Source organism: Tenacibaculum piscium, from assembly GCF_021390715.1.
In the GTDB taxonomy this organism is placed as follows: domain Bacteria; phylum Bacteroidota; class Bacteroidia; order Flavobacteriales; family Flavobacteriaceae; genus Polaribacter; species Polaribacter piscius.
The window spans coordinates 3929-166060 of sequence record NZ_JAJGWT010000006.1 but is presented as its reverse complement, the minus strand read 5'-3'; the positions used below and the strand labels follow the sequence as shown (position 1 = coordinate 166060).

General features: G+C 30.6%; 151 protein-coding genes, 3 tRNA genes and 1 rRNA gene. 79 read left to right on the top strand and 76 right to left on the bottom strand.

What is annotated here, in order from left to right; all coding sequences use genetic code 11:
* A 16S ribosomal RNA gene (locus L0U77_RS07995) occupies window positions 1-368 on the bottom strand; the annotation flags it as partial.
* Between the two features lie 951 nt (window positions 369-1319).
* Here L0U77_RS07995 and L0U77_RS07990 point away from each other — a divergent pair.
* The 10 genes from L0U77_RS07990 to L0U77_RS07945 all read left to right on the top strand — a co-directional run bounded on the left by L0U77_RS07990 (window position 1320) and on the right by L0U77_RS07945 (window position 9841).
* Window positions 1320-2162, top strand: a complete 843-nt coding sequence (locus L0U77_RS07990) for a prephenate dehydratase (RefSeq protein WP_101907782.1) — start codon at window positions 1320-1322, stop codon at window positions 2160-2162.
* Window positions 2159-3304 (top strand): pyridoxal phosphate-dependent aminotransferase, encoded by a 1146-nt coding sequence (locus tag L0U77_RS07985; protein WP_233861027.1) that lies wholly within the window; start codon window positions 2159-2161, stop codon window positions 3302-3304. Before L0U77_RS07990 ends, L0U77_RS07985 begins: the two co-directional genes overlap by 4 nt.
* A gap of 65 nt (window positions 3305-3369) precedes the next feature.
* A complete protein-coding gene (locus L0U77_RS07980) occupies window positions 3370-4218 on the top strand; it encodes a prephenate dehydrogenase (protein ID WP_233897829.1) in 849 nt (282 codons plus the stop codon).
* A 20-nt stretch (window positions 4219-4238) separates the two neighbouring features.
* Entirely contained in the window at window positions 4239-5321 is a 1083-nt protein-coding gene (locus tag L0U77_RS07975) for a bifunctional 3-deoxy-7-phosphoheptulonate synthase/chorismate mutase type II (protein ID WP_101917624.1), read from the top strand.
* 259 nt (window positions 5322-5580) lie between these two features.
* Window positions 5581-6546: a ribosome small subunit-dependent GTPase A gene (rsgA, locus tag L0U77_RS07970; RefSeq protein ID WP_233897830.1), complete on the top strand. Its 966-nt coding sequence runs from the start codon at window positions 5581-5583 to the stop codon at window positions 6544-6546.
* Window positions 6547-6999: a D-aminoacyl-tRNA deacylase gene (gene dtd / locus L0U77_RS07965; RefSeq protein WP_233897831.1), complete on the top strand. Its 453-nt coding sequence runs from the start codon at window positions 6547-6549 to the stop codon at window positions 6997-6999.
* Window positions 7000-7058: 59 nt separating this feature from the next.
* Window positions 7059-7751, top strand: a complete 693-nt coding sequence (locus L0U77_RS07960) for a tRNA-uridine aminocarboxypropyltransferase (protein ID WP_233897832.1) — start codon at window positions 7059-7061, stop codon at window positions 7749-7751.
* 11 nt (window positions 7752-7762) lie between these two features.
* On the top strand, window positions 7763-8401 hold the full coding sequence (locus L0U77_RS07955; protein WP_233900994.1) for a TatD family hydrolase: 639 nt from the start codon (window positions 7763-7765) through the stop codon (window positions 8399-8401).
* Entirely contained in the window at window positions 8398-9114 is a 717-nt protein-coding gene (locus L0U77_RS07950; protein WP_101917632.1) for a tRNA threonylcarbamoyladenosine dehydratase, read from the top strand. Before L0U77_RS07955 ends, L0U77_RS07950 begins: the two co-directional genes overlap by 4 nt.
* Before the next feature lie 82 nt (window positions 9115-9196).
* Window positions 9197-9841: a YceI family protein gene (locus tag L0U77_RS07945; protein WP_193700123.1), complete on the top strand. Its 645-nt coding sequence runs from the start codon at window positions 9197-9199 to the stop codon at window positions 9839-9841.
* A gap of 90 nt (window positions 9842-9931) precedes the next feature.
* Here L0U77_RS07945 and L0U77_RS07940 read toward each other — a convergent pair whose 3' ends face one another.
* From L0U77_RS07940 to surE, 4 genes are read right to left on the bottom strand one after another with little or no spacing between them, the layout of a single operon-like run.
* Window positions 9932-10522: a C40 family peptidase gene (locus L0U77_RS07940; protein ID WP_233884419.1), complete on the bottom strand. Its 591-nt coding sequence runs from the start codon at window positions 10520-10522 to the stop codon at window positions 9932-9934.
* A gap of 24 nt (window positions 10523-10546) precedes the next feature.
* Complete coding sequence (lpxB, locus tag L0U77_RS07935) at window positions 10547-11692, bottom strand: lipid-A-disaccharide synthase (protein WP_233884423.1); 1146 nt, start codon at window positions 11690-11692, stop codon at window positions 10547-10549.
* A gap of 10 nt (window positions 11693-11702) precedes the next feature.
* A complete protein-coding gene (locus L0U77_RS07930) occupies window positions 11703-11990 on the bottom strand; it encodes a hypothetical protein (protein ID WP_233900237.1) in 288 nt (95 codons plus the stop codon).
* Window positions 11978-12748, bottom strand: a complete 771-nt coding sequence (gene surE / locus L0U77_RS07925) for a 5'/3'-nucleotidase SurE (protein WP_233900993.1) — start codon at window positions 12746-12748, stop codon at window positions 11978-11980. Before surE ends, L0U77_RS07930 begins: the two co-directional genes overlap by 13 nt.
* 241 nt (window positions 12749-12989) lie before the next feature.
* On the opposite strand from surE, the gene L0U77_RS07920 reads away from it, so the two are divergent.
* On the top strand, window positions 12990-15206 hold the full coding sequence (locus L0U77_RS07920) for a carboxy terminal-processing peptidase (RefSeq protein ID WP_233897837.1): 2217 nt from the start codon (window positions 12990-12992) through the stop codon (window positions 15204-15206).
* Window positions 15207-15327: 121 nt separating this feature from the next.
* Here the strand turns inward: L0U77_RS07920 and L0U77_RS07915 are convergent, their stop codons facing one another.
* Window positions 15328-16119, bottom strand: coding sequence for a DUF2797 domain-containing protein (locus tag L0U77_RS07915; protein ID WP_233900235.1), 792 nt, complete (start codon window positions 16117-16119; stop codon window positions 15328-15330).
* A 75-nt stretch (window positions 16120-16194) separates the two neighbouring features.
* Between L0U77_RS07915 and L0U77_RS07910 the strand changes: the two genes are divergently transcribed.
* Window positions 16195-17703 carry a GH3 auxin-responsive promoter family protein gene (locus L0U77_RS07910; protein WP_101917644.1) on the top strand — a complete coding sequence of 503 codons (1509 nt, stop codon included), beginning with the start codon at window positions 16195-16197 and terminating at the stop codon, window positions 17701-17703.
* A 36-nt stretch (window positions 17704-17739) separates the two neighbouring features.
* On the opposite strand, the gene L0U77_RS07905 is transcribed toward L0U77_RS07910, so the two are convergent.
* Together L0U77_RS07905 and L0U77_RS07900 are read right to left on the bottom strand one after the other, a co-directional pair.
* Window positions 17740-19254, bottom strand: coding sequence for a M56 family metallopeptidase (locus L0U77_RS07905; protein WP_233900992.1), 1515 nt, complete (start codon window positions 19252-19254; stop codon window positions 17740-17742).
* Complete coding sequence (locus L0U77_RS07900) at window positions 19248-19619, bottom strand: BlaI/MecI/CopY family transcriptional regulator (protein ID WP_233884430.1); 372 nt, start codon at window positions 19617-19619, stop codon at window positions 19248-19250. The genes L0U77_RS07905 and L0U77_RS07900 overlap by 7 nt, the downstream gene beginning before the upstream one ends.
* Before the next feature lie 542 nt (window positions 19620-20161).
* Here L0U77_RS07900 and lysS point away from each other — a divergent pair.
* Window positions 20162-21859: a lysine--tRNA ligase gene (gene lysS / locus L0U77_RS07895; protein ID WP_233897840.1), complete on the top strand. Its 1698-nt coding sequence runs from the start codon at window positions 20162-20164 to the stop codon at window positions 21857-21859.
* A gap of 152 nt (window positions 21860-22011) precedes the next feature.
* Here the strand turns inward: lysS and L0U77_RS07890 are convergent, their stop codons facing one another.
* The 11 genes from L0U77_RS07890 to L0U77_RS07840 all read right to left on the bottom strand — a co-directional run bounded on the left by L0U77_RS07890 (window position 22012) and on the right by L0U77_RS07840 (window position 38511).
* Window positions 22012-22971, bottom strand: a complete 960-nt coding sequence (locus L0U77_RS07890) for a hypothetical protein (RefSeq protein ID WP_233900991.1) — start codon at window positions 22969-22971, stop codon at window positions 22012-22014.
* Between the two features lie 9 nt (window positions 22972-22980).
* Window positions 22981-23847, bottom strand: coding sequence for a hypothetical protein (locus L0U77_RS07885; protein WP_193700120.1), 867 nt, complete (start codon window positions 23845-23847; stop codon window positions 22981-22983).
* 19 nt (window positions 23848-23866) lie between these two features.
* Window positions 23867-25375, bottom strand: coding sequence for a SusD/RagB family nutrient-binding outer membrane lipoprotein (locus L0U77_RS07880; protein WP_233898581.1), 1509 nt, complete (start codon window positions 25373-25375; stop codon window positions 23867-23869).
* Window positions 25376-25384: 9 nt separating this feature from the next.
* On the bottom strand, window positions 25385-28501 hold the full coding sequence (locus tag L0U77_RS07875) for a SusC/RagA family TonB-linked outer membrane protein (protein ID WP_233900990.1): 3117 nt from the start codon (window positions 28499-28501) through the stop codon (window positions 25385-25387).
* A 731-nt stretch (window positions 28502-29232) separates the two neighbouring features.
* Window positions 29233-30306 (bottom strand): pseudouridine synthase, encoded by a 1074-nt coding sequence (locus L0U77_RS07870; RefSeq protein WP_233900989.1) that lies wholly within the window; start codon window positions 30304-30306, stop codon window positions 29233-29235.
* A 40-nt stretch (window positions 30307-30346) separates the two neighbouring features.
* Window positions 30347-31264 (bottom strand): geranylgeranylglycerol-phosphate geranylgeranyltransferase, encoded by a 918-nt coding sequence (locus L0U77_RS07865; protein ID WP_101917654.1) that lies wholly within the window; start codon window positions 31262-31264, stop codon window positions 30347-30349.
* A gap of 33 nt (window positions 31265-31297) precedes the next feature.
* Window positions 31298-32224 (bottom strand): mevalonate kinase family protein, encoded by a 927-nt coding sequence (locus tag L0U77_RS07860; RefSeq protein ID WP_193700119.1) that lies wholly within the window; start codon window positions 32222-32224, stop codon window positions 31298-31300.
* A gap of 51 nt (window positions 32225-32275) precedes the next feature.
* A complete protein-coding gene (locus tag L0U77_RS07855) occupies window positions 32276-32599 on the bottom strand; it encodes a toxin-antitoxin system YwqK family antitoxin (protein WP_233900988.1) in 324 nt (107 codons plus the stop codon).
* Window positions 32600-32610: 11 nt separating this feature from the next.
* A complete protein-coding gene (locus L0U77_RS07850; RefSeq protein WP_233900987.1) occupies window positions 32611-33705 on the bottom strand; it encodes a diphosphomevalonate decarboxylase in 1095 nt (364 codons plus the stop codon).
* Between the two features lie 125 nt (window positions 33706-33830).
* The gene (locus tag L0U77_RS07845; protein ID WP_233900986.1) at window positions 33831-35300 is read right to left on the bottom strand and encodes a SusD/RagB family nutrient-binding outer membrane lipoprotein; all 1470 of its coding nucleotides are present in this window, start codon (window positions 35298-35300) and stop codon (window positions 33831-33833) included.
* A gap of 1 nt (window position 35301) precedes the next feature.
* Window positions 35302-38511 carry a SusC/RagA family TonB-linked outer membrane protein gene (locus L0U77_RS07840; RefSeq protein ID WP_233900985.1) on the bottom strand — a complete coding sequence of 1070 codons (3210 nt, stop codon included), beginning with the start codon at window positions 38509-38511 and terminating at the stop codon, window positions 35302-35304.
* 374 nt (window positions 38512-38885) lie between these two features.
* Between L0U77_RS07840 and L0U77_RS07835 the strand changes: the two genes are divergently transcribed.
* The 4 genes from L0U77_RS07835 (at window position 38886) to L0U77_RS07820 (ending at window position 40742) form a co-directional block, all read left to right on the top strand.
* Window positions 38886-39119 (top strand): hypothetical protein, encoded by a 234-nt coding sequence (locus tag L0U77_RS07835; RefSeq protein WP_101917865.1) that lies wholly within the window; start codon window positions 38886-38888, stop codon window positions 39117-39119.
* Window positions 39120-39141: 22 nt separating this feature from the next.
* Complete coding sequence (locus tag L0U77_RS07830) at window positions 39142-39429, top strand: hypothetical protein (protein WP_193700116.1); 288 nt, start codon at window positions 39142-39144, stop codon at window positions 39427-39429.
* Window positions 39430-39525: 96 nt separating this feature from the next.
* Entirely contained in the window at window positions 39526-40164 is a 639-nt protein-coding gene (locus tag L0U77_RS07825) for a hypothetical protein (protein WP_233900984.1), read from the top strand.
* Window positions 40165-40295: 131 nt separating this feature from the next.
* Window positions 40296-40742, top strand: a complete 447-nt coding sequence (locus L0U77_RS07820; RefSeq protein WP_101917668.1) for a KTSC domain-containing protein — start codon at window positions 40296-40298, stop codon at window positions 40740-40742.
* A gap of 88 nt (window positions 40743-40830) precedes the next feature.
* On the opposite strand, the gene L0U77_RS07815 is transcribed toward L0U77_RS07820, so the two are convergent.
* From L0U77_RS07815 to L0U77_RS07805, 3 genes are read right to left on the bottom strand one after another with little or no spacing between them, the layout of a single operon-like run.
* Window positions 40831-42039 (bottom strand): BaiN/RdsA family NAD(P)/FAD-dependent oxidoreductase, encoded by a 1209-nt coding sequence (locus tag L0U77_RS07815; RefSeq protein WP_233900983.1) that lies wholly within the window; start codon window positions 42037-42039, stop codon window positions 40831-40833.
* A 48-nt stretch (window positions 42040-42087) separates the two neighbouring features.
* Entirely contained in the window at window positions 42088-43017 is a 930-nt protein-coding gene (locus L0U77_RS07810; protein ID WP_233900982.1) for a GYDIA family GHMP kinase, read from the bottom strand.
* Between the two features lie 4 nt (window positions 43018-43021).
* Complete coding sequence (locus L0U77_RS07805) at window positions 43022-44293, bottom strand: hydroxymethylglutaryl-CoA reductase, degradative (protein ID WP_233900981.1); 1272 nt, start codon at window positions 44291-44293, stop codon at window positions 43022-43024.
* A gap of 142 nt (window positions 44294-44435) precedes the next feature.
* Here L0U77_RS07805 and L0U77_RS07800 point away from each other — a divergent pair, with 142 nt between their 5' ends.
* From L0U77_RS07800 to L0U77_RS07785, 4 genes are all read left to right on the top strand, one after another.
* Window positions 44436-46580, top strand: a complete 2145-nt coding sequence (locus L0U77_RS07800; protein ID WP_233897854.1) for a S9 family peptidase — start codon at window positions 44436-44438, stop codon at window positions 46578-46580.
* Window positions 46581-46587: 7 nt separating this feature from the next.
* Window positions 46588-47943: a peptide MFS transporter gene (locus tag L0U77_RS07795; protein ID WP_233884459.1), complete on the top strand. Its 1356-nt coding sequence runs from the start codon at window positions 46588-46590 to the stop codon at window positions 47941-47943.
* A 55-nt stretch (window positions 47944-47998) separates the two neighbouring features.
* A complete protein-coding gene (locus tag L0U77_RS07790; RefSeq protein ID WP_233900980.1) occupies window positions 47999-49756 on the top strand; it encodes a peptide MFS transporter in 1758 nt (585 codons plus the stop codon).
* Window positions 49757-49884: 128 nt separating this feature from the next.
* On the top strand, window positions 49885-50412 hold the full coding sequence (locus L0U77_RS07785) for a thioredoxin family protein (protein WP_101917679.1): 528 nt from the start codon (window positions 49885-49887) through the stop codon (window positions 50410-50412).
* A 5-nt stretch (window positions 50413-50417) separates the two neighbouring features.
* Here the strand turns inward: L0U77_RS07785 and L0U77_RS07780 are convergent, their stop codons facing one another.
* The 4 genes from L0U77_RS07780 to L0U77_RS07765 form a co-directional block, all read right to left on the bottom strand.
* Window positions 50418-52505, bottom strand: coding sequence for a ComEC/Rec2 family competence protein (locus L0U77_RS07780; protein ID WP_233900979.1), 2088 nt, complete (start codon window positions 52503-52505; stop codon window positions 50418-50420).
* A 212-nt stretch (window positions 52506-52717) separates the two neighbouring features.
* Complete coding sequence (locus tag L0U77_RS07775; protein WP_233900221.1) at window positions 52718-53089, bottom strand: heavy-metal-associated domain-containing protein; 372 nt, start codon at window positions 53087-53089, stop codon at window positions 52718-52720.
* 38 nt (window positions 53090-53127) lie between these two features.
* On the bottom strand, window positions 53128-55386 hold the full coding sequence (locus tag L0U77_RS07770) for a TonB-dependent receptor (RefSeq protein WP_233900978.1): 2259 nt from the start codon (window positions 55384-55386) through the stop codon (window positions 53128-53130).
* 103 nt (window positions 55387-55489) lie between these two features.
* The gene (locus L0U77_RS07765) at window positions 55490-55903 is read right to left on the bottom strand and encodes an HYC_CC_PP family protein (protein ID WP_233898567.1); all 414 of its coding nucleotides are present in this window, start codon (window positions 55901-55903) and stop codon (window positions 55490-55492) included.
* A gap of 106 nt (window positions 55904-56009) precedes the next feature.
* Between L0U77_RS07765 and L0U77_RS07760 the strand changes: the two genes are divergently transcribed.
* From L0U77_RS07760 to rodA, 7 genes are all read left to right on the top strand, one after another.
* Window positions 56010-56474 (top strand): GAF domain-containing protein, encoded by a 465-nt coding sequence (locus L0U77_RS07760; RefSeq protein WP_233900977.1) that lies wholly within the window; start codon window positions 56010-56012, stop codon window positions 56472-56474.
* 69 nt (window positions 56475-56543) lie between these two features.
* A complete protein-coding gene (gene purH, locus L0U77_RS07755; protein WP_233897858.1) occupies window positions 56544-58070 on the top strand; it encodes a bifunctional phosphoribosylaminoimidazolecarboxamide formyltransferase/IMP cyclohydrolase in 1527 nt (508 codons plus the stop codon).
* A 94-nt stretch (window positions 58071-58164) separates the two neighbouring features.
* Window positions 58165-59193 carry a rod shape-determining protein gene (locus L0U77_RS07750; RefSeq protein WP_101917686.1) on the top strand — a complete coding sequence of 343 codons (1029 nt, stop codon included), beginning with the start codon at window positions 58165-58167 and terminating at the stop codon, window positions 59191-59193.
* 17 nt (window positions 59194-59210) lie between these two features.
* Window positions 59211-60065: a rod shape-determining protein MreC gene (mreC, locus tag L0U77_RS07745; protein WP_233900976.1), complete on the top strand. Its 855-nt coding sequence runs from the start codon at window positions 59211-59213 to the stop codon at window positions 60063-60065.
* A gap of 10 nt (window positions 60066-60075) precedes the next feature.
* Window positions 60076-60582: a rod shape-determining protein MreD gene (gene mreD, locus L0U77_RS07740; protein ID WP_233900975.1), complete on the top strand. Its 507-nt coding sequence runs from the start codon at window positions 60076-60078 to the stop codon at window positions 60580-60582.
* A gap of 86 nt (window positions 60583-60668) precedes the next feature.
* A complete protein-coding gene (mrdA, locus tag L0U77_RS07735) occupies window positions 60669-62552 on the top strand; it encodes a penicillin-binding protein 2 (RefSeq protein WP_233897859.1) in 1884 nt (627 codons plus the stop codon).
* Window positions 62533-63810: a rod shape-determining protein RodA gene (gene rodA / locus L0U77_RS07730; protein ID WP_101917693.1), complete on the top strand. Its 1278-nt coding sequence runs from the start codon at window positions 62533-62535 to the stop codon at window positions 63808-63810. The genes mrdA and rodA overlap by 20 nt, the downstream gene beginning before the upstream one ends.
* A 112-nt stretch (window positions 63811-63922) precedes the next feature.
* Here rodA and L0U77_RS07725 read toward each other — a convergent pair.
* A tRNA-Met gene (locus L0U77_RS07725) sits at window positions 63923-63995 on the bottom strand.
* A gap of 309 nt (window positions 63996-64304) precedes the next feature.
* Here L0U77_RS07725 and L0U77_RS07720 point away from each other — a divergent pair.
* Window positions 64305-64469 carry a Lacal_2735 family protein gene (locus L0U77_RS07720; RefSeq protein WP_145993225.1) on the top strand — a complete coding sequence of 55 codons (165 nt, stop codon included), beginning with the start codon at window positions 64305-64307 and terminating at the stop codon, window positions 64467-64469.
* A 14-nt stretch (window positions 64470-64483) separates the two neighbouring features.
* Window positions 64484-64888, top strand: coding sequence for a DUF2452 domain-containing protein (locus L0U77_RS07715; RefSeq protein ID WP_233884471.1), 405 nt, complete (start codon window positions 64484-64486; stop codon window positions 64886-64888).
* A 45-nt stretch (window positions 64889-64933) separates the two neighbouring features.
* On the opposite strand, the gene L0U77_RS07710 is transcribed toward L0U77_RS07715, so the two are convergent.
* Window positions 64934-65006: transfer RNA gene (locus tag L0U77_RS07710), tRNA-Met, on the bottom strand.
* A gap of 137 nt (window positions 65007-65143) precedes the next feature.
* Here L0U77_RS07710 and era point away from each other — a divergent pair.
* The gene (gene era / locus L0U77_RS07705) at window positions 65144-66025 is read left to right on the top strand and encodes a GTPase Era (protein WP_101917696.1); all 882 of its coding nucleotides are present in this window, start codon (window positions 65144-65146) and stop codon (window positions 66023-66025) included.
* Between the two features lie 123 nt (window positions 66026-66148).
* Here the strand turns inward: era and L0U77_RS07700 are convergent, their stop codons facing one another.
* Entirely contained in the window at window positions 66149-66655 is a 507-nt protein-coding gene (locus tag L0U77_RS07700; RefSeq protein ID WP_101917698.1) for a GTP-binding protein, read from the bottom strand.
* Window positions 66656-66772: 117 nt separating this feature from the next.
* Between L0U77_RS07700 and der the strand changes: the two genes are divergently transcribed.
* Together der and L0U77_RS07690 are read left to right on the top strand one after the other, a co-directional pair.
* The gene (gene der, locus L0U77_RS07695) at window positions 66773-68077 is read left to right on the top strand and encodes a ribosome biogenesis GTPase Der (protein ID WP_233897860.1); all 1305 of its coding nucleotides are present in this window, start codon (window positions 66773-66775) and stop codon (window positions 68075-68077) included.
* A gap of 130 nt (window positions 68078-68207) precedes the next feature.
* A complete protein-coding gene (locus tag L0U77_RS07690) occupies window positions 68208-70601 on the top strand; it encodes a GAF domain-containing protein (protein ID WP_233900974.1) in 2394 nt (797 codons plus the stop codon).
* Between the two features lie 27 nt (window positions 70602-70628).
* Here L0U77_RS07690 and L0U77_RS07685 read toward each other — a convergent pair whose 3' ends face one another.
* Window positions 70629-71789 carry a Pycsar system effector family protein gene (locus tag L0U77_RS07685; RefSeq protein WP_233884478.1) on the bottom strand — a complete coding sequence of 387 codons (1161 nt, stop codon included), beginning with the start codon at window positions 71787-71789 and terminating at the stop codon, window positions 70629-70631.
* 89 nt (window positions 71790-71878) lie between these two features.
* Here L0U77_RS07685 and msrB point away from each other — a divergent pair, with 89 nt between their 5' ends.
* The 5 genes from msrB (at window position 71879) to L0U77_RS07660 (ending at window position 78689) form a co-directional block, all read left to right on the top strand.
* Window positions 71879-72325, top strand: a complete 447-nt coding sequence (msrB, locus tag L0U77_RS07680) for a peptide-methionine (R)-S-oxide reductase MsrB (protein WP_233900995.1) — start codon at window positions 71879-71881, stop codon at window positions 72323-72325.
* Between the two features lie 13 nt (window positions 72326-72338).
* On the top strand, window positions 72339-72878 hold the full coding sequence (gene msrA, locus L0U77_RS07675) for a peptide-methionine (S)-S-oxide reductase MsrA (RefSeq protein ID WP_233897863.1): 540 nt from the start codon (window positions 72339-72341) through the stop codon (window positions 72876-72878).
* Window positions 72879-72916: 38 nt separating this feature from the next.
* Window positions 72917-74482, top strand: a complete 1566-nt coding sequence (locus tag L0U77_RS07670) for a protein adenylyltransferase SelO (RefSeq protein WP_233900973.1) — start codon at window positions 72917-72919, stop codon at window positions 74480-74482.
* 108 nt (window positions 74483-74590) lie between these two features.
* Window positions 74591-78268, top strand: coding sequence for a metallophosphoesterase (locus tag L0U77_RS07665; protein WP_338126517.1), 3678 nt, complete (start codon window positions 74591-74593; stop codon window positions 78266-78268).
* Between the two features lie 25 nt (window positions 78269-78293).
* The gene (locus L0U77_RS07660; RefSeq protein WP_101917709.1) at window positions 78294-78689 is read left to right on the top strand and encodes a DUF423 domain-containing protein; all 396 of its coding nucleotides are present in this window, start codon (window positions 78294-78296) and stop codon (window positions 78687-78689) included.
* Here the strand turns inward: L0U77_RS07660 and L0U77_RS07655 are convergent.
* The 11 genes from L0U77_RS07655 to L0U77_RS07605 form a co-directional block, all read right to left on the bottom strand.
* Complete coding sequence (locus L0U77_RS07655) at window positions 78682-79530, bottom strand: NHL repeat-containing protein (RefSeq protein WP_233861056.1); 849 nt, start codon at window positions 79528-79530, stop codon at window positions 78682-78684. The genes L0U77_RS07660 and L0U77_RS07655 overlap by 8 nt on opposite strands.
* Window positions 79531-79800: 270 nt before the next feature.
* The gene (locus tag L0U77_RS07650) at window positions 79801-81504 is read right to left on the bottom strand and encodes an alkaline phosphatase D family protein (protein WP_233900971.1); all 1704 of its coding nucleotides are present in this window, start codon (window positions 81502-81504) and stop codon (window positions 79801-79803) included.
* A gap of 115 nt (window positions 81505-81619) precedes the next feature.
* Complete coding sequence (locus L0U77_RS07645) at window positions 81620-82465, bottom strand: TPM domain-containing protein (RefSeq protein WP_394801450.1); 846 nt, start codon at window positions 82463-82465, stop codon at window positions 81620-81622.
* Window positions 82434-82871 (bottom strand): TPM domain-containing protein, encoded by a 438-nt coding sequence (locus L0U77_RS07640; RefSeq protein WP_101917712.1) that lies wholly within the window; start codon window positions 82869-82871, stop codon window positions 82434-82436. Before L0U77_RS07640 ends, L0U77_RS07645 begins: the two co-directional genes overlap by 32 nt.
* Before the next feature lie 20 nt (window positions 82872-82891).
* Window positions 82892-83494, bottom strand: coding sequence for a LemA family protein (locus tag L0U77_RS07635; RefSeq protein WP_101917713.1), 603 nt, complete (start codon window positions 83492-83494; stop codon window positions 82892-82894).
* A gap of 43 nt (window positions 83495-83537) precedes the next feature.
* Window positions 83538-83867 (bottom strand): MerR family transcriptional regulator, encoded by a 330-nt coding sequence (locus L0U77_RS07630; protein ID WP_101917714.1) that lies wholly within the window; start codon window positions 83865-83867, stop codon window positions 83538-83540.
* Between the two features lie 37 nt (window positions 83868-83904).
* Window positions 83905-84873, bottom strand: coding sequence for a M23 family metallopeptidase (locus L0U77_RS07625; RefSeq protein ID WP_101917715.1), 969 nt, complete (start codon window positions 84871-84873; stop codon window positions 83905-83907).
* A 241-nt stretch (window positions 84874-85114) separates the two neighbouring features.
* Window positions 85115-85945 carry a DUF4249 domain-containing protein gene (locus tag L0U77_RS07620; protein ID WP_233897867.1) on the bottom strand — a complete coding sequence of 277 codons (831 nt, stop codon included), beginning with the start codon at window positions 85943-85945 and terminating at the stop codon, window positions 85115-85117.
* Window positions 85946-85949: 4 nt separating this feature from the next.
* The gene (locus tag L0U77_RS07615) at window positions 85950-88685 is read right to left on the bottom strand and encodes a TonB-dependent receptor (RefSeq protein WP_233897868.1); all 2736 of its coding nucleotides are present in this window, start codon (window positions 88683-88685) and stop codon (window positions 85950-85952) included.
* Between the two features lie 153 nt (window positions 88686-88838).
* Window positions 88839-89813: a FecR family protein gene (locus L0U77_RS07610; RefSeq protein ID WP_233897869.1), complete on the bottom strand. Its 975-nt coding sequence runs from the start codon at window positions 89811-89813 to the stop codon at window positions 88839-88841.
* Between the two features lie 54 nt (window positions 89814-89867).
* Entirely contained in the window at window positions 89868-90368 is a 501-nt protein-coding gene (locus L0U77_RS07605) for a sigma-70 family RNA polymerase sigma factor (protein ID WP_233897870.1), read from the bottom strand.
* 243 nt (window positions 90369-90611) lie between these two features.
* Here L0U77_RS07605 and alaS point away from each other — a divergent pair, with 243 nt between their 5' ends.
* Window positions 90612-93239, top strand: coding sequence for an alanine--tRNA ligase (gene alaS / locus L0U77_RS07600; RefSeq protein WP_233900970.1), 2628 nt, complete (start codon window positions 90612-90614; stop codon window positions 93237-93239).
* 69 nt (window positions 93240-93308) lie between these two features.
* Here alaS and L0U77_RS07595 read toward each other — a convergent pair whose 3' ends face one another.
* The 16 genes from L0U77_RS07595 to L0U77_RS07520 form a co-directional block, all read right to left on the bottom strand.
* Window positions 93309-94595, bottom strand: coding sequence for a cryptochrome/photolyase family protein (locus L0U77_RS07595; protein WP_233897872.1), 1287 nt, complete (start codon window positions 94593-94595; stop codon window positions 93309-93311).
* Complete coding sequence (locus L0U77_RS07590) at window positions 94585-95070, bottom strand: SRPBCC family protein (protein WP_233897873.1); 486 nt, start codon at window positions 95068-95070, stop codon at window positions 94585-94587. Before L0U77_RS07590 ends, L0U77_RS07595 begins: the two co-directional genes overlap by 11 nt.
* Complete coding sequence (locus L0U77_RS07585) at window positions 95071-95586, bottom strand: glutathione peroxidase (RefSeq protein ID WP_394801654.1); 516 nt, start codon at window positions 95584-95586, stop codon at window positions 95071-95073.
* 51 nt (window positions 95587-95637) lie between these two features.
* Window positions 95638-96162 (bottom strand): CIA30 family protein, encoded by a 525-nt coding sequence (locus L0U77_RS07580; RefSeq protein WP_233897875.1) that lies wholly within the window; start codon window positions 96160-96162, stop codon window positions 95638-95640.
* Window positions 96163-96172: 10 nt separating this feature from the next.
* On the bottom strand, window positions 96173-96850 hold the full coding sequence (locus L0U77_RS07575; RefSeq protein ID WP_233897876.1) for an SDR family NAD(P)-dependent oxidoreductase: 678 nt from the start codon (window positions 96848-96850) through the stop codon (window positions 96173-96175).
* A gap of 33 nt (window positions 96851-96883) precedes the next feature.
* Window positions 96884-97150 (bottom strand): TIGR03643 family protein, encoded by a 267-nt coding sequence (locus tag L0U77_RS07570; protein ID WP_101914291.1) that lies wholly within the window; start codon window positions 97148-97150, stop codon window positions 96884-96886.
* Window positions 97147-98577 (bottom strand): SDR family oxidoreductase, encoded by a 1431-nt coding sequence (locus tag L0U77_RS07565; protein WP_233900969.1) that lies wholly within the window; start codon window positions 98575-98577, stop codon window positions 97147-97149. The genes L0U77_RS07570 and L0U77_RS07565 overlap by 4 nt, the downstream gene beginning before the upstream one ends.
* 31 nt (window positions 98578-98608) lie before the next feature.
* Entirely contained in the window at window positions 98609-99163 is a 555-nt protein-coding gene (locus tag L0U77_RS07560; RefSeq protein ID WP_233900968.1) for a flavin reductase family protein, read from the bottom strand.
* A gap of 57 nt (window positions 99164-99220) precedes the next feature.
* The gene (locus L0U77_RS07555) at window positions 99221-100531 is read right to left on the bottom strand and encodes an ABC1 kinase family protein (protein WP_233900967.1); all 1311 of its coding nucleotides are present in this window, start codon (window positions 100529-100531) and stop codon (window positions 99221-99223) included.
* Window positions 100532-100537: 6 nt separating this feature from the next.
* Entirely contained in the window at window positions 100538-101191 is a 654-nt protein-coding gene (locus L0U77_RS07550) for a TetR family transcriptional regulator C-terminal domain-containing protein (RefSeq protein WP_233900966.1), read from the bottom strand.
* A 26-nt stretch (window positions 101192-101217) separates the two neighbouring features.
* Window positions 101218-101691, bottom strand: a complete 474-nt coding sequence (locus L0U77_RS07545; RefSeq protein WP_233897882.1) for a TspO/MBR family protein — start codon at window positions 101689-101691, stop codon at window positions 101218-101220.
* Window positions 101678-102391, bottom strand: a complete 714-nt coding sequence (locus L0U77_RS07540) for a lycopene cyclase domain-containing protein (RefSeq protein WP_233897883.1) — start codon at window positions 102389-102391, stop codon at window positions 101678-101680. The genes L0U77_RS07545 and L0U77_RS07540 overlap by 14 nt, the downstream gene beginning before the upstream one ends.
* A gap of 37 nt (window positions 102392-102428) precedes the next feature.
* The gene (locus L0U77_RS07535; protein ID WP_233884524.1) at window positions 102429-102875 is read right to left on the bottom strand and encodes a sterol desaturase family protein; all 447 of its coding nucleotides are present in this window, start codon (window positions 102873-102875) and stop codon (window positions 102429-102431) included.
* Window positions 102876-102877: 2 nt separating this feature from the next.
* Window positions 102878-103720, bottom strand: coding sequence for a phytoene/squalene synthase family protein (locus tag L0U77_RS07530; protein WP_233884526.1), 843 nt, complete (start codon window positions 103718-103720; stop codon window positions 102878-102880).
* A 2-nt stretch (window positions 103721-103722) separates the two neighbouring features.
* Window positions 103723-105186, bottom strand: a complete 1464-nt coding sequence (locus L0U77_RS07525) for a phytoene desaturase family protein (protein ID WP_233900965.1) — start codon at window positions 105184-105186, stop codon at window positions 103723-103725.
* Between the two features lie 222 nt (window positions 105187-105408).
* Window positions 105409-106302 (bottom strand): MerR family transcriptional regulator, encoded by an 894-nt coding sequence (locus tag L0U77_RS07520; protein WP_233897884.1) that lies wholly within the window; start codon window positions 106300-106302, stop codon window positions 105409-105411.
* 155 nt (window positions 106303-106457) lie between these two features.
* On the opposite strand from L0U77_RS07520, the gene L0U77_RS07515 reads away from it, so the two are divergent.
* The gene (locus L0U77_RS07515; RefSeq protein WP_233897885.1) at window positions 106458-107408 is read left to right on the top strand and encodes a GSCFA domain-containing protein; all 951 of its coding nucleotides are present in this window, start codon (window positions 106458-106460) and stop codon (window positions 107406-107408) included.
* 31 nt (window positions 107409-107439) lie between these two features.
* Here L0U77_RS07515 and L0U77_RS07510 read toward each other — a convergent pair whose 3' ends face one another.
* Both L0U77_RS07510 and L0U77_RS07505 read right to left on the bottom strand, forming a co-directional pair.
* A complete protein-coding gene (locus tag L0U77_RS07510) occupies window positions 107440-107751 on the bottom strand; it encodes a rhodanese-like domain-containing protein (RefSeq protein ID WP_233861071.1) in 312 nt (103 codons plus the stop codon).
* 14 nt (window positions 107752-107765) lie between these two features.
* Entirely contained in the window at window positions 107766-109508 is a 1743-nt protein-coding gene (locus L0U77_RS07505) for an aromatic amino acid hydroxylase (RefSeq protein WP_101917736.1), read from the bottom strand.
* Window positions 109509-109639: 131 nt separating this feature from the next.
* Here L0U77_RS07505 and L0U77_RS07500 point away from each other — a divergent pair, with 131 nt between their 5' ends.
* The 5 genes from L0U77_RS07500 (at window position 109640) to L0U77_RS07480 (ending at window position 114362) form a co-directional block, all read left to right on the top strand.
* Window positions 109640-110413 (top strand): M48 family metalloprotease, encoded by a 774-nt coding sequence (locus tag L0U77_RS07500; protein WP_101917737.1) that lies wholly within the window; start codon window positions 109640-109642, stop codon window positions 110411-110413.
* Window positions 110414-110659: 246 nt separating this feature from the next.
* Entirely contained in the window at window positions 110660-112177 is a 1518-nt protein-coding gene (gene gpmI / locus L0U77_RS07495; RefSeq protein ID WP_233900964.1) for a 2,3-bisphosphoglycerate-independent phosphoglycerate mutase, read from the top strand.
* Between the two features lie 10 nt (window positions 112178-112187).
* Window positions 112188-112718, top strand: a complete 531-nt coding sequence (locus tag L0U77_RS07490; protein WP_233884543.1) for a thioredoxin domain-containing protein — start codon at window positions 112188-112190, stop codon at window positions 112716-112718.
* Window positions 112719-112747: 29 nt separating this feature from the next.
* Window positions 112748-113566: a type I methionyl aminopeptidase gene (gene map, locus L0U77_RS07485; protein WP_101917741.1), complete on the top strand. Its 819-nt coding sequence runs from the start codon at window positions 112748-112750 to the stop codon at window positions 113564-113566.
* Between the two features lies 1 nt (window position 113567).
* On the top strand, window positions 113568-114362 hold the full coding sequence (locus tag L0U77_RS07480) for a class I SAM-dependent methyltransferase (RefSeq protein WP_233897887.1): 795 nt from the start codon (window positions 113568-113570) through the stop codon (window positions 114360-114362).
* A gap of 192 nt (window positions 114363-114554) precedes the next feature.
* On the opposite strand, the gene L0U77_RS07475 is transcribed toward L0U77_RS07480, so the two are convergent.
* Window positions 114555-115619 (bottom strand): FAD:protein FMN transferase, encoded by a 1065-nt coding sequence (locus tag L0U77_RS07475; RefSeq protein WP_233897888.1) that lies wholly within the window; start codon window positions 115617-115619, stop codon window positions 114555-114557.
* Between the two features lie 148 nt (window positions 115620-115767).
* Between L0U77_RS07475 and L0U77_RS07470 the strand changes: the two genes are divergently transcribed.
* The 11 genes from L0U77_RS07470 to L0U77_RS07420 all read left to right on the top strand — a co-directional run bounded on the left by L0U77_RS07470 (window position 115768) and on the right by L0U77_RS07420 (window position 127361).
* Complete coding sequence (locus L0U77_RS07470; RefSeq protein WP_233884545.1) at window positions 115768-116616, top strand: OmpA/MotB family protein; 849 nt, start codon at window positions 115768-115770, stop codon at window positions 116614-116616.
* A 204-nt stretch (window positions 116617-116820) separates the two neighbouring features.
* Complete coding sequence (gene rplM / locus L0U77_RS07465) at window positions 116821-117276, top strand: 50S ribosomal protein L13 (RefSeq protein ID WP_101917744.1); 456 nt, start codon at window positions 116821-116823, stop codon at window positions 117274-117276.
* Window positions 117276-117662, top strand: coding sequence for a 30S ribosomal protein S9 (gene rpsI / locus L0U77_RS07460; RefSeq protein ID WP_058884242.1), 387 nt, complete (start codon window positions 117276-117278; stop codon window positions 117660-117662). The genes rplM and rpsI overlap by 1 nt, the downstream gene beginning before the upstream one ends.
* Window positions 117663-117842: 180 nt before the next feature.
* Window positions 117843-118643, top strand: a complete 801-nt coding sequence (gene rpsB / locus L0U77_RS07455) for a 30S ribosomal protein S2 (protein WP_233900963.1) — start codon at window positions 117843-117845, stop codon at window positions 118641-118643.
* Window positions 118644-118734: 91 nt separating this feature from the next.
* Window positions 118735-119703 carry a translation elongation factor Ts gene (gene tsf / locus L0U77_RS07450; protein ID WP_233884559.1) on the top strand — a complete coding sequence of 323 codons (969 nt, stop codon included), beginning with the start codon at window positions 118735-118737 and terminating at the stop codon, window positions 119701-119703.
* A gap of 112 nt (window positions 119704-119815) precedes the next feature.
* Window positions 119816-120523, top strand: coding sequence for a UMP kinase (gene pyrH / locus L0U77_RS07445; RefSeq protein WP_101917748.1), 708 nt, complete (start codon window positions 119816-119818; stop codon window positions 120521-120523).
* Window positions 120524-120576: 53 nt separating this feature from the next.
* Window positions 120577-121131, top strand: coding sequence for a ribosome recycling factor (gene frr, locus L0U77_RS07440; protein ID WP_101917749.1), 555 nt, complete (start codon window positions 120577-120579; stop codon window positions 121129-121131).
* Between the two features lie 191 nt (window positions 121132-121322).
* The gene (locus L0U77_RS07435; protein WP_233861076.1) at window positions 121323-123686 is read left to right on the top strand and encodes an efflux RND transporter permease subunit; all 2364 of its coding nucleotides are present in this window, start codon (window positions 121323-121325) and stop codon (window positions 123684-123686) included.
* Between the two features lie 97 nt (window positions 123687-123783).
* A complete protein-coding gene (gene asnS / locus L0U77_RS07430; protein WP_193700082.1) occupies window positions 123784-125217 on the top strand; it encodes an asparagine--tRNA ligase in 1434 nt (477 codons plus the stop codon).
* 84 nt (window positions 125218-125301) lie between these two features.
* Window positions 125302-126762 carry an RNA polymerase factor sigma-54 gene (gene rpoN, locus L0U77_RS07425; RefSeq protein WP_101917752.1) on the top strand — a complete coding sequence of 487 codons (1461 nt, stop codon included), beginning with the start codon at window positions 125302-125304 and terminating at the stop codon, window positions 126760-126762.
* Window positions 126762-127361, top strand: coding sequence for a hypothetical protein (locus tag L0U77_RS07420; protein WP_101917753.1), 600 nt, complete (start codon window positions 126762-126764; stop codon window positions 127359-127361). Before rpoN ends, L0U77_RS07420 begins: the two co-directional genes overlap by 1 nt.
* On the opposite strand, the gene L0U77_RS07415 is transcribed toward L0U77_RS07420, so the two are convergent.
* The 6 genes from L0U77_RS07415 to L0U77_RS07390 all read right to left on the bottom strand — a co-directional run bounded on the left by L0U77_RS07415 (window position 127356) and on the right by L0U77_RS07390 (window position 131717).
* Window positions 127356-128036 carry a porin family protein gene (locus L0U77_RS07415; RefSeq protein WP_233897890.1) on the bottom strand — a complete coding sequence of 227 codons (681 nt, stop codon included), beginning with the start codon at window positions 128034-128036 and terminating at the stop codon, window positions 127356-127358. The genes L0U77_RS07420 and L0U77_RS07415 overlap by 6 nt on opposite strands.
* A 117-nt stretch (window positions 128037-128153) precedes the next feature.
* On the bottom strand, window positions 128154-128624 hold the full coding sequence (locus tag L0U77_RS07410) for an ExbD/TolR family protein (RefSeq protein WP_233900962.1): 471 nt from the start codon (window positions 128622-128624) through the stop codon (window positions 128154-128156).
* A gap of 18 nt (window positions 128625-128642) precedes the next feature.
* Window positions 128643-129269 (bottom strand): ExbD/TolR family protein, encoded by a 627-nt coding sequence (locus L0U77_RS07405; RefSeq protein ID WP_233897891.1) that lies wholly within the window; start codon window positions 129267-129269, stop codon window positions 128643-128645.
* Between the two features lie 6 nt (window positions 129270-129275).
* Window positions 129276-129713, bottom strand: a complete 438-nt coding sequence (locus L0U77_RS07400; protein ID WP_101917757.1) for a hypothetical protein — start codon at window positions 129711-129713, stop codon at window positions 129276-129278.
* Between the two features lie 8 nt (window positions 129714-129721).
* Window positions 129722-130435, bottom strand: coding sequence for a MotA/TolQ/ExbB proton channel family protein (locus L0U77_RS07395; protein ID WP_101917758.1), 714 nt, complete (start codon window positions 130433-130435; stop codon window positions 129722-129724).
* Window positions 130436-130670: 235 nt separating this feature from the next.
* Window positions 130671-131717: an asparaginase gene (locus L0U77_RS07390; RefSeq protein ID WP_233884567.1), complete on the bottom strand. Its 1047-nt coding sequence runs from the start codon at window positions 131715-131717 to the stop codon at window positions 130671-130673.
* A gap of 116 nt (window positions 131718-131833) precedes the next feature.
* On the opposite strand from L0U77_RS07390, the gene L0U77_RS07385 reads away from it, so the two are divergent.
* A complete protein-coding gene (locus L0U77_RS07385; RefSeq protein ID WP_193700081.1) occupies window positions 131834-132532 on the top strand; it encodes a zinc metallopeptidase in 699 nt (232 codons plus the stop codon).
* Window positions 132533-132624: 92 nt separating this feature from the next.
* Here L0U77_RS07385 and lepA read toward each other — a convergent pair whose 3' ends face one another.
* Complete coding sequence (gene lepA / locus L0U77_RS07380; RefSeq protein ID WP_233884574.1) at window positions 132625-134421, bottom strand: translation elongation factor 4; 1797 nt, start codon at window positions 134419-134421, stop codon at window positions 132625-132627.
* A gap of 158 nt (window positions 134422-134579) precedes the next feature.
* Here lepA and L0U77_RS07375 point away from each other — a divergent pair, with 158 nt between their 5' ends.
* The 3 genes from L0U77_RS07375 to L0U77_RS07365 all read left to right on the top strand — a co-directional run bounded on the left by L0U77_RS07375 (window position 134580) and on the right by L0U77_RS07365 (window position 136803).
* Window positions 134580-135230 (top strand): hypothetical protein, encoded by a 651-nt coding sequence (locus tag L0U77_RS07375; RefSeq protein WP_233897892.1) that lies wholly within the window; start codon window positions 134580-134582, stop codon window positions 135228-135230.
* An 11-nt stretch (window positions 135231-135241) separates the two neighbouring features.
* A complete protein-coding gene (dusB, locus tag L0U77_RS07370) occupies window positions 135242-136243 on the top strand; it encodes a tRNA dihydrouridine synthase DusB (RefSeq protein ID WP_233900961.1) in 1002 nt (333 codons plus the stop codon).
* A 164-nt stretch (window positions 136244-136407) separates the two neighbouring features.
* Window positions 136408-136803 (top strand): hypothetical protein, encoded by a 396-nt coding sequence (locus L0U77_RS07365; RefSeq protein ID WP_233897894.1) that lies wholly within the window; start codon window positions 136408-136410, stop codon window positions 136801-136803.
* A gap of 90 nt (window positions 136804-136893) precedes the next feature.
* On the opposite strand, the gene L0U77_RS07360 is transcribed toward L0U77_RS07365, so the two are convergent.
* Complete coding sequence (locus tag L0U77_RS07360; protein ID WP_233897895.1) at window positions 136894-138096, bottom strand: ABC transporter permease; 1203 nt, start codon at window positions 138094-138096, stop codon at window positions 136894-136896.
* A gap of 49 nt (window positions 138097-138145) precedes the next feature.
* Window positions 138146-138541 (bottom strand): 30S ribosome-binding factor RbfA, encoded by a 396-nt coding sequence (gene rbfA / locus L0U77_RS07355; protein ID WP_101917766.1) that lies wholly within the window; start codon window positions 138539-138541, stop codon window positions 138146-138148.
* 179 nt (window positions 138542-138720) lie between these two features.
* Here rbfA and L0U77_RS07350 point away from each other — a divergent pair, with 179 nt between their 5' ends.
* Genes L0U77_RS07350 through truB form a run of 4 tightly spaced genes read left to right on the top strand, consistent with a single transcriptional unit; the run spans window position 138721 to window position 141387 of the window.
* Window positions 138721-139599, top strand: a complete 879-nt coding sequence (locus L0U77_RS07350) for a cell division protein FtsX (RefSeq protein WP_101917767.1) — start codon at window positions 138721-138723, stop codon at window positions 139597-139599.
* Between the two features lie 7 nt (window positions 139600-139606).
* Entirely contained in the window at window positions 139607-139873 is a 267-nt protein-coding gene (locus tag L0U77_RS07345; protein WP_233884594.1) for a DUF3098 domain-containing protein, read from the top strand.
* Between the two features lie 2 nt (window positions 139874-139875).
* Window positions 139876-140670 (top strand): undecaprenyl-diphosphate phosphatase, encoded by a 795-nt coding sequence (locus L0U77_RS07340; RefSeq protein WP_233897896.1) that lies wholly within the window; start codon window positions 139876-139878, stop codon window positions 140668-140670.
* A gap of 24 nt (window positions 140671-140694) precedes the next feature.
* A complete protein-coding gene (gene truB, locus L0U77_RS07335; RefSeq protein WP_101917770.1) occupies window positions 140695-141387 on the top strand; it encodes a tRNA pseudouridine(55) synthase TruB in 693 nt (230 codons plus the stop codon).
* Between the two features lie 75 nt (window positions 141388-141462).
* Here truB and L0U77_RS07330 read toward each other — a convergent pair whose 3' ends face one another.
* Complete coding sequence (locus tag L0U77_RS07330; RefSeq protein ID WP_233884599.1) at window positions 141463-141957, bottom strand: ABC transporter ATPase; 495 nt, start codon at window positions 141955-141957, stop codon at window positions 141463-141465.
* Between the two features lie 38 nt (window positions 141958-141995).
* On the bottom strand, window positions 141996-142586 hold the full coding sequence (locus L0U77_RS07325; RefSeq protein ID WP_233897897.1) for a thioredoxin family protein: 591 nt from the start codon (window positions 142584-142586) through the stop codon (window positions 141996-141998).
* A 117-nt stretch (window positions 142587-142703) separates the two neighbouring features.
* Between L0U77_RS07325 and L0U77_RS07320 the strand changes: the two genes are divergently transcribed.
* Complete coding sequence (locus L0U77_RS07320; RefSeq protein WP_233897898.1) at window positions 142704-143225, top strand: hypothetical protein; 522 nt, start codon at window positions 142704-142706, stop codon at window positions 143223-143225.
* A 7-nt stretch (window positions 143226-143232) separates the two neighbouring features.
* Here L0U77_RS07320 and L0U77_RS07315 read toward each other — a convergent pair whose 3' ends face one another.
* The 5 genes from L0U77_RS07315 to L0U77_RS07295 all read right to left on the bottom strand — a co-directional run bounded on the left by L0U77_RS07315 (window position 143233) and on the right by L0U77_RS07295 (window position 150592).
* The gene (locus tag L0U77_RS07315; protein ID WP_233897899.1) at window positions 143233-143697 is read right to left on the bottom strand and encodes a regulatory protein RecX; all 465 of its coding nucleotides are present in this window, start codon (window positions 143695-143697) and stop codon (window positions 143233-143235) included.
* 187 nt (window positions 143698-143884) lie between these two features.
* A complete protein-coding gene (locus tag L0U77_RS07310) occupies window positions 143885-147364 on the bottom strand; it encodes an efflux RND transporter permease subunit (protein ID WP_233900185.1) in 3480 nt (1159 codons plus the stop codon).
* A gap of 21 nt (window positions 147365-147385) precedes the next feature.
* Entirely contained in the window at window positions 147386-148576 is a 1191-nt protein-coding gene (locus tag L0U77_RS07305; RefSeq protein WP_101917776.1) for an efflux RND transporter periplasmic adaptor subunit, read from the bottom strand.
* A 34-nt stretch (window positions 148577-148610) separates the two neighbouring features.
* Window positions 148611-149951: a TolC family protein gene (locus L0U77_RS07300; RefSeq protein ID WP_233897901.1), complete on the bottom strand. Its 1341-nt coding sequence runs from the start codon at window positions 149949-149951 to the stop codon at window positions 148611-148613.
* Between the two features lie 26 nt (window positions 149952-149977).
* On the bottom strand, window positions 149978-150592 hold the full coding sequence (locus tag L0U77_RS07295; RefSeq protein WP_233884606.1) for a TetR/AcrR family transcriptional regulator: 615 nt from the start codon (window positions 150590-150592) through the stop codon (window positions 149978-149980).
* A gap of 135 nt (window positions 150593-150727) precedes the next feature.
* On the opposite strand from L0U77_RS07295, the gene L0U77_RS07290 reads away from it, so the two are divergent.
* From L0U77_RS07290 to L0U77_RS07225, 14 genes are all read left to right on the top strand, one after another.
* Window positions 150728-151711, top strand: coding sequence for a polyprenyl synthetase family protein (locus tag L0U77_RS07290; protein WP_233897902.1), 984 nt, complete (start codon window positions 150728-150730; stop codon window positions 151709-151711).
* 52 nt (window positions 151712-151763) lie between these two features.
* Window positions 151764-151837: transfer RNA gene (locus L0U77_RS07285), tRNA-Ile, on the top strand.
* Between the two features lie 185 nt (window positions 151838-152022).
* Window positions 152023-153219, top strand: a complete 1197-nt coding sequence (locus L0U77_RS07280) for a site-specific integrase (RefSeq protein WP_101907584.1) — start codon at window positions 152023-152025, stop codon at window positions 153217-153219.
* Between the two features lie 362 nt (window positions 153220-153581).
* A complete protein-coding gene (locus tag L0U77_RS07275; RefSeq protein ID WP_233900960.1) occupies window positions 153582-155600 on the top strand; it encodes a phage tail tape measure protein in 2019 nt (672 codons plus the stop codon).
* Window positions 155601-155930: 330 nt separating this feature from the next.
* Window positions 155931-156740 (top strand): hypothetical protein, encoded by an 810-nt coding sequence (locus L0U77_RS07270; protein WP_233900959.1) that lies wholly within the window; start codon window positions 155931-155933, stop codon window positions 156738-156740.
* 127 nt (window positions 156741-156867) lie between these two features.
* Window positions 156868-157092: a hypothetical protein gene (locus tag L0U77_RS07265; RefSeq protein WP_101914943.1), complete on the top strand. Its 225-nt coding sequence runs from the start codon at window positions 156868-156870 to the stop codon at window positions 157090-157092.
* Window positions 157093-157217: 125 nt separating this feature from the next.
* The gene (locus L0U77_RS07260; protein WP_233900958.1) at window positions 157218-157682 is read left to right on the top strand and encodes a hypothetical protein; all 465 of its coding nucleotides are present in this window, start codon (window positions 157218-157220) and stop codon (window positions 157680-157682) included.
* A gap of 14 nt (window positions 157683-157696) precedes the next feature.
* A complete protein-coding gene (locus tag L0U77_RS07255) occupies window positions 157697-158044 on the top strand; it encodes a late promoter transcription accessory protein (RefSeq protein ID WP_233900957.1) in 348 nt (115 codons plus the stop codon).
* A 161-nt stretch (window positions 158045-158205) separates the two neighbouring features.
* Window positions 158206-158496: a helix-turn-helix domain-containing protein gene (locus L0U77_RS07250; RefSeq protein WP_233900956.1), complete on the top strand. Its 291-nt coding sequence runs from the start codon at window positions 158206-158208 to the stop codon at window positions 158494-158496.
* A 24-nt stretch (window positions 158497-158520) separates the two neighbouring features.
* The gene (locus L0U77_RS07245; protein ID WP_233900955.1) at window positions 158521-158781 is read left to right on the top strand and encodes a hypothetical protein; all 261 of its coding nucleotides are present in this window, start codon (window positions 158521-158523) and stop codon (window positions 158779-158781) included.
* Between the two features lie 189 nt (window positions 158782-158970).
* Window positions 158971-159936 carry a hypothetical protein gene (locus tag L0U77_RS07240; RefSeq protein WP_233900954.1) on the top strand — a complete coding sequence of 322 codons (966 nt, stop codon included), beginning with the start codon at window positions 158971-158973 and terminating at the stop codon, window positions 159934-159936.
* A 307-nt stretch (window positions 159937-160243) separates the two neighbouring features.
* Window positions 160244-160519, top strand: coding sequence for a hypothetical protein (locus L0U77_RS07235; RefSeq protein ID WP_101914949.1), 276 nt, complete (start codon window positions 160244-160246; stop codon window positions 160517-160519).
* Window positions 160509-160754: a hypothetical protein gene (locus L0U77_RS07230; RefSeq protein ID WP_233900953.1), complete on the top strand. Its 246-nt coding sequence runs from the start codon at window positions 160509-160511 to the stop codon at window positions 160752-160754. The genes L0U77_RS07235 and L0U77_RS07230 overlap by 11 nt, the downstream gene beginning before the upstream one ends.
* A 1088-nt stretch (window positions 160755-161842) precedes the next feature.
* Window positions 161843-162132, top strand: a 290-nt coding sequence (locus L0U77_RS07225) for a hypothetical protein (protein WP_233900952.1), incomplete at its 3' end; no start/stop codon positions are given.

Genomic DNA, 162132 nt, shown 5'->3' with positions numbered 1-162132 from the left:
ACCAATATTCCTCACTGCTGCCTCCCGTAGGAGTCTGGTCCGTGTCTCAGTACCAGTGTGGGGGATAATCCTCTCAGACCCCCTACCTATCGTTGCCATGGTAAGCCGTTACCTTACCATCTAGCTAATAGGACGCATAGTCATCTTGTACCCATAAATGTTTAATAGTGGTTCGATGCCGAATCACTATATTATGGAGTGTTAATCTTCATTTCTAAAGGCTATCCTCCTGTACAAGGCAGATTCTATACGCGTTACGCACCCGTTCGCCGGTCGTCAGCATAGCAAGCTACCTGTTACCCCTCGACTTGCATGTGTTAAGCCTGCCGCTAGCGTTCATCCTGAGCCAGGATCAAACTCTTCATTGTATATTTTAAATAATATGAATGAATAAGTTTCAAAAGAATTTAACTTAATTAAAAGTTATGGTTATTCTACTCTTATTTACGCTGTCAATTTCAATATTTTCAATGAACGTAACTTATTTAGTTACAGATAAGATTTTACTCTTATCATTTTTTGTAGAAATGCTAGAATTGAACTAACTGATTTTTAGCTTAAAAATCATTCCAAAATTTCTTGATCGTTTTGCTTTAATGCATTTCTTAAAGCGGTTGCAAATATACATTCTTTAATTTGTTTTAAACAAGATAAACTTAACTTATTTTTTACATTTTATTAATGTAATACTTAACGACATTTTAATGAACCTTGTTAACTTTTAAACTTGTGTTTTTCCGTTAGCGGTTGCAAATCTACGCCCTTTTATTGGACTGACAAGGGATTTTATTTGTTTATTTTTAAAGTATTTTACTAATCGCTGATTTTCAAAGCATTAAACCTTAATTATTATTTATCATAAACAAAATTTGAACGACATCAATTTCCCCATTTTTAACTCTTATTACTATCGGCACAAGCAAGATGCTCGCGATAGCGTATAAAAAACGAAACTAAATAGCTAAAAACAAACATAGTAAATAGACTTAGCCCCGATTGAAGCATCTGTTTGAGCTCTTTTTTTGATTTTTCTTCAAAAAAAAGCGAGTGCAGAAAGCGGGAAATAGCTCCAAAAAAATCAAACAAAAACTACAATAATGAACCCTATTTAATAAATATAACCGAACTAATTTGTTTTTATCAGATTAATCTTTAGATTTGTCAGACACAACAAAAACAAAAATGACATTACAAAATAATAACAAAGGATTCTATTTCTATTTTTATTTCTTTAATAAGAACTGAGACTTTGTATCGTAATGTTAAATAACATATATAATTATAAAGTCTCGATATCGAGGCTTTTTTTTTGACTAAAAATGAAAGAAATTATAGCAATTCAAGGAGCAGAAGGCTCTAACCATCATAAAGTAGCTCGTGACTTTTACGGAAAAACACAAATAATAGAATGTATGTCCTTTGATACTTTAGTAGATAATCTGCTAAATGAAAAAGCAACTATCGGAATTATGGCACTCGAAAATACCATCGCTGGTTCGATTATTCCGAATTATGCACTCATCGATAACCATAATTTACAAATAATAGGTGAACAATATTTAAATATTCATCACCATTTAATGGCATTGCCCAATCAGAAAATTGAAGATATCAAAGAAGTTTGCTCACATCCAATGGCACTCCTGCAATGTAAAGAATTTTTTAAAAAATATCCGAAAATAAAACTAATCGAAGATGTCGATACCGCTGAAGTCGCTAAAAGAATCGCTCAAAATAACCTAAAAGGAGTCGCTGCAATTGCTCCAAAAATCGCCGCAGAAATATTTAACCTAAACATTATCGAAGACAGCATTCAAACAATCAAAGAAAATGCAACCCGATTCGTAATACTAGAAACCAAAAAAAGAAATCACCAAAATAATAGCGATAATACTATCAAAAATAGCAATAAAGCATCACTTAAATTTCAACTAGACCACAAAAGAGGCAGTTTAGCAACCATATTAAACGTATTAAGCGATTGTAAAATGAATTTAACAAAAATTCAATCGCTACCAGTAATAGAAGCTCCATGGAAATATTCCTTCTTCGTTGATGTTACTTTTGATGAATATCAACACTATGAAAAAGCAATCGCAATTATAGAAATAATGGCGGAAAATTTGAAAATATTAGGAGCATACAAAAACGGAAGAAAATGATTCAACCAGCAAAAAGATTAAATACCGTACAAGAATACTACTTCTCTAAAAAATTAAGAGAAGTTAGAGAATTAGCATCCCAAGGGAAACCAATTATCAATATGGGAATCGGAAGCCCCGATTTATTGCCGCCGCCAATCGTAATAAACGCAATTCAGGAAAGTTTTGAACACGCCGTTGCACATAAATATCAAAGCTATCAAGGATTACCAGAATTACGAAACGCTATTGCTACGTTTTATCAACAAAAATTTAACGTTTCAGTAAATCCTGAAAATGAAATATTACCGCTAATGGGCAGTAAAGAAGGAATTATGCATATTTCTATGGCATTTTTGAATCAAGGCGATGCCGTATTAATTCCAAATCCTGGATATCCAACCTATACTTCCGTTACCAAATTGGTCGGAGCAAATCCCATTTTTTATAACTTAAATGATGTCTCTAATTGGCAACCCGATTTTGAAGAATTAGAAAAGTTAGATTTAGAAAACGTGAAAATTATGTGGGTGAATTATCCACACATGCCAACAGGAACAAATGCAACACTCGATACTTTTGAAAAATTAATCGCCTTTGGAAAAAAACATCAAATTTTAATCGTAAATGATAATCCGTATAGTTTTATTTTAAATGATAATCCTATCAGTATTTTACAAGTTGATGGCGCAAAAGACATCGCTTTAGAATTAAATTCATTAAGCAAAACCTTTAATATGGCGGGCTGGAGAGTTGGAATGGTTTTAGGAAATCCGAATTTTATCAACCAAATATTAAAAGTAAAAAGTAATATGGATTCTGGAATGTTTTACGGAATTCAAAAAGGCGCAATTGAAGCATTACATTTGTCCGATCAATGGTTTAAAACTCAAAATAAAACATACCAAGAACGTAGAGAATTAATTTTTCAACTTGCCGATATCCTAAAATGTACCTACAATAAAAATTCCACAGGATTATTTGTTTGGGCGAAAATTCCTGAAGGAAAAACATCCGAAGAAATTGCCGATGAAATTTTATATACAAAAGATATATTTATTACCCCTGGAACGGTTTTTGGTTCGCAAGGAGAAGGATATATTCGCTTCTCATTATGTATCTCAAAAAAAGTAATTCAAGAAGCAATTAGTCGATTTGCCTAAAAAAAAGGCATCGTAAAATAACATTTCAAGCAAAAAAAGCAACGAAATGATCTAAAATAAAAAATATGAATGTATTTGTAATTGGCGTTGGTTTAATTGGCGGAAGTATGGTCTTGGATATTCAACGAGAATATCCAGAAGCAACTATATACGGCATTGATGCCAACGATAATCACTTAGAAGAAGCCCTGAAAATTGGCGTTATTCAAAAAAAAGCAACCTTCGAAGAACTAGATAAAGCCGATATCGTTATTATTTCAATTCCTGTTGATGTAACTATCGAATTATTACCGAAAATATTAACAATCGTATCAGATACTTGTCTCGTTTTTGATGTAGGTTCAACAAAATCATTAATTTGCAACGAAATTAAAACGCATCCGAAAAGAAGAAATTTTTTAGCAACGCACCCAATTGCAGGAACAGAATTTTCTGGACCAACCGCAGCGCATCAAAATTTATTTCAACAAAAAACAAATATTATTTGTGAAGTCGAAAAAACAGCGTTTAAATTACAAGAAAAAGCATTAGAGATTTTTGCGAAAATAGGCATGAGAATACGTTATATGGACGCAGAATCACACGATAAACATATTGCATATGTATCACATTTATCGCACATTAGCTCTTTTATGCTCGGTAAAACCGTTATCGAAAAAGAAAGAAATGAACGTGATATTTTTGATATGGCTGGTTCAGGTTTTGCATCAACAGTACGTTTAGCAAAAAGTTCGCCCGCAATGTGGACACCAATTTTCAAGCAAAATAAAAATAATGTTATAGAAACTTTAGAAGAATATATAACTAATTTGCAAGAATTTAAAGAACTAATGAAAAAAGATGATTTTACAGAAATTTATAACAAAATGGAAAGTACAAATCATATAAAACAAATATTAAACGGCATAAAATAATAGCCACAATAATAATTAAAATGAAGAATACAAAAGAATTAAGAACATGGTTGGATGATATGAATTTAGCACATCCACTAGTAATAGCAGGGCCTTGTAGTGCAGAAACCGAAGAACAGGTTTTAAAAATTGCACACGAATTAAAAGATTCTGATGTAAACTATTTTAGAGCAGGAATTTGGAAACCAAGAACAAGACCTGGGAATTTTGAAGGCGTAGGCGCGTTAGGTTTAAAGTGGTTGCAAAAAGTAAAAGCAGAAACAGGTATGAAAACCTGTACCGAAGTGGCAAACGCAGCACACGTAAAATTGGCTTTAGAACACGATATTGATTTATTATGGATTGGCGCACGTTCAACGGTATCGCCATTTATTATGCAAGAAATTGCCGATGCCTTACAAGGAACGGATAAAATTGTATTGGTTAAAAATCCTGTAAACCCAGATTTAGCCTTATGGTTAGGTGGAATCGAACGCTTATATACCGCTGGAATTAAAAATTTAGGAGCTATTCATAGAGGGTTTTCTACCTACGAAAAATCGAAATATAGAAATATTCCTGAATGGCAAATTGCTATCGAATTTCAAAATAGATTTCCTGATTTACCATTAATTTGTGATCCTTCGCATATTACAGGAAATAGAGAAATGATTTTTGATGTGTGTCAAACTGCGTTAGATTTGAATTTTGATGGCTTAATGATTGAAACGCATTTCGATCCTGAAAATGCTTGGAGCGACGCCGCTCAACAAGTTACGCCTGATAAATTAAAACAAATCATGGAAGATTTGAAAATTAGAAAAGCAACCGAAACCGATTCTAGTTACAGAGAATCTTTAGAAAATTTAAGAGCTCAAATTAACGTGATTGATGGACAATTAATCGATATGATGAGCAAAAGAATGAAAGTTGCCGATAAAATCGGAGCTTTGAAAAAAGATATGAATGTTGCCGTGCTACAATCAAGACGCTGGAACGAAATTCTTGGAAACATGATTCTTGAAGGAGAAAGCAAAGGTTTAAGCGAAGAGTTTGTACTCAAAATGTTTAAAGCTGTTCATCAAGAATCTATCAATCATCAAGAAAAAATTATCAAAGGATAAATTAATTCTTTCTGATTTTTTAATAAGTACTCAAAATATCAAAACCTAAAAAAATACAATATTGGGGCAGACACACAGGTCTGCCCCTATCTATTTTAGCTTCGCCCTATCGTAAATCGCCAAAATTATATGTGATTCAATTTAAATATCCCAATAAAATATTCTTCAAAAAAAAGAACCCGCAAAAAACAGAAAATAGCGACAAATAAATCAAACTTAAAAAATTAATTTTAAGAATTAATTTCTGCATCTTTGTAGCATGACAGGAATCGTATATAAATCTACAGGAAGTTGGTATTGGGTAAAGTCTGAGGACGTTTTATACAAATGCCGTATCAAAGGAAAATTTCGACTAAAAGACATCAAAAGTACCAACCCAATCGCCGTGGGAGATATCGTTGATTTTGACCTAGAAACCAAAAATAATGAAGAAACAGGAGTAATTACCAATATTCATGAACGTAATAACTTTATCGTTCGTAAATCGGTAAATTTATCGAAACAAACACATATTATTGCCGCAAATATTGACCAAGTTTTTTTGCTAATTACCATTAATAATCCGCCCACTTTTACCACTTTTATTGATCGATTTTTAGTATCCGCAAGAGCATACAGAATTGATACAATTTTAGTTTTCAACAAAATAGATTCCTATAAAATAGAAGAACGTGGCGAAATTTTATACCTTAAAGATATTTACGAAAATATCGGATATACCTGTATTGAAGTATCAGCAAAAGAAAATAATAATGTCGATGCCATTAAAAAAATAATGCTCGGAAAAACATCTATGTTTGTAGGGCATTCAGGCGTTGGAAAAACAACCCTGGTAAACACCATTGACCCTAGTTTAAACCTAAAAACTAAAGAAATTTCCGACCAACATAATCAAGGAAAACATACCACCACTTTTGCCGAAATGTTCGATTTAAACCTCGAAAACCCAAATGATGCACGAATTATTGACACGCCTGGAATTAAAGGATTTGGTGTCGTTGATATTGATAAAGAAGAATTAGGCGATTATTTTCCAGAGTTTTTTGCCCTAAAACAAGATTGTAAATTCAATAATTGTATTCATGTAAATGAACCGAAATGCGCCGTGAAAGATGCCCTAGAAGCCGATACAATTTCTTGGGAACGCTATAAAAGTTATTTGCAAATTTTAGAAGGCGAAGAAGAACATTATAGAACCGATATTTGGGAAAAAGATCAAGAATAAATGAAAGCTGTAATTCAAAGAGTAAGCAAAGCAAGTGTAACAATTGAAAATCAAAAAGTTGCCGATATTCAAAATGGTTTACTAATTCTTATTGGAATAACCAATGAAGATACACAAGAAGATATCAATTGGTTATCTAAAAAAATAACGAATCTTCGAATTTTTAATGATGAAAATGATGTGATGAATAAGTCATTAATTGATATCAAAGGAGATGCAATTATTGTAAGTCAGTTTACGTTACAAGCATCCACCAAAAAAGGGAATAGACCAAGTTATATGAATGCGGCAAAACCTGAAATTGCCATTCCTTTATATGAAGCATTTATTGAAAAAGTAGAAGGAAATTTAGAAAAAAAAGTGCAAACAGGAGAATTTGGTGCCGACATGAAAATCGAACTTTTAAACGATGGACCTGTTACAATTATTATTGATAGTAAAAATAAAGTGTAAAACTGCTGTTTTATAGTTAGTAGCAATTCAACAAAAAGATATTCACTTTAAAAGTATAAATGAAAAATCCAAGAAGCAAATGTTACAAATGCATGATGCCTTCATCTTCATGTATTTGTAAACACATTAATCATATCCAAACCAAGACTCGTTTTATTATTCTTATGCACCCGAAAGAGTACAAAAAAGAAAAAAACGGAACGGGACGTATGACCAATCTTCAGCTTGAAAATTCAGAAATTATCGTTGGGGTAGATTTTACAAATAATAAACGTGTAAATGAAATACTGAATAATGAAAAAAACTCTTCTTTTTTACTTTATCCAGGAGAAGATAGCTTCAACTTATCAGTAAAGAAAAGTTCAGAAATAATTTCCTTTATGGGGGATAATCCACACATTTTTATTCTCGATGGAACATGGCCTTGCGCTCGTAAAATGCTTAAATTGAGTAAAAACTTACAAAAACTAAAAAGAGTAAGTTTTGATAATAAAATAAAATCGAAATTTACTATTAAGCAACAACCTGCGCCGCTTTGCCTTAGTACTATTGAATCTGTTTACACCGTTTTAAATTTACTTAATCAAAGTAATTTAGAACAATGTGACACCAAGAGTTTTTTGCTTCCTTTTGAAAAAATGATTGCCCATCAAATTGAATGTATGCTAGATACAAATAATAAAGAGCTTGTTCCTAAGAATGTTTATAAGAAAAATATGGAAAGAAGTATTATTTTTGAACAAGAAAATTAGTGGTCTTTTTTGTGAAATTTATAAATATTCATACGCATCAAAATTTCAAAAAGGATTTCAATATTTTAAATTGTTATCCTAATTCAACAGATTTTAATACGCCGTTTTCTATCGGGATTCATCCGTGGTTTATTCTTGAAGAAAAAATTGAAGATGAACTTATCTTTATCAAAAAAAAACTACTTCATAAAAATTGTTATGCCGTTGGAGAATGTGGTTTAGATAAATTATCAAAAATAAATTATCTACTTCAAATTAAGGTTTTTAAAGAACATATTCAATTATCCGAAGCCTTTAAAAAACCACTGATTATTCATTGTGTAAAATCTTTTCAAGAAATTATTCAAATTAAAAAAGAACTGAAACCTTCACAAAAATGGCTGATTCACGGTTTTCATAAAAATAATCAAATTGCTTTAGAACTTATAAAAAATGATTGTTTTTTATCCTTCGGAAAAGCCCTTTTATATTCCGATAAACTACAAAAAGTGTTTGAAAATATTCCGATCGATAAAATATTTTTAGAAACCGATGACGCAGAAATTGATATTATCGAAATTTATCAAAAAGCAAGTAGCATCAAAAATAGTAACATCAAAAAAATACAAGAAAAAATACATCAAAATTTTAATACGATATTTATACAATGAGTTGGTTAGAAAGAACGGAATTATTAGTTAAAAAAGAAGGCATTGAAAAACTCCAAAAAGCACATATTTTAATTGTTGGTTTAGGAGGCGTTGGCTCATTTGCTGCCGAATTTATCGCAAGAGCAGGCGTTGGAAAAATGACCATTGTTGATGGGGATGATTTTGATAAAACAAACATAAACAGACAATTACCCGCCTTAAATAGTACGATTGGAAAATCGAAAGTTAGCGTAGTTGCCCAAAGAATTAAAGATATAAATCCCAATATCGAACTTACAGAAATTCAAGAATTTTTATCGCCAGAAAGAGCTTTTGAAATTGTAAACCCAAAATATGATTATGTTTTAGATTGTATTGATAGTATCACACCGAAAATTAATTTAATCGTTGCCGCTAAAAGAAAAAAAGTCAAATTGATAAGCGCCATGGGAGCTGGCGGAAAATTAGATGCCAGTAAAATAGTCGTTAAAGATATCAGCAAAACTAAAAACTGTAAAATGGCACGAGCACTTAAAAAAAGATTAAAAGAACGAAAAGTCGATAAAGGTGTTATGGCTGTCTATTCCGAAGAAATCCAAATTCCGGAAAGTTTACAATTAACCGATGGAAATAATTTTAAAAAATCTTTTTATGGAACAATCAGTTATATGCCCGCCGCTTTTGGCTTACAAGCTAGTTCTTATGTTATTAACAAAATCTTAACAAAAAAATAATTCCCACGGAAACTATTTTTAAAGTATATTTGCCGTAATTATTTAAGTTTATTAATAATCAATCCTAAAAAAATCAATCAACATGAAAAAATCAATTTTAGCAATTGCTCTTATCGCAATTACAGCGGTTTCTTGTAAATCAGAAAAAAATAAAGTTACGGCTAACGAAGAAGTTAAAGACATCAAAAAAGTAGAAAATGTACTTAATTCGTACAAAGCAAATATTGCTGAATCTACCGTAACTTGGAAAGGAAATAAGCCTACAGGTTCACATAATGGCGTTGTTAATATTACTAACGGTGTGTTTGATATTGAAAATGAAGTGCTTAAATCAGGTGAGTTTACCATTGATATGACTTCAATTTCTTGTAGCGATTTAGAAGTTGCTGATGGTAAAGAAAAATTAGAAAAACATTTAAAAGATGCAGACTTTTTTGATGTTGAAAAATTCCCTACCGCTAAATTTGAAATCGCAAGTTCTGAAACTAAAGATGGAAAATTACAGGTAACTGGTAATTTAACACTTAGAGGAACTACAAAAAGTATCACAATTCCTGCAACCGTTACTCAAAATGAAGACGTAGTAACTTTTAAAAGTGAGGTTTTTAATATTGATAGAACAGATTTTGGTGTTACTTATAAATCTAAAAAAATTGATGCAGCTTTAAAAGATAAATTCATTAATGATTTAATGGAAATTTCTTTTGATATTAAAGCTAAAAAATAATTTTAGTAGCTGATTTAAAATATTTTATAAAAAAACCTGAACAGTATTGTTCAGGTTTTTTGCTTTAATTCTTAAATTATTTTAAGAAAATTACAAAACTCTTTTAGCTTTTACAAATGATTTCCGCCAATAACTATCACGTAATGAGCTGATAATAACACCACTAGAAGTACTTGCATGTATAAAACGAACATCGCCCCGTTTTACCGAAGTAACCAAACCTACATGGTTTATGCCTGCTCTTCTTCTTGATGTTTTAAAAAATACTAAATCACCTCGTTTTACTTTTCCAAGTGAAATATCATAGCCTTTTCGAGACATTTCTCGTGATGTTCTTGGCATTGAAATCTTCCGAAAACTAAAAGATGTATGAATTAAACCCGAACAATCCATTCCTCTTTTGGTCGTTCCGCCAAATTTGTACGGAGCTCCTTTATAACTTACAGCTGTCCAAACAATTTTATCGGCAATAGAAGGCGTATTTTTTGAATTGTTTGTTGATTTTTTAGATACTTTTTTAGGTGATTTACCTCCAGATTTTGTATTGATTTTTTTATGTATATAAATGACGCTATTAGCACTATTTTTAATTTTTCGATACTTCGATATATTCTTAGAAGTTCCACAAGAAATGAATAAGAAAGAAAGAAATAAAAAGAATCCTAGTTTTTGAAGCATCATAAATACTATTTTTAATTGTTTTTTTTAATTTTTAGCTTCTTTTAATCCTTCTACAATTAATTTTGCAGTTATTGCTGATGCGCCTTTTCCACCTAATTTTTGTTCTAAATCGGTGTATGCTGAAAGTAATTTTTGTCGTGTATCGGGCATTAAAATTCGTTGTAATTCATTGGATAAATTTTCTTTTGTAAACTCATTTTGAATCAATTCTTTCACAACTTCCCGATTCATTATTAAATTGACAAGCGAAATATATTCCAAGGTAATAATTCGTTTTGCAATTTGATACGAAATCGTACTTCCCTTATAGCAAACTACTTGAGGTACTTTAAACAAAGCTGTTTCTAGGGTTGCGGTACCCGAAGCAACCAAAGCAACGTGTGAAACACTTAATAAATCGTACGTTTTATTGTTGATAAATTTGATTTTTTTACCTTCGGGAAAACGAGCTTCAAAAGTATCGATAAATGTTTTATAAAACTCAAAAGGTTGGCTTGGAGCTCCCGCAATTACAAACTGATATTCTGAAAAATCAGGCACTAACGACAGCATTACCGACAGCATTTTTGTAATTTCTTGCTTTCTACTTCCAGGTAATATAGCGATAATTTTTTTATCTCCTAACTGATATTTTGTTCTAAAATCCTGTTCATTTAATGATTTTCTATCAGCAATTGCGTCAATTAGCGGATGTCCAACAAAATTTACCTCATAATTATATTTTTGATAAAATTCTTTTTCAAACGGAAGAATGACAAACATTTGGTCAATATCTCGTTTTATATCTTGTACTCTACTGGCTCTACTTGCCCAAACTTGAGGTGAAATATAATAATTTGTTCTAAAACCTTGTTGTTTTGCCCATTTGGCAATCCGAAGATTAAACCCTGAATTATCTATAAAAATTAAGACATCAGGCTTAAAATTTGCAATATCTTTTTTACAGAAAGAAAGCATTCCTAGAATTTTTTTCAAATTTAAGAATACCTCAATAAATCCCATAAAAGCACGTTCTTTGTAATGTTTTACAAGCGTTCCGCCTACTTCTTGCATTAAATCACCGCCCCAAAAACGAATTTCGGCTGTTGGATCTTCTTTTAATAACGATTTCATCAAATTAGCTCCGTGTAAATCTCCAGAAGCTTCCCCTACAAGAATGTAATATTTCATAAATGATATCTTATAAAAATTTCAAAATAAATGTTAGTAACGCTATGATTACGGTAATTATTAGAACGCCTCTAGCTCTATATTCTTGATTTTTCTTTAAAAAAATCCAAAAAACGACTAAATTAGGAATACTCGCCAATGCTAATACCGATCCTAAAACGCCACCTTCTCGTATTTTCATGAATGTTTCGCTAAGTGTGCCTACAGATATAAATTCTAAATAAAGATAAAATCCAGCAATGGTGGCTAGTATGGCTACAAAAATTCCAATTATTATTTCTTTTGTTATATATCCCATGAATTTATTTTTTGAATTGCATGATGTGCTGTCATATCGAATTGTACAGGCACCATAGATATATAGCCATTTTCTAATGCCCAAATATCGGTATCTTCGCCTTTATCTTTGTTGATAAATTCTCCTGACAACCAATAATATTCTTTACCGTTTGGACTTTTTCGTTTGTCAAAATTTTCTTTCCAAAAACCATTTGCTTGACGACAAACACGAACTCCTTTAATTTCTTCTTCTTTTAACTTCGGAATATTTACGTTTAAAACAACGCCATCAGGCAATCCGTTTGTTAAAACATTGATTACTATTCTTTTGATCGATTCTTTAGCAGCACCAAAATCGGCATGCCAATCAAAATCTAATAAAGAAAAACCAATAGCAGGAATTCCTTCAATACCAGCTTCTACAGCGGCGCTCATTGTTCCCGAATAAATAACACTTATCGATGAATTTGCTCCGTGATTTATTCCTGAAACACATAAATCTGGCGTACGATTTAAAATTTCATTTTTCGCCATTTTAACACAATCGGCAGGCGTACCAGAACAACTATATTCTATTTGGGGTCCTTGATCTATTTCAATAGCATTACAATGTAATACATTATTTACTGTAATCGCGTGTCCCATACCACTTTGTGGATTATCTGGGGCAACCACAATTACATCGCCTATTTCATTCATTATTTGAATTAACATTCGAATACCTGGCGCGGTAATTCCATCATCATTCGTTACCAAAATTAAAGGTCTTTTTTGCATAGGGTGTTTGTTTTACAACAAATGTAACATAAAAAAAGCACTCTTATTTTAACATTTATTAAAGATAGAATCCTATGTTTTATGCGTAAAATTGTAACTCAAAAACCATAAAACCTCAGAATATCGCTATAAAATAAACAACAAGAACAACATCAAATCGAAATAAAAATTAAAAGTAAAAAAATGGCATTATTTTAGTAGTTTAGCATTGCTGATATTCCCATTAAAATACAGAAGATATATGAAGAAGAAGTTTATCATTCCATTTATAGCAAGTATAGTATTATTTTCAAGCTCTATTTACTCAAGTAGTTTTGATGAAAAAATACGCAAAAAATCAAGCCAAAACAAAGCACAAGACTCTAGCAAATATGTCAACAGACATCTAAGCAAAGATCCTGAAAAAGACAGAGTTATTGTCTATGTTTTAAAAAATATTTTAAGCCGATATCATTATGTTAAAAAAGAATTAAATGATGATTTTTCAGAACATGTTTACACCAGCTTTATTGATGGTTTAGACCCTAATAAAAGATATTTTACCCAAGAAGATTTAAAAGAATTTTCTCAATTTAAATATCAAATAGACGACCAATTACGAAACACTAATATTGACTTTTATAAATTAGTCTATCATCGATTTTTAGAAAAATTAACAGCCGCTAAAAACAATTATCGCACATTGTTAGCACAGCCTTTTAATTATAAAAAAAATGAAGTAATTAATGTTGATTATGAAAACTTACCCTTTGCAAAAGATGAACTCGAATTAGTTGATTACTGGAGAAAACAATTAAAACTTTCTATTTTAAGTAGAATTGAAGAAGCAGAAACAGCTCAAAATTCATCAGAAAAAAAGGATAAATCAGAAAAACTTGAAAAATCAACTAAAAATAAAACTAAAAAGAGTTTTAAAGAATTAGAAATTGAAGCCCGAAAAGAAGTTTTAACCAACATGAATGAACTATATGAACGCATTGATGAACTTGAAAATTCTGATTGGTATTCTACTTTTTTAAATAGTGTCGTAAGTGGTTTTGATCCACATACAACCTATATGTCACCCCGAATAAAATCTCGTTTTGACCAAGAAATGTCAGGGAAATTAGAAGGAATTGGCGCTCGTTTACAAAAAAAAGGAATGTATACGCATGTTGTAGAACTCATCTCTGGAGGTCCTGCTTGGAAACAAGGAGAACTTGAACCTGACGATATTATTTTAAAAGTTGCACAATCCGATGAAAAACCACTAGATATTGTAGGAATGCGTTTGGACGATGCTATTAAATTTATCAAAGGAAAAAAAGGAACAGAAGTGCGTTTAACCGTAAAGAAAAAAATTGACGGAACTATTAAAACAATTCCAATTATTCGAGATGTTGTTGAACTAGAGGAAACTTTTGTAAAATCGAGCATTGTTGAAAAAAATGGCGAAAAATATGGCGTTATCAATCTTCCTCGATTTTATATTGATTTTAATGATTTAAGCCGTAGAGATGCCGCTAAAGACATGGAAAAAGAAATCGACCGTTTGAAAAATGAAAACGTAAAAGGATTAATTGTCGATTTGAGAAACAATGGTGGTGGATCGTTAAAAACAGCTATCGAAATTGGTGGATTATTTATCAAAGAAGGACCAATTGTACAAGTGAAATATCGTGGAGAAGCACCACTTGTTAAAAATGATACCGATACCAAAACACAATGGAACGGTCCTTTAGTCGTGATGGTTAATGAGTTTTCAGCTTCGGCTTCTGAAATTTTTGCCGCCGCTATGCAAGATTATAAACGAGGAATTATTATCGGTGGAAAACAAACCTACGGAAAAGGAACGGTACAGAATGTAATGCCAATCAATCGTTTTTATGAAAAATATCCAAGCGATTTAGGAGCGTTAAAAATGACTATTCAAAAATTTTATCGCATAAATGGTGGCTCAACTCAAATTGAAGGCGTGTATTCCGATATCGCATTGCCATCAAAATATAGTTATATGGAATTTGGTGAACGTGATTTAGACGGTGCTTTGCCTTGGGATAAAGTACAACAAGCAAACTATCATCCTACAAATTCTTATCGTAATTTTAGCGATGCCGTGTACAATAGTCAGCAACGTGTATTGCATAATCAGAAATTTAACGAAATTAATAATTATGCTAAATGGTTGAAGAAAAATCAAGAAGAAAATGTGTATTCCTTAAAATATAGCACTTTTAAAAAAGAAAGCGAAACCAAAATTAAGGAAAGTAAAAAGTTTAAAGATATCTTTAAATTCGATTCTGATTTAGCATTTAAATCGCCTAAATATGAACTAAAGCTGTTTTCAAAAGATACCATCTTAAAAGAAAAACGCGTTGTTTGGCATAAAAATCTGAAAAAAGATATTTACTTAAACGAAGCACTAAACGTATTAAGTGAACTTAAAATGACAGAAAATTATACAATTATCAAACAATAATGTTAAAGTTCAACAAAAAATAAAAGCAAAAAAAACACAAAAAATAAGACAAAAACAAGGGATTTTAAATCCCTTGTTCATCTTATAAAAGCATCGTTAAAATATTAAAATTCTTAAATTTTTAAATTTTTATAGTTACAATCAACCCTTCATTGGAACGCACATTAAAAACCGTTTCATCATCAAAAATTAAATATTGTCCTTTTACGCCTACTAAAACACCCGTATATGTTTCTGATTTTACAATATTTAAACTTTTAGGTTTCAACGGATATTTATCAACAGGAAAATTAATTTGCGTTTCTTCATTATTTTCGATAATATATTGCTTGGCTTGTTCAGGAATAAAAGCGCTTAATTTCTCTTTCCAAGCGACCAAACTTTCATCAACAACATCATTTTTTAGCATTTTTCGCCAATTGGTTTTATCAGCAACATACGCTTTTAAAGCAACTTCCGTAATTCCTGCTAAATACCTGTTTGGTACTTCCACAATTTCGATGGCTTCATGTGCTCCTTGATCTATCCAACGAGTTGGCACTTGTCCTTTTCTGGTAACACCAACTTTTACGCTACTCGAATTTGCTAAGTATACAATATGAGGTTTTAATTGTACACTTTTTTCATAGGCTAAATCTCTATCTTCGATGCCTAAATGTGCCGTGCTTAATTCAGGACGCATAATCCAATCGCCTGCATTTGGCATTTCGAAAAAACACTTCTTACAAAAACCCTGACGGTATATTTCTTGTGAAGAAGAACAATTTAAACACGAATACCCTACAAAACTTAATGTTATTTGCCTGTTTAACAACTGATTCATATTAATAAAATCCGAACCCATATCTAAATAATATTGAACGGTCTCTAAATTTTCGGTGGACATTTTTTTTAAAATTCCTTGGTACTCCATGTCTTAAATTTTATTACTTTTAGCTTCACAAACTTACTGTAAAAAACTGTAAAAAAAATCATTAAGTCGTAACCTATGTCGTTTCCATTTATAAATTCTATTATTTCTTGGTTTTTAAAAAAGCGTAAACACCAAGTCGAATTATTTTTAAAATATCCTATTGATGTTCAGGATGAATTGCTTCAAAAATTAATACAGACTGCTAAAAGTACTGAATTTGGAAAAGCACATCATTTTTCATCTATTAAAAAATATGCCGATTTTACTAAAAATATTCCTATTCAACAATATGAAAGTATTGAACCGCTTATCGAACGTTGCCGAAAAGGCGAACAGAACTTGTTTTGGCCAACACCTATCCGTTGGTTTGCAAAAAGTAGTGGAACAACCAATGCAAAAAGTAAATTTATTCCTGTAAGCGATCAAGCAATTGAAGATTGTCATTTGAAAGCAGGAAAAGATATGCTCTGCTTATATGTTTCGAACAATGAAAATACCAACATGTTTGCTGGTAAAGCTTTAAAACTTGGCGGTAGCACAGCAATTTATGAAAATAACAATTCTTATTTTGGTGATTTATCGGCGATTTTAACAGAAAATTTGCCTTTTTGGGCAGATTTTAGCTCTGCTCCTAGCCAAGAAGTATCATTAATGAATGAATGGGAAGCCAAAATTGAAGCCATTATTGATGAAACTATTGATGAAAATATTACCAGTTTATTTGGCGTTCCTAGTTGGATGTTGGTACTTTTAAATCGGGTTTTAGAAAAAACTGGTAAAGATAATATCTTAGAGGTTTGGCCTAATTTAGAAGTTTATTTTCATGGAGGCGTAAATTTTAATCCGTATCGAGAACAATACAAAAAATTAATTCCGAAGAAAAATTTTAAATATTACGAAAGCTATAATGCATCCGAAGGTTTTTTTGCCATTCAAGATATTAATAATTCCGATGAACTACTCTTAATGTTGGATTATGGTATTTTTTATGAATTTATTCCGATGAGCCAATATGATGGCGAAAATTCTATTGCAATTCCATTATCCGAAGTAGAAATAGGAATTAATTATGCCGTTGTTATTACCACTAATGGCGGTTTATGGCGCTATTTAATTGGCGATACCGTCCGTTTTACCAATACAAATCCGTATCGCATAAAAATTACAGGACGCACCAAACATCATATTAATGTTTTTGGAGAAGAATTAATCATCGAAAATGCCGAAGATGCCTTAAAAATAGCCTGTAAAAAAACAAAAGCAACGATTAAGGATTATACCGTTGGTCCTATTTTTATGGCAGATAAAAAAAGTGGCGGACATCAATGGATTATCGAATTTAATGAAAAACCAGAAGATATAACACTTTTTACCAAATTATTAGACAGTTCATTACAAGAAATTAATTCGGATTATGAAGCCAAACGATATCATAATATGACTTTAGCAATGCCGAAAATACATATTGCTCGTGAAAATTTATTCTATGATTGGTTTACCAAAAAAGGAAAATTAGGAGGACAACATAAAGTTCCTCGTTTATCGAATTCTCGTAATTTTATTGAAGAATTACTCGAATTATAAAAGCCGAAGTATATACCTCGGCTTTTAAGTATTTTTTTACTCAACATTAAAAAGAATTGGTAAAGCATAACCTATTTCGACCACTTTTCCTGCTACTTCTCCTGGTATCATTTTGGGTAATTTTTGTACTATCGCTATAACTGCTTCCTGTAATTTTTGGTGTGGGGCACGTGCTTTAATATCAATAATATTACCTTTTTCATCAATTTTAAACTGAACATAAACTCTCTTTTCACCTGCTGATAAACCTAAAGTATTGGCTAGTTTTGCGTTAATATTTTTGTGTATAAACTTAGAAATACTGTTATTAAAACATTTTTTATCATTTTTTTCACAACCTGAAAATGTTGGTATTTTATCTAAATCTGAAAAAGTAATATTATTATTATCTACTAATTTTTTTAATCTTTTATATTTAGATTCATAAAAAATCATTTTTCTATTATTACTAGTTTCAAAAATTGTCATTTTAATTGGTAGAGAACGATTTTCTAAGCTATTTAATAAAATTTGATATTCCTCTTTTTCTTCGGATGTTAATTCTGATACTAAAACTTCTTTGGCATTAGGTTTATTATCACCTAGATAAATGTCAAGATATTTACTTTGATAACCACTAGAAGGAATAGCCGTTATTTTACCATCTATCATTTTATAAACGCTTACCTGATCTTTGATAATTTGCTGATTTTCATTATCTTTTTCAACATTACAGGAAGTGTATAAAACCATGCTTACTAACATCGGAATTAATATCAAATACTTCATTTTTTTTACTTCTTTTGATTTTTCTTTTGTCATCATAATAACTCGTTTTTTAATTAATGAATGTTTATAAAATTGATTGATAAAGGAAATATTATCTACTTGAAACACATCTGATAATAAATTATTTATATAATTTTCTTTTAAAATATTTTTACTAACCTCTTGATCTGAAAGATATTCGTGTACTAAGGTTATTCGGTTTTGATACACGTAAATCATCGGATTAAACCACATCACTATTCTAAGAATTTCAAAGAATAATAAATCAAATGTGTGTTTTTGTGTACTATGTACCAACTCGTGTTGAATTATTTTTTCTTGTTTTTCTTCAGAAATTCCAGCACCTAAAAATATATAGTTAAAAAATGAGAATGCTTTTGAGTTTTCGGGAAGTAAAACTAATTTGTAGGTTCGTTTGTTTTCGCTTCCATATTTAAAAATTAAATATATTATTCGTTGTAGCTTTATAATGAAAATTACAAAAAACAGTAAACATCCAATAGAAAAAAACACTTCTACATAATTTATAGATTGATAAATTGCTGATTTTTCGAACACACTTTGAGGTGATAAAACTACTTCTGGTAATAAAACACGATACTCTTGTCTTACTGATTTTTGTAGGGTTGGTATTTTAAAAAATGGCAACAAAAATGAAATAACTGAAGTACTTAACAAATACCACCTGTTTTTAGTAAAAAATGTTTCTTTACTTAAAAACAAATCATAAACAGCTACAAATAATACTTGAAATAAAATTACCTGAATACTATAGTTTAACATGATTTTTTATTTTTATCAACCTCTTTTAAAATGCTTTCCAATTCTTGGATATCCATTTTATTTTCTTTCATAAAAAAAGACACCATACTTTTAAAAGAACCTTCAAAATAACCATTCATTAGTTTATGCAAACTATCATTACTATAAGCCGTTTTTTCTACCAACGGATAATATACATAACCTCTACCCTTTTGCTGATGCCCTACAAATTTTTTGGTTTCTAAAATTCTGATAATCGTTGACACCGTATTATAAGCAGGTTTTGGATTTGGTAATTCAGTAATTATTTCTTTTACCGAGGCCGTTTTTAAATGCCATAATACCTGCATTATTTGCTCTTCTGCTTTTGTTAATTGTTTGCTCATTTTTTTAGATAATCTATTTGTTTACTACAAATATAACTAAATAATTAGTTGTAACTAATTATTTAGTTTAAAATAAAAATAGCAAACTACTTTCAATCAGTTTTTTACACTGTTTAAATAACGTATTTTATATGAAATTAATTCGTATTAAAATTGAAAAACTGAATGCCTAGCCCCGATTGAAGCATTTGTTTGAGCTCCTTTTTTTGATTTTTCTTCAAAAAAAGAGCGAGTGCGGAAAGCGGGAAATAGCTCCAAAAATTGAAATTTAGCACAAAAAAAAAGCGACCCATCTCAGGGAAGCTTTCCATTGGTTAACAAAACCATGACACTATTTAAAGTGCCTAACAACACAACTAAATCGCTGATATTTATAAAAAAATCAGCCTGCAAATATACTTCTTTTTTTATGCTTCACAAAAACAATCATCAATTTATAATTTTTTTATGATATTTTACAAAAAAGCCCATTTTGTTAATCGTTGTTTAATGCTGTAATTGATTGTATATTTGTAGCTTCATTAAAAATTATATAAAAATCAATGCAATTATCAGAACAAGAAGTTGTACGTAGAGAAAAATTAGGAAAATTACGTGAATTAGGTATCAATCCTTATCCTGCTGATTTATTCCCTTTAAATTCAAATTCGAACGTTATCAAAAAAGAATTTGAAGAAGGAAAAAAGGTGATAATTGCTGGTCGATTAATGAGTCGTCGTATTCAAGGAAAAGCTTCTTTTGCCGAATTACAAGATAGCGAAGGACGTATTCAAGTCTATTTTAATCGTGATGAAATATGTACGGGAGAAGATAAAACCTTATACAACGAAGTATATAAAAAATTATTAGATATCGGTGATTTTATCGGTATTGAAGGAACGTTATTTACCACACAAGTTGGTGAAAAAACCGTAATGGTAAAAGATTTTAAACTTTTAAGTAAATCCTTAAAACCATTACCATTGCCAAAAGTCGATGCACAAGGAAATACTTTTGACGGTTTTACAGATCCTGAAATGCGTTACCGTCAGCGTTATGCTGATTTAGTAGTAAATCCACACGTAAAAGAAGTATTCGTAAAACGTACAAAGTTATTTACCGCAATGCGTAACTTCTTTAATGATGCTGGTTACTTTGAAGTAGAAACACCCATTTTACAGCCTATTGCTGGTGGTGCTTCTGCAAGACCTTTTATGACGCATCACAATGCTTTAGACGTACCTTTATATATGCGTATCGCCAATGAATTATATCTAAAAAGATTAATTGTTGGTGGTTTTGATGGTGTTTATGAGTTCTCTAAAAACTTCAGAAATGAAGGAATGGATAGAACACATAATCCTGAATTTACAGCCATGGAAATTTATGTAGCCTACAAAGACTACAACTGGATGATGGACTTTACCGAAAAGTTATTAGAACATTGTGCCATTGCCGTAAATGGAACAAGTGAAACAACTTTTGGAGAACATAAAATTGATTTTAAAGCGCCATACGCAAGAGTTACCATGGCAGATTCTATCAAACATTTTACTGGTTTTGATATTAATGGAAAATCAGAAAGTGAACTTTTTGAGGCTGCCAAAGAAATGGGTATCGAAGTAGATGCAACCATGGGGAAAGGAAAATTAATTGATGAAATGTTTGGTGAAAAATGTGAAGGAAACTACATTCAGCCTACTTTTATTACTGATTATCCAAAGGAAATGTCGCCTTTATGTAAAGAACATAGAGATAATCCTGAACTAACAGAACGTTTTGAATTAATGGTTTGTGGTAAAGAAATTGCCAACGCATATTCTGAATTAAATGACCCAATCGACCAACGTGAACGTTTTGAAGCGCAGTTAAAATTAGCCGAACGTGGCGATGACGAAGCAACTGAATTTATCGACCACGATTTTTTACGTGCTTTAGAATACGGAATGCCTCCAACTTCTGGTTTAGGAATCGGGATGGACAGGTTAATTATGTATTTAACTAATAATCCATCTATTCAAGAAGTGTTATTTTTCCCGCAAATGAGACCCGAGAAAAAAGCACCTACTCTTGAATTAACCGAAGATGAAAAAACTGTTTTAGCAATCATCGAAAAAGCTGAAAAAATTGAATTAAATAACTTAAAAATACAAGCTTCTTTATCAAACAAAAAATGGGATAAAACAATTAAAGGATTAACTAAAAATAAATTAGCAAAAGTTGAAAAAACTGAAGAAGGTTTATTTGTTGAATTAGTATAATTTTTTCTTACATATCATAAAAAAAGCAACCCTTTCAGGTTGCTTTTTTTATGATATAAATCTCTATTAAACTAAAAAAGGAGCTGTTATAAAACAGCTCCTTTTAATTGTAAAATACTTTTAATTTATTTTAAAATATACTTTTGAAATAATTATTTAGCACTACTAAATAAAACCTTACCATCAGTATCTTTTATTGTAAAGGTAGCATCATTATTTACAGTTACAATTCCAGGAAGTATAATTTGATCCCAAGCATTATTTGCTGTATTGAATGTTAAATCTATTGATTTAGATTTATTTGCTGTAGCAATATGAAATGGAATTGTTAAATCAACAACAGGGTCAGTATCTGCTTTAGGGAAATCTCCATAATCACTTAAATAACCTTCAATTGTATACGTACCACTTTTAATCGTGTTGATATTAAGCTTCATCTCACTTGTACAGTCTCCTTTTACAGGATCAGTATAGTTACCTTGAGCATCTACTAAATAGAACTCAAATTTAACGCCTGCTTCACATAAATCAGTTCCATTAGGTCCTGAAGTATTGAAATCTAAAGTTAAATCTAAAGAAGGAGTATCTTTAATAATAACCGGAATAAAAATAGGATTTCCATTTTTATTCGTTTTTACATAATTGTAAGTATGATCTTCAATACGCACAACAAACTTTTGATCCGTTGTTGTATTTGTTTCTACTGATGTTTCAATACTAAGCTCTACTTGTGTTGTATAAGCAGGAATCTTTAATTCAAAACCTCTACCAAACTCAAGTGAACTTGATGCTTCAAGAGCGGTTGATTCTCCTTCGCTATCAATACTGTTAAACGTAAAACCGTTTAAAACTTGATTGTTTTCTTCATCATTTTCAGCGCCTACAACAGAAACTAATAATATTGAAGGTTCACCAATTGCTTTATCAAGTGTAAATTTAACACTACCTGATTTCCCTTCTTTTATCTGTAAAGAAGAAACAGAAGCAGTAGCAACAGGTCTTTTATCCTCGGTAGTTAACATTCCTGTTTCTGTGAATTCTGGTTCACATGATGCCATCGCTAACCCAAGAAATACAAGCGAAGCTGTTTTATATAAAATATGTTTCATCATTATTTTAATTTAGTTTTTAGTATATGTACTTTTTACCTTACGGAATTTTCCATCAGAAACAATAACTCTGTATTCGATAGTAATATTTCCATCCGCATCAACTTTACCTGCTGGTGTTGATTCATCACCATCTAAAGACTCTACTTGGTTAGAATAAACAGCTCCCAAACTTTGTTTTTTGATAAATACATCTCCACAGATAACTTCAAATACAAAACCATCATACTTTGCAGTAGGAGTTAAACTACCGACACCCCATCTAAAAGTTGTCGCTGTTCTGTATAAGTTAGGAGTTCCATCATGTAAAATAATCGGTTCAGCTGGGTAATCTCTCAATGTTGGAGTTCCGTCATATTCAGCACCTACCATTTTATTATCATAAGTAAAATCTTCAACATTTGCTTTACATCCAACGAAAGTTATTGAAACTTGTCCATTTTTAGCAGCTACCACTGTTTGAGGGTCGCTAGAGCTAATTTGTAATACAACGTTTGAAGGTTTCGATAAATCTAAAGAACCTGTATTTACTGTTAAAGGTAATTCAACAAATTCAGCACCTGCTTTAAGCGTTACTTTTTTTGTTGCTAAAGAGAATTCTGTTCCCTCTTTTGCTGATGATTTATCAGCAATAACAGCAATTGTTAAATCTACATCTTTCTTTAAGAATTGACCATCTCCTCCGCCTAAATAAGCCACAGGAATTTTTGATACAACAGCCCCTTTATCTTCAAAATGAGAAATCGTTTTGCTTGATTCTTGAAATCCAACAATAGATGGTCCATTTTTATCTACAGTAGTAAAATCTTGATCTTCTTGACATGCAGAAAAAGCAAGTATCGCTACTATAAAAAATATTGTTATTTTAAATGTTTTCATTTTTTTCTAATTTTTTAAATTATTTTGTAGTATCCCAGAATATCGTTTCAGTAAAAATATTGCTTTGAGATATTCCTTGAGCAGTTGCGTTAGCGGTGTTACCAGAATACTCTGAATCAGGATAAGGAAAACGATTTGGTTTTTTACTATTCGTTGCTCTTAAAGGCATCGGAGTAACAGGATACCCTGTACGGTTATACTCAATAAAAGATTCAATAGCATTGATACTATTTAAAGCAATCCATTTTTGAGTCATAATTGCTTCTACTTTATTTGCAGAACCATTCCAACCAATTTTATTAGCACTACTAGATGAAGTCATATACGCATTTGCATCTTCAGCACTAACACCATGATAAGCTAAAGATTCTCTAATACCACTTTCAAATAATGCCTTTGCATCACCAGGAATTAACCCTTTTAAAACAGCTTCTGATTGTAAGAATAATGATTGTGCAGAACTAATTAAAATACCATCACCTTCAGCACCTCCTTTAAAAGGGATCTCTCCAATACTAGATACTTTTTTAGGAGATTCTTCTTTTAAAGCTCCTTGCTTAATACCTTCGTATTTATCATCACCAATACTTTTATAAAGTGTTTTTAATCGAGGATCGGCAACACCTGTTAAATCTCCTTTTAAGAATTTAATAGCATGTTCAGCAGCAGCAGATTGTGCATACCAACCATTTGTTTTCCCTTCAGAATCATGAAAACGATTGAAAAACGGACTATTTTTATCTTCATTTGTTTTATCAAATGCTGGATTTATCGTTACCGTTTCACCTACACTGATTAAACCACCATTTTGAGTTAAAGAAGCCTTTTCTTTATTGATATACGCTTTCGTTTCAGCATCTGTTAAATCAGACTGTCTTACTAAAAGACGTAATTTAACCGTATTTGCTAATTTAAGCCACTTGGTCATATCTCCCTGATAAACAACATCTTCAGCTTTAACTTCCGATACCATAGTAGCATCAGCATTGTTAATTAATGCTACAGCTTGGTTTATGTTAGCCACTAATCCACGATAAATCTCTTTTTGATCATCATAAGCAGGTGCTAAATTTTCACCACCTTTAAAAGCTTCAGAATAAGGAACATTCCCCCATAAATCAACAATTGTTTGCATGTAAAAAGATTTATTAATCAACGCAATCGCCTTATAATAATCATCAGTACCAGGCGTACTTGTTTGAATAATATTATCTAATTCAGCAATCCCTAAATACATACGATTCCATAAAAAAGAAACATCTTCTGTTTTAATATCTAATTTAGTCCAAGGGTCATAAGCACCCGTAAAATTAAGAATATTTCCAGACCAACTATTCATTAAAACGTTTCCGTAAATGTTACCATCTACAACTTTTCCTGAATAAGAATCAAGTAAAGCAGCAGGTAATTGAATTCCTTTTGTTACTTCAGTAGGATTGTTTAAATCCTTATTTACATCCAAGTAATCAGAACATGCGCCAAATGCTACAACGGCAGTTCCTAATAATATATTTCTAAATAATTTCATAATTTAATTTTATAATGATAAGTTAACACTAAGACCATAATACCTTGTTGGAGGTAATAAGTCATACCTTGAAGCTCCACCTGCATTGTTAAAACTATCACCAGCTTTAGAAGTATCACCACCAGCAGAATTATATTCTGGATCCGTAAATCCTCTGTTATCATTTGATAATAAAACAAAAGGGTTTCTAGCACTTAATCCTATCTGTAAACTATTAACACCTGTATTCTTTAAGAAGTCTTTTGGCATATCATACGTTAATGAAATTTCACGTACTTTTAAAGCAGTTGCATCTAGAACAAAGTTTTCAGCACTATCACCGAAGTTTCCTGTATAATAATTTGTAATAGAATTTGAAGTTGTTCCTCCAGTAATTACGTTTGTATTAGGAACATATCCTCCTTTACCATCTGATATTACAGAGTTAGGAAGTATAAATCCTTTACGTCCTGATTGAACTGTTTCAACAGCTAAACCATTTCTTACTAATTCTTTCTTTACACTACTATAAATACTATGACCTGTTCTATAATCAAGTGTTGTAGATAACGTAAATCCTTTGTAGTTTAATGCAGACGTTAATCCTAAAACATAATCAGGAGTAACTTTTCCTAATACTACCTTTGCATCTGTTTGTAATGGGTTTCCAGTACTTGCATCTACAATAACTCTTCCTTTATCATCTCTTTGATACGCAATACCTTTGATTAAAGGAAATTCTTCTCCTTTTTTAGCTACAATATCAACATCAGTATCATTAGAAATTACAACCTCATCTAAAGAATCTGAAATTTTATCAACTACAGTTTTATTTGTTGCATAACTAACTCTAAGATCCCAACGTAAATCATCCGTTTTAATAGGAACGAATCCTAAATCTACTTCAAAACCTTGAGAAGATGTTTCTCCAATATTGATTCCTGCTTCTTCTACACCACTTGCTCTAGAAGAGGCTACTTTCACAACTTGATCGGTATTTTTAGAGGTAAATGCACTAAAATCTAAAGTTACACGACTTCTGTATAAATCTACATTTAATCCAAATTCATGAGACGCTATAAATTCTGGTGTTAAGTTAGGATCTGTAATAGTTCTATCAGGACGAAATGAAGTTAAATCTCCATAAGGAAAAGCAGCTGGCTTTTCATAAATAGCATTAATTGCGTTAATCCCTGCAGCATCATTACCAACTTTTACGAAAGAGTATGATAATTTCATTTTATTTAACACATTCGTTTTTAAACTAGGAAATGCTTTTGTTGGTACAAAAGATACCCCTGCTGATGGATAAAAGAATGAATTGTTATCTTTCGATAATTTAGAAGTCCAGTCATTTCTAGCAGTCATGTTTAAGAATAAATAATCTCTAAAACCGAAATCAAAATTTCCAAAAAGACCAATTGCTCTTCTCTTATATTTCGCATCAGTAACTGTTGGAGCAGAAGCACCAGAAGCAATATTTGATAATGATTCAATTGCTAAATTATTTACCCCTGAATATAAATATTTACGGTTAAATTCTCTAATATCTCCCCCTACGTTTGCTTTAAAGGTAATATCTTCTGTTAAATCATAATCAAAATTAAATTTATAGTTACTATAAATTTCTCTTGTCGTTCTGTTACGAGTTGTATAACGTGAAGAAGCTGTTCTATCTCCTACTCGTACTACTGGCTCTGTAAAAGCATTTCTTTTGTATTCTGTATTTGTTTGACGGAAAATAGCATTTCCTAAAACAGTAAAATTAATGTTGTCATTAATTTCATATCCTAAGTTTATTGTTGTGTTTACAATATCACTTTTAGTAGTAGATCTTACATTATCTAATACCCAGTAAGGACTTAAATAATATGAGTTCCAGTGACGTGTATTTCTTTCGTTTCCTGTAAAATCTTTAAATTGATCAAGATTTACGTTTGTTGGTGTTTGTAATAAAGCTCCATACACAGAGTTATCTCCACGAGTAGTTTCAGAACTTGCTACTTTTTCACTATCAACAATGTAAGAAATAGCACCATCTACGGTAACTTTTCCTACTTTTTTACCAGCTTTGAAATTAAAAGAACTACGCTTATATTTTTCATTAGGAATAATAGAAGTTACATCTAATAAACCTGCAGAAAAGTTCACATATCCTTGCTCTAAACTACCTGTTGAAAGACCGATGTTATGTTGCTTTTGGAAACCTTTTTTAAAGAAACTTTTGATATTATCAGCATCACCAACGTATGGCGCATACATTTGCTCAAATCCAGGAGCTGCTACACCAACTGGTTGTATTGAACCATCAAAAGCAGGACCCCATCCACCATTTTCAGCTAAGTTAATTCCAGTACCCCAACCTTGACCGTAAGTAGTTTGTCTTTCTGGTAAATACGCTAATTCTTGAACTTGTACTGAAGTACCAATTGTTACTCTAAATTTACCGTCATTATTTCCTTTTTTAGTAGTAACGATTAACACCCCGTTACTTCCGTCAGAACCGTATAAAGCAGCACCATTTGCACCTTTTATAACGTTTACACTTTCGATAGATTTAGGATCTAAAGCATTTAATACAACACTAGAAGAAATAGCACCATCAATTACGATTAAAGCACTGTTGTTTCCTGTTAAAGATCTGTTACCACGTAATCTTAAATCAAAAGTTGGTTTTGCACCTTGACTTGTCGTGTTAATTTGTAAACCAGAAACTTTACCAACTAAACCTTGAGTAACCGTAGGTACTTCCGCTTTAGTGATTTCAGATGCTTTTACAACTTGATTTGCAGTTGTAATTTCATCAGATTTTCTTTTAATACCTAAGGCAGTAACCACAATTTCGTCTAAAACATTGTCATTTTGCATAACAAGATTAATACTATTTGAAGCTCCCACTGTTTTTTGAGCGGTTTTCATTCCTACAAAACTGAATATAAGTACTTCACCTTGTTTAGTAGCAATGGTATATTTTCCATCAAAATCAGTTTCCGTACCTTTCGCTGTACCTTTTCGCAATACTGTTACTCCAGGCAATGGTCCTGACTCATCTGATACAGTACCTGAAATTGTTCTGTCTTGGGCAAAGGAAATTTGCACAACCAACGCTAACAATAGCGTTAAAATTCCATTAAACTTTGTTTTCATTATATAATTATTTGAATTAATTATGCCAAAATTGCTATTTTTTTATGTCATAAACAACTTTAATCATAAAATAATCTTAAAAAAAGATAAATTATTTTAAATTCAGTTTCTTTTTATTGCGAATAAAACAACATTAATTTTGTTAATTCTTTCAAAAAAAACAACAAATAAAACACTAAAAATATCTTAAAAAAAAGGCTTATTTTTTTCTATCAACAAAGAAAAAAAGGCTATAAAAAATGTATATATACTTTTATTAGGACTCTTTTAAAAACACTCAAAAACCTAATTAATAGTAAGTTAAATAAAAATATATAATTACAGATCTATCCTTAAAAAAAATTATCATCTTATTATTTAAGAGTATAATATTAGTTTTATTTGATAAAAAAGACTTTTTTTTTATCATTGATTATTCTTTCATAATACTGATATTTTAGAAGAATAATAAATTAAAAAAATTACGAATTAAAATAAAAATAAGTAGCAGTATATAATTGGTTATTGAATCATAAATTAAAGAAAATTTACTTAAAATTAAGAATAAATCAACATTTATGATACTATTTTAATATAAAATAAACTCTATTTACACTTCTTTTATAAAAAAATATACTTTTTTTCAGCCTATTTTTAAGGTATTTTAAATTATTAATCACTTCAATTTCAGGTAAAAAAAAATCTCATATAGCTATTATATGAGATTTTAGATTATGTTTTAAAAAGAATATTTATAACATTTTTAAGGTATTTACTTCCTGCTCGGTTAATTCACGCCATCTACCACGAGGTAAATTACGTTTAGTCATTCCTGCAAAAATAACACGATCTAATTTTGTAACTGCGTATCCGAAGTTTTCAAATATTTTACGTACAATTCTGTTTCTTCCAGAGTGAATTTCAATTCCTACTTCGGTTTTTCGTTCACCTTCTACATAAGAAACAGCATCAATAAAAACTTTTTTTCCTTCAATAACAACATCACCACGTAATTTATCTAAATCTGATATAGATAATTTCTTATCTAAAGAAGCTTGATATAATTTACGTACATTATGTTTTGGATGTGTTAATTTTTTAGCTAACTCACCATCGTTTGTAAACAATAATAAACCAGTCGTGTTTCTATCTAGTCTTCCAACAGGATAAATACGTTCTTTGGTAGCATTATCTACAAGTTCCATCACTGTTTTACGACCACGTTCATCTTCCATGGTAGTAATATAGTTTTTAGGCTTGTTTAATAAGATATAACGTTTCTTTTCGATTGAAATTAAAGTACCATCAAAACGAACTTCATCGGTAGGTTGTACCTTGTAGCCCATTTGTGTCATTAAATTTCCGTTTACAAAAACACTTCCGTGTTCAATATACGTATCGGCTTCTCTACGAGAACAAATTCCTGAATTAGAAATGTACTTGTTTAAGCGAATCCCTGCAGTATCATCTTTGCTTACTTGCTCAACAGCTGGTTTTCTAGCATCACTTCTAAACTGTTTTTTATTATCCGAAGCACTAGTTGCAAATCTTGGTTTTTCTGATGATTTTCTAACAGGTCTATCCGAAGAAGTTCTATCGGTAGATGATGATTTTCTTTCTGAATAACTACTACTTCTATCAGATGAGCTTCTGTTTCTGTCAGATCTATCAGAAGAAGATCTGTTTCTTTCTGAAGAACCACTATTTCTATCAGAAGAACTTCTATCCGATCTAGAAGATGTTCTATTTCTGTCAGATGATTTTTTTTCACGAGGATTGCTGTTCTTGTCAGCCTGTCGTCCTCTCGACGAGTTTTTTGAATTCATAATTTATTTTTAAATAAGGGTGCAAATATAGGGTAATTATTTAATCTAGAACAGTAACTACTTTATCTAAAATTAAAGACTTATCAATAAAAAGCAAGCTAAATACACCGATTAACAACAGCACTTTTAAGATATTGTGCAACAAACGATATTGATTTGTTTTGGTTGCTCTCCAAGTATAAAAACCGATAAAAACTAAGGTAATCGCAGCTAAATAGAAATAATATTTCATGTATTCAATAGCAGGATACTTAAATAAAACACCAATTGGAATCAGTGTTAAGACCATTAATAAGATGATTAATTTTTTGGTATTTTTTTCGCCATATTTTACAGGAAACGTGTTATAATTATTGATAATTGCTCCTTTAATATTTTCTAAATTTTTAATTAATTCACGAATAAGAATGATTAAAAATAAAAAAATTGCATGTACAAAAATTACTTTTGAAAAATTTTTATAATGTACAAAAAGCACAAAAAAAGGAAGTATTGTTAAAATAGTAACGCTAATTAATCCTATAAAAGGATGTTTTTTAAGCTTATGAGAATATAACCAAATTCCGAAAATATATACTGAAAAAAAGAAAGCCGCTCGCCAAGAAACCAATAATCCGAAGGCAAAACCTGTGAAATTTAAAAAAAAATAGAGCGATAATTTGGTTTCTTGTTTTACATAGGAATCCAAGGTTGTTTTAATAGGACGGTTTATTTTATCGGCATCTTTATCATAAAAATTATTGATAATATAACCTGCAGCAACCACGCAAATAGTAGCGATTACTAAGTATAATAAATGCCAGTCAAAAAGTACTGATTTTATAGATTTATGATTCGAGAAAATAAAAATAGCAGCCAAATACTGAGCTGCTATTAGTACTAAAATATTGTATCCTCTAACAACTGATAAAAGACTGAATAGTTTTTTTACGATTATTTTTGCTGATACACGGCTCATAAATTCATAAATAATCTTGTTTAAATTCTAATTTTAGAATCGATATACTAATTCTAATTTATAGTCTTTTAAACTTGTTTTTGCTTTTTCATAATCTTCGGTAAATCCTAAAATATAACCACCGCCACCAGAACCGCAAAGTTTTAAGTAATATTCGTTGGTTTCAATTCCTTTTTTCCAAATTTTATGAAAAGCGGTAGGAATCATCGGTTTAAAATTGGTTAAAACAACTTTTGATAATTTTTTAACGTTTCCAAACAACGATTTTACATTTCCTTGTAAAAAATCATCAATACAAGCATCGGTATGTAATGAAAATTCTTCGCTTAACATTTTTCGAAATCCTTCATTTTTCATCTTGTTCATAAAGATATTTACCATCGGTTCGGTTTCGCCTGCTTGCTCGGAATCTAATAGAAAAACAGCACCTTTTCCTTGTTTTTGAGAAGGAATACCGGCAGCTTCAATATGTTCTTTCGAATTGATTAAAATCGGTAAACTTAAATACGAGTTTAACGGGTCTAAACCAGAACTTTTTCCATGGAAAAAAGATTCCATCAAAGAAAAAACTTGTTTTAGTACTAATAATTTATCACGGGTTAAGTTTTCTAATACGGTAATTTTATCAGCGGCATATTTATCGTAAATAGCGGCAACTAACGCACCTGAACTTCCAACGCCATAGCCTTGCGGAATTGACGAATCGAAATACATTCCTTTATCAATATCATTTTTAAAAGATGTTGTATCAAAAGAAACGATATCAGAATTTAGCGTACTTAAATATTCTTGAAATCTCGCTAAATTAGCGTTTGATTTTTCAGCTTCTCCTGTTAAAGTATTGGCTGATTTTAATACGCCTTTATAAGAATTAAAAGGAATTGCTAATCCTTTTGAGTCTTTAATAATTCCATATTCTCCGAAGAGTAATATTTTTGCGTAAAATAAAGGTCCTTTCATTGCTATTTTTATTACGATACAAAAGTACGTGTAAAAGTGCTCGTTTACAAACTAGTACACATTTTTGTAAAAAGTTTTCCAAACACCTACTTTTTCATTATTTCGGTATTTTCCTTTGGTTTTTATTTTTCCATTTTTATAAAAGGTTTTCCAAACGCCTTCTTTTTTCTGATTGTTATAGTTCCCTTGCTCAAAGAGTTCGCCAGTTTTGTAGAATGTTTTTAGTGTTCCTTCAAATTCTTGAATACGATAATATTCATGATTTTTTTTAGATGTTTCTTGTTTATTTTTATCAAGCCAAGTTATTTTTTGAGCCGTTGCAGATACACTTAAAAATCCTATAAATAGTAGTAGTATTACTGTTGAGGTTTTCATATTTTGATACATTACGCTATTATTTGTTTTGCCCCTAGCCCAACAACATCTGTAATATACTGATTTTTTTGACAATACTCTGCTAAATTATTTTTGATAAAAAGCTCCACGTCTTTCTTTTCGTTTTCAGGATACAATACATGAACATTTGCCCCAGCATCTAAAGTAAAACAGATATTACTATTATTTTCAGTTCTATATTCCCATATTTTATTGATGACTTCTAGCGTATTTGGTTTCATCAAAATAAAATACGGATTGCTAGTAAGCATCATTGCGTGCAAGGTTAATGCTTCGCTTTCTACCAAATTGATAAATTCTTTGATATTTCCATTTTGAAGAATATCAGTTAATTTCGATAGGTTTTCATTTGCTTGGATAAAACGTTGTTCGGCATACGGATGCTCGTGCATTAAATTGTGTCCGACTGTGGATGAAACTTGTTTTTCGCCTTTATCGACTAATAAAATAGTATCACAATAATTATCAAAAATCGGATGTATTTTATACGGAAATTTAACGGCAAATAAATCAGAACTTCCTTCAATTTGAGGATGTTTTCCCCAAACGACTAATTTTCCTTCGATGCTTCTACTGGCACTTCCAGAACCTAAACGAGCTAAAAAAGAGGCTTTTTTATGGATAAAATCCGAAGTTAAACTAGGATTTAAATCTTTTTCTAAGCTCAATAAACACATGGCAATTGCTGACATTCCACTTGCTGATGATGCAATTCCACTACTATGAGGAAATGAATTTTCAGAAGAAATAATCATTTTATAGTCTAAGATGTACGGACAGTATTCTTGTATTCTTTCGAAGAATTTTGCAATTTTAGGTTTAAAATCCTCTTTCTTTTTTCCTTCAAAAAATAATTCAAAAATTGCTTTATTACTTTTTGATGTTTCTGCTATTTTTTCAAATTGAATGCTTGTTATTGTATGGCAATTATTCAGTGTAAAGCTTATAGAAGCATTTTTAGGAATTTGTGGATTACTTTTTCCCCAGTATTTTACTAAAGCAATGTTACTCGGTGTTTGCCAAGTATAAGTGGCTTTTTTTAATGATTTGTCTATTGATTTCGGAATGAATAAAGCTGTGTTCAATTTTTGAATGTTTTAAACAAAGATATGTTTTGTAATAAATAATAAAAAATAAAAAAAGGCTGTCTTTTCAGACAGCCTTTTTCAGTAATAAATAAAATACTATTAATTCAAATAATTATATTTTATTAGTATTTATCCCAAAATACTTTGGTAGTCATTTTATCTCCTCCAATTTTAGAAGCCGCATCTGCATAATTTACAGCATTACGTACTCTTGCTGAAGATGGGTAAATAACTCTAACTGGTACTTTTCCTTCTGCTTCATCAACTGCTTTTCCTGGAGCAATTAACACAGGGTGATCTAAACGTCTGTATTCTATCCAAGACTCTAAACCTCTGTTATAGTAAGCAATCCATAATTGGTATGCTATTTTTTCTTTAGCAGTACCTGTAGCTGTTGCAAAAGCAACATCAGTTCTAGCTAAATAAGTAGTAACATCTGCTTCAGCAACACCCCAGTAATTCATACTAGCTTTAATACCTTGCTCATAATAATGAGCCGCAGTATTTCCTACTGAAAAACCTCTATTAGCAGCATCTGCTAATAGAAAAGAAGTTTCAGCATAATCAAAAATTACACCTTCCGTATCTTTTTTCTTTAAAGCTGTACCTTGGGTAGAATATTGATTATAAGTTACAGCTCCTTCTCCATAAATAGCTCCTTTATACTCTCCTTCAATTTTACTTGTTGGGTCAAAAAAGAAATCTCTTCTTGGATCTTCTTTAGCATTTAAATCATCTACTAAAAAAGACGTAGGTACTAATTGGCTTTCTAAAACTAAACTAGCATAAAGAGAATTTTGTTCAATCTCTTTATCTAAGTATCTCATAACCGTATTATCAGCATTTGATGAAATAACTCCAGAAGCATACGCTTGTTCCACTAATTCTTTTGCTTTAGCTTCATCAACATCGGCTAAGTGAAGTCCCATTTTTAATTTAAGACTGTTACCATACATTTTCCATTTAGCAACATCACCACTATGAATTAAATCAGCACCTCCAAAACTATCAAGATTTGTATTTAAAGAATTAATAGCATTTGTAATTCTTTTTGCTAAATCTAAATAAATAGTTTTTGCATCATCATACTTAGGAGTAGGGAATTTTTGTAAATCAAGTGCCTCTGTGTAAGGTACATTTCCAAAAATATCTACCAATGTCATGTACACATTTACAATTTGAATCTCAATAATGGCTAATTTATTCTTTTTAATACTAGCCTCATCTGCTGAAAAAGTATCTTGTGCTTCAATAAACTTTTTAGCTTCATATAGCTTTGCTAATGTTGCCGTATATAAAGAACTATAATAGCTACTTCCTAAATCTCTTTTAGCTTGATTATATTGATCTTCATCTTGATAGGTTGTAGCACCCCACTGTTGCACATATTTTCTGAAGTTGTTATTATTTACCTCAGCATTGTGTAAAAAATAATTATAATTTACTTGAGCTGAAGTCATTAAAGCTTCAGGGATAGGCGTTGTATAAGCCTTGGTATCGGTATTTAACGATTCTAAGTTATCACAAGAACTCGTTACTAATAATGAAGAGATAGCTAAGGCTAAAACCCCTTGTTTATATATTTTTCTCATCTTAAAAGTTAAATTTTACATTAAAATTATATTCTTTCGTACTTGGCATCGCTCCTGTTTGGAATCCTTGTAAGTTTCCTGATGAAGCAGTTGCTTCTGGGTCTGCATACGGTAATTCTTTACTGATAATCCATAAGTTACTAGCACTTGCCGATAATGTAACATCTTTAATAAATGAATTTTCTAAGAATTTAGAAGGTACACTATAGCTTAAAGAAACTTCACGTAACTTTACGTAAGAAGCATCGTAAACAAACGCCTCATCTGGCTTATTAGCTCCGTACGAGTATCCTACAGGAACTCTTTTTGTGTTTTTAGTACCATCCGCTAAAACACCTGGATTAATAACACCTCCACTTTTGCTCTTTTCAGCATCTGTTCCTTCATTTATAGCAGCATCACGTTTAGGATTCCCTAAATCGTTGTTTCCTGCACTATTAGCATAAATACCTGTTTGAGCTCCGAATTTCTGGTCTAAAGAGAAAACATCTCCTCCTTGTCTGATATCAATTAAGAAACCAAAATTAAAGTTTTTATAGCTAAATGAGTTATTAATACCTGCTGTCCAATCAGGATTAGCATCTCCAATAATTACATCCTCTACTTGCTCATAGTAACCTTTATCTTTTACAATACGCTGTCCTTTCTCATTGTATTTGAAACCTGTACTAACCATTGTTCCTAAAGGTTTCCCTATTTGAGCTACCGATTTAACTCCTTGGAAACGACCAGTTTCAAATTGTTTTAAATCACCAATAAGACTACGTACTTTATTTTTATTTTTAGACCAGTTAATGTTTGCTGTCCATGTAAAATCATCTGTTTTTACAGGTACTAAACTAAGTCCTACTTCAAGACCTTTGTTTTCAACTTCACCAGCATTTACATAATATCTGTAGTAACCCGTAGTTGGTGCTGCAGCAATATCCATAATTTGGTCAGAGGTTACTGTTCTATACGCAGAAACATCTAAACCAACTCTGTTTTGTAAAAATTTAAGCTCTACACCTGCTTCATAAGCACTTGTGCTTTCACTTTTTAAATCTGGGTTCTTTTTAGTTCCTTCGATAGTAAAACGAGGTTTTCCGTTGTAGTTTGTTTGCTTAGTATAGGTAGATTGAATTACAGCAAAATTAGCATCGTTACCAGTTTCAGCATAGTTCAAACGTAATTTACCAAAAGAAAACCAGTCAGCTTTAAGGTGCTTACTAAAGATATAAGTTCCTGAAATAGAAGGATAGGTATATACATTATTTTCTGAAGGTAACGTAGATGATTCATCAACTCTAAAAGTTCCTTCTAAGTAAAAAGTATTGTTAAATCCGAAAGAAGCATTTGCATACGCACTGTTAGTACCAATGGTTGCTAAATTTTCCGATGCTGGATTAGGTGTTTCAATTGAGTTTTTAAGAGAATATACATTAGGAACTAACAAACCTCCGTTGGTAACTGAATAAATATTTCTATCTTTAGAACGTCTTGCATTTGCTCCAACTAAACCTGTAAAGCTAATATTTTCTGTAATATCAGTATTAAAGTTAAGGATTAAATCCATGTTAAACTCTCTAAAAGTTTTATCGTATCTAGAGTATTGTCCTTTTAAGTTATCAGCTCTTTTAGAACCAATAGCAATACGTTCTTCTTGAACTTGACTATACGTGTCGATACCTGCTCTTGCAGAAGCACCTAACCAAGAGTTAAATTTAGTATTTATACTAAAGTTTCCAAAGAAACGGTCTCTGTTATAATTGTTATAGTTTTCATAACGTTGAAAATAAGGATTATCATGAAAAGCAGTTACTCTATCTGCTCCAATAGGTCCCCATACGTTCCAAGTCATGTTACGTTTTGTTTTGAAATAAGCATCTTTCATTGTTGAAAAATCTACATCACTTGTGTACCATTGTCTAACAGCACTTGCAAGGTTATTTCCACCAGCACCATAACCAGTTTCATTCAATCCTAAAGCATCTGTTTTAATGTAGTTTGCACTAGCGCTAACTGTTGTTTCTTCAGATAAGTTATGAGAAGCAGAAAGACTAAAGTTATCTTTTTTATAATTACTATTTGGAATAATCCCTTCGTTTTGGTCATACTTCGTATATCCTAAACGGAAAGAACTTTTATCGGTACTTCCTTGTAAAGAAACCGAATTTGTAAAAGTAGTACTTTTTTGGTAAAATGAATTTGCATCATTCTTTGAAGCAACATAAGGTCTTGCTTTTCCATAGGTAGCTAATTCAGGGTAAAAAGATTCCCATCCATATACTAATAAACTTGCGTCATATTTTGGTCCCCAAGCAGCATCATCTGTAGGTAAAACAGGATGACTTCCTGAACCGAAATCTTGATTTGCTTTAAATCCTCCCCAACCAGAACCGTATTCTTTTTGGTATTCTGGTAATGTTTCTTTATCAACTGAACCTACTGTAACACCGCTATTTACGGTAACACCAAATCCTTTTGCTTCTCTACCTTTTTTAGTTGTTACGATAATAACTCCATTTGCAGCTCTTGAACCGTATAATGCAGTTGCAGCAGCTCCTTTTAATACAGACATAGAAGCAATATCATCAGGATTAATATCCGATGCAGCATTACCATAATCATAACCACCAGTAGAACCACCAGTTTTTTGTTCTGTACTATTTGTGTTATCATTATTCATTGGCACACCATCAACTACCCATAACGCTTGGTTATTTCCTGTCATAGAAGTAGTACCACGAATTACAACATTCGTTGAACCACCAATGTTACCTGATTTTCTAATAGCAACACCCGATACTTTACCAGAAATCGCATTTGCTACGTTAGAAGTTGCTACTTTAGATAAATCATCTCCTTTAACTTCTTGCGTTGCATACCCTAAAGATTTCTTTTCTCTTTTAATACCTAAGGCAGTAACAACAACTTCGTTTAATAAGTTTTGATCGTCAGCTAATGTAACATTAATTTTACTTGAAGCTCCTACTGTTTTTTGAACGGTAGCTTTTCCTACAAAACTAAAAACAAGAATGTCATTTTGTTTTGCTTTAATTGCATAATTACCATCAAAATCGGTTTCTACACCGGTTGTGGTTCCTTTAATAATAATACTAACACCTGGAAGCCCTCCAGATTCATCTGAGACTACCCCAGATATCATTTTTTCTTGAGCAAATGTAACTTGCGTGATAAGAAAAAGCAGCCATAATAATGTTACTCTCATGTTTTAAAATTTAAATTATTTACTCAAATAACTTAAATAATATTCATATTCCCTAATTAATGGTAATAAGGTATCTTATTATGGTAAAAAATTATATTTCAATGTTTTTTTTAGTTAAAATATAATTTATCAAGTCATTTATTATTGATTACTTATTACTGTCTTACTTTCAATGTTAAAAAACACTAAACTAAATGTTTATTTAATGTTTCTAAAGAATTTAAAGCTTGTAAAATTCATTATTAAATAGTAATTATTTATCAGCTGATTAACAATATATCCTATAAAAAAGTGTTTTTAAAATAACGCTAGTAGTAAGGCGATTTAGTATGTTTAAATTTGGTATTTTTGTGGATATAAAACCGTATAAATTTATGGGTAAAAAAATAAAATTAATATGGGATTTTAAAGGTCCTGACGGATTAGCTACTGCCAAGCATCATTGCATTCATTTAAAGGAATTTGCTTTAATTGATAATTTAGCGTATGATGAAGTAAATTTTCAGGAGTTACACCCGATGCATGCTATTGCTTTTATCAATATTGATGAAAGCGTTATGAAAATTTTTAGAGATGCCTTAAAGCCTCACCGAGGCGAACTTGTTTAATTAAATTTAAAAAAATAGAATTATGTTTTTAATAAATGCCTTAGCAAAACCAAAGAAATCGTCTGAACATTATGATGAAGTTGCAGGAGCTTATGTAAGTTTGTATATCGATTATAAAGATATCGAAGGAGCTTTAAAACTTGCCAAACATTATATAAAAGACGAAGGTTGGAAAGTTACTGAAATAGAAGAAGAATATTTTACATTAAACTCTGCAGATGATGTTGATGAAGATCAAAAAGAGCACTATGAAGAAGCCCTAGAATACGGGTATACAATGGTGTTTAATTGTTACGAAGAGGAAGAATAATCATTTCTGATTAATTTCGGTTGGTTTTATAAGTTGATGTTTTAATCTATAAAAACCAACCGAAATTTACTATTTTTCACTAAAATTATTTATGCTATGAACCTTCGGTATTTTTTCACTTTCATTATTCCTTTTATTTTTTGTTTTAGTGGTTCTTTGAATGGTTTTTCGCAACATAAATTTGCGACTTACACAGCGCATCAATCGATAACGGAAGCTATTACGCTTAGTGATAAAATGATTCTCGGTAGAACATTGTTCTTTGAAAAACAAGCACAAGAAAAACCGCTAATGTTTCAACATACTAGCGTTAAAATAGGACAATTAAATAGACTTTCTAATAATGTATCGAAATATATTGAGGAACTTCAAAATCAAGTAAATACCGAACAGATTTTATATGAAATGTTAGCGGAAAATCATTATAAAAACCTACTTTTTGCAAATGATAAAACACTAAGTTTTAAGGGGAATCAGCTTAAAATAAAAATTGATAGTTTGTATAATTATGCTGTTAAAATTAATGGGCATCAATTATCGCAATTAGAAAATTTTTATAAGGGTCATTTTAAAACAGATACTATTTTTTATGATTTCGATGAACATGAATTAAATTATTTTGAATATCTTTTTTTTGATACTTCAAACTACGGAATCATGATGGCAATGAATTGTTTACTTTTAGATGTCAAAACATTTCAATTATTATATTTTGGTACGGTTATGAGTTATTAATTAAGAATTGTTTTTGAAGTATTTAGCTAAAATATTCGTTGGATAAAATAAAATATTTTTAAATTTAAACAGCTTTGTATCTCATATTCAGATAATTTGAGTAATTTCGCGGGCTAAATTATTTCATACAGATGAAACGTATAAAAGAATATAAGAAGCTTTTTAATGTAGAAGGCGCTATAGTTTTAAAAGAATTAAAAACCACGTACCGAGGATTGGTAAAAGAGTGGCATCCAGATAAATTTCAAGACGAGGATAAGAAATTAGAAGCGGAAGAAGTAAGTACTCAAATTATTGATGGATATCATTTTTTAGTAAGTATTGCTCCTGAAACTAAAGAAGCACATGCTGATGCGTATAAAGTAACGATTACAGAATCGAGAGTTGCTGATTATCAACATAAAAGTATGTTGTTAGAGGTTACTTTTACTGATGGTAATACGTATGAATACTTTGGTGTTAGTAGAAAATTATTTATCAAATTTGTAAATGCAAAATCGATAAACAACTTCGGAAAAAGAAATATTTTCAATTCTTTCATCTACAGAAAGTCGAAAAAAGCAATGGCAAACGCTTAAAAATTTGCTTTAACACTTTGTTGTTAATTTATATAAAAAAAGCCTTTTTCAAATTCGAAAAAGGCTTTTTTATTGTTTATATTTTTAATTATTCCGCAATACTTTTTGCACAAATAAAGGCACCAGTCCACGCATTTTGAAAATTAAATCCGCCAGTAACGGCATCAATATTTAAAACTTCACCAACCATAAATAAGTTTTTATGTAGTTTACTTTCAAAACGTTTAAAGTTAATTTCTTTCAAATCAACACCTCCAGCAGTTACAAATTCATCTTTAAAAGTGGTTCGTCCGTTGGCATTAAACAATCCTTTTGTTAATTGCGTAGCTAAATTATGTAATTGTTTATTGCTTAAATCTCCCCAGTTTTGGGTTGTTTTAATTTCAGCAGCAGCAACAAAACGTTCCCACAAACGACGAGGAATATCAGCAAATGGCGATTTTAAATTCACTTGTTTTCTAGCTTCCGAACTTTTTAGAGCTGTTAATTCGTTTAAAGTGTCATCAAAATCTTGTCCTAGCCAATTTACTAAAACATTATATTGATAATTTTTATCAGCTAAAATTCGTGCTCCAAAAGCTGATAGTTTTAAAATTGCAGGACCACTCAATCCCCAATGTGTAATTAATAAAGGTCCTGAATTTTCTAAATTTGTTCCTACTAATTTTACATCTGCATTTGGAACAGATATTCCGCCTAAATCTATAATTCTTTTATCTTTGATATTGAAAGTAAATAATGAAGGCACAGGTTCAATAACAGTATGCTCTAAAGTTTTGCATAAATCCCAAACTTTCTTAGAACTACCAGCAGCAATTACTAAATAATCTGCTTCAAATTGTTGTTCTTTTGTGTTGATAATCCATTGTTCATTTTTTTGTTCAACAGAATTTACACCGTGATTTTTTAAGACTTTAATTCCTAATTTATCAATAGAATTTTGAAAACAATCAATAATTGCTTGCGAAGTATTTTCTTCAGGAAAAACTCTGTTATCATCTTCAATTTTCAACGGAACGCCTCTGTCATCAAACCATTCAAAAGTATCGCCTGTCATAAATTGATGAAAAGGACCTAAAAGTTCTTTTTCTCCTCTAGGATAAAATTTCACTAATTCTTTCGGTTCAAAACAAGCGTGTGTAACATTACAGCGTCCTCCACCAGAAATTTTTACTTTTTGTAAAACTTCTTTTCCTTTTTCAAGAATGGTAATATCTAAATCAGGATTTTGTTCTTTTGCATTAATTGCTGTAAAATGTCCTGCAGCACCACCACCTATAATAATTACTTTTTTCATTATTTATTTTTATCCGTTTGAATAATTTTGATATTTTTCTGAAAACGATTATAAAACCATTTTTTGATAAGGTACAATTGTGTTGTATCCTTTTTCTTCAAAATAATTTATGGTATTTTCATTTCCTGTAGCTAAAACAAAATCGCCACCCCAAGCACCTAAACTTTTTATTTCTCCAAAATAATCTGGAAAAAGTCGTTTTTTTGCAGGTGTTTGTTTAATAATTGAACTGATTATTTGTTCGTGTTCAACGATTATTTTATTGATGTTTTTAGTAGAGTCTGCCTTTAAAAATGCTTCTGTTAAATCGTTTATTTCAGGAATTAATTTTTTAGCACTTTCTCTGTGTTCTTTATATTGTGCAATTCCTTCTCGGCTATTTTGTTTTTGATTTAAATAGATAAAAAATAATTCATCAGAAAAATTAGGATTGAATTCTACTTTTGATACAATCGGTTTTTTTGCTTCTAGTTGATATAAAATCGGTGTATTATTACTTGCACAAGCAATATCGTAACCACTTCCTGAAAAAGCATTTTGCAATAAAATAAACGGATTTACTTTTGCCCAAGTTGCAATATTATTTATTAAAGTTGATGAACTTCCTAATCCCCAGTTTTGAGGAAAAGTTAAGTTTGTTTTTATAACATAACCATTTTCATCGTTTAGAAAATCAGGATTTAATTTTTTAGCTTCCTGTAAAATATCCGATAAAGTTTCTGCGATAAACTCCGCATTTCCTTCTTTATCAGAATTAAAAGTGGCAGAATTTAGACGTAATTTTGGTAAATCAAAAGTAGCTTCAAACCAACATTCGCCAGTATTGGTAAAACTTCCCCAAATAAGTTGTTCTTCTTTTATGGGCTCAACTGTTAAATCTTGCCCAAATTTCGTTGGAACAGCCAATGATATTGCGCCGTCTAAAACAAGGTATTCGCCTGTTAATAATAATTTTCCGTTACTATAAAATGTATCCAAAATTTTAGTTTCTTAATTCGTTAATTTTAGTAACTACGGCGCTATGAGAAACAGTTTTGTTATCGAAATAAGTGGTAACAATTTCTTTTTCTTCGGATGTTGCTTCTAGCTGATTTAAAATATTTTGCAAGTGCATTTTCATGTGTCCGTGCTGAATTCCTTTGGTTGTTAAAGCACGTAAAGCAGCAAAATTTTGAGCTAAACCAGCGGTTGCAACAATTTCCATTAATTGTTTTGCTGACGGTTTTTGCATCATATCTAACGATAATTTTGCCATCGGATGTAAAGCCGTTAAACCACCAACAGTTCCAAGAGCAAGCGGAATTTCAATCCAAAATTTAAAGATTCCGTCTTTTGTTTCGCAATGTGTTAAACTACGATATTGTCCATCTTTTGAAGCGTAAGCATGTGCGCCCGCTTCAATAGCTCTAAAATCGTTTCCTGTAGCTAAAACCACCGCATCGATACCGTTCATAATTCCTTTATTATGCGTAACGGCTCTGTAAGGTTCTATTTCAGCAATTTTAACAGCTTGTTCAAATTTTTGAGCAAATTTCTGAGGATTTTCTCCGCCTAAATATTCAATTTTACAAGAAACTTCAGCACGTACCAAACACTCAGGAACATAGTTTGATAAAATGCTCATTACAATTTCAATATCTTCTTTTTGAAAAGTTTTAGCAATAGCTTCTAAACAAGAATTGATAAAATTTGCTCCCATGCTATCTTTTGTTTCAAAAGTGACATGAAGTTGATAATAATTGGCAAGTTTATCGGTTTTATCAATTAATTGAATATCTAAAATACCACCGCCACGTTTTTCCATATTTTTAGTGATGGAACCTGTTGCTGTATATAAATTTTCTTTTTGATTATCAAAATAGATGTTTAAATCTTCTTTATTGCCTTCATACATAAAATGTACTTGTCCAATTTTGGTTGTAGAGACAACTTCAGTTTTAAAACCACCACGAGTACTCCAGTATTTTGCTACTAACGAAGCAGCAGCAACAACAGAGCTTTCTTCAACTACCATCGGAATTACATAATCACGTCCGTTTATGATAAAGTTGGGCGCAATTCCGTAGGGCATATAAAAATTAGAAATGGTATTTTCTATAAAATCATCATGTAATTGTTGCAGTTTTTCATCAGCATTCCAATATTGTTTTAAGGTTTGAGTAATTTTAGGTTGCTTAGAAAAATACGTTTTCGCTAACCATTCTATTTTTTCTTCTTTGGAAAGTTTAGAAAATCCAGCAATAATTTTAGACATTTTTTAATAATTTTAGATCGTTCAAAGATAAATGAATCCTGTTAAAATAGGGGGCTTATTTAGTATTTATGATATTTTTGACACGTTTTTTGCTGATTTTTCCGTAAACTTGGCAAACTTTTCAGATAAACAACAATTCAACATGAAGAAAATATTAATAATTTTCATAGGAATATCTACTTTTTTGCAAGCACAAAAAAAAGAGGTATCCTTAGAAGATATATGGAGAAAAGGCACATTTAGAGCCGATTACATGAATTCATTAAATTCAATGAATGGTGATTTTTATTCCTTATTAAATACGGAAAATGGAACATCAACAGTTGATAAATACAGTTATAAAACCTTAGAAAAAGTTGAAAGCATCGTAAATGGCGCTACTTTAAACGGTTTAAAAACATTTCAATCATACAGCTTTAATAGCGATGAAACAAAACTAATTTTAGGAACTAATTTCAAACCGATTTTTCGTCATTCATTTTTAGGAACATTTTATCTATATGATGTTTCATCAAAAATGCTGACATTAATAGGAGAAGATATTCAACGTCCTACTTTTTCGCCAGATAGCAATAAAGTTGCCTACGCAAAAGATAATAATTTGTTTATTAGAGATTTTTCAAATAACACCCTTGTTCAGGTAACAAAAGATGGTGAGAAAAATAAAATTATCAACGGTATCACCGACTGGGTTTACGAAGAAGAATTTGCCTTTGTAAGAGCTTTTGAATGGAGTGCTGATGGAACAAATTTAGCATATTTACGTTTCGATGAAAGTGCTGTAAAAACATTCTCTATGGATGTATATGGAAACGAAATATATCCAACGCAAGAGGTTTTTAAATACCCGAAAGCAGGCGAAGAAAATGCAAAAGTTACCGTGCATATTTACAATTTAAACACCAACGGAACCGCTAAAGTACTGTTTGGTAATTATGAATATATTCCAAGAATCAACTGGACAAAAGATGCAAATACTCTAGCTGTTCGTACTTTAAATCGTCATCAAAATGATTTGAAAATGTATTTTATCAATGCCGAAACATACGATACTTCCTTAATTTTAAACGAAACAGACAACGCATTTGTTGCCGTAAATGATGATTTAACTTTTTTAGAAGATAACAGTTTTATTTGGTCAAGCGAAAAAGATGGCTACAATCATATGTATCATTATGATAAAAAAGGAAAATTAATCAATCAAATTACCAAAGGAAATTGGGAAGTAACCAATTATTACGGTTTTGATGCCGATAAAAAAACAATTTACTATCAATCCGTAGAAAATGGCTCGATAAATAGAGGTGTTTACAGTATTTCTTTATCGGGTGATTATAAAAAATTAATCAGTAATCCATCAGGAACAAACAATGCTTCTTTTAGTAAAAATAGGCATTATTTTATCAATACTTTTTCTGATGCAACTACACCAACCGTATATTCATTACGAGATAACACAGGAAAAGTGTTAAAAACCATCAAAGATAACGCTGATTTAAAACAAGTAGTTTCGCAGTATAATTTAAGTAAAAAAGAGTTTTCTACCATTAATATAAACGGAAACGACTTAAATATGTACACCATTAAACCTGCTAATTTTGATGCAAGCAAGAAATATCCTGTTTTGATGTATCAATATTCAGGACCAGGTTCTCAAAGTGTAAAAAATAGCTGGAATGATTCGAACGATTATTGGCATCAAATGCTAGCACAAAGCGGTTATATTATTGTTTGTGTTGATGGTCGAGGAACTGGTTTTAAAGGAAGAGATTTCAAAAAAGTTACCTACTTAAACTTAGTAAAATACGAAACAGAAGATCAAATTTCAGTAGCGAAAAAATTAGCTGATTTACCGTATGTTGATGCCAATAGAATTGGAATCTGGGGTTGGTCATTCGGAGGACACATGAGTACGAATTGTATCTTAAAAGGAAATGATATTTTTACAACCGCAATTGCAGTAGCACCTGTAACTACTTGGCGTTTTTATGATAGCGTTTACACTGAACGTTATATGCGTACACCTTCTGAGAACCCAACAGGTTATGATGAAAATTCGCCCTTAAATTATCCTGAATTATTAAAAGGAAAATATTTATTAATCCACGGAACAGGTGATGATAATGTACACGTTCAAAACGCGTATAGAATGGCAGAAGCACTAATTCAAGCCAACAAACAATTTGAATGGGGAATGTATCCTGATAAAAACCACGGAATTTACGGTGGTAATACTCGTTTGCACTTATATACTAAAATGACAAACTTTATTAAAAATAATTTATAGGAAACATATGACAAATTCAGCATCTAGTACGCAAAAAGAATTATTCGGACACCCAATAGGGCTATATGTGCTGTTTTTCACAGAAATGTGGGAACGTTTTTCATACTATGGTATGAGGGCAATTTTGGTATTATATTTAGTTGCACAAACCACTGATAAAAACGCAGGATTAGGTTGGACCAACGGAGAAGCGTTGTCATTATATGGTTGGTACACGATGCTCGTATATGTAGCGTCAATTCCTGGAGGTTGGATTGCTGATAAATTTTTAGGACAAAAAAAATCAGTATTATATGGTGGTATTTTACTGGTTCTCGGACATAGTGTTTTGGCAATTGAGCAAATGTGGGCTTTCTACACAGGATTAGGATTAATTATCGCGGGTGTTGGTTTATTAAAACCCAATATTTCTACCATGGTAGGAAGTTTATATGAACAAGGAGATATCAGAAGAGATAAAGGTTTTACTATTTTTTATATCGGAATTAATGTCGGTGCATTTATATCGGCTTTAGTCGTTGGATATGTTGGAGAAACTTACGGATGGCATTATGGTTTTGGAATTGCAGGTATCGGAATGGCGTTAGGTTTGGTACAGTATATTATAGGTCAAAAACATTTAAATCATGTAGGTAATTTTTTAGGAAGTTCTGAAAACAAAGCAGAACAAGCACTAATGGACAAACCTTTAACTAAAATAGAAAAAGATAGAATTATTGTTTTATTTATTTCCTTTTTATTAGTAATTATCTTCTGGGGAGCTTTTGAACAAGCTGGTGGATTGATGAATATTTATGCCAAAGAAAAAACAAATAGAATGTTAATGGGCTTTGAAGTTCCTGCTTCTTGGTTTCAATCCTTAAATGCGTTATTTATCATCACTTTAGGAACTTTAATTGCTGGTTTTTGGGCGAAAAGAAAACTAAAAGGGAAAACAGCAACATCATTATTTAAAATGATTATTGGACTTATTATTATGGGTGCAGGTTTCTTTTTTATGACAGGTGCTGTTGCTCAATTTAACGAAGAAGGTTCTTCTGCTATGTACTGGTTAGTATTGGCGTACATGCTTCATACTACAGGAGAATTGTGTATTTCTCCAGTAGCATTATCGTTTATCACGAAATTATCACCTACAAAATACGCTTCTATTATGATGGGTGTTTATTTTGCCATGACAGGTTTAGGAAATAAATTAGCAGGATTATTAGGAGAATCTGCAGAAAGCTTAGGTGAAAGTACTATTTTTACTGGAATCGCTGTTTTTTGTATGATTTTCGGTGCTTTAGTATTAGTCTTCCGAAATAAATTAGAAGCCTTAACACACGGTGCTGAAGATAACGAAAGAGCCTTAGAACATTAAATTAATTAACCACGACCAATAAAGAATCGCTTAAATAAAAATTATATAACAAAAGATGAATACAGATATTGAAAATTTATTTGAAGACAAAGTTTTAGGACACCCTGCGGGATTGTTTGTGTTGTTTTTCACGGAAATGTGGGAACGTTTTTCATTTTACGGAATGCGTGTGTTATTGGTAAATTTTTTAACCATGGCTATTGTTGGTGCCGATAATCCAGGATGGGGTTGGTCTGCTGAAAATGCAGGAGCTTTATTTGGTACGTATGCCATGTTATTATATATCACCCCAATTATTGGTGGTGTTGTTGCTGATAAATTAACAGGATATCGAGGAGCTGTTGTTATCGGATCTTTAATTATGACTTTAGGACATGCCGCAATGGCATTTGATACCGAGATTTCATTATACGCAGGATTAGGATTGTTAGTAATTGGAACAGGTTTTTTTAAACCGAATATTACGGCTATCATTTCTGAAATGTATAAGAAAAGCCCCGATAAAAAAGATGGTGCATACACCATTTTTTATATGGGTGTAAATGCAGGAGCATTTTTCGGAATGTTATTATGTGGATATTTAGCTGAAAAAGTAGGTTGGCATTATGGTTTCGGATTAGCAGGAATTTTCATGTTTTTAGGAACTATCCAATTTTGGATGTCAGGAAATTTATTCGGACAAATTGGTGCAAAACCAGTTGCTATTTCTGAAACAGAAGCTCTTGAAATTAATAAAAATCGTTCTGAAGAAGAGCAATTAAATCCTTTTACAAAAATTGATAAAATTTTAATCGCAATTTCAGGAACCTTAGGTTTAGGATATGCCTTAAATGACCCAATTTCAAAAATTGCAGGTTTTGATATGTTTTCAGCTTTAAAAATGGGAAGCCTAGAAGGACAATACATTGCTGTATTAGCAGGATTAGGTGCATTTTTAGTATTAGTAATCAGCAGAATTAGTCGTTACACTAGAGTAATCAGAGACCGAATGATTGCGTTTATTATCTTTGCTTTTTTCACGGTTTTCTTTTGGATGAGTTTTGAACAAGGAGCTTCTTCATTAGTATTATTTGCTAGAGATAATGTCGATAGAGTTTTAACTGGTAATAGTGCATTAATATTCAATACAATAAATGCTTTAATTACTGTAATTCCATTAGCAATAATTACCTATGTATTATTTATCCTTTGGAAAAAGACTTTTAAAAAAATACCAGGTTCAAACATTGTTCTAGTAATCTGTTTTAGCCTTATGTGGGCAATTGCTCTTTGGATGTTAGGTCGTGAATTTTCATCGGATATTTCTGAAATTACCGTATCATGGTTTTCGGTATTAAATTCATTTTTCATCATTGCTTTTGCTTCTTTATTTTCGAAATGGTGGGAAAGTAAATACAATCCATCAGTAACGGGAAAATATGCTTTAGGTTTAGTTATTATGGCATCAGGTTTTGGTTTATTAGCGTATGGTTCTTACGGAATGCAAGAGGGCGTTAAAGTAAGTATGGTTTGGTTGATTTTAGCGTATTTATTACACACTTTAGGAGAACTTTGTTTATCGCCTGTCGGATTGGCATACGTATCAAAATTAGTGCCTGCTCGTATGATTGCTTTTATGTTTGGTATGTGGTATTTGGCCATTGCGATAGGAAATAAAGTAGCAGCGGTTATTGGAGGTGAAATTGAAAATATTGCAGAAGAATATAGTTTATCTACATTTTTCTTAATTTTCACAATTGTTCCAATTATTGCGGCGCTTATTATTTTAGCCTTAAGTCCTGTAATTAAAAAATTAATGCACGGAGTTAAATAATTAATTTACAACAAATTAAGTCAAAATAATTCAAAAACCTATCAATATTAATACAGTATTAATATTGATAGGTTTTTTTTGTAAATTTGGAACACTTATTGAGATACTTTTTTTGAAATTTATCAACCATGAAAAAAACAATTTTAACGACATTATTCGTAATAATCGCATTTATTTCGATAAATGTACAGGCACAAGAAAAAATTAATTGGCTAACTTTTGAACAAGCAATTGCTAAAAATGACAAAAATCCGAAACCTATTTTAGTCGATTTATACACCGATTGGTGTGGTTGGTGCAAAAAAATGGATAAAACAACTTATGAAAATAATAGTATTATAAAATATCTTAATGAGCATTATTACGCTGTAAAAATGGACGGCGAAGGAAAGGATGATATTTTCTTCAACGGTAAAACTTATAAATATATCGAGCAAGGACGCGTTAAGTATCATGAATTAGCCGCCCAAATTATGAAAGGACAAATGAGTTATCCTTCTACTGCTTTTTTTGATGTAGAGAAAAGATTAATTCAAACTGTTCCCGGATATTTAAGCGAGCAACGTTTTGAAAAAATCATAAATTTCTTCACGAAAGACCATTACAAAACCACAGAATGGACAACTTTTGAGAAAGAATTTAAAAGTGCGATGTAAAATTATTATTTTTTGATATAAAACGCTCCGTTTTTTCGAGTACTATGAAACGGAGTTTTTTGTTGACTACAAGTAGCTTCCCACCTATTCACATAGCTTTTATAATTACTTCCGTCAGCAATTATTTGCTTCGGATTTAGTTTTTTTAACAATCGAGTTAAATTAATTTTAGGCGAATTTTGTAAAATTACAATCGGTTTTTTTAACGAAATATCATAAATTCCTAAACTATCAACAAGTAAAATTGTATCCGAATAAAAAGAAAAAATAGCAGGTATTTTTGAGGAAAAATTACTAGTTACGCCTTCATTTATTTGATACGCTTTTATATTTTTTTCTTCAGATATTTCTAAATCTTGAGTATTTATACTCTTTTTAGTTTTTATATTTTTTTGATTCTTATTGTGATTTGTATTGTGAAAAACTTGCAACTTATCGCCATTTCGAATGCCTAATAAAGTACTTTTTCCTTTATGAAAAACAATAAATTCACGTGTTTCTTGTTGCTTTTTTTCATCAAAAATAAAAACAATTTGTAAGGAAATCATCGCAATAAGTACTAAAATAAGCGATTTCATTTTTTTACTGATAATCAGTTGATACGTGAAAACAATAAGGCAATACCAAACCAACATTTGTATAAATGACATCGGGATTTCTTGCCATAAAAATTGTTTTTGCTGGGCAACCCAAGTAACAATTTCATTCATTAATGAAATTATGAATCCATAAAAATCAACAAAAAAAGCTGGTAATATATGTAACAATGCGAATGTAATTGTTAAAATCCCGCCCATCAAAATTGCTCCTAAAAAAGGAATAATTAGTAAATTTGACACAAAAAACAATCCAGGAAATTGATGAAAATAATACAAAATAAGTGGCAAAATTCCTACTTGTGCTGTTATGGAAACGCTTAATAAACTCCAAAATTTACTCAAAAACCACCCTTTCGGATTCCATAAATTAAATAACAACGGTTGTACCCAAATAATTCCAAAAACCGCCAAATAACTCAACTGAAAACCGACATCAAATAAAAATAATGGTTGTATCAACAATAAAAAAAGCATCGAACTTATTAATGAAAATTCAACAACTTTTTTCCTTTTAAAAGAATCGCCAATCGCTACAAAGGTAAACATCGTAACTGCCCGAACCACCGATGCCGATAATCCTGCAATAAAAGCGAACATCCAAAGTAATATAACGAGTAATATTGTTTTAAAAAGTAGCCCGTTTTTAAGGTGTTCGATCGGACTTAAAAAATAATTTAGCATCATTAAAATTATTCCAATATGCAATCCTGAAATCGCTAAAATATGAATCGCTCCCGCATCAGTATAACTTTCGATAAGACTTTTAGAAATATTTTTTCGCTGTCCTAGTAAAAGCGCATTTATTACAGACAATTCATTTTTAGTAAAGTCGTATTTTTTTAAAGATGTTTGAATTTTACGTCTAAAATCGGCAGATAAACCATAAATAGAAACCCTTGCTGTTGGAACTTTTTTATAATTATTTTGATTCAAAAAAACTTGCTGATATACGTGTTTTTTCGCCAAATAATCGGCATAATCAAATTGATGAGGATTTAAAGCAATGTTTATATTTTGAAATTCTGACGCAATAAAAAGACGTTCATCAACCTGTAAAGGCGTTGAAATACTGTCTTTATTGATATTTACTAAAATACTTCCTGTTGTTTTTTTCGTATCAATTTGAATGACCTTTGCAATATATTTATCGGCATAATTTCCCGATTTTAAAACTTTGTGAATTTGCAATATTGCACCCGAATTTTCACTATTTTCACGAAGATGTTCTTGATAATAATTTTTTAAATTTCTTGGATTATCTAAAAAAGTAGTCGAAATTCCAAGAAGTATGAAAAATAAAAAAGTAGTAATTGTATAATAAATTTTACTTGCTATTTTATTTTTAAAAAGCAATAAAACGCCCGTTATTAAAAGCATCAAAATTGCTAAATATATAAAATTATAGTGCCAAATATGCGTGTAATATTGTGTTAAAACTCCAATAATCACACAGATTAAAAAATGAAATGGCAGATAGTTTTTAAGTTTTTTCATAACGTTTGAAAGTTACTTAAAAACAATAATAATTTAGTAATAACTCACAATTAACTACTGACAATTAGCCTTTTATTATCATAAAATTAATAGTTAATTAATCTGTTTTTGATGTTATTATAAATTATATCATAAAAAAAACTCAAGTTTAAAACTTGAGTTTTAGTGTTTTTATTCTAAAAATTTAAAAATAATTCAGTAAAAAAGTAGTACTATTTTTCAACTGTTTTATGTTCCTCTTTTACTTCTTCATCCCTGTACTTACAACAATTATGCAGGCTTTCATAAGCTTCGGAAGTTGCTTTAATTTCTTTAGAATCGTGTCCTGAATTGGCAATATTTTGTTGAATAATTTGTTCGTTTGTTTTTCGTTTATCGACAATTAATTTTAGTTCGTGGGTGTTCACATTCCAATTTGCATATTTCACGCCTTTGCAATTTAAAGCTGCTTTTTCAATTCGATTTTTACACATTTTACAAACGCCGTCAATTTGAATAGAAACTTTAGCATTTTTCTGTTTTTTTTGTGCTGATAAAGAGATACTCATTAATAAAACGGTAATTATTATGGCTATTTTTTTCATGTTTATTTTGGTTTAATTTGGGTTTAATTTTATTATGATTATTTTATTTTAAATCGCAATCCTGCATAAAAATTTCGTCCAAACATCGGTGCGTATATTATGGTACTATCAAAATTTTCTCCAAACGGATTTTCACTTCCAAGAATAGGATTTTTCTGTGTATAATCGGTGATATTCTCTACTCCTGCATAAATTTCAAACTTTTTTGAAAACACTTTGGTAACTTGCGTATTTAATAAATTGTAGCTTTCCGAATATTTTGGCAGTTGATACGCACTCGGATTTGACACTGTATTAGGCAAGCGTTGTTCACCAATCGAGTTATAGGTTAGGTCGAATTTCCACTGTGCATGGTTTTCTTTTTGAAGCGTTTCGTAGGAGATATTGGCAAAAAATCGATGTTTTGCTTGCAATGGTTTCGCTAAATTTCCTGATTTAAAATCGGTGTTTACGTCATAATATTTATACGAAAAACGCGTATTTAAATGCGGTACTATATTTTGATTTATTTCTAACTGAAAACTATTTGCAACGCTTTTTCCATCTAAATTATAAAAGGCTATTTCCTGCGGATTTTCCCAATCAACAACCACTTGATTTTGAAAATCTGTTCGATAAAAATCGAATGTTACATCACCTTTTTTATCAAATAATGTATAGCCTTGTAAAAATGACACGCCATAATTCCATGCAATTTCAGGGTTTAAACCATAGGTATCATTTCCTTTTTTATCAATAATTAATTGCCTTGAAGAACCAAAAAATTGTTGATTTTCTGTAAAAATATTCGCACTTCTTTTTCCTCTTCCTATCGATGCTTTAAAAACACCTTTTTCCCAAGCCGTATATCGAACGTGCAAACGTGGCGTTAAAAAAGTTCCTAATATCGTATGCGTATCCGCTCTTAAACCCGCAGTAATACTTAAATTATCAGCATTATCATACCCATATTCAAAGAAAGCTCCCAAGGATTTTTCATTTCTATTGAAATTTTGAGGCGTGGAAATTTTCACAAACTCATCGTAAGCATCAAAAGTAAAATTGATTCCTGTTTTAAATTTATTACGAGTATCGCTAATAATTGAATTAAAAATAATACTAGAAAATAAACTTTGATGTTCAATATTATAATCCCTTAATCCAAAATAAGAATCTTGATTATGTTTATTATACGCCACTTGAAATCCGATACTTTGAAACGGTAAATCAGGGAAAACATAGCCTACTTTTGCCGAAGTATCAAAGCGTTTTGTTTTAATTTCACTTCCCCAAAAAGTGCTTGAACCTTTATGTATATCAGGATTAAAAGCCACCTGCCCTACTTGTTTTTCATCATCTAAATATCTAAAATTGATAAAACTAATCCAACCTTTTTGGGCATCTGTATATTGCCAACGATTCATGATATTCACTTGTTTTGCCAGTGGATTATCTAAAAAACCATCGTTATTTTTATCAAATTTTTCATTTCTAGAATTTCCGTGGATATAAATTCCTGTTTGCCATTTATCTGTTATTTTTTGGTTGAAATGTGTATTGAGTTCCAGCCTTCCTCCTGCGGATGCGTAGGTATTTAGAAAAAATTTAGCATCGGTTAATGGTTTTACTAATTCGGTATTTATTTGTCCTGAAATACTTTCGAAACCATTAACAACACTCCCCGCTCCTTTAGTTATTTGAATACTTTCGACCCAAGTTCCTGGCGTAAAAGACAATCCAAAAGCCTGTGATGCACCTCGAATAGAAGGAATATTTTCTTGAGTAATTAACAAATATGGACTAGTTAATCCAAGCATTTGAATTTGTTTTGTTCCTGTTAAAGCATCCGAATAATTAACGTCAATTGATGGATTTGTTTCAAAACTTTCTGCCAAATTACAGCAAGCCGCTTTTAATAATTCTTCACTATTAATCGTTACTAAATTTTGAGAATGAAAATATGATTTTTCAATTCCCTTTTTTTTAGAATTAATTGTTACTTCTTCTAACGTGCTATTTTCCGTTAAAAAATGATGTATCGGTTTTAAATTATTAGTAGCATTAATCGTAATTGTATCGGTTTTGAATCCGACAAAACTCACGACTAATTTTTTATATGATTTTTTATACGGAATCGTAAACCAACCTTTTTCGTTAGTGGTAACACCTACACTTGTGTCTAACCAGTGAACGCTTGCGCCGTAAACGCCTAAATTATTTTTTGGATTATGTTCGTTCATAATCATGCCTTTAAATTCATTTTGAGAAAAGACAACAGTAGAAATCAGTATAAAAATACCGAATATATTTATTTTCATGATTTTATAGTATTAAATTCAACAATAATTTGTTACATATTTACTTTTCACCTCATAAAAATGACGTGAAAATTGACGTAAATACTTAATAAAAATTGCTAAATCATATAATAAAAACTTGATGAAGTATTTGAAAGTTTACCTTAAAATCTGGTGGGAAATATTGCTTATAAACAGCCTTTTCTTGCTCAATTTCTTGAAAAAATAATGTATAAAAAGTGTTAAACGCAATAAATAATTTTACGGAATCAAAGCTTATTTTTTGTAAAGAAACTTTTTGAATATTGTCTTGTCCTTCTATTTGAGAAAGTTCATCTTTACAACATTTCTTTTTTTTAAGAACCGTTTCACAAGTATCTTTTACTACTGATGTTCCACAAGTATCTGCTTTGCCGACATAAGAAACAGCTACTAAAAAATCACCACAATAATGTTTTGCCACCGTAAAAGAAAAGGTAGAAAACATCACTAGCAAAGCTAATAATAGGGTCGTTATTTTTGTAAATAGTTGTTTCATTGGAAACAAAGATACGAAAAGATACGAAAAGATACGAAAAATCAGTATTTAAAAGAATTGTTAAAACTATTTTTGTAGCTTACCTTTTACTTAAAAAAATATCAAAATGAGCTTACAGAATTTACAAGAATTAAAAAGTAATATAAATAACATTGCAGAAAACAATCATTCTAAAGAAGAAAAATTACAACAAATCTGTGATTATTTAGCATCCGAAATTTCATATTATGATTGGGTCGGTTTTTATTTTAAAAATGGCGATAAAGACGAATTAAAATTAGCACAATTTAATGGCGAACCTACCGACCATACAATTATTCCTTTCGGAAAAGGAATTTGTGGACAAGTTGCCGTTAGTAATGAAAATTTTGTGGTGCAAGATGTGAAAGAACAAGACAATTATATTTCTTGTGGCTGGAAAGTGAAATCAGAAATTGTAATTCCTATTTTTGTTGATAATCAGAACATCGGTCAAATTGATATCGATTCACATACCGCAAATGTTTTTACAGCAGATGACGAAAATCTATTAGAATACGCCTGTAAAAAAGTAGCGTTATTTATTTCATAACAAATCAAAATAATTATTGTATAAGCTTCACGCTTTTAGTAGCTTTGCGCGCTTAACAACACTGCAACAATGAACAACACAAAAACAATCAAATCTGCCCTAATTTCGGTATTTCATAAAGATGGATTAGCTCCAATTGTACAAAAATTAAACGACCTAGGCGTTACTATTTATTCAACTGGTGGAACAGAAAAATTCATCAAAGAATTAGGTATAAACGTAGTACCTGTGGAAGAAGTTACTTCATATCCTTCTATTTTAGGCGGACGTGTGAAAACATTACATCCAAAAGTATTTGGAGGAATTTTAAATCGTCAAGACCATGAAGGAGATGTTGCCGAAATGAAAGAATACAACATTCCGCAATTAGATTTAGTGATTGTTGATTTATATCCTTTTGAAAAAACAGTAGCTTCTGGAGCTCCTGAACAAGATATTATTGAAAAAGTTGATATCGGTGGAATTTCATTAATTCGTGCAGCAGCTAAAAATTTTAAAGACACAATTATTGTTTCTTCAATGGAACAATATGGTGATTTCTTAAATTTAATTACTGAAACTAACGGAAACACAACAATTTCTGATAGAAAGAAATTAGCAGCAAAAGCATTTAATGTTTCTTCTCATTATGATACAGCAATTTTCAACTATTTTAATGAAGATGAAGTTGTTTACAAAGCAAGTGAAACGACTTCTAAAACATTAAGATATGGTGAAAACCCACATCAAAAAGGCTATTTCTTTGGAGATTTAGACGCAATGTTCGATAAATTACACGGAAAAGAATTAAGTTATAATAATTTATTAGATGTTGATGCTTCGATTAATTTAATGAACGAATTTAAAGGAGAAGCACCAACTTTTGCAATTTTAAAGCATAATAACGCTTGTGGTTTTGCACAAAGAGACACTATTTCTCAGGCATATACCGATGCTTTAGCAGGCGATCCAACCTCAGCTTTTGGAGGTGTTTTAATTTCAAATACTAACATAGATAAAGCAACTGCCGAAGAAATTCATAAATTATTTTGTGAAGTAGTTATCGCTCCTTCTTTTGATGATGATGCTTTAGTTATCTTGAAAGGAAAGAAAAATAGGGTTATTTTAGTTCAAAAAGAAATCGCTTTACCTACACAAACCGTTAGAACAGCTTTAAATGGTGTTTTAATTCAAGATAAAGACATGATTACGGATAAATTAGAAGATTTATCATATCCTACAAATACAAAACCATCAACAGCACAATTAGATGATTTATTATTTGCTTCTAAATTGTGTAAAAATACCAAATCGAATACGATTATCTTAGTAAAAAACAAGCAATTATTAGCGGGTGGAACGGGTCAAACAAGTAGAGTTGACGCTTTAACACAAGCAATCGCGAAAGCAAAAAGTTTCAATTTTGATTTAAACGGAGCCGTGATGGCAAGTGATGCTTTTTTCCCATTTCCTGATTGTGTAGAAATTGCAAAAAACGCAGGAATACAAAGTGTAATTCAGCCAGGAGGTTCTATTAAAGACCAATTAAGTATCGATTACTGTAACAACAACAATGTTTCTATGGTGTTTACAGGAACAAGACATTTTAAACATTAATTTATATTCAATGTAAATTACCCACAGATTTTGATTAGATTTGTGAGATTACATTCAAAATAAGTAAAACACAAGTAAAAACAACGGACTTTATATGGGATTCTTCGATTTTATGACGGAAGATATTGCAGTCGATTTAGGTACTGCAAACACACTTATAATCCACAATGGAAAAGTTGTCATTGACAACCCGTCTATTGTTGCACGTAACCGATTGACAGGTAAAATTATTGCCACTGGTCATGAAGCTAGCAGAATGCAAGGGAAGACTCATGAAAATATAAAAACAATTCGTCCGTTAAAAGATGGCGTAATTGCAGATTTTCAGGCATCTGAAGAAATGATTAAAGAATTTGTTAAACAAATTCCTGCCATCAAAAAGAAATTTTTTCCACCATCATTGCGAATGGTTATTTGTATTCCCTCAGGAATTACGGAAGTTGAAAAACGTGCCGTTATTGATTCTGGACGTCATATGAATGCCAAGGAAATTTATTTAATTTTCGAGCCAATGGCAGCAGCAATCGGAGTTGGTATTGATATTATGGAACCAAAAGGAAACATGATTATTGATATCGGTGGAGGAACTACTGAAATTGCAGTAATCGCACTTGCAGGCATTGTTTGCGACCAATCTGTAAAAGTTGCTGGAGATTTATTTACCAGTGATATTATGTATTATATGCGTACGCAACACAATTTACATGTAGGGGAAACTACGGCTGAAAGAATCAAAATACAAATAGGTTCTGCAACCGAAGATTTAGAAAGTCCGCCTGAAGATATGATGGTGCAAGGACGTGATTTATTAAGCGGAAAGCCGAAACAAGTACAGGTTTCTTACAGAGAAATTGCCAAAGCATTGGATAAATCAATCTTACGTATCGAAGATGCTGTAATGGAAACATTGTCTAAAACACCACCTGAATTAGCTGCCGATATTTATAATAGCGGTATTTATTTAGCTGGTGGAGGTTCTATGCTTCGAGGATTAGACAAGCGTTTATCTCGTAAAACAGATTTACCAGTATACGTCGCCGAAGACCCATTACGTGCCGTAGTACGTGGAACAGGAATTGCCTTAAAAAACCTTGAAAAATACAAATCTGTATTAATCAAATAAATTTTGAATGATTATTTATGCAACAGCTTCTTTATTTCCTTCAGAGGTATAAGAATTTCTTATTTTTTCTATTTCTAGAAATTATTGCTGTTGCATTAATGATTAACAATCATTCTTTTCACAGGAGTAAATTTATTAGTTCTACCAATTATATTACAGGTGGTTTTTATCAACAATCCGCCAATATTTTTGAATATCTACATTTAAAAAGTAATAATAAAATACTTTCTGAAGAAAATACCCGTTTAAAAAATAAAATAGCCTCCCTATACAGTACTCTAAATATCGCTGATACAGCAATGATATCTCTTAATGCTGATATGAAGACCAATATTGATTCTTTAAAAAATAAGCAACAATTTACTTATATCAATGGTAAAATTATTAACAATTCTTACAATAAAGCTAATAATTTTATAACGATTAATAAAGGAACAAATGATGGAATTACGACTGAAATGGCGGTTATCAATAGTAAAGGAATTATTGGAATTACAGATAATACAAGCGGTAAATATGCGCGAGTTCAATCTATTTTAAATGCCAAAAGTAGTATTAACGCAAGCTTTAAAAACAATAATTATTACGGTACCTTAAAATGGAATGGACAAAATTATAATACCGTTCAATTAACAGATATTCCTCGGCAAGCAATTTTTAAAGTTGGAGATACGATTATTACTGGTGGAAAATCGACCATTTTTCCAAAAGGAGTTCCCGTGGGAACTGTTCGTGAAATTCCTGATAAATTAGCCGTTTCTTACACAATTGATATTACCTTATTTAATGATATGGCTAATTTAGAACATATCTATATCGTTACAAATCTTGATAAAAAAGAAATCAAAAACCTAGAAAATATTCACAAATAAATACTAATAAATGAATAAAACCATCTACCTCTTATTTTTATTTGTTTTTTTATTGCTGCTACAGGTTCTTGTGCTAAATAATGTGTTATTTTTAGGATACATTAATCCGTATGTATACATTATTTTTGTTTTCTTATACCCTTTAAATACCAATAGAATTCCGTTTTTAAGCATCTCTTTTTTATTAGGTTTATGTGTTGATGCTTTTTCAAATTCTGGCGGAATACATGCTTTTTCAATATTATTTATCGCCTATATAAGACTTTGGTTTATTAAAGCAATTTTCAAAAAAAATGAAGGCGATTATTTATTATTCGACTTAAAATTGGAATCCTTTGGAAAAGTTTTTAATTATACCGTAATTTTAACAGGTATTCATCACTTTATTTTGTTTAGTTTGATTAATTTTAGCTTTTACAATATCTCTAAAGTACTTTTAAACACACTTTATTCAAGTATCTTTACGTTGATTTTGTATTTTTTAGGAAGTTTTATCTTTAGAAAAAAACTGAAATAAAACTTTAAAAATTAATTATCAAACAAAAAACAGCCTTTTTTATTAAATTTAAGTGACTAAATAGATAAAACAAGGTCAAATACTACATGAAACGAAGCTTTTTATTACTCTTTTTAATTACCCTTGTTGGATTAATTTATATTGGTCGATTATTTCAATTACAAATTATTCGTGGAGCAAATCCTAATCCAATACAGAGTTCTGCCATTAAAATTGAATATGATTATCCTGAACGTGGATATGTATACGACAGAAACAATAAACTACTAGTTGCCAATCAATTATCGTACGATGTGATGATAATTCCTAAAAATGTAACGCCGCTCGATACCTTAGAATTTTGTAAGCTGTTAAAAATCGATAAAAAAAGTTTTAAAAAACGCTATAAAAAAGCTGAAAATTTTGCACGCTGGTTGCCATCTGTATTTTTGAAACAATTGGCGAAAGAAGATTTTGCGTATCTGCAAGAAAAACTACCAAAATACAAAGGTTTTTATATTCAAAAGCGGATTATTAGAGAATATCCTATTAAAATTGGGGCTAATATTCTAGGATTTATTGCTGAGGTAAATGAACAAAAAGCAAAAACAAATAATTATTACGAACAAGGAGAGTTAATAGGAAAACTTGGCGTTGAAAAACAATATGAAACCGTACTTCGAGGTGTTAAAGGTCGGAAATTTTTCAAAAGAAATAATCTAAATAAAATTACAGGTTCTTATAAAGATGGAAAATATGATACCCTTGCCGTTACAGGAAAAGATCTAACATTAACTATTGATAGTGAACTTCAAGCATACGGAGAATTATTAATGACAGGAAAAAGAGGTGGTATTGTAGCTATCGAACCGAAAACTGGTGAAATATTGGCACTTGTAACCGCTCCTTCTTACGATCCAAATTTATTAGTAGGAAGAAAACGCTCGCCAAATTCTGTCAAATTATTTAACGATACCGTTAATATGCCCACTTTTGATAGAGGATTACAAGCCATGTATCCGCCTGGTTCCCCCTTTAAAATACTCAACGGTTTAATCGGGTTACAGGAAGAAGTTATTGATGAAAATTTTGGTGTGTATTGCCACCACGGATACCGATATGGTTCAGGTAAAAGCCAATTTATGGGATGTCATTGTGGTATCACAGGAAGACCGATTCACTTAAAAACAGCCATTGCAAAATCGTGTAACAGTTATTTTGCAACCATCTATAAGAAAATTATTGATAAATCGGGCGATCCAAAAGAAGGAATGGACACTTGGAACAAACATGTGGAAAGTTTTGGCTTAGGAAATTTTTTAGGATATGATTTACCCGTTGGAAGAAAAGGTATGGTTCCTAATGCTGAATTTTATAATAAATGGTATAAAAACAGATGGCGATCTACCTATACAATTTCAAATGCGATTGGACAAGGAGAAATATTAACCACGCCAATGCAATTAGCCAATATGACCGCCGCTATTGCGAATAAAGGCTATTTTCATACACCTCATATCGTTAAAAAAATTAATAATAAAGCAATTATAGATACCACATATACTATCAAAAGAAATACGACTATAGACCCAAAACATTTTCCAATTGCCATTGAAGCAATGCACGAAGTGTTCACCAAAGGAACTGCTAGAAGATATCAAGTAAAAGATATTGAAATTTGTGGAAAAACAGGAACTTCTGAGAATAAAACCAAAATGGTGGATGGTAAAAAAGTACAAGCAAAAGACCATTCAATATTTATTGCTTTTGCCCCAAAAGATGATCCAAAAATAGCCATCGCAATTTTTGTTGAAAATGGTGGATATGGTTCTACAATAGCAGGTCCAGTAACTAGTTTATTAATTGAAAAATACTTAAGAGGTTCAATTACCAATAAACATCTCGAACAACGCATGATTAACATGAGTCTTCAAAAAGAATACGATAAATTAATTAAAAAGAACGATACCCTTGCGACAGGAACGAAATAATATTTTTGAAGGCATCGACTGGTTACTTGTGCTACTATACGTAGTGCTTGTAGGCTTCGGATGGATGAATATTTATGCCTCATCATCAACAGAAGATAGTAGAGCTATTTTTGATTTTTCAACAAAATACGGCAAACAATTTATTTTTATAGGACTCAGTATTCCATTAATAATTCTGATTCTATTTTTTAATTCAAAATTTTATGAACGATTTGCCAGCGTATTATACGTGCTTTCTTTAGTGTTATTGGTAGGGGTTTTTATCTTCGGAAAAAAAATTAACGGCGCAACTTCTTGGTATAATTTTGGAGGCATCGGCTTACAACCTTCCGAGTTTTCAAAAGCATTTACAGCCCTAGCGCTTGCCAAATTAATTAGTGATAGAAAGTATAATTTTAAGTTACTTAAAAATCAATTAAAAGCTTTTGTACTTATCTTTTTACCTGCTTTTTTTATTGCGTTACAACCTGATATGGGATCTGTTTTAATTTATTTTTCATTCTTTTTTGTTTTAAATAGAGAAGGATTAACCTTAAATTATATTGTTTTTGGAACTGTTTCAATTATTTTATTTATTCTGACAATCTATTTTGGTGCAAATTGGATTCTTTTTAGTTGTTTATTTCTGATAACTTTAGGAGTTTTTTACGGACTTTATAAAGATAAACGCTTTTTTCGATTCAATACATTAAAAGTTATATCGTTATATTTATTTACGACTTTATTTATTTACGGTATCGGTTATACGTATGAAAACGTGTTAGAACCGCATCAAAAAGATAGATTTGACATTCTTTTAGGGAAAACAACCGACCTTAAAAATAAAGGATATAACACGTATCAATCTGAATTAACGATTAGTTCTGGAGGTTTTCTAGGCAAAGGTTTTTTACAAGGCGATAGAACACAAGGGAAATTTGTTCCAGAGCAAGAAACTGATTATATTTATAGTACCGTTGGCGAAGAATGGGGTTTTTTAGGCAGTACTTTTGTTATTATTTTGTTTATGTTTTTACTATATCGAATTATTTATTTAGCTGAAAATCAAACTAATAAATTTGGAAGAATATATGGTTATGGCATTGCTTCTATTATCTTTTTTCATATTGTTGTAAATATTGGAATGGTTATCGGTTTATTACCAACTATTGGAATTCCACTACCATTTTTTAGCTACGGAGGCTCGTCTTTATGGGGATTTACGGTACTTTTATTTATTTTTATTCGCTTAGATGCGCATAAAAAATATGATTTTTAAAGTCTTTTGAAGTTTTTCTGATAATTTAGAATCTTAAAAAATAAAAAGACACTTTTAATGATTAAAAACAAAAAACTCCTTACAATTTGTAAGGAGTTTTAGATAAAAATAGTAGCGGGAACTGGACTCGAACCAGTGACCTTCGGGTTATGAGCCCGACGAGCTACCTACTGCTCTATCCCGCGATTTGAATGGCAAAGATACACTTTTTTATCAAAAAAACATCAAAATATCATTATTATTATATTTTAAATTATTAAGGTTAAAATTAATCTTAATAATTTGTTATCTTTTTGTATAAAATTGACTGAAATTCATGTATGTAGAAAGAGAACTTCTAAAGAATTAACATCAAAAATAAAAATCTATTTAAAATTTAACCCAACATTTTGTTTAACTTAAAGCTGAAATAGTTAAACATTTACTATCTTTATCCGAAAAATTGTCTAGGCTTATCTATCGATAACTTATGACAACGATAAATACTACAAAAAATGTTCGGAATATTTAAAAGCAAAACACCCAAAGAAAAACTTCAAATTCAGTATGAAAAATTACTCAAAGAAGCGCACAGCTTATCAACAACAAATAGAAAAATGAGCGACCAAAAAAGTTTTGAAGCAAACGAAATTCTTAAAAAAATTGAAGAACTGAGCTAAACCATTTCAATAAAATGACAGAAGATAAAAAACCAGATAACGTAGTTTTTAATACAACTACTCAAAAATATGACGCTTCACTAAAACCTTACGCAACCTCTGTAGGTGCACCCGTTATTACAACAACCGATACAATTGCTTGGAAAAATAGAAGTATCAATAAAATAAATCATAAAGTAGCTACTAAATATTTAGAACTAAAAGCCGAATATGATAAAATGATGCAAGATTTTGAATATAATAAAATCATTTTTGAAGCAAAATTTACTTTTGAGCCAATTATTGGACAAATATACCATCTTTATAAAAGAGAAAATGGAGAGTCTTTTCTTTCGATAATAGCTCCTGAAGAATGTGACTTTAACTCATTAGGAAGCTTTTATTTAAATGTTGATCAAATTTGGGAAAAAATAATCTAAAATAAAAAACTCCTTACAATTTGTAAGGAGTTTTAGGTAAAATAGTAGCGGGAACTGGACTCGAACCAGTGACCTTCGGGTTATGAGCCCGACGAGCTACCTACTGCTCTATCCCGCGATTTCGAGTGCAAAGATACGTTCTTTTATACTAGCTAACCTAATAAAATTAACTTTTAAATAAAAAATTTCTTAACTACTACAATAACAGTACTATAAAAAAATTAATTTTTAATTTAAACAGCTTATCTTTGCCCTATGACACATAAAGCAGGATTTGTAAACATCATCGGAAACCCAAATGTTGGGAAATCAACCTTAATGAACGCATTAGTTGGTGAAAAATTATCAATAATTACCGCTAAAGCACAAACCACCAGACACCGTATTTTAGGAATCGTAAATGATGAAAATCATCAAGTTATTTTTTCCGATACTCCTGGAATTATAAAACCCGCTTATGAACTACAAAATTCAATGATGGATTTTGTAAAATCAGCTTTTGATGATGCCGATGTACTGATTTATATGGTCGAAGTTGGTGAGAAAGAACTCAAAAATGAAGCTTTTTTTAAGCGAATTATTCATAGTGAAATTCCTGTGATTTTATTATTAAATAAAATTGACAAATCATCACAAGATGAAGTAGAAGAAAAAATTGAGTACTGGAAAAATAAAGTGCCAAATGCTTTTGTATATGTAATTTCAGCTTTAGAGAAATTTAATGTGGATTCCGTTTTTACTAAAATTATAGAATTACTTCCTCAAGCGCCCGCTTTTTATCCGAAAGATCAATTAACCGACAAACCTGAACGCTTTTTTGTCAATGAAAAAATTCGTGAAAAAATATTAACACACTATAAAAAAGAAATTCCATATGCTATTGAAGTGGAAACTGAAGAGTTTTTCGAAGAAGAAAATATTATAAAAATCCGTGCCGTAATTATGGTAGAACGCGATACCCAAAAAGGAATTATTATCGGACATAAAGGAATGGCGATAAAACGTGTAGGAACAGAAGCGCGTAAAGATTTAGAAATCTTTTTTGATAAAAAAGTGTTTTTAGAATTATACGTAAAAGTCAATAAAAATTGGCGTTCCAACGACCGACAATTAAAACGTTTCGGTTACAAAGATTAAAAATATATTTAAATTTTAATCAAAAAAAAATTTATAATATCAAAAGAATACGCCAAGGAGTTAAAAAATCCTTGGCATCATTTTTTGACACCATATTTTTTCAGATGAAATTTAAACAAGCGCTTAATTTATTTTAATTAATAAATCTTGTGTAAACTCTTTTAATTCATCCATTTGCTTTTTCCCGATAGACTTCCCCATTGCGCCTACAAGATATAGCAATACCCAAACAATTGGCAAAACAACCAACATCACAATAGGAAATATCGACCCGTTTTTTAACGACCAATTACTATACGCCATCACGCTAGAAATTAAAAAAGCCGATGCAACCACAAAATGTATGAACATAAAAAAAGTCCAAATTTGTGGTTTTGGACCAAATAATCCTTTTATTTTTGACCTTGTTTTTGTCAATTCCGCTACTTCTAATGATAATTGTGGCGACCAAAGATGCGCATCTTTTATCGGAACATCTATAATTATATGAGCATCTATAATTGCCATTTTATAACGTTTATCATCTAATAAATGCGCTTTTATATTATTTAATAAATCCTGTGAATTCATCTCAAAATCAAACTGAAATCTTGGTTTTAAAAAAATTTGATTGTATAATTTATCATTCATAATATATAAGAGCGTTTAAAAGTAATTGTGCCACAATGTACTAAAAATACGATACTCTTTAAAATTCCATCAAAACTTAATTCCCTAAGTTGTATCTTTGCACAAATTTTAGTATAAATGAGTAGTATTGTAGCCATTGTTGGAAGACCAAATGTAGGTAAATCCACGTTATTTAACCGTTTAGTGCAACGCCGTGAAGCTATTGTTGATTCTGTAAGTGGAGTTACAAGAGATAGACACTACGGGAAATCAGAATGGAACGGAAAGGAATTTTCGGTAATTGATACTGGTGGATATGTTGTCGGTTCTGATGATATTTTTGAAGAAGAAATACGCAAACAAGTACAATTAGCCATTGAAGAAGCTGACATCATTATTTTTGTTGTTGATGTGGAACAAGGAATTACACCGATGGATGCTGAAGTTGCCAAAATTTTACGCCAAGTTAAAAAGCCTATTATTATGGCTGTTAACAAGGTAGATAATGCAATGCGTGATGCAGATGCCGTTGAATTCTATAACCTTGGTTTAGGAGGATATCACACTATTTCTTCAATAAATGGTAGTGGAACAGGTGAATTATTAGATGCCGTTGCTGAAGAAATTCCTGTTGAAGAAGAAGAAGAAGAAAATGAACTTCCTCGTTTTGCTATTGTAGGACGTCCAAATGCTGGAAAATCGTCGTTTATCAACGCTTTAATCGGTGAAGATAGAAATATTGTAACCAATATTGCAGGTACAACACGTGATTCTATTGATACAAAATACAATCGTTTTGGTTTTGAATTTAACTTAGTAGATACTGCTGGGATTCGTAAAAAATCAAAAGTAAAAGAAGATTTAGAATTTTATTCTGTAATGCGTGCCGTTCGTGCAATCGAACATTGTGATGTTGCCGTTTTAGTAGTCGATGCAACTCGTGATTTTGAAGGACAAGATGAAAAAATATTTTGGCTTGCTGAAAAAAATAAAAAAGGTATCGTTATTTTAGTAAACAAATGGGATTTGGTCGAAAAAGAAACCAATACCATGCGTGATTTTGAAGCACAAATCCGAAGAAAAATTGCCCCTTTTACTGATGTGCCTATCGTATTTACATCCGTTTTAACAAAACAACGTATTTTTAAAGCCATCGAAACTGCCGTAGAAGTTTTTGAAAATAGAAAACGCCGTATTCAAACAAGTAAATTGAATGAAACGATGTTAGAAATTTTAGAACAAAATCCGCCACCTGCAATTAAAGGAAAGTATATCAAAATTAAATACTGTATGCAGTTACCTACTTACACGCCACAATTTGCGTTTTTCGCCAATTTACCGCAGTATGTAAGAGATCCGTACAGACGTTATTTAGAAAATCAATTACGTCAACATTATAATTTTAATGGCGTACCAATTATTATTTATTTCAGACAGAAATAAACAACGACAATTCTTTTAAAAGAACTTGTTAAACATTTGGCACAGACACACAATATATAGGGCAGACACACAGGTCTGCCCATACGTTGTCTGGATTTTCGTAAATTTGTAATAGATTAATCATCATTTTATGAAAATTAGAAAATTAAACGCCTTTAAAAATCCTGAATTACCACTACAACTACATATTAGTTTTCAGAAAATATATAATATGCTTAAGCAGTATGCCAGTGATACTGCCAAAAAACACCCTTTTAATGCCTCGGCAACTATCATTTTAAAAGAAGTTGCTAAATATCCTGAACTTATTAATGGTTTTTCTGATGTTTCATTATTAAAAAAACACGAAGCGATTATCGATGTTTTACTAGAAACATTATTTCCAGAAATGCTTACCTTAAATGAAATTAAAGTAGCCACAATTCCTTTTTCATTTACCTCTTTTAAATTTACAAAAAGACTCGAAGATATTCTTAAAAATGCAGGAGATGAATATCAATTTAAAGTGCGAGATTTTGAAAATGATAAAATGTACATCATGGCATGTACTTTTATTTTAAATACTGTTTATCAATATAATATCGATTTAAAACGTCCATTTTTTTTTGATATTCCTGATAAAACATTAAATATTATAAAACATTATCGGGTGGCTTTTAATGCCGATTTCATGGAAATTATACCCACTGAAAATGCACCAAAAATCACTAAAGAAGACATTAAAATTCTCTTAAATAATTATGAAGATATCGCTATTTGGAAAGAAAAATTTCCGACAAACAGCTATATTTTTAAAGGATTTGGAATCATGAATTTGTTTGATGTTACTAGTGATGAAAATATTTCATCTATAAGAACCACCTTGCTTGAAAAAGATAACGGAACAATTATCGAAAAACTACGCAAAGATTTAAGTGAATTTTATAATATTAAAGATTTAAAAGTAGGATTTTCTATTTTTGATACCGCTACACTTTCGTTACAAACCACACGTATTAAAAAATCAGAAAGTCTTCTTTTTCCTAATAATGAAAAAAAAATAGCCTGTAATAGTTTTTTTTGTAATCATGTAATTTCTCAAGTTTTTGAAAAACAAGAAATTATAGCCATATCTGATACGGAAAATTATGGAAGAGCCTCTGAATATAATGAATTTTCAAAAAGATTAAAAAATCAAAATATTGGTAGTATTTTATTGATTCCCATCAAAGCAAGTAGCAATAATGATTTAGCTTTATTAGAAATCGCATCACCAAGAGCCTATGAGTTAAATTCGGTAAATCAACAAAAATTAAAAGATATTATTCCTGTTTTTAAAGCCGCTATAAATCGTTCATCCGAAGAATATTTAAACGTCCTAGAAGCAACCATACAAGAACATTATACTGCCCTACATCCTACTGTAAAATGGAAATTTTATGAAGCAGCAGAACAATATCAAGCAGGAATTTATAGCAAAAAAGAAAACTTAAAAATTGAACAAATAATCTTTAAAAATGTATATCCGTTATACGGACAATCGGACATAAAAGGTTCCTCTTTCGCTAGAAATGAAGCCATTAAAGAAGATTTAATAACACAACTTAACATGGCTATTTATGTACTTAAAAAAGCCTATATATTAGAGAAATTACCCATTTATAAAGAACTGATGTTTCGTGTGGAAGTATATTTAAACAACGTTATCAACGGCTTAAAAACAGGCGATGAAATTGGAATTTTAGATTTTTTAAAACGAGAGATTTATCCTGTTTTTAAACACATCAAAAGCAATAACAACAGCTTGGAAACTACCGTAAATACGTACATGAATCGAATTGATAGTAATTTGCATGTCGTCTATGAAAAACGAAAAGCATACGAGCAAAGTGTTACTTTTTTAAATGATAAATTAGCCAAATTTATTGATGCGAAACAAGAAGATGCACAAGCAATGTTTCCGCATTATTTTGAGCGTTATAAAACCGATGGCGTCGAATATAATATGTATATCGGGCAGTCTTTAACCAAAGATAAAACCTTTGATGAAGTCTATTTGTACAATCTTCGGTTATGGCAATTACAAACAATGTGCGAGATGGAAAATGTAGCTAATATTGCTAGAAAATCGATGGAACACGACCTACAAGTGGCATCGTTAATTTTGGTGCATAGTACGCCCTTATCCATAAAATTTAGAATGGATGAAAAACAATTCGACGTAGATGGCGCATACAATATTCGCTATGAAATCATCAAAAAAAGAATTGATAAAGTACATCTCAAAAACACCAAAAAACGCCTTACCATTCCTGGGAAAATTGCCATTGTATATTCGCAAGATAAAGAAGCTAAAGAATATTTAAAATATATTAATTACTTGCAATCTAAAAAATTAGTAGGCAACGTAGAAACCCTTGAATTAGAAGACTTACAAGGCGTTTCTGGTTTAAAAGCGTTACGTGTTACGGTCATTTATCAAGATGATTTTAACAGTGAAAAAACCATCACGATGGATGAATTAACCAAGCAGTTTAAATCCTAAAAACAAATAATTCATAATTTTATAAAATTATAAAATACTTGCCATGTCTTGTATTTTAAAAGCCACTGCAAAAGCGAGTACACTTACAATAATTCCAATCATAAAAACGGTGTAGGTTACGCGTAATAATTTGTATTTTCGGTTTAAAACCAAGCCTAAAAAATATAAATCTTTGGTTAATGAACCGTATAAATAATCACGATCTTGCATCATTTCTTGCATTGCCCATTCAAAATCGGGCAAATTCATTTGATGAAAATTCCCAAAAAACAATAAATTTACCTTTTTATTTGCTACGTCTTCTTTAGTAAATTTCCCTTGCGTTACATTTGGGCGGGTTGCCATTATCGATAAAATAATAGATGCCACGGTAAATAAAACGAAAATTAATGACGGAATTATTAAATAATGATTGGTCGGATTATCGAGTTTCGGAATTAATGTTGATAAGGTCATCGAAATTATAATAGCATTTACCGATAACAAAATATTTGCCTTTGTATCGGCGATATCACTTAAAGTTATATGATTTCGAAGAGCAACCCGAAACATTGTTTCTACGCCTCTTTCGGGTGCTTTTTGTACTTTTTTATGTGCTGTTTTTTGTTGATATATTAATAATTCAGCTAAATTTTTATGCGCTATTTTACCCCAATTTTTAATCGCAAAAGTTGTCTGAAATCGAAATTTCGATAAAAATTCAATATTTCCAGCATTCCAAACGTCATCAGAAACGACCTCATTTTTGGTTAATTCCCACTCCTTTCGCAATAAAGAAGTATAATTACTGAAATTTTTACTTCCTAAATGAGCACAATCGGCATCTTTCATTATTTTTTGTAGTTCATCAGTAGCGATTGCACCTATTTTTGTAGCCAAAATCAATCTCGAAACTTCCGAAATAAGCTCAGCTGAAACGGCCTGTTTTTTCAAAAAATCCGATGCTATTTGAACACTTTCTTCTTCATGATTTTCAATGGAAAAAATATAGCCAGTATCATGAAACCATGCCGATAACAGCAAATTAGTAGCGTCTTTTGCATCAATTTTTAATTCTTCAATTAATATTTTTGTTTTCTCCACCACCCTTTGTGTGTGAAATATATTATGATATAAAAAGGAAGCAGGTAATTTTTCATTTAAAAGACTGATTACATAATTCTCTACTTTCAGTACTAATTTTTCCATCAGATTTTTTTTACAAAATTACAGATACTTTTTTGAATTTTATTACCCATAATTATTAACTATCTTTCGTTTAAATTAAAAAGACAATGATACTTACTTGGAAAAAAATCATTCATTTTGCTGTAAATGGCAATCCAACACCAATAAAAAGAGTTGAAAAAACTGAAACTCAATGGAAAGAATTATTAACAGATGAACAATTCAGAATTACCCGTTTAAAAGGAACGGAACGTCCTTTTTCTGGAGAATTATGTACTACTTATGATGAAGGAAAATACAATTGTACTTGTTGCGATACGCCTTTATTTGATGCTACTATTAAATTCGATTCAAGCTCAGGATGGCCTAGTTTTACCCAACCAATTGCCGAAAATGCCATTAAATATCATAGAGATAGTACTTTGGGAATGGTACGAGTAGAAGTTTTATGCAATACTTGTGATGCACATTTAGGACACGTTTTTCCTGATGGTCCTGAGCCAAGTGGTTTAAGATATTGCATCAATTCGGAATCAATGATTTTAGATAAAAATTAAAAAAAATCAATTAATGACAAGTAAAAATTTACAAATAGCCACCTTAGGCGGTGGATGTTTTTGGTGTATAGAAGCCGTTTTTCAGGAAGTAAAAGGTATTGAAAAAGTAGTTTCTGGTTATGCTGGCGGAAATGTACCAGGACATCCAACATATAGAGAAGTTTGTTCTGGATTAACAGGACATGCCGAAGTAATTCAACTTACTTTTGATGCAAATATTATTTCGTATCAAGATATTTTAATTATTTTTATGACAACTCACAATCCGACAACCTTAAATCAGCAAGGAGCGGATAAAGGAACAGCATATCGTTCTGTAATTTTTTATCATAATGAAGCTCAAAAAGAAATTTCAGAAATTGTTTTAACTGAAGTTGCTCCTTTTTATGAAGATAAAATTGTTACAGAAGTTAGTCCATATTCTATTTTTTACGAAGCAGAAATAGCTCATCAAAATTATTACAGACAAAACCAAACACAAGGTTATTGTAGTTTTGTTATTTCGCCAAAATTAGCAACACTTCGAAAATTACATGCTCATAAATTAAAGTAATTTACCGTAATTTTGTCAATCCATTTATCCAAACACAAATGAAGCTTAACATTCAAGATACTTTTACAAAAGAATTACCTGCCGATAAAATTTTAGAAAACACCAGAAGACAAGTTTTAGATGCTTGTTTTTCGTTTGTTGAACCTAAAAAAACAGCAAATCCGAAGTTACTTCATGTTTCAGAAGAAATGTTAACTGCAATTGGATTAACTAAAGAAGATGCAAAATCAGAAGATTTTGTAAATATTTTTACAGGAAATAAAGTCTTAGAAAACACGCATCCATTTGCGATGTGTTATGGCGGACATCAGTTTGGAAATTGGGCAGGACAATTAGGCGATGGAAGAGCCATCAATTTAACCGAAATTGTACACAACAAAAAACGCTGGGCAATACAATTAAAAGGTGCTGGAGAAACTCCATATTCAAGAACTGCGGATGGTTTAGCAGTTTTACGCTCATCAATAAGAGAATACTTATGTAGCGAAGCAATGTTTCATTTGGGCGTTCCAACAACTAGAGCTTTATCGTTAAGTTTATCGGGTGATAATGTATTAAGAGATATGTTATACAACGGAAATGCAGCCTATGAAAAAGGTGCAATTGTAAGCCGCTTAGCTCCAAGTTTTATTCGTTTTGGAAGTTTTGAAATTTTATCATCTAGAAAAAATTATCCTGCTTTAAAAACATTAGCAGATTATACGATTACTCATTTTTATCCTGAAATTACATCCGAAGGAAAACAAAAATATCTTGATTTTTTAACCGAAATAAGAAATCGAACTATCGAAATGATTGTCGATTGGCAACGTGTTGGTTTTGTGCATGGCGTTATGAATACCGACAATATGTCTATCCTCGGATTAACCATCGATTACGGTCCTTACGGATGGTTAGAAGGCTACGATACTGGCTGGACACCAAATACAACCGACAATCAGCACAAGCGATACCGCTTTGGAAATCAATCACAAATTGGGGTTTGGAATTTATTTCAATTGGCAAATGCCTTGTTTCCGCTTATCGAAGAAGCGCCACCTTTACAAGAAATTTTAGATGAATATGCTGATATTTATCAAAAGAAATATTTAAAAATGATGAAATCGAAAATCGGTTTATTTTCTGAGGATACTAATGATTATGAATTAATTGGTCGTTTAGAAGAAACGTTGCAATTAACAGAAACCGATATGACACTTTTCTTTAGAAATTTAGCATTAATTTCTTCGGATGATACTTTTGAAACTGCTTTCGATAACATAAAAATTGCATTTTATACGATTATCGAAGTTAAAGATGAAATAAAAAATCATTGGCAAGATTGGTTTGAGCGTTATTTAAAAAGATTAGAACTAGAAACTTTATCTGATTCAGTAAGAAAAGAAAAAATGAATGCTGTAAATCCGAAATATGTATTGCGAAATTATATGGCACAATTAGCTATTGATGCTGCCAATAAAGATGATTATAATTTAATTGAGGAATTATATCAGTTATTAAAAAACCCTTATGATGAGCAACCAAAGCATGAAAAATGGTTTGTAAAACGTCCAGAATGGGCTCGTAATAAAATTGGATGTTCTGCATTAAGTTGTAGTTCTTAAAAAGAGTGTTTTTCATCTGAATTAAAAGAATATAAAGTATTTTTACAGCCTAATTAAAGAGAGATGAATTTTAGGGGAAATTTTAGATATTTAGTATTCTTTTTTCTGGTGATTATAAGTACGCTGTTCAATAATTGTGCAACGTACAAAGCTCAATATGCCGATAAAAATACCGTAAAAAATCTTGCAAAAGAAAAAAACAACCCAAATTCTGATAAAAAAATAGCCCATACTTTTTATTTAATTGGCGATGCTGGAAATTCTGATTTAGGAAAAATATCGCCTGCATTAAAATATTTAAATAAACATATTCGCACAGCTCCTAAAAATTCAACCTTGCTTTTTTTAGGTGATAATGTCTATGAAACTGGTATTCCTCCCGAAAATTCTAAAAAATATCCGTTAGCAAAACATCGAATTAAAGTACAAACCGATATTGCTGAAAAATTTGCAGGTAATACTATTTTTATCCCAGGAAATCATGATTGGTACAACGGTTTAGAAGGCTTAAAAAGAGAAGAAAAATTAGTCGAAAAAGCCTTAGGAAAAAACACTTTTCTCCCCGAGAATGGCTGTCCTTTAAAAAAAGTAACTATCAGTAAAAAAGTTGTTTTAATTATTGTTGATTCGCATTGGTATGTAACAAATTGGAATAAACATCCTAAAATAAATGATAATTGCAACATCAAAACAAGAGCAAAATTTTTAGAAGAATTTAAAAGTTTGCTCAAAAAATCCAACGGAAAAACAACCCTAATTGCCATACATCACCCGTTATTTACCAACGGTTCTCATGGTGGTTATTATTCTTTTAAAAGTCATTTGAGTCCACTTCCTGTTTTAGGAACATTAAAAAATATCCTACGAAAAACAACAGGAATTACCAATACCGATTTGCAAAATAAAAAATATAATGAACTTAAAAAGCATCTGGTAACACTGGCTCAAGAAAATGAAAAAACCATTTTTATCTCTGGGCATGAACACAGTTTACAATATATTGAACAAAATAATATTGTTCAAATTATTAGTGGTTCAGGTTCTAAAACTACACCAACCAAATTGGCAGGTGGAGCAAAATTTACCTATGCAAGTCAAGGTTTTGCACAATTAAATATTTATACTGATGGAAGTTCAGAAGTTCATTTTTATTCAGAAAAAGAAGCTAAAAAAGTATATCAAACAGCTATTTTTCCTGCGGATAAAAAAAAGAATTTTACTACGTATCCGCATCGAAATATCACTCAAAAAAAAGCAAGTATTTACACCGATAAGGAAGTTGAAAAAACAAAAGTATTTGAATATTTTTGGGGAAAACGTTATCGAAAAGATTTTGGCACAAAAATAACCGCACCTACCGTAAATTTAGACACGCTTTTTGGCGGATTAAAACCCGTTCGAAAAGGAGGTGGAAATCAATCAAAATCATTGCGATTAAAAGATAAAAAAGGACGAGAATATGTAATGCGTGCTTTGCGAAAAAATGCCGTGCAATACTTACAAGCCGTTGCCTTTAAAGACTATTATTTAGATGGACAATTTAACGATACCTACACCGAGAATTTACTGCTCGATGCCTTTACAGGTGCGCATCCTTACGCCCCATTTGTTATCGGAACTTTAAGCGATGCCGTGGGAATTTATCACGCAAATCCTGTTTTATATTACGTTCCAAAACAACATGTCTTGGGTGCTTTTAATGCCGATTTCGGCAATGAATTATACATGATTGAAGAACGAGCTTCTTCAGGACATCAGGATAAAAGTAGCTTTGGATTTTCAAATGAAATAATTAGTACCGATGATTTATTAAGCAATCTATCAAAAAATGAAAAACATCAATTAGACGAATCTGCTTACATAAAAGCACGTTTATTTGACATGCTAATCGGTGATTGGGATAGACATGAAGATCAATGGCGATGGGCTGTTTTCAAAGAAAATAAACGTACTATTTATCGCCCCGTTCCAAGAGATAGAGACCAGGCTTTTTCAATTATGGGTGATGGATTTTTGTTAAATATCGCTACTAGAATTATTCCCGCTTTGCGATTAATGAAACCCTATAAAGAAACCTTAAAAAGCCCAAAATGGTTTAATTTAGAACCATATCCGTTGGATATGGCACTAATTAATAAATCTGATAAAAGCATTTGGGACGCACAAGTAAAACATATTACCAATAATATTACCGATGAAATTATCGACAACGCTTTTGAAAATTTCCCAAAAGAAATTCAAGGAAAAAATACCCAAGAAATCAAACGAAAACTAATTGGAAGAAGAAAAAATTTGCAGAAAATATCCGATGCTTATTTTAAACATATCAATAAATTTCAAGTAATTAAAGGAACTGTAAAAGACGATTGGTTTGATATCATTCGATTGCCAAACGGACGCACCAAAGTAACAGCGTATCGCATCAAAAAAGGAAAAAAAGCAACGATTTTTCATCAAAGAATTTATGATAAAAAACAAACAAAAGAATTATGGATTTATGGCTTGGCAGATGATGATGTTTTTATGGTAAAAGGTACCGGAAATCATTTGATTAAACTGCGAATTATCGGAGGACAAAACAACGATAAATACACGATTTTAAACACTAAAAAAGTTACAATATACGATCATAAATCAACCAAAAATACCTTTACGACCAAGAATAGTACAAATATTCACAAAAAATTAACGGACGATTATCAAACAAATACGTACAATTATAAAAAGCTGAAAAATAACGCAAATGTTCTCAAACCCGTTATCGGAATGAACCCTGATGACCGTGTAAAAATAGGCTTTTCAAATACGTATACTATCAACGGTTTTGAACGAAATCCGTTTACCTCACAACATAAAATTTCAGGTGCTTATTATTTTGCTACTGATGGTTTTGAACTAAACTATTCCAGCGAATTTGCCAATGTTATTGGCAATTGGAATGTAAGTGTAAACGCCTTATATACAAGCCCAAATTATGCTATTAATTTCTTCGGATTTGGGAATAATTCCATCAATTTAGAAGCAAATAACCTTAAAGATAAAAATTATAATCGAGTAAAAATAAAGAAATTTATAACAGGAACTGCCCTACATTGGAAAGGCGATTTAGAAGCCGAAGTAAAATTAGGCATTAATTTTCAATCCTTTAAAATCGATAAAACAAACCATCGTTTTATTACAACACCTTTAGAATCAGTTACTTTTAAGCGTCAAGACTTTGTGAATGCCGAAGCCAGTTACGAATTTGAAAACACGGATAACAAAGCTTTTACAACCATGGGAATGAAAATGTTATTTCGAATTGGTTATACAGCAAATCTGAATACTATAAATGAGAACAATAATTTTAGTTATCTAATTCCTGCGATTTCTTTTGATTATAAACTAATTCCGAGCGGTCAAGTAGTATTGGCAACCAAAGTGAAAAGTCATTTTATTTTTGGGGATACTTTTGCCTTTTATCAAGGAGCAAATCTAGGAGCAAATAACGGATTACGAGGATACAGAAACGAACGATTTACAAGTAAAAATTCGGCATATCATAGTACCGATATTCGAGTAAACATAAAGAAATTAAAGACAAGTATACTACCTTTACATCTTGGTATTTATGCTGGTTTTGATTATGGAAAAGTATGGCTTAATGAGCTTACTTTACAGGATATAAAAACCTCGATCGGTGGCGGAATTTTCTTTAATATGACAAACATGATGACCGCAAATATAGCTACATTTCATAGCCAAGATGGTTTGCAATGGTCTTTTGCAATGGGCTTTAATTTTTAATATTTTATTCTCTTAATTTTTTAAAATGATAACACAACAAATAGTAGTAATATCAGGCGCTTTATTTGGCGGATTAGCCGTAATTTTTGGAGCTTTTGGCGCACACGCTTTAAAGAAAATTTTATCCGAAGAACAATTAAAATCGTTTGAAACAGGCGTAAAATATCAAATGTATCACGCCCTTGTTTTATTGTTTATAGGGAATTATTTTTCAACGTCAAATTCAATATTAAATTCAACAGCAAATACCTTGATGAGTTTTGCTTTTATTATCGGAACTTTTCTTTTTTCATTTAGTATTTACGGATTAGTTTTATCCGATGCCAAAGGAAAAAAAATGTCATTTTTAGGACCAATTACACCTCTTGGCGGTTTGTTATTAGTTATCGGCTGGATACTGCTTTTAGTTGCATTTATTTAAGCGAAAACTCATATAATTTCCCACCTTTTCCATGTGCTTTTTCATCAGCAATATACAACGTATTATGATCTTTAAAAGTGATGCTTTCTTTTTGCGAAACAAAACCTAAGGGAAATTCCTGAATTTTTCCTGAAAAGAAATCATCTTTTTTAAAATCACTAAAAATAAAAACCGATTGATGATTTAATAACGCCACTTTTTTTCCATTAGGAGCAATCGCACTAGCAGTTATCGAACAAGATAAATCATTACAAGTTTCAAAACTTGAAATACGCTGTGCTATATGTGTTCCTTTTTGGGCAGGAATTTTATACAAAGTTGTTTTTCCGTAGTTATTTTTAACCCTACTTTTGGTGAAAAAATATAAAAATCCGTCATTATATAATAAGCTTTCAGCATCAAAAAAACGATGTTTCTTTTTAGGAGGAAATTTTGTTTGAGAAGCATACGAAAACTTAATTTTATCGACATCAACAGCTTCTTTTTCTACTAAATCTTGATGCTTAATTTTAAGTATTTTTAAATTTTTCCGAGTGTTATCATTATTTCCAAAATCGGCAATATATAAGTTTCCTTTTTCATCGGATGTCATATCTTCCCAATCATTATTTTTGGCATTGATAGCGATTTCTCTGATGATTTTTCCTTTTGAATCAACACCATAAATAACGGCTTTATTACCACTATCATTATGCATCCAAAGTAAATTACTATTGTTTATTTTTTCGATTCCTGAAACTTCTGCTAATTTTTTAGGTAAATTATATTGAAGCTTTAATTCGCCATAATTTTTACAGTTACTTAGTAAAATAAAAAGAAGACATCCTATTAATTTTTTCATAAAAACACACTGTTATTAAACACAATGATACGATTTTATTTTTTAGAGAAGTAACTTGTTTTTTTACATAATTTCAATAATTTGCAAATACCCCTAGCCCCGATTGAAGCTTTGTTTGAGCTCCTTTTTTTGATTTTTTTCAAAAAAAGAGCGAGTGCGGAAAGCGGGAAATAGCTCCAAAAAATATTTAAAATAAAAGAGTTCCTCAAAATAAATTTCAAGGAACTATTTTATATGATTTTAATATTTTTGATATTTAATAGACTGATTTTAAACCGTTACACTGTGTCCTGTTTTTGTGGTATAAGTTTCGCTAATTACAGTACTTACATATTTCCAATTCGAAACTACCGATGCTTGATTTATATGTAATTCCATAAAACCTCTTTGTGAGAAATCGCTATACTTTAAATCATCGACTAAAAGTTGTAATGCTTTTTCGAGTTGTAATGCTCCTTCGCCTAAATATTTTTCTAATCCTGGTGATGATACTGAACTTGTCGCTAATTCTACACCTACTTTATCTCCATTTGCATTGGTTAAATCACTTTGCCAAGCATTATGCGTATCACCTGCTAAAACAACTACTTTTTTGTTTTTGAAACTTGCTAAAAGTGCTTCTCTTTCCATAAAATAACCGTCCCAAGCATCTAAATTGTATGGTAAAACGGTTTTTATTCTGGCTATTTCTTGAGGCGTTAAACTTGGATCTTTTTTCAAAAATCTTGTTTTGATAATAACCAATTCGGTAATTGCTTTTTGAAAAGCACCAAAAGTTTCCGCCGATGCGCCACCTTTCGTTTCAGCTTCTGCCGAAACACGTGCTAAAATCGGTAATAATTCTGCGGGCATTAACATTTTCCCCATCAAAACTTGTTGCCCAATAATTTGCCAACTCGCATTTGATGTTTTTATTTGATTCGTAACCCATGTTTTTTGCGTAGTTCCTAACATCGTTCTATTTGGATTCAGCCATTCTTTTTGAAAACTAGGAATATCAAATTCTCCTTTTGAAGTGTAGAAATCTGCATAATTTAACTGCTTTTCTCGTCCTATAATTCGAGTATCTAATAAAATTAAATCGGCTAAATTTCCTATTTTCAGATTTCTATAAATGATAGCATTATCAACAATATTAGTCGTATTTGGTAAATATTCGCTGTATGCTTGTAACGCACTATTTTTTCGAACGGTGTAACTTCCTTCGTTTTCTTGATGATTTTCAGCACCATCTTTATACGAATCGTTTGCAACTTCGTGATCGTCCCAAATACAAATAAATGGTTTCTTTTGATGCAACTCTTTTAATTTATTATCCGAACGATATTGGCGATAACGAGTTCTATAATCATCTAAAGAAATTATTTCACCTTTTGGATTTGGCATTCTAAATGAGCCGTACGTATTTTCGCCATATTCGTAGATATAATCGCCTAAATGCACGACAACTTCAGCCTCCGATTTGTTAATTGCTTCATAGACATTAAAATATCCGTAGGCATAATTTGCACAAGAAGTTACGGCTAATTTCACATCAGAAGTTTTCGTTCCGAAAGTTAATGTTTCACCGATTACAGAAGTTGTTTTATCTTTTATATTGATAAAACGGTAATATAATTTTTGATTTTCGGCTAATTCTTTTACTTCGATAGCGATTGTATAATCTCTAGAAGCATCTGTAATTACTTCGGATTGACGTACAATATTTTTAAATTTGATATCTGTTGCTACTTGCCAAGTGATTGCTACGGAAGATTTATCGGTTGTATATCGTGTCCAGATAATTACTTGAGAATTTGTAGGATCAAAACTTGCGACACCTTCTTTAAAATTTTCTTCGGATAAATTATCAGGAATAGGATTTGTTATTTCGTCATCATCATTACAACTGATAAAATTGGTTGCCAAAAGTATTCCTCCACTTGCTAAAAGAGTATTTTTTAAAAAATTTCTCCTTTTAATATTTGTTGCCATCTTTTACGTTAATTTTTACTTTAATTAATTTTTATTAATTTGTTTTGTTATCAAGCAAAAGTAAAAGATGTAGTTGTTTAAATTGTTAGGTGAATATTATGCTAAAAAGTTTAATTTACCAATCTCCTGATGCACCACCACCACCAAAGCTACCACCGCCAAAGCCTCCACCGAAACCTCCGCCTCCAGAAGAACCTCCTCCAAAGCTTCCGCCACCGCCAAAACCACCACGACCTGCACTGCTTAAAATAATGGTTTCCAAAATACTACCTGCAATATTTCTTTTATTCGAACCATTATCGTTCCCATCACGACCGCCACTATTTTTATTTCCTCTTGAGATGATGATAAAAAACACCACAAGAATAATGATAAAGATGATAAAACTTGGATCAAATTGGTCGGATTTTTTACGAGTTCCTGAATATTCTCCTTGTAAGGTTTTAAAAACAGCATCCGCTCCCCTATCTAAACCTGCATAATAATCGCCGCGTTTAAATTCGGGAATAATTGCTCTTTCAATAATTCTTTTAGAAGCAAAATCGGTTAATAAATGTTCTGTTCCTTTTCCTGCTTGAATCGATATTTTACGGTCTTGTTGTGCTAATAAAATTAAGACACCATTATCTTCTTTTGCCTGTCCAATTCCCCATTTCTCGCCCCAATTTGCAGTTAAATAATTAATATTCTCTCCTTGGGTAGAATTGATAATAGCAATAACTATTTGTGTTGATGTAGTATCAGAATATTGAATTAACTTATCTTCTAAGCGAGATTTTTGTTCTGCAGAAAGTAAGCCAATATAATCGTAAACACTTGTTTCAAATTTCGGTTTTTCAGGGATTTTAAATCCTTGAGAAAATGTTGCTTGAATAAAAAAGAGTCCAAGAATAAAAAATAAAATACGTGTCGTGTTCTTCAAACTTTTTTTATCCTTTAGATATTTCGTTAGATAATTCATTTTCATCATCAGTTTGCCAAGGAAAATGAACTTTTAATTCTTCTCCTGCGGTTAAAATACCAGCAACAATTCCTTGCTTAAAAGCTCCTTTTATAAAATGTGCTTTCATAGTATTTTTTGTAGTATCCCAAAAGTTTTCAGGCACTACTTTATCGATTCCTTTATCGCCATAAACCACAAATTTTTTATCATTTACCGCCACGTAAAATAACACAGCATTTTGGGCTTTGGTATCAAACATTTTGAGCAGTTCAAATACTTCTAATGCACGCTGAAAAGCATCTTTATTAGCAGATGCTTCGATATGAACTCGAATTTCACCAGAAGTATTTTTCTCTGCAATTTGAATAGCAGCAATAATTTCTTGTTCTTCTTGAAGTGTCAAAAAATCTTCTACTTTAGACATGTTTTTATATTTTAGATATCTTATTTTTTATTGAAATCAAAATTGATATTTGGTGCATTTTCAGAACCTGCATCCGATTTATAACGATTCATTTCATCAAAATTAAAAATACCAGCTAATAAAGAACTCGGAAATTTCTTAATCAATTTATTGTAGATATTTACGCTTTCATTAAAACGATCACGAGCGACATTAATTCTATTTTCAGTTCCTTCTAATTGGCTTTGTAATTCTAAGAAATTTTTATTTGCTTTGATATCAGGATAGCGCTCTACAGACACTAATAATTTAGATAAAGCACCACTTAATCCTGCTTGTGCTTTTTGAAATTGCGCCATGTTTTCAGGCGTTAAATCTCCTGCGTTGATATTTACAGAAGTTGCTTTAGCTCTAGCTTCAATAACTCCGATTAAGGTACTTTTTTCAAAATCGGCAGCTCCTTGTACTGTTTTTACTAAGTTTCCGATTAAATCATTTCTTCGTTGATACGAGCTTTCTACATTTGACCATGCTGTTTTTGCATTTTCTTGATATTCTACGGCGGTATTTTGAAATCCTACTGCCCATTTATATATTGAGAAAGCAATTAAAACGATTATAATTATAGGTATAAATTTTTTCATGTTTTGATTTTTACTTTATTTTAAATTATTTAGATAATTAATTTTATAGTTGATTTTTTATGTTTAGTAAAACGGCTTTTACGGCTTCTAATTTACTAATAATTTCATGATTTCGAATTACATCTTCAGGATTTCTCTTTAGTTTTTTTTTGGCACCTTCTAATGTAAATCCTCTTTCTTTTACTAAATTGTATATCAATTTAAAGTTTTCGATATCCTCTTTGGTAAATAGTCTATTTCCTTTAGCATTTTTTTTAGGTTTGATAACCTCAAATTCTTGTTCCCAAAACCGAATTAAGGATACATTTACCCCAAATGCTTTAGAAACTTCTCCTATTTTATAATATCTTTTTTCGGGAAATTCTACATACATTCATTGCATATTTTATCTTAATTATTTTGAACTATTTTTAATCGTATGATTGTCCTTTTTGTTGTGATGCTTTTTGCATTGCTATAAATTCTTCAGGGCTTAAATCGCCATAATAATAATAAATAGGATTTACAGGTCTGCCATTTTTATGTACTTCATAATGTAAATGTGGTGCAGCAGAACGTCCTGTATTCCCTACATATCCTATTAAATCGCCACGTTTCACCTGTTTTCCTTCTCGGGTTGCAATTTTACTCATGTGTGCGTAAATAGTTTCATATCCGTAGCCATGATCGATATATACAACATTTCCAAAAGAGGCACTACGATGTGCTTTTTTTATCTTTCCATTTCCTGATGCAAAAATAGGCGTACCTGTTGGTGCGGTAAAATCCATACCATTATGCATTCTCCACGATTTTAAAATAGGATGCAATCGCATTCCATAACCAGATGCCATTCTTTTTAAATCTTGATTTTTTACAGGTTGAATTGCAGGTATAGAAGCTAGCATTTTTTCTTTTTCTTTGGCTAATCCTACAATTTCATCTAATGATTTCGATTGCACGACCATTTGTTTCGACAACATTTCTATCTGTTTCGTTACGTTAGTAATCATGGCGCTATTTTTAAAGCCTTCTAAGTGTTTGTATCGGTTTACTCCACCAAAACCTGCTTTGCGTTGTTCATCAGGGATTGGACTTGCTTCAAAATAGGTTCTATAAATATTGTCGTCTCGTTTTTGTAGTTCCGTCAATCTTTCCGATAACATTCCTAATTCTTTTGACATTAATTCTGTATGCAATTTGAAATTTTCAAGTTCTCTTTTCTGAGCCCTTTCATTAGGCGACATCAAAAATTGACTAAAACCAATAAATCCAAAAAAGGCAATTAATAATACTCCTATAATTCCTAAAAAAGAATTTTTATATTTTTCACTTTTCTTCGACTCTATTTTTCGATACGACAAGGTATCAGGGTCGTAATAATATTTTACTTTCGCCATAGTGCTATATACTACTAAATGTACTGTTTTGTTCTTTTAAACAAACTACTTTATTCATTACTTTATTTACATTTTGATTGATAAAGTATTGTTTGTAAACACACAAATTTACAAAATGTTTTAAAACTACTTTTAATTAGTTGTTTTTTAATGATAATTTAACAAAAAGTCTAATCAAAAAAAGGAACGTTTTTTTAAAACGCTCCTTTTTATTTTTATTTAATTATTTTTTTATAAAAAACTAAAAATCTTGTTTTTTAATGGTTGGATTGAACAAACCGAAAAAACCTAATGCCTTTTTCCCTGTGGTTTTATTTATAATATTTCCTTCTAAATTCGCTGGTGGACCAGAGAATAATTGTGAAAAGAAATCACCACCTTCAACATCTTGTGCTTCTACCTGAGATAAATAATTTTTGAAGAAGTTATAATTATTATAACCAATGTTTGAAATTTCAACTTCTATACTTTTTGCAGTATCCTCTATCTCAGAAAAAGGATCTTGGTCTTCTTCAAAAAGAATATCATTTTGAACAAAAAAATCAGTAAAAATAAAATCTCCTTGTTCATTATATAATCGATAGACTATCAAATAAAAATCTTTTTGATCTGTTGAAGAATCCTTAAAAGTTACGCGTGTATTTTCATTATTTATAGTGATACTTTTCACCTCAACTTTCTCTTTAAATACTTCAGGATATGATTCTAAAACAGTTCCATCTTCTAAGATTATTTTTATCCAATAATAATTATTTACTATCGGATTAAATTGATTTTCTATAACATATATTCCGTCTCTTTCATCTAAAATTGATAAATCAGCAATTTTTGTATCTAAACTATTTTCTCCTTTAGCATACAAAGAAACTTTTGCTGTATTAATTGATTTTTTCGTTATTACATCTACAGGAACAGTTTCTTGTATATCAACATAAACAACATTATTTTTTGTTATTCCTCCTTTTATTATTATGTTAGGTTCGTGTATATCATCTAATGGAATGGTTTGTGAACAACTTAAAAAAGCAACCATATTTATGATAAGTATGAATAATATATATAGTAATTTCATTTTTTTAAAATTTAAAATTATACGTAATAAATGGTATTGGAGCTCCAAACAGCGAAAACTGTTTCTTGTTTAATGTTTTAGAAATTCCTGTATTTTGATTTTCTTTATTAGAAAAAGTATAATAATTAGAAAAAGCATTTTTTCTTCCATAAATATTATAAACTCCAAAACTCCAACTCCCTTTCCATTTTGAATATAAACTAGATTCTGGTGTATATGTTAATGAAACATCTAATCGATGTGTATTTTTCATTCGGTATGCATTTCTATCAGAATAGGTAAAAATAGATTTATCTTGATTTTCACCATAAACACCTCTTCCTGTTATTAATGTAGTTGGTCTTCCTGATTGGAAAGTAAAAAAAGTTCCCAGCGTCCATTTATCACTAAATTTATAATTGGCAGTTGCATTAAATATGTGAGGCTTATCATAATTTGATGAAAAATATTCGCCATTATTTATATTTTCTGATGAAAACTCACTAACAGTTTTTCTTTTAGAAACCGAGTACGTATAATTTAAATTACCTGTTAATTTTCCTTTTGTTTTATAAACGGCAAACTCTGTTCCATAAGCATATCCATTAGCAGGAAGCAATTGTGTTTCAATATTTTTATTGATAAATAAATCGGCATTATTTACATATTCTACTAAATTTTTAAAATCTTTATAATAGCCTTCTACCGAAAAATTATAGGTTCTATTTTGATTGTCAAATGCAAACCCAAAAGAATATTGATTTACCGCTAATGGCTTTACATGTTTTCCTGAAAGTTTCCAAATATCAAAAGGTAATGCAGCGCTACTATTACTCATTAAATGTATATATTGATACATTTTATTGTACCCAATTTTTAATGATTTTCGATTATCAATATCATATTTCAAAGACAAACGCGGTTCAAAACCAGCATATTCTTTTATTGTTTTTCCATTTTTATACTTTACCTGTGCTGTTATTGTACTTGGTGTTTTCGGAAATCCTGAAGCATAAGAAGCAACTTCATAGGGTCCAATATTTCTAAAGATAGCATAACGCGCTCCTAAATTTAGAGATAACTTATTCCATTTTTTTTCTAGTTCATAATACGGTGCTATTTCCAAGCCTTTTTCTACAGAAAAATCTATATTACTTATTCCTTGTTCAGTACTTGTAATCTTTGCTGGTGTGAATCTATAATACGTTCCGTGTATTCCAAACCTCATCTTTGTTTCTGGATTCAAATAATAGGTAAAATCTGGTTTAAAAATATAATTTTCAACCGATGATGTCCATTCAAATGCACTTCCTGAATCTGTTTGTGAAGGACCATCATTTTCAGCAGCTAAGGAATATTTATAAGAACTATAAATCGTTGATACATTCATGAACAGTTTATTCGAAAATATATGATTCCAACGTAAACTTGTAGTGGCATTATTCCATAAGAAGTCTATTTTCCCTCCAGGTTCTTTTTTATTTTCTTTTGTTTTTTCATCATATACAAGTTCTTCTTCAGCTTTAAACTTCATTACATCTTGACCGAAATATCCTGATAAAAACAATTTATTATTATCATTTATATTCCACGCTAATTTTGTATTTAAATCATAAAAATACATTTTTTGTTTTTTCAGGTCTTCTCCTGCTAATGGAAAAAACAAATCAAAATAAGTTCTACGCCCTGACACTAAAAAACTAAGTTTATCTTTTTTTATCGGTCCTTCTAGGGTTAATCTTGAAAATAACAAACCAACGCCTCCTTCTGCTTTAAAAATTTTAGAACTACCTTCTTTCTGTCTCATATCTAATACCGAAGAAGCTCTACCTCCAAAACGTGCTGGAATACCTCCTTTGTAAAATTTTATATCTTTTAACGCATCGGCATTAATTGCCGAAAAAAGTCCCCATAAATGAGATGAATTATATAATGGTGCTTCATCTAATAATAATAAATTCTGATCAATATTACCTCCTCTAACATTAAATCCACTAGCGCCTTCTCCTACCGAACTAACTCCAGGTTGTGTTAAAATTGCTCTTGTAATATCTGGTTCACCAAAAAATGCAGGAAGCTTTTTTATTTCAGAAGCTTTCAAACTAGAAACGCCCGTTAAAATTGTTTTTAGTTGACTTTTACTAGTATTCGTTGATTTTACAACAACTTCTTCTAAGGCATTTTCACTTAAAGTTAATTCAAAGTTCTTCTTAATATCACTATTTAAGTTTATCTTAATTTCTTTGCTTTTGTACCCAACATAAGAAATCTCTAAAACATAAATACCTTTTAAAATGGTCATCGAATAAAAACCATATTCATTGGTTATAGTTCCTTTTAAAGCATCCTTTATTACAACATTTGCGCCTAATAATGTTTCACCAGTTGTAGCATCTTTTACGGTTCCACTAATAGTATATTTTTGTTGCTGTTTTTTTAAAATATTCTTTTGATAAGTTTCTTTATCTTTAGATAAAATTATCAATTCATTTTTTACCTGATGTTTTATTGCTGTATTTCTAAACAATAGTTTTATAGCTTTATTAAGCTCTTTATTAACTACATTAATCGTAAATTTTTGTTGAATATTAACTTCATCATTATTAAAAACAAAGTTATAATTAGTTTGTTTTTCTATTTGATTTAAAATAGCTTCTAAAGTTGTGTTTTCATAGTTTAGTGTTACATTTTTTTGAGAAAAAGTATTCGTTGCTGCTATTTGTAAGCAACAAAATAAAAAAATTGATAAGGTGAGTTTCATTAAAAACGCATGTTTTTGGGATACATTTTTTAACCCCAATGAGGTTATAAATTGTTTGTTTTTCATAGATTTGACTGTTGTTAGATGGTTTTGTTCAATTAAAATTAAATTTATCAGCATTTTTAAATAGGAGAATTGCCGTTCTCCTATTTTTTATTTGATAATCCAAGTGTTTTTTTGAGTATTAAAATGATACTCAAAAGGTTTTGTTATTTTTAATATTTCTAAAATTTCTCTTATAGACATTGTTTTTTCAAAAGTTCCTGTAAATTTTACATTTGATATTTTTTCATTTTCAAAATGAAACTTCAAATTATACTGATTCTTAAAATCTGTTGCTATTTCTTTAAATGTTTTGTTCTTAAATTGAATTTTACCTTCTCTCCAAGAAATAGTATTCATTTTATTTTTGATAACAGATTTTAAAACATGTTTATTTTTCTTCAGAATTCTTATTTTATCATTAGGTAACATTATCATTTTATTTTTTTCAGAATCTTTAACATTAACTGCTACTTTGCCTGTAAATAAAACTGTTTCATAATAATTATTTTCTTTGTAAGATTTAATATTAAAGCTAGTTCCTAATGCTTTAACTATAATATTATCTGGAGTTTCTACCGTAAACGGATGTTTTTTATCTTTTGCGACTTCAAAAAAAGCTTCCCCTTCTAAACGAATCGTTCTTGGAGAATTCTCTTTATATGAAATTTTACTCGAAGCATTTAACCAAACAACAGATCCATCTGAAAGCGTTACTTCCTTTTGTTCTCCGTAAGTTGTTGCTATAAATATTTCTTTAGATTGTGTTATAAAATAGGCGAAAAAAGAAGTACTTAATACTATTATTGCTGCCGCAGCATATTTAAAGAAAAGCTTTTTAAAGTTATTTTTCTTTTCCTTACTTTCTATCTTTTTGAAAAAGTTGGTTTTATTCTTTTCTATATTAGGTGTAGCTACACTACTATTTTCTTTAGTAATTTGATTTATTTTTTTGATTTCCTCAAATAATTGTTCATCATATTCTGTTGAGTTTTTCCATCGCTCAACCTTAGCTTTAATAGCAACACTTGCTGTGTTTGATACATAAGCCCAAAGGTCTGTTTCTTCAATTTTGTCTCGCTTCATAATAATATGAGATTTATTATAAAACGTTTCTGAACAACAAGTACCCTATTTTTTTTATAAAAAATTTACTAATTCTTTTTTAAAAACTTGCAAAGCCTTTGAAATATGAGCTTCTACAGTTTTTATTGATATATTTTTGATAGATGCTATTTCAGCATAAGTATGCCCTTTATCTCTTGAAAGCTTAAAAATTTCAATTGTTTTTTGAGGAAGTAACGTATAGATATCTTCTATTGTTTTTAGTAAATCCCATTCATTATTTATTTCTTCTTCAATATCTTTATTTAAAACATACAGATTTAAATGTTTATTTTTTACGTTTTCTTTTCTAAAATGATCTATAATTTTATTTTTTAACGTTATAATCAAAAAAGATTCTATAGATCGATGATTTATTTTCATCGAATCGATATTTTCCCATAACTTTATAAAAGTCTCTTGTAATAAATCATTCGATATACTTTCATCTTTCACTATTTTAATAGCGTAGTTATATAATTTTTCATAATGTGTATCAAACAATGCTGAAAAATCTACCTTTTCTTTTAATTTCATCAATTTTTAATGCTAAAAATTCACTTAATATGTTCTTTTAAATAAACTTAAATTAATCTTATTTTTATTCAAGCTGATTAAAAAAACATTTTGCTTTCATACTACTAAATATCTTATTTTTGTCTTTTTCAAGTAAGTAATAAAAATACAATACTTAGCAACTAATATAATAACTATTTTAAAACTACTTCTAATTAGCTGTTTTTTAATGATTATTTAACAAAATTTTCGAGCTCAAAACATATGAAATCTCAAGAAATAAGATCAAAATTTTTAGAATTCTATAAATCTAAAAACCATGCTATCGTTCCATCTTCGCCAATGGTATTAAAGAACGATCCTACTTTAATGTTTGTAAATGCGGGAATGGTTCCTTTTAAAGAATATTTTTTAGGACAAAAAAAAATAGTTGATGCTAGAGTTGCCGATTCTCAAAAATGTTTACGTGTTTCTGGAAAACATAACGATTTAGAAGAAGTTGGAAAAGACACGTATCATCATACATTATTTGAAATGCTTGGAAATTGGTCTTTTGGCGATTATTTCAAAAAAGAAGCGATTGCTTGGGCTTGGGAATTACTTACTGAAGTTTACAAAATAGATAAAGACATTTTATATGTTACTATTTTTGAAGGTGATGAAAAAGAAGGTTTAGAGAAAGATACAGAAGCATATGATATTTGGAAACAATACATTGCCGAAGATCGTATTTTATTAGGAAATAAAAAAGATAATTTCTGGGAAATGGGCGCACAAGGACCTTGTGGACCTTGTTCTGAAATTCATATTGATATTCGTTCTGCGGATGAAAAAGCAAAAGTTTCAGGAGCATCATTAGTAAATTTAGATCATCCGCATGTTGTAGAGGTTTGGAATTTAGTTTTTATGCAATTCAACCGTAAAGCTGATGGAAGTTTAGAGAATTTACCTAAAACACATATCGATACAGGTATGGGATTTGAGCGTTTATGTATGGCTTTACAAGGCGTACAATCTAATTATGATACCGATGTTTTTACTCCGATTATTAGAGAAATAGAAACTATTACAAACGTAAAATACGAAAATACTGAAATTGCTGGTGATGAAACAGATATTGCAATTCGTGTAATTGCCGATCATGTTCGTGCTGTAGCATTTTCTATTGCCGATGGTCAATTACCTAGTAATACTGGCGCAGGTTATGTCATCCGAAGAATATTAAGAAGAGCTATTCGTTACGGTTTTACGTTCTTAAATCAGAAAGAACCTTTTATCTATAAATTAGTTGCCACTTTAAGCGACCAAATGGGCGATGCTTTTCCTGAAATAAAAGCACAAGAACAATTAGCCCGAAATGTTATTAAAGAAGAAGAACAATCTTTCTTAAAAACATTAGAACAAGGTTTATTATTACTAGATACTATGACAGCTAATGCTGGAAACAAAGTAATTTCTGGTAAAAAAGTATTTGAATTAAAAGATACTTACGGTTTCCCTGAAGATTTAACGGCATTAGTTTTATCTGAAAAAGGTTTAGATTATAATAAAGAAGAATATAAAGAAGCTTTAAAACAACAACAAGACAGAGGAAGAGCTGCAACAGCTATTGAAACTGATGATTGGAATGTTTTAATTGAAGATGATGAAGAGGAATTTATCGGATATGACACTTTAACTGCTGATGTTAAATTAACTCGATACAGAAAAGTAACCACTAAAAAAGATGGTGAACAATATCAATTAGTTTTTAACATGACTCCTTTTTATCCTGAAGGTGGTGGACAAGTTGGTGATGTTGGACATATTGAAACTTCTAACGGAGATTTAATTTACGTGGTAAACACTAAAAAAGAAAACAATTTAATTATTCACTATACTAAAACTTTACCTTCAAATTTAACAGAAAGGTTTAAAGCTGTAGTAAATAAAAATAGTAGAAATTTATCTGCAAGTAATCATACTGCTACGCATTTATTACACCAAGCATTACGTACAATTTTAGGAACTCATGTTGAACAAAAAGGTTCGTTGGTGAGTCCAAAACATTTACGTTTCGATTTTTCTCATTTCTCTAAAGTTACTTCGGATGAATTACAAGAAATTGAAGATTTTGTAAATGCTCGTATTCGTGAAAATCTTTCTTTAATTGAAAGAAGAAATATTCCGATGCAACAAGCTATTGATGAAGGCGCAATTGCTTTATTTGGCGAAAAATATGGAGATGCCGTAAGAGCCATTAAATTTGGTCAATCAATGGAATTATGTGGAGGAACTCACGTTCCACAAACTGGTGATATTTGGTATTTTAAAATAAAATCGGAAGGCGCTGTTGCTTCAGGAATTAGAAGAATTGAAGCAATTACAAATGTAGCTGTTGGCGATTATTTTGAAGATGTTGAACGTAACTTTACTGATATAAAACAACTATTTAAAAATCCTAAAGATGTTGTAAAATCGGTAACTAATTTACAAGATGAAAACACTGCTTTAAAAAAGCAAGTAGAACAGTTACTTAAAGAAAAGGCTGAAAACTTATCTGGTGAATTAAGAAATAAATTACAAGAAATAAACGGTGTTCAGTTTTTAGCAACTAAAGTTGCTTTAGATGCCAACGGAATCAAAAATTTAGCGTTTGCTTTAGGTAAAGATTTTAAAAATTTATTCTTATTCTTTGCCTCTTCTGAAAAAGCTGATAAAGCTATGTTAACTTGCTATATTTCGAAAGAATTAGCTGCAGAACGTGGTTATGATGCTGGTAAAGTTGTTAGAGAATTAGGAAAATTAATCAACGGTGGCGGTGGTGGTCAAAAATTCTTTGCTACTGCTGGTGGTAAAAATCCTAACGGAATTGAAAAAGCGATAGAAGGTGCTAAAGAATATATTGTTTAAAATAAATCACTAAAATATAAACTCAAAAAAAGGTTCAAAGATTTAATTCTTTGAACCTTTTTTTCGCAATTAATTTAAAGCTTCTTTATAAGTCGAAATTGCTCTTTCTCTGGCAAACTTATGTTCAACCATTGGCTGTGGATAGGTTAATTCATCAAAATTTTCAATCCATTTTCTAATATATTGTAACTCTTTATCGAACTTTTTTAATTGTGCTTCAGGATTAAAAACTCTAAAATATGGTGCAGCATCACAACCTGTTCCTGCTGCCCATTGCCAATTTCCATTGTTTGCTGATAATTCGTAATCTAATAGTTTTTCGGCAAAATACGCTTCGCCCCAACGCCAATCAATTAACAGATGTTTACATAAAAAACCTGCCGTAATCATGCGTACCCGATTGTGCATATAACCCGTTTTATTTAACTGTCGCATGCCTGCATCGACCATCGGATAACCCGTTTCTCCTTTACACCATTTTTCAAATTCGGCTTCGTTATTTCTCCACGGAACGGCATCGTATTTTTGCTTAAAATTATTCGTAACCACTTTGGGAAAATGAAATAATACTTGCATAAAAAATTCTCGCCAAATCAGTTCGTTTAAAAAAGTTGCATTGGTTTTTAAAGCAAATTGCACCATTTTACGAACACTGACCAATCCGAAACGAAAATAAGGCGACAAATAAGATGTTTTATCGATAAAAGGAAAATCACGAACTTCATCGTAATTTGTTAAATTTGATAAATTATAAGGGGTTACTTTTATACTACTTTCATTAAATCCTATGAATTTTAAAGAAGGTATTTCTGATGTAAATTGATGAAAATTATTAAAATTTATTTCATGATTTTTTAAATCTTCTTCGGCATTAAATTTCTGCAACCACTTATTTTTATACGGCGTATAAACTGTATATGGCAAACCATCATTTTTAGTAACCTCAGCTTCTTCAAAAATAACTTGGTCTTTATAGCTTAAAAAATTAATACTTTTTGATTTTAAAAATTCACAAATATTTGCATCTCTTTGCAAAGCATACGGTTCGTAATCTTTATTTGTATAAACTGCTGAAATATCAAATTCTGAAATTATTGTTTTCCAAACTTCAAGAGGATTTCCTTTTTTTATCAATAAAGATGAACCGACTGCTTTTAAATCGGTATCTAACTGCTGTAATGTTTGATAAATAAAGGAAACTCGGGCATCGTTTTCTGGCAATTTATCTAAAATTTCTTCATCAAAAATAAATATCGGCAGTACTTTATTTGATGAATTTAAAGCATTAAATAAGGCTACATTATCTTCTAAACGCAAATCTCTACGAAACCAAAATATCGCTACTTTATTTACCATTAAACATTTTTTCTAAAATTATAAATCGATATTCAAAAATACTTGTTAATTGTTTTTTGATAAAAAGAGCTTGTGCTATATGTCCTAAAAAACCGAACGGTATTTTATAGGAAATTTTATCTTTCATTAAGGTATTTCCGTTTGGCAAGGCTTCAAAAAAATGTTCGTGATGCCACATTGAATAAGGTCCGAAACGTTGCTCATCAATAAAAAAAGCTTGTTCTTTTACTTGTGTTATTTCTGTTACCCAATTTGTTTTCACAAACGGAACAGGCGATACTTTATACGTTATTATTTGCCCAGGATATGCTTTTTTATCAACTTTTGAAGTGATATTAAAACCCATTTTTTTTGGCGTAATTTTAGCTAAATTTTCTGGTGATGAAAAATAATCCCACGCTTTTGCTAACGGCATTTTTAATTCTTGTGCTGTTTCTAGGGTATAAATTCCTGAGTGTTTTTTAAAATTCATCATTTATAAAAGGCTTGTTATTTTAGAACTCATTGGTTTTGTAATTGAATAGAAAACATCAATTAATCTTCCTTCTTCGTCAACTAAATATTTTTGAAAATTCCATTTTACAGACGAATCCATTTTAGCATTTTTTTCTTTTTCAGTTAACCATTGATATAACGGATGTTTCTCTTCTCCTTTAACGGCTATTTTTTCGGTTAATGGAAAATCGACCCCAAAATTTAACCTACAAAACGATTTTATTTCTGATGCTTCCCCAGGTTCTTGAGCTCCAAATTGATTACATGGCAAGCCGATGACTACTAATTTATCAGAATATTTTGATGATAATTCTTGTAAACCATCATATTGCTTGGTAAATCCGCATTTAGAAGCCACATTTACAAATAATATTTTTTTACCTTTATATTGATTTAAATCTAATCTTTTTCCGTCAATTCCTTTAATTTCTATATCGTATAAAGATTGATTAGGAGATACTGTTTCCGAATTTGATAAAAAACTAAATAATGCCATAATTACTAGTATTGATAAAGTTATAAGTAAAGTTATTTTAAGTGTTTTCATTTATTGAAGTGTTATTTTTTCTATGGATATATTAAAATTTTCGTTCTTTTTGTTACCTATCAGAATTGCAATTTCTGAAATAGTAGTTGCTGAATAATTTGGCACATCAACTAAATTACCTCTAGACGAAGCATAAAACTTGTTTAAAGGCAAAACAATTTCTTCTGATTTATTGGTCGTTTCAAACGGCTGAACATACCAAAAATGTTGATCTTCTTTGGCTTTTATTCTAAACTGATACTTTTTACCATCGCCTTTTAACTTTATAACTAGATTTGTTTTTTTATCATCAAAATTAATAGCGATAGGTAATCTTGTCATTGCAAAACCTCCGTTATTATCTAAAGAAACAGCTCCCGAAAAAACAAGTTGTTTATCGTTATTCAATTTCATAGATGATGTCGATACGCCTCCCATAACATCATCATTTGTTATAATCCAGTTTTTGGGAATTGTATTTTTATCAAAAATTATTACCTCATCATTCATACATAAAAAAATAGTGAATAAAATTAGCCATTTCATTCGAGTACAATTATAATTTTACACTTACAATTCCTGCATCCATAGGAATAATTTGCCCTGTTATTGAACCAGATTCATCTGATAATAAATAACTAGCCAAACCTGCTACTTCTTGTGGCGTTAAATATTTTTTTAACGGATGTCTTTCTTGCATACTCTCTTGCTGTTTTTCGTTTCTTAACAAACGTTTTGCAAGTGGCGTATCTGTTACCGTTGGAGCAATGGCATTAAAACGAATTTTAGTTGCATACTCTGCCGCTAACGATTTTGTTAAGCCTTCAACTGCCGATTTACTTGTAGCAATACTTGCATGAAAAGGCATTCCTAAAACAGAAGCAACTGTACTAAATAAGACCACGCTTCCGTTATTTTTTGCCAAACTAGTTTCGTATGCTTTTAAAGTATTGATTGCGCCTATAACATTTATTTCAAAATCTGTTTTAAAATCGGCAACTTTAAGTCGCGTAAATGATTTTAAATTGATACTTCCAGGACAATATACCAATCCATTAATATCTTCTAAAACGGGTAATTCATCATTTAAAACATCACATGAATAATGAGTTACATTTTCATGTTCTTCGGGTGCTGTTCTACTTATATTGATGATTTTATGTGTATCTTTTAATTTATTTACAATAGCTTTTCCGATACCTGAGCTACCTCCTACTACTACAATTGTTTTCATATTTTATATATTTATGATTAGCAATTATTTTATTTATCGCTTAGAAACTTTATTGTTACTAATACTTTTTTGTCTTGTACATTTAAATCGTCCTTTTTCAAAAGCTCGTTTTGCTTGATGCTTAGTTGAACGTCCTTGAACTCTTGCTCTCCATAATTTAAAACTAGATAGCTTTAACTCTTTACGCATTAATTCGATTACTTGTTGTTCTTTTAAACCAAACTGAAACTTTATAGCATCGAATGTGGTTCTATCTTCCCAAGCCATTTCTATTATTCTATCTATATCTCTGTGATTCATAATTTTTGATTATTTTTTACCAAAGCGTTTATCATTCCTTTAAATACAAAAGCATGAAACGGTAAAACGGAATACCAATACAAGCGTCCTAAAACTCCTTTGGGTCTGAAAACTGCTTTTTGATGTAAAGTATCATTTACTATTTTGAACTCTAACCAAGCTTCTCCAGGTAATTTCATTTCTGCAAATAACAAAAGTCTTTTTTCTTTTTTATCAGCCAATAAAACACGCCAAAAATCTAATGGGTCACCAGCTTCTAAAGATGTATTATGTGTTCTTCCTCTACGCAAACCAACTCCTCCAAAAATTTTATCAGCATAACCTCTTATTTTCCATAACCAATTAAAACGATACCATCCATTTTTCCCTCCAATTGACCAAATTTTATCAAGCGTAAAAGCATCATCGGTAACTTTTACAGTACGTTTATCTACAAAACAACCATATTGTGGTATTTGAATATAATCCGATAATTGAGCTTGAAAAACACCACTACTAATAGCATCTTTCCAACTTGATATTACAGCATTTTGTTCTATTCGTTGAAAAGCTAAATCGACCGATTCTTTATAAGAAATAGGTGATATATTTAAAATTTGATTAATATTACTTGGCTTAGCAATTACCTCAACTTTCATGCTATCTACCAAAGCTTGTGCTAAATTAAAAGATGTAGAAGTTACAAAATACAACCAATACGATGATAATTTTGGCGTTAAAAGAGGTAGTGTAAGTATGTAACGTTTAAAGCCTCTTACTTCTGAAAACTGCAAAAGCATTTCTTTATAAGTAAGTACTTCTGTACCACAAATATCAAACGATTTGTTGTACAGTTTTTCATTTCCAACGGCACGTTCTAAAAAAGTTAATACATCTCTAATTGCAATTGGTTGCGATTTTGTATTCAACCATTTTGGCGTAACCATTACGGGTAATTTTTCAACAATATCTCTAATAATTTCAAAGGATGCACTACCGCTTCCAACAATAATTCCTGCTCTAAAAGTGGTCAATGCATATTTTTTTGAAGCTAAATTTTTCTCTACCTGAAAACGAGAAGCCAAATGCTTAGACAAAGAACTATCATTTACAATACCACTTAAATAAATGACTTGTTTACAGTTTGTTTTTTCGACAATATTTTTAAAATTCTTGGCACAAGTTTGCTCTAAATCTTCAAAATTAGTAGCATCCGTAGCCATTGAATGAATTAAATAATACGCAACATCAATATCCGAAGGAAAAACAATTTGTTCGGTTTGTAAAAAATCAACTTTTATAAAGGAGATATTCTCTTTATGTTCTATTTCATCAGGAATTCGTTTTAAATCACGGACACAGCATACTAATTCATGACCTGCATCTAGTAATTTTAATACCAATCTTTTTGCAATATATCCTGTTGTTCCTGTGATTAAAATTTTCATTTTCTTGATGTTTTACATATTAATTATTGTGTTACTTTGGTCTTTGGTATGATAATCTTTGATATTCTTTTGCAACCATATACGTATCTAAACCATTAATTGCTGCAATTTTTTCTTCGGATAAATTTAAAAAACCATCCTCAGAAAGCATTGAATCTTTAAAATACAAATCGGTTACTTCGCCTAAAATTAAAATAGTTCCGTTTGCTTTTATATGATGTTCTTCTAAAAATTTCATTCCTATTTTTATAGGCGATTCAGCTACATAAGGTGCAAAAAAATCATCTTTATAAATTTCAGTTAAATCGGTTTTATCAAACTCTGAAACTCCTGACGGATATTTAGCCGATGTATGATGTGCATCTTCAATTATGGCTTCGTTAATAGCGTTTATCGTATAAAAACCTGTTTTTTTAATGTTGTCATAGGTATTTCTTGCCACGGTTGTAGGACGCAAAACAAATCCTAAAATTGCAGGACTAGAACCATAATGAACAACTGAACTAAAAACAGCTACATTACTAATTCCATCTTCCGATTTTGTAGCAATTAAATTTGCTGGTTTATAACCAGAAATACTGTTCATCAAATTTATTTTATACAGATGATTCATATCATCTATAGCTTTTCTTGATAAATGCATTTATAAATTCTTATAATTATTAATTTTTATATGAGTCGATTTTAAATCGTGCATTAAATTATACAAACCAAAAAATGTTCTGTTGATATAAATAAAATGCTTTGAACCTCTATTACCGTTCATTTTTTTCAACTCAGTACTTTTTGCATATTTTTGTCCTAAATCAGCTATTTTACCAAAGAAAACTCCATCAGAAAAATCAAAATTTTCTTGCTGAAAAGGTGATGTAAATAAATACAACATTTCATAAAACAATTCTTTAAAAAAGGCTTTTTCTTCTTCGGAATCATCTTTTCTTAAAATTTCTAATTCGTATAATTTACTTTCAAAAAAAGCAGGATTTTCAATATTTTCTCGTTTGGCTAATTCGAAATATGGCGTATAAAAAGTCATTGGTACTTCTTTCATACATCCAAAATCGATAACAATTAAATCATTTTCTTTGGATACCAAAAAATTACCAGGATGCGGATCGGCATGTACTTTTTTTAACACATGCATTTGATACATATAAAAATCCCATAATGCTTGTCCTAATTTATTTGCCGTTTGCTGATCATATCCTTTTGATGTAAATTCCGACAAATGAATTCCGTCCATCCAATCCATAGTTAAAATTCTATCCGTAGAAAATTCTTCGTAATATTTTGGGAATTTTAAATTTGGAATATGTGCACAAGCATTCGCTATTTCGTTACTCTGTGCTAATTCTAAAACGTAATTTGTTTCTTCTAATAGCTTACTTTCAACTTCTTTAAAATATTCATCAGAACCTTCGCCTCTTATATTAAACATTTTCATCGCAATCGGTTTTACCAATGCTAAATCCGTAGAAATACTATTTGCAACACCAGGATATTGAATTTTAACAGCCAATATTTTTTCGCCTATCGTAGCTTTATGAACCTGTCCGATACTTGCTGCATTTACAGATTCTGCTGTAAACGTATCAAAAACATCTTCAGGTGTTTTGTTAAAATATTTTTTAAAAGTTTTAACTACTAAAGGTCCTGAAAGTGGCGGAACAGAAAATTGTGATAACGAAAATTTTTCAACATACGCACTTGGCAATAAATTCTTTTCCATACTCAGCATTTGTGCTACTTTTAATGCCGAACCTTTTAATTCTTTTAAACCGTCATAAATATCAGTTGCATTATCTTCATTTAACTGAGCTCTTGCCTCTTCTTCTGATTTTGTGATTTTATTTCCGTAATACTTTGCATAGTTTACACCAAGTTTTAAACCTGTAGTAACTAATTTAGTTGTTCTTTCTATTTTTGATGTTGGTATTTTATCGAGTCTTTTCATATTTTCTTATGTTGACATTCCTTTTTCTTTCCATAAAAATTTCGCTAAATCAATAACGCTTTTTACGGGAGTTATTTGTTGAATTTCAAAAGCAGCTTTAATTGATTTTTCAATAAAAACATCTGTTTTTTCGAAGTTTGAAGATTCATCATCAATCCAAAATTTCAGAATCATTAATAATTGCATCCAATAAGCTTCTGTTATTGTTTTATCTTGAATTTTATTGATTTTATCATTCTTAAAATCAATTTTTTCTATTTCAATTTCACTGATATATTTTAGAAATTCTGAACGTAATTCTTTTAAAACTGCTAGTTTTGAAAAATCCGATTTCATATCTTGAAATTGCCACAAAACATAGGATCTGTTTGCAGTTAATAATTCAAAAAAAGTAAAATAAAAACTTAGTAATTTATCTTTTGATGAATATTCTTGATAAGCCTCTGTTTTATGCAATAAATGGATTGTTTCTTTAGCAAAAATTCCAAATATTGATTTTTCTAAACTCTTAAAACTTGAAAAATGTTTATAAAAATCGGTTTCTTCAAAATTATTTTGAAGGGCAAAAGCATAAATAGAATTCGGTTTTCCTGAAATTAATACTGAATTCATGTATAATTCTATAATTTTATCTTGGGTAATATTCTTCTTTTTTGCCATAATCATTTAATTATTAACACTATATATTAGTTATAAAGTACTGTGTATGCGTTTAATGTTGTTGCGATGGTCATCCAAATTAAATAAGGCAGTATCCATAGCGTGTTTATTTTTAATTCTTTCAGATATTTAAAAGTAAAATACCCGATTAAAAGCCATAATAAGGTAATAACAAGCAAGCCAATTCCCATTAAATGTTGATTGAAAAACAAGTAATTCCAACCGACGTTTAAAATCCACTGAACACTAAAAAGGATTGTTAATTTTTTATCTAAAAAAGGAAATTTAAAACTCAATTTTGTCATATAAAAAGCAAATAACAGCATAATTGTTGACCAAGCTGCTCCAAAAACCCAACCTGCGGGTGTCCAAGGTGCTTTATTTAATGATAGATACCACTCACTTTTTGGACCATTTTCCATCAATATAACACCGATACCTAAGGCTAAAAAATTAACTACTAAAAAGAGTAAAAATCGTATGTATTTATTTTGTTTCATCTTTTATTTTTTTATTAGATTTCTTTAAATGATTAAAAATTAATTGTACTGAAAACAATAGCGTAAAAGCATAAAAAACATCTTCAATAGGAATTGTAAAAATTCTAAAATTCAAGTTTTCTGTATTATTATACCAAACTACAGGTTGCTCAATAAAGCTTCCTGTTAAGATTCCATTTGTTAGTAAAAACGGAATTAAAATCACCAAAAAACTTGGAAAATACGCTTGTAGTTCCGATAAATTATTTTTTAATGAAAAAAGCATCAATACAATAAAAAGAATGAAATTTACAGTCGTATACCATTTTCCAAAATTGAAAATCAATAATAAAAAAGTAATCAAAATCAATAAAAAACTCAACAATACTGTGGGAGTTTTTGATAACTTAAATTGAGGTGCTAAATATTTTAAAACCTCGTGCGTAAACAAGCAAGCATACGGAATACAAAAGAAAAATAGCCATTCTTCAATAGGTAATTTAAATAGTTTTATTCCTAAATAATAATCAGTATTAAAGCCCCAAACTCCCATCTGAGCAAAAACCGCATCCCAAATTATAAACGGTAAAGCGACTAACGAAATACTGATTAAAGCACTTTTAAAATGCTGTATAAAATGAAATTTTTTCTCAAAAATACTGTAACCTAAAGGGATACTTAAACTTCCTAAATTCAATAAGAGATATAGATATTCACTCATTATTTTAGTATTATTAGCTAGATTAATTTAATTATTTTTATTGTCTTTTCTTAAAATATTTAAACGGAACGAACAACATTCCGAAGCATTCTCCATCAGGTTTCCCTAAATGCTTGTGATGTATTTTATGTGCTTTTCGAAGTCCTTTTAAATATTGATTATTCGTATTTTTAAACCAATTAAAACGCCTATGAATTAACACATCATGCACTAAAAAATAAGCGATTCCATAACATAAAATTCCTAAGCCTATAAAAAACAAATAATTTAATGCTGGATTAATTCCGAAGTAAAACAACAAGATACTCGGTATGGCAAAAACCACGAAAAAAGCATCATTTTTTTCAAATACATTCGGATATCCTGGTTGATGATGGTCTTCGTGTAAATACCATCCAAAACCGTGCATTATATATTTATGGGTGCACCAAGTAACGGCTTCCATCCCTATAAAAACCAGTAAAGTTGTAATTGCAAATAACATTTTTAAATAAGGTTTAGTTTATATTTTACGTAACTTCTTGCCAAAAGATTAATTTTCATCGGGTCAGAGATTCTAATTCTTGTGTCCATTATTTCTGATGATGGCGTTGCTTTTAATTTATTAAGCAATTTTTTATAATATCGATACGCCATGTAAACACCAAATTTTGCTTCAACAGGTAATTTTAAAATACCATTTTCATAGGCATAATCAAAATCAGCTTCAATATCTTTAATAATAATTTCTTTGGATGCTTGATCTAATTCTTTAAGGTTGATATTTGGAAAATAAGAACGGTTTAAGAGTTCTAAATCATCTTTTAAATCTCTTAAAAAATTTACTTTTTGAAACGCAGAACCTAAACGCATTGCGGCATCTTTTAATTCGTTATATTGATTTGCATCACCATTTACAAAAACCTTTAAACACATTAACCCAACAACATCAGCCGAGCCATAAATATATTGTTTATATTCTTCTTGGGTAGTGTATGTTGTTTGATGTAAATCGGCTTTCATACTTTTTAAAAAAGCTTGAATTAAATCTTCGGTAATTTTATATTTTTCAACAGTATGTAAAAATGCATTTAGAATCGGATTTAAACTAATACCTTCTTTTTTTGCGTTATAATATTCTTGTTCAAATCGTGTTAATAAAACTTCTTTATTATACTGATGAAAAGAATCGACTATTTCATCAGCAAAACGGACAAAACCATAAATATTATAAATTTCGGCACGTATTTTTGGCGATAACATTCGAGTTGCTAAAGAAAAAGAAGTACTGTATTTTTCAGTAACTAATTTACTACAAGCATAAGAAACTTCATCAAATAATTGTTTCATTTTTAATGGTGTTTTAAAATTAAATCTGAAGCTATTTTACCCGAAATTAATGACGGTGGCACGCCTGGTCCTGGAACCGTTAATTGCCCTGTAAAGAATAAATTCTTTACTTTTTTACTTTTTATTTTTGGTCTTAAAAAAGCAGTTTGTGTTAAAATATTTGCTAATCCGTAGGCATTTCCTTTGTACGAATTATAATCTTTTACAAAATCCTTGACACAAAAACTCTCTTTAAAGATAACATTTTCTTTGACAGATTGCTGTGTTAATTTCTCTAATCTGTTGATAATTAAATCAAAGTACTTTTCTCTAAGCTCGGGAGTATCTTCAATACCTGGCGCTATCGGGATTAAAAAAGTGGCAGCTTCGTTATGAATTGGCGCAAAAGAATCCTCTGTTACGGAGGGGAAACTTGCATAAAACATCGGATCTTTTGGCCAACTTGGAGTATCATATATTGATGCCGCATGTATATCAAAATCGGTATCAAAAAATAAGGTATGATGACAAACATCTTTTAGTTTTTTATCAAAACCAACGTAAAACAATAATGACGATGGTGCAAAAACTTTTTTATCCCAATATTTTTCAGAATATTGTCTATATTTTTGAGGTAATAATGTTTCTGTATGATGATAATCGGCACCGCTCAACACAATATCCGAAGCAATAAATTCACCATTTACAATAAGTCCGATAGCTTCACCTACTTCATTAACCGATATTTCTTCAACATTAGCATTGGTTTTAAACTCAACGCCTACATCTTTAGCTAAAGTATGCATTGCTTCAATCACTTTGTACATTCCGCCCTTTGGATGCCAAGTTCCTAAAACAAAATCGGCATAATTCATAAAGTTATAAAAAGCGGGTGTATTGCTTGGTTTTGCGCCTAAAAATAAGACAGGAAATTCTAAAATCTGAATTAATTTTTTACTTTTAATTTTTCTACGAACTTCTTTTCTTATGGATGAAAAAAACTGGATTATTTTTCCAATCGTAACAGGCGTTACCAATTCTAAAGGAGAAACTCCTGGGTTATAGACTAAATCGTTTATCGAAACATCATAATTATAGGCGGCAGATTTTAAGAATGCTTTTAAATGAACTGAACTTCCTTTTTCCTCTGCTTCAAAAATTTCGTAAATCTCTTCAACACTACCAGGAATTGTAATCGAATCTGCGGTATCAAAATAAACTTGATATGCTGGATCTAACTTTTCTAATTCATAATAATCAGATGGTTTTTTACCAAAATCGGCAAAAAACTTCTCAAAAACATCGGGCATCCAATACCATGTTGGTCCGATATCAAAAGTAAAACCATCTTTTTTTAACTGACGTGCTCTACCTCCTAGTGTTTCATTTTTCTCTAAAATTACAACGTCATATCCTGCTTTTGCTAAATAACACGAAGCTGATAATGATGAAAAACCCGAACCTATTATATGTATTTTCTTTTTCAATTTCAATTTTATTTTTTTTTTAGTAGGATTACTAATACACTCACAAAATTATACTCACAAAATACTTTCTGATAAATTTAAGGATTTTTAAGAATTAAAAAACATCTAAAAATAATTAAATATAAAAAATTAAAGAAGGCTCTTTATGAATACCCAAATTTACAACTTTTGTTTAATTAAAACAAAAAAGAGTTAAACAAAATTAAATTAATCAAAAAAAAGCTACATTATTTTTAAAAACTCAATAATAGAAGGATATAGCGAAATATTTGCTTCAAAATCTATTTCTTTAACGCTGGCTGTTTTTGCTCCTATCGCAATTAATTGATGCTTTGTATCTTTTAAAATAGCTTCTATTTCCTTAAAATAATCGGTTATTTTATCGTCGTAGGGCTGTACGGTTAATGAAGTTACAAAACGAATTTCCGTATCACTTTCAAAGAAATAATTCAAATTATTTAACGGCAAACTTTGCCCTAAGTAAATCGTTTTATAACCACGCAACACTAACTCATAATTTAAGTACATCAAACCTAATTCGTGTATTTCATGTTCTGGTAAAAACAATACGTATAATACTTTTGAATTTAAAATATTATAAGGCAATCTTTCGGTACTTATTTGAATTTTCTGAGTAATTAAATTTGATATAAAATGCTCGTGAGCAGGAAGTAAGGTGTCTGTTTGCCATAATAAACCGATGTGATTTAAAAAAGGTACAAAAACATCTTTGAAGATTTCTCGGAACGTTTTTTTATCCAACAATTGATTGTAAGTATTGTTAAATAACTCTTTATCAAACTGAAACATTGCTAATTTCAAGGAGTTCATTGCTTGGTCATTAGAGGCTGTTTTTAAGGCTAATTCTCTTGAAGCAATCAATATTTCTTGGTTAGACATTGCGGCTATTTTAGAAATTTTATAATTGTTTTTATTCAGTAGAACAACGTTTAATAATTTCAATAAATTTTTTGAAGAATAATACCGAATATTCGTATCGGTTCTTTCGGGGGATAATAAATTATAGCGTTTTTCCCAAATACGAATGGTATGTGCTTTGATTCCTGAAATATTTTCAAGATCTTTAATGGTAAAAGTATTTTTAATATTGTTCAATTTATTATGTTTTAAGATAAACAAAGATACATTTTTACGGAGTTTGTCTTTAGTTTTGGTTTGACTTTATTTTTAGAATCATTTTTGATAAGTATAGTTATGACTATTTTTATAATTATTTTTGATGTTTATGCTTTTGATACTATTTTTATAAAATGAAACTTCAAACACAACTTTCTTTAAAAAAACAAGCGCATCATTTAATTGATTATAACTCGAAATTATTTTTATTGGGGTCTTGTTTTTCTGAAAATATCGGCGATAAATTATCGTATTATAAATTTCAATCGACACAGAATCCTTTTGGAATTTTATTTCATCCAAAGGCTATTGAAAAATTAATTACGGATGCTATCAATCAAAAAAAATATACAGAAGAAGCTATTTTTTTTCACAATGAATCTTGGCATTGTTTTGATGCGCATTCTAGTGTAAGTTCTTTGGATAAAAATGAAGTTTTAGAAAACTTAAACACTGCCAGTTCGGCAACATTTACGCAGTTAAAAAACGCTAGTCATTTGATAATTACCTTGGGAACTTCATGGATTTATCGTGAAATTCCTTCGGATACAATTGTAGCGAATTGCCATAAAATTCCACAGAAAAACTTTACAAAAAAGATTTTAAGTATTGCTGAAATCACTGAAAGTTTATCAGAAATTATTACTTTAACAAAATCCGTTAATCCTGATATTGCGATTCTTTTTACCGTATCGCCTGTGCGTCATCTAAAAGATGGATTTATTGAAAATCAGCAAAGTAAATCGCATTTAATATCGGCAATTCATTCAATTATCGATATTAAAAAGAGCGTTTATTATTTTCCTTCGTATGAAATTATGATGGATGAATTGCGTGATTATCGTTTTTATGCCCAAGATATGATTCATCCAAATGCTACTGCAATAAATTATATTTGGGAAAAATTCATAGCCGTTTGGATTGCTGAAAACACCCAAAAAACGATGAAGGAAATTGAAATAATTCAAAAAGGATTGGCGCATCGTTCTTTTAATCCAACATCAGAAGCCCATCAAAAATTCTTACAAAATATCGCACAAAAAAAGGAAACACTTCAAAAAGCATTTCCTTTTATTCAATTTTAAAAAAACGTATAGACACTTAAAAAATCAAAAATTATTTTAAGTGTTTATCGACATTTTGCCAAGGTCCTCCGTTAATAATATCGACACCTTGTGCATGTAAAAAGTCGGTTGCCTGTCCACTTCTAGCACCACTTCTACACACTGCGATTACAGGTTTTTTCCATGCTTTAATTTCAGCAACTCGTGCCGATATTGTTGTTAAAACAATATGTTTTGCTCCTTGTGAATGTCCTTCGTTCCATTCATCTAAAGTTCGTACATCTAAAATAATTGCGCCATTATCTAAATACGTTTGTATTTCGTTTGTCATATCTTTTTTTCTAAATAAGTTAAATAATCCCATTTGTTTGCGTGTTTCTACGGCAACAAATGTAGTCCGTTTTCTATTAAAGCTTTGTAACTCTTGTTACTTTTTAAGTTTTCTAAATATTTTTCCAGTTCATTTTTGATGCTAAAATTATTTTCTACGGATAGTTCATAGAGTTCTAAAACGAGCAACCAATCTGTTGGAAACTCTTTTTTCAAGCGCTGAAAAATGGTTTCAATATTGCTATTTGTGGCTTGTTTTTGTTCTCGCATTTCTCGAACTTCGGCATATAATGTATATAATTCTTGCTGATTTTTAGTATATGTTATTTTATGTGTTTTCGTTTCAGAAACTTTCCCTAAATTTTCAAAAGAAGTAACATCGGCAGGACCTGAATAAGCGGAAACCACTTTTTTACCGATTGCCATGTCATAAATTCCCCAAGAAGGTTCAAATAATGTTTCATTTTGATAGGTAACTGTACAGTTTTTAAAAGAGATGATTAAAATTTTCCCTCTTAAATCGCGTGTTCCCGTGATGATATTTCCTGTAACAAGCACGCCACTTTCAAACTCTAATTTGATATTTTTTCCTTCATAAATTCCGTAGGCTTCTAAATCGCGCGGACTCATATTTTCGATCGGCAAATTAATACCTTTTAATTTCCCAATTGGGCTTCCAAAACCTTCGGCATGATACGAAATTCCGTGTCCAATTAATTCTTTATCTCTGTTTGATAAAGCAGTATTTCCTGTTGTTTGTAAGTACGCAATTTTCCCATTTTCATCTTTTATTACGTTGCTAAACATCCCTGAAATTTGAATTCCTGTACTTAATTCAACAGTTCCTAAATTTTTAGATGTTATCAATTTTTGAACTCCAGATAATCCTCCAGTACGAAGTGCCATCGTATTTGCAAATTCATTTAAAACGAAGCTTAAATGGGCAAAATCTGGGGTTACAAAAAGTTGTGGTTGTGGTTTGGTGATATCAAAATTAACCGTTGCAGAAGCTATCGAATAGGCTATTTTTTTAACCTTTGATTTCAGACAACCTTTACTTTCTCCTATAGATGATAACAATCCTGCGCCGTATATCTTCGGATTTTCAAGTGTTCCGATTAAGCCATATTCGACTGTCCACCAATGCAGATTTCGAATTTGTGCCATTTCAGATAATTCGCCCATATTATCTTGTAAATAGGTAACTTTTTCTTGCGCTTGGGCGATTTCTTTTTGGGTTGAATTTGGATCTTCTTTTAAAATCGATAATAATCGAATTGCTTCATACATTTCATAGTCTTCTGCGGATGAAATTGCTTTTGAACCTATTTCACCGAATCTTCGTAAATACTCTGCATATTCTGGATTTGCAATAATTGGAGCATGTCCTGCGGCTTCGTGAATAATATCTGGAGCAGGCGTGTATTGAATATGATTGATAGTTCTCATATCCGAAGCAATAACCAGCACATTATAGGCTTGAAATTCCATAAAAGCATTTGGCGGAATAAAGCCATCAACAGAAACTGCCGCCCAACCGATTTCTTTTAAAATTCGATTCATTCCTTCCATATACGGAATGCTATTTACAGAAATACCTGTTTTTTCTAATCCTTTTAAATATGATGAATGAGCAACTTTACCTAAATAATCAACATTTACTCGCATTACATATCGCCAAACCGCCTGATTTTGAGCTGTATATTCATCATACGGTTGTTGAACAACAAATTTATGCAGATGTTTTGGTAATTTTTTTGTTACGTCATTTAACTCGAAATGAGGTTTCATATTTTCAATTATTTTGTAACTATTTTGTAAAGGTAAAATTAAGTTTTTTATCGTTTACAAAAAATCGATATTCGTTAAAATATATAAATTGTATATTTACTTTTATCAAAAAAATTAAAAAAAGAAAAATTATGAGAAATCGCGGAGGTTTAAAAATTAGACTTTTAATTGGTGCAGCAATCGCACTTTTTGCTTTGGTAAAATACTGCGCTAGTGCAGAAACAAATCCGTACACAGGTCAAAAACAACATATTTCTATTTCTCCGAAACAAGAAATTGCAATCGGCTTAAGTAGCGCTCCTCAAATGGCACAACAACACGGTGGATTACATCCGAATATAGATGCTCAAAAATTAGTGGACCAAATTGGAAAAAAATTAGTTGACAATAGTATTGCTAGAGAATCTGGCTATCCTTTTGAATTTCATTTATTAAGAGATGAAAGAACTATTAATGCTTTCGCACTTCCTGGAGGACAAGTATTTATTACCTATGCATTGTTTTCAAAGTTGAAAAATAAAGATCAGTTAGCGGGCGTTTTAGGACATGAAATTGGACATGTTATCGGGCGACATTCTGCGGCTCGCATGGCAAAACAAGATTTAACACAAGGATTACTCTCAGGAGCTTCTGTCGGTTTTGACCCAAGTACTGCACAAGGAATGGCAGGAATTGCCAATGTTATTAACATGAAATATGGTCGAGGCGATGAGTTAGAAAGTGATGAATTAGGTGTTAAATTAATGATTGATGCAGGCTATAATCCTGAGAGTTTAATTGGCGTTATGCAAATTTTAAAAGCTGCCGCAGGACCTAACAGAACTCCAGAATTTCAAAGTACACATCCCGATCCTGAAAATAGAATCGAAAAAATTAAAAACGCGATTCGAAAGTATCGTAAATAAATATTGATAAAATAATAACTCAAAATGATTTTAAATAATTTATAAAAGCATTTTTTTTTGCAGAAAATTAAATCCTAGCCCCGATTGAAGCAATTGTTTGAGGGCTGTTTTTGATTTTTCTTTAAAAAAAAGCGAGTGCGGAAAGCGGGAAATAACTTCAAATAATTTTTATAGCAAATAATACATTTGTTTATTTTTTATAAAACGATAAAATCTTTCTTATTTTTACCGTTCAATTCAACAAAAATGAACAAGAAAGTAATTTTAATGATTCTCGATGGCTGGGGAATTACCCAAAATCCAAAAGTTTCTGCTATATACAACGCCAAAACGCCTTTCATAAATTCTTTATATGATAAATTTCCACACGCACAATTACGTACTGATGGAGAACATGTCGGTTTGCCTGAAGGACAGATGGGGAATTCGGAAGTTGGACACATGAATTTAGGCGCAGGTAGAATTGTATATCAAAATCTTGCTAAAATTAACAAGGCTGTTGAACAAGGAACTTTAGCGCAAGAAATTGAATTATTAAAAGCTTTTGATTACGCCAAAAAAAACAATAAAAATGTTCATCTTTTAGGATTGGTTTCTAATGGTGGGATTCATTCTCATATCAATCATTTAAAAGGACTTTTATCCATCGCAAACGAGCAAAAATTGGACAATGTTTTTTTACATGCTTTTACTGATGGTCGTGATTGTGATCCTAAATCTGGAAAATATTTTATCAATGAGATAGAAGAACATATGCAAAAAACCACCGGTGAATTGGCGACAATTACAGGGCGTTATTTTGCTATGGATAGAGATAATCGTTGGGAAAGAGTGCAATTAGCTCACGATGCTTTAGTAAACGGAAAAGGAAGTTTTTCTACAGATGCGACCCAAAGTATTCAAGAAAGCTATGATGAAAATATTACGGATGAATTCGTAAAACCTATTATTATGGTTGATGAAAAAAATCAACCTAAAACAACTATTAAAGAAGATGATGTTGTTATCTTTTTTAATTTTAGAACTGATAGAGGTCGTGAATTAACCGAAATTCTGAATCAGAAAGATTTTCCAAAACTTAATACCAAAAAATTACCATTATACTTTGTTACCATGACAAATTATGATGAAACTTTTAAAGATATTAAAGTAATTTACAATAGTAATAATATTGAAAATACTTTAGGTGAAGTTTTAGAAAGCGCAGGTAAAACGCAAATTAGAATTGCGGAAACGGAGAAATATCCACATGTAACTTTTTTCTTTTCTGGAGGAAGAGAGCAAGAATTTAAAGGCGAAAAACGTTTATTATGTCCATCGCCAAAAGTAGCAACCTACGATTTACAGCCAGAAATGAGTGCGTATGAAATCCGAGACGCTATTATTCCTGAATTAAAAAATAACACTGTTGATTTCGTATGCTTAAATTTCGCAAATGGCGATATGGTTGGACATACAGGCGTTTTTGATGCCGCAGTAAAAGCTTGTGAAACAGTTGATAATTGCGTAAAAGATGTAATTACAACGGCTTTAGAAAATGATTATACCACTATTGTAATTGCTGATCATGGTAATTGTGAAACAATGATGAATCCTGATGGTTCACCACATACATCGCACACCACGAACCCTGTTCCGATGATTTTAATCGATAACGATTTAAAAACTATAAAAGATGGCGTTTTAGGTGATATTGCACCAACTATCTTGCACTTAATGAACGTACCGCAACCTAAAGAAATGACACAAGATTCGTTAATTTAAAATTATACCGATGAAAAAAATAACATACTTATTTATTGTATTATTAGTTACTTCTTGTGCATCAATATCAAGAGAGCCTGCTACTAAAAATAATCAGAATGACTTAGTCGGAATTGCTACCAAAAAAGATTTTAAACAAGAACCTTATGCCTCAGAATGGTTTAATGATTTTTATAGGTATTACCAAACCGATAAAAAAACGATTAATAAATTGAAAATACATCTAAAAGATGTTACTATTAGAGGTTTTGTAGCAACTTGGTGTGGAGATAGCCAACGCGTACTTCCTAATTTTTATAAAATTTTAGATCAAGCTAATTTTAACTATATAAATTCAGAAATAGTAGCTGTTAACCGTAAGAAAAAAGGAAATGGATTAGAAAAAGGACTTGATATTATTCGAATACCAACCTTCATTTTTTATAAAGATGGAAAAGAAATTGGTCGTTTTGTTGAGCATGCACTTGATGGTAGTACTATCGAAGAAGATATTTTAAAAATAGTTTCTGGCAAGCCATACACACATCCTTATCAAAAATAACCGTAAATTTGTCCTTCAATATTTTTAAGATGATTAAATCAAAAACTAGAGAAGAAATAGAGTTAATGCGTGAAAGTGCATTAGTAGTATCAAAAACTTTAGGAATGTTAGCTAAAGAAGTGAAACCTGGTGTTTCCACTTTATATTTAGACAAACTTGCCGAAGAATTTATCCGTGAACAAGGAGCAATTCCTGGTTTTTTAGGATTGTATGATTTCCCGAATAGCCTTTGTATGAGCCCAAATTCACAAGTAGTACACGGAATTCCGAATAAAAACCCAATGCAAGAAGGAGATATTATTTCCATTGATTGTGGTTCGATTAAAAATGGTTTTTATGGCGACCACGCCTATACTTTTGCAGTGGGTGAAATCGCTCCTGAAACGCAAAAATTATTAGACGTTACCAGAGAAAGTTTATATGTTGGTATTCGTGAATTAAAAGTAGGAAATCGTGTCGGTGATGTTGGTTTTGCTATTCAAAACTTTACTGAAAAACATGGATACGGTGTAGTTCGTGAATTGGTTGGTCATGGTTTAGGACGTGTAATGCACGAAGATCCTGAAATGCCAAATTACGGTCGTAGAGGTCGTGGGAAAAAGTTTATCGAAGGAATGGTTGTTGCCATCGAGCCGATGACAAACCTAGGAACACATAAAATTTTACAACATAATGACGGTTGGACAATTACAACTTTAGACAACAAACCTTCCGCTCATTTTGAACACGATGTTGCTATTGTTGATGGAAAACCAGAATTACTTTCTACCTTCAAATATATACATGAAGCATTAGGAATTGAAACAAATGAAGAAGACGAATTTAGACAACAACCTTTAACAATATAATTTGTCAATATTCAAAATCATATTAAACACCATTCCAAGACCTTTATTAATTAAAGCAAGTTACTGGGTTCGCCCAGTAATTTCTTGGTGGTTACAAGGCGATGTTTTTACAGATCCTATTGATGGAAAATCTTTTCGCAAATTTTTGCCTTACGGATATCAAAATCAAAGAGAAAATGCCCTTTCTCCTTCTACTTTATCCTTAGAAAGACACCGTTTATTATGGTTATATTTACAAAATGAAACAAATTTTTTAGCTTCAAATAACTTAAATAGTTCTTCGGATAAAAAACTAAAAGTACTTCATATTGCGCCTGAACAATGCTTTTTAGATATCTTCAGAAAGCAAAAAAACTTAGACTATATTACTGCTGATTTAGAATCTCCAATTGCGGATGTAAAAGCCGATATTTGCGATTTACCTTTTAAAGATAATGAGTTTGATGTTGTTTTTTGCAATCATGTTTTAGAACATATTTCTGATGATACCAAAGCAATGCAAGAATTATACAGGGTTTTAAAAGTTGGCGGATTTGGAATTTTTCAGATTCCTCAAGATTTATCAAGAGAAAAAACTTTTGAAGACGATTCCATTACCGATGAAAAGGAACGCACCAAAATATTCGGTCAATACGATCATGTTCGCGTGTATGGGCGTGATTATTTCGACAAACTTCGTTCCGTAGGTTTTAAGGTTGATGAGGTTGATTTGACACAAAAAATCGCCCCAGAAAAACTAGCACGATTTGCATTGATGAAAGACGAAATTCTGCCTGTTTGTTTTAAGAGCCTTTAAATAAACTGTCAGTTCGAGTGATTTTTTCCTTCAAAAAATTGTATCGAGAACTTTTTCAGCATCAAAATTCATCAACATAAAAAAATTCAAATTCTCGATACAATTTTAATTCCTTTTAGTCATTAAAATCACTCGAATTGACAAAAATCATGAAAAAAACTGAAATAAATTCAGGTTGACGGATGCGATTTCTTAATTTTCAAATTCTTTTAACTCATTATTTTCGTCATTATATAATAGGACTACTTTTAATTCAGGATATTTTTGTAAAAATGCTTTCGTTTTTTCTAATCCCATGGCTAAAAAAGCGGTTGCGTAGGCATCAACATCGGCACAATCGCCCTTTAAACGAACCGAAACACTCAATAAATTACTTTGACTTGCCAAACCTGTTTTTGCATTTACCGTATGTACAATTTTATCGCCGTTTTCATTGATTTTAAACTTTCGATAGTTCCCAGAAGTTGCCATCGATTCATTATCCAAAGAAATAACTTTTTGAAGCGAACGTGTGCCATCAATATTTGGTTTTTCAATCGCTACTTTCCATAATTTACTGTTCTTTTTTCCTCTCGCTCGAATCTCCCCTCCTATTTCTACCAAATAATTTTCAATGTTTTTATCCTCTAAAAATCGACCGATAATATCAACTCCATAACCTTTTGCAAAAGCATTTACATTAAATTCAATATGATCTGATTCACGATAAACCTTATTATTTTCTAATTTTACTTTATCAAAACCAACGCCAATCATTAGTTTTTTAATTTCTTCGGATGTTAAATTTTTAATCTCTTTTCCCGCTCCAAAACCATACGCATCAATTAATTTTCCAATCGTTGGATCAAAATAACCATCGGTTTGTTGATGAATTTTTTTAGCTTTTTTAAAAACTTCGATAAACATCGCATCAACAACTACCGTGGTATCGCCTTGATTAATCCTAGAAATATCGGAAGTTGGTAAATACGTAGACAATGATTTATTCACTAAATTAAATAAACTATCAATTGATTTTTGAAGCAACTTTTTATTTAATTTTTCACTCGTTTTAGTAGTCGTTTTATTGATTGTTTTTTGAGCGATTTCTTGATTTTGAGCATCAAAATAGGTAATATGATACGTTGTTCCAAATACAAAACCTGCTAATTTCGTAGGAGTTATTTCTTTTTTCTGATTACAAGAAATCAAAAATAATAATAGAAATATTATTGATAATAATCTTAAAAATACTGTGCAAATTCTATTTTGAATCATCGTAAAAATTTAATATTTAAAATGTAACGACAAAAATAAATCATTATCGCTTCATAAAAGATTGTTAATTCTGTTTTTTTACGCATTGATTTTCATAAATTTGTATTTTTCAAAACAATACTAATTCACCACTTAAAAACAGCCTAAAATGAAGAAAATATTTTTAGTTATTACCGCTTCTTTTTTACTAGCATCTTGTGTTTCTACCAAAGAATTAAACGCTTTAAAAACTAAGCACGAAAAAACAAAAGATGAATTATTAGCTGTAAAGGCAAATTTAACGAAATGTTTAGTTGAAAAAGAAAGTTGTCAAGAAAAAGTAAATACCTTAAAATCATCCGTTGGTGATTTAAAACAAGACAAACAAAATACGCTTCAACAAGTAGAAAACTTAACCGTTTTAACCAAAGGAGCAAATGATAACATCAAAGAAACCTTAACGCAATTAAGCAAAAAAGACAAATATATTAACCGAATTAGAGCAGCAGCTTCTAAAAAAGATTCGTTAAATTTAGTCGTTGCTTTTCATCTGAAAAAAGAATTACAACAAGGTATTGATGATGAAGATATCACTATTAACGTAGAAAAAACAGTGGTTTTTATCTCGATTTCTGATAAACTATTATTTAAAAGCGGAAGCTATACAATTTCTGATAAAGCCTCTAAAGTTTTAGGAAAAGTAGCAACGGTTGTAAATGGTCAGCCAGAAATGGATATAATGATTGAAGGACATACTGATAATACACCTGTTTCGAAAGGATCTAGACTAATAGATAACTGGGGATTAAGTGTATTACGTTCAACAGCTATTGTTCGTGAATTACAAAATAAATACAGCGTTGCTCCTAAAAGATTAATCGCAGCTGGTAGAGGAAGTTATGTGCCATTAGTAGCAAACGATACTCCTGATAATAAAGCCAAAAATAGACGAACAAAAATTATTATTTTACCACGTTTAAATCAATTTTTTGAATTATTAGAACAAAAAACAGAGTAAAATAACCTGAAAAATAGAATAAAAATTAGAGCATTTTTATTCAAAATACTATTTCATAAATAAAAAAACGTGCAACTGCACGTTTTTTTATTAGAAAAAATTAAACAAACCTACTATTTGTCAATCAAATAATTAGCCGTATATTTGCACACCTTTTTTAAGGATAAAATCATATATTAATAAACAAAAACTAATCGTGTAATTATGAACACATTAAGTTACAAAACAGTATCAGCAAACAAAAACACTGTTAATAAAGAGTGGGTTTTAGTTGATGCGGACGGGCAAACGTTGGGTCGTCTAGCTTCTAAAATAGCAATGCTAATTAGAGGTAAGTACAAACCAAATTATACTCCTCACGTAGATTGTGGAGATAACGTGGTTGTTATCAACGCAGAAAAAATTGTTTTAACTGGTAAAAAATGGACTGATAAATCTTATATCCGTCATACAGGTTATCCAGGTGGACAAAGATCATTAACTGCTACAGAAATGTTCGAAAAAGATCCTACAAGATTAATCGAAAAAGCAGTAAAAGGAATGTTACCTAAAAATAAATTAGGAAGCGCTTTATACAAAAACTTATATGCGTATGCAGGTACTGAGCACCAACAAACTGCTCAAAACCCAAAAGCTATTAACCTTAAAGATCTTATATAATGGAAACTGTACACAAAATAGGTAGAAGAAAAACAGCAGTTGCTCGTATTTATCTTTCAGAAGGTAAAGGAAACATTACTGTTAACAAGAAGGACTTTAAGAACTACTTTACAACAGGAACTTTACAATACAAAATCCAACAGCCTTTAATGTTAACTGAGAACTTAGAGTCTTATGACATTAAAGTAAACGTTTTTGGAGGTGGTATTACTGGTCAAGCAGAAGCAATTCGTTTAGCAATTACTAGAGCATTAGTAGCAATTAACGAAGAGCACAAAGCAGTATTGAAACCAGAAGGTTTATTAACTCGTGACCCTAGAATGGTTGAACGTAAGAAATTCGGTCAGAAAAAAGCACGTAAGAAATTCCAGTTCTCTAAACGTTAATATATATTTTCAAATTATTAACAATGCCTTGCAAAAGATATTGTTAATAGTTTTTAATTTATTTTCAAAAAGAGACTGTTACTTATACATTTATTTTTAACAGTTTAGTATCTAAATATTTCAGACTTTTTACAACTACTGAAATATTGTGAAAACAGAACGTAAACACATTTTATTAAAATGGCAAATATTCAAGAATTATTAGAAAGCGGAGTGCACTTCGGTCACTTAACTAGAAAATGGAACCCAAACATGGCTCCATACATTTATACAGAACGTAACGGTGTTCACATCATCGATTTGTATAAAACATCTGCTAAAATTGACGAAGCTGCTGCAGCTTTACAAAAAATAGCAAACTCTGGACGTAAAATATTATTCGTTGCAACTAAAAAGCAAGCGAAAGATATTGTAGCTGAAAGAGCAACTAATATTAACATGCCTTTTATTACCGAGCGTTGGCCTGGTGGTATGTTAACAAACTTCGTAACTATCCGTAAAGCTGTTAAGAAAATGGCTACTATTGATAGAATGAAGTTAGATGGTTCTTTTGACGCTTTATCTAAAAGAGAAAAGTTACAAATTAACCGTCAGAGAGCGAAATTAGAAAAGAATTTAGGTTCTATTTCTGATATGACTCGTTTACCTGCGGCTGTATTTGTAATCGATGTTAAAAAAGAACACATTGCAATTGCTGAAGCAACAAAATTAAACATTCCAATTTTTGCATTAGTTGATACGAACTCTGATCCTAGACCAGTAGATTACGTAATTCCTGCAAATGACGATGCTTCAAAATCTATTGATAAAGTTTTATCTTATGTAACTGATGCTATTGCTGAAGGTTTATCTGAAAGAAAGGCTGACAAAGAAAAAGTAGCTACTCCTGTTAAAGAAGAAGCTAAAGAAGTAAAAGCTACTACTACTGAAACTGTTGCTACTAAAGCACCAGCTAAAGAAGAAGAAGAAGAAGCTAAATAATTTCAATTTATTTCCGTTAAAGGTTTCATTTACTTGAAACCTTTAACTATTTTTACAAGTATAAATTCACAACTAAAAAATAACAATAGATATGTCAGTAAAAATTAGCGCTGCAGACGTAAAAAAATTAAGAGAAACTACCGGAGCCGGTATGATGGATTGTAAAAATGCATTAGTAGAAGCTGAAGGTAATTTTGATAAATCAATTGATATTTTACGTAAAAAAGGACAAAAAATCGCTGCTAAAAGAGCCGATAGAGATTCTACTGAAGGTGTTGCTATCACTAAAATTAGTGATGATAATACTTATGGGGTTGCTATTGTATTAGCATGTGAAACAGATTTCGTTTCTAAAAATGATTCTTTCAAAGATTTAGCTGCTGAATTTGTTGCTATTGCTTTTGATACTAAAAGTAAAGAAGAATTTTTAGCTGCTGATTTCGGTGGAGTAACTGTTGCTGAAAAATTAATCGAACAAACAGGTGTTATCGGTGAAAAAATCGACATCACTTCTTTCGAAAGATTAGAAGCGCCTTACGTAGGTTCTTATACACACATTGGTAAAATTGCTGCTATGGTTGGTTTATCTGCTGCGGTAGATAATGCTGCTGTTTTAGCTAAAGACTTAGCAATGCAAGCTGCTTCAATGGGTGCAATTTCTTTGTCTTACAAAGATTTTGATCCTGCTTATGTAGAAGCTGAAACTGAAGCAAGAATTGCTGTTATCGCTAAAGATAACATCGAATTAGGACGTTTAGGTAAAACTTTAAAAAACGTTCCTCAATATGTTTCTAGATTACAATTAACTGAGGCTGCTTTAGCACAAGCTGAAGAAGTTGCCAAAGAGCAATTAAAATCAGAAGGGAAACCAGAAAAAATTTGGGATAAAATTTTACCAGGAAAAATGGAAAGATTTATCTCTGATAACACAACTTTAGATCAAGAACAATGTTTATTAGATCAAAAGTTTATTAAAGACGAAAAGAAAACTGTTGCAGAATATGTTTCTTCTTTTGGTGACGTAGAAGTTAAAAACTTTGTAAGAGTTACTTTAGGATAATTCTTAAACATCACAAAATATTTAAAACCATCCATTTTTTGGATGGTTTTTTGTTTTATCAAAATTCAAACTCAAAAAAAATGCGTAATTTTGCATAACTTTCAACAAGATTATGCAATATAAAAGAATCCTTTTAAAATTAAGCGGCGAATCATTAATGGGCGACCTTCAATATGGTATTGATCCTAAAAGACTTAAAGAATACGCCCAAGAAATAAAACAAGTAATAGCTAAAAACATTGAAATTGCCATTGTTATTGGCGGTGGAAATATTTTTAGAGGGGTTGCTGGAGCAAGCCAAGGCATGGACAGAGTACAAGGTGACCACATGGGAATGTTAGCAACTTGTATTAATGGTTTAGCTTTGCAAAGTGCTTTAGAAGCTGAAGGAATTCATACCCGTTTACAAACAGCAATCGAAATTAAAGAAATAGCAGAACCTTATATTAAACGTCGTGCAAATCGTCATTTAGAAAAAGGTCGTGTCGTTATTTTTGGCGGAGGTACTGGAAATCCCTATTTCACTACTGATACAGCAGCAGTTTTAAGAGCTATCGAAGTAAATGCCGATGCCATTTTAAAAGGAACTAGAGTCGATGGGATTTATAATGCAGATCCTGAAAAAGATAAAAATGCCATAAAATACGATAATATCACCTTTAGAGACGTTATTGACAAAGGATTAAAAGTAATGGATATGACCGCTTTTACCTTAAGTGAAGAAAATAAACTTCCAATTATCGTTTTTGATATGAACAAAAAAGGAAACTTATTAAAATTAGTTTCTGGAGAACAAATTGGAACAATCGTTGATAATTAATAAATAGCAATACAACCTCTTAATTTTTTCAGAGGACACTAAACACAAGCAAAATGAACGAAGAAATTGATTTTATTTTAGATGCTGCCAAAGAGGCAATGAATAATGCAATCGCACATTTAGAAAAAGAATTACGTACTATTAGAGCTGGTAAAGCATCACCTGCAATGCTTGCAAATGTACAAGTTGATTATTATGGCGCAGCAACTCCTTTAGGGCAAATTGCCAACGTAAGCACTCCTGATGCTAGAACAATTACCATTCAGCCTTGGGAAAAAAATATGCTTCAAGAAGTTGAAAAAGCAATTATGAACGCTAATTTAGGATTCAATCCAATGAATAATGGCGATGTTATTATTATAAACGTTCCTGCTTTAACAGAAGAACGTCGTAAAGAATTAGCAAAACAATGTAAAGCTGAAGCTGAACACGCTAAAGTTGGCGTACGTAATGCACGTAAAGATGCTAATAACGATATCAAAAAAGCCGATGTTTCTGATGATGTTAAAAAAATATCCGAAGAAAGTGTACAGAAATTAACCGATACTTTCAGTAAAATTATTGATGAAAAAGTAGTCGTGAAAGAAAAAGAAATTATGACTGTTTAAGAATTAATTGAAAATATTTTAAACGTATTTTCAAACATATTTTGATTCTTTATCCGCTGAAAAAACAGCAAAAAAAGATAAAGAACCTAGATAAACAACGAATAAAAAATAAATAAAAAGAGTGTTTTTTAAAGACACTCTTTTTTTGGTTTAATAATTTCATTTAACATAACTTTGCAAAAAATATTTGAATGACTTTTTGGACTAAAATCGCAGGATTTATATTAAGAAACCGATATCTAGTTTTAATCGCTATTGCGATTGTTACGGGGCTTTTAGTCACCCAAATGAAGTATATGCGCTTCTCCTATACCGAAGCAAATTTACTTCCAGAAGATCACGAAGCAAACATACAATACAATAAATTTTTAGAAATTTTTGGCGAAGAAGGAAACTTAGTGATCTTAGGAATTAAGGATTCTACTATTTTTACGCCTGTAAAATTCAATGCTTGGAATAAACTTGTTAAAGATTTAAACAAAGCAACACAAGTCGATTTTACAGTTTCAATTGCAGATGTAAAACAATTAAAAGCAGACCGAAAAAACAAGAAATTTGTACTTGAACCATTGTTTGAAACAGCTCCAACAACCAATGAAGAGGTTCTCAGGATTAAAAAACAATTGTTTGAAAAACTGCCTTTTTACGACAACCTATTATACAACGATAAAGGAACCTTACAAACAGCACTTTATATTGATAAAAAAATTGTAAACACGCCTGCTCGTAGAGATTTTATTGCAGATATATTAATTCCTACCGTTGAAAAATTTGAAAATGACCATCAAATAGATGTACGAATGTCTGGAATGCCATACATACGAACGATCAATTCTCAAAATATTATTGACGAAATGAGTCTTTTTGTATTAGGCGCATTAGGAATTACAGCCGTTATTTTCTTTTTCTTTTTTCGTTCGTTTAGAGCTACTTTTATTACGCTACTCGTTGTAGGAATTGGTGTTATTTGGGCATTTGGTTTTATCGGATTATTTGGCTATGAAATCACCGTTTTATCAGCGTTAATTCCACCATTAATTATCGTGATTGGTGTGCCAAATGCCGTGTTTCTTATCAATAAATATCAGCAAGAAATAAAAAAACACCGAAATCAAGCAAAATCTTTGCAACGTGTTATTTCAAAGGTTGGAAATGCAACCTTAATGACCAATATTACCACTGCATCAGGATTTGCAACCTTTATTTTTGTGAAAAGTAATTTATTAAGAGAATTTGGAATTTTAGCATCTATAAATATTATTAGCATCTTTATTTTAGCGCTATTGATAATTCCTATTATTTACAGTTTTATGCCACTTCCAAAGGAAAAACATTTAAATCATTTGGAAAATAAATGGATGAACAATGTAGTTTCGTGGATGGAACGCATGGTAAAAGAACGCAGAAATACTATTTATATTACCACTGTTTCGGTAATTATATTAAGTATGATTGGCGTATATCAAATCCGTGTTTCGGGAAGTTTAATTGAAGATATGCCCAAAGAAGCGCAGTTTTATAAGGATATTAAATTCTTTGAAACAGAATTTGGCGGTATCATGCCTTTGGAAATTTTGATTGATACCAAAAAAGAAAAAGGTGTCATGAAACTTTCTACCTTAAAAAAGATGGAAAAATTAAATGAAACCATCGAATCTTTTCCAGAATTATCCAAACCAATTTCGGTTACCAATTTGGTTAAATACTCAAAACAAGCTTTTTATAAAGGAAATCCTAAATATTATCAATTACCAACGAGTCAAGAAAAAGCACACATTTTTGCCTACACTAAAAATTCCGATGGTAATTCGAATATGCTTAAAAACTTTGTAGATAGTACTGGAAGATATGCCAGAATTACGACATTTATGAAAGATGTAGGTACCGATAAAATGGACATTATTCAAGATCGATTAAATGCCGTTATCAAAAAACAATTTCCTGAAGATAAATTTACCGTTTCGATGACAGGAAAAGCGTTAGTTTTCTTAAAAGGAACAAATTATCTGATTAAAAATTTAGCAATTTCATTATCATTAGCTATTCTATTAATTGCGATATTTATGGCATGGATGTTCCGTTCGTATAAAATGATTTTCATTTCATTAATTCCAAACATGCTTCCTTTGTTGATAACAGCTGGATTAATGGGCTTTTTTAATATCCCAATAAAACCTTCTACTATTTTAGTTTTTAGTATCGCTTTTGGTATTTCTGTCGATGATACCATTCACTTTTTAGCAAAATATCGTCAAGAATTATTAGCAAATAATTGGAAAATCAAACCTGCCGTTTATGCCGCACTTCAGGAAACTGGCGTGAGTATGTTTTACACTTCTATTGTTTTATTCTTTGGATTTTTGGTATTTACGATTTCCAGTTTTGGAGGAACGATTGCTTTAGGAGGCTTGGTTTCAGTAACGTTATTATTAGCGATGGTATCGAATTTAATATTATTACCATCACTCCTACTTTCGTTTGAAAAGAAAATTGCGAATAAAAAAGTATTGAAAGAAACTAATTTTAAAATTTTACCGCCAAAGGAAGAAGAATAAATTCGATATAACGAGAAACTGATTTTTATTTTATTTTAAATAGCAAAATTGCTAAATTCTTTGTAAAAAAGTATCTTTGCTATTCAATTTTTAAAAGATGAAAAGAAGTAGCGTTAAAGAATTATTACATTCTGATAAATTTTTACAAGAAGTACACGTAAAAGGATGGGTTAGAACCTTTAGAAGCAATCGTTTTATTGCTTTAAATGATGGATCTACCATTAATAATATTCAATGTGTTGTAGATTTTGAAAATACAGAGGAAGAACTTTTAAAAAGAATCACAACAAGTGCTGCCGTAAGCATTACGGGAACCTTAACAGAGAGTCAAGGAAAAGGACAGTCGGTAGAAATTACAGTTACAAAACTAGAAATTTTAGGCGATTCAAATCCTGATGAATACCCAATTCAGCCAAAAAAACACAGCTTAGAGTTTTTAAGAGAAAACGCACATTTACGTATCAGAACAAATACATTTAGTGCGGTAATGAGAGTTCGTTCGGCATTATCTTTTGGTGTACATAAATACTTTCAAGAAAATGGTTTCAACTACGTAAACACGCCTATTATTACAGGTTCTGACGCTGAAGGTGCTGGAGAAATGTTCCACGTATCTAATTTTGATACCAATAAAGCACCGTTAAACGAAGCAGGAGAAATTGATTATACACAAGATTTCTTCGGAAAAGAAACAAATTTAACCGTTTCTGGACAGTTAGAGGCTGAAACCTACGCGATGGCATTAGGAAAAGTATATACTTTTGGCCCTACTTTTAGAGCTGAGAACTCAAATACAACACGTCATTTAGCCGAATTTTGGATGATTGAACCTGAAGTTGCATTTAATGATTTAGATGCCAATATGGATTTATCTGAAGATTTTATCAAATCAGTTTTAGGATATGTTTTAGAAAACTGTAAAGATGATTTAGCCTTTTTAGATAATCGTTTAACGCAAGAAGAAAAAACAAAACCACAAGCTGAACGTAGCGAAATGGGCTTACTTGAAAAATTAAACTTTGTAGCGAACAACAACTTTAAACGTGTTTCTTACACCGAAGCTTTTGATATTTTACGCAATTCGAAGCCTAATAAAAAGAAGAAATTTCAATTTCCTATTACAGAATGGGGTGTTGATTTACAATCGGAACATGAGCGTTATTTAGTAGAAAAACACTTTAAATGTCCTGTAATTTTATTCGATTATCCTGCAAAAATTAAAGCATTTTACATGCGTTTAAATGACGATGGTAAAACAGTTCGTGCTATGGATGTTTTATTTCCAGGGATTGGAGAAATGGTTGGAGGATCACAAAGAGAAGAACGTTTAGATGTTTTAAAAGCTAAAATGGCCGATTTAAACATTGACGAAGAAGAATTATGGTGGTATTTAGATACTCGTAAATTCGGAACAGCAGTACATTCAGGATTTGGTTTAGGCTTTGAACGTTTGGTTTTATTCACCACAGGAATGAGCAATATTCGTGACGTAATTCCTTTCCCAAGAACACCACAAAATGCAGAATTTTAATATATATCTTTTTTAAAGATACGAATCGTCATTCCTCATAGAATGACGATTTTTTTTTGTGCTTAATTTCATATATTTGTAAGTATGCTAAAACAAGGTTTACATTATAAGTTACTTCAAAAGTTATCGCCTCAACAAATTCAGTTGATGAAGTTAATTCAATTGCCTACACAAGCATTTGAAGAGCGTTTAAAGCAAGAAATTGAAGAAAATCCAGCACTAGATACGGGTAAAGAAGAGCCTGAAAACTTTGAAGACACCCTAACAGATGCCGAAGATTACGATGATGGAAATGAAAAAATAGATACGGATGACATCAATATTGATGAGTATTTAAGTGATGATGAATATCCTAGTTATAAAACACAAGCGAACAATTATTCGGCAGATGATGAAGAAAAACAAATTCCCTATGCTTCAGGAACTAGCTTTCATCAATCATTAAATAATCAATTAACAACCTATCCTATTAACGAAGAAGAACGTGCTATTGCAGAGTTTCTAGTAGGAAGCCTTGATGATAGTGGTTATATCCGTAGAGAAATTATTGATTTAGTAGATGATTTAGCATTTACACAAAATATTTTTACATCAGAAGAAAATGTAATCGCTATTTTAAAAAATGTAATTCAAAAACTAGACCCTATCGGAATTGGTGCTCGTAACTTAAAAGAATGTTTAATTATTCAATTAAAAGCGAAATCAGCAAAAGAAACAAGAACATTAGCCATTGCTATTCTTGAAGATGCTTTTGATCATTTTGTAAAAAAACACTATAAAAAATTACTCGAAAAGTTTACAATCAGTGAAGAAAAACTAAAAGAAGTAATTGAAGAAATTGCACGATTAAACCCAAAACCAGGTAGCTCCTACGCTGGAAATAATAAATTTGCAGAACAAATAGTACCCGATTTTTCCATACAAATTATTGATGGAACGCTCGACCTTACCTTAAATTCTAGAAACGCACCAGAATTACACGTTTCTCGTGAATATAATAACATGCTTAAAGGCTATAGCGATGCTACAAAGAAAAGCAAAACGCAAAAAGATGCCGTCATGTTTATCAAGCAAAAATTAGATGCCGCAAAATGGTTTATCGACGCGATAAAACAACGACAACAAACCTTGCTAATTACGATGAATGCTATTATGAAGCGTCAGGAAGCATATTTTTTAACAGGTGATGAACGTAAGCTAAAACCAATGATTTTAAAAGATATTGCCGAGGAAATTAACATGGATATTTCTACCGTTTCTAGAGTTGCCAACAGTAAATATGTCGCAACGCCTTACGGAACGAAATTAATAAAATTGTTTTTCTCTGAATCAATGAAAAATGATCAAGGAGAAGATGTTTCCACTCGTGAAATTAAAAAAATTCTAGAAACCGTTATTCAAGAAGAAGACAAACGAAAACCTCTTACAGATCAGAAATTATCAATTCTTTTAAAAGAAAAAGGCTATTTAATTGCCCGTAGAACCGTTGCTAAATATCGAGAACAATTAGATATTCCCGTAGCTAGATTACGTAAAGAAATATAATGCGTTGGGCTAAATTTATATCAACAATTTTGCATCCTATTGTGATACCAACAATAGGAATGTTGCTATATTTTATCTTAACACCGATTAATTTAAGCCGTTATCAACAATATATGATGCTCGGCGTTGTATTTGTTGCTACCTATATTATTCCTATACTATTATTGCTTTTTTTAAAAGCAATTGGCTATATAAAATCGTATGAAGTACATAGTATTGAAGAACGTAAAATACCCGTTTTCTTTATGATGTCGTTACTTTTTTTACTAGGAAAATTTTTCTTAGAAATCACAAGTATTAAAGATTTAAGCTATCTTTTTTTTGGCGTTGTATTTGGCTTAGGATTTATTTATATTCTTTTTGTAACAAAAATAAAAGCAAGTTTACACCTACTTTCAATGGGCGCAATTATTGGGTATTTCATGCTTTTTCAGCAAATCCATAACATATACACACTTCCAATAAGTATGGTATTTATATTGCTCTCAGGAGTTTTAGCAAGTGCTAGACTCCGGTTAAAAGCACATACTGTTAAAGAAGTATATCTTGGTTTTTTTATTGGAATAGCCAGTCCTTTTTTTGCTTATTATATTTTATAATAAATAAAAACTCAAACCAATACGTACAATATTAGTTTTAATTTTATGAGCATGTAAATACGTATTTTTCAAGATAGGCGTTATTCCATAATAGGCATGAAAATTAAACGTTTTATAGCCTGCTGACAGCGTTAAACCTGTTTGAAATGTATGATACTCAGCTAAATTTGATAAACTTATTTCTGAATCTGATTCCATATAACTAAAGGTGTTTTTTAAATTATAACTGAATTTAATTCCTGTATAAAGTCTCCAAAAAGCATAACTATTTTGAGTAGATGTTCGTAATCGAAACTGAATAGGAATTTCAATATTATGTGTTTTTAGTTTATTGGTACTAATATTTTTGTCAATTTTAAAACCAGTAGGATCGCCTTCAATAACTTTTAAACTATGATTAAAAGAATCAAAACCATAACCTAAACCGATACCAATCGCAATTTTACCGCTTTTTACAACAGGAATATCCCTAATATATCCAGCTGAAAACCCAAAAGAAAAACCACTTTTATGTAACTTTTTATCAAGTTTTTGAGGCTGATTTGTTAAGGCGGTAAATGAAATATTTAAATACAGTTGATCTTCCCAGTAAGAATCGCCAATTTGCAGCGAATCCTTTTGAGAAAACATACTTATTGATAAAAAAAACAGGTATAAAATGAAACTATTTTTCATAATAATAAATCTTGGAACTTGACTAATACTTGTTAAAGTTCGCTAAATGTACGTTATTTTACACAAAAAAAGGACAATCAAAATGATTGTCCTTTTTTTATTTATTTAAAAAAGTAATTACTTTTTTATATCTGCTGATTTATGCGTAGATAAACTTAATTTAAGCGCATTTACGTCTCTTAATTTCTCACGAATATCAGATAATGTACCAACACTTGACTCTTTATCCATTTTTATAGAAGTGGTCATAAAAGGTACTTCAGCTTCCGATACATTTCCTCTTTCTAAGAAAATAAAAGAAGGCACATCATCAGGTGTGGCAATCTTATCGTTTAACTGAATTCTATTATATCCCTTTCCATATTTAGCATCTTTAGCTTTACCAACATAAATAGTGCTCACTAAACTTTTACGTTCCAGTTTCTTTACTTGACTTGCACTAGGTAAACGAGGATTTTCGATTGCTAAATCACTTTCTCTCATTACCGTTGTTACCATGAAAAAGAATAATAACATAAAAACAATATCAGGAAGTGAAGAAGTATTCACTGCTGGCATCTCTTTTTTCTTATTTTTAAATTTAGACATACTTAAATTGTTTTAATACTATTGAACATTTGTTGGCTCAGTATCCGATATAATTTGAGGATAACTATTCTTAATATCTTCTACTTTTTTTCTTAATGAATCGTCTTTTCTTGCTCCTGCTGTAAAAGATTTCTCTAATTCTGTAAAGCTCATGCCGTATTTTTCTTGACATAATCTATTACGTAATTCAGCATAGGCTTTTAACAATTCATTTTGAACAGCTACATACATTCCAAACTCAGTACCTCTATCACTTTCAACAGAGATAATGGCTTTATTTGGATGATCTGAAGAAGCTGGATCTTTAGCTCCTTTACAATAATTACAAGATGTACCTGCTTCTTTCCCAGGCATTGGGTTACCAACACCTCCACCGTTATCTATAAATTTAACAGCCGCATCTTTTAAGTCTTTTAACTCCATACCTTGATCCTCTACGAACAATTGGTTATTTCTGTTAATACTTACTTGAAAAATGTTTTTTTCTTTTACAATAGGTGGTACAACATCAGATTTTTCAGCTAACTTTTTAGGGATACCTGAATCTACATCCATTGTTGTTGTTACAAGGAAAAAGATAAGTAGCAAGAATGCAATATCTGCCATAGAACCTGCATTAATTTCTGGGTTTTCTCTTCTTGCCATATTTACTTATGATTTAACGATTCCTTTTAATAAATCTACTACAAAAAATGCTCCTGCAATTGCACCTAAAATCAAGGTAAAACTAATTCCTGTTCCTACCCATTTAGAAGTACTTCCTGCTGCAACTAATACTCCTGCATCAGGACCTAATACTTGACTGTCAGAAGACAGCATATATGACACTACTAAAAGTACCCCTAAAACTAAAACACCCAATAAAGTTTTCTTTAATGCGGCAGGGTTTTTAAGCATACTCAATAGTGAAATTACTACAGCTACAATTACAATTACAATTAGTAAATAATATGAATAACTTACTAAAGGAGAAACAGCGTTAGAAACCGCTTCTACGTTTTCTTTGTCTATTATTACAACGTTTACAAATAACGCAACACCGATAAGTGATATTGCCGCTACAAGTAATGTTAATATTTTATTATTCATACGATTGATTATTTTTTATACTTAGCAAGTAAGTCGATTAACGAAATTGAAGCATCTTCCATATTATTTACAATACTATCAATTTTAGAAACGATGTAATTATAAAAAATCTGTAAAATAATTGCTGCAACAAGACCAAATACAGTTGTTAAAAGTGCAATTTTAATACCACCTGCTACTACGGCTGGAGAAATATCATTTGCTACTGCGATTTTATCAAAAGCTTCAATCATACCAATTACAGTACCCATGAACCCTAACATCGGAGCTAATGCAATAAATAAAGATAACCAAGAAACATTTTTCTCTAATAATCCCATTTGTACACCACCATAACCTACTACGGCTTTTTCAGCAGCTTCTAAACCTTCGTCAGCTCTTTCTAATCCTTGGAAAAAGATAGAAGCAACAGGTCCTTTTGTATTTCTACAAACCTCTTTAGCAGCTTCAATACCACCAGAACTTAAAGCTTCATCTACACTTTCTACTAATTTCTTAGTATTGGTTGTAGCCATGTTTAAATAAATAATTCTTTCAATTGCAATTGCTAATCCTAAAATTAATGCAACTAATACGATACCCATAAACTGAGGATCTCCTTCAATAAAACGTTGTTTTAACTCTTGGTGAAAAGTTTTTTCTGCTTCTTGAGCATAAGTTGACTGAATAGCCCCTAAAAACATAAATCCTGCAACAGTTAGGAAATTTACTACTTTCTTCATTTTGTTATAATTAATTTTAAATAGTTAATGGGTTAAAAATACAAATTTTACTAGAAAAAACTTAAATTTTTACAAATAAGTGATTTTTATTTATTTGATAAAGTTTAATTTTCAGAGTGCCAAGTAACAAAAAAATGTTGGTACATTAAAAAATTTAAGGTTATTTATAAAACATTTTTGTTTCTACAACGATTTCAGGTAGTTATCGTCATAAATTTAGTTAAAAAAATGTCATTTAATTAATTTCCCCTCGTAACGATGTTTCAAAATAATGTTTAAATTCTTTTTTTGATAATTTTTCACCTAATAAATACATCATTTTAGCAACGGCAGTCTCTGTGGTAATGTCTTTTCCGTCAATAATTCCGATGCGTTTTAGGTCCGAACTGGTTTCATAATGCCCTAAAATAACACTTCCACCAGCACATTGCGTTACATTTACAATATGAATTCCTTTCGATATTGCTTTTTCAATCAAATTTATAAACCATTTTTCGGTGGGGGCATTTCCTGATCCGTAGGTTTCTAGAATAATTCCTTTCAAATTCGGAATATTTATAAAACTTTCCACAACTGACGCTGTTATTCCTGGAAATAATTTTAAAATTGCTACATTATTATCTAATTTTTTTCTAAAGATAAGTTGTTTATCTTCTTTTTCTTTAGATGTTTTAAGCAATACTGGATAATCAAAATTTAAATGCACGCCACTTATCGCTAAAGGCGGATAATTCATCGAAGCAAAAGCTTCAAATTGTTCGGCATTTATTTTGGTAGTTCTGTTAGCTCGGTATAATTTGTATTCAAAATACAGCCCAACTTCTTGCACTACGGGTTTTCCTTTTTTATAGGTGGATGCTACTTGTATCGAAGTAATTAAATTCTCTTTAGCATCTGTTCGTAAATCACCGATTGGTAATTGCGAACCTGTAAAAATCACTGGTTTTTGCAAATTCTCCAACATAAAACTAATTGCTGATGATGTATATGACATGGTATCAGAACCTGTTAATACTACAAAACCATCAAATTTATCATAATTATCGGCAATAATTTGAGCGATATCAACATAATAATTCACATTCATATTTGATGAATCAATAGGTTCTTCAAATGAAATTGTTGAAATTTCACAATGCAATTGTTGTAATTCGGGAATTTTACTAGATATTTGACTAAAATCAAATGCTTTTAAAGCGCCTGTTTTATAATCTTTAACCATACCAATAGTTCCTCCTGTATACACTATTAAAATTGTAGGTTTTTTTTTATTTTTTGACATTTTGACACTTTTATACTAAATTTAGTATATTATTTGATAAATAATTTAATTATGGAATAATTTATGTTGTAAATTTATCAAACAAAACAATACAAACTTTTAAAACAACATAATTTATGATCGGATTTTATGTACTCATAGGAATTATTTCGCTATGTAGCTGGTTAGTAAGCAATATGCTTAAACGAAAATTTAAGAAATACTCGCAAGTTCATTTAAAAAATGGCATGAGTGGGGCTGAAATAGCACAAAAAATGTTAGATGATCACGGAATTAATGACGTAAAAGTAATTTCTACGCCAGGAATGCTTACCGATCATTACAATCCGCAGAATAAAACGGTTAATTTAAGTGAAGGTGTTTATAACCAACGAAATGCCGCTTCAGCAGCCGTGGCAGCGCACGAAGTTGGACATGCTGTGCAACATGCTAGAGCATATCAATATTTACAAATGCGTTCAAAATTAGTACCGATGGTAAATATTACTTCTAAATATTCGCAATGGATGGTTATTGGTGGAATCGCCTTTGGTGCCGCTTCTGGAAATACAGGAATTGGTTTTTATATCGCTGTTGCAGGATTGGTATTTATGGCAGTTGGTACCTTATTCAGTTTTGTAACTTTGCCTGTTGAATATGATGCAAGTAACAGAGCCTTGGCTTGGTTAGAAGATAAACACATCGTAACTCGAGAGGAATTAGCAGGTTCTGAAGATGCTTTAAAATGGGCAGCAAGAACCTATTTAATTGCCGCTTTAGGTTCTTTAGCCATGTTATTATATTGGGGATCACAAATTCTAGGAAATAGAGATTAGTATCGCAGATGCTTTTAGCATTTAGTATAACTGAAAAAGCACTCCTTATATAAGGAGTGCTTTTTAGTTTTACTTTTATTTTGATAATTTTATTAATCATTCAATTTTAAAACAGCCATAAATGCTTCTTGAGGAATTTCTACATTACCAACCTGACGCATTCTTTTCTTACCTTTTTTCTGCTTTTCTAATAACTTACGTTTACGTGAAATATCTCCACCATAACATTTTGCCGTTACATCTTTACGCAACGCTTTAGTCGTTTCTCTAGCGATAATTTTCGCACCAATTGCCGCCTGAATAGGAATATCAAACTGCTGTCTTGGGATTAATTCTTTTAATTTTTCTACAATTTTTTTACCGATTGTATAGGCGTTATCTGCATGTAATAAGGCTGAAAGTGCATCTACAGGTTGTCCATTTAATAGAATATCAACACGAACTAATTTTGAAGTTCGCATTCCTATTGGCGAATAATCAAAAGAAGCATATCCTTTTGAAACTGTTTTTAAACGATCGTAAAAATCAAATACGATTTCTGCTAAAGGCATATCAAAAGTTAATTCAACTCTTTCGGTAGTTAAATAGGTTTGATTTACTATTTCCCCTCTTTTTTCAATACAAAGCGACATTACTTGTCCAACAAAGTCAGACTTTGTAATAATTGTTGCTTTAATAAAAGGTTCTTCCACTTTTTCTAATCTTGACGGATCTGGTAAATCTGTCGGATTATTTAATAATACTATTTCTGTCGGATTTTTCTTGGTATATGCGTGATAAGAAACGTTGGGAACGGTCGTAATTACAGTCATATTAAATTCACGTTCTAAACGTTCTTGGATAATTTCCATGTGTAACATTCCTAAGAACCCACATCGAAAACCAAAACCTAATGCTGCTGAACTTTCTGGTTGAAATACCAAAGAAGCATCATTTAATTGTAATTTTTCCATTGAATTACGCAATTCTTCGTAATCCTCTGTATCCACAGGATAAATACCTGCAAAAACCATTGGCTTCACATCTTCAAAACCATCAATAAGACTTTCTGTTGGATTTTCAAAATCGGTAATCGTATCCCCTACTTTTACCTCTTTTGCCACTTTAATTCCTGTAATTAAATAGCCTACATCTCCTGTTTTCACTTCTTGCTTAACAACTTGTTCTAGCTTTAAAGTACCAACTTCATCGGCTTTATATTCCGTTCCTGTTGACATAAATTGAATACGCTGATTCTTTTTAATAGAACCATCAATTACTCTAAAATAGGTTTCAATTCCTCGGTAAGAATTATACACAGAATCAAAAATTAACGCTTTTAAAGGTGCATCAGGATTTCCTGATGGTGCAGGAATTTTATTAATGATTGCTTCTAAAATTTTATCAACTCCAAAACCTGTTTTTCCACTTGCGTGAATTACATCTTCTGGTTCACAGCCTAATAAATCAACAATATCATCGGTAACTTCTTCAGGATTTGCCGATGGTAAATCAACTTTATTTAATACTGGAATAATTTCTAAGTCATTATCTAAGGCTAGATATAAATTAGAAATTGTTTGTGCCTGAATACTTTGTGCTGCATCAACAATTAACAATGCACCTTCACAAGCAGCAATCGAACGAGATACTTCATACGAAAAATCTACGTGACCAGGCGTATCAATTAAATTTAGAATATAATCTTCGCCTTCAAAAGTATAGTCCATTTGAATGGCGTGTGATTTAATGGTAATACCACGTTCACGCTCCAAATCCATGCTATCTAATAACTGTGATTTCTTTTCTCTTTCAGTAACAGCTCCTGTATAATCTAATAATCTATCGGCAAGTGTACTTTTACCGTGATCAATATGTGCAATAATGCAAAAATTTCTAATTTTCTTCATTCGTCGTATTTCTAACCTCTTATGACTGACAAAGATACTTTATTGAAAAACGTTGTACAATTAAAAATTTATGCATTAAAAAATATTAATTTTTACACAATTTTTTTTTATTTCTTCTATTGTATATTTGCAGCAATTAAATTTTAAATTTTTTATAGATGTTTAAAAAAACACTGCTATTTGCTGGATTATTATTGCTATTAACTTCTTGTTGGAAAGATAGAAGTCCTGAAGATTTAATTCGCTTGAAAGAAAAATTCAAATCACAAGTTTCTACTTTCGAAAGCAAAAAAGAAACCGCTAACAAAAAAATCACCAAAGGTTTAAATTCTTTAGGAGCCTTAAAATTAGCGTTAGAAGATGCCAAAAATGAAGACAAAGAATTTGCCCGAGTTTATGGCGATTGGGAAAAAGTTAATAGAAAAGTCAATAATCTTAATAAAGAATTTGAAGACTTAAAAACAAAGGCTTCCAATTTATTTATGGCGATGGAAACACAAAGCAATAGTTTAAGCGATGTTACTACTAAAACTACGCTTTTATCGGCTATCAATAAAGCAAAAAAGAATTATAATACAACGCTAAATAACACTTCAAAAGCAATACAAAAATTAAGACTTTTACATACTGATGCTGTTGAAATTGTAAAAGCTTTAGAAGTTGCAGCAGCACTAAATTCCTTCGATTCTATTAACGGGCAGATGAAAAGTATTGAACAAAGAGTGGACGGAATTATGCAAGAATTAAATATTGCCGTTACAGAAAGTAAAAAATTATACGAGAAAAAAATAACCGAATTAGGTAAATAAAATATAAAATTTTGATAAAAATTGGTAATATAGAACTTCCTGATTTTCCGCTATTATTAGCGCCGATGGAAGATGTGAGTGATCCACCTTTTAGAGCTTTATGCAAAGAAAATGGTGCAGATGTAGTTTATACTGAATTTATTTCTTCGGAAGGATTGATTCGTGATGCGGCAAAAAGCGTTATGAAATTAGATATTTACGAAAAAGAACGTCCTGTTGGGATTCAAATATTTGGTGCAAATTTAGAATCGATGCTACAATCCGTAGCAATTGTTGAAAAATCAAACCCTGATATTATTGATATTAATTTCGGTTGTCCTGTAAAAAAAGTAGTTTCAAAAGGCGCAGGCGCAGGTATTTTAAAAGATATCGATTTAATGGTTTCCCTAACCGAAGCCATGGTAAAACATACGAATTTACCAATTACCGTTAAAACTCGTTTAGGCTGGGATGATGCTTCTATTAAAATTGTAGAAGTTGCCGAACGCCTCCAAGATGTTGGCTGTGCAGCGATTTCTATCCACGGAAGAACCCGTGCGCAAATGTATAAAGGCGAAGCAAATTGGGCGCCAATTGCCGAGGTGAAAAATAACCCAAGAATGCACATTCCTGTGTTTGGAAATGGTGATGTGGATACTCCTGAAAAAGCAATGCGAATGCGTGATGTTTATGGTTTAGATGGCTGTATGATTGGAAGAGCTTCGATTGGTTATCCGTGGTTTTTTAATGAAATAAAGCACTTTTTTAAAACAGGTGAATATTTAGCAAAACCAACCATCGCACAGCGTGTGGAAATGGCACGAAGACATTTGCAAATGGCAATCGATTGGAAAGGGCCTATTTTAGGTGTTTTTGAAACACGAAGACATTACACCAATTATTTTAAAGGAATCCCACATTTTAAAGAATATCGAATGAAAATGGTTACTTCGGATGCTCCAGAAGATGTTTTTAAAGCTCTTGATGAAGTGGAAGCAAAATTTGGAAATATGATTATTCCTGATATTAGGTAATAAATCAAAAAGGGGCAGACACATAGGTCTGCCCCTACATTAATAATCGTAGGAGCGAATCTGTGTGTTCCCCCATTTTTACAAGCTTCCTTAATTTGTGTATTTACTTCGCTTTTATTTTCTAATTTAGAAGAAATTTATATCTTTAAAAAAAAATAAGAAAAATGAAAAAATTGCAATTTATAATTACACTACTCGCTTTTTTAGCCTTCAATATGCAAGTAAAAGCTCAAAATTCTAATTTACCTCGAAACGCAAAACCAGGAATATGCTACGAACGATGTTTTGAGTATGACAAAAAAATTGAATGGAAAGAGGTTAAATGTTCAAAAGTTAAGCAAGAAAAATCAAAAAAAGAACTTGTAAAATGTGAACAAGATAAAATCAAATTAAAAAAATATCAAGAGAAATTAAAATCTCTTGGCTATGATGTTCAAGTAACAGGACGTATTAATAATAAGACCGTAAATGCACATCATCAGTATTTAAAAAAACAAAAAAAAGCTGCTAAAAGAAAACGAAAATTAGAAAGAAAACAGCAGAGAAAACTCAGAAAATAAAAATCAAAAAGAGAAACTATCAATCCTCCCCTATTTCAAAAATATGTGAGGATTTTTTAATGCTATTTTATACACTAAATTTATAAATTTTTACCTCTCAATAAAAGCTTTCGATATTCTCGAACTCGCAATTTTTGCTGAAATATAGCCTAATATTGAAATTGTAAACATAACAACTAATAAATTTGTCCATCTAAATTCTACAGGATACGCTAAATTTTGAGTAATCATAAAAAGTTCGTAACGCTGCTGAATTATCACTAATAAAACACCTAAAATAAGACCGATAAACATTCCTACAAGCGTCAATAAAAAACCTTGTAAGACAAATATCTTTTTTATTTCCTCAATACTAGCGCCTAAATTATAGAGCGTTTTTAGATTTTTTCGCTTATCAATAATCATCATAATAATAGAACCGATTACATTAAATAACGCAATGGCAATTATCAAAGTGAAAATTAAATACGAAATAAAATTTTCGGTATTAATTACTTTATAATACAACGCATTTAATTGCGCTCTGGTTTTTACTTCAAAATTTGTACCTAAATTTTGTTGTAATTTCTGTTGAAAATCATCTAAATCAACAGTTGGTTGTAGTTTTAATTCAATCCCTGAAATTTGATTTTCATCATAATTTAACAACTCTTGCGCTAAAGATAATTCTGTAAAAACGTATTTATTCTGAAATTCTTCTGAACCTGAATACGCCCCGATAACCTGTGTCGATACTGACCGAAAAGCATTATTGACATTTATAAATCCCTTACCAGGTTTTGGTACTAAAATTTGCAGTGGTTCCCCAAAATTTAACACGCTTAAGGATAATTTATACGAAATTCCGTAGCCAATAACCGCTGTATTTTTATAGGTAGCATCTAGCCAAGTACCAACAGTTAAAAGTGAATCAACCGAAATTATGCCGTTATAATCATCATCAACTCCCTTAATATAAGCTACTTGACTTTTATCTTTATATTTTAAAAACACTCGCTCTTCAATAACTTTTGAAACTGTTTTTATTTCTGAATGCTCGATTAATTTTTGATGAACAGTATCAGAGTACTTAAATGATTTCCCTTGTGCGCTCGTTATTTTGATATCAGGATCAGAGGCATTTAACATCGAATCGCTAAAGGTTCGTAATCCTGAAAAGCCTGATAAAATCACAAACAACGCCAAAGCCCCAACAACAACTCCAAAAACTGCTATAAATGTAATAATATTTATAGCGTTGGTGCTTGTTTTTGAAAACAGGTATCTTTTAGCGATGTATAAGGAAAATTTCAAGTTTTAATAAATTTTAAGAATCATAAGAGTCAAAGTATGTAAAACTTACTTAACGTTTTTGACGACGTGGCAATACATCTGGATTTTGAATTGGATCTACATCTTCACCTTTTAACGATTTGTCTATTTCTTCAATATAGTCTAAACTATCGTCTCCAAAAAACAATAATTCTGGCATTCTTCTTAATTGATTTCTAGTACGTTTTGCTAATTCATGACGAATTAATGGCGTATTAGACACCACTCCTTGTACGATTTCATCTCTTTTATCCGAAGGGAAAACGCTTAAATATACCTTAGCGACTCCTAAATCGGCGGTTACCGAAACTTTTGATACCGATATAATTACACCTTTCATTCCATCTTGTGCTGCACGTTGCAACACATCTACTAAATCTTCTTGCAAAACTCCTGCAATTTTCCGTTGTCTATTCGTTTCTTCCATGTGGCAAATTTAAGGATAAAATTACGGAGTGTAAATTTTATTTTTCATCAGTTAAAAAAGGCTAAAAATGCCTTATTTTCATTTGTTATTTTTGATATTACTGCTATAAAATTTTACAAAATTTCACAAAATATTTGTATCTTGCAAAGTCTAAAATTTTTTATTTAAAACACCTTTAAATGTCTAACTCTTTTGAATCTTTTCAAAAACGTCGTTTACAATCTTCGTATATTTCTGTCGTGATTAGTATCGCTTTAGTGTTATTTATGATGGGAGTTTTAGGGTTGATGCTTCTCAAATCGACCAAAGTAGCCAATCATTTTAAAGAAAAAGTAGTAATGACACTCTTTTTAAATGATGATGTTGCTAAAAAAGATATCAAAAAATTTCAAGAAACCCTTGAGAAAGAAGCGTACACCAATAAAATAGTATACGTTACAAAAGCCGAAGCTGCTAAAATTTATAAAGAAGATTTAGGCGAAGATTTTTTACAATTTTTAGGCGATAATCCACTTAAAAACGGGATTGATATTTATTTAAAAGCTGATTTCGTAACGCCTGAAAAAATGGATATTATCAAGAAACAGTTTGATAAAAATAAGCTTGTTGCAGAAATAAATTATGACAAACCGTTGGTTGAATTACTTACCGAAAATATTCAGCGAATTAGTTTTTGGTTATTAGTTTTAAGTGGTTTTTTAGGTTTAATTGTCATTCTTTTGATTAATAGTTCTATTCGATTATCAATTTATTCGAAACGATTTAATATAAAAACGATGCAAATGGTGGGCGCAACGAAAAGTTTTATCCGAAAACCATTTATTTGGCAAAGTATAAAATTAGGATTTTTAGGTGCTATTATTGCTTTATCTGGTTTGGCAATTGTAATTTATTATCTTGATAAAAAAATTCCTAGTTTAGGTTTATTAACTGATTATATTTCTTTAATTTACATTGGTATTGGCGTGTTATCTACCGCTTTTTTCATTACGTGGATAAGCACTTTTTTTGCCACACAGCGTTTTTTAAACTTACGAACAAACGATTTATATTACTAAAATTTTCATGAAAAAAGAGACTCTTTCAAAACAGGATTTAAAATCAGCCCAAAAACCAGTATTTTTATTTGGTAAAAAAAATTATAGTATCATGTTGCTTGGTTTGGCTATTATTGCCTTCGGATTTATTTTGATGGCAGGTGGCGGAAGCGACGATCCAGCTATTTTTAATGCCGAGATTTACAGCTGGCGTAGAATTCGTTTTGCACCAACATTGGTAATTATCGGGTTGGGTATTGAAATTTATGCTATTTTAGCCAACCCTAAAAAATAAGCATGAATTTATTAGAAGCTATTATCCTTGGTATTATCCAAGGGCTTACCGAATTTTTACCTGTATCATCCAGCGGACATTTAGAACTGGCAAAAGCCATTTTAGGTGATACCTCTATACCTGAAGAAAGTTTAACTTTTACAGTCGTTTTACATTTTGCAACAGCATTAAGTACGTTGGTTGTTTTCAGAAAAGAAGTTGCTGAAATTTTCAGTGGATTATTTCAATTTAAATGGAATGATGAACTTAAATTTTCTTTAAAAATTATTATTTCGATGCTTCCAGCAGTAATTATTGGATTAGTATTTGAAAAACAATTAGCATCTTTTTTTGGCGGAAAAATATTACTTGTAGGAGTTATGTTATTAGTTACCGCTGTTTTATTATTATTTGCCGATAAAGCAAAAAACACCAATAAAGAAGTTTCATTTAGTAATTCATTAATTATCGGGATTTCGCAAGCAATTGCGATGTTACCTGGAATTTCTCGTTCTGGAGCCACGATTTCAACTTCGGTTTTATTAGGAATTGATCGTAGTAAAGCAGCTCGATTTTCATTTTTAATGGTCGTTCCACTTATCTTTGGAAAAATAGCAAAAGATTTTCTTGGTGGCGATATTAATTTTCAATCTTCGGAAATCATACCAATATCTGCAGGTTTTATTGCGGCTTTCCTTTCAGGTTTAGTTGCCTGTAACTGGATGATTGCTTTAGTTAAAAAAAGTAAATTATCTTATTTTTCAATATATTGTGCTGTTGTCGGGATAATCGCTATTGGATATTCTTTATTCTTTTAATTTTTTTTCAAATTATTTTTAAGTATGAAAACACTAGAAGATTATCAAAATGGACACGTTTTATTAATTGATAAACCCTTAGAATGGACCTCTTTTCAGGTCGTTAATAAATTGCGTTGGCATATAAAACAACGCTTTAACATCAAAAAAATAAAAGTTGGGCACGCTGGAACTTTAGATCCGTTAGCAACAGGTTTACTGATACTTTGCACGGGTAAAAAAACCAAAATTATTGACCAATATCAAGCGCAAATAAAAGAATATACGGGAACAATCACCTTAGGAGCAACAACGCCTAGTTATGATTTAGAAACCGAAATAAATGAAACTTTTGCTACCGAACATATTTCTGAAGCATTAATTCACAAAACGACCCAACAATTTACGGGCATAATTCAACAAAAACCGCCTATTTTTTCAGCCATCAAAAAAGAAGGTGTACGCTTATATGAATTAGCAAGAAAAGGAGAAACTACCGAAATTAAAACACGAGAAATTACGATTCCTGTTTTTGAAATCACTAAAATTGATGGCAATAATCTTGATTTTAGAGTTGTTTGTAGTAAAGGAACTTATATTCGTTCTTTAGCATATGATTTCGGAATTGCTTTAAATTCTGGCGCACATTTATCAGCATTAAGAAGAACTAAAATTGGTGATTTTCATGTAAATAACGCCGTAAGTATTGATGAATTTATAGCAAATTTATCAGAATAATTAAAAAACTCGAATGGCTATTTTAATTAGCGATTCGAGTTTTTATTTTATCAAAAAAGTTAAAAAAAGCGAAAATTACGCTTTCTTTTTCTTTAAAAATCGACTGTACCAACTTTCAGAAATTGGTACTTCCCAATGATTTTCTAATTCTTGTTTTGTTTCAATTAAATTATCAAAAACAATTGTTTTTTCCGTTACCGCTTTATTTTTAATTAACTGTTTAAAGTCCTTTAATTCTTTATATTGCGTGTATTCGCCTTGCTTAAAACATACATTCATTCTATCTAATAATTCCACTTCATACTGCGCTTGTAATTGTAGAATAAAACCAACTTGGGTATCAATATCGGCATTTGATAACACTGAATTTTCATCTGCTGAAAAAATAATAAATCGATTATACTTTATTTCAAAAGAGGCTTTAAAATTTTCATCATCCGATTTCCAACCTTCGATAAATGTTTTTAATTGCTCATTTAATCCTTCAATTTCTTGTGGATAAAATTTTCTATTACAGGGATAAATCCAAACTTTTGCTTCTTCGGATAACGTATTAAAATTGACTAACATAACGATTGCTGGTTTTAAAGTGCAAAGATACAGAAATGTTATTTTAACAACGACATAAGATTTTCTTGAAGATTTACGCCTTTATTTTTATTGTACCAAACCTGTAACGATTCTTTAAATTCTGCATCTAATGCTCCGTGTTCTTTTTTGTAATCGGCAACCATTTTGGTCGCAATTTCAGGTCTTGGACCCCAAGTTCCGATGACTTCATTATTGGTATCTAAGGCAATTAATTTCGGAATTGAGCGTCCTCCATTGGTTAAAAAAGCGTCCATTAAAGCTAGATTTTCATCTCTTAACACTATTTTTAATTGAATTTGTTCATTTTCTGATGCCATTTTATGGATAACAGGTAAATTTTGCGCGGCATCGCCACACCAACTTTCAGATAAAACCAACCAAGTTTGTGGTGCTTTCACTGTTTTTATTTTTGCTAAAACCTCATCAGTTAATTTGATGGTTTTATCCAAACGTTTCATTCGTTTATCGTTTAACACACTGTAATTTAACAATTCCTCGGATTGATTTTCACCAGTTGATTTGCCTTTTTCTAGCAAATTTTTCACTAAATCTCGATATTCATGATATGAAATTCCTTTTGCTAAACTATTTGCTATCACTTCTTTCATTTTGATAAATTATTTATTTTACAAAGATATTACAAAGATATTTCTTTCTATTTAAATTGTTCGTAATGTAAGTTACATTGCTAAAAATTGTATTTTTATGGTTTTAATTTTATGTTGATGAAACACCTTTTATATTTCTCACTTTCTTTTATATTGATGATTTTTTCTTGTAAAAAAGAAGGAACTACAAAAAATACACTTGTTGAAAAAACAGGCATGAATGGTAGCGTTAAACATTTAAAATATGTTCAATTAAACAAAAACGCTATTAAAGAAATAAAAGACTGGGAAGAGTATTTTATTATTGCTGATTTGCTCAAACAATTAGAACAAACGACACCTACCGAAGCTTTAAATAATGCGATAGAATTAAAAGAACTGACTAAAAATTTAAAAGATAGTTTAGCAATTGAAACACTTAAAACGCCTGCTTTTAAAGCGCGTATGAATGTTTTTGAAAATGAAGTTTTACGACTTGCTGATATGACATATATTCCTGCAATTAGTTCAAGGGAGATAAATATTGAAGTCGCTAAAATACTGTTACTTTTTGGAAGTATCAATAATAAAATAAATACCGTATACACGCAAAAACAATTTAACGAAGAAATTAATTTAGATAGTCTATTTCAATTTTAAAAAGAATTTAAAGTGCGTTTATGGCTTCATATATTAAATGGCTTTCAAAACCTCGATATAACAGATAATCGGCAATTTTTTTGTTTCTTTTAAAGCTATTTGTTTCAGAAATTACGTTATTTTTTTTAGTAACCAAAGCATATAATGTAGTGATATATTCTTGTTCATCGATTTCTTTTAAAGCCGTTTTTATATTATATGGAGAAATATCTCTAAATTTTAACTCTCTTACAATTCTATTTTTTCCCCATTTTTTTATACGAAATTTCCCTCTTGCAAAACTTTTAGCAAAACGCTCTTCGTTTAAAAAATTATCTTTTAGTAAACTCAACAAAATCAGTTCTCGAACTTCAGGAACAGCATTATATTCTTTTAATTTTGCTTCCACTTCTTTATGACAACGGTCTTGATATACACAATAAAATTCTAATTTTCGTTGTATTTCTTTCACTGTAAAACCTTGTTTATCCATATAAATTTATCTAAAAATATTGACAAAATATTAAAATTCAAAATAACATTAAAATAATACCTAAAAAAAGAGAGTTGAAAAATTATATTTCCAACTCTCTTTAACTGTTAACTCTCTTTGACTCTTAACTTTCTTTAATTTTCTTTAATTTTATGATTCTTAAATAATCATTTAAAAAATTAAAATACTACATTTTTGTTTTCAACCACATTTTGAACTTCGTGATTAAAAAGAATAAAATTGGCACTGCAATTAAGGTTAAAAAAGTAGCAATTAATAATCCATAAATTACCGTCCAGGCTAATGGACCCCAGAAAATTACGTTATCTCCTCCAACATATATGTGCGGATTTAACTCTGTTAATAAGGTGAAAAAATTAATATTTAATCCTGTTGCTAATGGAATTAATCCTAAAATAGTGGTAATTGCCGTTAATAATACGGGACGTAAACGTGCTTTTCCTCCCTTTACAATGGCTTCGTTTAATACGGAAACTTCTAAAAATTCATCTTCCTCTAAGTTACGTGCCGATTTTTCTCTATCAATTAATAATTGGGTATAATCCAACAATACAACACCGTTATTTACCACAATTCCTGCTAAGGAAATAATTCCCATCATGGTCATCATAATTACAAATGACGAACCTGACGCTACAATTCCTCCAAAAACACCAATCAAACTTAAAAAGATTGCCAACATAATAATTCCAGGTTTTGACACCGAATTAAATTGGAAAATCAAAATCAAGAAAATTAATCCTAATCCAGAGAAAAAAGCGCCCATTAAGAAACTCATTTGTTTGTTTTGTTCTTCAATTTGCCCTGTATAATCAACTTTTATTGTTTTTGGTAATTCTGGAAATGATTTCATTTCATTTTGAATTTTATCAACAATCGCGGAAGCATCAGTATAACCAGGAGCTAGGGCAGAATATACCGTAACTACACGTTTTACATTTTTGTGTTTAATGGCACTAAATCCTGAAGTATTACGCTGTTTTGCCACTGCGGAAACAGGTATCGATTTAAGTTCGCCTGTTGCCATATCTTTAAAAGTAATGGTTTGATTGAAAATCGCACTTGAGTTGTAACGATTTTCTTTATTAAAACGAACATAAATATCATAATCATCGCCATCTTCTTTATAGATTCCTGCTTTTGTTCCAAAGATAGATGTACGTAATTGTTTCCCAATTTGGGAAGTACTTATTTTTAGTTCTCCTGCTTTTTTTCTATCGACATCAATTAACATGGTTGGTTTTGATTTATTAACATCGATTTTGAGTTCTGCGATTCCAGGAATTGATTTTGTATTGATAAAATCACGCATTTTCTCGGCAGTAACGATTAAAGCATCATAATCATTTCCTTCTAGTTCGATATTAATTGGATATCCTGCAGGAGGTCCTACGGGATCTTTTTCTACGGAAATTGATAACCCAGGATAAATCCCTGTTAAAGCATCTGTTACTTTCTTTTTAAGTACTTTACTATCGCGTCCTTTTCGATATTTATATTCTCGCATGGAAGCGACAATTTTTCCACGATGTGGCATTTCAGCAACTGAACCGCCATCAGTTTGTGGATTTCCAGACCCTGCTCCTACTTGTGCAATCGAACTTTCCACCATAAAATTATGGGTTCCGTCCATATCCATATACATATCTTCATTTAATACTTTAGAAACTCGTGTTTCTAAATTTTTCATGATAGCATTTGTTTTTTCAATATCTGTTCCTTGCGGATATTCAACATAAACCACAATTTTATTGGGTGTATTATCAGGAAAAAACTCAATTTTAGTTCGCTTACTTTTTACAGAAGCTCCAAAACCGATAAATGCTACAAAGAGCAAAATAATGGTTACTACGGTGATTCCGTAAGGTCTCCATCCTTTTAAAGAACCACGAATTGTTCTTTCGTAAAAGCGTTCCCAGTAAGGCAATATTTTATTTTGAAAAGCATTTGCCATCGGGCGTAATGCGTAACGATATATCCAAAAATTGATGGCAGCAAAAATCAATAAGGTTCCTAAGGGTCGAATCGCTCCTCCAAAAATTACAATTAAAATTCCGAGTATACCAAGCACTAATGTAATGCGAATAATCTTTCTTAAAGGCATTGCTTTATCATCGGTACTCATAAATTGTGATACCATTACCGAATTAAAAAAGATGGCCACAAACAATGATGATCCTAAAACTACCGATAAAGTAATTGGAAAATAAATCATGAATTGTCCCATTGTTCCTGGCCACATTCCTAAGGGAATAAATGCTGCTACGGTAGTCGCTGTCGATATTATAATTGGAAAAGCAATTTCTCCGATTCCCATTTTTGCCGCTTCCAAGCGCGACATTCCTTCTTCATCCATCAAACGATATACGTTTTCAACGACCACAATACCGTTATCAACTAGCATTCCGAGTCCCATAATTAATCCGAATAAAATCATGGTATTCATGGTGTAGCCCATTAAATGTAAAATCATTAAAGACATAAACATCGACATCGGAATTGCAAAACCTACAAATAACGAGTTTTTAAATCCTAAGAAAAACATCAAGACAAGCACTACTAAAAGCACTCCGAAAATAATATTATTTACTAAATCATCAACTTGACCAATAGTTTTTGAAGATTGGTCATTGGCAATGGTAACTTTTAAATTTTTAGGAAAAATTTGTTGTTGGGTATGTGCTACAATTTCTCTAATTTTTTCGGTAGCGGTTACCATATTTTCTCCTGCTCTTTTTTTAACGTCTAGCATCACTACTTGCTGACCAAATTCACGAGCGTAGGTGGTTTTATCTTTATCTTTAAAAGACACTGTGGCAACATCTTTTAGATAAATCGAATTTCCTTTTTCTGATTTCACCACAAAATTTTCCAATTCTTTAGGTGAATTAACTTCTCCTAAAATACGCAATGTTCTACGTTGTCCGCTGGTGATAATATTTCCTGCTGACATGGTTACATTTCCTGATTGAATGGCTTGAAGAATATCATTAAAGCTAATTTTAGCGGCCATCATTTTATAAATATCTACGGCAACTTCTACTTCTTTATCTTCTGCTCCTCGAATAGATGCTTTTTTTATTTCGGATAAATCTTCTATTTCATCTTGTAGAATTTCGGCAAATTCTTTTAATTGACGAACGGTATAATCTCCAGAAATATTGATATTTAGAATTGGTGTTTCTTCTGATATATTTAATTCAAAAACATTGGGAGATACTTTTGCTCCGTTAAAAGTCGGCCAATCTTCGGATGAAACTTCTTCATCAATTTCATCTTTTACTTTTTGTTTTGCTTCTTCGATGGTAATTTTATCGTCAAATTCAACGGTAATCATCGACACATCTTCTTGTGAAGTTGATGTAATTTCAGTCATATTACTAACTGATTTTAATCTATCTTCTAACGGATCTGTGATTAATTTCTCAATATCTTCGGCGGTATTTCCTGGATAAATAGAACTAACATAAATTTTAGTATCTTTTATTTCTGGGAAATTTTCTCGTGGCATATCTATAAATGCGGCAATTCCTGCATATAGGATAATTGCCATCATCACATAAATAGTGGTTTTATTATTGATTGCCCACGATGATAATGCAAATTCTTTATCTACGTGTTTCTTTTTTTTATTTTTTTCAGACATAATTCTATTTTTATTGATGAATTAATTTAAAATCTGAACTTGTTGTCCATTTTGCACACTACGCGCTCCTTCCATAATAATTTTATCGCCAGTTTTGATACCTTTTAAAACTTCCACGACATCACCTTGTGTTTTTCCTGTGGTAATAATTATTTGTTTGGCTGTACCTAATAGCTCTTTTGAATTTTGTCTTGATTCTTCTTTTAAATCTGTAACGACATAAAGATATTGCTCGCCTTTAGCGTTTTCAGAAATGATACTTTGTGGAATTAGCAAGGCTTCATTATTGGTATAATCGTTAATTTTCAATTTTGCGGTTAGGTTTGGTTTGATATTTTTCGCTTTATTATCCACAGCAACCTCGACATTAAAAGTCCGATTTGCAGGATTGATAAAATTTCCTGCCTGACGTACTGTTGAAGTCATTTTTTCGCCCAATACTGGAAATTCGATTTCAACATTTTTACCTTTTTTAATAGTACTGATATAACTTTCAGGCACGGCAGTTTCGATATACATTTTAGAAAGATTTACAATTCTAAAGATTTCTGATTTTGCACCAGGAGCAACAATTACGCCTTGTTCTTTAATTACGTCATCAATAATACCTGAAAACGGTGCTTTTATGATTGATTTTCCGAGTTGTTTTTTAAGTTGCGTTACGGCATTTTTTTGAGCTTCGAAAGTTGTTTTTGCTTGTAGGAATTGTATTTCCGAGCCAATTTTCTGATTCCACAAACGTTCTTGACGTTCATACGTTGTTTTTGCTAGTGCTGTTTGAATTTCAATTTGCGCTAATTTATTCGATAAACCGGCGTCATCAATTTTGGCTAATGCTTGTCCTTTGACTACCGATTGTCCTTCTTTAACATAAATTTGGACTAATTGCCCTGCCATTTCAGGATATATGAGTACATTTTGTTTTGTTTTTACATCTCCTTGTAATTCTAAATAATGATTAAAAACCGTTTTATTTGCTGATACGACAGTAATTAATGGTACTTTTTTAGAAGTATCTAGCGTTGCAATTTTAGCATCTAATGCTTTAATGCTTTCTGATAATTTTTGAATTTCGCTATTTAAGGTTGTTTTTTTGGCACGAATTTTAGTTAAATCATTGGACGCTAACACTTTTTCTAGGGAGTGTTTTTTATTTCCTGAACAGGAAGCTAACAGTAGTGTTATTGCGATTAGTGAGTATATTTTTTTCATTTTTATTTTTTATATTTTTTATTTTAGATGTTTTTTATTTTACGGGAATATTTAATGCGTTTTCTAGCTGTGCTTTTTGGGTGATAACTTTTAGCATCGATTGCACATAATTATTTTGTTGTCTGTATAGTTGATTTTGTGCTTGTGATAATTCAAAACTAGAAGAGATTCCTTCAAAAAACTTAATTTGTTGTTTTTTTTCGATTCTTTGTGCTAGGGCTAAATTTTTAGTGGCAGTTTGAAAACTTTCGATACTTAATTGATAATTACTTTTAGCGGTTTTTGCTTGTAATTTTAGTTGTTCTTTAATTTGATTTGTTTTAATTTGAGCGCTTTCGAGTTCAATTTTTGCTCTTGCTGTTTTGGCGTGTCTTCCGAAACTACTAAAAATAGGCACTTTTAATTTTACACCTAACATGGAATAATCGAACCATTTTTGGGATGTATTTGTAAAATTAAAATCATCAGCATTGGCATTTGCACCGTAATTGACAAAGGCAGATAAGGTTGGTAATGCTTTACTTTGTTCGAGTTTCATTAACAATTCTTTACTTACTTTTTCATTTTCTGCCATTTTAAAATCGATATGTTTATCGACATTAAAGATTTTTGTCAGCAAATTTAAGTCGGTATTTGCAACGACCAAATCATCTAATGAATCGGTTATTTTGATAGGATGATTTACCGTATTTCCTAAAGAAATATTTAGCATTTGATACGCAATGCTTTTCATTCTTTTAGTATTTCTGTAATTATTTTCAATTGTTCCGAGCGTTATTTGTAGTTGTTCTACGTCTTCTAATTCGGTTAAACCGTTGTCGTATATTTTTTGAGTTTCATATAAATTTTGTTGAACGACCTTTTTATTTCGTTCTAAAATTCCGAGCATTTTTTCAACGACTAATATATTTCCGTAGGAATTAATGACGGCTTCTCTTGTGGTTAGTTCGGTTTTTTCTTTAGCTTGTTCCGATATTTTCAAATATGTTTTAGCTGATTGTAAACCAACAATATAAGAGCCATCAAAAATTAATTGTGATACTGTAACATTGGCATTTACAGTTTGTTTCGTACCAAATTTAACGGGTATGAAACCGCCTTTTTCTCCTCCTGTAATTTCTGCGGGGAGCAATGAAACTTGTTGTTTGAGCCAGTTTTGATAATCGACATTTCCATCAATTTGTGGTAACCCGATGGTTGTTGTTTCCCATTTTCGTTGTTTAGCGGCCTTGATATTATTTACGGCTATTTTATTTTGATAATTATTTTTAATAGCATATTCAATGGCTTCTTGCATTGATAAATTAAGTTGTTCTTGAGCAAACAGAAAACCTGAGCAAAAGATTATAAATACACTAGACAGGTATTTTTTCATGGTTATTTTTTTTTTGATAGATGATTTTATTGATGATTTTTATTGATACTATTTACTTGTTTTTCTAGTTCTTTCAATCCTTTTTCGGTGGCGATTGCTCTTATATGATATTCTAAAATTTCATATTCTACTTTCATTAATTCTTGTGTTTGATTTCCATAGATTTCGGTTTCAAAAACGCCAAAAATCAAGGTAAAATAGAAGTTAACGGCAAATTCTATATTTATATTTGGTCGATAAAATCCTTGTGCAATACCTTTTGTGAGGTTATCAATATTACAGTTTTTAAAGATACAAACTTCTCGTGCTACTAAATTAGAATATGTTTCAGGATAATATTTTTTTAATTGATACATTGGTGAAGTTTTCGCATTTTTAAACATTTCTTTAAAGATTGCTTTTACTGCAAATTCTTCTTCAATGGCGTTATATCCTTGTTTTTTTATGCGATTAATTTCCTGACTTACAGAAAGATGAAGTCTAGAAGCACTTGCTTCAACAAGTATCGCTTTACTTGAAAAATATTTATATAATGTTTTTTTTGATATTCCTAATTCACTTGCAATATCATCCATTGTTACACTTTTAAACCCTAGATTTAAAAATAATTCTCCTGTTTTATTTAAAATTTTATCTCTCATACTGCTCATAATAGTTTGCAAATATAAAACAGGAAACTTTAAAAACAATAAAAGTTTCCTTCGTTTTAATTATTTTTTAACATTCGTTTAGAGCTAGAATTATTGTTTATCTTATTTTTACAAAAAATTTAAGATTTGGACATACTAAAATATCAATCAGACTTTTTATCGTATTTACGTACTAAAAAACTAGTAAAAGAGCCTAAAAACCTCTATGAACCAATCGATTACATTCTTCAAATCGGGGGAAAAAGGATTCGTCCAATGCTAACACTTATGGCTTCGGATATTTTTTCTGGAGATTATAAAAAAGCCATGCCAGCTGCATTAGCGGTTGAAGTTTTTCATAATTTCACGTTGGTTCACGATGATATTATGGACGATGCTCCTTTAAGAAGAGGGCATAAAACAGTTCATGAAAAGTGGGATATTAATACGGGAATTTTATCTGGTGATGCGATGTTAATTTTGGCGTATCAATATTTCGAAAACTACGAACCGATTGTTTTTCAAAAATTAGCAAAATTATTCAGCAAAACAGCTTTAGAAGTTTGCGACGGTCAACAATTAGATGTTGATTTTGAAACCAGAAACGACGTTACTATTGCAGAATATATTAAAATGATAACGCTAAAAACGTCTGTTTTAGTAGCTGCTGCTTTAAAAATGGGAGCGATTGTCGCTGATGCGAGTGAAGAACAAGCCCAACATTTATATAATTACGGATTAAATTTAGGTATTGCTTTTCAATTGCAAGATGATTATTTGGATACTTATGGAAATCCTGAAAATTTCGGAAAGCAAGTTGGTGGTGATATTATGGAAAATAAAAAAACCTTTCTTTATTTAAAGGCATTAGAAGTTTCAAATACTTCGGATAAAGAAAAATTACTACAATTTTATAGTAAAAAACAAAAAAATAATACGGAAAATAACATCGAAAAAGTAGGAACTGTTTCGGCTATTTTCACCAGAAATAATATCCCTAAATACACGCATCAACTTATTGAATATTACACGAATAAGTCGTTTGAGAGCCTTGCTTATTTAAAGATTAGTCAACAAGCAAAAGACGGACTTCTTATGTTTGGTAAAAATTTAATGAGTAGAAAAGTTTAAAAAAAACTTTTTTATTTAAAAAAAGATGTTATTTTTGCAATCCTAATTAACCGGTCCTATAGCTCAGTTGGTTAGAGCACCTGACTCATAATCAGGTGGTCCCTGGTTCGAGTCCAGGTGGGACCACAAAAACCATCCTTTTAAGGATGGTTTTTTTATTAAACCCCCTTTAGATACTAGCTTTTTACTTTTTTTGATAAAAATAAATATCAATTAATATCATTCTTTTATATACTGGTTATCTACCCGTTTTGAATATTGTTATACCAAATTTTGTTTGTACGTTTGTGTAAATAGAGATACTTACAGCCATGAACAAAACGAGATTTACCACGATTTACAACCGAAAAAAACACCTAAATAAAAAAGGTACTGCATTAATTCAAATAGAATGCTATTTAAACGGTTCGCATAAATATTTTACTACAAAAATTTATATTGAGCCTAAATTTTGGAACAAAAGAAGCCGAAACATTAAAACAGATTTCCCAAACGCAATAAAATTAAATAAACAAATTTCTGAAACTTTGAGGGACTTAGAGAATTTTGAACTTGACAAAATAAACAAAGGAGAATCTTTTAATTTGAGTATGCTAAACGATTTCTTTACAAAGCCAACGGTAAAAAGTTTTACCGAGTTTATGGAAATAGAAATTGAAAACATAAACAGCACCAAAGGAACAAAGGCAAATCAATTGGCGACCTTAAAAAAATTAAAAGAATTTAAAAAAGTAATTTCTTTTGAAGATATGACTTTCGAGTTTTTATATGATTTTGATATTTTTCTAAAAAAATATACTATTAAGTATAAAAACATTCCTAGTAAAAAACTAGCTCAAGGTACTATTTCTAAGTATTTTAAGAATATCAAAAGATTTGTAAATTTAGCCATTAATAAAGATTTGATGGAATTACAAAAGTATCCGTTTAGGAAATTCAAAATAAAACAAACCGAGGGCAAAACCGTATATTTAACACCATCAGAAATAGAATGTTTTGAAAATGTAGCATTAACCAACGAAAATAAAAAATACGAAACTGTAAGAGATTTATATATTTTTTCTGTTTATACAGGTTTACGTTACGGCGATATTTTCAGCCTACAAAAAAAAGATATTGTAAGTATAAAGGGCAAAGATTGGATTATTAAAACAATGGAAAAAACAGGCAAAGAAATACGCATTCCTATACATTTGATGTTTAACGGTAAACCTAAAAAGATTTTAGATAAACACAATAATTTTAAAAGCGTTTTTTGTTTCAAACATTTAACCAATCAATACTGCAACCGCCAATTAAAAGAAATAGCTAAAATAGCACAAATACAAAATAAAAATATAACGTTTCACACGGCAAGGCACACCACCGCTACATATTTACTACATAAAAAAGTAGCAGTAACAACAGTACAAAAGATTTTAGGACACCAAAAACTAGCAACAACGCAAATTTATGCCCACGTAATGGATGAAACCCTAGAAGACGAAATGACAGCCGTTAATTTTTAAAATAAAAACCTAAACAATCTTTTAATTTATTACATAAAAAACCCTATCCAACTTTGGACAGGGTTTTTTTATTGGCTCTTTGTTTCCGTGTGCAAAATTTATTTGCCCACAGGTAAAACAAACGATTTAAGCAATTTTATAAATACAAGTATCTACTTATACAATAATGATTTATTAAACGCTTAAAAAATACTACTGCTACAAATTAAGCGATAAAAGGGTAATTGTAAATGCTAAAATTTCATAACTTTGCCCAAAAAACAAAAGTATTTTTTTATACAATTTGTTTGAATAAAATTAGTAGATATATTTAAACTATGAATATAACAGAATTTAAAAAAACTTAATAAAAAATAAACACTATGGCAGTATCAAAAATGACAATGCTACTGGATTTAAGTGCTAAACTTTTTGGAGGAAAACTCCAAAAACTACAAAGCAAATTTGATAAATTTGCAACTAAATCGGGTATAAAATTAGATAAATTAAGCTTAAAGTTTAAAGGGCTTTTTGACCAAATGCCAAAGCTAGGCATGGCAATAGACTTATTTAAAAATCCGTTAGCATTAGCCACCGCAGGAATAATGGGGCTAGGTATTGCCTTTGGTGGGCTCTCCTCCAAAGGCATAGAAGCCGCCGAAAAGTTTGACACCGCTTTTTTGCCCATCAAACAATTAAATTTAGATAAATCAATAGAGCAGTTAGAGGGCTATCGTTCCAAAATTAGAGATGCCGCTTTTGATATTGGTACAAATCTTAGCGATTCCACAAATGCAATGTACGATTTACAATCTGCTACAGGTTTATATGGTAAAGATGCTATTGATATTTTTAAAAAAGTAGGACGTTACTCTCAAGCAACAGGTGCTGATTTGGGTGATTCGATGAACTCCACTACAAAAGCAATGAAAGCCTTTGGTATTGGCGTTGGCGGTATTGATGCTTTATTAACGTCAAACGCTAAAACCGTGCAAACCGCTATTGTTACTTTTGATGAACTAGCCAAAGTACAAACGGAATATGCGGGTGCAACAAGTGCCGCAGGGCAAAGTGTTGATATTGGTAATAAGGTTTTTGCTATGTTTACGTCTATTAATAAAAATGCTGATATTGCAGCAGGCCAAACAAAAAACTTTTTTGATGGTTTAGGGGCTCAAGGTTCAAAAATAAAGAAAGAACTAAATATTGATATATTTGGCGTAGATGGCAAAATGAAAGATGCCGATAAATTATTACTTGATATTAGTCAGAAGTTTAAAAATATGACGGATAAAGAAATAACTGATACCATTAATAAAATTGGAGGTCCCGAAGGATTACGTACAGCATTAGCAAAAGTAAAAATTGGAGCTGATGATATGATTAAAACTTTTAATGACTTTGATAGCTCAAAATTTAACCTATCTGATGCCTTAAAAAATGCAGAAGGCGATTTTGGTAAAATAAAAGAAATGTTTAGCAATAGGCTTGAGGCGGTATTTTCTAAAATAGGCGATAAAATAATACCGATATTATCTAGTGTATTTGGTTATTTGGCAAAGGTTTTGAACTTTATATACGAAAATTTCAGCACGATAGAATCAATGTTTCAGGCACTTGTTATAGGGGTGGGAACATATATTGGTTTACTTGGCGTGTTAGAAATTCAATCTTTATTAGCGGCTGCTAGTTCCGTAACATTATCGGGGGCTTTGGGTTTTGTTAAAATAGGCTTATACGCTATACAAACCGCTATTTACTCAATACCTATTATCGGTTGGATTGCTGGATTTGTTGCTTTAGTTGTAATGGCAATTAAATATTTTGATTCATGGGGTGCCACGGTGCTTTCTTTTTTGGGTCCTATCGGAATGTTAATCAGTTCTTTTGTATTAGTACATAAACATTGGGATAATATTGTAAATGCTTTTAAATCTGATGGTATTATTGGAGGTTTAAAACGTATTGGAATTGTATTGTTGGATGTTTTATTGCGTCCGTTAGAAGGTATTTTAAAAGTAGCAGCAATGTTACCTGGTATTGGTAAATATGCAAAAAGTGGATTATCTCAAATACAAGACCTCCGTAAAGATTTAAACTTAACTCCTCCAGAAGAAGATAAGGAAACGGAAAGCGGAAAAGAAGCCACAAAAACAGATTTATACGGAAATCCAATTAAACCAGTAGGAAATACCGACCCTAAAAATATACTAACTAAACAAGTTACTAAAGTTGTAGGCGATGCCAAACAAACTCGCAATATTTCAATTACTATTGATGCTTTAAATAAAGGTGGTATCAATTTAAAAGGTGGTGCAACTCAAGGAATGACTTTGCAAGATGTAGAAAATTGGTTTAACGAAGCCATGATGCGAGTTGTACGAAATGCTGAAACAAGTTAATTTTTAAAATAAAAACCTAAACAATCTTTTAATTTATTACATAAAAAACCCTACTGAAATTTCAGCAGGGTTTTTTTATTGGCTCTTTGTTTCCGTATGCAAAATTTATTTGCCCACAGGTAAAACAAACGATTTAAGCAATTTTATAAATACAAGTATCTACTTATATAATTATGATTTATTAAACGCTTAAAAAATACTACTGCCAAAAATTAAGCTATTAAACAGTAATTTATAAAGCCTAAAATTTAACAAACCATTACTACTAAAAACCACTATTTTATTTTAGTTATTTTTGCTATATAGAAATACTCACTTACATACCACAAAATGATTAAAAAAAGCAAAATAACAGTAAAAAGGTTTTTTAATAAACAAGTAAATGGTATAACTGTTTATAAAGATATTGAAGAAAAAGGACATCCTTTGTATTATACAATAACTTATAAAAGAAAAACACAAAAGGTTAAAAGTATGACAAATGCAGTAATGACTGAAAAAGCCTTTAATTATTTAGAAGAAAATAATAAGCCTTTAAATTTTGAAACTAATTATTTGCCAAACGCAATAACAAGTCCTCAAATATTAAAAAATGAATTATCTTTTATTTATAAAGCCGTTAAGTATATTGTAGAAAATGAGAATAGCGAGGATATTTACGATAGTTTTTTTAAAGATAGGTTAAAAAGGTTTTTTAGCAATTTAAAAGATAGTTTGTATTCTATTGGATGGAATAGATACAAGCACGTAATTAATTCTGAAAATGACTTTTTTAAAGAAAGTAAAGATATATTGTTATTTGATGAAAAATATAATAATTTAAAAGAAAACCCACATTTACAGCAACAATTTTATTACAGTTTTAATAGAGAAAACAATTTAATTTATAATTTAAACACTATGAACGAGGTTTTAAATATTGATTTAGAACCTTATATCTTTAGAGATACTGTAAAAATGTGGCACGTAATTAATTTAATTAATATTGTGTATTCAGATACTATTTGTATTGATTTTATTATTAATTACAATGAAAATAAAATAATAGAAAAATCAAAAGAATATAAACTTCCCTTAACTACAAAAGAAATAAAAACAGCTTGTAATATCCTAAAAGAAAAGGTTTTAATATTTCTTTAAAATAATTTACATAAACAAAACTATAAAAATGTTTGATTAACTAAAACATTTTTGTAGTTTTGCGATATGATTTAATTATTATTGATTTTAAAATGTTTGAATCATTCAATCAAATTACATTTAAACTATGAATATATCAGAATTAAAAAAACAGCTACCAGCCCACGGAATTAACGAAATTTCTAAACTTTCGGGGCTTCACATTGCTACTGTTAATCGTTTTTTTTACGGTGGAAAGGTAAAAAGTGAAACCGAAATGAAATTAATTACAGCAACAACCGACTTTTTTAAATCAGAAAAAGAACGTAAAGCCAACGCCTTAAAGGAACTTAACGAGGTTGTAAATTCCTAAAAACAAACCGCCCCAGCGTAAAAAAATCCAACAAAATAAATACTTTCCTACACCTTTTTAAACTAGAAACCAACAAAATAAAACTTCTCACAGTAATTTTTTAAACAATAGAGATACTTACAATTATGAAACATTTTACGGAATTCTTAGAACACCAAAACACGAATACAATTGAATTATCAAAAACAGCATCCAAACTGTTTTTTGATATTGAAAAAGAGCAAATGGCGTTTGATTGTCTTCAAGATAAATTAACCTATTTACAAATTGAAATAGATAATATTTTTGATTTATCCGAAGAAGATTTAGAAGATTTTACAGGCGACCAATACGACCAAATAATGATACAAAGCCGAAAAATGGGCGACAATTGTTATTTCTTAAAAATTCTTATGGAAGAAAAAGAGGTTTTTATTTCTGATAAAAAAAAGGAACTTGTAATACTTCAAAATAAGATACTAGAACTTGTAAAAGCGACCCCTAGCAATGAATTTAAAGCAATTCAAGAAAGTAACGAACAAAACAGCATCTTTATAAGAGAAACCGCTAAACACTTAGCAAACTCTTATAATTATGATTTTAACCAATAGAGATACAAACAATTATGAGTACAGAAAAACAAACCCCAGTAATTACCGAAATAAATACGGAACTTTTAAAACGTTCAAGAGGTCTTTTAGATGGTTTTACACAAAACCCAAAAGGAGATAGTAACATCAGCATAAACTTAGAATTTTGGAATTATGCGAGTTTAGGGCATAACATCGAAAGTTTATTAAATGCAATGTCAATTAGTTGCGAACCTGAAAACAGTTTAGAGGTTAATGATATTCAAAATGTTGCTTTAATTACTAAGCAATTAGTGGATAAAATACCACTTGAATTTTTAGATAGGCTATTGATAAAAGAAGATTATAATCAAGAAAATTTTAAAAATATTGAAAATCTGTAATTATGAAAAATATTTTCAAAGTTGAAAAAGTAAATATTGTTAGTAGCAATTTAGATTTTTTACAGGTTAAGATTAGAATATCAATCTTTAATAAAATTGTTTTCAGTTATTTTTTAGGTTCTGAAACATCATTTAAAAATCATTTAAACACTCTTTAAATTATGGATAATAATATAGTATTTGTATCAGTTCCATTGCAAGAGTGGACGGACATAAAAAATATGGTTCAAGATATATCTAATTTTTTACAGCAAACAAAAGACAACGGTAAACCCGAAAATCTAACGGTAAAAGAAGCGTGTGAGTTTTTAAGATGTAGTAGAAATACGTTTCAGAAATATATACACGATGGAGATTTAAGCGTAATAAAAGACCAAAATAAGAAGTACAGCAAAGTAACTGTAAAGCGTTCCGAGTTGCACCGATTTGTTGCACAAAGAAGTTCTTTTTAATAGATTTAAAATATTTTTATTGATATGTATTACGAAATAACAACGGACGGAATTTCTAACGAAAATAACGAACCGTATTTTTTAAAATGTAAAAAAAGTCCTTTAGAAGCAATAATTAAGGATTTTAAAAGACTTCTTTTATTAAGAGGTTTAGAGATTCCAACGGATTTAATCGCTAAAAATAACGGTACTGAAATAGTTTTAAAGTATTCGTTTTTAGATTCAGAAACCGAAAAGGAAAAAGTGAAACTTACTTTTAAGGTTTCAAAAAAATATAAGTTTTAATAAAAAGTGTAAAAGCGAAAGTATTAAGCACAAAAAAACCGCCTTACCAGGGGCGGTATTTGTATTTAATACTTACTTAAGGTATTAAATTTAGAGATACTCACACTATAAACAAAACCACCAAGTAATGGATAAAGTAGTAAGTTTTACAAAGATAGTAAAAGAAACCATTAATAAAAGAAAATTATAATGGATTTAATAACACTATCAAAAATAAATCTGATTGATTCAGAAAAAGAAAATATTATAAAAAAGGCAAAATTAAAAAGACGCTTTGATAAAAACAGCGGTAAAGATTTTTTTGAAACTGGAACAGAACGGAATTTAAAAGGCGGTATGTATATCAAAATTGATTTACAAAACAGATTAACAATTAGAGGAAGTTTACACAAATACTACTCTTATAATTTAACAGGTTACGCTACAAATTACGGACGTTTCACAATGGAACAGGCTCGAATAACATTTTTTAGGCTTCTTATAGATAAAGGAGTTGATTACAATAATTTAAAAATCAATGCTTTTGAAATTGGTATGAATTTAATTTTTTCTATTGATGTAATAAATTTTTTAGATTCTTTTATAGCAATTGGAACAGATAGGAACAAAAAAGAAATAATGACAGACCCAAATTATAGGGAAAAAAGATGTAAAACAACCGAAAGAAGTTCTAATATTAGAGTTATTCATAAGATGTACGATAAGGTTTTTGAGATGCTGGAAAAAAGACACAAAGCAATACCATCAGAAAAAAATATTTTGCGAATAGAAACGACAAAAAGAAAGATGAATAATGTTTTAGCAATTGATTTTTTTACGAAAAAAAATTTAAAAGAGGTACAAGACGACTTCTTTAAAATATGGGATTTATTAATATTTGAGCCTACAATAGTAGCACCTAAAGGAACGCATCAAAGTAAGATTAATCTAGTAACAGAAATATATAAGACCACGGCAAAAATAACTTTAAATAAGTATCAACAACTTTTTAAAGATGGCAAAATAACTGCTAAAATGTACCGTAAAACAAGGGAGTTTATTAACAATTGGCACGTACATAAAAAGGTTTATAAATTGGGGCAAAGTGAAATAATGACCTTTTGGGCAACGGCTTACAATACTGAAAAACAGGAACTTAATAAAATATACTTGTAAAGTTTGATACTTATTGATAAAAATATTGTACGTACTGGAAGCTTTAAGCAGTCAGTATATTTTTTTTAACCTACTTGTCTTATACAGTCGATAGACTGCAAACCCCTAAAACATTGACTTATTTACTAAAAAAAGAGCTGACTATTTAGGCATTACTTAAAAAACCCTTATTGATAAAAATATTTGTCAAAGATTATCAGTAAAAGTACAAAACCAATATTATTAATATAAAGCGTAAAAAAAGAGCGATACAAGAAAATCAATAAATTATTACAAGTATTTATATAAATTATATAAAGCGTTAAAAATGATAAAAAGAGTAATACAAGAAAAAAAGGATTTAAAAAAATTAGTACAATTATTACCAAAGTGCAAGATGTGGTTAATGATAAGTTACAAAACAGATAAAAAGATTTATACCGATACTTTGCACCAAAGCGAAATAAGAACCTCCAAAGATTGGATTAAATCAGTACAAAAAATTTTAGTAACAGAACACCGAAAAAATGCACCACCAATTATACTAAGCAGTTACCGTGCAAGATATTTATTAAATAAAATCAATTTAGAAAATGGCATATAATCAGAAAAATCTATATCGTAAAATTATAAGAGTTCAAACAATTGTGTTACAGAAACAATACGAAGATGAAGATATAACTTACAAAGAAATTTATTGGAAGTTTATACAACCCGAGTTTTTAATTTGTTACAGAACGTTTCACTCTTATTTAGGAACGCCCGCAAAAAGAGAATTAAAGAAATTAGAAATTAGTTTAAAAGCTAAAGACGAAATACCAAATCTTTTTAGAAGCTAAAAGAACCGCACCCCCTCCCTTGTTCTTTAATAAAATATATAATTACCGTAAAAGCGTTTAAAATGCTTATTCACCTCATTAGTTTTTTAGCTTTTAAGATTGGTTTTAGTTTGTCAGCTTTCTCAAAAGATTAAAAAAAATAAAGAGTACCAAAACCAAAAAACAAGGCTTTAAAACGTGTTAATCATCATTTAGGGTTATTTGATGTTAATTTTAATTATCATTTTTAAAGCGTTCGCCTTTTGTTTCTGTAAAAGATGTTAATTTCTAAATAATGAAATGTTAATTTTTAAAAGTGAAATTAAAAAATATTACTCTTAAAAAAATGTACTTTTTTTTGATTATGGTACTATCTGAACTACAACTTAATAACATAAACAACTAATAAACAGACTACTTACAAATATATTTTTTTTATTGGTAGATTTTAAGGTAATAAAAAGCGGTTTTTTGTCTATTTTTTTATTTTTTGAGTTAATTATTTTTTAAAAGATTATTTTTTTTTGAATAGTCAAGTTTTCTTTTACAGTTCGATTTTAATATTTTTTTGTAAATACTAACTTTTAAAAATCCAGTAAATCAAAATATTCATTGGCAAACACTCGCATTGCTACTGGAACAACTCCAGTAAATCAAAACATCGATTGATAAATACTCACTTTGCTACTGGAACAGCTCCAGTAAATTAAAATATTCATTGATAAATACTCACTTTTACAGCTCCAGTAAATCAAAATATTCATTGGTAAACACTCGCATTGCTACTGGAACAGCTCCAAAAATAAAAACATTCATTGGTAAATACTCACTTTTATAACTCCAGTAAATCAAAACATTCATTGGCAAACACTCACTTTTACAGCTCCAGTAAATCAAAATATTCATTGATAAACACTCRCATTGCTACTGGAACAGCTCCAGTAAATCAAAACATTCATTGGCAAACACTCACTTTTACAGCTCCAGTAAATCAAAATATTCATTGATAAACACTCACATTGCTACTGGAACAGCTCCAGTAAATCAAAACATCGATTGATAAACACTCACTTTGCTACTGGAACAGCTCCAGTAAATCAAAATATTCATTGGCAAACACTCGCATTGCTACTGGAACAACTCCAAAAATCAAAACATCGATTGATAAATACTCACTTTGCTACTGGAACAGCTCCAGTAAATCAAAACATTCATTGGCAAATACTCACTTTGCTACTGGAACAGCTCCAGTAAATCAAAACATTCATTGGCAAACACTCACTTTGCTACTGGAACAACTCCAAAAATCAAAATATTCATTGGTAAACACTCACTTTTACAGCTCCAGTAAATCAAAACATCGATTGATAAATACTCGCATTGCTACTGGAACAGCTCC

Excerpts from the sequence above, each read along its gene's own strand:
- L0U77_RS07400 (WP_101917757.1), bottom strand. The coding sequence starts at position 129,713 with ATGAATAATAAAATATTAACATTACTTGTAGCGGCAATATCACTTATC.
- L0U77_RS07340 (WP_233897896.1), top strand. The coding sequence starts at position 139,876 with ATGAATTTATTAGAAGCTATTATCCTTGGTATTATCCAAGGGCTTACC.
- L0U77_RS07650 (WP_233900971.1), bottom strand. The coding sequence starts at position 81,504 with ATGGCAACAAATATTAAAAGGAGAAATTTTTTAAAAAATACTCTTTTA.
- L0U77_RS07620 (WP_233897867.1), bottom strand. The coding sequence starts at position 85,945 with ATGAAATTACTATATATATTATTCATACTTATCATAAATATGGTTGCT.
- L0U77_RS07420 (WP_101917753.1), top strand. The coding sequence starts at position 126,762 with ATGCGTTGGGCTAAATTTATATCAACAATTTTGCATCCTATTGTGATA.
- L0U77_RS07975 (WP_101917624.1), top strand. The coding sequence starts at position 4,239 with ATGAAGAATACAAAAGAATTAAGAACATGGTTGGATGATATGAATTTA.
- tsf (WP_233884559.1), top strand. The coding sequence starts at position 118,735 with ATGTCAGTAAAAATTAGCGCTGCAGACGTAAAAAAATTAAGAGAAACT.
- purH (WP_233897858.1), top strand. The coding sequence starts at position 56,544 with ATGAACAACACAAAAACAATCAAATCTGCCCTAATTTCGGTATTTCAT.
- L0U77_RS07715 (WP_233884471.1), top strand. The coding sequence starts at position 64,484 with ATGACAGAAGATAAAAAACCAGATAACGTAGTTTTTAATACAACTACT.
- truB (WP_101917770.1), top strand. The coding sequence starts at position 140,695 with ATGAAAACACTAGAAGATTATCAAAATGGACACGTTTTATTAATTGAT.
- L0U77_RS07260 (WP_233900958.1), top strand. The coding sequence starts at position 157,218 with ATGAAACATTTTACGGAATTCTTAGAACACCAAAACACGAATACAATT.
- rpsB (WP_233900963.1), top strand. The coding sequence starts at position 117,843 with ATGGCAAATATTCAAGAATTATTAGAAAGCGGAGTGCACTTCGGTCAC.
- L0U77_RS07310 (WP_233900185.1), bottom strand. The coding sequence starts at position 147,364 with ATGTCTGAAAAAAATAAAAAAAAGAAACACGTAGATAAAGAATTTGCA.
- L0U77_RS07990 (WP_101907782.1), top strand. The coding sequence starts at position 1,320 with ATGAAAGAAATTATAGCAATTCAAGGAGCAGAAGGCTCTAACCATCAT.
- L0U77_RS07255 (WP_233900957.1), top strand. The coding sequence starts at position 157,697 with ATGAGTACAGAAAAACAAACCCCAGTAATTACCGAAATAAATACGGAA.
- L0U77_RS07590 (WP_233897873.1), bottom strand. The coding sequence starts at position 95,070 with ATGATGAATTTTAAAAAACACTCAGGAATTTATACCCTAGAAACAGCA.
- L0U77_RS07375 (WP_233897892.1), top strand. The coding sequence starts at position 134,580 with ATGTTTAAAAAAACACTGCTATTTGCTGGATTATTATTGCTATTAACT.
- L0U77_RS07570 (WP_101914291.1), bottom strand. The coding sequence starts at position 97,150 with ATGAATCACAGAGATATAGATAGAATAATAGAAATGGCTTGGGAAGAT.
- gpmI (WP_233900964.1), top strand. The coding sequence starts at position 110,660 with ATGAACAAGAAAGTAATTTTAATGATTCTCGATGGCTGGGGAATTACC.
- L0U77_RS07270 (WP_233900959.1), top strand. The coding sequence starts at position 155,931 with ATGATTAAAAAAAGCAAAATAACAGTAAAAAGGTTTTTTAATAAACAA.
- L0U77_RS07820 (WP_101917668.1), top strand. The coding sequence starts at position 40,296 with ATGAAACGTATAAAAGAATATAAGAAGCTTTTTAATGTAGAAGGCGCT.
- L0U77_RS07615 (WP_233897868.1), bottom strand. The coding sequence starts at position 88,685 with ATGAAACTCACCTTATCAATTTTTTTATTTTGTTGCTTACAAATAGCA.
- L0U77_RS07435 (WP_233861076.1), top strand. The coding sequence starts at position 121,323 with ATGACTTTTTGGACTAAAATCGCAGGATTTATATTAAGAAACCGATAT.
- L0U77_RS07840 (WP_233900985.1), bottom strand. The coding sequence starts at position 38,511 with ATGAGAGTAACATTATTATGGCTGCTTTTTCTTATCACGCAAGTTACA.
- L0U77_RS07345 (WP_233884594.1), top strand. The coding sequence starts at position 139,607 with ATGAAAAAAGAGACTCTTTCAAAACAGGATTTAAAATCAGCCCAAAAA.
- lysS (WP_233897840.1), top strand. The coding sequence starts at position 20,162 with ATGCAATTATCAGAACAAGAAGTTGTACGTAGAGAAAAATTAGGAAAA.
- L0U77_RS07280 (WP_101907584.1), top strand. The coding sequence starts at position 152,023 with ATGAACAAAACGAGATTTACCACGATTTACAACCGAAAAAAACACCTA.
- L0U77_RS07950 (WP_101917632.1), top strand. The coding sequence starts at position 8,398 with ATGAGTTGGTTAGAAAGAACGGAATTATTAGTTAAAAAAGAAGGCATT.
- L0U77_RS07385 (WP_193700081.1), top strand. The coding sequence starts at position 131,834 with ATGATCGGATTTTATGTACTCATAGGAATTATTTCGCTATGTAGCTGG.
- L0U77_RS07275 (WP_233900960.1), top strand. The coding sequence starts at position 153,582 with ATGGCAGTATCAAAAATGACAATGCTACTGGATTTAAGTGCTAAACTT.
- L0U77_RS07690 (WP_233900974.1), top strand. The coding sequence starts at position 68,208 with ATGAAAATTAGAAAATTAAACGCCTTTAAAAATCCTGAATTACCACTA.
- L0U77_RS07300 (WP_233897901.1), bottom strand. The coding sequence starts at position 149,951 with ATGAAAAAATACCTGTCTAGTGTATTTATAATCTTTTGCTCAGGTTTT.
- L0U77_RS07585 (WP_394801654.1), bottom strand. The coding sequence starts at position 95,586 with ATGGCATTATTTAGTTTTTTATCAAATTCGGAAACAGTATCTCCTAAT.
- msrA (WP_233897863.1), top strand. The coding sequence starts at position 72,339 with ATGACAAGTAAAAATTTACAAATAGCCACCTTAGGCGGTGGATGTTTT.
- L0U77_RS07320 (WP_233897898.1), top strand. The coding sequence starts at position 142,704 with ATGAAACACCTTTTATATTTCTCACTTTCTTTTATATTGATGATTTTT.
- L0U77_RS07325 (WP_233897897.1), bottom strand. The coding sequence starts at position 142,586 with ATGAAAGAAGTGATAGCAAATAGTTTAGCAAAAGGAATTTCATATCAT.
- lpxB (WP_233884423.1), bottom strand. The coding sequence starts at position 11,692 with ATGAAATATTACATTCTTGTAGGGGAAGCTTCTGGAGATTTACACGGA.
- rbfA (WP_101917766.1), bottom strand. The coding sequence starts at position 138,541 with ATGGAAGAAACGAATAGACAACGGAAAATTGCAGGAGTTTTGCAAGAA.
- era (WP_101917696.1), top strand. The coding sequence starts at position 65,144 with ATGACACATAAAGCAGGATTTGTAAACATCATCGGAAACCCAAATGTT.
- mreD (WP_233900975.1), top strand. The coding sequence starts at position 60,076 with ATGAATAAAACCATCTACCTCTTATTTTTATTTGTTTTTTTATTGCTG.
- L0U77_RS07575 (WP_233897876.1), bottom strand. The coding sequence starts at position 96,850 with ATGAAAACAATTGTAGTAGTAGGAGGTAGCTCAGGTATCGGAAAAGCT.
- L0U77_RS07415 (WP_233897890.1), bottom strand. The coding sequence starts at position 128,036 with ATGAAAAATAGTTTCATTTTATACCTGTTTTTTTTATCAATAAGTATG.
- L0U77_RS07595 (WP_233897872.1), bottom strand. The coding sequence starts at position 94,595 with ATGGTAAATAAAGTAGCGATATTTTGGTTTCGTAGAGATTTGCGTTTA.
- L0U77_RS07790 (WP_233900980.1), top strand. The coding sequence starts at position 47,999 with ATGAATACAGATATTGAAAATTTATTTGAAGACAAAGTTTTAGGACAC.
- L0U77_RS07635 (WP_101917713.1), bottom strand. The coding sequence starts at position 83,494 with ATGAAAAAATTTATACCTATAATTATAATCGTTTTAATTGCTTTCTCA.
- L0U77_RS07760 (WP_233900977.1), top strand. The coding sequence starts at position 56,010 with ATGAGCTTACAGAATTTACAAGAATTAAAAAGTAATATAAATAACATT.
- L0U77_RS07530 (WP_233884526.1), bottom strand. The coding sequence starts at position 103,720 with ATGAAACAATTATTTGATGAAGTTTCTTATGCTTGTAGTAAATTAGTT.
- L0U77_RS07765 (WP_233898567.1), bottom strand. The coding sequence starts at position 55,903 with ATGAAACAACTATTTACAAAAATAACGACCCTATTATTAGCTTTGCTA.
- L0U77_RS07475 (WP_233897888.1), bottom strand. The coding sequence starts at position 115,619 with ATGATTCAAAATAGAATTTGCACAGTATTTTTAAGATTATTATCAATA.
- L0U77_RS07510 (WP_233861071.1), bottom strand. The coding sequence starts at position 107,751 with ATGGGATTATTTAACTTATTTAGAAAAAAAGATATGACAAACGAAATA.
- L0U77_RS07265 (WP_101914943.1), top strand. The coding sequence starts at position 156,868 with ATGAATATATCAGAATTAAAAAAACAGCTACCAGCCCACGGAATTAAC.
- rsgA (WP_233897830.1), top strand. The coding sequence starts at position 5,581 with ATGACAGGAATCGTATATAAATCTACAGGAAGTTGGTATTGGGTAAAG.
- L0U77_RS07880 (WP_233898581.1), bottom strand. The coding sequence starts at position 25,375 with ATGAAATTATTTAGAAATATATTATTAGGAACTGCCGTTGTAGCATTT.
- L0U77_RS07815 (WP_233900983.1), bottom strand. The coding sequence starts at position 42,039 with ATGAAAAAAGTAATTATTATAGGTGGTGGTGCTGCAGGACATTTTACA.
- L0U77_RS07855 (WP_233900988.1), bottom strand. The coding sequence starts at position 32,599 with ATGAAAACCTCAACAGTAATACTACTACTATTTATAGGATTTTTAAGT.
- L0U77_RS07640 (WP_101917712.1), bottom strand. The coding sequence starts at position 82,871 with ATGTCTAAAGTAGAAGATTTTTTGACACTTCAAGAAGAACAAGAAATT.
- L0U77_RS07900 (WP_233884430.1), bottom strand. The coding sequence starts at position 19,619 with ATGAGCAAACAATTAACAAAAGCAGAAGAGCAAATAATGCAGGTATTA.
- L0U77_RS07490 (WP_233884543.1), top strand. The coding sequence starts at position 112,188 with ATGAAAAAAATAACATACTTATTTATTGTATTATTAGTTACTTCTTGT.
- L0U77_RS07795 (WP_233884459.1), top strand. The coding sequence starts at position 46,588 with ATGACAAATTCAGCATCTAGTACGCAAAAAGAATTATTCGGACACCCA.
- L0U77_RS07940 (WP_233884419.1), bottom strand. The coding sequence starts at position 10,522 with ATGATGCTTCAAAAACTAGGATTCTTTTTATTTCTTTCTTTCTTATTC.
- alaS (WP_233900970.1), top strand. The coding sequence starts at position 90,612 with ATGAAATCTCAAGAAATAAGATCAAAATTTTTAGAATTCTATAAATCT.
- rpsI (WP_058884242.1), top strand. The coding sequence starts at position 117,276 with ATGGAAACTGTACACAAAATAGGTAGAAGAAAAACAGCAGTTGCTCGT.
- rplM (WP_101917744.1), top strand. The coding sequence starts at position 116,821 with ATGAACACATTAAGTTACAAAACAGTATCAGCAAACAAAAACACTGTT.
- L0U77_RS07685 (WP_233884478.1), bottom strand. The coding sequence starts at position 71,789 with ATGGAAAAATTAGTACTGAAAGTAGAGAATTATGTAATCAGTCTTTTA.
- L0U77_RS07240 (WP_233900954.1), top strand. The coding sequence starts at position 158,971 with ATGGATTTAATAACACTATCAAAAATAAATCTGATTGATTCAGAAAAA.
- dtd (WP_233897831.1), top strand. The coding sequence starts at position 6,547 with ATGAAAGCTGTAATTCAAAGAGTAAGCAAAGCAAGTGTAACAATTGAA.
- L0U77_RS07235 (WP_101914949.1), top strand. The coding sequence starts at position 160,244 with ATGATAAAAAGAGTAATACAAGAAAAAAAGGATTTAAAAAAATTAGTA.
- L0U77_RS07945 (WP_193700123.1), top strand. The coding sequence starts at position 9,197 with ATGAAAAAATCAATTTTAGCAATTGCTCTTATCGCAATTACAGCGGTT.
- L0U77_RS07330 (WP_233884599.1), bottom strand. The coding sequence starts at position 141,957 with ATGTTAGTCAATTTTAATACGTTATCCGAAGAAGCAAAAGTTTGGATT.
- L0U77_RS07295 (WP_233884606.1), bottom strand. The coding sequence starts at position 150,592 with ATGAGAGATAAAATTTTAAATAAAACAGGAGAATTATTTTTAAATCTA.
- L0U77_RS07960 (WP_233897832.1), top strand. The coding sequence starts at position 7,059 with ATGAAAAATCCAAGAAGCAAATGTTACAAATGCATGATGCCTTCATCT.
- L0U77_RS07670 (WP_233900973.1), top strand. The coding sequence starts at position 72,917 with ATGAAGCTTAACATTCAAGATACTTTTACAAAAGAATTACCTGCCGAT.
- L0U77_RS07870 (WP_233900989.1), bottom strand. The coding sequence starts at position 30,306 with ATGAATTCAAAAAACTCGTCGAGAGGACGACAGGCTGACAAGAACAGC.
- L0U77_RS07580 (WP_233897875.1), bottom strand. The coding sequence starts at position 96,162 with ATGAAATGGCTAATTTTATTCACTATTTTTTTATGTATGAATGATGAG.
- L0U77_RS07610 (WP_233897869.1), bottom strand. The coding sequence starts at position 89,813 with ATGAAGCGAGACAAAATTGAAGAAACAGACCTTTGGGCTTATGTATCA.
- mreC (WP_233900976.1), top strand. The coding sequence starts at position 59,211 with ATGCAACAGCTTCTTTATTTCCTTCAGAGGTATAAGAATTTCTTATTT.
- L0U77_RS07830 (WP_193700116.1), top strand. The coding sequence starts at position 39,142 with ATGTTTTTAATAAATGCCTTAGCAAAACCAAAGAAATCGTCTGAACAT.
- L0U77_RS07875 (WP_233900990.1), bottom strand. The coding sequence starts at position 28,501 with ATGAAAACAAAGTTTAATGGAATTTTAACGCTATTGTTAGCGTTGGTT.
- L0U77_RS07700 (WP_101917698.1), bottom strand. The coding sequence starts at position 66,655 with ATGAATGATAAATTATACAATCAAATTTTTTTAAAACCAAGATTTCAG.
- L0U77_RS07780 (WP_233900979.1), bottom strand. The coding sequence starts at position 52,505 with ATGAAAAAACTTAAAAACTATCTGCCATTTCATTTTTTAATCTGTGTG.
- L0U77_RS07535 (WP_233884524.1), bottom strand. The coding sequence starts at position 102,875 with ATGTTATTTGCAATTACAACTTTACTGGTTTTTATAGGGATGGAAGCC.
- L0U77_RS07230 (WP_233900953.1), top strand. The coding sequence starts at position 160,509 with ATGGCATATAATCAGAAAAATCTATATCGTAAAATTATAAGAGTTCAA.
- L0U77_RS07555 (WP_233900967.1), bottom strand. The coding sequence starts at position 100,531 with ATGAAAAGACTCGATAAAATACCAACATCAAAAATAGAAAGAACAACT.
- L0U77_RS07785 (WP_101917679.1), top strand. The coding sequence starts at position 49,885 with ATGAAAAAAACAATTTTAACGACATTATTCGTAATAATCGCATTTATT.
- L0U77_RS07915 (WP_233900235.1), bottom strand. The coding sequence starts at position 16,119 with ATGGAGTACCAAGGAATTTTAAAAAAAATGTCCACCGAAAATTTAGAG.
- L0U77_RS07365 (WP_233897894.1), top strand. The coding sequence starts at position 136,408 with ATGAAAAAATTGCAATTTATAATTACACTACTCGCTTTTTTAGCCTTC.
- L0U77_RS07660 (WP_101917709.1), top strand. The coding sequence starts at position 78,294 with ATGATAACACAACAAATAGTAGTAATATCAGGCGCTTTATTTGGCGGA.
- L0U77_RS07250 (WP_233900956.1), top strand. The coding sequence starts at position 158,206 with ATGGATAATAATATAGTATTTGTATCAGTTCCATTGCAAGAGTGGACG.
- surE (WP_233900993.1), bottom strand. The coding sequence starts at position 12,748 with ATGCAAAAAAGACCTTTAATTTTGGTAACGAATGATGATGGAATTACC.
- L0U77_RS07645 (WP_394801450.1), bottom strand. The coding sequence starts at position 82,465 with ATGAATTATCTAACGAAATATCTAAAGGATAAAAAAAGTTTGAAGAAC.
- L0U77_RS07980 (WP_233897829.1), top strand. The coding sequence starts at position 3,370 with ATGAATGTATTTGTAATTGGCGTTGGTTTAATTGGCGGAAGTATGGTC.
- L0U77_RS07405 (WP_233897891.1), bottom strand. The coding sequence starts at position 129,269 with ATGGCAAGAAGAGAAAACCCAGAAATTAATGCAGGTTCTATGGCAGAT.
- L0U77_RS07625 (WP_101917715.1), bottom strand. The coding sequence starts at position 84,873 with ATGGCGAAAGTAAAATATTATTACGACCCTGATACCTTGTCGTATCGA.
- L0U77_RS07305 (WP_101917776.1), bottom strand. The coding sequence starts at position 148,576 with ATGAAAAAAATATACTCACTAATCGCAATAACACTACTGTTAGCTTCC.
- map (WP_101917741.1), top strand. The coding sequence starts at position 112,748 with ATGATTAAATCAAAAACTAGAGAAGAAATAGAGTTAATGCGTGAAAGT.
- frr (WP_101917749.1), top strand. The coding sequence starts at position 120,577 with ATGAACGAAGAAATTGATTTTATTTTAGATGCTGCCAAAGAGGCAATG.
- L0U77_RS07720 (WP_145993225.1), top strand. The coding sequence starts at position 64,305 with ATGTTCGGAATATTTAAAAGCAAAACACCCAAAGAAAAACTTCAAATT.
- L0U77_RS07350 (WP_101917767.1), top strand. The coding sequence starts at position 138,721 with ATGTCTAACTCTTTTGAATCTTTTCAAAAACGTCGTTTACAATCTTCG.
- pyrH (WP_101917748.1), top strand. The coding sequence starts at position 119,816 with ATGCAATATAAAAGAATCCTTTTAAAATTAAGCGGCGAATCATTAATG.
- L0U77_RS07845 (WP_233900986.1), bottom strand. The coding sequence starts at position 35,300 with ATGAGAAAAATATATAAACAAGGGGTTTTAGCCTTAGCTATCTCTTCA.
- L0U77_RS07905 (WP_233900992.1), bottom strand. The coding sequence starts at position 19,254 with ATGTTAAACTATAGTATTCAGGTAATTTTATTTCAAGTATTATTTGTA.
- L0U77_RS07560 (WP_233900968.1), bottom strand. The coding sequence starts at position 99,163 with ATGAACAGTATTTCTGGTTATAAACCAGCAAATTTAATTGCTACAAAA.
- L0U77_RS07750 (WP_101917686.1), top strand. The coding sequence starts at position 58,165 with ATGGGATTCTTCGATTTTATGACGGAAGATATTGCAGTCGATTTAGGT.
- L0U77_RS07890 (WP_233900991.1), bottom strand. The coding sequence starts at position 22,971 with ATGATGAAACATATTTTATATAAAACAGCTTCGCTTGTATTTCTTGGG.
- L0U77_RS07920 (WP_233897837.1), top strand. The coding sequence starts at position 12,990 with ATGAAGAAGAAGTTTATCATTCCATTTATAGCAAGTATAGTATTATTT.
- L0U77_RS07630 (WP_101917714.1), bottom strand. The coding sequence starts at position 83,867 with ATGTATGTAGAATTTCCCGAAAAAAGATATTATAAAATAGGAGAAGTT.
- L0U77_RS07775 (WP_233900221.1), bottom strand. The coding sequence starts at position 53,089 with ATGAAAAAAATAGCCATAATAATTACCGTTTTATTAATGAGTATCTCT.
- L0U77_RS07315 (WP_233897899.1), bottom strand. The coding sequence starts at position 143,697 with ATGGATAAACAAGGTTTTACAGTGAAAGAAATACAACGAAAATTAGAA.
- asnS (WP_193700082.1), top strand. The coding sequence starts at position 123,784 with ATGAAAAGAAGTAGCGTTAAAGAATTATTACATTCTGATAAATTTTTA.
- L0U77_RS07805 (WP_233900981.1), bottom strand. The coding sequence starts at position 44,293 with ATGTCTAAAATTATTGCTGGATTTTCTAAACTTTCCAAAGAAGAAAAA.
- L0U77_RS07770 (WP_233900978.1), bottom strand. The coding sequence starts at position 55,386 with ATGAAAATAAATATATTCGGTATTTTTATACTGATTTCTACTGTTGTC.
- L0U77_RS07865 (WP_101917654.1), bottom strand. The coding sequence starts at position 31,264 with ATGAGCCGTGTATCAGCAAAAATAATCGTAAAAAAACTATTCAGTCTT.
- L0U77_RS07605 (WP_233897870.1), bottom strand. The coding sequence starts at position 90,368 with ATGAAATTAAAAGAAAAGGTAGATTTTTCAGCATTGTTTGATACACAT.
- rpoN (WP_101917752.1), top strand. The coding sequence starts at position 125,302 with ATGCTAAAACAAGGTTTACATTATAAGTTACTTCAAAAGTTATCGCCT.
- L0U77_RS07800 (WP_233897854.1), top strand. The coding sequence starts at position 44,436 with ATGAAGAAAATATTAATAATTTTCATAGGAATATCTACTTTTTTGCAA.
- L0U77_RS07930 (WP_233900237.1), bottom strand. The coding sequence starts at position 11,990 with ATGGGATATATAACAAAAGAAATAATAATTGGAATTTTTGTAGCCATA.
- der (WP_233897860.1), top strand. The coding sequence starts at position 66,773 with ATGAGTAGTATTGTAGCCATTGTTGGAAGACCAAATGTAGGTAAATCC.
- L0U77_RS07395 (WP_101917758.1), bottom strand. The coding sequence starts at position 130,435 with ATGAAGAAAGTAGTAAATTTCCTAACTGTTGCAGGATTTATGTTTTTA.
- L0U77_RS07245 (WP_233900955.1), top strand. The coding sequence starts at position 158,521 with ATGTATTACGAAATAACAACGGACGGAATTTCTAACGAAAATAACGAA.
- L0U77_RS07500 (WP_101917737.1), top strand. The coding sequence starts at position 109,640 with ATGAGAAATCGCGGAGGTTTAAAAATTAGACTTTTAATTGGTGCAGCA.
- L0U77_RS07910 (WP_101917644.1), top strand. The coding sequence starts at position 16,195 with ATGTCGTTTCCATTTATAAATTCTATTATTTCTTGGTTTTTAAAAAAG.
- L0U77_RS07410 (WP_233900962.1), bottom strand. The coding sequence starts at position 128,624 with ATGTCTAAATTTAAAAATAAGAAAAAAGAGATGCCAGCAGTGAATACT.
- L0U77_RS07835 (WP_101917865.1), top strand. The coding sequence starts at position 38,886 with ATGGGTAAAAAAATAAAATTAATATGGGATTTTAAAGGTCCTGACGGA.
- lepA (WP_233884574.1), bottom strand. The coding sequence starts at position 134,421 with ATGAAGAAAATTAGAAATTTTTGCATTATTGCACATATTGATCACGGT.
- L0U77_RS07470 (WP_233884545.1), top strand. The coding sequence starts at position 115,768 with ATGAAGAAAATATTTTTAGTTATTACCGCTTCTTTTTTACTAGCATCT.
- L0U77_RS07515 (WP_233897885.1), top strand. The coding sequence starts at position 106,458 with ATGAAACTTCAAACACAACTTTCTTTAAAAAAACAAGCGCATCATTTA.
- L0U77_RS07655 (WP_233861056.1), bottom strand. The coding sequence starts at position 79,530 with ATGAAAAAATTAATAGGATGTCTTCTTTTTATTTTACTAAGTAACTGT.
- L0U77_RS07860 (WP_193700119.1), bottom strand. The coding sequence starts at position 32,224 with ATGAAAGGACCTTTATTTTACGCAAAAATATTACTCTTCGGAGAATAT.
- L0U77_RS07885 (WP_193700120.1), bottom strand. The coding sequence starts at position 23,847 with ATGAAAACATTTAAAATAACAATATTTTTTATAGTAGCGATACTTGCT.
- L0U77_RS07505 (WP_101917736.1), bottom strand. The coding sequence starts at position 109,508 with ATGAAACCTCATTTCGAGTTAAATGACGTAACAAAAAAATTACCAAAA.
- L0U77_RS07985 (WP_233861027.1), top strand. The coding sequence starts at position 2,159 with ATGATTCAACCAGCAAAAAGATTAAATACCGTACAAGAATACTACTTC.
- L0U77_RS07825 (WP_233900984.1), top strand. The coding sequence starts at position 39,526 with ATGAACCTTCGGTATTTTTTCACTTTCATTATTCCTTTTATTTTTTGT.
- L0U77_RS07390 (WP_233884567.1), bottom strand. The coding sequence starts at position 131,717 with ATGTCAAAAAATAAAAAAAAACCTACAATTTTAATAGTGTATACAGGA.
- L0U77_RS07550 (WP_233900966.1), bottom strand. The coding sequence starts at position 101,191 with ATGGCAAAAAAGAAGAATATTACCCAAGATAAAATTATAGAATTATAC.
- mrdA (WP_233897859.1), top strand. The coding sequence starts at position 60,669 with ATGAAACGAAGCTTTTTATTACTCTTTTTAATTACCCTTGTTGGATTA.
- L0U77_RS07545 (WP_233897882.1), bottom strand. The coding sequence starts at position 101,691 with ATGAAACAAAATAAATACATACGATTTTTACTCTTTTTAGTAGTTAAT.
- L0U77_RS07540 (WP_233897883.1), bottom strand. The coding sequence starts at position 102,391 with ATGAGTGAATATCTATATCTCTTATTGAATTTAGGAAGTTTAAGTATC.
- L0U77_RS07565 (WP_233900969.1), bottom strand. The coding sequence starts at position 98,577 with ATGAAAATTTTAATCACAGGAACAACAGGATATATTGCAAAAAGATTG.